The 223401-nt window shown below is 66.5% G+C and carries 223 protein-coding genes, 7 tRNA genes, 3 rRNA genes, 2 pseudogenes and 3 riboswitches (1 of these 238 only partly in view); of the genes and pseudogenes, 124 read left to right on the top strand and 111 right to left on the bottom strand.

Going from position 1 to position 223401, the window contains the following annotated elements:
* Positions 1-84: the end of a flagellar protein FlgN gene (locus tag ACUYM2_RS03585; protein WP_481598829.1), read on the top strand. 432 nt of this gene lie to the left of the window's left edge; the window shows 84 of its 516 coding nt (coding positions 433-516); its start codon lies beyond the left edge, outside the window; it ends in the stop codon at positions 82-84.
* A 5-nt stretch (positions 85-89) separates the two neighbouring features.
* On the opposite strand, the gene ACUYM2_RS03580 is transcribed toward ACUYM2_RS03585, so the two are convergent.
* The 29 genes from ACUYM2_RS03580 to ACUYM2_RS03440 form a co-directional block, all read right to left on the bottom strand.
* Positions 90-344 (bottom strand): carbon storage regulator, encoded by a 255-nt coding sequence (locus ACUYM2_RS03580; RefSeq protein WP_481598828.1) that lies wholly within the window; start codon positions 342-344, stop codon positions 90-92.
* Between the two features lie 9 nt (positions 345-353).
* Positions 354-1541, bottom strand: a complete 1188-nt coding sequence (locus ACUYM2_RS03575; RefSeq protein ID WP_481598827.1) for a hypothetical protein — start codon at positions 1539-1541, stop codon at positions 354-356.
* Positions 1519-3567, bottom strand: a complete 2049-nt coding sequence (locus ACUYM2_RS03570) for a flagellar biosynthesis protein FlhA (protein WP_481598826.1) — start codon at positions 3565-3567, stop codon at positions 1519-1521. Before ACUYM2_RS03570 ends, ACUYM2_RS03575 begins: the two co-directional genes overlap by 23 nt.
* A 49-nt stretch (positions 3568-3616) precedes the next feature.
* Positions 3617-4699, bottom strand: coding sequence for an EscU/YscU/HrcU family type III secretion system export apparatus switch protein (locus ACUYM2_RS03565; protein ID WP_481598825.1), 1083 nt, complete (start codon positions 4697-4699; stop codon positions 3617-3619).
* A complete protein-coding gene (locus ACUYM2_RS03560) occupies positions 4699-5457 on the bottom strand; it encodes a flagellar biosynthetic protein FliR (RefSeq protein WP_481598824.1) in 759 nt (252 codons plus the stop codon). The genes ACUYM2_RS03565 and ACUYM2_RS03560 overlap by 1 nt, the downstream gene beginning before the upstream one ends.
* Before the next feature lies 1 nt (position 5458).
* Positions 5459-5734 (bottom strand): flagellar biosynthesis protein FliQ, encoded by a 276-nt coding sequence (gene fliQ / locus ACUYM2_RS03555; protein ID WP_175321994.1) that lies wholly within the window; start codon positions 5732-5734, stop codon positions 5459-5461.
* Positions 5731-6573 (bottom strand): flagellar type III secretion system pore protein FliP, encoded by an 843-nt coding sequence (gene fliP / locus ACUYM2_RS03550; RefSeq protein WP_481598823.1) that lies wholly within the window; start codon positions 6571-6573, stop codon positions 5731-5733. Before fliP ends, fliQ begins: the two co-directional genes overlap by 4 nt.
* 38 nt (positions 6574-6611) lie before the next feature.
* Positions 6612-7232 carry a flagellar biosynthetic protein FliO gene (gene fliO, locus ACUYM2_RS03545; RefSeq protein WP_481598822.1) on the bottom strand — a complete coding sequence of 207 codons (621 nt, stop codon included), beginning with the start codon at positions 7230-7232 and terminating at the stop codon, positions 6612-6614.
* Positions 7233-7961: a flagellar motor switch protein FliN gene (gene fliN, locus ACUYM2_RS03540; RefSeq protein ID WP_481598821.1), complete on the bottom strand. Its 729-nt coding sequence runs from the start codon at positions 7959-7961 to the stop codon at positions 7233-7235.
* Positions 7958-8854, bottom strand: a complete 897-nt coding sequence (locus tag ACUYM2_RS03535; RefSeq protein ID WP_481598820.1) for a flagellar motor switch protein FliM — start codon at positions 8852-8854, stop codon at positions 7958-7960. The genes fliN and ACUYM2_RS03535 overlap by 4 nt, the downstream gene beginning before the upstream one ends.
* Before the next feature lie 85 nt (positions 8855-8939).
* Positions 8940-9767 carry an OmpA/MotB family protein gene (locus tag ACUYM2_RS03530; RefSeq protein ID WP_481598819.1) on the bottom strand — a complete coding sequence of 276 codons (828 nt, stop codon included), beginning with the start codon at positions 9765-9767 and terminating at the stop codon, positions 8940-8942.
* Positions 9764-10585, bottom strand: a complete 822-nt coding sequence (locus tag ACUYM2_RS03525) for a motility protein A (RefSeq protein WP_481598818.1) — start codon at positions 10583-10585, stop codon at positions 9764-9766. Before ACUYM2_RS03525 ends, ACUYM2_RS03530 begins: the two co-directional genes overlap by 4 nt.
* A gap of 2 nt (positions 10586-10587) precedes the next feature.
* A complete protein-coding gene (locus ACUYM2_RS03520; protein WP_481598817.1) occupies positions 10588-10875 on the bottom strand; it encodes a flagellar FlbD family protein in 288 nt (95 codons plus the stop codon).
* A gap of 389 nt (positions 10876-11264) precedes the next feature.
* Complete coding sequence (locus tag ACUYM2_RS03515) at positions 11265-12440, bottom strand: flagellar hook protein FlgE (RefSeq protein ID WP_481598816.1); 1176 nt, start codon at positions 12438-12440, stop codon at positions 11265-11267.
* A gap of 29 nt (positions 12441-12469) precedes the next feature.
* Positions 12470-12904 (bottom strand): flagellar hook assembly protein FlgD, encoded by a 435-nt coding sequence (locus ACUYM2_RS03510; RefSeq protein ID WP_481598815.1) that lies wholly within the window; start codon positions 12902-12904, stop codon positions 12470-12472.
* A gap of 18 nt (positions 12905-12922) precedes the next feature.
* A complete protein-coding gene (locus ACUYM2_RS03505; protein ID WP_481598814.1) occupies positions 12923-13906 on the bottom strand; it encodes a flagellar hook-length control protein FliK in 984 nt (327 codons plus the stop codon).
* 896 nt (positions 13907-14802) lie between these two features.
* Entirely contained in the window at positions 14803-15504 is a 702-nt protein-coding gene (locus tag ACUYM2_RS03500; RefSeq protein ID WP_481598813.1) for a C40 family peptidase, read from the bottom strand.
* Positions 15501-15935, bottom strand: coding sequence for a flagellar FliJ family protein (locus ACUYM2_RS03495; RefSeq protein ID WP_481598812.1), 435 nt, complete (start codon positions 15933-15935; stop codon positions 15501-15503). The genes ACUYM2_RS03500 and ACUYM2_RS03495 overlap by 4 nt, the downstream gene beginning before the upstream one ends.
* Entirely contained in the window at positions 15932-17260 is a 1329-nt protein-coding gene (locus ACUYM2_RS03490) for a FliI/YscN family ATPase (RefSeq protein ID WP_481598811.1), read from the bottom strand. Before ACUYM2_RS03490 ends, ACUYM2_RS03495 begins: the two co-directional genes overlap by 4 nt.
* Positions 17257-17931 (bottom strand): FliH/SctL family protein, encoded by a 675-nt coding sequence (locus ACUYM2_RS03485; protein WP_481598810.1) that lies wholly within the window; start codon positions 17929-17931, stop codon positions 17257-17259. Before ACUYM2_RS03485 ends, ACUYM2_RS03490 begins: the two co-directional genes overlap by 4 nt.
* Positions 17921-18937, bottom strand: a complete 1017-nt coding sequence (fliG, locus tag ACUYM2_RS03480) for a flagellar motor switch protein FliG (protein WP_481598809.1) — start codon at positions 18935-18937, stop codon at positions 17921-17923. The genes ACUYM2_RS03485 and fliG overlap by 11 nt, the downstream gene beginning before the upstream one ends.
* Complete coding sequence (gene fliF / locus ACUYM2_RS03475; RefSeq protein WP_481598808.1) at positions 18934-20544, bottom strand: flagellar basal-body MS-ring/collar protein FliF; 1611 nt, start codon at positions 20542-20544, stop codon at positions 18934-18936. Before fliF ends, fliG begins: the two co-directional genes overlap by 4 nt.
* Positions 20544-20849, bottom strand: coding sequence for a flagellar hook-basal body complex protein FliE (fliE, locus tag ACUYM2_RS03470; protein ID WP_481598807.1), 306 nt, complete (start codon positions 20847-20849; stop codon positions 20544-20546). The genes fliF and fliE overlap by 1 nt, the downstream gene beginning before the upstream one ends.
* Positions 20849-21241, bottom strand: a complete 393-nt coding sequence (locus tag ACUYM2_RS03465; RefSeq protein ID WP_481598806.1) for a flagellar basal body rod protein FlgC — start codon at positions 21239-21241, stop codon at positions 20849-20851. Before ACUYM2_RS03465 ends, fliE begins: the two co-directional genes overlap by 1 nt.
* Positions 21241-21582: a flagellar basal body rod protein FlgB gene (locus tag ACUYM2_RS03460; RefSeq protein WP_481598805.1), complete on the bottom strand. Its 342-nt coding sequence runs from the start codon at positions 21580-21582 to the stop codon at positions 21241-21243. Before ACUYM2_RS03460 ends, ACUYM2_RS03465 begins: the two co-directional genes overlap by 1 nt.
* 156 nt (positions 21583-21738) lie before the next feature.
* Positions 21739-22131: a hypothetical protein gene (locus ACUYM2_RS03455; protein ID WP_481598804.1), complete on the bottom strand. Its 393-nt coding sequence runs from the start codon at positions 22129-22131 to the stop codon at positions 21739-21741.
* Positions 22124-22645, bottom strand: a complete 522-nt coding sequence (gene fliS / locus ACUYM2_RS03450; RefSeq protein WP_481598803.1) for a flagellar export chaperone FliS — start codon at positions 22643-22645, stop codon at positions 22124-22126. Before fliS ends, ACUYM2_RS03455 begins: the two co-directional genes overlap by 8 nt.
* A complete protein-coding gene (gene fliD / locus ACUYM2_RS03445) occupies positions 22642-23970 on the bottom strand; it encodes a flagellar filament capping protein FliD (protein ID WP_481598802.1) in 1329 nt (442 codons plus the stop codon). The genes fliS and fliD overlap by 4 nt, the downstream gene beginning before the upstream one ends.
* Before the next feature lie 150 nt (positions 23971-24120).
* Positions 24121-25323 carry a flagellin N-terminal helical domain-containing protein gene (locus ACUYM2_RS03440; protein ID WP_481598801.1) on the bottom strand — a complete coding sequence of 401 codons (1203 nt, stop codon included), beginning with the start codon at positions 25321-25323 and terminating at the stop codon, positions 24121-24123.
* A gap of 225 nt (positions 25324-25548) precedes the next feature.
* On the opposite strand from ACUYM2_RS03440, the gene ACUYM2_RS03435 reads away from it, so the two are divergent.
* Genes ACUYM2_RS03435 through fliW form a run of 4 tightly spaced genes read left to right on the top strand, consistent with a single transcriptional unit; the run spans position 25549 to position 28820 of the window.
* Positions 25549-26109: a flagellar protein FlgN gene (locus ACUYM2_RS03435; RefSeq protein WP_481598800.1), complete on the top strand. Its 561-nt coding sequence runs from the start codon at positions 25549-25551 to the stop codon at positions 26107-26109.
* Between the two features lie 10 nt (positions 26110-26119).
* The gene (flgK, locus tag ACUYM2_RS03430) at positions 26120-27535 is read left to right on the top strand and encodes a flagellar hook-associated protein FlgK (protein ID WP_481598799.1); all 1416 of its coding nucleotides are present in this window, start codon (positions 26120-26122) and stop codon (positions 27533-27535) included.
* Positions 27536-27564: 29 nt separating this feature from the next.
* A complete protein-coding gene (flgL, locus tag ACUYM2_RS03425; RefSeq protein ID WP_481598798.1) occupies positions 27565-28434 on the top strand; it encodes a flagellar hook-associated protein FlgL in 870 nt (289 codons plus the stop codon).
* On the top strand, positions 28431-28820 hold the full coding sequence (fliW, locus tag ACUYM2_RS03420; RefSeq protein WP_481598797.1) for a flagellar assembly protein FliW: 390 nt from the start codon (positions 28431-28433) through the stop codon (positions 28818-28820). The genes flgL and fliW overlap by 4 nt, the downstream gene beginning before the upstream one ends.
* A 40-nt stretch (positions 28821-28860) precedes the next feature.
* Here fliW and ACUYM2_RS03415 read toward each other — a convergent pair whose 3' ends face one another.
* On the bottom strand, positions 28861-29421 hold the full coding sequence (locus ACUYM2_RS03415; RefSeq protein ID WP_481598796.1) for an AMIN-like domain-containing (lipo)protein: 561 nt from the start codon (positions 29419-29421) through the stop codon (positions 28861-28863).
* Between the two features lie 278 nt (positions 29422-29699).
* Complete coding sequence (locus ACUYM2_RS03410; protein ID WP_056741192.1) at positions 29700-30002, bottom strand: DUF4193 domain-containing protein; 303 nt, start codon at positions 30000-30002, stop codon at positions 29700-29702.
* 141 nt (positions 30003-30143) lie between these two features.
* Here ACUYM2_RS03410 and ACUYM2_RS03405 point away from each other — a divergent pair, with 141 nt between their 5' ends.
* On the top strand, positions 30144-30491 hold the full coding sequence (locus tag ACUYM2_RS03405) for a hypothetical protein (RefSeq protein WP_481598795.1): 348 nt from the start codon (positions 30144-30146) through the stop codon (positions 30489-30491).
* Positions 30492-30517: 26 nt separating this feature from the next.
* On the opposite strand, the gene ACUYM2_RS03400 is transcribed toward ACUYM2_RS03405, so the two are convergent.
* From ACUYM2_RS03400 to ACUYM2_RS03385, 4 genes are all read right to left on the bottom strand, one after another.
* Positions 30518-31006, bottom strand: a complete 489-nt coding sequence (locus ACUYM2_RS03400; RefSeq protein ID WP_481598794.1) for a GyrI-like domain-containing protein — start codon at positions 31004-31006, stop codon at positions 30518-30520.
* A gap of 68 nt (positions 31007-31074) precedes the next feature.
* Positions 31075-31710, bottom strand: coding sequence for a LutC/YkgG family protein (locus tag ACUYM2_RS03395; protein WP_481598793.1), 636 nt, complete (start codon positions 31708-31710; stop codon positions 31075-31077).
* Complete coding sequence (locus ACUYM2_RS03390; RefSeq protein ID WP_481598792.1) at positions 31707-33281, bottom strand: LutB/LldF family L-lactate oxidation iron-sulfur protein; 1575 nt, start codon at positions 33279-33281, stop codon at positions 31707-31709. Before ACUYM2_RS03390 ends, ACUYM2_RS03395 begins: the two co-directional genes overlap by 4 nt.
* Positions 33278-34081: a (Fe-S)-binding protein gene (locus ACUYM2_RS03385; RefSeq protein WP_481598791.1), complete on the bottom strand. Its 804-nt coding sequence runs from the start codon at positions 34079-34081 to the stop codon at positions 33278-33280. Before ACUYM2_RS03385 ends, ACUYM2_RS03390 begins: the two co-directional genes overlap by 4 nt.
* A 188-nt stretch (positions 34082-34269) precedes the next feature.
* On the opposite strand from ACUYM2_RS03385, the gene ACUYM2_RS03380 reads away from it, so the two are divergent.
* From ACUYM2_RS03380 to ACUYM2_RS03370, 3 genes are all read left to right on the top strand, one after another.
* Positions 34270-36015 (top strand): L-lactate permease, encoded by a 1746-nt coding sequence (locus tag ACUYM2_RS03380; RefSeq protein WP_481598790.1) that lies wholly within the window; start codon positions 34270-34272, stop codon positions 36013-36015.
* 70 nt (positions 36016-36085) lie between these two features.
* Positions 36086-36838 carry a FadR/GntR family transcriptional regulator gene (locus tag ACUYM2_RS03375; RefSeq protein WP_481598789.1) on the top strand — a complete coding sequence of 251 codons (753 nt, stop codon included), beginning with the start codon at positions 36086-36088 and terminating at the stop codon, positions 36836-36838.
* A gap of 16 nt (positions 36839-36854) precedes the next feature.
* Positions 36855-39698: an FAD-binding and (Fe-S)-binding domain-containing protein gene (locus ACUYM2_RS03370; protein WP_481598788.1), complete on the top strand. Its 2844-nt coding sequence runs from the start codon at positions 36855-36857 to the stop codon at positions 39696-39698.
* A 174-nt stretch (positions 39699-39872) separates the two neighbouring features.
* On the opposite strand, the gene rbsD is transcribed toward ACUYM2_RS03370, so the two are convergent.
* Genes rbsD through ACUYM2_RS03340 form a run of 6 tightly spaced genes read right to left on the bottom strand, consistent with a single transcriptional unit; the run spans position 39873 to position 45767 of the window.
* Complete coding sequence (rbsD, locus tag ACUYM2_RS03365) at positions 39873-40256, bottom strand: D-ribose pyranase (protein ID WP_481598787.1); 384 nt, start codon at positions 40254-40256, stop codon at positions 39873-39875.
* Positions 40253-41182, bottom strand: coding sequence for a ribokinase (locus tag ACUYM2_RS03360; RefSeq protein WP_481601392.1), 930 nt, complete (start codon positions 41180-41182; stop codon positions 40253-40255). The genes rbsD and ACUYM2_RS03360 overlap by 4 nt, the downstream gene beginning before the upstream one ends.
* Positions 41182-42126, bottom strand: coding sequence for a substrate-binding domain-containing protein (locus ACUYM2_RS03355; protein ID WP_481598786.1), 945 nt, complete (start codon positions 42124-42126; stop codon positions 41182-41184). The genes ACUYM2_RS03360 and ACUYM2_RS03355 overlap by 1 nt, the downstream gene beginning before the upstream one ends.
* Before the next feature lie 35 nt (positions 42127-42161).
* Positions 42162-43133, bottom strand: a complete 972-nt coding sequence (locus ACUYM2_RS03350) for an ABC transporter permease (RefSeq protein ID WP_481598785.1) — start codon at positions 43131-43133, stop codon at positions 42162-42164.
* 35 nt (positions 43134-43168) lie between these two features.
* A complete protein-coding gene (locus ACUYM2_RS03345; protein ID WP_481598784.1) occupies positions 43169-44737 on the bottom strand; it encodes a sugar ABC transporter ATP-binding protein in 1569 nt (522 codons plus the stop codon).
* 19 nt (positions 44738-44756) lie between these two features.
* Entirely contained in the window at positions 44757-45767 is a 1011-nt protein-coding gene (locus ACUYM2_RS03340) for a LacI family DNA-binding transcriptional regulator (protein ID WP_481598783.1), read from the bottom strand.
* A 507-nt stretch (positions 45768-46274) separates the two neighbouring features.
* On the opposite strand from ACUYM2_RS03340, the gene ACUYM2_RS03335 reads away from it, so the two are divergent.
* The 3 genes from ACUYM2_RS03335 (at position 46275) to ACUYM2_RS03325 (ending at position 51742) form a co-directional block, all read left to right on the top strand.
* Positions 46275-47693, top strand: a complete 1419-nt coding sequence (locus ACUYM2_RS03335; RefSeq protein ID WP_481598782.1) for a diguanylate cyclase domain-containing protein — start codon at positions 46275-46277, stop codon at positions 47691-47693.
* Positions 47694-47895: 202 nt separating this feature from the next.
* Positions 47896-47970: riboswitch (cyclic di-GMP riboswitch) on the top strand.
* A gap of 141 nt (positions 47971-48111) precedes the next feature.
* Positions 48112-50934 carry a putative bifunctional diguanylate cyclase/phosphodiesterase gene (locus tag ACUYM2_RS03330; protein ID WP_481598781.1) on the top strand — a complete coding sequence of 941 codons (2823 nt, stop codon included), beginning with the start codon at positions 48112-48114 and terminating at the stop codon, positions 50932-50934.
* A 73-nt stretch (positions 50935-51007) separates the two neighbouring features.
* A complete protein-coding gene (locus ACUYM2_RS03325; protein ID WP_481598780.1) occupies positions 51008-51742 on the top strand; it encodes a hypothetical protein in 735 nt (244 codons plus the stop codon).
* A gap of 83 nt (positions 51743-51825) precedes the next feature.
* On the opposite strand, the gene ACUYM2_RS03320 is transcribed toward ACUYM2_RS03325, so the two are convergent.
* From ACUYM2_RS03320 to ACUYM2_RS03305, 4 genes are all read right to left on the bottom strand, one after another.
* A complete protein-coding gene (locus tag ACUYM2_RS03320; protein ID WP_481598779.1) occupies positions 51826-54657 on the bottom strand; it encodes a bifunctional diguanylate cyclase/phosphodiesterase in 2832 nt (943 codons plus the stop codon).
* Entirely contained in the window at positions 54654-55268 is a 615-nt protein-coding gene (locus ACUYM2_RS03315; protein WP_481598778.1) for a biliverdin-producing heme oxygenase, read from the bottom strand. The genes ACUYM2_RS03320 and ACUYM2_RS03315 overlap by 4 nt, the downstream gene beginning before the upstream one ends.
* A gap of 415 nt (positions 55269-55683) precedes the next feature.
* A riboswitch (cyclic di-GMP riboswitch) is annotated at positions 55684-55758 on the bottom strand.
* A 180-nt stretch (positions 55759-55938) separates the two neighbouring features.
* Positions 55939-56012, bottom strand: a tRNA-Thr gene (locus tag ACUYM2_RS03310).
* A gap of 158 nt (positions 56013-56170) precedes the next feature.
* Positions 56171-57061 (bottom strand): DsbA family protein, encoded by an 891-nt coding sequence (locus ACUYM2_RS03305; protein WP_481598777.1) that lies wholly within the window; start codon positions 57059-57061, stop codon positions 56171-56173.
* 308 nt (positions 57062-57369) lie between these two features.
* Here ACUYM2_RS03305 and ACUYM2_RS03300 point away from each other — a divergent pair, with 308 nt between their 5' ends.
* The 3 genes from ACUYM2_RS03300 to ACUYM2_RS03290 all read left to right on the top strand — a co-directional run bounded on the left by ACUYM2_RS03300 (position 57370) and on the right by ACUYM2_RS03290 (position 60063).
* The gene (locus tag ACUYM2_RS03300; RefSeq protein ID WP_481601391.1) at positions 57370-58779 is read left to right on the top strand and encodes an alpha,alpha-trehalose-phosphate synthase (UDP-forming); all 1410 of its coding nucleotides are present in this window, start codon (positions 57370-57372) and stop codon (positions 58777-58779) included.
* Positions 58769-59578: a trehalose-phosphatase gene (gene otsB / locus ACUYM2_RS03295; RefSeq protein WP_481598776.1), complete on the top strand. Its 810-nt coding sequence runs from the start codon at positions 58769-58771 to the stop codon at positions 59576-59578. Before ACUYM2_RS03300 ends, otsB begins: the two co-directional genes overlap by 11 nt.
* Before the next feature lie 80 nt (positions 59579-59658).
* Entirely contained in the window at positions 59659-60063 is a 405-nt protein-coding gene (locus tag ACUYM2_RS03290) for a hypothetical protein (protein WP_481598775.1), read from the top strand.
* A gap of 38 nt (positions 60064-60101) precedes the next feature.
* Here ACUYM2_RS03290 and ACUYM2_RS03285 read toward each other — a convergent pair whose 3' ends face one another.
* Positions 60102-60512 (bottom strand): VOC family protein, encoded by a 411-nt coding sequence (locus ACUYM2_RS03285; protein WP_481598774.1) that lies wholly within the window; start codon positions 60510-60512, stop codon positions 60102-60104.
* A 246-nt stretch (positions 60513-60758) separates the two neighbouring features.
* Here ACUYM2_RS03285 and ACUYM2_RS03280 point away from each other — a divergent pair, with 246 nt between their 5' ends.
* Together ACUYM2_RS03280 and ACUYM2_RS03275 are read left to right on the top strand one after the other, a co-directional pair.
* Complete coding sequence (locus tag ACUYM2_RS03280; RefSeq protein WP_346960039.1) at positions 60759-61841, top strand: ABC transporter ATP-binding protein; 1083 nt, start codon at positions 60759-60761, stop codon at positions 61839-61841.
* A 134-nt stretch (positions 61842-61975) separates the two neighbouring features.
* Positions 61976-63388, top strand: coding sequence for a DUF4032 domain-containing protein (locus tag ACUYM2_RS03275; protein WP_481601390.1), 1413 nt, complete (start codon positions 61976-61978; stop codon positions 63386-63388).
* A 41-nt stretch (positions 63389-63429) separates the two neighbouring features.
* Here ACUYM2_RS03275 and ACUYM2_RS03270 read toward each other — a convergent pair whose 3' ends face one another.
* The 5 genes from ACUYM2_RS03270 to ACUYM2_RS03250 form a co-directional block, all read right to left on the bottom strand.
* A complete protein-coding gene (locus ACUYM2_RS03270) occupies positions 63430-64800 on the bottom strand; it encodes an FAD-binding oxidoreductase (protein ID WP_481598773.1) in 1371 nt (456 codons plus the stop codon).
* A 49-nt stretch (positions 64801-64849) separates the two neighbouring features.
* On the bottom strand, positions 64850-66736 hold the full coding sequence (locus ACUYM2_RS03265; protein ID WP_481598772.1) for a glycoside hydrolase family 13 protein: 1887 nt from the start codon (positions 66734-66736) through the stop codon (positions 64850-64852).
* Between the two features lie 2 nt (positions 66737-66738).
* The gene (locus tag ACUYM2_RS03260; protein WP_481598771.1) at positions 66739-67707 is read right to left on the bottom strand and encodes a sugar ABC transporter permease; all 969 of its coding nucleotides are present in this window, start codon (positions 67705-67707) and stop codon (positions 66739-66741) included.
* Positions 67704-69356 (bottom strand): ABC transporter permease subunit, encoded by a 1653-nt coding sequence (locus ACUYM2_RS03255; RefSeq protein ID WP_481598770.1) that lies wholly within the window; start codon positions 69354-69356, stop codon positions 67704-67706. The genes ACUYM2_RS03260 and ACUYM2_RS03255 overlap by 4 nt, the downstream gene beginning before the upstream one ends.
* A gap of 123 nt (positions 69357-69479) precedes the next feature.
* On the bottom strand, positions 69480-70784 hold the full coding sequence (locus ACUYM2_RS03250; RefSeq protein WP_481598769.1) for a sugar ABC transporter substrate-binding protein: 1305 nt from the start codon (positions 70782-70784) through the stop codon (positions 69480-69482).
* A gap of 321 nt (positions 70785-71105) precedes the next feature.
* Here ACUYM2_RS03250 and ACUYM2_RS03245 point away from each other — a divergent pair, with 321 nt between their 5' ends.
* A complete protein-coding gene (locus ACUYM2_RS03245) occupies positions 71106-72851 on the top strand; it encodes a glycoside hydrolase family 13 protein (RefSeq protein ID WP_481598768.1) in 1746 nt (581 codons plus the stop codon).
* Between the two features lie 2 nt (positions 72852-72853).
* The gene (locus ACUYM2_RS03240) at positions 72854-73885 is read left to right on the top strand and encodes a LacI family DNA-binding transcriptional regulator (RefSeq protein WP_481598767.1); all 1032 of its coding nucleotides are present in this window, start codon (positions 72854-72856) and stop codon (positions 73883-73885) included.
* A gap of 197 nt (positions 73886-74082) precedes the next feature.
* On the opposite strand, the gene ACUYM2_RS03235 is transcribed toward ACUYM2_RS03240, so the two are convergent.
* From ACUYM2_RS03235 to ACUYM2_RS03205, 7 genes are all read right to left on the bottom strand, one after another.
* Positions 74083-74571: an SRPBCC domain-containing protein gene (locus ACUYM2_RS03235; protein ID WP_481598766.1), complete on the bottom strand. Its 489-nt coding sequence runs from the start codon at positions 74569-74571 to the stop codon at positions 74083-74085.
* Between the two features lie 558 nt (positions 74572-75129).
* A 5S ribosomal RNA gene (gene rrf, locus ACUYM2_RS03230) occupies positions 75130-75246 on the bottom strand.
* 249 nt (positions 75247-75495) lie between these two features.
* Positions 75496-78629: ribosomal RNA gene (locus ACUYM2_RS03225) — 23S ribosomal RNA — on the bottom strand.
* 519 nt (positions 78630-79148) lie between these two features.
* A 16S ribosomal RNA gene (locus ACUYM2_RS03220) occupies positions 79149-80673 on the bottom strand.
* The 16S, 23S and 5S rRNA genes sit together here, the layout of an rRNA operon.
* Before the next feature lie 545 nt (positions 80674-81218).
* Positions 81219-84899 carry a 1,4-alpha-glucan branching enzyme gene (locus ACUYM2_RS03215; RefSeq protein WP_481598765.1) on the bottom strand — a complete coding sequence of 1227 codons (3681 nt, stop codon included), beginning with the start codon at positions 84897-84899 and terminating at the stop codon, positions 81219-81221.
* Position 84900: 1 nt separating this feature from the next.
* Positions 84901-86697, bottom strand: coding sequence for a maltose alpha-D-glucosyltransferase (gene treS / locus ACUYM2_RS03210; protein ID WP_481598764.1), 1797 nt, complete (start codon positions 86695-86697; stop codon positions 84901-84903).
* A complete protein-coding gene (locus ACUYM2_RS03205) occupies positions 86694-88775 on the bottom strand; it encodes an alpha-1,4-glucan--maltose-1-phosphate maltosyltransferase (protein WP_481598763.1) in 2082 nt (693 codons plus the stop codon). Before ACUYM2_RS03205 ends, treS begins: the two co-directional genes overlap by 4 nt.
* Positions 88776-88915: 140 nt before the next feature.
* Between ACUYM2_RS03205 and glgP the strand changes: the two genes are divergently transcribed.
* Entirely contained in the window at positions 88916-91534 is a 2619-nt protein-coding gene (gene glgP / locus ACUYM2_RS03200; protein ID WP_481598762.1) for an alpha-glucan family phosphorylase, read from the top strand.
* A gap of 24 nt (positions 91535-91558) precedes the next feature.
* On the opposite strand, the gene ACUYM2_RS03195 is transcribed toward glgP, so the two are convergent.
* The 3 genes from ACUYM2_RS03195 to glgX are packed head-to-tail and all read right to left on the bottom strand — an operon-like array spanning position 91559 to position 94527.
* Entirely contained in the window at positions 91559-91915 is a 357-nt protein-coding gene (locus ACUYM2_RS03195) for a barstar family protein (protein WP_481598761.1), read from the bottom strand.
* Positions 91916-91921: 6 nt separating this feature from the next.
* Positions 91922-92383: a guanyl-specific ribonuclease gene (locus ACUYM2_RS03190; RefSeq protein WP_481598760.1), complete on the bottom strand. Its 462-nt coding sequence runs from the start codon at positions 92381-92383 to the stop codon at positions 91922-91924.
* Between the two features lie 29 nt (positions 92384-92412).
* Positions 92413-94527, bottom strand: a complete 2115-nt coding sequence (gene glgX, locus ACUYM2_RS03185) for a glycogen debranching protein GlgX (RefSeq protein ID WP_481598759.1) — start codon at positions 94525-94527, stop codon at positions 92413-92415.
* Positions 94528-94637: 110 nt separating this feature from the next.
* Between glgX and ACUYM2_RS03180 the strand changes: the two genes are divergently transcribed.
* Positions 94638-95453 (top strand): carbon-nitrogen hydrolase family protein, encoded by an 816-nt coding sequence (locus ACUYM2_RS03180; protein ID WP_481598758.1) that lies wholly within the window; start codon positions 94638-94640, stop codon positions 95451-95453.
* Between the two features lie 131 nt (positions 95454-95584).
* On the opposite strand, the gene rlmB is transcribed toward ACUYM2_RS03180, so the two are convergent.
* The 6 genes from rlmB to ACUYM2_RS03150 all read right to left on the bottom strand — a co-directional run bounded on the left by rlmB (position 95585) and on the right by ACUYM2_RS03150 (position 100532).
* Entirely contained in the window at positions 95585-96571 is a 987-nt protein-coding gene (rlmB, locus tag ACUYM2_RS03175; RefSeq protein WP_481598757.1) for a 23S rRNA (guanosine(2251)-2'-O)-methyltransferase RlmB, read from the bottom strand.
* Between the two features lie 124 nt (positions 96572-96695).
* Complete coding sequence (cysS, locus tag ACUYM2_RS03170; RefSeq protein ID WP_481598756.1) at positions 96696-98165, bottom strand: cysteine--tRNA ligase; 1470 nt, start codon at positions 98163-98165, stop codon at positions 96696-96698.
* Between the two features lie 40 nt (positions 98166-98205).
* Complete coding sequence (locus tag ACUYM2_RS03165) at positions 98206-98559, bottom strand: YajG family lipoprotein (RefSeq protein ID WP_481598755.1); 354 nt, start codon at positions 98557-98559, stop codon at positions 98206-98208.
* A 64-nt stretch (positions 98560-98623) separates the two neighbouring features.
* Positions 98624-99109, bottom strand: coding sequence for a 2-C-methyl-D-erythritol 2,4-cyclodiphosphate synthase (ispF, locus tag ACUYM2_RS03160; protein ID WP_481601389.1), 486 nt, complete (start codon positions 99107-99109; stop codon positions 98624-98626).
* 29 nt (positions 99110-99138) lie between these two features.
* Positions 99139-99957: a 2-C-methyl-D-erythritol 4-phosphate cytidylyltransferase gene (gene ispD / locus ACUYM2_RS03155; protein WP_481598754.1), complete on the bottom strand. Its 819-nt coding sequence runs from the start codon at positions 99955-99957 to the stop codon at positions 99139-99141.
* Positions 99958-100049: 92 nt separating this feature from the next.
* Entirely contained in the window at positions 100050-100532 is a 483-nt protein-coding gene (locus ACUYM2_RS03150) for a CarD family transcriptional regulator (RefSeq protein ID WP_026266570.1), read from the bottom strand.
* 373 nt (positions 100533-100905) lie between these two features.
* Between ACUYM2_RS03150 and ACUYM2_RS03145 the strand changes: the two genes are divergently transcribed.
* On the top strand, positions 100906-101481 hold the full coding sequence (locus tag ACUYM2_RS03145) for a hypothetical protein (protein ID WP_481601388.1): 576 nt from the start codon (positions 100906-100908) through the stop codon (positions 101479-101481).
* A gap of 134 nt (positions 101482-101615) precedes the next feature.
* Here the strand turns inward: ACUYM2_RS03145 and ACUYM2_RS03140 are convergent, their stop codons facing one another.
* Both ACUYM2_RS03140 and ACUYM2_RS03135 read right to left on the bottom strand, forming a co-directional pair.
* Positions 101616-102296: a winged helix-turn-helix domain-containing protein gene (locus ACUYM2_RS03140; RefSeq protein WP_481598753.1), complete on the bottom strand. Its 681-nt coding sequence runs from the start codon at positions 102294-102296 to the stop codon at positions 101616-101618.
* Positions 102293-103507, bottom strand: a complete 1215-nt coding sequence (locus ACUYM2_RS03135; RefSeq protein WP_481601387.1) for a sensor histidine kinase — start codon at positions 103505-103507, stop codon at positions 102293-102295. The genes ACUYM2_RS03140 and ACUYM2_RS03135 overlap by 4 nt, the downstream gene beginning before the upstream one ends.
* A 207-nt stretch (positions 103508-103714) precedes the next feature.
* Here ACUYM2_RS03135 and phoU point away from each other — a divergent pair, with 207 nt between their 5' ends.
* Positions 103715-104377, top strand: coding sequence for a phosphate signaling complex protein PhoU (gene phoU, locus ACUYM2_RS03130; RefSeq protein ID WP_481598752.1), 663 nt, complete (start codon positions 103715-103717; stop codon positions 104375-104377).
* 91 nt (positions 104378-104468) lie between these two features.
* Here phoU and ACUYM2_RS03125 read toward each other — a convergent pair whose 3' ends face one another.
* The gene (locus ACUYM2_RS03125; RefSeq protein ID WP_481598751.1) at positions 104469-105215 is read right to left on the bottom strand and encodes a phosphoglyceromutase; all 747 of its coding nucleotides are present in this window, start codon (positions 105213-105215) and stop codon (positions 104469-104471) included.
* Positions 105216-105282: 67 nt separating this feature from the next.
* Between ACUYM2_RS03125 and ACUYM2_RS03120 the strand changes: the two genes are divergently transcribed.
* Positions 105283-106188 carry a class I SAM-dependent methyltransferase gene (locus ACUYM2_RS03120; RefSeq protein WP_481598750.1) on the top strand — a complete coding sequence of 302 codons (906 nt, stop codon included), beginning with the start codon at positions 105283-105285 and terminating at the stop codon, positions 106186-106188.
* Here the strand turns inward: ACUYM2_RS03120 and ACUYM2_RS03115 are convergent.
* A complete protein-coding gene (locus tag ACUYM2_RS03115; protein WP_481598749.1) occupies positions 106173-106526 on the bottom strand; it encodes a DUF2516 family protein in 354 nt (117 codons plus the stop codon). The two genes, ACUYM2_RS03120 and ACUYM2_RS03115, sit on opposite strands and share 16 nt — an antisense overlap.
* A gap of 9 nt (positions 106527-106535) precedes the next feature.
* The gene (locus tag ACUYM2_RS03110) at positions 106536-107726 is read right to left on the bottom strand and encodes a trans-sulfuration enzyme family protein (RefSeq protein WP_481598748.1); all 1191 of its coding nucleotides are present in this window, start codon (positions 107724-107726) and stop codon (positions 106536-106538) included.
* 89 nt (positions 107727-107815) lie between these two features.
* Between ACUYM2_RS03110 and tmk the strand changes: the two genes are divergently transcribed.
* The 5 genes from tmk to ACUYM2_RS03085 all read left to right on the top strand — a co-directional run bounded on the left by tmk (position 107816) and on the right by ACUYM2_RS03085 (position 112980).
* Complete coding sequence (gene tmk, locus ACUYM2_RS03105; RefSeq protein ID WP_481598747.1) at positions 107816-108484, top strand: dTMP kinase; 669 nt, start codon at positions 107816-107818, stop codon at positions 108482-108484.
* Positions 108481-109623, top strand: a complete 1143-nt coding sequence (locus ACUYM2_RS03100) for a DNA polymerase III subunit delta' (protein ID WP_481598746.1) — start codon at positions 108481-108483, stop codon at positions 109621-109623. Before tmk ends, ACUYM2_RS03100 begins: the two co-directional genes overlap by 4 nt.
* A gap of 59 nt (positions 109624-109682) precedes the next feature.
* Positions 109683-111266: an alpha/beta hydrolase gene (locus tag ACUYM2_RS03095; RefSeq protein ID WP_481598745.1), complete on the top strand. Its 1584-nt coding sequence runs from the start codon at positions 109683-109685 to the stop codon at positions 111264-111266.
* 102 nt (positions 111267-111368) lie between these two features.
* Positions 111369-111441: transfer RNA gene (locus ACUYM2_RS03090), tRNA-Thr, on the top strand.
* Positions 111442-111684: 243 nt separating this feature from the next.
* On the top strand, positions 111685-112980 hold the full coding sequence (locus ACUYM2_RS03085) for an MFS transporter (protein WP_481598744.1): 1296 nt from the start codon (positions 111685-111687) through the stop codon (positions 112978-112980).
* Positions 112981-113029: 49 nt separating this feature from the next.
* On the opposite strand, the gene ACUYM2_RS03080 is transcribed toward ACUYM2_RS03085, so the two are convergent.
* Positions 113030-113503 carry a DUF2231 domain-containing protein gene (locus ACUYM2_RS03080; protein WP_481598743.1) on the bottom strand — a complete coding sequence of 158 codons (474 nt, stop codon included), beginning with the start codon at positions 113501-113503 and terminating at the stop codon, positions 113030-113032.
* A 71-nt stretch (positions 113504-113574) separates the two neighbouring features.
* On the opposite strand from ACUYM2_RS03080, the gene ACUYM2_RS03075 reads away from it, so the two are divergent.
* The 3 genes from ACUYM2_RS03075 (at position 113575) to ACUYM2_RS03065 (ending at position 116064) form a co-directional block, all read left to right on the top strand.
* The gene (locus tag ACUYM2_RS03075) at positions 113575-114522 is read left to right on the top strand and encodes a hypothetical protein (protein ID WP_481598742.1); all 948 of its coding nucleotides are present in this window, start codon (positions 113575-113577) and stop codon (positions 114520-114522) included.
* Between the two features lie 36 nt (positions 114523-114558).
* On the top strand, positions 114559-114786 hold the full coding sequence (locus ACUYM2_RS03070; RefSeq protein ID WP_481598741.1) for a hypothetical protein: 228 nt from the start codon (positions 114559-114561) through the stop codon (positions 114784-114786).
* 192 nt (positions 114787-114978) lie between these two features.
* Positions 114979-116064 carry a TRAP transporter substrate-binding protein gene (locus ACUYM2_RS03065; RefSeq protein ID WP_481598740.1) on the top strand — a complete coding sequence of 362 codons (1086 nt, stop codon included), beginning with the start codon at positions 114979-114981 and terminating at the stop codon, positions 116062-116064.
* 105 nt (positions 116065-116169) lie between these two features.
* Here the strand turns inward: ACUYM2_RS03065 and ACUYM2_RS03060 are convergent, their stop codons facing one another.
* The 7 genes from ACUYM2_RS03060 to ACUYM2_RS03030 form a co-directional block, all read right to left on the bottom strand.
* Positions 116170-117015: an aldo/keto reductase gene (locus tag ACUYM2_RS03060; RefSeq protein WP_481598739.1), complete on the bottom strand. Its 846-nt coding sequence runs from the start codon at positions 117013-117015 to the stop codon at positions 116170-116172.
* Between the two features lie 95 nt (positions 117016-117110).
* Positions 117111-117566, bottom strand: a complete 456-nt coding sequence (locus tag ACUYM2_RS03055; protein ID WP_481598738.1) for a hypothetical protein — start codon at positions 117564-117566, stop codon at positions 117111-117113.
* 7 nt (positions 117567-117573) lie between these two features.
* Complete coding sequence (locus tag ACUYM2_RS03050; protein WP_481598737.1) at positions 117574-118242, bottom strand: bacterial proteasome activator family protein; 669 nt, start codon at positions 118240-118242, stop codon at positions 117574-117576.
* A 154-nt stretch (positions 118243-118396) separates the two neighbouring features.
* Positions 118397-118588, bottom strand: coding sequence for a YbdD/YjiX family protein (locus tag ACUYM2_RS03045; RefSeq protein WP_481598736.1), 192 nt, complete (start codon positions 118586-118588; stop codon positions 118397-118399).
* Between the two features lie 11 nt (positions 118589-118599).
* On the bottom strand, positions 118600-120891 hold the full coding sequence (locus tag ACUYM2_RS03040; RefSeq protein ID WP_481601386.1) for a carbon starvation CstA family protein: 2292 nt from the start codon (positions 120889-120891) through the stop codon (positions 118600-118602).
* Between the two features lie 173 nt (positions 120892-121064).
* A complete protein-coding gene (locus tag ACUYM2_RS03035) occupies positions 121065-121598 on the bottom strand; it encodes a PadR family transcriptional regulator (RefSeq protein ID WP_481598735.1) in 534 nt (177 codons plus the stop codon).
* 141 nt (positions 121599-121739) lie between these two features.
* Positions 121740-122723, bottom strand: coding sequence for an NAD(P)H-quinone oxidoreductase (locus tag ACUYM2_RS03030; RefSeq protein WP_481598734.1), 984 nt, complete (start codon positions 122721-122723; stop codon positions 121740-121742).
* Between the two features lie 160 nt (positions 122724-122883).
* Between ACUYM2_RS03030 and ACUYM2_RS03025 the strand changes: the two genes are divergently transcribed.
* From ACUYM2_RS03025 to ACUYM2_RS02995, 7 genes are all read left to right on the top strand, one after another.
* Positions 122884-122971, top strand: a tRNA-Ser gene (locus ACUYM2_RS03025).
* A 605-nt stretch (positions 122972-123576) separates the two neighbouring features.
* Positions 123577-124275 (top strand): TetR/AcrR family transcriptional regulator C-terminal domain-containing protein, encoded by a 699-nt coding sequence (locus tag ACUYM2_RS03020; RefSeq protein WP_481598733.1) that lies wholly within the window; start codon positions 123577-123579, stop codon positions 124273-124275.
* Between the two features lie 22 nt (positions 124276-124297).
* The gene (locus ACUYM2_RS03015) at positions 124298-124528 is read left to right on the top strand and encodes a zinc-ribbon domain-containing protein (RefSeq protein ID WP_481598732.1); all 231 of its coding nucleotides are present in this window, start codon (positions 124298-124300) and stop codon (positions 124526-124528) included.
* A 107-nt stretch (positions 124529-124635) separates the two neighbouring features.
* Positions 124636-125088: a universal stress protein gene (locus ACUYM2_RS03010; RefSeq protein ID WP_481598731.1), complete on the top strand. Its 453-nt coding sequence runs from the start codon at positions 124636-124638 to the stop codon at positions 125086-125088.
* 51 nt (positions 125089-125139) lie between these two features.
* Complete coding sequence (locus ACUYM2_RS03005) at positions 125140-125577, top strand: helix-turn-helix transcriptional regulator (protein ID WP_481598730.1); 438 nt, start codon at positions 125140-125142, stop codon at positions 125575-125577.
* A 10-nt stretch (positions 125578-125587) separates the two neighbouring features.
* Positions 125588-125989, top strand: a complete 402-nt coding sequence (locus ACUYM2_RS03000; protein WP_481598729.1) for a VOC family protein — start codon at positions 125588-125590, stop codon at positions 125987-125989.
* Positions 125990-126392: 403 nt separating this feature from the next.
* Positions 126393-130928 (top strand): ExeM/NucH family extracellular endonuclease, encoded by a 4536-nt coding sequence (locus tag ACUYM2_RS02995; protein ID WP_481598728.1) that lies wholly within the window; start codon positions 126393-126395, stop codon positions 130926-130928.
* Between the two features lie 203 nt (positions 130929-131131).
* Here the strand turns inward: ACUYM2_RS02995 and ACUYM2_RS02990 are convergent, their stop codons facing one another.
* On the bottom strand, positions 131132-133096 hold the full coding sequence (locus tag ACUYM2_RS02990) for an FAD/NAD(P)-binding protein (protein WP_481598727.1): 1965 nt from the start codon (positions 133094-133096) through the stop codon (positions 131132-131134).
* A 74-nt stretch (positions 133097-133170) separates the two neighbouring features.
* Between ACUYM2_RS02990 and ACUYM2_RS02985 the strand changes: the two genes are divergently transcribed.
* The 3 genes from ACUYM2_RS02985 to ACUYM2_RS02975 all read left to right on the top strand — a co-directional run bounded on the left by ACUYM2_RS02985 (position 133171) and on the right by ACUYM2_RS02975 (position 136772).
* Positions 133171-135387 carry a prolyl oligopeptidase family serine peptidase gene (locus tag ACUYM2_RS02985; RefSeq protein ID WP_481598726.1) on the top strand — a complete coding sequence of 739 codons (2217 nt, stop codon included), beginning with the start codon at positions 133171-133173 and terminating at the stop codon, positions 135385-135387.
* An 83-nt stretch (positions 135388-135470) separates the two neighbouring features.
* Positions 135471-135558 (top strand) — tRNA-Ser (locus tag ACUYM2_RS02980).
* Between the two features lie 89 nt (positions 135559-135647).
* Positions 135648-136772 (top strand): tyrosine-type recombinase/integrase, encoded by a 1125-nt coding sequence (locus ACUYM2_RS02975; protein WP_481598725.1) that lies wholly within the window; start codon positions 135648-135650, stop codon positions 136770-136772.
* Positions 136773-136820: 48 nt separating this feature from the next.
* Here ACUYM2_RS02975 and ACUYM2_RS02970 read toward each other — a convergent pair whose 3' ends face one another.
* Positions 136821-137195: an ImmA/IrrE family metallo-endopeptidase gene (locus ACUYM2_RS02970; protein WP_481598724.1), complete on the bottom strand. Its 375-nt coding sequence runs from the start codon at positions 137193-137195 to the stop codon at positions 136821-136823.
* A 16-nt stretch (positions 137196-137211) separates the two neighbouring features.
* Complete coding sequence (locus ACUYM2_RS02965) at positions 137212-137775, bottom strand: antitoxin Xre-like helix-turn-helix domain-containing protein (RefSeq protein ID WP_481598723.1); 564 nt, start codon at positions 137773-137775, stop codon at positions 137212-137214.
* Positions 137776-137898: 123 nt separating this feature from the next.
* Here ACUYM2_RS02965 and ACUYM2_RS02960 point away from each other — a divergent pair, with 123 nt between their 5' ends.
* From ACUYM2_RS02960 to ACUYM2_RS02905, 12 genes are all read left to right on the top strand, one after another.
* On the top strand, positions 137899-138141 hold the full coding sequence (locus tag ACUYM2_RS02960) for a helix-turn-helix domain-containing protein (protein ID WP_481598722.1): 243 nt from the start codon (positions 137899-137901) through the stop codon (positions 138139-138141).
* Positions 138142-138206: 65 nt separating this feature from the next.
* A complete protein-coding gene (locus ACUYM2_RS02955) occupies positions 138207-138962 on the top strand; it encodes a phage antirepressor (protein WP_481598721.1) in 756 nt (251 codons plus the stop codon).
* Positions 138963-139282: 320 nt separating this feature from the next.
* A complete protein-coding gene (locus tag ACUYM2_RS02950) occupies positions 139283-139522 on the top strand; it encodes a hypothetical protein (RefSeq protein ID WP_481598720.1) in 240 nt (79 codons plus the stop codon).
* Entirely contained in the window at positions 139519-139725 is a 207-nt protein-coding gene (locus ACUYM2_RS02945; RefSeq protein ID WP_481598719.1) for a hypothetical protein, read from the top strand. The genes ACUYM2_RS02950 and ACUYM2_RS02945 overlap by 4 nt, the downstream gene beginning before the upstream one ends.
* Positions 139722-139934, top strand: a complete 213-nt coding sequence (locus ACUYM2_RS02940; RefSeq protein WP_481598718.1) for a hypothetical protein — start codon at positions 139722-139724, stop codon at positions 139932-139934. The genes ACUYM2_RS02945 and ACUYM2_RS02940 overlap by 4 nt, the downstream gene beginning before the upstream one ends.
* A gap of 94 nt (positions 139935-140028) precedes the next feature.
* Positions 140029-140301, top strand: coding sequence for a hypothetical protein (locus ACUYM2_RS02935; protein WP_481598717.1), 273 nt, complete (start codon positions 140029-140031; stop codon positions 140299-140301).
* Positions 140298-140444 carry a hypothetical protein gene (locus ACUYM2_RS02930; RefSeq protein ID WP_481598716.1) on the top strand — a complete coding sequence of 49 codons (147 nt, stop codon included), beginning with the start codon at positions 140298-140300 and terminating at the stop codon, positions 140442-140444. The genes ACUYM2_RS02935 and ACUYM2_RS02930 overlap by 4 nt, the downstream gene beginning before the upstream one ends.
* Positions 140441-140629: a hypothetical protein gene (locus ACUYM2_RS02925; protein ID WP_481598715.1), complete on the top strand. Its 189-nt coding sequence runs from the start codon at positions 140441-140443 to the stop codon at positions 140627-140629. The genes ACUYM2_RS02930 and ACUYM2_RS02925 overlap by 4 nt, the downstream gene beginning before the upstream one ends.
* Positions 140622-140813: a hypothetical protein gene (locus tag ACUYM2_RS02920; RefSeq protein WP_481598714.1), complete on the top strand. Its 192-nt coding sequence runs from the start codon at positions 140622-140624 to the stop codon at positions 140811-140813. The genes ACUYM2_RS02925 and ACUYM2_RS02920 overlap by 8 nt, the downstream gene beginning before the upstream one ends.
* On the top strand, positions 140810-141016 hold the full coding sequence (locus ACUYM2_RS02915) for a hypothetical protein (RefSeq protein WP_481598713.1): 207 nt from the start codon (positions 140810-140812) through the stop codon (positions 141014-141016). The genes ACUYM2_RS02920 and ACUYM2_RS02915 overlap by 4 nt, the downstream gene beginning before the upstream one ends.
* Positions 141013-141171, top strand: coding sequence for a hypothetical protein (locus tag ACUYM2_RS02910; protein ID WP_481598712.1), 159 nt, complete (start codon positions 141013-141015; stop codon positions 141169-141171). Before ACUYM2_RS02915 ends, ACUYM2_RS02910 begins: the two co-directional genes overlap by 4 nt.
* The gene (locus ACUYM2_RS02905) at positions 141168-141698 is read left to right on the top strand and encodes a hypothetical protein (protein ID WP_481598711.1); all 531 of its coding nucleotides are present in this window, start codon (positions 141168-141170) and stop codon (positions 141696-141698) included. Before ACUYM2_RS02910 ends, ACUYM2_RS02905 begins: the two co-directional genes overlap by 4 nt.
* A 96-nt stretch (positions 141699-141794) precedes the next feature.
* On the opposite strand, the gene ACUYM2_RS02900 is transcribed toward ACUYM2_RS02905, so the two are convergent.
* Complete coding sequence (locus tag ACUYM2_RS02900) at positions 141795-142415, bottom strand: helicase associated domain-containing protein (RefSeq protein WP_481601385.1); 621 nt, start codon at positions 142413-142415, stop codon at positions 141795-141797.
* A 140-nt stretch (positions 142416-142555) separates the two neighbouring features.
* Here ACUYM2_RS02900 and ACUYM2_RS02895 point away from each other — a divergent pair, with 140 nt between their 5' ends.
* Positions 142556-142855, top strand: a complete 300-nt coding sequence (locus ACUYM2_RS02895; RefSeq protein ID WP_481598710.1) for a DUF6221 family protein — start codon at positions 142556-142558, stop codon at positions 142853-142855.
* Positions 142856-143110: 255 nt separating this feature from the next.
* On the opposite strand, the pseudogene ACUYM2_RS02890 reads toward ACUYM2_RS02895, so the two are convergent.
* Positions 143111-143194: pseudogene (locus tag ACUYM2_RS02890) on the bottom strand (DNA cytosine methyltransferase); the annotation flags it as partial.
* Positions 143195-143719: 525 nt separating this feature from the next.
* Here ACUYM2_RS02890 and ACUYM2_RS02885 point away from each other — a divergent pair.
* The 8 genes from ACUYM2_RS02885 to ACUYM2_RS02850 all read left to right on the top strand — a co-directional run bounded on the left by ACUYM2_RS02885 (position 143720) and on the right by ACUYM2_RS02850 (position 150883).
* A complete protein-coding gene (locus ACUYM2_RS02885; protein WP_481598709.1) occupies positions 143720-144523 on the top strand; it encodes a PD-(D/E)XK nuclease-like domain-containing protein in 804 nt (267 codons plus the stop codon).
* Positions 144516-145337: a hypothetical protein gene (locus tag ACUYM2_RS02880; RefSeq protein ID WP_481598708.1), complete on the top strand. Its 822-nt coding sequence runs from the start codon at positions 144516-144518 to the stop codon at positions 145335-145337. Before ACUYM2_RS02885 ends, ACUYM2_RS02880 begins: the two co-directional genes overlap by 8 nt.
* Complete coding sequence (locus ACUYM2_RS02875; RefSeq protein WP_481598707.1) at positions 145334-146548, top strand: AAA family ATPase; 1215 nt, start codon at positions 145334-145336, stop codon at positions 146546-146548. The genes ACUYM2_RS02880 and ACUYM2_RS02875 overlap by 4 nt, the downstream gene beginning before the upstream one ends.
* Positions 146545-147009, top strand: a complete 465-nt coding sequence (gene ssb, locus ACUYM2_RS02870) for a single-stranded DNA-binding protein (RefSeq protein ID WP_481598706.1) — start codon at positions 146545-146547, stop codon at positions 147007-147009. Before ACUYM2_RS02875 ends, ssb begins: the two co-directional genes overlap by 4 nt.
* A 144-nt stretch (positions 147010-147153) precedes the next feature.
* A complete protein-coding gene (locus ACUYM2_RS02865) occupies positions 147154-147453 on the top strand; it encodes a glutaredoxin family protein (protein WP_481598705.1) in 300 nt (99 codons plus the stop codon).
* A 229-nt stretch (positions 147454-147682) separates the two neighbouring features.
* Complete coding sequence (gene dnaN, locus ACUYM2_RS02860) at positions 147683-148816, top strand: DNA polymerase III subunit beta (protein ID WP_481598704.1); 1134 nt, start codon at positions 147683-147685, stop codon at positions 148814-148816.
* Positions 148813-149094: a hypothetical protein gene (locus ACUYM2_RS02855; RefSeq protein WP_481598703.1), complete on the top strand. Its 282-nt coding sequence runs from the start codon at positions 148813-148815 to the stop codon at positions 149092-149094. Before dnaN ends, ACUYM2_RS02855 begins: the two co-directional genes overlap by 4 nt.
* A 124-nt stretch (positions 149095-149218) precedes the next feature.
* Entirely contained in the window at positions 149219-150883 is a 1665-nt protein-coding gene (locus ACUYM2_RS02850) for a DNA cytosine methyltransferase (protein WP_481598702.1), read from the top strand.
* 8 nt (positions 150884-150891) lie between these two features.
* Here the strand turns inward: ACUYM2_RS02850 and ACUYM2_RS02845 are convergent, their stop codons facing one another.
* Positions 150892-151095, bottom strand: coding sequence for a hypothetical protein (locus ACUYM2_RS02845; protein WP_481598701.1), 204 nt, complete (start codon positions 151093-151095; stop codon positions 150892-150894).
* A gap of 58 nt (positions 151096-151153) precedes the next feature.
* Here ACUYM2_RS02845 and ACUYM2_RS02840 point away from each other — a divergent pair, with 58 nt between their 5' ends.
* The 12 genes from ACUYM2_RS02840 to ACUYM2_RS02785 all read left to right on the top strand — a co-directional run bounded on the left by ACUYM2_RS02840 (position 151154) and on the right by ACUYM2_RS02785 (position 155310).
* Positions 151154-151642 carry a hypothetical protein gene (locus ACUYM2_RS02840; RefSeq protein WP_481598700.1) on the top strand — a complete coding sequence of 163 codons (489 nt, stop codon included), beginning with the start codon at positions 151154-151156 and terminating at the stop codon, positions 151640-151642.
* A 201-nt stretch (positions 151643-151843) separates the two neighbouring features.
* Positions 151844-152215 carry a hypothetical protein gene (locus ACUYM2_RS02835; protein WP_481598699.1) on the top strand — a complete coding sequence of 124 codons (372 nt, stop codon included), beginning with the start codon at positions 151844-151846 and terminating at the stop codon, positions 152213-152215.
* Between the two features lie 83 nt (positions 152216-152298).
* Complete coding sequence (locus ACUYM2_RS02830; RefSeq protein WP_481598698.1) at positions 152299-152490, top strand: hypothetical protein; 192 nt, start codon at positions 152299-152301, stop codon at positions 152488-152490.
* Positions 152487-152735, top strand: coding sequence for a hypothetical protein (locus ACUYM2_RS02825; protein ID WP_481598697.1), 249 nt, complete (start codon positions 152487-152489; stop codon positions 152733-152735). The genes ACUYM2_RS02830 and ACUYM2_RS02825 overlap by 4 nt, the downstream gene beginning before the upstream one ends.
* 4 nt (positions 152736-152739) lie before the next feature.
* Complete coding sequence (locus ACUYM2_RS02820; RefSeq protein ID WP_481598696.1) at positions 152740-152925, top strand: hypothetical protein; 186 nt, start codon at positions 152740-152742, stop codon at positions 152923-152925.
* Entirely contained in the window at positions 152922-153173 is a 252-nt protein-coding gene (locus tag ACUYM2_RS02815) for a hypothetical protein (RefSeq protein WP_481598695.1), read from the top strand. The genes ACUYM2_RS02820 and ACUYM2_RS02815 overlap by 4 nt, the downstream gene beginning before the upstream one ends.
* Positions 153170-153586, top strand: coding sequence for a RusA family crossover junction endodeoxyribonuclease (locus tag ACUYM2_RS02810; protein WP_481598694.1), 417 nt, complete (start codon positions 153170-153172; stop codon positions 153584-153586). Before ACUYM2_RS02815 ends, ACUYM2_RS02810 begins: the two co-directional genes overlap by 4 nt.
* Positions 153586-153795: a hypothetical protein gene (locus ACUYM2_RS02805; protein ID WP_481598693.1), complete on the top strand. Its 210-nt coding sequence runs from the start codon at positions 153586-153588 to the stop codon at positions 153793-153795. The genes ACUYM2_RS02810 and ACUYM2_RS02805 overlap by 1 nt, the downstream gene beginning before the upstream one ends.
* Entirely contained in the window at positions 153792-154010 is a 219-nt protein-coding gene (locus ACUYM2_RS02800) for a hypothetical protein (RefSeq protein WP_481598692.1), read from the top strand. The genes ACUYM2_RS02805 and ACUYM2_RS02800 overlap by 4 nt, the downstream gene beginning before the upstream one ends.
* Positions 154007-154609 carry a hypothetical protein gene (locus ACUYM2_RS02795; RefSeq protein WP_481598691.1) on the top strand — a complete coding sequence of 201 codons (603 nt, stop codon included), beginning with the start codon at positions 154007-154009 and terminating at the stop codon, positions 154607-154609. The genes ACUYM2_RS02800 and ACUYM2_RS02795 overlap by 4 nt, the downstream gene beginning before the upstream one ends.
* A gap of 195 nt (positions 154610-154804) precedes the next feature.
* Positions 154805-154896 (top strand) — tRNA-Cys (locus ACUYM2_RS02790).
* Positions 154897-155088: 192 nt separating this feature from the next.
* Complete coding sequence (locus tag ACUYM2_RS02785; RefSeq protein WP_481598690.1) at positions 155089-155310, top strand: hypothetical protein; 222 nt, start codon at positions 155089-155091, stop codon at positions 155308-155310.
* Here ACUYM2_RS02785 and ACUYM2_RS02780 read toward each other — a convergent pair.
* Complete coding sequence (locus ACUYM2_RS02780) at positions 155297-155656, bottom strand: hypothetical protein (RefSeq protein ID WP_481598689.1); 360 nt, start codon at positions 155654-155656, stop codon at positions 155297-155299. The two genes, ACUYM2_RS02785 and ACUYM2_RS02780, sit on opposite strands and share 14 nt — an antisense overlap.
* A gap of 15 nt (positions 155657-155671) precedes the next feature.
* Here ACUYM2_RS02780 and ACUYM2_RS02775 point away from each other — a divergent pair, with 15 nt between their 5' ends.
* The 29 genes from ACUYM2_RS02775 to ACUYM2_RS02635 all read left to right on the top strand — a co-directional run bounded on the left by ACUYM2_RS02775 (position 155672) and on the right by ACUYM2_RS02635 (position 180344).
* The gene (locus ACUYM2_RS02775) at positions 155672-155977 is read left to right on the top strand and encodes an HNH endonuclease (protein ID WP_481598688.1); all 306 of its coding nucleotides are present in this window, start codon (positions 155672-155674) and stop codon (positions 155975-155977) included.
* Positions 155978-156430: 453 nt separating this feature from the next.
* A complete protein-coding gene (locus ACUYM2_RS02770; protein WP_481598687.1) occupies positions 156431-156805 on the top strand; it encodes a bifunctional DNA primase/polymerase in 375 nt (124 codons plus the stop codon).
* A gap of 8 nt (positions 156806-156813) precedes the next feature.
* On the top strand, positions 156814-157149 hold the full coding sequence (locus ACUYM2_RS02765; protein WP_481598686.1) for a hypothetical protein: 336 nt from the start codon (positions 156814-156816) through the stop codon (positions 157147-157149).
* Between the two features lie 11 nt (positions 157150-157160).
* Positions 157161-157562 carry a hypothetical protein gene (locus ACUYM2_RS02760; protein ID WP_481598685.1) on the top strand — a complete coding sequence of 134 codons (402 nt, stop codon included), beginning with the start codon at positions 157161-157163 and terminating at the stop codon, positions 157560-157562.
* A gap of 10 nt (positions 157563-157572) precedes the next feature.
* On the top strand, positions 157573-159081 hold the full coding sequence (locus ACUYM2_RS02755) for a hypothetical protein (protein WP_481598684.1): 1509 nt from the start codon (positions 157573-157575) through the stop codon (positions 159079-159081).
* Positions 159082-159093: 12 nt separating this feature from the next.
* The gene (locus ACUYM2_RS02750; protein ID WP_481598683.1) at positions 159094-160680 is read left to right on the top strand and encodes a hypothetical protein; all 1587 of its coding nucleotides are present in this window, start codon (positions 159094-159096) and stop codon (positions 160678-160680) included.
* A gap of 5 nt (positions 160681-160685) precedes the next feature.
* Complete coding sequence (locus ACUYM2_RS02745; RefSeq protein ID WP_481598682.1) at positions 160686-161483, top strand: VG15 protein; 798 nt, start codon at positions 160686-160688, stop codon at positions 161481-161483.
* Between the two features lie 69 nt (positions 161484-161552).
* Positions 161553-162185: an FtsB/FtsL family cell division protein gene (locus tag ACUYM2_RS02740; RefSeq protein ID WP_481598681.1), complete on the top strand. Its 633-nt coding sequence runs from the start codon at positions 161553-161555 to the stop codon at positions 162183-162185.
* A 21-nt stretch (positions 162186-162206) separates the two neighbouring features.
* Positions 162207-162584: a head decoration protein gene (locus tag ACUYM2_RS02735; RefSeq protein ID WP_481598680.1), complete on the top strand. Its 378-nt coding sequence runs from the start codon at positions 162207-162209 to the stop codon at positions 162582-162584.
* Positions 162585-162600: 16 nt separating this feature from the next.
* Positions 162601-163620, top strand: coding sequence for a major capsid protein (locus ACUYM2_RS02730; protein WP_481598679.1), 1020 nt, complete (start codon positions 162601-162603; stop codon positions 163618-163620).
* Positions 163621-163686: 66 nt separating this feature from the next.
* A complete protein-coding gene (locus tag ACUYM2_RS02725; protein ID WP_481598678.1) occupies positions 163687-164010 on the top strand; it encodes a hypothetical protein in 324 nt (107 codons plus the stop codon).
* Between the two features lie 5 nt (positions 164011-164015).
* Complete coding sequence (locus ACUYM2_RS02720) at positions 164016-164420, top strand: hypothetical protein (RefSeq protein WP_481598677.1); 405 nt, start codon at positions 164016-164018, stop codon at positions 164418-164420.
* Positions 164421-164759: 339 nt separating this feature from the next.
* Entirely contained in the window at positions 164760-165059 is a 300-nt protein-coding gene (locus ACUYM2_RS02715) for a hypothetical protein (protein ID WP_481598676.1), read from the top strand.
* Entirely contained in the window at positions 165056-165460 is a 405-nt protein-coding gene (locus tag ACUYM2_RS02710) for a hypothetical protein (RefSeq protein WP_481598675.1), read from the top strand. The genes ACUYM2_RS02715 and ACUYM2_RS02710 overlap by 4 nt, the downstream gene beginning before the upstream one ends.
* A 53-nt stretch (positions 165461-165513) precedes the next feature.
* Positions 165514-166179 (top strand): hypothetical protein, encoded by a 666-nt coding sequence (locus ACUYM2_RS02705; protein WP_481598674.1) that lies wholly within the window; start codon positions 165514-165516, stop codon positions 166177-166179.
* Between the two features lie 89 nt (positions 166180-166268).
* Positions 166269-166421 (top strand): hypothetical protein, encoded by a 153-nt coding sequence (locus ACUYM2_RS02700; RefSeq protein ID WP_481598673.1) that lies wholly within the window; start codon positions 166269-166271, stop codon positions 166419-166421.
* 32 nt (positions 166422-166453) lie between these two features.
* Complete coding sequence (locus tag ACUYM2_RS02695; RefSeq protein WP_481598672.1) at positions 166454-166798, top strand: hypothetical protein; 345 nt, start codon at positions 166454-166456, stop codon at positions 166796-166798.
* A gap of 92 nt (positions 166799-166890) precedes the next feature.
* A complete protein-coding gene (locus ACUYM2_RS02690; RefSeq protein ID WP_481598671.1) occupies positions 166891-167232 on the top strand; it encodes a hypothetical protein in 342 nt (113 codons plus the stop codon).
* 14 nt (positions 167233-167246) lie between these two features.
* The gene (locus ACUYM2_RS02685) at positions 167247-170195 is read left to right on the top strand and encodes a peptidoglycan DD-metalloendopeptidase family protein (protein WP_481598670.1); all 2949 of its coding nucleotides are present in this window, start codon (positions 167247-167249) and stop codon (positions 170193-170195) included.
* On the top strand, positions 170192-171052 hold the full coding sequence (locus ACUYM2_RS02680; protein ID WP_481598669.1) for a phage tail family protein: 861 nt from the start codon (positions 170192-170194) through the stop codon (positions 171050-171052). Before ACUYM2_RS02685 ends, ACUYM2_RS02680 begins: the two co-directional genes overlap by 4 nt.
* Before the next feature lie 10 nt (positions 171053-171062).
* The gene (locus tag ACUYM2_RS02675) at positions 171063-172028 is read left to right on the top strand and encodes a hypothetical protein (RefSeq protein ID WP_481598668.1); all 966 of its coding nucleotides are present in this window, start codon (positions 171063-171065) and stop codon (positions 172026-172028) included.
* Entirely contained in the window at positions 172028-173080 is a 1053-nt protein-coding gene (locus ACUYM2_RS02670; protein WP_481598667.1) for a hypothetical protein, read from the top strand. The genes ACUYM2_RS02675 and ACUYM2_RS02670 overlap by 1 nt, the downstream gene beginning before the upstream one ends.
* Complete coding sequence (locus tag ACUYM2_RS02665) at positions 173077-176736, top strand: carbohydrate binding domain-containing protein (RefSeq protein WP_481598666.1); 3660 nt, start codon at positions 173077-173079, stop codon at positions 176734-176736. The genes ACUYM2_RS02670 and ACUYM2_RS02665 overlap by 4 nt, the downstream gene beginning before the upstream one ends.
* A gap of 62 nt (positions 176737-176798) precedes the next feature.
* Positions 176799-177146 carry a hypothetical protein gene (locus tag ACUYM2_RS02660; protein WP_481598665.1) on the top strand — a complete coding sequence of 116 codons (348 nt, stop codon included), beginning with the start codon at positions 176799-176801 and terminating at the stop codon, positions 177144-177146.
* Positions 177143-177610: a hypothetical protein gene (locus tag ACUYM2_RS02655; protein ID WP_481598664.1), complete on the top strand. Its 468-nt coding sequence runs from the start codon at positions 177143-177145 to the stop codon at positions 177608-177610. Before ACUYM2_RS02660 ends, ACUYM2_RS02655 begins: the two co-directional genes overlap by 4 nt.
* Entirely contained in the window at positions 177597-177878 is a 282-nt protein-coding gene (locus tag ACUYM2_RS02650) for a hypothetical protein (RefSeq protein ID WP_481598663.1), read from the top strand. The genes ACUYM2_RS02655 and ACUYM2_RS02650 overlap by 14 nt, the downstream gene beginning before the upstream one ends.
* 93 nt (positions 177879-177971) lie before the next feature.
* Positions 177972-178724 carry a M23 family metallopeptidase gene (locus ACUYM2_RS02645; protein ID WP_481598662.1) on the top strand — a complete coding sequence of 251 codons (753 nt, stop codon included), beginning with the start codon at positions 177972-177974 and terminating at the stop codon, positions 178722-178724.
* On the top strand, positions 178725-179048 hold the full coding sequence (locus tag ACUYM2_RS02640; RefSeq protein WP_481598661.1) for a hypothetical protein: 324 nt from the start codon (positions 178725-178727) through the stop codon (positions 179046-179048).
* A gap of 942 nt (positions 179049-179990) precedes the next feature.
* Positions 179991-180344 (top strand): hypothetical protein, encoded by a 354-nt coding sequence (locus ACUYM2_RS02635; protein ID WP_481598660.1) that lies wholly within the window; start codon positions 179991-179993, stop codon positions 180342-180344.
* Here ACUYM2_RS02635 and ACUYM2_RS02630 read toward each other — a convergent pair.
* Positions 180341-180637: a DUF6221 family protein gene (locus ACUYM2_RS02630; RefSeq protein WP_481598659.1), complete on the bottom strand. Its 297-nt coding sequence runs from the start codon at positions 180635-180637 to the stop codon at positions 180341-180343. The two genes, ACUYM2_RS02635 and ACUYM2_RS02630, sit on opposite strands and share 4 nt — an antisense overlap.
* A 102-nt stretch (positions 180638-180739) precedes the next feature.
* Positions 180740-181297, bottom strand: coding sequence for a hypothetical protein (locus ACUYM2_RS02625; protein WP_481598658.1), 558 nt, complete (start codon positions 181295-181297; stop codon positions 180740-180742).
* Between the two features lie 258 nt (positions 181298-181555).
* Here ACUYM2_RS02625 and ACUYM2_RS02620 point away from each other — a divergent pair, with 258 nt between their 5' ends.
* Positions 181556-182578, top strand: coding sequence for a hypothetical protein (locus ACUYM2_RS02620; RefSeq protein ID WP_481598657.1), 1023 nt, complete (start codon positions 181556-181558; stop codon positions 182576-182578).
* Positions 182579-182736: 158 nt separating this feature from the next.
* Here the strand turns inward: ACUYM2_RS02620 and ACUYM2_RS02615 are convergent, their stop codons facing one another.
* The 3 genes from ACUYM2_RS02615 to ACUYM2_RS02605 form a co-directional block, all read right to left on the bottom strand.
* Entirely contained in the window at positions 182737-183264 is a 528-nt protein-coding gene (locus tag ACUYM2_RS02615) for a hypothetical protein (protein ID WP_481598656.1), read from the bottom strand.
* Positions 183265-183328: 64 nt separating this feature from the next.
* Complete coding sequence (locus tag ACUYM2_RS02610) at positions 183329-183955, bottom strand: Panacea domain-containing protein (protein ID WP_481598655.1); 627 nt, start codon at positions 183953-183955, stop codon at positions 183329-183331.
* 392 nt (positions 183956-184347) lie between these two features.
* Entirely contained in the window at positions 184348-184560 is a 213-nt protein-coding gene (locus ACUYM2_RS02605) for a hypothetical protein (RefSeq protein ID WP_481598654.1), read from the bottom strand.
* Between the two features lie 400 nt (positions 184561-184960).
* Here ACUYM2_RS02605 and ACUYM2_RS02600 point away from each other — a divergent pair, with 400 nt between their 5' ends.
* Complete coding sequence (locus ACUYM2_RS02600; protein ID WP_481598653.1) at positions 184961-186580, top strand: phytoene desaturase family protein; 1620 nt, start codon at positions 184961-184963, stop codon at positions 186578-186580.
* Positions 186581-186758: 178 nt separating this feature from the next.
* Here ACUYM2_RS02600 and ACUYM2_RS02595 read toward each other — a convergent pair whose 3' ends face one another.
* Positions 186759-188948 carry a RecQ family ATP-dependent DNA helicase gene (locus ACUYM2_RS02595; protein ID WP_481598652.1) on the bottom strand — a complete coding sequence of 730 codons (2190 nt, stop codon included), beginning with the start codon at positions 188946-188948 and terminating at the stop codon, positions 186759-186761.
* A 125-nt stretch (positions 188949-189073) separates the two neighbouring features.
* On the opposite strand from ACUYM2_RS02595, the gene ACUYM2_RS02590 reads away from it, so the two are divergent.
* From ACUYM2_RS02590 to ACUYM2_RS02575, 4 genes are all read left to right on the top strand, one after another.
* Positions 189074-190492 carry a phosphomannomutase/phosphoglucomutase gene (locus ACUYM2_RS02590; protein WP_481598651.1) on the top strand — a complete coding sequence of 473 codons (1419 nt, stop codon included), beginning with the start codon at positions 189074-189076 and terminating at the stop codon, positions 190490-190492.
* 5 nt (positions 190493-190497) lie between these two features.
* On the top strand, positions 190498-191007 hold the full coding sequence (locus ACUYM2_RS02585) for a hypothetical protein (protein WP_481598650.1): 510 nt from the start codon (positions 190498-190500) through the stop codon (positions 191005-191007).
* Positions 191008-191021: 14 nt separating this feature from the next.
* Positions 191022-191471 carry an RrF2 family transcriptional regulator gene (locus tag ACUYM2_RS02580; RefSeq protein ID WP_481598649.1) on the top strand — a complete coding sequence of 150 codons (450 nt, stop codon included), beginning with the start codon at positions 191022-191024 and terminating at the stop codon, positions 191469-191471.
* Between the two features lie 209 nt (positions 191472-191680).
* A complete protein-coding gene (locus ACUYM2_RS02575; protein WP_481598648.1) occupies positions 191681-192841 on the top strand; it encodes a globin domain-containing protein in 1161 nt (386 codons plus the stop codon).
* 163 nt (positions 192842-193004) lie between these two features.
* On the opposite strand, the gene ACUYM2_RS02570 is transcribed toward ACUYM2_RS02575, so the two are convergent.
* Positions 193005-194384, bottom strand: a complete 1380-nt coding sequence (locus ACUYM2_RS02570) for an FAD-binding oxidoreductase (protein WP_481598647.1) — start codon at positions 194382-194384, stop codon at positions 193005-193007.
* A gap of 252 nt (positions 194385-194636) precedes the next feature.
* On the bottom strand, positions 194637-196469 hold the full coding sequence (locus ACUYM2_RS02565) for a phosphoenolpyruvate carboxykinase (GTP) (protein WP_481598646.1): 1833 nt from the start codon (positions 196467-196469) through the stop codon (positions 194637-194639).
* Between the two features lie 278 nt (positions 196470-196747).
* Between ACUYM2_RS02565 and ACUYM2_RS02560 the strand changes: the two genes are divergently transcribed.
* Positions 196748-196821: transfer RNA gene (locus ACUYM2_RS02560), tRNA-Arg, on the top strand.
* Between the two features lie 141 nt (positions 196822-196962).
* On the opposite strand, the gene ACUYM2_RS02555 is transcribed toward ACUYM2_RS02560, so the two are convergent.
* On the bottom strand, positions 196963-197706 hold the full coding sequence (locus ACUYM2_RS02555) for a FadR/GntR family transcriptional regulator (RefSeq protein ID WP_481598645.1): 744 nt from the start codon (positions 197704-197706) through the stop codon (positions 196963-196965).
* A 98-nt stretch (positions 197707-197804) separates the two neighbouring features.
* On the opposite strand from ACUYM2_RS02555, the gene ACUYM2_RS02550 reads away from it, so the two are divergent.
* The 4 genes from ACUYM2_RS02550 (at position 197805) to ACUYM2_RS02535 (ending at position 202820) form a co-directional block, all read left to right on the top strand.
* A complete protein-coding gene (locus tag ACUYM2_RS02550; RefSeq protein WP_481598644.1) occupies positions 197805-199262 on the top strand; it encodes a dihydrolipoyl dehydrogenase family protein in 1458 nt (485 codons plus the stop codon).
* A 194-nt stretch (positions 199263-199456) separates the two neighbouring features.
* Positions 199457-200140 (top strand): ABC transporter ATP-binding protein, encoded by a 684-nt coding sequence (locus ACUYM2_RS02545; protein ID WP_481598643.1) that lies wholly within the window; start codon positions 199457-199459, stop codon positions 200138-200140.
* Positions 200137-202182, top strand: a complete 2046-nt coding sequence (locus ACUYM2_RS02540; protein ID WP_481598642.1) for a YhgE/Pip family protein — start codon at positions 200137-200139, stop codon at positions 202180-202182. Before ACUYM2_RS02545 ends, ACUYM2_RS02540 begins: the two co-directional genes overlap by 4 nt.
* Positions 202179-202820, top strand: a complete 642-nt coding sequence (locus tag ACUYM2_RS02535) for a TetR/AcrR family transcriptional regulator (RefSeq protein ID WP_481598641.1) — start codon at positions 202179-202181, stop codon at positions 202818-202820. Before ACUYM2_RS02540 ends, ACUYM2_RS02535 begins: the two co-directional genes overlap by 4 nt.
* A gap of 431 nt (positions 202821-203251) precedes the next feature.
* Here ACUYM2_RS02535 and ACUYM2_RS02530 read toward each other — a convergent pair whose 3' ends face one another.
* The 5 genes from ACUYM2_RS02530 to ACUYM2_RS02510 form a co-directional block, all read right to left on the bottom strand.
* Complete coding sequence (locus ACUYM2_RS02530) at positions 203252-204406, bottom strand: EamA family transporter (RefSeq protein ID WP_481598640.1); 1155 nt, start codon at positions 204404-204406, stop codon at positions 203252-203254.
* Positions 204407-204433: 27 nt separating this feature from the next.
* Positions 204434-204991 (bottom strand): hypothetical protein, encoded by a 558-nt coding sequence (locus ACUYM2_RS02525; RefSeq protein WP_481598639.1) that lies wholly within the window; start codon positions 204989-204991, stop codon positions 204434-204436.
* Between the two features lie 111 nt (positions 204992-205102).
* On the bottom strand, positions 205103-205630 hold the full coding sequence (locus ACUYM2_RS02520) for a SixA phosphatase family protein (RefSeq protein ID WP_481598638.1): 528 nt from the start codon (positions 205628-205630) through the stop codon (positions 205103-205105).
* A gap of 57 nt (positions 205631-205687) precedes the next feature.
* Positions 205688-205891: a dodecin family protein gene (locus ACUYM2_RS02515; protein WP_146335814.1), complete on the bottom strand. Its 204-nt coding sequence runs from the start codon at positions 205889-205891 to the stop codon at positions 205688-205690.
* A gap of 284 nt (positions 205892-206175) precedes the next feature.
* Positions 206176-207045 (bottom strand): winged helix-turn-helix domain-containing protein, encoded by an 870-nt coding sequence (locus ACUYM2_RS02510; protein ID WP_481598637.1) that lies wholly within the window; start codon positions 207043-207045, stop codon positions 206176-206178.
* An 889-nt stretch (positions 207046-207934) separates the two neighbouring features.
* On the opposite strand from ACUYM2_RS02510, the gene ACUYM2_RS02505 reads away from it, so the two are divergent.
* The 3 genes from ACUYM2_RS02505 to ACUYM2_RS02495 all read left to right on the top strand — a co-directional run bounded on the left by ACUYM2_RS02505 (position 207935) and on the right by ACUYM2_RS02495 (position 211429).
* Positions 207935-208675, top strand: a complete 741-nt coding sequence (locus ACUYM2_RS02505) for a response regulator transcription factor (RefSeq protein WP_481598636.1) — start codon at positions 207935-207937, stop codon at positions 208673-208675.
* 21 nt (positions 208676-208696) lie between these two features.
* Positions 208697-210241 (top strand): HAMP domain-containing sensor histidine kinase, encoded by a 1545-nt coding sequence (locus tag ACUYM2_RS02500; RefSeq protein ID WP_481598635.1) that lies wholly within the window; start codon positions 208697-208699, stop codon positions 210239-210241.
* Positions 210242-210498: 257 nt separating this feature from the next.
* Positions 210499-210681: riboswitch (cyclic di-AMP (ydaO/yuaA leader) on the top strand.
* A complete protein-coding gene (locus ACUYM2_RS02495; RefSeq protein WP_481598634.1) occupies positions 210680-211429 on the top strand; it encodes an aggregation-promoting factor C-terminal-like domain-containing protein in 750 nt (249 codons plus the stop codon). Its footprint overlaps the riboswitch before it by 2 nt.
* A gap of 109 nt (positions 211430-211538) precedes the next feature.
* Here the strand turns inward: ACUYM2_RS02495 and ACUYM2_RS02490 are convergent, their stop codons facing one another.
* The 3 genes from ACUYM2_RS02490 to ACUYM2_RS02480 all read right to left on the bottom strand — a co-directional run bounded on the left by ACUYM2_RS02490 (position 211539) and on the right by ACUYM2_RS02480 (position 213506).
* Positions 211539-211916: a glyoxalase superfamily protein gene (locus ACUYM2_RS02490; protein WP_481598633.1), complete on the bottom strand. Its 378-nt coding sequence runs from the start codon at positions 211914-211916 to the stop codon at positions 211539-211541.
* A gap of 99 nt (positions 211917-212015) precedes the next feature.
* A complete protein-coding gene (gene upp, locus ACUYM2_RS02485; RefSeq protein ID WP_346960434.1) occupies positions 212016-212651 on the bottom strand; it encodes a uracil phosphoribosyltransferase in 636 nt (211 codons plus the stop codon).
* 12 nt (positions 212652-212663) lie between these two features.
* A complete protein-coding gene (locus ACUYM2_RS02480) occupies positions 212664-213506 on the bottom strand; it encodes a phosphatase PAP2 family protein (protein WP_481598632.1) in 843 nt (280 codons plus the stop codon).
* 71 nt (positions 213507-213577) lie between these two features.
* Between ACUYM2_RS02480 and ACUYM2_RS02475 the strand changes: the two genes are divergently transcribed.
* Positions 213578-214081, top strand: a complete 504-nt coding sequence (locus ACUYM2_RS02475) for a nucleoside deaminase (protein WP_481598631.1) — start codon at positions 213578-213580, stop codon at positions 214079-214081.
* Between the two features lie 52 nt (positions 214082-214133).
* Here ACUYM2_RS02475 and ACUYM2_RS02470 read toward each other — a convergent pair whose 3' ends face one another.
* From ACUYM2_RS02470 to ACUYM2_RS02455, 4 genes are all read right to left on the bottom strand, one after another.
* The gene (locus ACUYM2_RS02470) at positions 214134-215375 is read right to left on the bottom strand and encodes a DNA glycosylase AlkZ-like family protein (RefSeq protein ID WP_481598630.1); all 1242 of its coding nucleotides are present in this window, start codon (positions 215373-215375) and stop codon (positions 214134-214136) included.
* 70 nt (positions 215376-215445) lie between these two features.
* Positions 215446-216564: a glycosyltransferase gene (locus ACUYM2_RS02465; RefSeq protein WP_481598629.1), complete on the bottom strand. Its 1119-nt coding sequence runs from the start codon at positions 216562-216564 to the stop codon at positions 215446-215448.
* Positions 216565-216571: 7 nt separating this feature from the next.
* Positions 216572-216970: a 6-pyruvoyl trahydropterin synthase family protein gene (locus tag ACUYM2_RS02460; protein WP_481598628.1), complete on the bottom strand. Its 399-nt coding sequence runs from the start codon at positions 216968-216970 to the stop codon at positions 216572-216574.
* A gap of 3 nt (positions 216971-216973) precedes the next feature.
* Positions 216974-218023 (bottom strand): zinc-dependent alcohol dehydrogenase, encoded by a 1050-nt coding sequence (locus ACUYM2_RS02455; RefSeq protein WP_481598627.1) that lies wholly within the window; start codon positions 218021-218023, stop codon positions 216974-216976.
* Between the two features lie 136 nt (positions 218024-218159).
* Here ACUYM2_RS02455 and ACUYM2_RS02450 point away from each other — a divergent pair.
* The 5 genes and pseudogenes from ACUYM2_RS02450 to ACUYM2_RS02430 all read left to right on the top strand — a co-directional run.
* A tRNA-Ser gene (locus ACUYM2_RS02450) sits at positions 218160-218249 on the top strand.
* Positions 218250-218634: 385 nt separating this feature from the next.
* A complete protein-coding gene (locus tag ACUYM2_RS02445) occupies positions 218635-218838 on the top strand; it encodes an AsnC family protein (RefSeq protein ID WP_481598626.1) in 204 nt (67 codons plus the stop codon).
* Positions 218839-220278: 1440 nt separating this feature from the next.
* Entirely contained in the window at positions 220279-220515 is a 237-nt protein-coding gene (locus tag ACUYM2_RS02440) for a hypothetical protein (protein WP_481598625.1), read from the top strand.
* A gap of 57 nt (positions 220516-220572) precedes the next feature.
* Positions 220573-220929, top strand: a complete 357-nt coding sequence (locus ACUYM2_RS02435) for a helicase associated domain-containing protein (RefSeq protein ID WP_481598624.1) — start codon at positions 220573-220575, stop codon at positions 220927-220929.
* Between the two features lie 281 nt (positions 220930-221210).
* Positions 221211-221537: pseudogene (locus ACUYM2_RS02430) on the top strand (type I restriction enzyme endonuclease domain-containing protein); the annotation flags it as partial.
* 147 nt (positions 221538-221684) lie between these two features.
* Here the strand turns inward: ACUYM2_RS02430 and ACUYM2_RS02425 are convergent.
* The 3 genes from ACUYM2_RS02425 to ACUYM2_RS02415 are packed head-to-tail and all read right to left on the bottom strand — an operon-like array spanning position 221685 to position 223005.
* Positions 221685-221891: a hypothetical protein gene (locus tag ACUYM2_RS02425; RefSeq protein ID WP_481598623.1), complete on the bottom strand. Its 207-nt coding sequence runs from the start codon at positions 221889-221891 to the stop codon at positions 221685-221687.
* A gap of 30 nt (positions 221892-221921) precedes the next feature.
* Entirely contained in the window at positions 221922-222464 is a 543-nt protein-coding gene (locus tag ACUYM2_RS02420; protein WP_481598622.1) for a DUF6036 family nucleotidyltransferase, read from the bottom strand.
* On the bottom strand, positions 222454-223005 hold the full coding sequence (locus tag ACUYM2_RS02415) for a helix-turn-helix domain-containing protein (RefSeq protein WP_481598621.1): 552 nt from the start codon (positions 223003-223005) through the stop codon (positions 222454-222456). The genes ACUYM2_RS02420 and ACUYM2_RS02415 overlap by 11 nt, the downstream gene beginning before the upstream one ends.
* Positions 223006-223401: the final 396 nt, after the last annotated feature.

The raw sequence follows: 223401 nt of genomic DNA, 5'->3' as shown, positions 1-223401 counted from the left end.
ATTGAGCGTGCCCTCGCCATCACGCGCCGCGCCGCCCAGCCGCTGATGGCCCAGTATCTCGGCGACGACGCGAACTCGCACTAGGCGGCTTAGTCGCCGGCGGGCGCCGGCGGCCGCAGCCCGCGCAGCGCATCCTCGGTGCCAGGGCCGGCTTCGGCGCCTGCTTCGGCTGCCGCAAGATTCGCCGCGGCGATGGCCTCGATGACTTCCCGCCGCTGGATCGGTACGCCGCGGGGGGCCTCGATGCCGATCCGGACGCCGTCTCCGCGGCCTTCCAGAACAGTGATGACGATGCCGTCGCCGATCATGATCTGTTCGCCCGGCTTGCGTGTGAGTACCAGCATTCTCTCAATCTACCCTTCGCGGCCGGGCGCTGCGGCCCACGGGGCGGGCCGGGTTGCCGCCCGGCCGTCGATCCAGCCCACCGGCAGGCCCAGGGCGTCCACGCTTTCGGGGGTCGCGGTGTCCGCCGCCCCCACGACGGCGACAGCGGCCACCTCGAGCCGGGCCCTGAGCTGGCCCACCCAGCGGGCGGTGTCCTCGTGTTTACGTCCGGCGTCCACCACCACCCAGAGCTGGTCCGGGGACAGGGCCGCGATCGCCTGCAGCCGGGCCAGGGTGTTGCGGCCCTTGCCCAGGCCGAACGCGGCCAGCACCGTCTGTTCGGTCTCCACCGCGTGCGCGCGAGCCGCCGTCGCGCTCTGGCGTCCGTCCAAGTGCAGGTGGCCGTAGGCGCTCAGCTCCCCCGCGGTGCGCACGTCCGCGCCCCCGGCGGCGATCGACATGGCCAGCGCCGTGTCCAGCGGGTCGTCGCCGAGACCGACCAGCACCACCAGGTCACCGGTCCCGCGCAGCGGGACGGGGATCCGCTCGCGCGCCGGTGCAGTGGCTCGGACGGACGACGGCGCCGCCGCCTGGCTCCCGTCCGGCGCGGGGACCTCCCCCGCGCTGCCGGCCGGACGCACCGGAGCGTCCGGTTTAGCCTGTCCTGCGCCGGCCGCCGGCGTCCGGAGCCCGGAGCCAAGCTGGTCCAGCAGTTCAGCGAAGCCCGGCGACTCGGTCGAGATGCCGGGGGCGCCGGGGTCGCCGGTCCGGTGCAGCGTCCGTTCGGCGGCGTCGGCCTCCGCCAGCAGGGCGGCGATCGCGTCGCCCTGCAGCGCGTGGCCCGGGGCGGCGGCGACGCGGTTGCTGCCCGGCGCTTGCTGCGGCCGCGGCGCGCTCTGCGGCGTATTTCGGAGCGGGTTCTGTGCCGCGGTGCGTGCCGGGGCCGCAGGCGCGGCGGCGCGCGAAGCAGCACGTGGTTCCAGGATCTCGCCCTCCGCCAGGATGTCGGCCTCCGGCACCACCTCGCCGGTGACGACGTCGTGCTTGGGCTGGACCTCGACGAGGGCCTCATAACGGTTCCCGGCGAAGAGCCCGGCGATCCCGGGGCTGATGACGCGTTCGGCGGAAACGATCCGGGCCGACGGGCCGTACTGGGCTTCGGCCTTGCTGCGGATTTCCTCCAGCGAGGCTCCCTTAAGCCGATAGCGGTTCGGCATGGCGCACGACTCCTACGGTTTCGATCCGGACGTTGGCGGAGGTGACTTCGCGGTAGGACAGCACCGGCACGGACCCGGGCTGCCCTCCGATGAGCCGGTGGATGGCCGGGCGCAGCGCCGGGGCGCAGACCAGGACGGCCTGCCGGTTGGCGGCGGCCGCGGAGTCCACTGCGTTGCCCACCGAGCGGAGCACGGCGTCGAGCCGGTCCTGCCCCATCACGATCTGGCTTCCGCCCTCGGCCGGGCGCATGTCCTCCAGCATGGATTGCTCCAGGAGCGGGTCAATCATGATCACGTTGAGCACGGGGCCGTCCATGAACTTGGCGGTCAGGGCCGGGCCGAGGGACTGGCGTGCCGCCTCCACGAGCGATTCCGGGTCCGTGGAGACTTTCGCCCGGAGGGTGAGCGCCTCGTAGATGCGGGCCAGGTCATTGATGGGGACTTGTTCGTCGAGCAGGCCCTGGAGCACGCGCTGCAGCTCGGCGAGCGAGAGCAGCGCGGGGGTGAGCTCGTCCACGGCGGATGGGCTCTGTTTGCGGACCCCTTCGGTCAGCACCCGGACGTCCTCGCGGGACAGCAGCCGGGCGGCATTGCCCGTGACGATCGAGGACAGGTGCGTGACGAGCACCGACACGCGGTCGATCACGGTGGCGCCGGTCATCTCCGCGTTGTGCCGCATTTCGGCCGGAATCCACTTCCCGGCAAGCCCGAAGACCGGTTCGATCATGGCCATGCCCGGCAGCGTGTCCAGCGAGTCGCCGAGGGCCAGCATCTGGCCGCCCGGGGCGGTGCCGCGGCCGGCCTCCACCCCGGCGATCCGGATCGCGTAGGTTGCCGGCGGCAGGTCCACGCTGTCCCGGGTGCGGACCGGCGGGATGACCAGGCCCAGTTCCATGGCGATCTTGTGCCGCAGCGACCGGACCCGGGCCAGCAGGTCGTCGGAGGCGCCGGAGACCATGTCCACGAGGTCCGGGGCCAGCAGGATCTCAACCGGGTGGACGCGCATGTCCTCGAGCAGCTTCTCGTTCGGGTCAAGCTCCGGGGAGTTCAGGGCGGCGGCCTCGACGTCGCGGGCCTGTTCAGCCTGCTGCTGGCTGGCCGCGGTGCGGCGCGAGGCCAGGATCAGCCCGGCCCCGACCAGGACGAACGGGATGGGCGGCATGCCGGGGATCAGCGCCATCGCGAGTGCGGCGAGGCCGGCGATCATCAGGGCGTTGGGCGACTGCAGCAGCTGGGTGGACGCCGTCCGGCCCATGTCCGCCTCCGCATTGGAACGGGTCACGATCATGCCGGTGGAGACGGCCATCAGCAGCGCCGGGATCTGGGTGACGAGCCCGTCACCCATGGTCAGCAGGCCGTAGGTGTTGAGGGCGTCACCGATTTCCATGCCCCGCTGCAGCATCCCGATGGCGATGCCGCCGATGAAGTTGATGATGATAATGATGATGCCGGCGATCGCGTCGCCCTTGACGAACTTCGACGCTCCGTCCATGGCGCCGTAGAAGTCGGCCTCGGCCGAGACCTCGGCCCGCCGCTCCCGAGCCTGGGTGTCAGTGATCAAGCCGCCGTTCAGGTCGGCGTCGATCGCCATCTGCTTGCCGGGCATGGCGTCCAGGGTGAAGCGCGCCCCCACTTCGGCAACGCGCTCCGCGCCCTTGGTGACCACAACGAACTGGATGACCACCAGGATCAGGAACACGACGGCGCCGATGATCATGGAACCGCCCACGGTGACCTTGCCGAAGGCCTCAATGACCTGGCCGGCGTAGCCCTGGCCCAGCACCAGCCGGGTGGAGGCCACGTTGAGGCCCAGCCGGAACAGCGTGGCGACGAGCAGCAGCGAGGGAAAGACGGAGAAGTCCAGCGGCTTCTTGACGAACATGCTGGTGAGCAGGACCAGCAGCGCCAGCAGGATGTTGCAGACGATCAGGAAATCCAGCAGCGGCGCGGGCACGGGAACCACCAGCAGCAGCACGATGCCCACGATGCCGATCGGCACCGCCAGCCGGGCGAGCCTGTTGTTCATGATGCGGTCCTTTCACAGACGCTGGTTCGAGAAGTGTTCCCGACAATGTTCATATGCCGGCCCCGGCCATCCTGTGCAGCCCGGCGCCGGCGCCGCGGGCCTTGAGCGACATCACGAAGGCCAGCACCCCGGCCACCGCGTGGTAGAAATCCACCGGGATCTCCTGCCCCAGCTCGCAGGCGCCGTGCAGCGCCCGTGCCAGCGGGATGTCCTGGACCATCGGCACGTTCTTGTCCTCGGCTTCCTGCCGGATCCGTGCCGCGACGTGGCCGGCGCCTTTGGCCACCACCCGGGGGGCGGACTTTCCGGGTTCGTACTTCAGCGCGACGGCGACGTGGGTGGGGTTGACGAGGACGACGTCGGCGTCCCCGATCGCCGCGATCATGCGGTTCCGGCTCATGGCCAGCTGCCGGGCCCGGCGCTGGGAGCGGATCAGCGGGTCGCCCTCGCTGCTCTTGTTCTCGTCCTGGACTTCCTTCTTGGACATCCGGGTTTTCTTCCGGTTCCGGCGCATCACGACGAAGAAGTCCACGGCAGCCAGGGCGATGCCAGCGAAGACGGCGAACTGGACCAGGGACGAGATGCCGCCGCCGGCGGCGGCAACGACGCCGGACACCGGGAGGCCGCCGGCGGTGAGCAGCACCGGGATGAGCCCCTGCACGACTGAATAGAGCACCAGGCCGACGACGCTCGCCTTCAGCAGCGCCTTAACCCCGCCCCAGAGCGCCTGGGTGCCGAAGATGCGTTTCAGTCCGCTGAGCAGTTTGAAGTTCTCGAAGTCCACACGGAATTTCTTTACATGGATTCCGCCTTGCAGTGCCGAGCCGACGAGGACGACGACGAGCACCACGATCAGCATGGGCCCGAGGATTCCGGCCAGTGACCCGAGTCCGTCCTCGAGGGCTTTCACGGCCTTCGCCGGGTCCGGGTCAGCCATGACGCCGCGGACGCTGAAGACCTGGTCGGTGGCGGCGTTGGCCCCGCGGTCCACCGTGGCGGGGATCATCACGGCGGCGGCGCCGACCGCCAGCCAGGCCGTGAGGTCCTGCGAGCGGGAGAGCTGGCCCTTGGAGCGGACCTCCCGCATGCGTTTGTCGGTGGCCTGCTCGGTTTTCTCCTGTGAGTCCGACATCAGCCCACCCCCAGCACGGTCTTGGCGGCCTGCCCGGCCAGGGTGGAGACGATCCTGGGCAGTGCGAGGAAGAGGAATCCTGCGAGCGCGAGGGTCAGCATGATCTTGAGCGGGAAGCCCAGCGAGAAGGCGTTCAGTGCCGGGGCCACCCGGGTCAGCAGGCCGAGCCCGACGTCCGCTAGGAACAGCACCACCAGCAGCGGGCCAGCGATCTGGACGGCGGCGAGGAACATGCCGGTGACGGCGGAGGTCATGGCCTGGACGGGCTGGGCCATGTCAAGGCCGCCGGCCAGCGGCAGCGCGGTGAAGCTTCCGGTCAGGCCCCCGATGACGAGCTGGTAGCCGTCCGAGGAAAACAGCAGGGCGAGTGCCGCCATCTGCAGCAGCCGGGTGAACTGGGCACCGTTGACCATCATCTGCGGGTCGAAGGCCTGGGCCATCTGGAAACCGCTGAAGAGGTCGATCAGGCTGCCGGCGGACTGGACCGCGGCGAAGACCAGCATGACCAGGAAACCCAGGACCAGGCCGGTGACCAGTTCCAGGGCCACGCCGGTGAAGAACCCGGCCGTGTCCCGGGCGGTGTAGCCGGCGGACAGCCGTTGCGTGACGGCCAGGCCCAGGCCCACGCCCAGCATCGCCTTGATCCGCCCGGGGAAGGCCTGGTGCGCGAACGGCGGCGCCACGACCAGGAATGCCGTCATCCGGACGGTGGCCAGCAGGAGCACCTCCAGCCACGTCTGGTCGATCGGGATGCCCACCTCACAGGCCTCCGAGCAGGGAGGGGATCTTGGCGAAGAGGTCGTTGGTGAACGCCACCATCTCCGAGATCATCCAGTGTCCGCAGATCAGCAGGGCCACCGCCACGGCGGCCAGTTTGGGCACGAAGGAAAGGGTGGCTTCCTGGAGCTGGGTGATGGATTGCAGCAGGGAAATCGCCAGGCCCACCACCAGGGCCGTCACCAGCACCGGGGCCGAGAGCTTGGCGGCCACGATCATGGCCTGGAGGCAGATGTCCAGGACGGCGTTGGCGTTCATCCGGTGCCCGCGTAACTCTGGATCAGCGAGGTGATGATCAGGCCCCAGCCGTCCACCAGGATGAACAGCAGGATCTTGAACGGCAGCGAGATCATGACCGGCGGGAGCATCATCATGCCCATCGACATCAGGGCCGCGGAGACAACGAGGTCGATCACGAGGAACGGGATGAAGATAACGAAGCCGATGATGAAGGCCGCGCGGAGCTCGGAAATCATAAAGGCCGGGATGAGCGTCTGCAGCGGCACCGCTTCCGGCGTGGCCGGGTTGTCCATGCCGGCGGCGCGGGTCATCAGCGCGATGTCTTCCTCGCGGGTGTGCGCCAGCATAAAGTGCTGCAGCGGTCCCGAGCCGGCGCTGAGCGCGCCGTTGAAGTCGAGGGTGCCGTTGAGGTAGGGCTGCACCCCGATGGTGTTCATCTCGTTGATGACCGGCCACATGACGAAGATCGAGAGGAACAGGGCCAGGCCGGCCAGCACCTGGTTGGGCGGGATGGACGGCAGCGAGAGCGCGTTGCGGGTCATCGCCAGCACCACGAAGATCTTCGTAAACGAGGTCATCATCAGCAGCAGCGCGGGCGCCACGGACAGCAGCGTGATCCCGATCAGGGTCAGGACCGCGGTGGAGGGTTTCCCGTCCATGCCGTTGATCTCAATGTTGACGCTACCGTTGTCCGGGCTGGCCGGCGGGGTCGGCGGAACCGGCGGGACGGGGGCGGTGGCGTGGCCGGCGGAAGCATTGAGCCAGAGCAGCAGGACGGCGCACAGCACGGCGGCAAGGCCGAGCGCCAGGATTCTGATGGGCCGGCTGATGCCCGTGCTGGTGCGGCTGGCACTCATTGACGGGACGCGGGCAGGGCGGGCGGTGGCAGGGCGGATCAATTGCGGCGTCCGCTCCTGAGAGCGGCAGCGGCCTGCTTCCAGGTCGACCCAGCCAGAATTGAGCCGTGCAGCGGCGGGTGTGCCGCTGACGCGGACAGGGTCCCGCGCCCCGGGGAGGTCCGGGTGTGGGATTCGCGGTGGATGGAGCTGCGGCGGGACAGCGGCCGCTCCGGTGCGCCCGGCTCGGCGACGGCAGCGGTGGCCGCCCGGCCGGAGGCCACATCGCCGTCGGCGGCCATGGCGCCGCCGGACGCTACGGCGCCGTCGAGGTGCGCGGCGGGAACACCGGCTCCGGCGAGGATCTGTGCGAAGGCGCCGGCGGCGCCGCCGCGGCGGGGCGCCGGAACCGGGTCTTCTGCGGGTTCTTCGGGGATGTCGCCGGTGTGCAGGACGTTGACGGCGTGGTCCGTGACGCCGAGCAGGAAGCGCTGCCCGCCGGCGTCGACCACCACCACGGAGGCCCGCTGGCCGACGCTTTGGCGGCTGACGACGCTCAAGGCGGCGTCAGCCCGGCGTCGTCCCGTGCCTTTGCCGAGGCGGCGCTGCAGCAACCAGATCAGGCCCAGCACCGCGCCCAGGGCTACGGCTACCCGCAGCCCGAGGATCAGCGAGTCCATTCAGCTAAGCCCCTCGGCCACGTCGAGGATCCGGGTGATCCGTACTGCGTAGTCCTGGTCCAGGACCACAACCTCGCCGTGGGCGATCAGCCGGCCGTTGAGCAGGACGTCGGCCGGGGCCCCCGCCGAGCGGTCCAGTTCAATGATTTTGCCTGGCTCGAGCGAAAGCACGTCGCGCACGGACATGCGGGTACGGCCGATCTCCACAGTCAGAGCCATTTCGATGTTGTTGATGCGCCCCAGCCGGCCGGCCACCGTGTCGCCGCCGCCAAAGGCGTCGCCGGAGCGGTCCTGGCCTGTGCCGTGTTCGCGCAGCCGGACGGCGAACCAGGCCGCGGGGCTGGTGCCGTCGGAGAGTTCGAAGACTGCGGTGTCCGGGTCGGAGAGCAGCCCGGAGGCGTCGGATTCGCGCAGGTCGGACAGCACACCGGGGCCGAAGACGGAGCTGGCGCTTTCCATCGCCGGGCGCAGCACATCGGTGACGGAGACGACGCCGAGCTGGCCGCCGGCCATGCCGCCGGCCGCTTCATCCAGGAAGGTACGGTCGCTGAGCATCAGGGCCAGGTCCGCGGTCACGGAACCGACGAAAGTCGCCGTGACGGCCTGGCGGGCGTAAGGGGCCGCGGCGCGGGACGGAACCAGCGCGGCGACCTTCAGGGCCACCGGGCTGGGCAGCTCCTCAACGAGCCGTTCCGCCGACGATTCGTGCTTGGTCAGGGTGGCGCTCATTGGTTGTTCTCCTCGATTGTGACAATTACGGCAGCGGCCCGGGACCCGTTGCGGGCCGGGGCGGCGGTGGCCAGCCTCGTGCCGTCCAGGGTGAGGTCGAACGGCCGGTTTTCCAGATGCGGCAGGGTCAGGACGTCCCCGACCGCGAGGCCCAGCACCTGGCTGGGGGTGACGTACGACGTCGAGAGCCGCACCGAAAGCTCCACCGGGACCCGCTCCAGCTGCGAGCTGATCCGGGCGGCGGCGTCGTCGCGGTTGTCCGTCGGGTTGACCTTCTTCAGCCGGCCCAGCAGGATCCCGGCCGGTACGGCCAAGGTGGCTGGGGCGCTGATATTGCCGACGTTGATCGTGAAGGCGGCGACAATCATCAGTTCGCTGGGCGCTGCGGCCTGGGCGAACTGGGAGTTGTACTGGACGGTGTCCACCCGGACGGTTTCGCTCAGGAGGGGCCCGAGTGAGTAGCCGAGGTCCTCGAGGGCCTCGTCCATCAGTCCCTTGACCAGGGCCTGTTCTATCTGGGTGAATTTCCGGTCCGGCATGGCGGAGTCGTTCGAGGCGCCGAGCATCCGGTTGATCCAGCCCAGGGCGGAGGGGGCCGGGAACTGCACCACCAGCTTGGAATCGTGCGATTCGATGGTGCACAGGACCATAGCGGTCACGGCCGGCAGCGAGGCGGCGTACTCGTCGTAGCTCTGCATCCCGACGTCTTCGAGCCTGACCACCGATTTCACACGTACCTTGGCCGTCAACTGGGTTCCCCACTGGCGGGCGAAGGTTTCGAAGGCGAGTTCCAGGACGCGGCTGTGCTCACGCGCCAGCGTCGCGGGACGCCGGAAGTCATAGACGCTGACGGTCCGCTCCCGTACCACTTCCCGCTCATCCAGAACACTCACGGTTGCCACTATCGGCAGCGGGTCCGCCGGCGTAAGCAGTCGGGGGCAGGCAGTTCCTTCCGACCGCCCGACGGCAGCGGCCCGCCTACTTCTGGCTCAGCTTCAGCGCCTTCGGGATGAGGGCCCGGACGACGTCGGGCTTGTCCGAGATCACCACGATGTCCACCCTGCGGTTACGCTCCATGAGCGCCGGCGTCGAATCATCGTTGACCTGCCGGGCAGAACCGAAGGCCACGGCGCCGATCAGTTTCTGCGGTATTCCGCCGCGGTCCACCATGTGGCGCAGCACGTTGACGGCCCGCGCCGAGGACAGTTCCCAAGTGGAGGGGTACGCCGTGATGCCCTTCGCTGCGTGGCCTTCCACCATGATTTCCAGGGCCGCGGTGCGGAGGATCGGGGAGATGATCTCCAGCACGCGGGACGCCCGGGCCGTCAGTTCGGGCCGGTCGGGGGCGAAGAAGGCCTGCGAGCCGACCAGCTTGACCGTCAGCCCGCGCTGGTCGATCTGGAACTCGACGTTCTGGCTCAACCCGGCGGCTGCCAGGCCGGCCTTCATCTTCTGCTCCAGGGCCTTCAGCCGGTCGACTTCCTTCTTGGCCGCGGCGAGGGCCGAGTCCTGGGCCTTCTTGTCTTCCGACTGGACGGCGGCAAAGGCCTCAAGGTCCTTGTTGACAAATTCGGGCGGGACCACCGTACCCGAGGCGGTGTCCACGGTCTCGGAGGCAACCGCCCCGAACCCCGTGGCGAGCGAGTTGCGCAGCTTCTCGAACTTGTTCGCATCGACCGTGGACATGGCGTAGAGGACGATGAAGAGGCACATGAGCACTGTGACCATGTCCATGTAGGAGGCCATCCAGCGCTCGTCGACGTGGTGGGCTTCGGGTTTCTTGCGCGGCCGCCGGCGTCCGCTCACGCGGCCGTGTCCATCGACTCCGCAGGGCCGTCCCCGCCGGGCGCCTTGCGGCCCTTGGCGGCGCTCTTGAGCTGGTGCTCGGGGACCATGGACCGGAGCCGTTCGGCGAGCAGCAGCGGCTGGGCGCCGGATTGCACGGCGAGCATTCCCTCCATGATGAGCGTCCTGCGTTCGATATCCAGCTCCGAGAGCCGGGCCAGACGCGCGCTGAACGGCAGCCAGATGAAGTTGGCGGAGAGCAGGCCCCACAGGGTCGCGACGAACGCGGCAGCGATCATGTGCCCCAGCTCATCCGGCTTGGAGAGGTTTTCCAGGACGTGGGTGAGGGACACGACAGTTCCGACGATGCCTACGGTGGGGGCGTAGCCGCCGAGGCTGGCGAAGAACTTCGACGAGGCGTGGTCGCTGCGCGACTTCGTGTCGATCTCGTCCTCCATCTGCATCCGGAGGTCCTCGGCGTCGGTGCCGTCGGCGATGTTCTGCAGGGCACGGGCCAGGAAGGGATCCTTGACGCTTGCCGCCTCCTCCTCGAGTGAGAGCAGGCCCTCGGCGCGCGCCTTTTCCGCGAAGCGGACCATCTGGTCGATGCTTTCCTGCGGCTTTGACGTCTTTCCCATGAACATTGCCGGCACGGATTTGAAGGCCTGGATGACGTCCTTGAGGGTGTTGCCGGCCAGCCCGATCGCCAGGGTGGCTCCGAAGACCAGGATCAGGGGCCCGGGCAGCAGCAGGGCGGTGATGCTGCCGCCTTCAATGAGCACCATGGCGATGACGGAGCCAAAGGCGAGGAGGAGTCCGACGGCTGTTGCGGGATCCATGGTTACTTCCTTGGTGGTTCAGGTGCAGTGGTGCCGGCGTCGTCGTCCGGTCCCGCCGGCGGGACCAGGCTCAGCGGGAAGCCGGTGACCACGGGAAAGTCCCGAGCCTTGCTCAGGACGTAGGCGCGGTAGTCGGCAATCAGTTCCACCACCTCGGCGAGGCTTTCGAGCACAACGTAGGCGGCGCCGTCGAGCGTTATCAGGTGGGTGTCCGGGCTCTCGTGGATCCGTTCAATCAGGTCCGGATTGACCGCGAAGCGCGTTCCGTTCAGGCGAGTAACAACGATCATGGGCCGATTCTGCTCTGGGGACTGCCTGGCGGTGCGGCCAAGCGGCGGGAAAGGGGTGTTCTCCCCTTACTGTCGGCCGCACCCGCAGTTTCGTTAGGCGTGGCCCGGACACGCGAAAAGGGTCCGGAGACGACGGCGGCACGAATTTCGCTACGGCAACGGACACCGGCGGCGGAACCGGACCTGCGCCCCCCGGATCCGAGCAGCGTCCGTCCGACCGCGCCGCGCTTTTCCAAAACCGGTGCGAAAAAGCAGCCATGCCGCGGCATGGCGGGCACCGTGTTTGCCGGCGAACGGGCGCATCCGAGGGGACAGCCCGGGCCTCGGTGCGGGATGAGGCCCGTAGCTGTCCCCTGCGCCTCGCCGACGCCCGTGGACTTGGGGTGCGGTTAGCGCTTGAGGTTGCCTAGCTCCTGCAGGACCTCGTCGGATGTGGTGATGATGCGGGCATTGGCCTGGAAGCCGCGCTGGGCGACGATCAGGTTCGTGAACTCCTGGGACAAGTCCACGTTGGACATTTCCAGGGAGCCGCCGGCAAGGGTGCCGATGCCGGGGTCGCCTGCCGCGCCCAGCTGGACGTTGCCGGAGTTGGCGGTGGCGACGTAGGAGGAGCCGCCTGCCTTCTCCAGACCCGCGGCGTTGGTGAACTTGGCCAGCGCGATTTTGGCGAGCACCTGCTTGGTGCCGTTGCTGAAGGATCCGATCAGGGACCCATCGTTGCCGAGCGTGAAGGACTCCAGCTTGCCCACGGGGGCGCCGTTCTGGCCGGCAACAGTCAGCGAGCTCATGCCCGAGTAGGCCGAGACCTGGCCCACGTCAAGGGTCTTGCCGCCGACGGTCAGAGTACTCGGAGTAGCGGGGGTGGTCAGTTTCCCGTCGGTGAAGTTCATGGTGCCTTCAAAGGGGGCTCCCCCGGTGCTGGACACACCCCAGGAAGTAGCAGTCTGCTTCACGAACGTAAGGGTCAGTTGGCTGTCCTTGCCGGTGGCGTCGTAAACCTTGACCATGCGGTCAAGCCTGTCTCCGACCGCGGCTTCGCCGGGCAGGTTCCCGTCCAGGGTCACCGTGGTGGTGGGGGTCGCGATCATGGTGTTCGGGTTGAGGGTGATGTCGCCGATCGCGCCGGCCTGGTCCACTTTGCCGGCGTTGGCCGTCCAGCCCTGCAGGATGCCGCCGTCGGGGCTAACCAACTGGCTGGCGGCGTCGAAAGTCATGGATCCGGCGCGGGTGAACAGCTGCTGGCCGCCCTTGCTGGTGACGAAGAAGCCCTCGCCGGAGATCATCATGTCCGTGGCGCGGCCGGTGCTCTGCGAGGAGCCCTGGGCAAAGTTGGTGCTCACGCCGGCGACACGGACGCCGAGGCCGATCTGCGCCGGGTTGCTGCCGCCGGACTCCCCCTGCGGCGCGGAGGCGCCCTGGGTCATCTGTGACAGGGTGTCCTGGAACTGCGTGGAGGACGCCTTGAAGCCCGCCGTGTTGACGTTGGCGATGTTGTTGCCGGTGACATCCAGCATGGTCTGGTGGGCACGAAGGCCGGAGATTCCGGAGTACAGCGAGCGGAGCATGGGAACTGCCTTTCTACGGGAGGAACTGGTTAGGACGCGGCCGGCGCGGTGAGGCCGCTGATGGAGTCGAGGGGGATGGACAGGTCGCCGACCTTGACGGTTGGCACCGTGCCGGCAAAGGACACTGAGCTGGCGAGCCCGGTACCGGTGGTGCCGTCGGCGAGGGTGTAGTCGACGGAGTGGCCGATCAGCTGGGCTGCGGCCGAGCGCATCTGGAGGGAGAAACCCTCCTTGCTGTTGGAAGTCAGTTCGGTCATTTTTTCCATCATGGAGAGCTGGATGGTCTGGGCCATCATCTGGTTGGTGTCCATGGGGGCGCTGGGGTTCTGGTTCTTGAGCTGGGCCACGAGGAGGGTCATGAACACGTTGGCGTCCATGGACTGCACGGGCGCCCGGACGGCAGCAGCCTCCGGGGTCGTCCCCGCGGCCGTGATCGGCTGGGGGGCGATGGGCTGGATGGTCATGGGTCGGGTTCCTTCGTGTCAGACAAGTATGTCGAGGGTGGTTTGAGCGCCGTTCAGGATCCTGGCGGTGCGCAGCGAGGCTTCGTCCGCGAGGGCGTCCCAGCGGTGTCCCGGCCGGGATTCGCCGGGTCCGTTCCGGCCCCCTGTTCCCGGGCCGCCGCCGCCGGTTTGGGAGGCTTCGCGTCCTCCGGTTCCCTGACCTGCGGCCTGCCCCGCGTCCCGGCCCCCGCCGGCCGGCCCGCTGTGGTCCGAAACGTCGAGGCTGGCGCCGAAGCCGGCGTCGGCGAGTTCCTTGCGCAGTTCGGGGAGGATCCCGCGCAGGGCCTCCCGGCCGGTGTCCCCGGGCGCGAACAGTTCGATCCGCACGCCGGCTCCGTCGATGTGGGCGCGCACGGTCAGCGGTCCCAGGTCCTCCGGGCTGACCTTCAAGGTCATGATGTGCTGGCCGTGCGGCGCCCCGGCGAGGGTGAATAGCGGCTTGGCCAGTTGCGGCTGGAGGGCGGGCTGCTGGGCCGGCGTCGGAACCGGAGCCTGCGCCGCTGGCGCTGGTGTGCCGGATACCGGACCGGGCGCGGACGGGGTCACCGCTGCCGCGCCGGCGGCGCCGGCCGCAGCCGCGCTGTCGGTGGGGACGGCGGCAGCGGGCGCGCGGTCCGCGGGGGCGGCGGCAGTGGTGCCGCGCACAGTTCCCGTTCCGACGACGACGCCGGCCGCCACCACGCCGGCGGGCGTGGCGGTCGCCGTGCTGGCCGTGTTGAAAGTTCCGGGCATGACGAGCCGGGGCATCGAGGGAGTCGTACCCGGGCCGGCCTTTTCACCTGCCGTTGTTTTGGCCGGGTCGGCGGCGGCGCCTGCGGTCTGAACCGCGGTCGGCACCGGGCTGGCTTCCGCCCGCACGGCAGGCCGCAGCGGCACGGCTGCCGCCGACATCACCGGCGTGGAGGCAGCCTGCTCGGCAGGGACGGCGCTGGAGGCAACTGCGCTGCCCGGCAGTGTAACCATTTGATTCGCAGTTGCAGCGACCGGCTCCGGGCGGGGGACGTCATGTGACTGCGCGAGTGGGAGGCCCGAATTCTTGGCGACCCCTGCCACTGTTACTGCCTGGCCGGTACCCGCCTCCGCTTTGACGACGTCCGCTACGGCAGCAGCGGGAGGATGATTCACGCCCGGCACTCCCAAGGCGCCGGGATTGAGCCAGCCCAAGGCAGAGACGGCGCTGGCGGTGGAGTCGGAAGCCGACGCCGGCAGGTCTTCCGCCGGCGCGTCGGTCGGTGCGGTCGCGGGGCCCGGACCCTGGGTCGCGACCGTCGTCATTGCCGCGGCACCGTTTTCGGTGGCCGATGCGGCGTTTAAGGGAGCGACCGGGCCGGAAGACACCAAACCTGAGGGAGCGACCGGACCGGAAGACACCGAAACTGAGGGAACGACCAGACCGGAAGACACCGAACCTGAGGGAGCAACCGGACCGGAAGACACCGAAACTGAGGGAACGACCAGACCGGAAGACACCGAACCTGAGGGAACGACCAGACCGGAAGACACCGAACCTGAGGGAACGACCGGACCGGAAGACACCACACCTGAGGGAACGACCAGACCGGAAGACACCACACCTGAGGGAGCGACCGGACCGGAAGACACCACACCTGAGGGAACGACCGGACCGGAAGACACCAAACCTGAGGGAACGACCGGACCGGAAGACACCAAACCTGAGGGAACGATGGGCGCGGCGGCGGAGGCCGCCTCCTGGCTCACGGCGTCGCTCAGCACGGACCCAAACGCACCGGCGTCGGACGATCCGCCCTCGGTGCTGGTACGGCTCCCCTGCTGGGCACCGCGGGCCTGCACCGGCACCGCGGCAAGCGCCGACGCCAGGTCCATCGAAGCCGCGCCCTTCACGAGCCACCTCCGGCCGGGACGATCCGGCGGATCGAGGTCAGGTTGGACTGCTGTTCCCAGGCGTCGCGGATCTGGATGGTCTTGCCCGGCACCGGCGCGTCAATGGCTTTGCCGTTGCCGAGGTAGATGGAAATGTGGTTCCCGCCGAAACTGATCAGCAGGTCGCCCGGTTTGGCCTCGGCGAGGGACGCCACCGGGGTGCCTTGCTTCATCTGGTCGCTCACGACGCGGGGAAGCTCGACGCCGAGGTCCTTGAAGACCCGCTGGGTGAAGCCGGAGCAGTCCATCCCGGTGGCCGGGTTGGTGCCGCCCCAGACGTAAGGCACGCCAATGTATTTCTTAGCCATCGCCACCACGTCCGTACCGGTCGCGGTTCCGGCCCCAACCCGAACCGGGGTGGTGACGGCGGCCGGCGCGGTGAGCCCGGTCAACGCCCCGAGTCCCGCGGAGCCGCCCAGTCCCAGGCCACCGGACAGCCCGGTGGTGTCCGCGCCGGCGGTTGCGGCGCTGCCGCCGAGGGCCGCGGTGAGCGCGTCGGTGAAGGAGCCGGCGTCGCCGGTTCCGGTCCCGGTGGCAAGGGATGTCGCAGCGGCGGACTTCAGCGCCGCTGCGGTGCTTTCGGTCTGCGCTGGGCGGGTCAGTTCAGCGATCATCGACTGGATGCCCTGCATGCGGCCCAGCGCCTCGGTCAGGCTCATGAGCGCACCTGCTGTTCGTCCCGGTGCCAGATCGTCGAGGAAATCTCGTCCAGCGCGGACTGTTCGGCACTCAGCTCCGCGGCGTTCACTTCGGCTTGGTGGCGGGCCTGCAGCTTTTCCAGGCCGACGGAGCGGGTGCGCGCGGCGATGAATTCCTCGCGTGCGGTGGCCTCGTCGGTCTCGGCGACGCGGGCGAGGTTCTGCAGGTCCGCGAGCATGCTGTGGGACGCCGAACGGGACGCGGCGACAGCACGCAGAGATGCCGAGCTGACAATGTCCTCGTCCGAGGCGCCCAACTGCCGGCGGGCGGACGCTTCCCGGGCGCGGACGGAGCTGGACCGGGAACGGGCGCTGGCCAGCCCGGAGGCGGCCTGGTCCTGCTGGATCTGGCGGAGGCGCAGCAGCCCCGCGAGCGAGAATTGCCGGTTCATGCCGCGGCTCCCAGGATTGAAGTGAGGTGGTCCAGCTGACGCCAGGACTCGGGGTGGGGGGTGGACTCGTCCATCGGCTGCTGCAGGAACCCGCTAACGGATTCCTCATGCGCCAGGGCGGCATCCACCAACGGGTTGGTCCCGGCCTGGTAGGCGCCGACGTCGATCAGGTCCTGGGCGCCCTTGCGGGCCGCGAGGACACGGCGCAGCGCGGAGGCCGCGTCGAGGTGGTGCCGGGCGTTGACCTTGGAGGCTACGCGCGAGACGGAGCCCAGCACGTCCACGGACGGGAAATGCCCCGTCACGGCGAGTTTGCGGTCCAGCACCACGTGGCCGTCGAGGATGGACCGGGCGGCGTCCGCGATCGGTTCGTTGTGGTCGTCGCCGTCCACCAGCACGGTGTAGATGCCGGTCACCGAGCCGGTTTCGGCGGTGCCGGCGCGTTCCAGCAGCCGCGCCAGGATGGAGAAGGTCGAGGGCGGGTAGCCGCGGGTGGCGGGCGGTTCGCCGGCGGAGAGACCGATCTCGCGTTGGGCCATGGCCACCCGGGTCAGGGAATCCATCATGAGCACTACGTCCTGGCCCTGGTCGCGGAAGGATTCGGCGATCCGGGTGGCGGTGAACGCGGCGCGCATGCGCATCAGCGCCGGTTCGTCGGAGGTGGCGACCACGACGACGGAGCGGGCCAGCCCGGCCGGGCCGAGGTCGTCTTCCAGGAATTCGCGGACTTCACGGCCGCGTTCCCCCACGAGGGCGATCACCGACACTTCGGCGTCGGTGCCCCGGGCGATCATGGACAGCAGCGAGGATTTGCCGACGCCGGAGCCGGCGAACAGGCCCATGCGCTGGCCCTTGCCCAGGGTGGTCATGGTGTCCAGCACCCGGACGCCGGTTTGCAGCGCGGTGTTGATCCGGGCACGTTTCATGGCGTTCGGCGCTTCGTTATCGATCGACACGCGGGGGCCGCTGAGCAGCGGGCCCTTGCCGTCGATCGGGCGGCCGAGGCCGTCGATGACGCGGCCGAAGAGGCCCGCACCCGTGGGGACCAGCACGGTGCCGCCCTTGGCCCGGACGGGGTCGCCGGCGGCGACGCCGGCGAGTCGTCCCAGCGGCATGCAGCGGACGGCGCCGTCGAGTGCGGCCACTACCTCGGCGTCGAGCCCGGGGTTCTCCCCCACAGTGACCAGGTCGCCGAGCGCGCAGTCCAGTCCGGACACTTCAAGGCCCAGGCCCATGACGGAGGTGACGGTGCCGACGCGCTGCGGCGCGGCCGCGGCGAGTGCTGCGGCGAAGTCCTCACCCTTGGGGCGCCACTGGGCGATCATGCCCGGCCGCCGGAAAGGTTGTCAGCGGCGGCCCACTGCTGGTCCCCCAGAAGGGCGGCCTTGGCCCGGGCCAGGGCGCTGCCGAGGCTGGCGTCCAGCCAGCCTTGCTGGTACTCCACCTTCGCGTCGCCGCGCAGCAGCGACGCGTCGGCGAGCAGGGGCAGGCCGGCCGGGGTGTCCTGGCCTTCCTTGGCGAGGACCTCGATGTCGGCGGGGTGCAGCCGGATGGCCAGTACGGTGGCGGCGTCGTTTCCGGACAGGGCGCGGCTGAGGGCGGCGCGCGCGGTCCGGGTGCCTTCGGCCAGCTCATAGCCAAGGATGGCTTCGGCTAGCTCCAGCGCGGTACGGGCCAGGACTTCCTCGGCGTCGTGCAGGGCCTGGACGTTGCGGTGCGCGAAGTCGGCGCGGGCCACCGCGAGCGCGCGGACGGCGCGGTCCAGGTCTTGTTGCCCGGCGGCGAGCGCGGCGGCCTGCTCGGCAGCCATCCGGTCGCGCCAGCGGCGCTGTTCCTTGGCGGCGGCGCGGACTCCTGCGGCGTAGCCGGCGGCGTGGCCCTCGGTGTAGCCGGCCTGCTCCTTGGCCGGTCCGCTGGAGCGCAGCGAGGGGAAGACGATGCGGGCAGGGGCGCTCTCGGCGGCGGCCCCGCCGGTGCGCGCCCCGTCAGTAAACATAGTCTTCTTCGTCCCCGCGCTGGATGGTGATCTGGCCTTCGGCATCGAGTTCGCGGATGGAGCGGACGACGGCGGCCCGCGCCTCCTCGATCTGCGAGGCGCGCAGCGGTCCCAGCGCCGCGATTTCCGATTCGAGGATTTCCAGGTTGCGTCCGGAAACGTTGGTGGTGATGGTTTCCAGGACCGGTTCCGAGGCGCCCTTCATGGCCACGGCAAGCACGGAGGCGTCCAGGCCGCGGAGCACCAGCTGCACGTCGCGGCGTTCCAGCTTGACGATGTCCTCGAAGGTGACCATCTGGGCGCGGATTTCCACGGCGAGGTCCGGGTCCAGCAGATCCAGGCCGTCCAGGACGGACCGTTCGGTGCCTGCGTCGGTGCGGTTGATGATTTCCAGCAGCGGCGCGATGCCGCCCACCACCTTGGAGGCCTGCTGCGAAACGGCCGCGCCACCGCGCAGTTTCAGCGTGTCGGCGACGATGCCGATGGCTTCCGGCGCGCCGGAGCCCATCGTGGCGATGCTGAGCGCGACGTCGGCCCGGAGCGTGCCGGGCAGTCCGGACATCACGGCGGAGGCCTTGCGCGGGCTCAGGTGGGCCAGGACCAGCGCGATGGTCTGCGGAAGTTCGCCGTCGATCAGTGCGAGGATCTGCACCGGTTCAATGTCTTCGAGGAATTCGAACGACCTGCCGGCCATGTTGACGGTCAGCCGGTTGATCAGGCCGGCGGCCTTCTCGGACCCGAAGGAGGCCTCAAGCAAGCCCTCGGCGAGCTCGCGGCCGCCGCGTGCCTGCCGCGGGCCGCTGAGGGCGGCCTCGTGGAAGTCCTTCATGATCTGTTCGGCGACTTCCGGGTCGACCTTGCGGAGCCGGACGATCTCGGCGGCGATTTCTTCGGCCTCCGTGTCCGTGAACTGTGCCATCACCTTGGCCGCGTTGGGCGGGCTCATCTGCATCAGGACGACGGCGGCGCGCTGGGTCCCGGTGAAGGTCGAGTCGGCGAGTTTCATACGGGCTGCCTGTCATCCATCAGGCCGCGGAGGTAGTCGGCTGCCTTTTCCGGGTTGGCGGCGACCATGTTGTCGATCTCCTGCATGCGGCGTTCGGCTTCGAGGACCTCCATCGGCGGTGTCGGCAGCGGCTGCAGCGGCAGGGCCGTCAGCGGGATGGCCGACGTCGCGGGCGCGGGGTCGAAGGCGGTGACCGCGGGGATCGGGGGCAGCATGTCCAGCCGTTCGCCCAGGTCCACGGGTTCACGCTTCTGCCGGCGGCGCAGGATGACGATGATGATCAGGGCGAGGATCAGGAGTCCGAGCAGGATGCTGCCGGCGGTGACCAGGGTGCTGAAGAAGGCCTGCTGCTTCTGCGCCTCGAGCTCGGCCTTGGCCGCTTCGAGGGAGGCGTTGGCCTGGTCCGCGGCAGCCGTGCTGAACGGGATGACTTCAACCGTGACGATGTCGCCCCGGGCCTTGTCGACGCCGGCGGCGGAGGTCACCAGCGATGTCAGCGAGCCGATGTTCAGGCCGCCCGCGGCGGACTGGCTGACGGCCACCGAAATGGTCTGGCGCTTGACGGCGCCCGGCGGGATCACCCGGTCCTCGGTGACTTTGTTGACGGCGTTGTTCTTGGTCGCGGTGGTGGAGTCGAAGCTGCCGTTGCCGCTGGTGTCACCGGGAACCGCGATGTTGTCCGGCCCGAGGACGCCGGCGGCGCCTCCGCCGGTGCCGCTGTACTTTTCCGTCTTGGAGGATTCGCTCAGCGGCAGCGCGCCGGGGGTGTTGGAGAACGTCTCGCTCTTTTGCTGGGCGGACTCGCCGGTGATGTCCGCGGCGACCGCCACGGTGGAGTTGCCGGGACCGACCACGCGGTCGAGGACGGCGCGGACGGCGTCGCCGGTGCGCTGCTGGTAGTCGGAGGCCTGCTTGGAGGAGGACCCTGCGGCCCCGCCGCCTACCGTGGAGAGTACGTTGCCCTGGGAGTCGACCACGGAGACGTTGGCGGGCTTGAGGTTCTCGATCGCGGCGGAGGTGAGGTGCACGATGGCCTGGACCTTGTCGCCGGAGAGCGTGACGCCCGGGGCGGTCTCCACGAAAACGGAGGCGGTGGTGTCCGGGGTCTTGGAGACGAAGACGGTCTTTTCCGGAATCGCGAGCCGGACGGCGGCGGTCTTCACGCCGTCCATGGCGGAGATGGTGCTGGCCAGTTCGCCTTCGAGAGCGCGCTTGTAGGTGACGGACTGCTGGAACTCGGAGGAGGTGACGCCCATCTTGTCCAACAGGGAGTAGCCCGTGGCTGCTGCGGTCGGGAGGCCGGCGGCGGCGGCCTTCAGGCGCTCGTCGTAGACCTTGTCCTGCGGCACGAGGATGGTGGAGCCGCCGTCGCTGAGTTCGTAGGGAACGTTGTCCTTGCGCAGCTGCTCCACGATGCCGTTGGCGTCGGTGTCTTTGAGGCCGGAGAACAGCGGCGCCAGGGTGGGGCGGGTGAGCCAGGCGGAGAGGGCCACAATGCCGACCACCAGGAGGGCGGCGCCGATGACGGCGAGGGTGCGTTGGCCGGTGGTGAAGCCTTTGAGACCGGCGCCGAAGCGCTGGAAGAAGACGGTAATCTGCGGAGGCATCAGGCCTGCATCCTCATGATCTCGTTGAACGCGTCAACGCCCTTGTTCCGGACCGTGGCCACGAGCTCGAGCGTGATCTGGGCGCGGCTCGCAGCGATGGTGGCGTTGTGGATGTCGTCCAGGTTGCCGGTCACGGCGGAGACGGCGAGCTGCTTCGACGTCGACTGCAGCTGCTGGAGGTTGTCAACGGCGCCGGTGAGGGAAGAAGCGAATCCGGAGCCGTCCGTTGCGGGCACCGAGGCTGCGCCGGCGAGGTAGTCCGTGGGAAGGGCACCCTGGACCGGGGCGATAGGGGGAACAGGCATCAGGATCTTCCAATCTCAAGGGCGGCCTGGTAGGTCTCGCGGGCGCGGTCCACGACCTGGGCGTTGGCCTGGTAGCCGCGCTGGGCGATGATCAGAGCGCCCATCTGCTCGGCCATGTCGATGTCCGGGTATTTGACGTTGCCGTTGGCGTCGGCGAGGGGGTGGTCCGGCTGGTAGACGATGCGCCCGGTGGCGTCGCCCAGCTGGGTCGCTTTGACGTACACGCCGGTCCCCTCGGCGCCTTCGGCTGCTTCGACGTACTTGGCGCGGAACGCGGGGCCGGACGTTGCGGAGGCGTTGTTCATATTGGCCAGGTTGTCTGAGACGGCGTCGAGCCACTTGCGGTGCACGGTCAGGGCGGATCCGGCGATGCCGATTGCGTCGAAAGTCATCAGTTGGTCCTCATCGCGGAGCGCACGGCGTTGAATTCCCCACCGATGGCACGGGCGGCGAACTGGAAGCGCAGCACCGTGTCGATGTTGGAGAGGGTCTCCGTATCCAGGTTGACGTTGTTGCCGTTGAGCTGGGTCGGCTCGAGCGAGGACGCTGTTGTGGCCTCGGCATGGCCGTCCCCGGACTGCACCGACGCGGCAAGGGCAGCTTCAAAGCTGACGCGCTTGGCGTGGTAATTGGGGGTGTTGACGTTCGCGATGTTGTTCGCGATGGCGCGTTGGCGCAGGGCCAGCCCGTCCATGGCGCTGGCCAGGGCTGCGGAAGTCACGGATTCGAGCACAGAGTCCTGCCTGGGAAATTGTGGGGTGGCCGATCCGTGGCCGGTAATTGAGCGATCCGTGCTCTTATCTGTGGTTATCGGCACACTTCAGCGCCGCGTTAGCAAAAACGTGAAAGGTTTGTTCGGGTTCTTTCCCGCGCCCCGACGGCGGCCGCGTCAGCCCTTGACGTCGAGGTAAATGGCACCGGCCGGATCGCCGACGCCGGGCACCGAGCTCACCGCTTGAAGCTGGCGGACGACGTCGTTTTTGGCGGCTTCCAGCCGCCGGGCCACCCGCTCCTGCGCCGCCGAGAGGGCCATGGCCCGGCGTCGCGCCTCCGGCGGCAGCGGAGCATTCAGGGAGGGCGGGGACCAGCGTTCCACCGGCAGCGCGGCCACCGGCTGATCCCGTGCGGAGAGGGGTCCCAACGGGTCTTTCAGTGTTTTTTCTGCCGCGACAACAGCCATCTCCAGCACGTCCAGCACCAGGGACCACGCGGCGAGGGCGGGGTCGCCGGCAGCGTTCCCCGGGGCTACGAGGTCATCCTCCCAGTAGGCCGGCTCAGCCAAAACCGAGGCTCCCGTTCCCGCTACCCGGCCGTGTATTCCAGGCTCCCGCCGCCGCGAAGGCAGACGACGCCGGCGCTGCCGCGGCCACGGGGGTCGTGCTGGGTCCCGGCTGCGCTGCCGGGACGGCGGCTGCGGCCTCGTGCCAGGCCTGGCGCAGAGGTTCCAGCAGTTCGATCGCCTCGCGGGTCAGCGTCGCGTCCCGCTGGATGTTGGCGTTGACGAGGGCTGTCGCTGCGTAGTTGTAGAGGCCCAGCAGCCCGTCGGCGCCGTCCCAGGCATCGGTATTCAAGGAGGAGGACAGCTCGGCGATGATGGCCTGGGCATGGATCAGGTTTTCCGCGGCGGCCGGCCAGTTGGCGGCCTGCTGCGCTGTCTCGGCGCGGCCGAGGTCCAAGAGGAGGCGGTCGTAGAGCATGGTGAGCAGCCGTGCAGGCGGAGCCGAGAGGACCGAATCCGCGAGGTACTGGTTCCGCTGTGAGGCGTTGCCGTAGCCGCCGCCGAATGAGAAGGTCATGATGAAGCGCTTCCTGAGGAGAGGCCTGCGAGCTGGGAGGACAGCCAGGCCGACTGCGCCTTCATGCCGCTGAGGGCCACCTCAAGTGCCGTGTAGGTCTGCTGCAGGGTAGCCCGGCGCGTCACAAGGTGGTCGTCCCAGCTGGCTATCTGGTCCGTGTAGTCTTTGGCCGCCGACTGCTGGCCCTTGATCTTGGTGGTTAGGAGGCCCGTGGTGGGGTCCGAAGCTTGCTTGGCGGCGTCCGCCACCCGGCCGGCAATCGTGGCGACGGCGGCCATAGTCCCCACGGGGTCTTTAGCCATCGCATCGCCGAACTTGGTCGAGTCGAAGTCTATGGATCCCGTTTTGTTGAGCACAATGCCGAGCTCGGATGGGGATTTACCGTCGACAGGCTGCGACGCTGCGCTCAGGATCGCCGCGTTGACCGTTCGGATAGTGCTGTCCCCGGTAAATACACCTCCGGAGGTGACGGGGGCCCCCGACGCGTCAGTGCTGCTAACCACGGTGCTTTTCGTTGAGATCTGGGCCAGGACTCCGTTGACGGAGCTGACCAGGTCCGAGGCCGCCTTGCTGATTTGGGCATTGTCCCGGGAGACCGTTACCCGCGCTGGCGTGGCCGAGACCTCACTCACCGTGGCCGAGACGCCTGGGAGGATGTCCGAAAAGGTGTTGGTGGACGAACTGATCGAAACCTCGACAGTACTGCCGGCCCACAGCTTGATTTGTGCGTCCTGGGCTGTTTGTACAGTTGTCAGCCCCACTGTTCCGTCTGGATCGGAGATGCTGAACGATGCCGCATCACCGGACTTCGCGGCGGCAAACTGGAGGCGGTATTCGCCGCCCCCTACTGACACCTTGGACGCGACAATTCCGGCGCCGGACAGGTTCACGGCGGTAACGACGTCGTCAAGGGAACTGGTCAGCGGCGTCACCGTGACAGCGTTGCCTCCTTTGTCCGTGACGGTCATGGTGGTGTATGGCCAGGTGGCGAGGTTCTTGGTGACCGAGACCTGGGATTGGGCCAGCTGGGTGACGGTAAAGTCGACGGCGCCAGGCTTCGCTCCTGCCCCGACGGCGGCTTTGACGTTGGAGGCTGTGCTCGTGGCCGTATAGAGTTCCAGGTTTTTGGGATCGGCGAGTTTCGCGGCTTTGGTTGCCAAGTCTGCGACCGCTGAATTAAGTCCTTGGAGCGCGGAGATACGCGTCTGAACCGCCGCGGCCTTGCTTCTGATGAGGTTCTGTGGCGCGGCCTCAATTGTCATCAGCGAATTGATCAGGGACGTGGTGTCCAGTCCGCTGGATAGCCCATCGATGGAGAGTCCCACGACTACAACTCCTTTGGATCATTAGTCGATTGATTTCATTGCTGCCGGTGGTACTCCACAGCGTCCGGAGAGAATGTCTCTCCGGACGCTGTGTGCTTGTCACCTAACCAGCACAGAGGGGCCGTTTGCTCAACCCCTCATAGGCCGGGACTAGCGAAGGAGCTGCAGTACGCCCTGGTTGGACTGGTTAGCCTGCGCGAGCATGGCGGTGCCGGCCTGGGACAGGATGTTGTTGCGGGTGAACTTGACCATTTCCTCAGCCATGTCCGTGTCGCGGATACGGGAGTTCGAAGCGGTCAGGTTTTCCTTGGCCACGTTGATGGTCTGCACAGCGGACTCAAGGCGGTTCTGCGTCGCACCAAGATCGGCGCGGGCCGTTGAAATCGACTTGATCTTCGCGTCAATCATGATGATTGACGCCTGCGCGTGATCCGTGCTATCGAACTGCAGGCCACCGCTCAGGGGTGTACCGGAACCTGCAGCAACGACGCCCGCTGCGGGGTCGTTGGTGGTAGCAACGGCACTCACAGTGCCGCCGTTCAATGCCGAGACCACAATTCCGGTGCCGGCACCGTTGGCGTCCTTCTGCACGGAAACACTGAAGTTCGCGGCGAAGTTGGCGTCACTGCGGAGCGCGTCAGCGTATTCTTCAACGCTTTCGAACTTGGATCCTGCGGCGCCTGCGATGTCGTCCCTCAGCGCGGCGGTCGTGACAGTAGTGGTCACCCCGGCGGCCGTGACGCTTTCAAATTTCGCAGCACCGGTGGTCAGCGCTGTGACATCGGCGATCGTGAAGGTCGACCCTGTACCGGTGAGATCCCCGCCGGCGAGGTCCGCGGCGATGGTCTTCACGTTGGCGCTGCCAAGATTCACTTCGATGACGCTGTTGGCGTCAGCGTTGGCACCGACCTGAAGCGACATCGTCGGCCTGGTGCCGTCCAGCAGCTGCGCACCGTTGAAGTTCGTGGAACCGGCAATGCGGTCCAGTTCCTTCACCAGGCTGTCGGCCTCGGTCTTGATGGCGCCGCGGGATTCAGCGCTGTTCGTGTCGTTGGCGGCCTGAACGCCCAAGTCACGCAGACGCTGCAGGATGGAGTGCGCCTGGCTCAGGCCGCCTTCAGCGGTCTGGACTGCTCCGATTCCGTCCTGGGCGTTGCGAGCGGCGACCGTCAGGCCGCCGATCTGGGACTTCAGGCCTTCAGAGATGGCCAGGCCGGCTGCGTCGTCGCCGGCGCGGTTGATGCGCAGGCCGCTGGAAAGCTTCTCCAACGACTTGGACAGGTCCGTCTGGGTGTTGCTCAGGCTGCGGTAGGCGTTGTTCGCAGCCAGGTTGGTGTTGATCTGCATTCCCATGATGTTTCCTCCATGATTTGGGACAGTGTGCGACGGCCCATCCGTGGGCCTTCATGAGTAGTTATCGCCGTTTCCTCAGCACGGGTAAGGCGAAAGCCAAAATTCTTTTCCGGAATGCATTTCTCCGGGAATTCCGCCGGCGATCCGCCCTATTATTCCTAACGCGCCGCACTCCCCTGCCGATAGTTCCTACGAACCCGGCTGGCGGCTGCATCGCCTGCACGATTGACCAGCACGGCCGGCAGCACCGCACCTGTCGCCCGCACCACCCAGACACACGAGGGAGTCCTCCGGACCATGGCCATCCACGAACTTTCAGCCCTGCTGTGGCGGGAGCGTGAACTTCTGGACGTTCTCACTTTCAAGCTGGAAGAAGAGCAGCTGCTCCTTACCTCGGGCAAGTCCCGCTGGCTGGCACACGGCACCAAAGAGGTGGAGCAGGTCCTTGAGCACCTCTCCAAGGCGAGCTTGGCGCGCACTATCGAGGCCGCCGTCGTCGCTGAGATGTGGGGCCTTCCTACCGACGCGACGCTAGGCGAACTCGCGGAGGCCGCCCCGGAGGGCGCCTGGTCCGAGGTGCTCACCGCGCACCTGAACACCCTGACCCGTCAGACCGCCCTCATCAAGGAACTCCGGGATTCCAATGAGCAGTACCTGCGGACGGCGGTCCGCTCCACCCAAGAGTCCTTGGCGGACCTGCGGCCCACCGCGGCGGCCGGCACGTATGACGCCCAAGGCAAAACCGGGGACGCCGCCGGCTCCCGCCTCTTCGACAAGCAATTCTAAGGAAGCGACCATGAGCACCTTTGGCGCCCTGAACACCGCCTACCGGGGACTGACAGCCGCCCAGCAGGGCATGAACGTCGCCGGACAGAACATCGCCAATGCCGCCACCGAGGGCTACACCCGGCAGCGTGTGCAGCAGTCTTCGATCGCGGCTCCGGCCCAGGGGCTCATGGGCTCCGGCCGTCCCGAGGCGGGCCAGGGCGTCTCCGTGGACGGCATCGCCCGCCTCGGCAGCAGCTTCCTGGACGCCGGCGTCCGCTCGACGGGAGCCCAAGCCGGTTACGCCAGCGCCCGATCCTCGGCGCTCCAGGGCATCGAGGGAATCCTGCAGGAACCGGGTGACAAGGGAATTTCGGCCGCACTTCACAACTTCTGGTCGGCCTGGCAGGGGGCGGCCAACCAGCCCGGTGAATCCGGTCCGGCGGGTCAGCTGTTGCAGGCCGGCAATGAACTCACCGCGAAGATCTCCTCCGGCTATCAGTCGCTGAGTGCGCAATGGAGCAGCGTCCGCGGCCAGGCCCAGGACAACGTCGACGCCGTCAACGCCGCCGCATCCCAAGTGGCCGCCCTCAATGCGACTATCCGTTCCACCACCGCCGCCGGCGGTTCGGCCAACGAGTTCGTCGATGCCCGGGCCAAGCTCACCGAGACGATCTCACAGCTCACCGGCGGGATTGTCCGCGAGCAGGCCGACGGCACGGTGGATATCCACGTCGGCGGCAACGCGCTGGTCATGGGCACCTCGGTCAGGGTATTGGCCTTGTCCGGCACACGGGCCGGGGATTCCCTCGGTTCCCTGGTCCAGCTCGAATGGGCGGACCGAAAAGGGCAGGCTGTGCCGGTCAGCGACGGCGCGATCGCCGGCGCGCTGTCCGCCTTGGCGCCGGAGAACGAGGGTAGCGGCGGCGCGATCGCCGAGGCCGCGGCGTCGTACAACGCCTTCGCAGGAAATTTGAGGGACGCCGTCAACGCCCTCCACAACGGCGCCAGGACTTCCAGCGGGGACACGGCCGGCAACTTCTTTAGCCCGGCCTCCGGCACGCATGCAGCACTGGACCTCACCGTGCTGCCCCGTAATGTCGGTGAGATTGGCATCGGGGCCGGAGCGGGAAACCTGGACAACAGCGTGGCGGACAAAATCTCCCAGCTCGGCACGGGCCCAGGGTCTCCGGATAGCTTCTGGGCCGGGGTCGTCACCGGCATCGGAGTCCAGTCGCGGGGTGCCCAGCAGCATGACGCGCTCGCTACCGCTTCGCAGGCGTCTGCCCTAGGCAACCGTGCGTCGTCCGCGTCCGTCAGCCTGGACGAGGAAAACGTCAGCCTGCTCACAAACCAGCACGCTTACCAGGCCGCCGCGCGGGTCATGACCGCCGTGGATGAGGCGCTGGATGTTTTGATCAACCGCACCGGACTGGTAGGAAGGTAGACATGCTGAACCGGGTAACAAACCTGACCATGAGCACCTCAGCCCAGCGCACGCTGCAGGCCCAGCAGGCCAAGCTCGCCGAGCTTCAGGACAAGGCGTCCACGCTGGACAAAATCAAGCGGCCTTCAGACGACCCCGCGGCCACCGCCCAGGCTCTGCAAACCCGCTCACGGATCGCCGCGACCGCCCAGTACGGCCGGAACATCGACGACGGGGACCGCTGGCTGACCGCGGCAGATTCCGCCCTGGAGCAGGCCACCAACGTGGTCCACAAGATGCAGGACCTCACCGTCCAAGCCGGCAACGGCACACTGAACCAGTCAGGCCGGGACGCCATCGCGCTGGAGTTGGAGGGCCTGAACAAGGACCTTCTCTCGATTGCCAACAGGAAGCATCTGGGCCGCAACATTTTTGCCGGCAGCTCGGACGAAGCCAACGCGTTCACGCCCGGATCGCCAGGCACGCCGACCAAGTTCAATGGCGTTGCCGACAGCTCAGTGGAGCGCCGTATCAGCGAAAACCAGACCGTCCGGGTAGATGCCGACGGCGCGGCGATCTTCGGTGACGGCGCAACGTCGATCTTCGACACGGTCAGCGGCATCGTCAACGGACTGCGCAATAACCAGGACGTCACCGCATTCGCAGGCCAGCTCGAAGCCGGCGTCAAGAACGTCATCGACGGACGCTCGGACATTGGAGCGCGGCAGGCACAGTTGGAACGTGCCGGCAGCGTCAACACCGAATTGGAGGCCACCTTGGATGCACAGAAGACTGGCATCGAGAAGGCAGATCTTGGCAGCGTGATCATGGACCTGAAGCTTCAGGAGACCAACTACCAGGTGGCGCTGGCCGCCACTGCGCGGGTCCTGCAGCCCACGCTGATGGACTTCCTGCGATGAACTCCGTCCTCAACAGCACTCCGGTGAACTTCACGGCCCCGATGCCCGGGCTGGAGCACGTGCACGACTTCGCCCTGCGCAATATCGACAGCGCCCCGGGCCTGTTCGCCCTCGAGTCCGGTTCCGTCCCGGTCCGGTTGTTCCTGGCGGACGCCGCGGTCTTCGTTCCGGGCTACGCACCGCCGCTGCCGGGGTCCGCGCTGGACGCCCTGGAACTCGGCGATGGGGAGGCACCGCGGGTGCTCGTGGTGGTCAACCACTCCCCCGCGTCCACCACGGTGAACCTGATGGCACCGATTGTGCTCAACCCGGCCACCCGCCGGTGCACCCAGCTGGTGTTGGACGGCAAGGAGTACCCGCTGCGGGTGGAGCTGGGCGCGGCCTAGCCGCAGCCGCCGTCGGGCGCCGCTGGCGCGCTGAAGCGGTTCACCAGTAGTGCGCGACGTCGATGACCAGGCGTGATCCCGAATCCGGTCCGGCCAGCGTGAAAACCCGGAACGGCAGCCGCGCCCGGACGCCCAGACCCAGGCTGGTGTAGCCCTCAAAGCTTCCCGCCCACGCCAGCTGCCGGAATGTCTGGTACCCGCCCACGTTGCTGACCTCGGTCTTGTTGGCCGGGGTGTAGGTTGCTTTGCCGCCCTCATCGTAGGCCGGCGCGTTGGCGGTGACCTGAAGGAAAGCTTGGCCCCGCAGCGCAATCGGCAGGCCGGACCCGTCCTGCACCACTTGGGGAACATAGCGCACCGAGTAGCCGGCCGCCGGCCCGTTGAGGTCAATGACGAGCCGGTCGAAGCAGTAATGCTGGCCGGTCCGGACGTTGACCACCTTGGCCTGGCTCATCGCGGGGTCGGCTTTTGCCAGCGAGCCCCAGACGAGGCCGCAGTAGGGTTCCGCCGCGGCCGGCCCGGACGTCAGGAGTCCCAGCCCTGCCGCCATCAGCACTGCCACCAGCCAGACGGTGAGTTTCTTCCGAACGATTGTGAACATACGGGCCGCCCCTCATTCATCCGGACCTGCACCTCGTCCAGATACCTCAAGGGTAGAATCGCGCGCCTGGGTTGACGAGGGGTCGTTAGCCCCAACCGGCTGGCAGTAGGTGTCGTTTTGAGGGCTGAAAACGGCCCCTACTGCGGGTCAGATGGGTGCGGCACGGGGCAGGTACGGCAAAGCGCCGGGCCCTGGGGGCGTCCGGCGCTTTGCTTGGAATGATGTGAAATTCTTGAAACGAGCCCGGTGATGCGGGCTGGCCGTCCTGGGCGGGGGTTTTAGCCTTCGCAGTCGCGGCAGTACTTCAGGCCGTTCTTTTCCTTGGCGACCTGGGACCGGTGGCGGACCAGGAAGCAGGAGGAGCAGGTGAATTCATCGGACTGCTCGGGAACAACAATGACGGTCAGTTCTTCGCCGGAGAGGTCGGCGCCGGGAAGGTCGATGCCCTCGGCGGTGTCGTTCTCGTCGACGTCGATCACAGCAGTCTGGGCACCGCCGCCGCGGGATGCCTGAAGGGCCTCCAGCGATTCGGCGGGAGACTCTTCTTCTGTCTTGCGTGGGGCGTCGTAATCGGTAGCCATAGCGGGGTTCACTTTCGTTGCTGCACAGCGCCATTTCAGGCACCTCAGTGAAGCAGTTTAGGGCATCATGCTGGTAGTTGGAGCATAGTGTGTTTAAAGCGACATTCCGCGTCATGAACCAGATGAACCATGGAGGCAATGATGGCTACGAAACTCAACAAAAAGTCGCTCGCCCAGGCGCGTCGGCTAATCAAGGACGGGAAGGTCCAGCGCGACACCCGGGACGACTGGAGCGAGCACGCGCCGTCGGCCGAGCAGGAGAACAAGTTCATCGAAAAGAATGGATTCGCCGAGTTTTCCCACTGGCATCTGGGCCTCGACCCGGACGCCTCGGAGGGCACCAAAGGCAGCGTGACGTTCCCCGTCGGCGACTTCAAGAAAGTCCACCGCTGCGCGATTATTTCGCTCGAGAGCCGGGCTGCGCAGCATGGCCACGACGACATTGCCGAGGCGGCGAAGAAGCTCCTGGAAGAGATCGACGCCGATTAGCACCGGCTGCCGCCCGGTCCAAAGACTCAGGCCACCGGCCAGACGATGAGGGTTTTCCAGGCCGCCGGATCCGGTTCGGTGGCGGGATCGCTGAGGTAGTACTCCCACATGGCGTCGCCCGGGGTCAGGCCGTCCGCCTGCATTTTGGCCATTACGGCGTTGTAGGTCTGCGGCAACGTCTCATAGGGGCCCACATGCATGGCCTGGAGCGCCTTTCCGGCCGGGAGCACTCCCGCCCTCACGCTCTGCTCTGCGCCGCCCGGGTACGGCGCGGCAAGCGGGAAGCCTGCCTCGACGTCGACGACGTCGGTGGGCATGCCGCGGTACAGCGCGAACGGGGGCCCCGCCAGCTGGACGTTTTGCTGCTGCACGGCCTCCATGACGGTCCGGTAGGCGCGGTCGAAGAAGTCGCGCAGGGCATTCATGGGCACGGTCTCGCGCAACACCGCGGTGGGCTGTTCCTGGAGGTCGGTGGATTTGATGTCCGGCGTGGTTTCGGGATTGGTTTCACTCATAGGGCAAGCCTCCGCCGCCGTATTTGGGTGGTCAAGGGCCTAACGCCCCGCGGACCGCGACCGCGCGGCTACCGCGAGATGATCACGTCGAGGGTGCGCGGGCCATGGACCCCTTCGACGCGTTCAAGTTCGATGTCGGACGTGGCGCTCGGTCCGCTGATCATGGTGAGCGGCCGGGTGCCGTCGATGCGCCGCAGCGCCTCGGGGAGGATGCCGGCGATGTCGGATGCGTTCACGACGCAGATGTGGTGGTCCGGCACGAGGCTGATGGCGCGGCGGCCCTGGTTGGGACTGCCGTCCAGGATGATCGTCCCCGTTTCGGCGACGGCGACGGCGCTGCCGGTCACGACGGCGTCGACGCCGTCCAGCTCGGCAACGCTCAGCGGCGCAGCGACGGAATCCACCCGGCGGCGGTCACCGTCCGGGGCGGAGGGCAGGCCGGCGGTCCAGCCGGCGGCGAGCCCCGCCGGCACGACGTAGCTCCGGGCGTCCGCGAGCAGCTCGGCGATCCGTTCGGGCACCTCGGCCGCGTCCAGCACGCAGACCCGGGCCTTGTAGTCGACCAGGCGGTCCACCAGCAGATGGATCAGCGCATCCTGGTCCAGCTCGGACGATCGGCGGTACTCCCGGGGAATCTGCGGTGCTGCGGGTGCGTCCCGCAGCGCGGAACGGATCCGGCCGAGGATATCTTCGCGTGCGCTCATGCTCCGTCTTCCTTGTCCTGGGCTTTGTCCTGGGCTTTGTGCTGGGCATCCGCCTGGGCGTTGCCCTGGGCCGGGGCGGGGGTGCCGCCGGATTCCGGTCCGTGGTGTTCCTTGGCCCACCAGTCGCGGAAGGATTGCTGCGGGGGCGCCGGGATGTCGCGGCTTTGGGTCCATCCGGCGGCGATGCCGGGCAGCTTCTTGATTTTTTTGTCCCGTCCGGCGGCCAGACGGCCCAGCGGAAGGCCTTTTTCGAGCAGTCCCAGCCGCTTCCCGGAGGACAGCGCCCAGGACGCGGCCTTCATCCCGACGTCCATCTGGCTGGGCAGTTTCTTCTTACCGCGTTTGCTGTCCACGTCGACGCTGCGCAGGTGCACCAGGATGTCGGGGATGTTGATTTTCACCGGGCAGGCGTCGTAGCAGGCCCCGCACAGCGAGGAGGCGTACGGCAGGGAGCTGTTTTCCTCCGATTCGATGCCGGTCAGCAGCGGCGAAAGGATGGCGCCGATCGGGCCGGGATAGGTCGAGCCGTAGGCGTGGCCGCCGGTCCGCTCGTACACCGGGCAGACGTTCATGCAGGCGCTGCAGCGGATGCAGTGCAGCGCGGAGCGGCCCAGCTCGTCCGCGAGCGCGGCGCTGCGTCCGTTGTCGAGCAGCACCAGGTGCACGTTTTGCGGTCCGTCGCCCTCGGTGACGCCGGTCCACAGCGAGGTGTAGGGGTTCATCCGTTCCCCGGTGGAGGAGCGCGGGAGCAGCTGCATGAACACCTCGAGGTCCTGCCAGGTCGGCAGCAGCTTTTCCACGCCCATCACGGTGATCAGGGTCTCCGGCAGCGTCAGGCACATCCGGCCGTTGCCCTCGGATTCGACGACGGCGAGGGTGCCGGAATCGGCGAGCGCGAAGTTGGCCCCGGACACGGCCACCTTGGCCGTGAGGAACTTGCGGCGCAGGTGCGCGCGGGCCGCCATGGCCAGCACCGCGGGGTTGTCGGTCAGCGCCGGGTCCGCGCCGGGCATCTCGCGCAGGAAGATGTCACGGATTTCGGTGCGGTTCTTGTGGATGGCGGGGACCAGGATGTGGCTGGGCTTGTCGTGGTCCAGCTGCACGATCAGCTCGGCCAGGTCCGTTTCGAACGCCGTGATCCCCTGCTCTTCGAGGTACTCGTTGAGCCCGATTTCCTGGGTGGCCATGGACTTGACCTTGACCACTTCGGTTTCGCCGGTGTCCCGGATCAGTCCCGCGACGATTGCGTTGGCCTCGACGGCGTCGCGCGCCCAGTGGATGACCCCGCCGCGGGCGGTGAAGTTCTGCTCGAATTCTTCGAGGAGTTCGGGCAGCCGGGCCATCACGGATTCCTTGATGGCGGACCCGGCGTCGCGCAGCTGCTCCCAATCGGGCAGTTCGGAGACCACCTGGAGGCGCTTGTCGCGGATGGTGTGCGTGGCGTGGCCGAGGTTGGCGCGCAGTTGGGCGTTGCCCAGCTCGCGGTGGGCCGCCGTCGGGAACGATTCGGCGGCGTGCAGGTTGCCCGTGCCAAAGACGGGTAGGGAGGGCATGCCCAGGAAGGTGCTCATCGTGTTGCCTTTCCGGTGGCGACGCGTACTTCGCCGGTGACGGACGCCGGCGCTGCCGCGGTGCTGGCGAGGATTTCGGCAAGGTGCAGGGTGGTCACGTCGCTGCCTTGCCGGGACAGGCCGCCGCCGATGTGCATCAGGCAGGAGGCGTCCCCGCCTGTGCACAGCGCGGCGCCGGTGGAGCGGACGTTCGCCGTCTTGTCTTCGAGCATGGCCGAGGACACGTCGGCGTTCTTCATCGAAAAGGTGCCGCCGAAGCCGCAGCACTGGTCCGCTTCCGGCAGTTCGGCCAGCTCGATTCCCTGGACGCTGCGCAGCAGCCGGGCCTGGCGGTCGCCGAGGCGGAGCAGGCGCATCCCGTGGCAGCTGGGGTGGTAGGTGACCCGGTGCGGGAAATAGGAGCCCAGCTGGGCGCCGGCGTCGGTCACGCCCAGCACGTCCACCAGCAGCTCGGACAGCTCGTAGGTCCTGGCGCCGACGGCGGCGGTCCGGGCCTCCAGCGCGGCGTCGCCGCAGGAGCGGGCCACCATCGGGTGCTGGTGCTTGACCGAGGCGACGCAGGACCCGGACGGTGCGACGGCGACGTCGTAGTCCCCGGTGTCGAAGGCGCGCACGTGGTTTGCAACGACCGGGACGGCTTCCTTGAGGTAGCCGCTGTTGACGTGCATCTGCCCGCAGCAGGCTTGGCCGGACGGGAACACGACCTCGTGCCCCAGCCGCTCCAGGATGCTCACGGTGGCCTGCGCGGTGCGCGGATACATGGCATCCACGATGCAGGTGGCGAACAAAGCGATTCTCATGACAGCCTTTCGAGCAACGCCGGAGATATGTGGTCTGACCATAGTAAAGCACGTGACGCCTGCCACTCCCAAGGCAGGCCCGGACGTGAACCCCTCACGCGGCCAGTGAGATCTGCGCTACACTCTCATGGTCCGACCACAGTGGTCTGACCAAAGAACTCGTCGTCTCTCAACGCAGAGGAACTTCCGTGGACCACTTCACCCCCACCACCGACCCGGTGCTGAACAGCGTGGCCTGGTCGGCCATTGTCGGCCTCCTGCCGCTGCTCACCTTCTTCATCCTGCTGGCCGTCGTGAAGACCAAGGCCCACGTGGCCGGCGCCTTCGCCCTGCTGGCCGCCCTTGTGGTCGGCATCGCCGCCTTCCATATGCCGGCCGGCCTGGCGGTCCTTTCGGCAACCCAAGGCGGGGTCTTCGGCGCCTTCCCGGTGCTCTGGATCGTCGTGATGGCCGTCTGGCTTTACCAGGTGACCGTCCTCAGCGGCCGGTTCGAGGACCTGCGCCGCGTCTTTGACGTGATCGGCGGCGGCGACGTGCGCCTGCAGGCCGTCCTGGTGGCTTTCTGCTTCGGCGGCCTGCTCGAGGCCCTCGCGGGCTTCGGCGCCCCGGTGGCCATCACCGCCACCATGCTGCTGGCCCTGGGACTGCCTCCGCTGCGCGCAGCCGCCGCCGTGCTGGTGGCGAACACCGCGCCGGTCGCATTCGGCGCAATGGCCATCCCGATCACCACCGCCGCCGGACTGACCGGCCTGCACGCGACGGACATCGCCTCCATCGTGGGTCGCCAGGCTCCCCTGCTGGCCACCTTCGTACCGTTGATCCTGCTCTTCATCATCGACGGCCGCCGCGGCCTGAAAGACTGCTGGCCCGCCGCGCTGGTGGTCGGCGGCTCCTTCGCCGTCGCCCAGTTCCTGTGCTCCAACTTCTTCTCCTACGAACTGACCGACATCCTGGCCTCGCTGGTCGGCCTCGGCGCCGCCGTCGTGTTCTTCCGGCTGTGGAAGCCCAAGGGCAGCGCGGCCGCCCGCGAGCGCCTGGGCGTTGCCGCTGATGCTGTTGCCGGCGGCACCGCCGCCCGGAGCCGCGGCTCCCAGGATGCGGGCACGGCCGGCGTGCTGACCGCCGAAAAGGCCACGGACGGCGGCCTCACGCCGACGCGCACGTGGCTGGCCCTCTTTCCCTACTTCCTCGTGATCGTCGTTTTCGGCATCGCCAAGCTCTGGAAGCTCGGCATCGACCTGCCCGCGTTCCTCGCCTCCACGGACATCAAGGTCCCCTGGCCGATCCTGCACGACGCCCTGGTCAACGCCGAGGGCAAGCCCGTCTCCTCCACCGTGTACTCCTTCCAGTGGCTGTCCAGCCCGGGCACCCTGCTGCTGATCACCGGGCTGCTGGTGGCGCTGGTCTACTCCAAGTACGACGACGGCGGCCGCTTCCGCCTCTCGGTCGGCGACGCGGTCCAGGAAATCGGACGGACCATCTTCAAGATGCGCTGGGCAGGACTGACCATCATCACGGTGCTCGCCCTCGCGTACGTCATGAACAACTCCGGCCAGACGGTCTCGATCGGCACCTGGCTGGCCGGCACCGGCAGCTTCTTCGCCTTCCTGTCGCCCGTGCTCGGCTGGCTGGGTACCGCCGTGACCGGCTCGGACACCTCCGCAAACGCGCTGTTCGCCAAGCTGCAGCAGACTGCGGGCCTGAAGGCCGGCATCGATCCGAACCTGCTGGTGGCCGCCAACACCTCCGGCGGCGTGGTGGGCAAGCTGATCAGTCCGCAGAACCTCGCCATCGCGGCGAGCGCGGTCAACCTTGACGGCCAGGAGTCAGTGATCCTGCGTAAGGTGGTCGGGTGGAGCGTGGCTCTCCTGCTGGTCCTGTGCACCCTTGCCTTCCTGCAGTCCACCCCCGTCCTGGGCTGGATGCTGCCTTAGCCGCCAGCCCCACGCCATGATGAGTGCGGGCCGCGCCACGGCCCGCACTCCCGCCCGGAAGGAAAAGCCCGTGACAACCGCCGAAGCCGGAGCAGGCCCCCGCCGTCGTACCTATGACGCGCTCCTGCAGGACATCGAGGCCGACCTGCGCTCCGGAAAGATCAAGCTGGGCGACCGCCTCCCGGGCGAACGGACCCTGGCGGAAAGCTACGGGATCTCCCGGGCCTCGGTTCGCGAAGCCATCCGGATCCTGGACGCCATGGGTGTGCTGCGAAGCTCCGTCGGCTCCGGGCCCACTTCCGGGGCCATCGTCATCTCGGATCCGTCCGCGGGCCTGTCCTCCGCCCTGCGCCTGCATGTGGCCAGCAGCCGGCTGCCCGTCGAAGACATTGTGCAGACCCGCATCCTGCTCGAGACCTGGTCCGCCCAGGCCGGGGCCGCCCGCGGCGGTACCGAGCAAGAGCTGAAGCAGGCCGCCGCGCTGCTGGACGCCATGGACAACCCCGGACTTGACCGGGCTACCTTCCACGAGCTCGATGCGCGGTTCCACGTCGCGCTGAGCTCACTCGCCGGGAACGCCGTCGTCGCCACGATGATGGAGTCGCTCAGCGGGTCCATCGTCGGCTACGTCAAGGGCGCCATGGACGCGATGGAGTCCTGGCCGGATGTCCTGTGCGAGCTGCGGAGCCAGCACCACGGCATCTTTGACGCCGTCCGGGCGCACGACGGCGAGCTTGCGGCCCGCCTGCTGCGCGAACACATCGAATGGTTCTACCTCCGGGCGCAGGAAGCGACCCCGCCGCAATCCCCTCCCACCCCGTAACACCTTGGAGCACCGCATGACCGCCACGGCCGCCGCCGCACCCCTGATCGACCAGCTGGACCTCGATACGGTCAGCACAAGGGACCTGGACCGCCGGGCCATGGCGCACGACGCGTCCCACTACCTGCTGATCCCCCAGGGCGTCGCCACCCCGCGCACCGCCGACGACGTCGGACTGCTGCTGCGCCGCAGCCGCGAGCTCAAGCTGCCCGCCACGTTCCGTTCCGGCGGCACGAGCCTCTCCGGCCAGGCCCTCAGCGACAGCCTGCTGATCAACACCCGCCAGCACTTCCGCGGCATCGAGGTCCTCGACGGCGGCGCCCGCGTCCGCGTCCAGCCCGGGGCCACCGTCCGCAGCGTCAACGCCCGCCTCGCGGCGTTCGGCCGCAAACTCGGCCCCGACCCGGCGAGCGAGATCGCCTGCACCGTGGGCGGCGTGATCGCAAACAATTCCTCCGGCATGGCCTGCGGCACCGAGTTCAACACCTACCGCACCCTGGAGTCAATGGTCCTGGTGTTGCCCTCCGGCACGGTCATCGACACCGCCGACGCCGACGCGGACACACGCCTGCGGGAGCTGGAACCGGAACTCCACGAGGGCCTGCTGCGGCTGCGCCGCCGGGTGGCCGGGAACGCCGGGTCGGTCCGCACCATTAACTCGCTGTTCTCGATGAAGAACACCATGGGCTACGGGGTGAACTCGTTCCTGGACTACGAACGCGCCGTCGACATCCTGATGCACCTCATGATCGGCAGCGAGGGCACCCTCGGCTTCGTGGCGGAAGCGGTCTTCCGCACCGTGGAGGTCAAGCCGGCCGTCGCCACCGGGCTGCTGGTCTTCAACACCCTCGCCGCGGCGACGGCGGCCCTGCCCGAGCTGGTGGCCTCCGGCCTGGCGACCATCGAACTGATGGACGCCGCCGCGTTGAAGGTCGCGCAACTCGCTGCCGACGCGCCCGCGGCCATCCGGTCGCTCCCGGTCCAGGGGCACACCGCGCTGCTGGTGGAACACCAGGGCGCCGACGCCGCGGAGCTGGCCGGCAAGCAGCACAACTCGCAGCCACTTTTCGCGTCCCTGGACCTGGCCTCGCCGTTCGCGCTGACCTCGGACCCGAAAGACCGCGCGGCGCTCTGGCATGTGCGCAAGGGCCTCTACACGACGGTGGCCGGTGCCCGTCCCTCCGGCACCAACGCACTGCTGGAGGACATCGTGGTGCCGGTTCCGGCCCTGGCGGACACCTGCGGCGAACTGACCCGGCTCTTCGCCGAACACCGCTACGAGGAGTCGGTGATCTTCGGGCACGCGAAGGACGGCAACGTCCACTTCATGCTTAACGAGCGCTTCGACGACCCTGCGCAGCTGCTCCGCTACCAGGCCTTCACCGATGACATGGTGGACCTCGTCCTCGGTGCGGGCGGTTCGCTCAAGGCCGAGCACGGGACCGGGCGCATCATGGCTCCCTTCGTCCGGCGCCAGTACGGTGACGAACTCTATGAAGTCATGCAGGAGATCAAGCGGCTGATCGACCCCGCCCATCTCCTCAACCCGGGCGTGCTGCTCGCCGAGGAGCCGCTCTCCTACGTGCAGAACCTCAAGGTGGCGCCGACGGTGGAGGAAGAGGTAGACCGCTGCGTCGAGTGCGGCTACTGCGAACCGGTCTGCCCGAGCAAAGACATCACCCTCACCCCTCGCCAGCGCATCGTGCTGCGGCGCGAGATGGCCGCCGCGGAACAGCGCGGCGACGACACCCTGGCCGCCCGCCTGCGCAAGGACTACGAGTACGACGGCGTGCAGACCTGCGCGGCCGACGGCATGTGCGTCACCGCCTGCCCGGTGCTGATCAACACCGGGGACCTGGTGCGGCGGCTGCGGAAGGAAAACGCGAACGCCGTCGCGGAGGCCGGCTGGAGCGCCGCCGCGGACCGCTGGGGCGCGATCACGGCCGGCGGCGGCCTGGCCCTGACCGTGGCGAAGGCGATGCCCGCGCCGCTGGCCAAGGCCGCGACCGCCGTCGGCCGGGCGGTGCTGGGCGCGGAGACCGTTCCCGCCTACGACGCAGTGCTGCCCGGCGGCGGCTCCAAACGCCGGCCGCGCCGGGACCCGGACAGCGTCGCCGTGTTTTTCCCCGCCTGCATCGGCACCATGTTCGGCCCCGCGGACGCGCCCGGTGGTGCAGCCGGCGGGCCCGGCAAAGGCTCGGCCCGGGCCTTCCTGGAGCTCTGCGAGCGCGGAGGCGTGGGGCTGACCGTACCGGAGGATATCGGCAGCCTGTGCTGCGGCACCCCGTGGAAGTCCAAGGGCTTCACGCAGGGTTACGCGGCCATGTCCTCGAAGGTCCTGGACGGGCTTTACGAGGCCAGCGGCCAGGGCTGGCTGCCGGTGGTGTGCGACGCCGCCTCCTGCACGGAAGGCCTGGAGACCATGAAGCGGCTCGCGGCCGAAGGCGGGGAACGGTACGCCGGGCTGCGGTTCGTGGACTCGGTGGAGTTCGTGCACCAGCACGTGCTCGAAAAGCTGACCGTCACCGCTCCGGTGGGGTCCATGGCCCTGCACCCCACCTGCTCCTCCACCCAGCTGGGGACCAACGGTGCGTTGATGGACATCGCCCGGGCCGTCACCGGGGAGGTGTTTGTGCCGCTGAACTGGGGCTGCTGCGCCTTCGCCGGCGACCGCGGCCTGCTGCACCCGGAACTGACCGACTCCGCCACGGACAAGCAGGCCCGGGAAATCAACGAGCGCGATTTCGACGCCTACGCCTCAACGAACCGCACCTGCGAACTGGGCATGTCCAAGGCCACCGGCCACTCCTACCGGCACCTGCTGGAAATCCTGGAGGAGGCCACCCGGCCGGAGGGGTGAGGCAGGCAAGTGGCCGGTTCGACGGTCCCCTGCGGGCTCGACGGGCTTAGGCGTCGGGCCCGCGGTGGAACGTCGAATGGCGGTTCAGACAGGCTGGGGCCGAACTGAGCACCGGCGCGGCTTTCGGAGATAGTGCCGCACCGAACGGCCGTCCCGGCGTCGTCCGTGTGTTACTTAGAACGGAACCCCGCAGGTGAGCAGGGCGTTGGCGTACGGAGTCGCCTCGCCTGTCCGGATAAAGAGCTTCGCCGACGCGGAGAGCCGCTTTAGCTCCTCGTGGCTGACGTAGCCAACCTCGGGCAGTTGCTCAGTCACCCATGCTTCCGGGGCGGAGCCGCGGGCTTCGTGCGCTACGACGGCGGCCTCAAAGACGAGGTCTCCGAAGAGAGCGGCCAGCACTTGGTCGAACCTGGGGACACCAAACACAACCGCGAGGTCCACAACCGGAACACCCGCCGGCGCGGGCATTCCGCAGTCCGCAACCAGGACCAGGTCACCGTGGCCCAGTCGGCTGACGGCAGCATTTAGTTCTGCGTTGAGTATTCCGCCGCGTTTCATGGTGTCACCTCCGGGAGAACGTCCGTGGCCAGCGCATAGGAGCCCTGTGCGCCGTGGCCTTGAACAGCGAAGGCGCCGACTCGCGCCGCAAAGGCCGACGCGTCCCGGAGCGACTCTCCCGCAGCAAGGCGAGCGCTCAGCGCGCCCACAAAGGCGTCTCCCGCCCCCGTGGTGTCCAGCGCCTGTACCGTTGGGGCCGGCACGTGGAAGGTGCCGTCGCCATCGGAGCAGATGGCCCCCAGCGCGCCGCGGGTCAATACCACCGACGCGATACCTTGTGCGCGCAGCGCCATTACCAGGTCGTCATCGCTGACGGTCACCGCCGCCTCCGGATCCAGCTGCGCGAGGACGTGCGCGCCCTCATGCTCGTTGACCACCAGAGGATTGCCCGCTCGGATAATATCGGCATCCAGCTCCACGACCGGGGCGAGGTTGAGCAGGACCCGTCGCGTCGCCAGGCGCGCCGCCTCGGCTATTCCGTCCACAGGAATTTCGCCCTGCAAGACGACGACGGCGGCTTCGGCAAGCAATCGCGCGCTGGCCCGGACCGCCTCGGCGTTCACGGATCCGTTCGCACCGGGGATGACAACGATGGTGTTCTCCCCGTCATCCGACACGGTGATGACTGCCAGTCCCGTGGGGCCTTCGACGGTGAGGACCGCCTGGAGGTCCACGCCGGCCTCCCGTAGCAGAGTCGTGGCCAGTGCCGCGGTGTCGTCGGAACCCACCGCCCCGACCATGCTGACATCAGCACCCAACCGGGCGGCAGCTACCGCCTGGTTTGCGCCCTTGCCCCCGGGGAGCAGGCTGAGCCCGCGTCCCAGGAGGGTTTCACCTGGAACCGGATGGCGGTGAACCCTGACTACTTGGTCAACATTGATGGAGCCGACCACGGCGATTCTCCCGGTCGACGGGGATGACTGCATCACTTGCCGAATTCACCGACATTCTTAGAGTTCACGGCAACTACGCTGACCGGAACGGTAGCGTCGACCTTTTCACCCTTGAGGACCTTGGCGACCTGTTCGACCGCCGTCTGGCCGAGCTTCGCCGGCTGCTGGGCGATTGTAGCGACCATGGTCCCCGCCTTGATGGCCGCGAGGCCGTCCGTCGTACCGTCGAATCCGACGACCTTGACTCCCTTGCCGGCCTTGGCGCCGAGGGCCTGAATGGCACCGAGCGCCATTTCGTCGTTTTCGGCGAAGACGCCGGTGACACCGGGGTGGGCCTGGAGGAGATTGGTGGTCACGTCAAGGGCGGCTGTGCGGTCAAAGTTGGCCGTCTGACGGGCGACAATCTTGATGTTTGGGAACGCCTTCATACCCTCGGTGAACCCGGCGCCGCGATCGCGGCTGGCAGAGGTGCCGGCAACACCCTGCAGGACGATAATGGAACCCTTGTTCCCGAGCGCTGCAGCGAGCTCAGCAGCCGCCAGCTTGCCGCCAGCAACGTTGTCGCTAGCTACCAGTGAGGCAAGCTTGGCATCGTTGACGGTGCGGTCCACGGCGACAACGGGAATGTTGGCCTTGACCAGGGCCCCCACTGAGGCGGCGGCGGCGTCGGAGTCGACGGGGTTGATGATTACCGCCTTCGCGCCGCCGGTTTGGGCGGTGGCGAGCTGGTTGGCCTGGGTGGCGGAGTCGTTCTGGGCATCCACCACGTCGAGCTGGATGTTTGCGGCCTTTGCTGCGGCTTCGGCCCCGTCCCGGACCTCGACAAAGAAGGGATTGTTCAATGTGGAGAGGGACAGCACCACCTTGTCTTTGCCGGCGGCCGCGGAGTCACCGCCGCGGTTGCAGGCGGTGGCGCCGGTGAGGAGCAGCGTCGAAACGGCAGCGAAGGCCGCGGTGCGGCGAAGGGAGATCTTCATTGTTCTTTCCTTTGTTTGTGACTGGTTAGTTGTTACTAGCTGGAACGGGTCTTGCGGCGGAACACATCGACACCAACTGCCAGGGCAATGACGACGCCGATGACCACCTGTTGCCAGAATGAGGTGACGTTGAGCAGGTTGAGGCCGTTGCGGATGACGACCAGCACCAGGGCGCCAACGATGGTCCCTGAGATCCGGCCCACGCCACCGGCGAGCGAGGCACCGCCGATGACGACGGCGGCGATTGCGTCCAGTTCATAACCGGCTGCCGCCTGGGGCTGGGCGGAATCCAGCCTGCCTGCCAGGAGCAACCCGGCGAGCGCGGCAAAGATGCCGGCGAGGGCAAAGACGGTGACCGTGATGCGTTTGACCGGCAAGCCGGACAGTCGCGCGGCTTCGGCGTTGCCGCCGACGGCGTACATGGATCGGCCGATCACCGTACGGTTCAGCAGGAACGACGCGATGGCGGCCGCGACGACGAGCACGATGATGGGGGTGGGCACCGGGCCGATGCTGTTTCCGAGGAAGGACACTTCAGGAGGCGTCTTGATCGGGCGTCCATCGGAGATCACGAGGGTTAGGCCGCGGGCGACGCTGAGCATTGCCAGGGTGGCAATAAACGAGGGCAGCTTCCCGTAGGCGCTGGCCAGGCCGTTGACCGTTCCTACGACCAGGCCAGTCAGCAAGCCCACCATGAGTGCGAGGCCGCCGGGCAGCCCGGAGGAAACGAACATGTAGCCGGAGACCATAGCGCTGAGGGCTGCGACGGAGCCAACGGACAGGTCAATGCCGCCGGCGACGATGACGAACGTCATGCCGAATGCCAGGATGGCGACGGTGGAAACCTGGATGCCGATGTTAAGGAGATTCGGGCCGGTTAGGAAGTCCGGGGTGATGATGAACAGCGCGAGCGCCAGCACCAGGAGTCCCACGAGGGCGCCGTTGTTGCTCAGGAATCTGCGCAAGTCGAATCCCCTTCTGGGCGCAGCGGAAGTGGCAGTGGACATGGGCGTGTTCCTTGTCTGTAGCTGGGGTGGGTGCGTCATCGGCCCGACTCCGTGTCTCTTGCGGCCAGTGTCATGACATCGTCCTGGGTGGCTGTTGCGGCGTCGAGTTCGCCCGCGATTTCGCCATCGCGCATCACCAGGATGCGGTCGCTCATGCCCAGCACCTCGGGGAGCTCGCTGGATACCATGACGATGGCGCCGCCCGCCGCGGTGATCTGGTTCATAAGTTCGTAGATTTCCACCTTGGCGCCGACGTCGACTCCTCGGGTGGGCTCGTCGAGCAGCAGCATGGTGGACTCAGCCATGATCCAACGGCCGAAGACAGCTTTTTGTTGGTTTCCGCCGGAAAGGGATCTGACGGACTGGTCAATACTGTGCATCCGGATGCGCAGCTTAGCGGCGATGGCTTCTGCCTTTCGCCGCTGGCCGGCGAAGTCTGCCAGGCCCATGCGGGAGCTGGACTTCAGCGTCGCGTACCCGAGGTTGTCGTTGACCGAGGCGTCCAGAACCAAACCTTGGGCCTTGCGGTCTTCCGGGACGTGCCCGATGCCGGCCGCAATGGCTGCCCCGACGTCGCCCTTGGGGAGTTTCCGGCCCCGCACGCTTACCGTTCCGGCGTCGTGGCGGTCAACGCCGGCGATGGCACGTATGACTTCGGTGCGTCCAGCCCCGACGAGCCCGGCGATGCCCAGAATCTCGCCGGGCCTGACCGAGAAGGAGATGTTGTTGAAGCGCCCTTTTGTGGTTAGGCCCCGGACCGTCAGGATGTCCGATGCGGGGCTTCCAGCCGGTTCCGGTAGCGCCATAGCCGCCAAGGTGTTGCTGCGGGGGAACTGATCCTCGATACTGCGGCCGACCATGAGCCGGACAAGTTCGGCCTCGGGAGTGGCAGCAGGAACTTCGGCGATAAACTCACCGTCTCGGAGCACACAGACTGTATCGCCAATTTCGGCGATCTCCTCCAGATGATGGCTGATGAACAGCATGCCAACCCGGGCCGCGCGAAGCTCTTCAACCACCCGGAAAAGGTTTTCGGTTTCATGTTTGGTCAAAGCTGCGGTCGGTTCGTCCAGGATCAGCACTCTGGCGTTGATGCTCAGGGCCTTGGCGATCTCAACGAGCTGCTGCTGGGCGATGCCCAGGTCACCGACGAGCGTGTCCACGTCGACGTCCAGGCGAATGCGGTCCAGGGCGGCCTTGGCCTGGCGGCGGAGCTCGCGCCTATCCACCACGCCGTATCTCTTCGGTGTGCGGCCGAGCATGATATTTTCGGCAACGCTCATGCTCGCCACCAGGTTGAGTTCCTGGTGGATTGTGGCGATACCGTAGGCTTCGGCGGTCCGTGTGTTGGGCAGGGAGACTGCCTTCCCGCCGATCAGGATCTCGCCCTGATCGGGCTGGTACACGCCGGCCAAGATCTTGATCAGGGTGGATTTGCCAGCCCCGTTCTCGCCCAGGAGCACCTGAACCTGGCCAGGATAGACGTGGACCGTAACGTCCTTGATAACGGATACCGGGCCGAAGGACTTGCTGATGTTCTTGAGGCTGACAAGGGGCTCTTCGGAATGCAGGGCAGCATCATCATGATTTTGGCGGTCAGTCATGGGGCGGTTCCTCTGGTGTTCAGCGGGTCGTAGGGCGGCGAGCAGATGATTCACGGACAATGAGCGCGCTCGGAAGGACGACGGACTCTGGCTGGCCGCCGCCGATCACGGCAACCAGCAGATCGACGGCGGTTCGTCCCATGTCCTCCACGCTGTGGGAAATGACGCTCAACGGCGGGGTCAGCAGGGCGAACCAGTCGATGTTGTCAAAGGCCACCATGGCGAGGTCCTCACCGATGTGGCGGCCAAGTCCATGGATCTTGCTGACCGCGCCGACGGCCATAGGGCTGTCCGCGGCCAAGATCGCTGTGGGCGGCTGGTCGAGACTGAGAAGCTGCTCGATTCCGGCTGCACCGCTGGCAGACTGGAAGTCGCCAAAAACGGTCAGCTCGGGGTCCAGATCAAGACCTGCTTCGCCCATTGCGTCCACAAATGCGCGGTACCGTTCCCGCCCGGTCGAGATCGTCTGGGGCCCGGCAATGTAGCCGATCCGTCGGTGTCCTTGTTCGGCGAAGTGCCGGACGGTCTGACTGATACCTTGCCCGCTGTCCGTGGTCACGCTTGGCACGTCGATTCCCTGGACGGTGCGGTCGACAAAGACGGTGGGAATTCCACGGTCCAACAAGGACCTGATGGACCCGCCGCCGTCGCTCTGCGGTGCCACAATCACACCGTCTACCCGTTGGTCTATCAGGGTGTCCAGGAAGCGGTTCTGCTGCTCTTCGCTCTCATTGGCGTTGCCGAGCAGGATCACATATCCCGCGGCCAGGGCTGCCTGCTCAACGGCGTGAGCCAGATCGGCGAAGAATGGGTTGCGGACATCGGAAACGAGCAAGCCCAGGACGTTGGACTTCGACGAGCGGAGGCTGCGGGCTTGGGCGTTAGGACGAAAGCCCAGGCGTTCGGCTGCCGCACTGACCTTCGCCCGGGCGTCGCTGGACGTCGCGGAATGGCCCGACAGGACCCTGGACGCCGTGGCCTTGGAAACGCCGGCGAGGGCGGCGACATCCTTGATCGTCACACTGGTCATCTCCGCTAACACTCCATCGTGATTTAGGGCAGGTAGTTCATGGAATCGATTCCATGGAATCGTTCCCAGGAGTCTAGGGCGAGATGACGGGCGTGTCAAGCGTCACTAAAGCGGTCTCGCGTCCGGCCGGGGGCGTGGCCGGCCATGGCGACGGATGCTGGCGGCGCGATGAGGCGAGAGGTTTCGGCCGCGCGAGGCGGTCGGCCACAGCCTGAGCCGGCGCTGGCCAAGCCGCCTCGTCACCGGGATTCAGTACGTCCGCCGATACCTTCCTACCCTGGACTACGCAATAGCCAGCGCAACATGCGCTCCTGCATGGGGTCCAGTCAACTTATAATCGCGTACGGTCATTGTGACCAAGACATCATCGGCCCGTGACCCGAACGAAGGAGCAGTCGTGATCCGGCAGTGGCTAACCACGTGAGGATGAATATCCCGAAAGGATCGCAGCTCCCAGACGGTGCGAAAGCCTTTCGGCATCGGAGTATCGTCTCGTTCTGCTTGTTCATGTCAGCGGCCGTCACCATGTTTGCGCTTCTGCTCGGCGAACCGCTTGCCCATGCCATCGGCGAAGGCGTCGTACCGGCCATTATTGCGGCCGCGGCCTGGGTGTCTCCGCTCCCGTATCGGGCACGTTCCGTCATGGCAGCCGTGGGCTTGATGCTCATTGCGGCCGAAGCTGTCCACGTCTCCGGAACTGTCGAAGCCCACTTCCTCTTCTTCATCATGGTCCCCGTCGTGGCGTTATACGAAGACTGGGCGCCCGTCGCCGCGGCCGTCGGAACAGTCCTCATCCACCACACCGTCCTGGGCATCCTCGCTCCCCAGGCTCTCTTCGGACACTCAATGACAGCGGATCAGGCCGCGGGCTGGGTCGTCGTGCACGTGGTCTTGTTCCTCGCGAGCTGCATCACCAGCGTGATGCACTGGAGTATTCACGAACGCGCCAGGGTGGAGGAGCGCATTCTTCTAGACCGCCTCGCCGCACTAGCCCAACATGATTCCCTGACGGGCCTGGCGAACCGATCGTTGCTACAGGAACGGTTAGAGGCCGCCGTGGGCGCAGAAATGTCCACGCTCGTGATCGCTGTCGACATCGATGGATTCAAGCCCGTCAATGACTCCCACGGCCACGCAACTGGCGATGCCTTGCTAGTCGAAATAGCCCGGAGGCTCGAGACCTGCATCAGAGACGGGGACACCGCGGCCAGGACGGGCGGCGACGAGTTCACGCTCGTTCTCCCCGGTTCAGCACCGGCAAGGGGACCAAAGATTGCTCAGCGGATCCTCGATGCATTCGCTGTGCCCTTCGTGGTGGGCGGCAGCCGCCTTAACGTAAGCGCCAGCATCGGGATCGCGGTTGGACCGCTGCGCACTGATGCCCGTGTGCTCTTGGAACAAGCGGACGCGGCCATGTACTCGGCCAAACTCAGCGGCCGCGCAACGTTCGCTTCCTACGGGGAGGCGCCTGTTAGTGCAGCGGACCGCACGATGATCGTCGACGCAGGACATGCCCGGTATTGGGCGGCATTCACCCGGGAATTGCGCCACCAGATATCCAACGCCAAAGACTCGGGCACGCTGCCGCCGCAGACCCGCGGCCCGGAATCAGCCAGGCGGACCCTCGAATCCTTGCTGGCCGCCATCGACATGCTTCCTCAGCAGCCGGACCTCGTACCGCTGCCCCTGCCTGACGGCACCGCCCTGGCAGAGTTCGTCTTCCATCACGACCTCGTGCAGGAATGGGCAAAGATGCTGAATGCAAGCCATGTTCTCGACGTGGACTGGTCCGACGGCGCAGCGGAATTCTGGAATCACCTCAAGCAGGCCGTGATATCCGGAGACAACGGCAGCCCTGCCTCCTTGGCGAAAGGTCCCGACCTTCACGGCCCCAAGGACGCCCTCGCCGCCCCGGACCGCGCATAGCTGGACCAGGCGCCGTTCCGTTCCTTGGTGTCGTCGCTGCGAACCTAACGTCAGCAGTCGACGGCACCTTTAGGGGGGGAACCGATCTTCGCCCGAAGCGGTGAGTCTCCCGGCTGATTGAAATGATGATCTGGCTTCCGCGTCGCTAACGCATCTGCCCGTCAGTTTTGTTGTTAGGATGTCGCTCGATTGAGCAGCCGCTCGTCGATAAGGGCAAACTCGGTGCGAGCCGGGGACGCAAAGCCACGGGGCCCCAGGGGTCAGCCGGGCTACCGATTAGCAAAGGTCTCTCCTATGCATCCGATTGTTCCAGCTGCGCCCTGCCACTCCCCAGGCCGAGCTGAAGTTGTGTTCCGTGCCTAAGAATTCCCGTGTGGTTCCCGGTACGTCAACGGTGACGACCCGAGTCCTGCTGCGCGTGGTCGCGGAGCAGGCTGGACCGGAAGGGGTTTCCCGCGTTCTGGAACGTGCAGGCGCCGTGCATCGACGGGAGGAACTGCAAAGCACCGGGGGCAGGATTTCCTATCCGGACAAACTTCGGCTTTTCGAGGCCGCCGCGGCCGAGCTTGACGATCCCAGAATCGGGCTGCGACTGGGGCCGGCCTCCCTGCTTGACTCGGAACTGGAGCCGTGGCGGAAACTCTGGGCAGCGGGTTCCCCCGCCGCGGCCTTCCGCGGGATCTCGCGGATCGCTACGCGCTACGACTCTGCCATTGTTTACAGGTGCGATCAGGCCGAGGAAGGATCCGCCGCAGTGGCGCGGAAGGTACTCGCCCCGTATCAGCCCAATCGCATTGACTGCGACTACGCCCTGGGCTTCTTGGCCCAGGTTCCCGCCTCCTTCGGTCTTCCCCAGGCACGGGTGGACCACGGGGACATTTGCCAGCTCAATGGTGCCCCCGAATGCATGTACAACGTGGCATGGAACATACCGCCGCGACAGCACCTGGCCCGGACGCTAAGGAAACTCAAACCGGCTGATCCGCCAACGAATAGAACTTCAACAGCCGAGCACCGACTCCGCCTCCTGGAGGCTGCCGCATCGGACCTCGTCAGCAACTCGCCGCTGGACGAGGTGCTCGATCGGATCCTTACCCGCGCAGACAGCGCCGTCCACGCCCCCGGTCACCTTCTCGCCGTCCGGGCCCTCGCCGGGGACCGTCATGTGCGGGTCCGCGGCATCGGGAAAGTCCTGGAGGCCGCCCTCGACGAAACCGAAATGGTACTTTCCATTGACGCCGCCGCCCTTGCGGACCTGCCGGTACTGAGCGTACCCGTGGCTTCCGAGTCGCACTTTTATGGCGTCATGGCAGCCGTGGCGCATCCGGGTCAGGAATTCTTCCCCGAAGACACAGATGCCCTGGCCTCATACGCACGACACGCGGCCGTCAGTCTCGACATCGCGGGAATCATCCAGGAGGCCCGGGAACACGGAGAAACAGCGCAGCTGCTCCTGGATGTCTCCCGGTCGCTTTCGAAACACTCCACAGAGAAAGACCTCGCCACTTCAATTGCCGACGCGGTGCCCTCCCTCTCGGACGCCGACCGGTCTGCTATTGCCCTATGGGACACGGAGGCCGGCAAGCTCCGAATTGCCGGCATGAGCGGCTGGCACGGCGCGCAGGCGGAGCAGTTGGCCGCCTATATGACCACCGAGCAGGAAAGTCCCGAGCTAGCACAGCTCCTCGCTACCGGTACAGCGATCCTGGTAGACCGCAATGGTTCGGACTGGGCGCGCGGCATGCTGGCTGACTTTGCTATTTCGGCCCTCGCGGCCATACCGATCATGGCCGGGAACCAAGTATCCGGCATCGTGCTGGCGCACTGGGCGGACGAGCCGGCGCCAGACACACTGGCGGGGACCCTCATCGAGCGGCTTTCAGGCCTCGCCGCCCTGGCGGCGGTCGCCCTGGAGAACATCCGACTTCTTGAGGATGCCCGGCGGCAAGCTCTCCGCGATCCGCTGACGGGACTTCCCAACAGGGCATTCTTGGAAGACCTGCTTGAAACCTCATTGGTCCAAGCATCCCGTACAGGACAAAAGGTCGGGCTTCTGTTCTGCGACATCAATCGGTTTAAACGCATCAACGACTGGCTCGGTCACGGTGCCGGTGACAGCGTTCTCCGCCATGTCGGCGCTCAGATCAAAGCTGCTCTACGAGACGGGGACACGGTCGCACGATACAGCGGGGACGAATTCGTCGTCCTCCTGCCCAACATCGACACTGCCGAGCAAGCAGACGACGTCGCCGATCAGATTCGCTCCCGGCTCGCGGAACCCCTCGACATCGATGGCAAGAAGATCTTCGTCGAAGTTGCCATAGGAACCACAGTCCGGGAAACCCTGCGCTGCGATGACTCTGACAGCCAACAAGTATTGGCGCGGCAACTCGTCGAGGAGGCCGATTTCGAAATGTACCGCGCAAAGGCACGGACCCGCGGCCACGCGCTCCCGACAGTGCATCGCAGGGACTACCTGCAACTTGAGTCGGACCTGCGCGGCGCCGCCGCCCGGGGAGAACTAAGGGTCCAGTTCCAACCCCAGATCGACCTCGCAACCAACAAAATCGTCGCTGCCGAGGCGCTCGTCCGCTGGCAACACCCGGATCTGGGGCTCGTTTCGCCGGGTGAGTTCATTCCCCTGGCCGAGGACAGCAACCTGATCGCTGAAGTGGGCGCTTTTGTTCTCGAAGAAGCCTGCACAGCAGGCGAACGCTGGCACACGGACGGCCACGGCATCGAGGTTGCCGTCAATGTGTCGGCATTCCAGCTCGGTAGCACAGGTTTCCCGGACCTTGTCCGCAAGGTGCTGCAACGAACCCGGTTCCCCGCCGGCGCACTCACCCTTGAAGTGACTGAATCGCAAGCCATGTCCGAATCCGCCGTCAGCGACGACAACCTTCGTGAGTTCCGCTCCATGGGCGTAGGTATCTCGATCGATGACTTCGGGACGGGCTTCTCATCACTGGCCCAGCTGCACAGACTGCCCGTCACCGAAGTCAAAATCGACAGATCCTTTATCACAAGGCTCGGAGAGGACGGATCGGCCGCCTTTGTCGCCGGGATCGTCGGGCTTGGACACGGCCTGGGGCTGCGCGTCATCGCCGAGGGCGTGGAGACCTCCGAGCAGATGAACGCACTGCGGGCCATGGGATGCGACCGCGCACAAGGCTTCCTGTTCAGCAAGCCGGTCGACGCTTCCGTCTTCGAAGGACAACTCCGCGCCCCCACGCGCTCGTGATTACGCGTAGCCGCCCAAGTGCCATTGGGCATCTATCGGGGCCTCCCCGGCTAACCATTGACCAGAGGAACCCATGACCAATTCCAGCAATGTCCTGTGGACGATGCTCATCGATGCTCCCCGTGCACTTCCGCTTATCCACAAAGCCGCCGCCGACGCCGGCTTCAGAGCCACAATCACCAGTGCACAGGAACCGGTTGTCGATGTACCCCGCTCTGTGATCCAGCGGCGCCGCCACGCTCGCCTGATGGGCTCCACGTCGTCCTTGGGAACAAGAACCGTCGTTACCTGGACGTCGGACAGCCCCTATCAAGAGCTTTATGCACATTTGCTCGCCATCGAGGAAAACCTCCCCCAGGGCGCCATGTATTTCCACGGTTTACAAGATGCAGCCTCTCGGGCCGGTCTCGAAGTCGATGCGAAGACTCGGCGCGACATTGTCCGCCACTTGCATCGAAATGAATTGGTTCGTGCCGCAGGTCAGGGACAACTCAACGGAAGTCCGGGTTTCGTCGTCCTCACAGATCGGCGGCTCTTGTTTGTGGCTGATCAAGCTGCTTCAGCCGAACTTGCCATGGACATGCGTGACGGGACAATCGATCGGCTCACGCTTGGCAAACGGATCTCCGGCGAGACCCTCACCATCACGTCAGGTGAAAACACAGCGGAGATATCAAAGCTGGGCCACGGGGAGGGTTACGGCATCGCCGCCAGTTTCAGGAGTGCCGCCAGAGAACGAGCACGAACAAGCCCGCCGCACGACTCCACTAGTCTTCGAGGCACCGACCACGACGTGCCCACTGGCTGAACTCCCGGTAGGGAGCCCGCCCGCCCGGGTGCGTAGCGGGCCGCGAATTCACCGCAGGAAGTCGTCGTCTCGGAGCCGACGCATCACTTCTCGCCCATCTGTGCGCCGGCGCGGAGTTGTTTCCAGGCGGCGGTGAGCGCGGGCCCGCTGCGTGGTCGTCCCAGGTGGTATCCCTGAGCCAAGTCGCAGCCCAGTTCGCGAAGCAGGTCCATTTGCTGGTCCGTCTCTACGCCTTCGGCGACGCAGGTCATTCCTAATCCCCGGGCGAGCCCGATGACAGTCTCAACGAGGGTGGCATCGGCCTTGTTCTCACCGAGCCCGGCGACGAATGATCTGTCGATCTTCAGTTGGCTTACCGGCATGTATCGCAAGTAAGCCAGGGAGGAGTAACCGGTTCCAAAATCGTCGATGGAGAGTGTGACACCGTAATCAGCAAGGGCGTCGAGCGCATTCGTGACGGCTGCTGACTCCGACATCATCGTCGATTCGGTGATTTCAATGATCAAGTCGGAAGGTCTCACCCCATGGTCAGTCACAAGCCGTTTAACCGTATCGATGAGGGCGGGAGCCAAGAGTTGGAGCGGGGAGACGTTGACGGCCATGTGGAAGCCGGGTCCTACCAGCCCCTCGTCCCTCCATTGCTTGAGTTGCCGGATGGCCTCTGTCATCACCCATTCACCGAGTTGGTTGATGAGGCCCGTTTCTTCCGCGAGGGGGATGAATTGGTCCGGGGGAACCAGCCCGTGGGCGGGCCGGTTCCACCGCACCAAGGCTTCCACTCCCATGAGTTCTCCCTCTGCGACTGCGCAGATCGGCTGGTAGTGGAGTTCAAGTTCGTCGCGGTCGATGCCTTGGCGCAGGGCGTGTTCCGAGTGCAGCCGGTTGCTGGCCTGGTCGCGCAACTGGTCTGTGAACCATGAGCTCCGGTTTCGACCCTCGTTCTTGGACAGGTACATGGCGCTGTCGGCTTCGCGGAGCAGATCCGCAGGGCGGTGATGTTCCTGCGCTGCCGTGATCCCCACGGACACTGTTATGCGCAGCTCAAAGCCGTCTATGCGTACCGGTTCCCGAAACGCCTCTACGATGCGCCCCGCAATGCTTTCGGCGGTGCCGGCGTCGGTATTTTCGCAGAGGACCAGGAACTCATCCCCGCCGAAGCGGCAGATGGTGTCGCTGCCCCGGGTTGAACGGGAGATGCGTTCCGCGGCTTCTATGATCAGGGCGTCACCAACCTCGTGTCCGAACGAGTCGTTGACTAGCTTGAAGCGGTCGAGGTCGATGAAGAGGACAGACGCCGGGACACCGTGGGCGCGCCGTTCCAGCGCACGTCCAAGACGCTCGGTGAGCAGGCGCCGGTTGGGCAGCCCGGTCAGTGCGTCGTGCAGACCCTGATGAGCGAGCCTCGCCTGCACCCGGCGCAGCAGGACCGTGTCGATGTCACGGCGCAATTCCCTTGCCTCTGCGACCGCCACCGCATCCCAGGGTTCCGCCTGCCCAGCCACTGATTGGGACCACGTCCGGAATGAATTCCGGGGTGACAACGGCGTATCCCGATTTGCGAGTGACTGCTCGCCGAGCCACTTCACGGACTTCAGGACCTCGTCACGGAACCAGACGAGGTAGTCGCCTCCAGAACCCAGATCCAGGAGGACGAGCCCCTCGGCTCCAGGCACGAATGCGGCCAAGTCGGGCCGATCGGTGCTGAGCGATTCGGTGACTAGCTCCCGGTCCTGGGCAGTGCTGCGCCAGAGGCTGACCATCGCCTCGACATTCTCCTCCGGCGGCGTCTGACCGGCTGATGCCTGCATCCCGTCTATACGGGCCGTTGCCCCGTCGGCCGCCAGAAGATCGAGGACGTTGGCTTCGCCGCTGACGAGTGCCACCGCAACATTATCCGCGGCAACCATCTGTTGGATGAGGCTGCTGCGCAGACGCTGTTTCTTCAATTGGTCCGAAAGCCGACGCTTATCGGTTACGGTGCTGATCTGAAACGTCAGCCGCTGAGCCAGGATCTCGCATACACGCCGCCCGATGTACGGCAGATAGAGAGGTTCCCGATGCGAACAGGTGATCATTCCGATGAGCTTGCCCTCATGAACCAAGGACAGGGACATCGACGCGCCCTGGCCCATGTTCCGCATGAACTGCAGATGGTGCGGCGAGACGCTCCGCAGTTCGGCCAGGGACAGATCCGTGGGGCGTCCCGTCCTGGGATTCAAATCCGGGACCAAGGCAGCACCTTGGTAATCACTGGTGGCAATGACCCGGGAGAGCTTCCGGAGGTACAGCCGGCGCGCCTGGACGGGAATGTCCGACGCAGGGAAGTGCAGACCGAGGTAGGGCGTGATGCCCTCGGTATGCTCCTCGGCTACGACTTCACCGTGGCCGTCCGGGTGGAAGTGGTAGACCATGACGTGGTCATAGCCGGTGAGCAGGCGGATCTCTCGGGCGGCAGCGGCCCGAACATCGCTCACCGACAAGGCCGTGGAAAGCCTCTTCACCGCCGGGTGCAGCAGCGCGAGCAGATCCGCCTCGCCCCGTCCTCGGACCGGCTCGAACTCTGCGACGACCAGTCCGTCCACCTCATGCAAAATTACGTCAAAGGCCCGCCCGGCAATAGTGAGTGATGTGGGATTCGGAGCATCATCAACCCCGGCCGCGATCACCGCTCGCAGCTTCGATACCGCTTCGGACCCGGTGAGGACCTCCAGCGGCCGACCAAGAAGCGACGCAGCATCCTGGCCAAGTACCGCTCCAGTGTTCGCGCTGATCTGAATGATTTCCGTCGAAACCGGATCGATGACCAGCAGGGCGCCATGAGGCTGGATAGCGCCGGGCGCATGGATAGGTTCGCGAGCGCACGCCTCAAGGCGTTCCAGTTCGTCCGCTGTCAGCAATTCCTGGGCGCGCGTCACTGGATTTCGGTCCTGACCCGGCCAGCAAGGTGCCTGCCGAACGCCAGGAACGTTCCCTGCGCTCCGAATAACACATCCTCGGCGCTTCCGGCGGATACATCCACCCTGGGAAGGGCCGCTACGACGGAACGCCACGGGTGCGGGTGCAGCCTTTCATCACTGTCAAAGAAACCAGTGGGAACGTCGCCGAGGGAAGCCCGGAAAGCCGGGGCGAGGACGCGGCCTCCCAAAGAGGAGCCTTCGACGACATAGAGGCACCCGAGAGCCTGGGCAACATTGCTCAGGCCGGGAAGCCACACCGTGGCCTTCTCAGGTACGGCTCCCAGGGACTTCAGATCCGCGGACAGCAGATGAGCCCGCCTGTGTGCCGGCAAAGCGATGCCGATCTCGGACCACTCCGCGGCCCAGGCGCGATTGGCGAGCCTCTCCTCAGCGGCGGAGTGGAAACTATGCAGCCGCTGCAACAGTTCAATGTAGTCTTCCCTGGTGGAAATGGATCCGGGAAGATCCGTCATTTCCTCTACCTGGCGATGCAACCCGGCGGTTTCCCTCCGAAGCCGCTCCCGTAGTTCTTCGGCACGGCCAGGCTCTGGCCGTGTTCTGGAGGTCAAGTTCTTCAAATAGTCCCTAGCTCGTTAGGTTGAACTGTCGTGAGCGCACCGGGCGATGCTTGCGTGGTGGCCGCTTCGATGAACCCTCGCGGGCATCCGGGGGCAGACAGCGCGCCGGCGCCGTGCGTTTTGCAGGAGTGCGCGTTTCGACCGGTGGACGGCTGAACCAGAGACATCGAGGATGCATCTTGGTCGCCGACTGACGGGTACGCGCTTTCCCTGATTCATCCTGCTGCCCATTCAGCCTTATGGGATGGGTACAGGCTACGGAACGGCGTTATGGACGCCGCCGGTCGGGGACGGGATTTGCGGCCTGAGGCCGCTAATCGGAATATCCGGAAGATGCTCTCCGGAGCTTTATCGCTTTGACTTTCGCGGTCGAAATAAGTGCGTGCATCTCAGGAGACCTTTGCTGGTTGGCGGCCCGGCTGACCGCTTGGGCCCCGTGGCTTTGCGTCCCCGGGTTGCCCCGGGTTTGCCTTTTTCTCCTTCGACCTCCGTCGACGGAATACTGACCACAACGTAACACAAGCCGACGGACGCTCCCGACATTGAGGTTCTCGCTCGCCGACGCGCCGCAACCCAGCGTCCTGCCTGCAGGAACACATCTGGGGACGGGATGGACATACTCATCCGCTCGGTGAAAGTGATGTGCCAGTGGGGTTCGTTGGGCCCCCTGTCGGATTCGAACCGACGACCCCCGCTTTACAAGAGCGGTGCTCTGGCCAACTGAGCTAAGGAGGCAATCCGCCGTCGTCGTCTGCCCGCAATGGGCCGGACGCTAACTGCTAGATAAGGGTAGCCCACGGAGGCGTGCCGGTAAAAAATGCCGGCACGTGGCCGGCAAAGAAAGAGCCCGGCCCCGGACGGATCCGGGGCCGGGCTGCTGCTTCGTGCGGTGGCTACTTCTTGGCGTCGACCGCGGCCTGCAGGAACTGCTCGAACGGGGTCTGGGCGCTGGCGCCCTTGCCCCACTGCTTGCCATCGACGAAGACCGTCGGCGTCCCGGTCACACCGATGGCCGCCGCCTCCTGGGTGGTGTACTTCACGTACGGGCGGTAGGTCTTGTCGTCGACGCACTTGTCGATGCTCTTGGCCCCGACGTCGGTCGCCATCTTCTTCAGCTCGGCATCGGAGAGGCCCGCGCCGCCTTCTGCCGGCTGCTTCGCGAAGAGTTCGTCAACGAAAGCGGAGTACTTCTCGGGGGATTCGTTCACGACGCAGGCCGCGGCGTTGGCCGCGCGCGAGGAGTAGTTGGTGCTGGAGCGGCTGTCCAGGAAGCCGAGCGGACGGTACTCGACCGTAATCTTGCCCTCGTTGCGCAGCTTGGTGAGGGTCTCGTTGTACTGGGCCTCGAAGTTCTTGCAGACGGGGCAGATGAAGTCGATGTAGAGGACTACCTTGACCGGCTTGCCGGCGACGGCCTCGGCCCCGGGCGCCTTGATCTCAGCGGGCGGGGTGGCGGCCGGCGATGGCAGGTCTGCGACGTTCACGGTGGCCGGGTCCGTTTTCGCCACCTCGGTGTTGGCCAGCAAGGTGACGCCGCCGTGGATGTTGCCGTTCGCCGGGGTCGGGCCGGAATCGGCCACCGGGGCGTTGTTCTTGATGTTAGAGGTGACCACCAGGGCCACAATCACGACGATGGCGACGACGGCCGCTACGATGCCCCAGCCGATGAGCAGCTTGTTGCGCTTGTCCTTCTTCAGTTGCGCCTCGCGGATCTCACGGGCTTTCTCGCGGGCCGCAGCGGTGCGCTCCGCTTTGGACTGACGGGGTTCGTTTGCGGCGCTCATTAGTTCCTCGTGTCGATCGGCCATGGATGGTCCACTGGGTGGCAACTTCATCATTTTAGGGGAGAAACCTGAGGAGCTTGCGCTTTCAAGTTTCCTTCCGTGTGCCCAACGGACGAATAGCACAGAAGATTCCGCCCGGCTAGGGTGTATGAGAGCCACAAGCGACCCAGGGGGCACCAATGCAAGCAACGGACCACGCCGAGCAGCGCGCGGAGCACAACACTGCGCAGACAGCCGGGAAGCAGGATGCCGTACCAGCGACGGACAAGCACCCGGACGCCGCCGAGCCGGGTGCGAGCTTCGACTTCATGGTGGTGTCCAACCGCCTGCCGGTGGACAGGTGCTCCCCGGATGAGCCCGGCTGCGAAGACGGCTGGCGCCGCTCCCCCGGTGGCCTGGTGACGGCGCTGGCGCCCATGATGACCAAGACCGACGGCGCCTGGGTGGGCTGGCACGGCGCCCCCGACGAACACCTCGAGCCGTTCAGCCACGGCGGCATCGACCTGATCCCGGTCCAGCTCAGCACCCGGGACATTGAGCTGTTCTATGAGGGCTTCTCCAACGCTACGCTCTGGCCGCTGTACCACGACGTGATCGCGCCGCCCGAGTTCCACCGCGCTTGGTGGGACTCGTACCGCAAGGTCAACAGGCGGTTCGCTGACGCCGTCGTCCGCCACGCCGCCCACGGCGCCACGGTCTGGGTGCAGGACTACCAGCTGCAGCTCGTCCCCAAAATGCTCCGCGAGGCGCGCCCGGACCTCAAGATCGGCTTCTTCAACCACATTCCCTTCCCGCCGCCGGAGATCTTCGCGCAGCTGCCGTGGCGCCACGCGATCATCGACGGCCTGCTGGGCGCGGACCTAGTCGGCTTCCAGCGCAGCAGTGACGCCGGGAACTTCATGCGCTCGGCCCGCCGCTTCCTCGGCGCCAGCGTCAAACAACAGCAGGTGCACGTCAAGGGCGCCGACGGCGAAACCACCCACATCGCCCGCGCCCAGGCCTTCCCGATCTCCATCGATGTCAAGCAGATCAGCGAACTGGCGCGCAAGCCGGAGATCATCGAGCGGGCCAAGCAGATCCGCCGGGACCTCGGCAACCCCAAGACCATCCTGCTGGGCGTGGACCGGCTGGACTACACCAAGGGTATCCGGCACCGGCTCAAGGCGTACGAGGAGCTGCTGCAGGACGGCAAGGTCACGGTGGAGGACGCTTCCCTGATCCAGGTGGCCAGCCCCAGCCGCGAGCGCGTCGAACAGTACCGGCTGCTGCGCGAGGAAGTCGAAGGCACCGTCGGGCACATCAACGGCACCTACGACACGATGCAGAACACCGCCGTCCGATACCTGCACCACAGCTACCCGATCGAGGAAATGGTGGCCCTCTACTTGGCCGCCGACGTTATGCTCGTCACCGCCCTTCGCGACGGCATGAACCTGGTCGCCAAGGAATACGTCACGGCCCGCACGAACAACGACGGCGCCCTGGTGCTCAGCGAGTTCGCCGGCGCCGCGGACCAGCTCAAGCAGGCGCTCCTGATGAACCCGCACGACATCGACGGCCTCAAGGACACCATCATGCGGGCAGTCAACATGCAGCCCACCGAGGCCGCCCGCCGGATGCGCGCCATGCGCAAGCAGATCCTCACCCACGACGTCGACCTCTGGTCCGCTGACTTCCTCAGCGCGCTGAAGGAAAAGGTGGTCCGCGATGACTCCTGATCCCCACCCCGACACCCGGCTCTCGCTCTCCCCCGAACTGCTGGCGGCCCTGCACCGCGTCGCCGGCACCGAGCACCTGCTGGTGGCGATGGACTTCGACGGCACCATGGCTCCGCTGGTGGACCACGCGGCGGACGCCCGCTCCCTGCCCCGCTCCGCCGCCGCCTTCGCCGCCCTCGCGGAACTGCCGGCGACGACGACGGCGCTCATCTCCGGCCGGGCCCTGGACAGCCTCCGGGAAGTCGCCTCGCCGCCGGAGAAGACCCTGCTGATCGGTAGCCACGGCGCGGAAATTTGGATGGGCTCCGGCTCCGCCGAACTAGTCCTGGAAGACGCACAGCGCGAACTGCTCGCCGACGTCCGGCGGATCCTGGCCGAGATCGTGGACGTCGCCCCCGGCACCCTGCTCGAGGACAAGCCAGCCGGCGTCGTCCTGCACACCCGGCTGGCCGCCGACGACGTCGCCGAGGACGCCGTGTCGGCGGCCAAGGCCGCCCTGCAGAACCGCCCGGGCGTATTCCTCAAAACGGGGAACCGCGTGCTGGAGACCGCCGTCGTCCACGCCTCCAAGGGCGAGGGTGTCTCCTTCCTCCGCCAGGCCACCGGGGCCACCGCGGTGGTCTTCGCCGGTGATGACACCACCGACGAGGATGCCCTGGGCAGCCTCCTTGCCGGCGACGTGGGCGTCAAGGTGGGGCTGGACTTTACCCAGGCCGAGTTCCGCGTGGAGGCGCCGGTTTACGTCTCCGAACTGCTGGAAGCGCTGCTGCGCGAACGGACGAAGGCTGTTAGCGGCTAGGCGGTATCCATAGCGCCCGCCCTCGCTAGACTTAAATTGCGCCGCAGAAGACGCAGATTTCGTTTGCGAAAGGGACGATCATGAGTGAGAACAGCGGCATGGAAAGCACCTCGAAGGCAGCCGGTTCCGGACCAAACCCCGGGGAAAAAGATCTGCGCGGCCGGTACGTCGAAGGCAACTTCGGTAAATCCGGCGCGCAGTCCGGCCGTCATGCGGACGACGAGGAAGGCCAGTACGTCGAGGGGGACTACGGCGCTGCAGGCACCGAGGGCGGGCTGCCCGAACCGCTGGGCGACAAGGCCCGGGAATCGGGGCGCTACGTCAGAGCCAACTACGGCGGTGCCGGTTCCGCGCCGGGCCGGACGGCGGAGGCGGAAATCGGACGGTATTCCGAGGGCAACTACGGGGCGGACGGCACCGTCGACCCCACGCGCAAGGCCCGCACCGAGAAAGACACGAAGCCTGAACCAACTGACTCCCAATAGTTGTCGTTTTCACCCGTCACAACGACAACTAGGGCGACCTAATTGGGCGGTGCGTCAGGTTCGTATCCAATCAGCCAGTGCAGCCCGTGCCGATCGATGACCTGTCCGTCCGTGGCGCCCCATGGCCTCGGCGCAAGGGGGTCCACCACCCGGCCGCCGTGGGCGAGCTTGTCGAACCACTCGTGCAGGACCACCGGTTCGGCCGTTCCCAGCAGCGAGAGCATGAGGCCTTCGCAGCGCACGGTTTTCTCATCCGCCGCTGCGTCCGCCCCCGCCAGCGCTACCGCGCCCTTGAGCTCCCCGTGCGCGATGGCGCCCGGGGGTCCGTCGCTGCGGCTGAACTGCTCATACGTGAACAAGGTAAGCTCGCCGCCGAAAACCTCCGCATAGAAGCCGAGCGCTTCGCGGGCCGTACCGGGGAAACTGACATAGATCTGCAGGGCTGTCATGCGCACAGCATACGGGCAGGAGTAAGGAAGCTCACCTGTGATATCCGTAACCTTTTCACCCTAAAACCAAAAATCTGACATACTCTGTATGTGATGTGGCGCACAACTACCGTGCGGCGTCATTGGATGCTCCTCGGCTTCGGCCGGGGAGCATGCGCATCCATCTGCGGATGCCACAACTGAATACAAAGAACCATTCACTACGGATCGTCCGGCACGTACCTGCCGGTGAAGGGATTGATAACTGTGGCTACAGTTACTTTTGATAACGCTACGCGTCTGTACCCGGGCACAGAGAAGCCCGCTGTTGACAAGCTCAACATTGAAATCGCCGACGGCGAGTTCCTGGTCCTCGTTGGACCCTCCGGCTGTGGAAAGTCCACCTCCCTGCGCATGCTCGCAGGTCTTGAAGACGTGAACTCCGGCCGGATCCTGATCGGTGACCGCGACGTCACCGACATGCCGCCCAAGGACCGCGACATCGCGATGGTGTTCCAGAATTACGCGCTGTACCCGCACATGACGGTTGCGGACAACATGGGCTTCGCGCTGAAGATCGCCGGCGTCAGCAAGGAAGAACGCGCCGAGCGCGTCCGTGAAGCCGCCAAGCTCCTGGACCTCGAGCCGTACCTGGACCGCAAGCCGAAGGCGCTCTCCGGCGGCCAGCGCCAGCGCGTCGCCATGGGCCGCGCAATCGTGCGTAATCCGCAGGTGTTCCTGATGGACGAGCCGCTGTCCAACCTCGATGCCAAGCTCCGCGTGCAGACCCGTACGCAGATCGCGTCGCTGACCCGCCGCCTCGGCGTCACCACGGTCTACGTCACCCACGACCAGGTCGAGGCCATGACCATGGGCGACCGCGTCGCCGTCCTCAAGGACGGCCTACTGATGCAGGTTGACACCCCGCGCAACCTCTACGACAAGCCGAAGAACGTCTTCGTTGCCGGCTTCATCGGCTCCCCGGCCATGAACCTGCTCGAACTTCCCGTCGTCGACGGCGGCGTCCAGTTCGGTGGCACCGTTTACCCGGTCCCGCGCGATGTCCTCGAGGTCGCTTCCGGCTCCACCGTCACCCTGGGCACCCGTCCCGAGGACCTCGAAACCGCCCCGCAGGGCGAGGGCCTCCAGGTCGAGGTCGACGTCGTCGAAGAACTCGGTGCCGACGCCTACGTCTACGGCCACACCACGCTGGACGGCAAGGACCACGACATCGTGGCCCGCGTCGACGGCCGCCGCCCTCCGATGAAGGGCGAGACCGTCTGGGTCCGCCCGCAGTCGGGCCACGTGCACCTGTTCGACACCAAGACCGGCCTGCGCCTCGGCGACTAATCCCCCTACGCACCCGCGTTGCAACCGACGGCGGTCCTCCTTTCGGGAGGGCCGCCGTCGGCCGTTAACCAGCAGATTTTAGGCGAGGCCCGCCCTCGTACGGGAGAATTGCGATTATGACCGAGGAAAACCGCATGACCGAGGACAACGGCGCCCAGTGGCACGACGAACCCACTGACTACGGGCAGATCGGCAAACTGCCTCGGTACGTGGCCGCCAGCGCCAACGACGACAAGGGCGTCTCCAGTTCGCTGAGCATCACGGCTGCCGCCACCGAACCGGAGCTGCTGGACCTGCCGTGGCACATCGCCCTGGAGGACTGGCCGGCGGAATACCTGGCGGCCCTCCCCCGCGGCATCTCCCGGCACATCGTGCGCTTTGCCCACCTCGGCGGCTCCGTGATCGCCATCAAGGAAACCTCCGAGCACATTGCCCGGCACGAGTACCACATGCTCCGCAAGCTCGCCCGGCTGGACGTTCCCTGCGTGGAGCCGGTGGCCGTCATCACCGGCCGGACCACCCCGGAGGGCCGGCCGCTGAACCCCGTGCTGGTCACCCGGCACCTGAAGTTCTCCATGCCCTATCGCGCACTGTTTTCCCAGATGCTGCGCAAGGACACCCTGACCCGGCTGATCGACGCCCAGGCCCTGCTCCTGGTCCGGCTGCACCTGATCGGCTTCTACTGGGGCGACGTCTCGCTCTCCAATACCTTGTTCCGGCGCGACGCCGGCGCCTTTGCCGCCTACCTCGTGGACGCCGAAACCGGTGAACTGTACCCGGACCTGTCCACCGGCCAGCGCGAGTACGACCTGGAGATCGCCCGGGTCAACATCGCCGGCGAACTGATGGACCTGCTCGACGGCGGACTGATCGAGGAGAAAGTGGACCCGGTCGCGACCAGCGAGCTCATCATGGATAGCTATCGGCGGCTCTGGACTGAGCTGACGGAGAAGGAGTCCTTCGAGATCGGTGAGCGCTGGCGGGTGGCCGCGCGCATCCGGCGGCTCAACGAGCTGGGCTTCGACGTGGAGGAATACGCCATTAAGACCACGCAGAACGGCTCCACGATCCAGTTGCAGCCCAAGGTGGTGGACGCCGGGCACCACCAGCGCCGGCTGCTGCGCCTGACCGGACTGGATGCGCAGGAAAACCAGGCGCGGCGGCTGCTGAACGACATGGATTCCTTCCGGGCGGACAACAACCCGGGCATGGACGAGGAATACAGCGCGCACCTGTGGGTGAGCCAGATTTTCGAGCCGATCGTCCGGTCAATCCCGCGCGACCTGTCCGGCAAGCTCGAGCCCGCGGAAGCCGTGCACGAAATCCTGGAGCACCGCTGGTACATGTCCGAGAAGGAGAACCGGCACATTCCGCTGGCGGAGGCCGTGCAGTCCTACATCGACTCCGAACTCCGGCACCGCCGCGACGAGGCCGCAATCATGCTCAATCCGGACACCGAACTGCTCAAGATCCTCGAGGTCGAGACCGAGGAGTCCCGCTACGGCAAGGACGAGGCGGTCGAGGAGTACCCGGACTCCGACGACTAACCGACCAAGGGCCCGGACGAACGGGTTCCAGCACAGGCAGGCTAAATCGCCTTGCCGGGGTTCAGGATCCCGGCCGGGTCGAAGAGTTCCTTGATCCGGCGCTGCAGCTCGCGCACCGGTTCCTTCTGCTCCAGCCCCAGCCAACGCAGCTTGTACTGGCCCACGCCGTGCTCCCCCGTGATGGTGCCGCCCATCGCGAGGGCCACGGTAACGGAGTTGTCCAGGGCGGCGCCCAGACGTTCCATGGCCGCAGCGTCCACGGCGTCGCCGGTCCGGTCCACCCAGAAGGTGGGGTGCAGGTTGCCGTCGCCGGCGTGTGCCACCACCTTGAGCCTGACCTCGTGCCTGACGGCCATCGCCTCCAGCTCCGCGACGTAGTCCACCAGCCGGGACCGCGGCACGGCGACATCCTCGCCCACCCGGTATTCGTCGTCGACTTCCACGCCCCGGCTGTTGCGGCGGAGCTCCACGAGCTGTTCGGCCTCGGCGTTGGCCTCCATGGTCACCACGGCCCCGCCGGCGGCCAGCAGCGGCCGGATCGCGGCAGCCTCCGCCGCGGCGCCGAAGCCGTCGGTCTGGATCAGCAGCAGGGAGGCGCCCCGGGAGGCCAGGTCCGAGCCATGGGCGTCGTCGAGCTGGGCGAGCGACCCGCCGTCGAGCAGTTCCATGATGGCCGGCTGCACGCGCGCCGTTCCCACCGCGAGGACACCGGCCGCGGCGCTGCGGAAGTCGGGGTAGAACGCGGCGATGGTGTGGACGTCCCGGGGCAGGTACTTCAGCCGCACCGTAATCCCGACGACGATCCCGAGGGTTCCTTCAGAGCCCACGAACAGTCCGGTGAGGTCGTAGCCGGCCACGCCCTTGAAGGTCTGGTGTCCGGTGTGGATGAGTGTGCCGTCCGCGAGGACGACGTCGAGCGCCAGCACCGAGTCGCGGGTAACCCCGTATTTCGCGCAACGCAGGCCGCCGGCGTTGGTGGCGACGTTGCCGCCGATGGTGGAGACCTTGTAGCTGGCCGGGTCCGGGGCGTACATCAGGCCGTGCACCGCCGCGGCGGCGTTGAGTTCGGCGTTGATGACGCCGGGTTCGACGACGGCGGTCTCGTCGTCCGGGTTGAGGTCCAGGATACGGTTCATCCGTTCCAGGCTGAGCACCACGCAGTTCTCGCTGGCGTGGGCGCCGCCGGAGACTCCGGTGCCCGCCCCGCGGGCCACCAGCGGGATCCGGCCGGCGGCGCAGGCCTGCACCACTGCCTGGACGTCCGCCACGGATTCGGCCAGGACCACCGCCTGCGGGAGCTGGTAGTCCAGCACCGGCGCCTGGTCCACGGCGTAGGCGGCCAGGGTAGCCCCATCCACGGCGACCTTCCCGCTGCCCAGGGCAGAAGTCAGCTCCTCAACAATGCTGCGCATGCGCTCTCCAGTTCTCCATCGAATCCGGCCGTCGGTCTTGACCTTCAGTCTAGGGTGCCGGCAGCCTGACTCCGGGCAGCACCCAGACGGCGGCGGCGGGGCCGCCGGCCCGGATCAGCGCGCCCGCCGCAGCGGGGTCCGCCGCCGCCGGGTCCGCCGAGATGCTGCCGGCGGTAAAGGCCGGCGCAAGCGCGAGCGCAGCAAGCTGCCGGGCCGAGAGCAGGCCCTCGGCGAGGACCACGTCCGCGGCGGCCCTGGCCACGACGACCAGCACGGCGTTGTCCGCAGTTTCGCGCACGAACGCCAGCGCGTCCCCCTGCGCATGCAGCCAGCGGATCCCGCCGCCGGTGAGGGCAGGCTCTTCCCGGCGCAGCGCGGTGAGCGCGGCGTAGACGCCCCGGAGGTCAGCCAGGATCCGTCCCGGCTCGGTCCAGGGCATGGGCGTGCGGGAGAACTCCCCATTGTCGCCCTTGAGCCCGAACTCATCCCCGGCGAACACCACCGGCACGCCGGGGAGGGTGAACATCAGCACCGCGCCCAGCTGCTGGCCGCCGTCGATCATGACGCTGGCGGCCCGGGCCGTGTCGTGACTGTTCAGGGCGTTCATGTTCTGCTGCCGGACCTCCCAGCTGAAGGCCGCGGCCAGGTCCTGGTGCGTGGCGAGGAAATCCTCCGCGTCCATCCGGTTGGGCCCGGGCAGCGGGGTGCCGAAAAAGTTGACGTGGCCGGCGTCGCCGGACAGCCAGGCCCAGAGCGGACGGGTGAAGTTGGAGTACGTCATGGCGCCGTGCCAGTGCTCCCCGCTGAAGTCCGGCGCGGCATCGTTGGTCGCCTCGGCCAGCAGCGCCGCATCCGGGTTGATCCCGCGGACCCGGTCCGCGATCAGCCGGGCCACCTCCTGGTTGAGGTCGGTTTCGCCGAGTCGCCCGGTCATGTTGCCGACGTCGATCCGCCAGCCGTCCAGGTTGAACGGCGGCCGGAGCCAGCGGGCCACCGGAGAGTCGTCGGCCAGGACGAACTTCTGCCGCAGGGCCGCCGAGGCCCAGTTCAGCTTGGGCAGCGAGGCCACGCCGTACCAGGCCTCGTAGGAGCTGTGGTCCTTGGTGAAGTAGTAGTAGCCGGCTTCCTCCGACCCGGGCGCTGCCAGGGCGCGCTGGAACCACTCGTGCGCATCGCCGGAATGGTTGGCGGTCAGGTCCCCCATCACCTTCAGGCCGCGCGCGTGCGCCGCTTCCACGAGCTCCACCAGGGCCTCGTCGCCGCCCAGCAGCGGGTCCACCACGGAAAACGTCGCGGCGTCGTAGCGGTGGTTGGACCGGGCGGGGAAGAACGGCGTCAGGTAGATGATGTCCGCCCCGAGCCCCTGGATGTGGTCCAGGTGCTCCGTGATGCCCGGCAGGTCGCCGCCGTAAAACTGATAAGGCGTCTCGGCGGAAGCGCCCTGCACCGGGGTGTCCCAGTCGCAGGGCACGGCCCAGTCAGGGATCGGGCGCTCCGCAGCCTTTGCCGAGCGGGCAAAACGGTCCGGGAACACCTGGTACAGGGTGCCCTGGCGCAGCCAGGGCGGAGCGGCCGGGAACGTCGTCAGCCGGAAGTCCGCGTAGTCGGAGACGTCGCGGCTGAAGAGGCCCTGCGCGTTGAGGCTCCAGTACCGGGGACCGGCTTCGATCAGGAACCGGTAGCGGGCCACCGGGTTGGTGACCGTCATGCCCGCTTCCCACCAGGCCCAGCCGTCAGCGTCGCCGAGGCTCACGCAGCCTTTGTACCGCGGTTCGCCGTCGTGCACGGAGCGCAGCCAGACCCGGCTGGCCGCACCCCACCCGGCCGGGATGCGGACCCGGAGCCGGGCTCCGGCTCCGGGACCCGCCGCCTGCACGGCGTGCAGGCCGGAGCCATCGTGGTGCGGGAGCAGCCCGGCCGCGGCAGCACCTGACATGCCTAACCCTTCACCGATCCCGCCGTGAGGCCGCTGACGATGTAGCGCTGCAGGAACAGGAACAGGGCCATCACCGGAATGGCGGAGATGACCGCGCCGGCGGCAAAGACGCCCCAGTTTTCGGAGCGCTGCTGCGCCACGAAGGAATAGAGCCCGACGGCGAGGGTCTGGCTGTCCGGGTCCGTGAGCACCACACTGGCGATCACGAACTCGCCGGAGATGCCGATGAAGGACAGCAGGCCCACGACGGCCAGGATCGGCGTGACCAGGCGCATGATGATGCCGAAGAAGATCTGCGTGTGGCTGGCGCCGTCGATCTTGGCGGCCTCGTCCAGGGACTGCGGCACGGTGTTGAAGAAGCCGTACATCAGGTAGGTGTTCACGCCCAGGGCGCCGCCGAGGTAGACCATGATCAGGCCCAGCTGGCTGCCCAGGCCCAGCGCGGGGATGACCTCGGAGATGCCGCTGAGCAGCAGGAAGATGGCCACCACGGCCAGCAGCTGCGGAAACATCTGCAGCAGGAGCAGGCTCAGCAGCCCGATCCGGCGGCCCTTGAAGCGCATCCGGGAAAAGGCGTACGCCGCCATCGCCCCCAAGAACACCGTGGCCGCGGAGGTCACGCCGCCCACCACCATGGTGTTCAAAAACCATTGGGCAAAGGGCCGCGAGGGCATGTCGAACAGGGCCGTGAAGTTGCCGAAGTCGATCTTGCTGAACAGCGCGTTGGAGCCCACCAGGGTGCCGGTGGAATTCAGGGCCGCGGAAAGCACGTAGAGCAGCGGGAAGACCGCGAAGATCGTCACGGTGACGCCCACCAGGTGGCGCCAGCCCTTGTCCTTGAACCAGACCCCGAAAGGACGCCGGCGATGCAGCGACTTGAGGTAGTCGACGTCGGTGGTGGCTGCGGTGGTGCCGGTGCCCTGTTCGGCGTCGTCCGCCCGTGCGGCGGTGCGCGATGCTGACCCGTTCATGAGTTCACGTCCTCGAGTGCTTTGGTCTGCTTGAAACTGATGGCCGCGACGGTAGCCACGATGATGAAGATGATGATCGCCAGCGCGCTGGCGAGGCCGTAGTCACGGCCGGTGCCCTGCCCGAACGCCACCTTGTACACCAGGGTGATCAGGATGTCGGTGGCTCCGATGTCCCGGTTCGTGTCGGCGAAGCGGGGCCCGCCGCCGGTGAGCATGAAGATCACGTTGAAGTTGTTGAAGTTGAAGGCGAAGGAAGAGATCAGCAGCGGCGCGATCGACACCAGCAGCAGCGGCAGCTTGATGGAGCGGAACACCCGCCACGGACCGGCGCCGTCCATCCGGGCGGCCTCGTCCAGTTCCGAGGGCAGCGACTGCAGGGCCCCGGTACAGACCAGGAACATGTATGGGAAGCCGAGCCAGAGGTTGACCACCAGGACGCTGATCTTGGCCAGGACCGGGTCGGTGAGCCAGCCGATCGATGCGCCGCCGAGCAGGGTCTGGTTGAGCCAGCCGAACTCGGGGTTGAGGATGCCGGACCAGACCAGGCCGGTGAGGAAGGCCGGGAAGGCGTAGGGCAGGATCATCAGGATCCGGTATACCTTCTTGCCTTTCAGGTCCTCACGGTTGAAGGTGATGGCCAGGAACAGCCCGAGAGCGAAGGTCAGCGCCACCGAGGCCACGGCGAAGGTGAAGGTCCAGAGGATGACGCCGAGCAGCGGGCCGCGCAGGCTGGGATCGGTGAAGGCGCGCGCGAAGTTTTCCATGCCGACGTCGATCTTCCAGCCGGTGGAGAGGGTCTCGCCGTTGTCCGCCGCGAAGGCGCCCTTGCCGTTGTCGCGGTAGACGGAGCCGGTGGCGGTGTCCGTGAAGGTGTCCGCGGCGGCGTCGTACTTCAGCGAAGGCTTGAACTGGTAGGCGTTGCTGCCGTCTGCGGTGCGCAGGGTGCCGTCCGCCGGGTTGGCGGAGACCGGGACGGTGATGTCCAGGATGCTCTGCTGGTTGGCGACGATTTCCTGGAAGTTCAGGGTCCGGTAGCCGTCCAGGGCGTTGGCCTTGCCGGTGGAGTCCTTGCCGGCCGCGGCCACTTCCTCCAACGGCTTCTCGGTGCTGCCGAGGGAGACTTTGCCTTGCGGGTCGGTGAAGAGCAGGTAGAAGGAGTTGTCCTTGGCGAGAACGGCGGCCTTGTAGGCCGGTGAGTCGGGGACGCGCTTCTGCGCGGTGAGCTGGATGGCGGCGATCGCGTCATCCTTGGTGCTGTTGTGGCCGTCGCCGTAGTTGGTGAAGGCGATGTAGCCGCTGAACATGACCACGAAGACCTGGAAGACCAGCAGGAACAGCACGCCGGGGGCCAGGTACTTGGCGGGCAGGCCGCCCTTGCGGAGGTAGATCCAGTTGATCGTGAGCACGACGGCGGCGGAGACTCCCAGCGCCAGCCAGGACTGGCTCAGGAAGAGCATCATCAGGACGTAGACGGCAAGGGCGTCCACGAGGCCCAGCAGCACGATCTTGGCGATGGTCCCCTTTGTGCCCTCCGGGCCGGACCGGCGTCGGCGGACACTGCTGGCCTGCCGGCCGGGGATTGTGGGGGCGGTGTCCGGGGCGGACGACGCTGCGGGGTCTGTGTCCTCGCGGAGTTCGGTTTCTGACATGGCTGTCTACAGTCCTTGGGAGAAGCTGGGGTGATGCAGGAACGGGCCGGGCGGCTTGGCGGCCGCCCGGCCCGGTGCTGCCGGTTCCCGGCGCTTGGCAAGCGTCAGGAACCGGCGCGGGGACTAACCCTTGATTTTGCTCTTGATGCTGGCTGCCATCTTGGCCCAGTCAGCGGCCGGGTCGCCCTGGCCCTTGATCAGGGCGAGCTCGGTGGCTCCCCAGTCAGCCCAGACCGCGCTCATTTCCGGGATGGCCGGCATCGGGACGCCGGTGGCGCCGATCTTGCCGAACGCGGCCACAACCGGGTCGCTCGCGGCCTTGTCGAAGGATGCCTTCAGTGCCGGCGGGCGGCCGCCGGCCTTGTACATGGAGTCCTGGGCCGCCTCGGAGGTGAGGTAGTTGGTGACGAACTCGTTGGTGGCCAGGGCGTTGGCGCTCTTGGCGCTGATGAAGAAGCCGTTGACGCCAATGAACGGCTGGGCCGGCTTGTCACCGGCGGCCGGCAGCTCGTCAACGGCGAACTTGATGCCCTTTTTCTGCACGTCCGGAACGTTCCACGGACCGGTCAGGTAGTAGGGGGACTCGCCGGCGAGGAACTTCTCCTTGGCGATATCACCGGTGATGTTGGAGTTGATGATCTTCTCGCCCTTGTCACCCCAGGCGGCCAGCTTCTTCGCGAACTCGACGCCGGCGGCGTCACCGATCAGGAGCTGCTTCGGGTCGTAGCCGCCGTCGGCAGCCTTGCCGAAGACCTGCGAACCCATGGAGGACTGCAGCGGGTACAGGTGGTACGGGTCGCCCTGCTTCGGGTCCATGCCGACCAGGAACGGGAACTTGGCCTTGCCGTCGGCGACGGCCTTCTTGCCGTTGGCGATGACCTCGTCCATGGTCTTGGCCGCGTCCGGCACGATCGCCGTGTTGCGCAGCAGCGCGATGTTCTCGATTGCGTAGGGGACACCGTAGACGGAGCCGTTAAAGGTCATGGCCTTGATCGAGGACTCCTGGAAGGCGTCCTTCTTGTCGCCCAGCTCAACCGGCGCGATCACGCCGTTCTGGACAAACTTGCCTACCCAGTCGTGCGGGCCGACGATGAGGTCCGGGCCCTTGCCGGTGGGGACCTGGGTGATGAAGTCGTCGCGGACGGCGGCGAAGTCCTTAACGACGAGCTTGACGTCGATTCCGGTGTCCGCCTTGAACTTCGCGGTGATGTCCTTCAGGGCGGGCGAGCGCTCGGCGTCGACCCACATGGTGATCGTGCCGGCGCCGCCGGACTTGAGGTCCGGCTTCGCGGTGGCCGTGGCCGGGGCCGGGCCGGTGGCTGCTGCCCCGCCGCACGCGCTGAGCGCCAGCGCGGCAACGACGGAAATCGCACCGGCCGTGAATACCCGGCGGCTGGTTCCGGTTGTGAGGGTGTTCTGCACCTTCATTGGTGTCCCTTTCATAAAATCCTGCATCCACGCAGAGGGCTTTTCGGAAGATTCCTGGCCCGGTGGCATCATCGGTGATGTGGCTCACAGCTGCAAGCGCTTCCAAGGTACACGGTGCTGGACGCTTTGAAAAGTCATCTTGGTGGCGTGTCGCGGGGGTGATGGCCGGGCAGGAAACCCGAAAGACACCGGCAGGAGGCCAACTGGCGCGGAACCTTCGTGTCCGTCCTGCGGATTCTCTGGCGCCTCTCCGGACGGCTCAAAAAACTTATCGGCTGGAAGCGTTTTCAATTTTCCTGTCGGGGACTTACGATTACCGGCATGTCCGTTGATTCAGTACTCACAGCCCCCGCCGCACTGAGCGGCCCGCTGACCCTGGTGCACGCCGCAGATGACACCCCTGGCTGGTGGCGCTCGGCCGTGATCTACCAGGTGTACCCGCGCTCGTTCCGGGACCTTAACGGCGACGGCGTCGGCGATCTTGCCGGCATCACCGCCGAACTCCCCCAGCTCGCCGAGCTGGAGATCGACGCAGTCTGGCTCTCGCCGTTCTACCGATCCCCACAGCGCGACGCCGGCTACGACGTCAGCGACTACTGCGACGTAGATCCCTTGTTTGGAACCCTGGCAGACTTCGACGCCATGATGGCCGAGGCAACGCGCCTTGGGCTGCGGGTGATCGTGGATCTGGTGCCGAACCACTGCTCGGACCAGCACGCCGCATTCCAGGCGGCGCTGGCCGCTCCCGCGGGCAGTCCGGAGCGGGACATGTTCATCTTCCGCGACGGCCGCGGCTACTTCGGCGAGGAACCGCCGAACAACTGGCAGTCACACTTCGGCGGGCCGGCCTGGACCCGCATCACCGAACCTGACGGCAACCCGGGCCAGTGGTACTTGCACCTCTTCGACACGTCCCAGCCCGACTTCAACTGGGACAACGACGCCGTCCACGCCGAATTCGAGGGTGTCCTGCGGTTCTGGCTGGACCGCGGCGTCTCCGGCTTCCGCGTCGACGTGGCCCACGCCCTCGTCAAGGCACCCGGCCTGCCCGAATGGGGCGGCCGGGCCGACGGCAACAGCTCGCACGGCTTCCCCGGCCACGAAGCCCCGATGTTCGGCCAGCCGGCCCTGCACGACATCTACCGGTCCTGGCGCCGCATCCTGGCCGAGTACGGCCCCGACCGCATCCTTTGCGCGGAAGCCAACGTGGACCCGCTCCCCCGGCTGGCCGACTGGGTCCGCCCGGACGAGATGCACCAGGCCTTCAACTTCCCCTACCTGCACACGGGCCTGGACGTGCACCGGATGCGCGGCGTCATTACCGAGTCGCTGACCGCGCTGGACGCCGTCGGTGCGCCGAGCACGTGGGTGCTGTCCAACCATGACGTCGTCCGGCATGCCACCCGCTTTGGCTACAACGGTCCGGCGCCCCGCGACGGCGACGGCATCGGCCCGGCCGACGCGCAGCCGGACGAGGAGCTCGGCCGCTCCCGGGCCGCAGCGGCGTCCATGTTCATGCTGGGCCTGCCCGGCGGCGCGTACCTCTACCAGGGTGAGGAGCTCGGCCTGCCCGACGGAATCGACATTCCGGACGGCCAGCGCCAGGACCCCACCTTCGGGCGGACCGGGGGCGAGCGTCTGGGGCGGGACGGCTGCCGCGTGCCCCTGCCGTGGCGGTCCGGCGAGCCCCACGCGGGCTTCGGCTCGGGCGCGGATCCCTGGCTGCCGCAGCCGGCGAGCTTCGCCGGCCTGGCCCGCGACGCGCAGGCCGCGTCGCCGTCGTCGCATCTGTCCCTGTACCGGCGGATGCTGGCGCTCCGGCGCGAGCTCAGCCTCGGCCAGGGCTCCCTCACCTGGCTGGAGAACTGGTGCACGGACACCTCGCTGGCGTACCTCAACGGCACCACCGCGGTGCTGCTGAACGTCGGGCCGGAGCCGCTTGAACTGCCCGCCGGACAGGTGCTGCTGCGCAGCTCCGTGTCAGCGGAACCGGATGACGACGCCCATCGGTTAAGCTCAGGTGAAACTGTTTGGCTGGAGATCTACATCGAGGACACGGAGAGCTGAAAATGCCCGGCATCAAGGACGTCGCGGAACGGGCCGGCCTCTCCATCGCCACCGTTTCGCGCGCCTTGAGCGGCAAGGGCAATGTCTCGGCCCAGAGCCGCGAACGGGCCCAGGCGGCCGCCGCGGAACTCGGCTTCGTGCTGTCCTACCACGCCTCCAGCCTGGCGTCCGGACGGAACCACAACGTCGGAGTCGTGGTTCCGTCCGTGCACCGCTGGTTCTTCTCCTCGGTGGTGGAGGGCGTCTCCGCGACCCTGCTCGACGCCGGCTACGACCTCACGCTGTACAACGTCAGCGAAGGGGAGGAACGCCGGCACAGCGTGCTCAATGACTTCCTGCTGCGCAAGCGGGTGGACGCGGTCATTGCGGTCTCGTTGGAGCTCAGCGAGGCGGAGATCCAGCAACTGCTCGCCATCCACCGCCCCATCGTGGGCATTGGCGGGCCCCTGCCGGGGGCCTCGACAATCCGGATCAACGACTCGGGCATCGCGGAGGCGGCCGCCCGGCACCTGATCCAGCTCGGCCACAGCAGGATTGCCCATATGACCGGCGACGCCGCGTATGAGAAGGACTTCCGGCTCCCGGGTACACGCCAAGGCGGGTTCACCAAGGCCATGCGCGACGCCGGCCTCGCCATCCACCCGGAATGGCTGGTCTCCGCGGACTTCACCATCCAGGGCGCCTATGCCAGTTCACGGCAGCTGCTGGGCAGTTCCCCGGAGCGCCCGACCGCTGTCTTCGCGGCCTCGGATGAGATGGCGATCGGGACGATCCTCGCTGCCCGCGACTTCGGGCTCAGGGTGCCAGAGGACCTGTCCGTCATCGGCATCGACGGCCACGAACTCGGCGAGCTGTTCGGCCTCACCACCATCGACCAGGACCCGCGGGGCCAGGGCGCCATGGCCGTGCGGCGCTTGCTCGCCGGGCTCGACGGCGGCGCCGACACTGCGGCGGCCGACACGGAGTACCCGACCCGGTTCGTGATCCGCTCAAGCACGGCAGTTCCTCCGGCCGACGCCGCGTCACAGCGCTAATCCTGCCAGGCCCTTGGGCGGCGGTGTACACCGACGCTGTCCAAGCGTCGCTTCATTCCCGACCGCTACGTTCCGGCCCAGTTGTTCGCTGCCTGCTGGGCCCGGGCGGCGCCCCGCTGCCCGGAAACCGGCAGAAGGATGCGGGCACGGGTGGCTACGCATCCCAAGTACTGGGCAGGAGCGCGATCTGCGGGGACTCAGGCTTCCGGGCCGCCCATGAAGCGGACGAACCGCTGCAGTACGCCGGGCCAGTCCGCCTCGTAGCTCGCTCGCGCCGCTGCCGGGTCCTGGGCCCCCTCCCAGCCGCTGTGTACCAGCCGGAGTTCAGTGCCGCCGTCCACGGCCCGGAAGGCGACCCGCAGTTCGGTGGACCACAGGGCCTGCGTGCCGGGGTGCCAACTTGCGTGGAAGGACAGTGGTGGCTGCCAGTCATCGATGGAACCCCAGACGGCGGTCCTGCCGTCGTCAGCGGTTTCCAGAATGAGGTTTTCCTCGAACTCGACGTAGGAGCCGGGACCGAAGACGCTGTGGCCCTCGAGCGGCCACCAGAGGTGCGTGTGTTCGGTGAACCCTACGAAGGCCCTCGCGACGGCGCCGGGGACGACGACGGTACACACGACCGGCTCCAGGCCGCCGGCCGGCTCGGGATCCGGGGTTGCCGCGGCGTGGCTGAAGAGGTTATCCATGGGCATCAACTCTACTGCGTGCACCCTCTCCCCCGACGCTCCCGCAGACGTGGCACGCCCCTGACCGACGCTCCCGAAGACGTGGCACGCCCCTGACCGACGCTCCCGCAGACGTGGCACGCCCCTGACCGACGCTCCCGCACTTTTGACCGGCTTTAGCGCGACGCTCCGGCAATTGCTGCGTGCCGGCGGCGGCAGCCATCGTCTGCAGGGCCCGTGCAGGAGTCTTGGTCTCCGGCAGCGCTCCTTGATCGGATGCCGTTTCTGCGGGAGCGTCGCGATGATGGGTACCGGTGCTGCGGGGGGGGTTCTCGTTTTAGCAGCCTCTTGTGCGGGAGGGTCCGTCGGATACGCGCCGGTTGTGCGGGAGGGTCCGTCGGATACGCGCCGGTTGTGCGGGAGGGTCCGTCGGATACGCGCCGGTTGTGCGGGAGGGTCCGTCGGATACGCGCCGGTTGTGCGGGAGGGTCCGGTGTTTCATCCCAACGGCAGTGTGGTTTGGGGGTTAAAGGGGGAGAGCCTCCAACCTGGTGGTTGGAGGCTCTCGACCTAATGGTTGTCCGGCGGTGACCTACTCTCCCACACCCTCCCGGGTGCAGTACCATCGGCGCTGTGGGTCTTAGCTTCCGGGTTCGGAATGGGACCGGGCGTTTCCCCCACGCTATGACCGCCGTAACCCTGTGTCCGCGCCCTGGTCCGGCCCGTGTAAGGGGCGTTTCCGGGGTGGGAAATCTGGTGGTTACAACATGTTCGCTGCACTTGGTGGTGCAGTTGTGGTGTTGTTATTCAGTTGTGGGTTTCCGTGCAACGTGCCCGTGGCGGGTTTGTTGGTTGGGAACCACATAGTGGACGCAAGCAGTCTTGTTTCTTTGTACTTCTCCGGTGGTGTGAACGTCTTTTGAATCCGTTCACGCGGGGAAGTGTGTGGTGTAAGTTATCGGCCTATTAGTACCGGTCAGCTTCACGAGTCGTTAGTCCTCGCTTCCACATCCGGCCTATCAACCCAGTGGTCTGGCTGGGGGCCTCTCACACACAAGGTGTATGGAAATCTCATCTCGAAGCGAGCTTCCCGCTTAGATGCTTTCAGCGGTTATCCCATCCGAACGTAGCTAATCAGCGGTGCACTTGGCAGTACAACTGACACACCAGAGGTTCGTCCGTCCCGGTCCTCTCGTACTAAGGACAGCCCTTCTCAAATTTCCTGCGCGCGCAGCGGATAGGGACCGAACTGTCTCACGACGTTCTAAACCCAGCTCGCGTACCGCTTTAATGGGCGAACAGCCCAACCCTTGGGACCTACTCCAGCCCCAGGATGCGACGAGCCGACATCGAGGTGCCAAACCATGCCGTCGATATGGACTCTTGGGCAAGATCAGCCTGTTATCCCCGAGGTACCTTTTATCCGTTGAGCGACGGCCATTCCACAATGTACCGCCGGATCACTAGTCCCGACTTTCGTCCCTGCTCGAGATGTCTCTCTCACAGTCAAGCTCCCTTGTGCACTTACACTCGACACCTGATTGCCAACCAGGCTGAGGGAACCTTTGGGCGCCTCCGTTACTTTTTAGGAGGCAACCGCCCCAGTTAAACTACCCATCAGGCACTGTCCCTGACCCGGATTACGGGCCGAAGTTAGATGTCCAAAGTGACCAGAGTGGTATTTCAACGATGACTCCACCCGAACTGGCGTCCGGGCTTCAACGTCTCCCACCTATCCTACACAAGCCACTCCGAACACCAATACCAAACTATAGTAAAGGTCTCGGGGTCTTTCCGTCCTGCTGCGCGTAACGAGCATCTTTACTCGTACTGCAATTTCGCCGAGTTTATGGTTGAGACAGCGGGGAAGTCGTTACTCCATTCGTGCAGGTCGGAACTTACCCGACAAGGAATTTCGCTACCTTAGGATGGTTATAGTTACCACCGCCGTTTACTGGGGCTTAAATTCTCAGCTTCGCCTTGCGGCTAACCGGTCCTCTTAACCTTCCAGCACCGGGCAGGAGTCAGTCCGTATACATCGTCTTGCGACTTCGCACGGACCTGTGTTTTTAGTAAACAGTCGCTTCCCCCTGGTCTCTGCGGCCCCTGCACGCTCCGGACAGCTAGTGTCCATCACGATGGGGGCCCCCCTTCTCCCGAAGTTACGGGGGCATTTTGCCGAGTTCCTTAACCATAATTCTCTCGATCGCCTTAGTATTCTCTACCTGATCACCTGTGTCGGTTTGGGGTACGGGCGGCTAAAACCTCGCGTCGATGCTTTTCTAGGCAGCATAGGATCACCGAATCCCCCCATACGGGGGTCCCGTCGGGTCTCAGGCATCATGAACGGCGGATTTGCCTACCGTTCGCCCTACATCCTTAGACCGGGACAACCATCGCCCGGCTCGGCTACCTTCCTGCGTCACACCTGTTAATACGCTTGCCTCCCAGGATCAGGTCCCGCGCTCCACCAAAACCCTCACACCACAAGGGTGATCGGGCAGGTCTCGGGCGGTTAGTATCCCCTGTTCAGCATGGGCGGTTTTTCGCCGGTACGGGAATATCAACCCGTTGTCCATCGACTACGCCTGTCGGCCTCGCCTTAGGTCCCGACTTACCCAGGGCAGATTAGCTTGACCCTGGAACCCTTGATCATTCGGCGGACGGGTTTCTCACCCGTCTTTCGCTACTCATGCCTGCATTCTCACTCGTGTAGGCTCCACCGCTGGTTTACACCGCGACTTCACTGCCCACACGACGCTCCCCTACCCATCCAGACGCCTGAACCACAAGGGCTTAGCTAATATCTGAATGCCACAACTTCGGCGGTGTACTTGAGCCCCGCTACATTGTCGGCGCGGAATCACTTGACCAGTGAGCTATTACGCACTCTTTTAAGGATGGCTGCTTCTAAGCCAACCTCCTGGTTGTCTTCGCAACTCCACATCCTTTCCCACTTAGCACACGCTTAGGGGCCTTAGTTGGTGGTCTGGGCTGTTTCCCTCTCGACTATGAAGCTTATCCCCCACAGTCTCACTGCTGCGCTCTCACTTACCGGCATTCGGAGTTTGGCTGACGTCAGTAACCTTGTAGGGCCCATTAGCCATCCAGTAGCTCTACCTCCGGTAAGAAACACGCAACGCTGCACCTAAATGCATTTCGGGGAGAACCAGCTATCACGAAGTTTGATTGGCCTTTCACCCCTACCCACAGCTCATCCCCTCCATTTTCAACTGAAGTGGGTTCGGTCCTCCACGACGTCTTACCGTCGCTTCAACCTGGCCATGGGTAGATCACTTCGCTTCGGGTCTAGATCACGCCACTGCAACGCCCTGTTCAGACTCGCTTTCGCTACGGCTTCCCCACACGGGTTAACCTCGCGACGTAACACTAACTCGCAGGCTCATTCTTCAAAAGGCACGCCGTCACAACTACACAGCAAGCTGCGGTTGCTCCGACGGATTGTAAGCACACGGTTTCAGGTACTGTTTCACTCCCCTCCCGGGGTACTTTTCACCTTTCCCTCACGGTACTGGTCCGCTATCGGTCATTAGGGAGTATTTAGGCTTATCAGGTGGTCCTGACAGATTCGCACGGGATTTCTCGGGCCCCGTGCTACTTGGGATACTTCCCAGGCGGCACACTACATTTCGGTTACGGGGCTCACACCCTCTCTGGCCGGCCTTTCAAGACCGTTCACCTATGCACATGCTCTCACCCCACTGTCCCGGCAGAGACAGAACGGAAAGTCCCACAACCCCGACCATGCAACGCCCGCCGGCTATCACACATGGAACGGTTTAGCCTGATCCGCGTTCGCTCGCCACTACTAACGGAATCACTATTGTTTTCTCTTCCTGCGGGTACTGAGATGTTTCACTTCCCCGCGTTCCCTCCACGCACCCTATGTGTTCAGATGCGGGTCACCAGATCACTCGCGCGTCTGGCGGGGTTTCCCCATTCGGACACCCTGGGATCACAGTCCGGTTATCGACTCCCCCAGGCTTATCGCAGATTCCTACGTCCTTCTTCGGCTCCTAATGCCAAGGCATCCACCGTGTGCTCTTAAAAACTTGACCACAAAAGATCAAGGAGTAATTTTCGAGAAAACCACGGAAACCACACCATCACCACAACAACACCCAAACAGGGCACCACCGCAGCAACAGCACAGATCCAGGTTCATATTTCTTGGAAATTGCTTCTTATAAAAGATGCTCGCGTCCACTATGTAGTTCTCAAACAACAACCCCATACCACACACCCCACACACCCGGACCCCCGAAAGGACCCACCAGTGCATGTTCGCTGCAGCCGGGAAACCAGAAACACAAGTCCCGGGAACTTTTCAATCCCCGGTCCTGTTGCCTCAGGACCCAACAGTGTGCCAAACACTAAACCGCCTCCGCCCCGCCCCCGCCGTTCCAGGACACTCAAGAGCATCCGTACTGGGCAAGAACAAAACCATGCGGCCGCTATTTGCTGATATTCCACCCGTGAGCACCCGCCGCAGAACAAACGCCTGCGCAACGGGCATACTCCTGACAACACCACCACACCCGCATACACGGGGCAGGGTTGCTGTAGGTGCTCCTTAGAAAGGAGGTGATCCAGCCGCACCTTCCGGTACGGCTACCTTGTTACGACTTAGTCCCAATCGCCAGTCCCACCTTCGACAGCTCCCTCCCACAAGGGGTTAGGCCACCGGCTTCGGGTGTTACCAACTTTCGTGACTTGACGGGCGGTGTGTACAAGGCCCGGGAACGTATTCACCGCAGCGTTGCTGATCTGCGATTACTAGCGACTCCGACTTCATGGGGTCGAGTTGCAGACCCCAATCCGAACTGAGACCGGCTTTTTGGGATTAGCTCCACCTCACAGTATCGCAACCCTTTGTACCGGCCATTGTAGCATGCGTGAAGCCCAAGACATAAGGGGCATGATGATTTGACGTCGTCCCCACCTTCCTCCGAGTTGACCCCGGCAGTCTCCCATGAGTCCCCGCCATTACGCGCTGGCAACATGGAACGAGGGTTGCGCTCGTTGCGGGACTTAACCCAACATCTCACGACACGAGCTGACGACAACCATGCACCACCTGTGAACCGGCCCCAAAGGGGAAGGACTGTTTCCAGCCCGGTCCGGTCCATGTCAAGCCTTGGTAAGGTTCTTCGCGTTGCATCGAATTAATCCGCATGCTCCGCCGCTTGTGCGGGCCCCCGTCAATTCCTTTGAGTTTTAGCCTTGCGGCCGTACTCCCCAGGCGGGGCACTTAATGCGTTAGCTACGGCGCGGAAAACGTGGAATGTCCCCCACACCTAGTGCCCAACGTTTACGGCATGGACTACCAGGGTATCTAATCCTGTTCGCTCCCCATGCTTTCGCTCCTCAGCGTCAGTTAATGCCCAGAGACCTGCCTTCGCCATCGGTGTTCCTCCTGATATCTGCGCATTTCACCGCTACACCAGGAATTCCAGTCTCCCCTACATCACTCTAGTCTGCCCGTACCCACCGCAGATCCGGAGTTGAGCCCCGGACTTTCACGGCAGACGCGACAAACCGCCTACGAGCTCTTTACGCCCAATAATTCCGGATAACGCTTGCGCCCTACGTATTACCGCGGCTGCTGGCACGTAGTTAGCCGGCGCTTCTTCTGCAGGTACCGTCACTTTCGCTTCTTCCCTACTGAAAGAGGTTTACAACCCGAAGGCCGTCATCCCTCACGCGGCGTCGCTGCATCAGGCTTGCGCCCATTGTGCAATATTCCCCACTGCTGCCTCCCGTAGGAGTCTGGGCCGTGTCTCAGTCCCAGTGTGGCCGGTCACCCTCTCAGGCCGGCTACCCGTCGTCGCCTTGGTGAGCCATTACCTCACCAACAAGCTGATAGGCCGCGAGTCCATCCAAAACCACAATAAAGCTTTCCACCCCCCACCATGCGATGAGGAGTCATATCCGGTATTAGACCCAGTTTCCCAGGCTTATCCCAGAGTTAAGGGCAGGTTACTCACGTGTTACTCACCCGTTCGCCACTAATCCCCCAGCAAGCTGGGATCATCGTTCGACTTGCATGTGTTAAGCACGCCGCCAGCGTTCATCCTGAGCCAGGATCAAACTCTCCGTTGAAGAAAAACAGACACAACCAGGCACCACGGGAAAACGCGTAACCAGGCTGCACAAAATTTGAAACCAGCTAAAAACACCGAACCCAACCACGGGGTGGCAGATCCGGCACAATCAACCAATTCAATACAAAATTGGTATCAACAAACTTGGCACACTATTGAGTTCTCAAACAACAGACACACCCGGCACCACCCAAACCCAACGGTCCAGGATCGCTCCGGAGCAACTTTTCAAACTTACCCGCGTGCTTCACCCTAGTCAAATCAGCGTGTCCGACTCAGTCTTGCCATAGGCTTCTTGGTCTTCTTAGCGGATCAACTCCGGGGAGCAGCGCGGAAATAAACTGTACCACCACTCGGCCCGGGTGACAAAGCCGCCCCCTGGATGGCCTCCTGCGGCGCCGGGCTGCGTACCTGCGCCCCAGCCCTGCCGGGCCGGAAGCGGGCATGAAAAAGCCCGGAACCACAAGGATTCCGGGCCCTTCCAGAGAGCTGTCTTCCAGACACGCGCCTTCATGACAGCGTCAGCCGGCTGGCTGCACCTACTTAGCTGACGGCCTTGAAGTACGCGACCCCCAGCGGAGGCAGCGTCACGGTGAGCGTTGCGGGCTGGCCGTCAACACCTTCATCGGCTGCCGTCAGGGTTCCTTCGTTCAGGACGCCGGAGCCCCCGTAGGCGGCAGCGTCCGTGTTCAGGAGTTCCTGCCACTGCCCTGCAGCCGGGACGCCCAGGGCGAAGTCACGGTGCGGAGCGCCCGAGAAGTTCAAGGCACACACCAGCGCGTCGCCGGCGGCGTCCCTGCGGATGAACGTCAGCACGTTCCGGTCCGCGTCGCCGCCGTTGATCCACTGGAAGCCGTCGGGGTCGTTGTCCCGTTCGTACAGGGCCGGCGTGGAGCTGTACAGCTCATTCAGGTCCTTGGTCAGGAGCTGCACACCCCGGTGCGCGGGGATCTCGGCGAGCCACCAGTCCAGGCCATGCTGCTCGGACCACTCCGCTTCCTGGCCAAACTCGGTGCCCATGAAGATCAGCTGCTTGCCCGGGTGGGCCCACTGGTACCCCAGGAACGCCCGCAGGTTCGCGAGCTGCTGCCAGCGGTCGCCGGGCATCTTGCGCAGCATCGAGCCCTTGCCGTGCACAACCTCGTCGTGGCTGATTGGCAGCAGGAAGTTCTCCGTGTAGGCGTAAACCATCGAGAACGTGATGGTGCCGTGGTGCCATTTCCGGTTGAACGGGTCCTCGGCCATGTACTTGAGCGAGTCGTGCATCCAGCCCATGTTCCATTTGATCCCGAAGCCCAGGCCGCCCTGACTGGTGGGGGCGGTGACGCCGGGAAACGCCGTGGATTCCTCGGCGATCATGACCGCACCGGGGTGCGTCTTGTAGACCGTTGCGTTGACTTCCTGCAGGAAGGAGATCGCTTCGAGGTTTTCGCGGCCGCCAAAGCGGTTCGGCTGCCACTGGCCTTCCTCGCGGGAGTAGTCCAGGTAGAGCATCGAGGCCACGGCGTCGACGCGGAGACCGTCAATATGGAACTCCTCCAGCCAGTAGAGAGCATTGGCAACCAGGAAGTTGCGGACCTCGCTCCGGCCGAAGTCGAAGATCAGGGTGCCCCAGTCCGGGTGTTCGCCCAGGTTCGGATCGGAGTGCTCGTACAGCGGATCGCCGTCGAACTTCGCCAGCGCCCACGCGTCCTTGGGGAAGTGCGCCGGGACCCAGTCCAGCAGCACGCCGATGCCCGCCTGGTGCAGTTCGTCCACAAGGTGCCGGAACTCGTCCGGGTGCCCAAAGCGCGAGGTGGGCGCGAAGTAGGACGTGACCTGGTAGCCCCAGGACCCGCCGAAGGGGTGTTCGGCGACGGGCATGAACTCCACGTGCGTGAAGCCGAGCCACTTCACGTACTCCACGAGTTCCTTGGCGAGCTCGCGGTAGTCCAGCCCGACCCGCCAGGAACCCAGGTGGACTTCGTAGACGCTCATCGGGGAGTTGTGCGGGTCGCGGGCCGCGCGGGCCTTCATCCACTCCTCGTCCTTGAACGCGTAGGAAGGCTCCACCACGCGGGAAGCCGTCAGCGGCGGAACTTCGGTGCCGAAGGCGAGCGGATCGGCCTTCTCGATCCAGTGGCCGTACTTGGTCTTGATCTCGAACTTGTAGCACGCCCCTGCTACAACAGCGGGGATGAACAGCTCCCACACGCCCGAGGAGCCCAGGGATCGCATGGCGAATTCCCGCCCGTCCCAGCCGTTGAAGTCGCCCTTGACCCGCACGGCCTGGGCGTTCGGGGCCCACACCGCGAAGGACACGCCGTCAACGTCGCCCAGGGCGGACTTGTAGTGCTGGACGTGCGCGCCCAGCACATCCCAGAGGCGCTCGTGGCGCCCTTCGCCGATCAGGTGCAGGTCGATCTCCCCCACCGTCGGCAGGTAACGGTAGGGCTCGTCGGCCTGCTGCGGCGCCTGGCCCTCGTAGGTGACTTCGAGCCGGTAGTCCGGCACGTGCCCTTCGTCCACGGGCTCCAGGACGGCTACCCAGACGCCGCCCGATTCGTGCGACATCGGGAAGCTGCCTGCAGCGGTGACCACGGACACGGCTTCCGCGAGGTGCTTCACGGTCCGGATGGTGACGTGGCCGTAGTCATCGAGGTGGGCACCCAGGACCGAGTGCGGCGCGTGGTGCTCTCCGGCGGCGACCCGCGCAAGGGTCTCCGCATCCACGGGAAGCGGGACGCCGGGTCGATCGGTACGTGCTGAGCCTGTCATTTTGTTACCTTCCGCTGCGGCTTCGGCGGGAACGCCGGAGCCTGTACTGCCGAGGAGACGACGGGACGCATTCACCGGGATGGCGAGCCAATCCGGCCTGTTCCGTAGTTCGTAAACAACTTCGTATAGAGCCTTGTCGAGCCACAGCGCCACAAACAGGGGCGAGTCACGGTCGATGGTGCCGGGCGTGACTTCCGCGTACCCGGCCAGGAAGGCCTCGGCGCAGTCATCCACCCAGTCCGCGGGCACAACGGCGTCGTCGTATTCGCGGACAGCGGCGCCGGCGGCGTAGTCAAAGGACCGCAGCATGCCGACGACGTCGCGGAGCGGCACGTCCGGGAAGTTGCGTTCCGAGATCGGCCGCAGCGGCTCGCCCTCGAAGTCGAGGATGGCCCAGCGCGCCGGCTGTCCGGCGGCGCCGGGGACCTGCAGGATCTGGCCGAGGTGCAGGTCGCCGTGGATGCGCTGCAGCCGGCCTGCGTTGCTGCCTTCCAGCCGCGAGAGGAGTTCTTCCAGCTCGTCGTCGAAGGGCCCGACGGCGGCTCCGGCCTCTGCCCACGACTGCCGGACCCGCTGGGCGACGCCCGGCGCGATGTCACCGCCGGGCACGGACTCCGCTGCGGTGCCGAGCGCCTCGGCGAGGCGGCGGTGCACGGTGGCCGTCGCAACGCCCAACGTCCGGGCCTCGGCGGTGAAGTCGGTACCGGTGCTGGCCGCGTCCACGGCCAGGCGCCAGGCGTCCAAGCCGCCGGCGAGGAATTCGTGCGCGACGGCGAGCTCGCCGCGGGCGGTCGCGGCACCGTCGGGGCCGGACCATTCGCCGGTGACCCAGCCGAGGGTGGCCGGGACCTCGGTGGTGCGGCCGGCGGTCAGGGCGGCGCCGATCTCGACCTCGGGGTTCTGCCCCGCGGACAGCACCCGGAAGAATTTGAGGATCGCCGCGGAGGCGCCGTCGTCGACGATGACGGAACTGTTGGACTGCTCGCCGGAGAGCATCCGGACCTTGCCGGTGGCGAAGGGCAACCGGTAATCCGAGTCCACGAGGTGGCCGGCGGCCGTGCCGTCGGTGGTGGCCGCCCGCTCGCGCATGAGTTCCAGCCAGGCCGCGATGAAGGCGGGGTCTTGGACGCCGTCGTAGATCCAGCCGTGGGCGGAGTCCGTGCCGTCCGCGGCGACCTCCCCGAGCAAGGCTGCCCCGGCGCCCGCCAGCGGCAGGGTGCGGGAGCTCAGCGGCACCTGCACGACGTCGGTGCGGTTGCCGTCCGCCGTCGGGTACGTCACCGCCAGGAGCAGGACTTCAAGCATCGCGCCGTTCTCCTGCAACCCGGCTTCCGGGCCGCCGCCGAGGCGGACCCGGCCGACCGGTTCGAAGCTGAAGTGCGCGCTCTTGACAGGAAACCAGCGCTGGCGCGGCAGCCAGCTGCGGAGCAGGGCGTCCAGTGCGGGGGAGAGGGTGGGTCGGGTCATTTCAGCCTTCGATGGACAGGATAGGCATCGCCTGGGTGTGGGGCGAGGCCGGGTTGGATGCGGCCGATCGGATCCGCAGCCAGAAGAAGTCGTGGCTGCCGAGCGTGAGGGTCAGCGTGCCGTCGTCGGAGATTCCCGGGAAGGGCTGGCCGCCGAAGACATCGCGGAGCCCGCGGCCAGCGTACTGCGGCACCCTCAGCGTGGTGGCCACCGGGTGCTGGGACAGGTTGAACGCGCACAGGATGGTCTCCGGTTCCTCCCCGGCGGCGTTGCCCGCGGGCAGGTCGCGCAGGTAGGACAGGACGACGTCGTGGTCCGCTTCGACGTGCTGGAACGACCCGAGCCCAAAGGCGGGGTGGTTCCTGCGGACGCTGAGAATCTGACGGGTCCAGCGCAACAGCGAGCCGGAGTGGGCCGCCTCTGCTTCCACATTGGCCATGCTGTAGTTGTAGACCAGCGACTGGATCACCGGGAGGTAGAGCTTGCCCGGGTCGGCGTTGGAGAAGCCGGCGTTGCGGTCCGGGTTCCATTGCATCGGGGTGCGGACCGCGTCGCGGTCCTCGAGCCAGATGTTGTCGCCCATGCCGATCTCGTCGCCGTAGTACAGGAACGGGCTTCCCGGCAGGGAGAGCAGCAGCGCGTTGATCAGTTCGATCTCGGAGCGGGAGTTGTCCAGCAGCGGGGCCAGCCGGCGGCGGATGCCGATGTTGGCGCGCATGCGGGGGTCCGGGGCGTACCAGCCAAGCATCGCGGCGCGCTCGTCGGCGGTGACCATTTCCAGGGTCAGCTCGTCATGGTTGCGCAGGAAGGTGCCCCACTGGGCGCCCTCGGGAATGTCCGGGGTGTCCTTCATCGTCTCGATGATGGGCGCGGCTTTCTGGTCCCGCAGCGCGTAGTACAGCCGCGGCATGATCGGGAAGTGGAAGGCCATGTGGCATTCCGGTTCCTCTTCGGTGCCGAAGTACTCCACCACTTCGGCCGGCGGCTGGTTGGCTTCGGCGATGATGACCCGGCCGGGGTAGCTTTCGTCCACCATCCGGCGCAGCTGGCGCAGGAATTCGTGGGTCGCCGGCAGGTTCTCGCAGTTGGTCCCCTCCTCCTCGAAGAGGTAGGGAATGGCATCGGCCCGGAAGCCGTCGATGCCCTGGTCCAGCCAGAACCGCACGACGTCGAAGAGGGCGTCGATCACCTTGGGGTTCTCGAAGTTCAGGTCCGGCTGGTGGCTGAAGAAACGGTGCCAGAAGAACTGGCGTCGGATCGGGTCGAAGGTCCAGTTGGATTCCTCGGTGTCCACGAAGATGATGCGCGCGTCCTGGTACTTTTCGTCCGTGTCGCTCCACACGTAGAAGTCGCCGAAGGGTCCGTCCGGATCCTTGCGCGACTCCTGGAACCAGGGGTGCTGGTCCGAGGTGTGGTTCAGCGGCAGGTCGATGATGACCCGGACGCCGCGCGCGTGGGCCTCCGCGACGAGCCGCTTGAAGTCGCTGATCGTGCCGAATTCATCCAGCACCGAGTTGTAGTCCGAGATGTCGTAACCGCCGTCCCGCAGCGGGGACTGGAAGAAGGGCGGCAGCCAGAGGCAGTCGACGCCGAGCCACTGCAGGTAGTCCAGCTTCTCGATCAGGCCGTGGAAGTCACCGGACCCGTCGCCGTTGCCGTCGGCGAAACCACGCACCAGGACCTCGTAGAAGACCGCCTTCCGGTACCAGTGGGGATCGTGCTGGAGTCCGGGAGCGTTCAGTTCGAAAGTCCCCTTCGGGGTGAAGTGCTGGTTGGGGTTGCTCGGGCTGAAACTCACGGGCGCTGCCTCCGGATGCTCAGGATGTGGGCGGGTTCGACGTGTGCGTCAAGGCGTACGTAGTTGTACTCGCCCCACTCCCAGCTTTCGCCGGTCAGCAGGTCATCGACGATGAAGCGGCCGTTGTGCGTCAGGTCCTCCGGGTCCAGCTCCAGCGCCGCCAGGTCCAGCGTTACCGTGCTTTCCCGGATGCCGTGCGGATCCACGTTGACCACCATGATCAGGGTGTCCTTGCTGCCGTCCGGGAGGGTCTTGTGCTTGGAGTAGACCACGGTGGCGTTGTCCGTGCTCTGGTGCACCGTCAGGTTCTGCAGGTCGCCCAGGGCCGGGTGGGTGTGCCGGATCTCGTTGAGCCGGGTCAGGTGCGGGGCCAGGGTGCGGCCGGATTCCGCTGCGGCGTCCCAGTCGCGGGCCTTGTACTCGAACTTCTCGTTGTCGATGTACTCCTCCGCGCCCGGCCGGGCGACGTGCTCGTACAGCTCGTAGCCGGCATAGACGCCCCAGATGGGGCTGGCGGTGGCGGCCAGCGTGGCACGGATCTTGAACGCCGCCGGGCCGCCGTACTGCAGGTACTCGGTGAGGATGTCCGGGGTGTTGACGAAAAAGTTCGGCCGGAAGTAGGCCGGCGATTCGTGGCTGACCTCCTGGAAGTACTCCTCCAGCTCCTCCTTGGTGTTGCGCCAGGTGAAGTAGGTGTAGGACTGCTGGAACCCGGCCCGGCCCAGCGCGTGCATCATCGCCGGCCGGGTGAACGCTTCGGCGAGGAAGACGACCTCGGGGTTCTTCTTGTTGACCTTGGCGATCAGCCATTCCCAGAACCAGACGGGCTTGGTGTGCGGGTTGTCCACGCGGAAGATCTTGACGCCGTGGCTCACCCAGAGCTGGACGATCCGCAGGATCTCGTTGGACAGCCCGGCCGGGTCGTTGTCGAAGTTGAGCGGGAAGATGTCCTGGTACTTCTTCGGCGGGTTTTCTGCGTAGGCGATACTGCCGTCGACGCGGGTGGTGAACCATTCCGGGTGGCTCTGCACCCAGGGGTGGTCCGGGGCGGCCTGCAGCGCAAGGTCCAGGGCCACTTCCAGCCCCAGCTCGCCGGCGCGCGCCACGAAGGCGTCGAAGTCCTCAAAGGTGCCCAGGTCAGGGTGGATGGCGTCGTGGCCGCCTTCCTTCGCACCGATCGCCCACGGGGAGCCGGGGTCGTGCGGGCCGGCCAGCAGGGTGTTGTTCGGGCCCTTGCGGTGCTGGATGCCGATCGGGTGGATCGGCGGCATGTAAATGATGTCGAAGCCCATCGCGGCCACCGCGTCGAGTCGCTTGGCGGCGGTGCGGAACGTCCCGGAGGTCCACTCGCCGGTCTCGTGGTTGCGGACGGCGCCCTCGGAGCGCGGGAAGAACTCGTACCAGGCACCGCGGCCGGCGAGCTCGCGCTCCACCAACAGCGGATACGGCTCGGAAACGGTCACCAGTTCCCGGATCGGCTGGCGCGCGATGACGTCCGCGACGTCGGCGCTGAAGCCTGCGGCGAGGCGCTCCTCCGGGGTTTTAGAGCCGTCGGACAAGCCGACGACGGCGATCCGCAGGGTCCGCCGGTCGGTGGACGGACGGGTCGCGTCCTCGGAGGCCTCGGTCAGCAGGGCGGCGCCCTCGGCCAGCATCAGGTCGACGTCGATGCCTGCCTCGATCTTGACTTCGGCGTTGTGGTGCCAGGTGCCGTAGCGGTCGTGCCAGGCCTCGATCACAAATGACCACTTGCCGGTGCCGGAGGGCGTGAGGAGGCCTTCCCAGCGGTCGGTGCCTTTGCCGCGGTCCCCGCGCGGGGGGGCCAGCCGGACACGCTGCCGCTCTTTGCCCCGCGGGTCCAGGAGGACCGCGCTGACGCCGAGCATGTCGTGGCCTTCGCGGAAGGCGGTGGCGCCGACTACGATGCTCTCGCCCACTACGGCCTTGGCTGGGAATTTTCCGTCTTCAACCGCGGGCTGTACCGCGGTGATGGGAAACCTGCCGAATTTGAGGCCCTCCGTGATCAGGGCCTTCGGCTTTTGCTTGGACACGGCACTGGTTCGCGAGTTAGTCGTCACAGCCTCGACGTTATCTACAAATCGCACAGAATGCTAAGGCTGCTCACTTTTTTGGCCGAATCCTGGAGGCAATCCGACATTTACCGGAAAGAAACCCGAAGCTGTTCCGGGGCCCTGCGTTGTCCGTTAGTGTTTCGCAGGTGAAGGCTATCCGCAGATTTACCGTCCGAACTGTTCTTCCCGAATCGATCCGGCCCCTGGCGCGGCTCGCCACCAACCTGCGCTGGTCCTGGCACCTGCCGACCCGGGAGCTCTTCGAGCAGCTCAACCCGGCCGTCTGGGCCGAGAGCGCGCACGATCCGGTGACCTTCCTGGGCCTTGTCAGCAGGGAAGAACTGCAGCGCCTCGCCGCGGACCAGGACGTGGTGCGCCGCGTCCACGAGGCCGCCGATGACCTGGACCGGTACCTGGAACAGCCCCGCTGGTACCAGAGCCTCGGCGAGGAGGCACCGCGCTGCATCGCGTACTTCTCGCCCGAGTTCGGCATCACCGAGGTCCTCCCGCAATACTCCGGCGGACTCGGCATCCTGGCCGGCGACCATTTGAAGGCGGCCTCTGACCTCGGCGTTCCGCTGATCGGGGTCGGGTTGCTCTACCAGGCCGGCTACTTCAAGCAGTCCCTCTCCCGCGATGCCTGGCAGCAGGAGACCTATCCCGTCCTGGATCCCGACGGCCTGCCGCTGACCCTGCTCCGCGAGGCCTCGCCGGACGGCAACGGCCGTCCCATCCAGATTTCGCTGCCCCTCCCCCACGGCCGCCGCCTGCTGGCGCACGTGTGGCGGGCCGACGTCGGGCGTGTCCCGCTGCTGCTGCTGGACTCCAACGTGGCGGGCAACGACGACGCGGCGCGCGGCGTCACCGACCGTCTCTACGGCGGCGGCGGTGACCACCGGCTGCAGCAGGAGCTGCTGCTCGGGATGGGCGGCGTCAAGGCCCTGCGGGCCTTCCAGCGGCTGACCGGTGCCCCCGCGCCGGAGGTCTTCCACACCAACGAAGGCCACGCGGGGTTCCTGGGGGTCGAACGCATCCAGGAACTGATGTCCGGGGACACCCCGCTCAGCTGGGACGAAGCGCTGACCGCGGGCCGCGCCTCCACGGTGTTCACCACGCACACCCCGGTTCCGGCCGGCATCGACCGCTTCGAGACCTCGCAGATCGAGCACTTCTTCACCGCGGGCCTGGCCCCGGATGTCCCGACGTCCAAGGTCCTGGACCTGGGCCGGGAGGACTTTACCGACGGCAACCCGTTCGTCTTCAACATGGCGGTGATGGGGCTGCGGCTGGCCCAGCGTGCCAACGGCGTCGCGAAGCTGCATGGCGTTGTCTCCCGCGGCATGTTTTCGGCCCTCTGGCCCGGGTTCGACCATGCCGAGGTGCCCATCACCTCGGTCACCAACGGCGTCCACGTGCCCACCTGGGTGGATCCCCGGGTGTCCCAGCTGGCGCGCGAGCAGTTCGGCTCCGACGCCGAGACGGAGGGCCGCTGGGACCTGGCCTACAACGTCAGCGACGAAGCCCTCTGGGCGCTGCGGCGCGAGATGCGCGTCTCCCTCGTGGAGGACGTCCGACGCCGGCTCCGGGCCGCCTGGAAGAAGCGCGGCGCCGCGGACGCCGAACTGTCCTGGACCGACTCGGTGCTGGACCCGGACATCCTGACCATCGGCTTCGCCCGCCGGGTCCCGACCTACAAGCGCCTCACGCTGATGCTGCGCGATCCGGACCGGCTCAAGGCCCTGCTGCTGCACAAGACCCACCCGATCCAGCTGGTGATCGCGGGCAAGTCGCACCCCGCGGACGACGCCGGCAAGAAAATGATCCAGGACCTGGTCCGTTTCACCGACGACCCCGCGGTCCGGCACCGGATCGCGTTCCTGCCCAACTACGACATCGCCATGGCCCGGACCCTGTTCCCGGGCTGCGACGTGTGGCTCAACAACCCGCTCCGCCCGCTCGAGGCCTGCGGCACGTCGGGGATGAAGGCCGCGCTCAACGGCTCGCTCAACCTCTCGGTGCTGGACGGCTGGTGGGACGAAATGTACGACGGCGAGAACGGCTGGGCGATCCCGACGGCCAACAACGACGCGTCCTCGGAGGAACGCGACGACATCGAGGCCGCGGCCCTGTACGAACTCCTCGAAAACCAGGTGGCACCGAAGTTCTACGGCCTCACGGTCTCCGATGAAGCCGGCGCCGCCGGCCCCTCGCAGTCGCGGCCGCAGAAGGTTCCCACGCACTGGGTCTCGATGATCAAACACACCATGGCGCACCTGGGCCCGGCGGTGTCCGCGGACCGGATGCTGCGGGACTACGTCAACGTCCTCTACCGGCCGGCCGCGGTCGCCGGCCGGCACGCCTCGGCCAACAATTTTGCCGAGGCGAAGGCCCTCGCGGCCTGGTGTTCCCTGATCCGCGCCGCCTGGCCGCAGATCCAGGTGGAACACGTCGACTCTGTGGGGGTGTCCGAGGATCCGCAGATCGGCGACGACCTGCAAGTGAACGCCTACGTGGCGCTCCACTCCTTGTCGCCGGAGGATGTGTCGGTGGAGGTAGCCTTCGGCCGGGCAGAGGACAGCGACGAGCTGACCGACGTCACCGTGGCCGAGCTGAAGTCCGTGGAGGACCTGGGCAAGGGCCGGTACCTTTTCAGCGGGACCCTGGTGATCGACCGGTCCGGCTCCTTCGGCTACACCGTCCGGGTGCTGCCCAAGCACGAGGGGCTGGCGTCAAAGGCCGAACTGGGCCTGATCGTCAACGCCTGAGCTGGAGCGCGGGCCGCGGGCCCGTCAGAGGCAGACCGTGATGACGTTGAGGTCCTTGCCCGCGTAGCGTTCGGCGTCCTGCAGGATTTCGCAGATGATGCCGAAGGCGCGGTCGCCGCGGAAGACGGCCGGGACCTGCCAGATGACGGTGACCGGCAGCTGCCCGTTGTCACTGACGGCGTCGGCGAAGTCGTGCAGTGAATCGTTGAGGGCGTCCATGTTCACGCCGTAGTGCTCGGGGAAGTCCAGGGCCTCGCCGAAGGTCTGCAGCACGGCCTTCTTGGAGTCCGCGGCGGGGATGACGAGGGCCCGTCGGCCGGCGTCGTGGACCTGTGCCTGCAGTTCCTCAAGCGTCCAGGTGTCAGCGGAGAAAATCTTCATGGTTCCCTACTTGCCTTCGACGATAAATTTGAACGACTCGTAGTGGTCCGCGGTGTAGTACTTTTCGCCGGCGGCACCCGCCACGATCCGGCGCGCTCCCCGGTCCGACTCTCCCGGCGTCCGGACGGTGAATTCCCGGTAATACCCGGAGGTTTTGCGCGGGAGAATCCGCTCGAAATTCCCGAACGTGACGTTGTCCCGGGAATACGGGTAGGGCCCGCCGCGGGCAATCAGCGCCAGCGTCTGCCGCGCCTCAGGCGGCAGGCTGGAAGCCTTGATTTCCGGCAATCGGGAAGGATTCGCGACGCCCGACGCCATGGCCGGGGAGGCGGCGGCGCTGCGGGACGGGGCCGCCCGGCCGTCAGCCGGCGGCGCAGTCCCGGTTTGCGGGATGCCCGCCAGCACGAACGCCAGCACCACCAGGCCCAGCAGCACGGCGAGCAGTGCGGGCAGCTGTCGGGTCTTCATTCGTAGTTTCCCCATGCCGGTGTGCGGGCTTAGACGCGGTAGATGTTGATGCTGTCGGCCTGGACCACGTCCCGCTCGCCGGAGGAAATGCGGACGCCCTGGCGGCGGTCATGCAGTTCCGACGTCGTGAGCCGGAGTTCGTAAAGCCGGTGGCCGCCGCCGTCGTCAGCGGGAATGGCGGGGAGCGTGACCTTGACGTCCTGCGCGGAGCCGTTGACCACCACGAGGCCGTCCACGCGGCCGTCCTCGGAGCCCAGCAGCAGCTGGACCACCCGGTGGCCGGGGTCCTGCCAGCGGTCCCCGGACATCCGTTCGCCGTGGGCGTCGAACCAATGGAAGTAGGACTGCTGGTCCCGCGCAGGGTAGTCGTGCGGCTGGCCGGCGAGGAACTCCTTGCGCAGCCGGATCACCCGTTTGGTGCTGCGCAGCATGGCATGCGACTCCGGGGTGCTGGTCCAGTCGATCCAGGTCAGCGGGTTGTCCTGGCAGTAGGCGTTGTTGTTGCCCTGCTGACTGCGCCCGATCTCGTCCCCGGCGGTGATCATCGGCACGCCCTGGGAGATCATCAGCGAGGCCATCAGGTTGCGGCTGGTCTGGGCGCGCCGCGCGAGGACTTCCTCGTCTTCGGTGCGGCCCTCGAAGCCGTGGTTGTAGCTGCGGTTGTCGCCGTGGCCGTCGCGGTTCTGCTCCCCGTTGGCCTCGTTGTGCTTGCGGTCGTAGGAGACCAGGTCGGCCAGGGTGAAGCCGTCGTGTGCGGTGATGAGGTTGACCGAGGCCAGCCGGCTCCGCCCAGAGGCGGCGAACAGTCCCGCCGACCCGGACAGTGCGTCCGCGAGGCGCGCCACCGACCCGCCTTGTCCGCCGGCGTCGATCGCGGCACGGTCGGCCAGCCAGAACGTGCGGACGGCGTCGCGGAAATGGTCGTTCCAGTCCACCCAGCCCGCGGGGAACCTGCCTGTCTGCCAGCCGCCGTAACCGACGTCCCAAGGTTCGGCGATGAGCTTCGTTTCGGACAGCACCGGATCCGCTGCGATGGCAACGAGGAGGGGGTGCCGGGGATCGAACTCGTTGTTGGCGTTGCGGCACAGGGTGACGGCAAGGTCGAAGCGGAACCCGTCGACGTGGAACTCGTTCACCCAGTAGCGCAGCGAATCCAGCACCAGTTGAACCACCCGGGGCTCACCGAAGTTCAGCGAGTTGCCGCAGCCGGTGGTGTCCACGTACTTTCCGTTGCCGTCGTGGCGGTAGTACTGCAGCTCGCCCAGGCCGCGGAAGCTCAGGGTGGGGCCGTCCGGGCCGCCTTCCGCGGTGTGGTTGTAGACGACGTCGAGGATCACCTCGAGCCCGGCGGCATGCAGCAGTTTGACCATGCCCTTGAACTCGTCTTGCACGGCATGGGGACCGGCGTCCTGGGCGGCCTGGGTGGCGTAGCCGGGGTGCGGCGCGAAGAACGCGGCCGTGTTGTAGCCCCAGTAGTTGGGCAGTCCCAGGTTCTGCAGGTGCGGCTCGTCGATGTGGAAGTGGATGGGCAGCAGCTGCACGGCGGTGATGCCCAGCGAGACCAGGTGCTCGACCATGGCCGGGTGCGCCATTCCGGCATAGGTGCCCTGGAGGTGCTCCGGGATGTCCGGATGCAGCATCGTCTGGCCGCGCACGTGGGCCTCGTAGATGATGGTGTTGCGCCAGGGTGTACGCGGCCCGTGGTCCATGCCCCAGTCGAAGTCGCCGGCCATCCGCACGTTGGTGATGAAGCCATCGCGTTCGTCCACGCCGCGGCCGTACGGGTCCAGCAGGAGCGGCTGGCCGCCGTCGGCGTCGAAGTCCGGCGCCGGCACGGAGAGCGGAAGCGTTTCGGCTTCCGGCGAGGCGCGCAGGCCGTAGCGCGAGCCGACCGGCAGTCCCTCGACAATGCCGTGGTGGACGCCGTCTGTGACGTTGGGCAGGGTCTTGAGCTGCCAGCTGCCGCCGGGCGCCTGGAAGGCGATGTCCAAGGTGGTCACGCCCGGGGCGTAGACGGCCACATTTGCGAAGGCACCACGAGGATCGTCCGTTGCCGGGGAACCCGTGCGCGGGACGCTAACACCGAGCGGAAACGGCCGCGAGGCGTCTACGGTGGTAGCTGGATCTACATAGGACTTGACCATCGCTTAAAGCTTAGCCGGGGATAACAAATGGGCCCGGTTCCCGCTCCGCGGCGTCGGCCGACGTCGATGCGCCCTGCATACTTGGAGTACTTGCTGAACTGGAGGTAATTGTGCGGGTTGCACTGGCTCAAATCATCACCGGCCGCGAGCCGGACCGGAATCTGGACCTCGTGCGCGAGTACGCCGGCCAGGCCAAGGCCGGCGGGGCGGAACTGGTGGTCTTCCCCGAAGCGACCATGCGCGCCTTCGGTAACTCGCTGCTGGACATCGCCGAGCCCCTTGACGGCCCCTGGGCCGCGCAGGTCCGAGCCATCGCGGCCGACCTGGGCATCGTGATCGTCGCCGGCATGTTCACCCCCGGCAGGTCCGCCGCGGGCGACCGCAACGACCGCAAGGTCCGCAACACGCTCCTCGTCACCGGCCCCGGAGTGGACACCAGCTACGACAAGATCCACCTCTACGACGCCTTCGGCTTCGCCGAGTCGGACACCGTGGACGCCGGCACCGAACCCGTTACGTTCGACGTCGGCGGCGTCACCTTCGGCCTGGCCACCTGCTACGACGTCCGCTTCCCGGACCTGTTCACGGAAAACGCGGAGCGCGGCGCCGCAGTCAACATCGTTTGTGCGTCCTGGGGTGCCGGGCCGGGCAAGGTCGAGCAGTGGAAGCTGCTGTCCCGGGCCCGCGCCGCAGACTCCACCACGTTCGTGCTGGCCTGCGGCCAGGGCGATCCCGCCAGCGTTGGTCTTGGGACAAAGGGCTCCGCGCCCACCGGCGTCGGGCACTCCGCCTTCGTTTCCCCCTTCGGCGAAGTCCTCCAGGAGCTCGACGGCGCCCCGGGCCTGCTCTTCGCCGACTTGGACCCCGCCGTCGTCGACGACGCCCGCACCAAGCTCCCGGTCCTCGCCAACCGCCACAAGTTCTAGGCGACGCTCCCGCACCTCCCGCGGCTTAAACGCGAACGCTCCCGCACCTCCCGCGGCTTAAACGCAAACGCTCCCGCACTCGAGGTGAGGGAGCGTGCTGCTAAAAGCCGCCACAAGTGCGGGAGTGTCGGCTACTTAGCGGCCCGCTGGCGGGAAATTTCGTACAGGGAGATGCCGACGGCCATGGAGGCGTTGAGCGATTCCATGGCGGAATCGATCGGGATGGAGACGATCTGGTCGCAGTTTTCGCGGACCAGGCGGCTCAGGCCCTTGCCTTCGGACCCGACGACGATGCAGACCGGCTCGGTGGCCAGGGCGAGGTCCGGCAGCGAAACGTCGCCGTCGCCGTCCAGGCCGAGGACGTAGATGCCCATGTTCTTGAAGGCCTTGAGCGTGCTGTTCAGGTTCGCGGCGCGGGCCACGGGCACGCGCACGGCGGCGCCGGCGCTGGTCTTCCAGGCCGAGGCGGTGACCCCGACGGACCGGCGTTCCGGAACAATCACGCCGTGGCCGCTGAAGGCGGAGACCGAGCGGATGATCGCGCCCAGGTTGCGCGGGTCGGTGATCCCGTCGAGCGCAACGAAGAGCGGCGCGTTGGCGACGTGGCCCTTTTTCCAGCTCTCGAGGGTCTCCTCGGCCAGCTCGTAGGCATCCTGGTATTCGTACGGCGGGATCTGCAGCACAAGGCCCTGGTGGATGGCGTCGTCGGTCATCCGGTCCAGTTCGGGCTTGCCGGTTTCCAGCAGCGGGATACCGCGTTCGGCCGCGAGCTTGAGGGACTCCTTGACCCGGTCATCCATTTCGATCCGGATGGCGACGTGCAGGGCCTTGGCGGGGATGCCGGCGCGGAGGGCTTCGACCACGGAGTTGCGCCCGGTGACGACTTCCTCGGTGGCACGGCCCTTGGGGCCCGAGCGGGCACCGGCGCTGCGGGCGCCCGTGCCGCGCTTGGCGGCGGAGCGCTCCGCGAGCTGCTTGTTCTTGTGGGCCTTGTGGTAGGGGCGGTCCTCCGCCTTGGGAGTGGGGCCCTTGCCCTCGAGGGCTTTACGGCCGTGACCGCCGGTCCCGACGGTGGGGCCCTTCTTCATTTTGACCGAGCGGCGACCGTTGTTGGCCATGAGTTTCACCCTTTTAACTACGCGATTCGTTGATAAGTCTGAACTCCAGTCTACTGACTCGCGTTAAATCCTCGACCGCACGGTCCCCGGGCGGCCCGCCTTCGGCGGCGGGGGCAGGGCGGCGTCAGCCGCGCTTCAAGCTCCAGCTGGCGCCGTCCGCGCCGTCCTCGACGACGACGCCGGCCGCCGCGAGGGTGTCGCGGATGGCGTCCGAGGCTGCCCAGTCCTTGCCGGCGCGGGCCTGGGCCCTCGCGGCGAGCTGGGCCTCGACCAGGACCCCGAGGGCAGTGTTGGCCTGCCCGTCGACTGCCGGGGCCGCCGTGTCATTGAGACCAAGGACACGCAGCATGTCCGTGACACTGGCCAGTGCCTGCCGGGCATCGTCGAGCTCGCCGGCGGTGAGCGCCGTGTTGCCGGCCCGGACGGTGTCGTGCAGGACGGCGAGGGCCTGCGGGACGTTGAGGTCATCGTCCATCGCCGCGGCAAAGGCGTCCGGGACGACGCCGTTGCTGAAGAGGCCGTAACTGGCCGGGGCCGCGCCGTCGGCGCCGCCAAGGGTCCGGACGGCGCGGCTGATGAAACCATCAACGCGTTCGACGGCGGCGGCGGCCTCGCCCAGGGAGGTGGGCTGGTAGTCCAGCACCGAGCGGTACTGCGCCTGGCCGAGGTAATAGCGGACCACCCGCGGCGAGGCGAGTTCCAGCATTTCGGCCGGGCTGACCGTGTTGCCGATGGACTTTGACATCTTTTCGCCGGCGTAGGTGACCATGCCGTTGTGCATCCAGAAGTTCGCGAAGCCGTGGCCCGCAGCCTGGGACTGGGCCATCTCGTTTTCGTGGTGCGGGAAGCGCAGGTCCAGTCCGCCGCCGTGGATGTCGAATTCGGTGCCGAGGTACTTGGTGACCATCGCGGAACATTCGAGGTGCCAGCCCGGCCGTCCGGCGCCCCACGGCGAAGCCCAGGCAGCCGTCGCCGGCTCGCCTTCCTTGTGGCCCTTCCAGAGCGCGAAGTCGCGCGGATCCCGCTTCCCCCGCGGGTCGGCGTCGGGAGCTCCCTGCATGTCATCGAGCTTCTGCCGGGTCAGGGAACCGTACTTTGACCAGGAGCGCACATCGAAATATACGTCGCCGGAGTCGTCGAGCGCGGGGTAGGCGTGACCGCGGTCGATCAGCTGCTGGATCAGGGCGTGCATCTCGGGGATGTGGCCGGTGGCTCGCGGCTCGTAGGTGGGGCGGGAGACGCCCAGGGTGTCGTAGGCCTTGAGGAATTCCTGCTCGTAGCGGTAGGCCAGGGCCCACCATTCCTCCTCGCGGACAGCGCCCGGCTCGCCTTCGAAATCAGCGGCAAACGATTCGGCCGACTTGGCGAGGATCTTGTCGTCGATGTCCGTCACGTTGCGCACCACGGTGACGCGGAAGCCGCGGTACTGCAGCCAGCGAGTGAGCTGGTCGAAGGCGATCGCGGAACGGATGTGCCCGACGTGCGGCATGCCCTGCACCGTGGCACCGCAGTAGTAGAGGCTCACTTTGCCCGGAACGAGGGGGACGAAGTCGCGGACTTCGGCGGATGCAGTGTCGTAAAAGCGCAGGGTCACCGCTCCAGATTAGCCGATGCACGCCGAGGCGGTCCGGGGACTACTTGCAGTGCTGGCCGATCTTGTCCATCTGTTGCCTGAGCTGTGCCAGCTGCTCGGAGGTCTGCCTGCCGGTGGGGCTGTCGCCCACTTTTTTCATGACGTCGGCCATCTGCTGGATAGGCTCCGCGATCTCCGGGGCCACCTTGTCCGCGACCTCCTGGTAGTGCTGGCCGATCTGGCCGGCCTTTTCCTTGTCGCTCCCCGTGGGCACAAAGGTGTCCGTGTTGAGGAACTTGCAGCTTTCCTCGACGCTCATCCGGGGTGTGGTGGTGGCCGGCGGCGTCGCGGAGCCGGCGCACCCCGCCAGCAGCGTTCCTGCGGCAAGGACAAGAACGGGAAGCAGCTTTTTCACGGGAGGTCTCCTGACAGTTGCGGAGGGTAGTCCCTTAAGCGTAGGCCCGATTGCCCTGCCGGGCTCAGCCTGCCGGGTAAACCAGCGCAGTGGCCGTGGCGGCGATGCCTTCGCCGCGGCCGGTGAAGCCAAGGCCGTCGCTCGTGGTGGCTGAGACACTCACCGGAGCGCCGGCGGCCGCACTGAGGACCCGCTGGGATTCCTCCCGGCGCGGGCCGAACTTAGGCCGGTTGGCCACAAACTGCACGGCGATATTGCCGATTTCGTAACCGCCGGCGCGGACGATCCGGGCGGCCTCGGCCAGCAGGGTCACGCCGGAGGCTCCGGCGTATTCGGGGCGGTCGGTGCCGAAGTGGGTGCCCAGGTCCCCGATCCCGCAGGCGGAGAACAGCGCATCCGCGGCGGCGTGGGCCACCGGGTCACCGTCGGAGTGGCCGGCGAGGCCCCGCTCGCCTTCCCAGTGCAGGCCGCCAAGCCACAGCGGCTGCGGCGCGTCCTCGGGAGCGTAGGCGTGAACATCGATGCCGATGCCTGTCCTCGGGATCGGCATCCCGGGCTGCGGCTGGTTCGCGGCCATGTTCAGCCCTCCACCCAGCGTGCGCCCAGCGGGCCCTCGAGGAGGCCTTCGGCGAGGATCAGGTCCAGTGGCGTGGTGATCTTCAGCGATTGGCTGGCGCCGCGCACGGCATAGACCGGAACACCGAGCAGTTCCACCAGCACGGCGTCGTCCGTGACGGCGGCCGCGCGTGCGCCGTCGAATCCCGCGGCTTCCTCATGGGCGCGCCGGAGGGTGGCGAGTTCGAAACCCTGCGGGGTCTGGACTGCGCGCAGCACCTCCCGGGCCGCGGTGCCGGTGACCACTTCGGGGGCGATGCCGGCGTCGGCGCCGTGGGTGGCGTCGACTGTCTTGACGGTGTCCACCACGGGCATCACCGGGATCACCGCGACGGCGCCAGCCTGGAGGGCGGCGGCCACGCGGTGGAAGACGGATTCGGGGGCGAGCGCCCGGGCGGCGTCGTGGACCAGGACGGACTGCGTGCCTGGCGAGAGCGCGGAGAGCGCGGCACGCACGGACTCGGCACGGCTGGCACCGCCGTCGACGACGGTGACGTCCGGCAGCTGCACGGCAGACCCCGAGGCGGCGGTGCGGCGGTGTTCGGCGTGCAGCTCGGCGGCGAAGGACTCGCACTGGGCGCGGAGTTCCGTGTCCCCCGGGGGGAGGGCCACACAGATCTGGTGCGCAATCCCGGCCGCGGCGACGCCCCGCAAGGCGTGCGTGAGGATACTGTCGCCGCCCAGCGGCACCTTGGCCTTAGGCATGCCGTAGCCCAGGCGCTGGCCGGATCCGGCGGCGACGAGGATGACCGCGGTGACGGAAGCTGTCGATGCAGTGTTCATGCGGACAAGACTACGTCCCGGCGCCGCGCCGCACCGGTTTTGGGCAAAAAGAAGCCCCGGCGGCCGTTACGCCACCGGGGTTCGATTCTTGGTTAGGAAGCCAGGACCTCGTCGAGAACGCTTGCGGCCTTCTCTTCATCAGTCTTCTCAGCCAGTGCCAGTTCTGAAATCAGAATCTGGCGGGCCTTGGCCAGCATGCGCTTCTCCCCTGCGGAGAGACCCCGGTCGTGATCGCGGCGCCACAGGTCGCGTACGACCTCTGCCACCTTGATGACGTCACCGGAAGCAAGCTTCTCCAGGTTTGCCTTGTAACGACGTGACCAGTTGGTGGGCTCTTCAGTGAACTCGGCCCGCAGCACGTCGAATACGTGCTCCAGGCCTTCCTTGCCCACTACGTCCCGGACCCCAACAAGGTCAACGTTTTCTGCTGGAACTTCAATGGTCAGATCACCCTGAGCCACCTTGAGCTTGAGATACATCTTCTCTTCGCCCTTGACAGTGCGCATCTTGATTTCTTCAATTTTGGCTGCACCGTGGTGAGGGTAAACTACTGTCTCGCCGACCTCAAAAACCATGTGGACATTCCCCTTTCCCGCAGACTAGTTTATCACGATTACGGGCATACAACTGCCATGGATCGCGCCCTGAAACCCCGGAAATCCGCGGAAAATGGCCCGAATCGGCTCCTTAAAACCCTTGACGGATGCGGATAATAGTGCATTGGCCACCCGCTGCCAAGGGACCGGAGGTCCGACGGCGGACACGCCCTGGGCGGACCAGCCGGCGCAGTTGGGCGGCACCGGAGGGGCGGCCCGTCACCGGCAGCGCGTACCGTACGGGCGGCTATGTGTAATCCCCCGAATCCGCGTTTGAGGACTATTGCGGATAGGCTATGCCTGAATAATGTTTCAAGACTCTCAAGGAGTGCGTGACGTGCGTTTCACTGCGATGACCCGGGGCCGGCGCGGCAAGCTGGCAATGGCAACGGCTGCACTTGGCATTGGCCTGCTGTCGGTGACCGGCTGCGGCTATATCAATGCCCAGCAGACCACTGAGCAGTACTCGGCGTCGGACGGGACCCGGACCGACCTCGGACCGCTCCAGCTCCGCAACATGATGATCATCTCCGATGGCGAGGACAAGCCGGGCCGCGTAATCGGTGCCGTGTACAACACCTCCGCCAACGATGTGAAGCTCACCATCAACGGCGCCGGCGGATCCCAGACCCAGGTTCCGGTCAAGAAGAACTCCTACGTCCTGCTGAACGATTCGGCCGACCCGGCCATCCTCAGCACCACCGGCGGCAAGCCCGGCTCCGTCGTGGAGGTCACGATCCGCGAGGACGGCACCAACATGGACGCCAAGTTCAAGATGCCGGTGCTGGACGGCACGATCACGGACTACAAGAAGTACCTGCCCAGCGCCGAGCCCACCAGCTCCGGGACCGCCTCCGGTACCGCCACGCCGTCGGAGGCTCCGTCGGAGACCCCCTCGGAAACTCCGTCGGCCACCCCGACGCCGTAGCACTCACATACGAAAGGAGCGGCACCCGCACGGGTGCCGCTCCTTTTTGCGTTAAGTGGCTCCAGCGTTCCGCAGCCCGGGCAGCGGCGCGGCCTTGCCGGCCGCGCTGCACCGCAGCGGCGCCGCCACCGCGCTTACGGCTCGAACTTGTAGCCCAGCCCGCGGACAGTGATCAGGTACCGCGGCGCCGAGGGATCAGGTTCGATCTTGCTGCGCAGCCGCTTCACGTGCACGTCCAGGGTCTTGGTGTCGCCCACGTAGTCGGAGCCCCAGACCCGGTCGATCAGCTGGCCGCGGGTGAGGACCCTGCCGGAGTTGCGCAGCAGCATCTCGAGCAGTTCGAATTCCTTCAGCGGCAGCGAGACCTGCTCGCCCCTGACGCTAACCACGTGCCGCTCAATGTCCATCCGGACCGGGCCTGCCTGGACGGTGCTGGAGACCAGTTCCTCCGGTTCGCCGTGGCGGCGCAGCACGGCCCGGACCCGGGCCACCAGTTCCCGGGCGGAGTAGGGCTTCGTGACGTAGTCATCGGCGCCGAGCTCCAGGCCCACGACCTTGTCGATTTCGGCGTCCTTGGCGGTCAGCATGATGACCGGCACGGAGGAGCGCTGGCGCAGCTGGCGGCACACCTCGGTCCCGGACTGCCCGGGCAGCTGCAGGTCCAGGAGGACCAGGTCGGCGCCGTTACGGTCGAATTCGGTGATGGCGTCCAGGCCGTTGTCCACGACCTCCACCTCGAATCCTTCCTTGCCCAGCAGGTAGGAGAGCGGGTCGCTGAACGACTCCTCGTCCTCGACAATAAGAATCCGGCTCAAGCGCTCGCTCCTTGCTCATGGACGCCGGCGGCGTCGCGTCGTTCGTGTCGTGCGTTGTGCGGGGACCGGCGGGGCTCCGCAGCGGGCTCGTCCTGGCCCTCCATCTCCGGGAGGCGGATGGTGAAGGTGGAGCCCTGCCCCGGCTGGGACCAGAGCGTCACTTCGCCGCCGTGGTTGGCCATCACATGCTTGACGATGCTCAGGCCCAGGCCGGTGCCGCCGGTGTGGCGCGAGCGGGCGGAGTCCACGCGGTAGAACCGTTCAAAGACCCGTTCCTGGTCCTCGGGGCTGAGGCCCTCGCCCTGGTCCGTCACCGAGACGGCGACCAGGCCGTCCCGGGCCCGCACGCCGACGCCGACCCGGGTGTTATCCGGCGAGTAGCGGATGGCGTTGTCGATCAAGTTGCGCAGCGCTGTGACCAGCAGGTCCTGGTCGCCGTAGACCATCGCGTTGGTCCGGCCGCCCACCACAATCTCGATGTTCTTGCTTTCGGCCGGGAGCTGGGAGCGGTCCACGGCTTCGGCGACCACCGTGTTGATGTCCACGGGGTGTGCCTGCTGGGCCACGTTGGCCCCCTGCAGCCGGGAGAGTTCGATGATGTCCTGCACCAGGGCCGCCAGCCGGGTGGATTCCTTGTGCATGCGCTTGGCGAACCGGCGGACGGCTTCCTCGTCGTCGGGAGAGGCTTCAAGGGCTTCGGCCAGCAGCGAGATCGCGCCGACCGGGGTCTTGAGTTCGTGCGAGACGTTGGCGACGAAGTCGTTGCGGATCTCTTCGGTGCGGGTGATCTCGGTCCGGTCGTCTGCCAGCAGCAGGATATATTCCTCGCCGAGCATGGCGGCCCGGACCTGCACCACGATGGTCCCCTGGCCCAGCGGGCCGCGGGGCAGCTCCAGCTGCTTTTCAAGGATTACCCCGTCGCGCCGGACTTTGGCGGTCATTTCCAGCAGCTGCTGGTGCACCACCGTATGCCCCCGGACCAGGCCGTAGGCATACGCGGCCGGGCTGGCCCGCACGACGCCGTCGATCGCGTCCACGACGACGAACGCGCGCCCGACGACGGCGAGCACCTCGGCGGCGCCGTCCGGAAGCGAGGGGTCGCCAGTTTCGACGTCGCTGATTTTTCGTTGCTGCTCGCTAATCCGGAAGGCGAGCACGCCGAATATGCCGAGCGACAGGCCGACCAGGCCCGCGATCACACCGATGAGCATTGGATCCACGGCTTCAGCTTATGCGCTGCGGCCCGCCGGAAATCGAAAACTTGTGCGATTGCACCGCTGGTTCAGCTAACGTTCACCTATTGAGGCGTAACAGTTCACCGGAGGCTGGAAGGGTGGCAGGTTGAACGCCGCTAACGGTGGAACGAAACGGCCGGACACTGTGATGCCCGGCAACGTTTCCGAGGAAAGGACGCACCCGTGCGCAAGGTTTTTCAGGAAGAGCTCGCCCAGGTCGGTGAGCAGCTCGTCGAAATTTCGAAGCTCGTCAGCGAGGCATTCGAGAAGGCCACAACTGCCTTCGAGGGCGCCGACATCGACCTCGCCGAGGACGTCATCGCCGCCGACGCCCGGATCGATTTCCTGCAGAACAGCCTCGACGAGCGTGCCATCGACATCCTCGCCCTGCAGGGCCCGGTGGCCAGCGACCTGCGGATGATCGTGGGCTCGCTCCGGATGAGCGCCTCGCTGGAGCGGATGGGCGACCTTGCCCGGCACATCGCCCAGCTCGCCCGTCTCCGCTACCCGGCCAACGTGATCCCGCAGCAGCTGCAGGAGACCTTCAAGAGCTTCGCCAAGCACGACCTGGAGATCGCGGAGAAGCTCACCGTGCTGCTGGAGACCCGCGACCTTGAAGTGGCCCGCGACATCCTCAAGGCCAACAGCGCCGTCAACGACCTGCACCTGAGCGTCTTCAAGGCGATTGCACGCAGCGACTGGGCCGAATCCGCAGCCACCACCGTGGATGTGGCCCTGGCCAGCCGCTACTTCGAACGTTTCGCGGACCACGGCGTTTCGGTGGCGCAGAAGGTCACTTACCTGGTCACCGGCGCGTGGCACCCGAACAGCATCGAGCACAGCTGACGGCCCTGCCGTCCCAGCATTAGCGGGTACGACGGCGGCCGGTCACCTTGGGGGGTGACCGGCCGCCGTCGTCGTTTCCGGGGTTGGGACGTTACTTCTTGCCCTGGTTCGCCACTGCCTTGATGGACTCGGCGGCCGCCTCGGGGTCAAGGTACGTGCCGCCCGGGTTCAGCGGTTTGAAGTTCTCGTCCAGGTCGTAGACGAGCGGGATGCCGGTGGGGATGTTGAGGCCGGCGATGTCCTCGTCGCTGATGCCGTCAAGGTGCTTGACCAGCGCGCGCAGCGAGTTGCCGTGGGCGGTGACCAGGACGGTCTTGCCGGCCTTGAGGTCTTCCTTGATGTCCGACTCCCAGTAGGGCAGCAGCCGCACCAGGACATCCTTGAGGCACTCGATGCGCGGCATGGCGTCGCCGAGGTCCTTGTAGCGCGGATCCCCCACCTGGGAGAACTCGGAGTCGTCCGCGAGGGGCGGCGGCGGGGTGTCGTAGGAGCGGCGCCAGGTCATGAACTGTTCCTCGCCGTACTCGGCCAGGGTCTGGGCCTTGTCCTTGCCCTGCAACGCGCCGTAGTGGCGTTCGTTGAGGCGCCAGTCGCGCTTGACGTCGATCCAGCCGCGGTCGGCCTTCTCCAGCGCCAGGTTCGCGGTGTTGATGGCCCGCTTCAGGCGCGAGGTGTAGAGGATGTCCGGGAGGACATTGTTCTCCACCAGCAGCTCGCCGCCGCGTACCGCCTCGGCACGGCCCTGGTCGTTCAGGTCAACGTCCACCCAGCCGGTGAACAGGTTCTTGGCGTTCCATTCGCTGTGGCCGTGGCGCAGCAGAATCAGCTTGTAAGTCATGCTTTTCATCCTAGCCGAGCGGTCCGGGGCAGCGCCGAGCGTTACAGCGCCGGGATAGGGTTGGCGTGTGGTGCAGAAGGCTGAGCGGGTGGCGTCCCCCCGGACCCGGGGCGGGACGCAGGGCAGGGCGCAGGGCGCGGCGGGCGGCGGATCCCGGACCGGCAGGCCGGTGGGCAACGTAACCCGCGGCACCACCAACCCCAACCGGATGCGCCGCGTCGACCGCTGGCTCGCCGGGCCGCAGGCCTGGCGCCTGCGCAATGCCACTGATCCGCTCGTCGTCGACCTCGGTTACGGCGCATCCCCGGCCACCGCCGTCGAACTCTATGAGCGCCTCTCCGCCGTCCGGGCCGACGTGCGCGTGGTCGGGATTGAGATCGAGCCCGAGCGGGTCCGGCTGGCCAAGGCGCTGGAGCGTCCCGGGCTCAGCTTCCAGCGCGGCGGCTTCGAACTCCCGGTGCCGGGCCGGCCGGTGCTGGTGCGGGCTTTCAACGTGCTGCGGCAGTACGAGGAGGCGGACGTGCAGGCTATCTGGCGGCTCGTGCAGGAGCGGCTGGCGCCCGGCGGGTTGTTCATCGACGGCACCTGCGACGAGATCGGACGCCGGGCCACCTGGGTGGCGCTCGACGACGTCCGGCCGCTGAGCCTGGGCCTGTCCATGCGCTTCGGCGGGTTCGAACTGCCCTCGGAGATCGCCGAGCGGCTGCCCAAGGCGCTCATCCACCGGAACGTGCCCGGCGAACGAATCCATACCTATCTGCAGGCGCTGGACAAGGCCTGGCTGGAGGCCGCGCCGCTGGCCTCGTTCGGCAACCGGCAGCGCTGGACCGCCATGTGCCGGGCACTGCGCGACGGCGGCTGGCCGGTGCAGGACGGCCCGTCGCGCTGGCGCCTGGGCGAACTCACCGTGGGCTGGGACGCGGTGGCGCCGACCGGTCTGGAGCCTGTGGGTGGGGACTACCAGGGGCCGTAGGGACCCATGTTGCGGCTGCCGCCGCGGCCGGCGTCCTTGACCGCGGGGCGGACGTCGGCGAGGTAGACGGATGCCGCCGTCACCGCCGCGAGGCCGAACAGGCCCAGCGGGCCGAAGAACCCGCCGCCGCCGCCCACAATGGACAGCAGCCCGATGGCCAAGGCGCCGCCGGTCAGGGCGAGCCAAAAGGTCTTGGTCCGCTTGGACACCGCCTCGAAGGCGTTGGCCTTGTGCCGCAGGCAATCGAAGAACGCCCACACCTCAAGCCCCAGGGCCACGACCGCAAGGAGAAAGTAGATCCCTCGGTCGGCAATTTCAATCAGCGTTCTTCCGTCCATGCCCCCAGCCTAGCCGTCCAGCGTTGCCAAAGCCTGCTGCAAATCGGCCCACAGGTCCTCGACGTTTTCAATTCCGACGCTCAGCCGAACCAGGTTGTCCGGCACGCTCTCCGGCTCCGCCGTGTGCCGGCGCCGGCGTTCGATCAGGGATTCCACGCCGCCCAGCGACGTGGCCGGCAGCCACAGCTGCAGTGCCCGGATCATCCGGTCGGCCGCGTCCGCGCCGCTGAGGCCGGACCCGTCCACCGGCGCCATTTCAATGCACAGCACGGAGCCGAAGCCCTTCATCTGGGCCTTGGCACGCTCGTGTCCGGGATCCGTGGGCAGTCCCGGGTAGCGGACGCTGCCGACCTGCGGGTGGCCGCCCAGCCGTTCCGCGAGCACCGCCGCAGAGGCCTGCGAGCGCTCAATCCGGAGCGCCAGGGTGCGCAACCCCCGCAGCGCCAGCCACGCCTCGAACGGCCCGGCGATGCCGCCGTGGATGGTGCGGTGGTGAAGCAGCCTGGCGTGGACGTCGGCGTCGGACGTCACGAGAGCGCCGAGCACGACGTCGGAGTGGCCGGCGAGGTACTTGGTGACCGAGTGCAGGACGACGTCGGAGCCCAGGCTGAGGGGCTGCTGCACGAGCGGGGTGGAGAAGGTGTTGTCGGTGACGACCAGCGCGCCGGCGGCGTGCGCCGCGGCGGTGAGCGCCCGGATGTCCGCGACGCCGAGCATCGGGTTGGTGGGGCTCTCCAGCCAGAGCATACTGGCAGGCTTGCCGCCGGCGGGCGCCAGCTGCGCCAGCACGGCGTCGGTTTCTGCAATGTCCACGGTGCGCAGTTCCAGCGCACCGTTCTGCGCCAGTTCGGTTGCCATCACGAGCGAGCCGGCGTAGCTGTGCGACGGCATCACCAGCACCCCCTGCGCCGGAACCAGGGACAGCGCCGAACTGACCGCGGCCAGGCCCGAGGCATACAAGAGGCCGGGCAGCGTGGCGCCTTCCAGTTGCGCCAGGGCCTGCTCGAACGGGTCCCAGGTGGGGTTGGAGTAGCGGCCGTAGCCGCGGTCGCCGGGGCCCAGCGGGCCGGTGCCGAAATACGTCGAGGAGAGCACGATCGGCGGGTTGACCGGTGCGTCGCGTTCGCGCGGCGGACGGCCTGCGGCCACCACCACCGTCTCGGCGGAAAGCGAGGCTGCCTGTTCTTCGGAGAGACTCATGGTCACAGGGTACTTGGGGGCCGCGCCAAGCCCGTAAGCCGTTACGCGCGGGCCACGATGGTGTCGGTGATTGTCGGTAGGCTAGAGCCGTGACTACCCAGACCCCCGGACCGTTCCCCGGCCTGTTCATTGCCTTCGAGGGCGGTGACGGCGCCGGCAAATCCACCCAGGCGGCGGAACTTGCAACGGCGCTGGAGACCCGCGGGCTGACGGTGCTCCGGACCCGGGAACCGGGCGGCACCCCGATCGGCGAGAAACTGCGCTCACTGGTGCTGGAGCACGGCCACGGCCACATCGACGCCCGCACCGAGGCCCTGATCTTCGCGGCCTCCCGCGCCGCGCACGCCGACCAAGTCATCCGTCCAGCGCTGGAGCGGGGCGAGGTGGTCCTCACCGACCGGTACATCGATTCCTCGGTCGCCTACCAGGGCGCTGGCCGGGAGCTCGGCACCGAGGCGGTGCGCCAGCTCAATGACTGGGCCACCTCCGGCCTGCAGCCGGACCTCACGGTGCTCCTCGACGTCGACCCTGCCGACGGCCGCCGGCGCCGGACCGCCGGTGACGCCTCGGAGGACCGGCTCGAATCCGAGGCCGACGAATTCCATGCCCGGATCCGTGCCGCCTTCCTGGCCCTGGCCGCGGCCCGGCCGGAAAAGTACCTTGTGCTCGCGGCGCACCTGCCGGTGCAGGAGCTGGCGGCCCGGATCCTGGAACGGGTCGGGGCGTTGCTCTCGCTCCGCCAGGGCAGCTCGGCATGAGTGTCTGGGATGACCTCCAGGGCCAACCGGCCGTCGTCGCCCAACTCCGCCAGGCCGCGGAGGGCGAAGGGCTCACGCACGCCTGGCTGTTCACCGGGCCGCCGGGGTCGGGGCGCTCCAACGCCGCGAAGGCGTTTGCCGCGGCGTTGAACTGCGACCAGGAGGACGTGGCCCGGCGGGGCTGCGGCGAATGCGCGGCGTGCCAGACCATCGTCGGCGAGACGCACTCCGATGTGACCTTCGTGCGGACCGAGAAGGTCACCATCACGATCGACGAGGCCCGCGAACTTGTCTCGACCGCCGGCAACCGTCCCTCCTCCGCGCGCTGGCGCATCATCGTCGTCGAAGACGCGGACCGGATGGCGGAGCGGACCACCAATGTGCTGCTCAAGGCCATCGAGGAGCCCACCCCGCGCACCATCTGGATGCTCTGCGCCCCGTCCCCCGCCGACGTGCTCGTGACCATCCGCTCCCGCTGCCGCCCGGTGGCGCTGCGGCTTCCGCCCGCAGCCGACGTCGCGGCGCTGCTGGTCAAGCGCGACGGCGTCGAACCGGACGTTGCCGAGCGCGCGGCCCGCGCTGCGCAAAGCCATGTGGGGATCGCGCGCCGGCTGGCCCGGGACCCTGAGGCGCGGCAGCGCCGGCTGGAGACGGTCCGCTTCCCGCTGCACCTGCGGGGCATCACCGCGGCGGTGATGATGGCGGACAAGCTCGTCAAGATCGCCACCGAGGAAGCCAACAGCTCCAACGATGAGCGCGACGCCGCCGAGAAGGCCGCGCTGCTCGCAACGCTCGGGGCACCCGAAAGCGGCCCGCTGCCGCCGGCCATGCGCGGGCAGGTCAAACAGCTGGAAGACGACCAGAAGCGCCGCGCCAAGCGCTCCGTCACCGACTCCCTTGACCGCACCCTGACCGACCTGCTGTCCTTTTACCGGGACGTGCTGATCATCCAGATGGGGAACGCCGTTGAGCTGGTCAACGTTGAGCTGAGGAACGAACTTCAGGAGTTCGCCGGACACTCAACGGCAGAGTCGACACTTGCCCGGATGGATGCCATCAATAAGGCCCGCAAGCGGATCACCACCACCAACGTGGCCCCGCTGCTGGCCATCGAATCCATGACCAGCAGCCTGATCTGACCCGGCAGCAACGCTCGACCCCCTCGATCCGCACAGTTCCACATCCCAAGGAGAACAGCATGACGTCAGCACCACCATCCCCGGCAGGCCACCGGAGCCGGGTGCCCGGGGTGCGGTCGGCCGGTGCCTTGTCGCTGGGCCTGGTACTGGCCCTCGTGCTGTCATCCTGCACGCTCTTCGGTTCCGGCGACGGCGGCTCCAAGAGCGCTCCGGGCAAGGCCGACCCCTCCATCGCCGCCGCCGCCCCGGCCGAGCTGCGCAGCTTCTACTCCCAGCAGCTGAACTGGACCCGCTGCGAGGGGGACTTCCAATGCGCCAAGATCAAGGTCCCGCTGGATTACAACAAGCCCGACGGCGACTCGATCGAACTTGCCGCGATCAAGCTGGCCACGAAGGCCGGCAACAAGAAGGGCAGCCTGCTGGTGAACCCCGGAGGCCCGGGCGGCTCCGGGTACGACTTCGTCAGGGACGCCGGCTCCACGAACATTTCCGAGAAGGTGCGCTCCAACTACGACGTCGTGGGCTTCGATCCGCGCGGGGTGAAGCGCTCCGCGCCGGTCACCTGCCTCACCGACCGGGAACGTGACGCCAACCGGGCCAAGATCTACCGGCTGGACACCGACGCCGGGCTGGCCGAGGCGCTCGCAGACAACAAGGCCATCGCCGCGAAGTGTGCCGAGAAGACCGGCCCCGTCCTGGGCCATGTGGACACCGTAAGCGCCGCCAAGGACCTCGACGTCCTCCGCGGTGTGCTGAACGACACCAAGCTGAACTACCTGGGCTACTCCTACGGAACCTTCCTGGGCTCCACTTACGCCTCACTCTTCCCGGACAACGTCGGCCGGATGGTCCTGGACGGCGCCATGGACCCGTCGCTGAGCTATGAGGAGCTGACCAGCGGCCAGGCGAAGGCCTTCGAGAAGGCCATCCGCGCCTATGTGACGAACTGCCTCCAGGACAGCGGCTGCCCGTTGAGCGGCGGCCCGGACAACGCGATCCGGCAGATCCAGGACCTCATCGCGGCGGTGGAAGCGAATCCGAAATCCGCCAAGGATGGCCGGGTGGTCAACGCGTCCATGTTCGTCAGCGGTTTTATCCTGCCGTTCTACAACGACGACAACTGGCCCGTCCTGACCCAGGCCTTGGACAGTGCGATGAAGGGTGACCTGTCGCCGATGCTGCGCCTCTCCGACTTCGGCGCGGACCGCGAGCCCGACGGCACGTATTCGGCAAATTCGGCGTTCGCGTTCAACGCCATCAATTGCCTTGACTACCCGATGTCCACCGACACCGCCGCGATGCGCGCCGAAGAGAAGCGGCTCCGCCAGCTCTCCCCCACCCTCGGCTACTACTTCGCCTACGGCGGCACCAGCTGCAAGGACTGGCCGTACAAGAGCGTCCGCACCCCCGCGCCGGCCGAGTACAAGGGTTCGACCGACATCCTGGTGGTCGGCACCACCGGCGACCCCGCGACGCCGGTCGAGTGGGCCAGCGCCCTGCGCAAGCAGCTCGGTACCGCCTCGCTGCTGACCTGGAAGGGCGAAGGCCACACCGCCTACGGCCGCTCCAACAGCTGCATCGAAAAGGCCGTGGACGGCTACCTCGTGGACGGCAAGACACCGGCAGACAACACGGTCTGCTGATCCGCTGACAGCCCGCGCCCGCCCATTTTGACCCGGGTGCGGGGACTCCATTACAGTTGTCTCTTGCATGATCCGCCCGGTTCGCCGGGGTTTCACGCGGTTGCTTCCTTAGCTCAGTCGGTAGAGCGTCTCACTCGTAATGAGAAGGTCATCAGTTCGATTCTGATAGGAAGCTCGAGAAAGCGACAACAATGAACCCCCGGAAAGCACCGTTTCCGGGGGTTCTTTGCTGCCCGCCCACCTGGGCCGGACCGTCTGCGGGGTGCGGTCCGGGGGGACTTCGGCTCGGACACGCCGCGCGCTGGCGGTGCAGGGGCCGAACCCGGCTCCAAAGCCGCCCGGGACGGCTGCCGAGAGGCACCCGGCCCCTGCCAGGCCCGGCCTTGTCAATGCCGGCCGCGTCCGCGACTCTAGGGACATGGACCGGCCTGAGCGCAAGGTGCCCGACTCTCCGGCGCCGGCCGGGCTGCCGGCTCGGGCACGCGGGCCGTGGGGAACGGTGGTCAGTTTCGGGCTGGTGAGCCTGGCGACCGACGTCGTGTCCGACGGCGCCCGCCCCCTCGCCGGACCGCTACTGGCCCAGCTCGGCGCTTCCGCGCTGCTGGTGGGGCTCGTCACCGGCGGGGCCGAGGCCGCGGCGCAGGGCCTGCGCCTGGTCTTTGGGCCGTGGGCGGACCGCACGCGCAAGTACTGGACCTTCACGCTGGCGGGGTACGCGCTCACAGCCTTCTGCGTGCCGCTGCTGGCCTTCGCCCCGGCCGCGGGCGCGGCCGGACTGGTTCTGGCTTCGGCCCTGATAATCGGCGACCGTGTGGGCAAGGCAGTGCGGAGTCCGGCCAAGACCGTGCTGCTCGCCTCCGCCGCCAAGCAGGTGGGCCGCGGGCGGGGCTTCGCCGTGCACAAGTCCCTGGACCTCGCCGGGGCGCTCCTGGGACCGCTCATCGTGGCGGCCGTGCTGGCGGCCACTGGCGTGATCTCGGCAGCGTTCGCAGTCCTCGCCGTTCCGGCAGCGATGGCGCTGACCCTGCTGTTCGGGCTGCGCCGCCGGGCTGCCGACCCGGGGCCCCGCCCAAGTCCTGAACCGGATGACCCCGCTGCCACGGAGGGCAACCACGGCGGGGACCCCGCGCGGGAGACGGTTCCCGGCACCGCCGGCAGGGCGCCGTCGTTGCTTTCCGGGGTTTTTCTGCTCTTTGCGGTGTGCGCCTTTTTCTGGAGCGCGAGACTGGTGGCCTTCGGCGTGATCTCCTACCACCTGACCACTGCGGTGGCGGTTCCCGCTCCGGTGGTCCCGCTGCTCTACGCCGCGGCCATGGGCGCAGCCGCGCTTGGCGCCCTGGGCAGCGGCTTCCTCTACGACAAGCTGGGCCCGGCCGTGCTGCTGGCACTGCCCGTGCTCATTGCAGCCATTCCGGTGCTGGCGTTCTCCCCCGGCGTCGCCCTTGTGCTGGCCGGCGTGGCCATCTGGGGCACCGCCACCGGCATCCAGGACTCTACCGTCAAAGCGCTGGTAGCCGACCTCGTGCCGGAGTCGCGGCAGGGATCGGCCTACGGGGTCTTCGCGGCTTTCGAGGGAGCCGGCGCGCTGGCCGGCGGTGCGCTTTACGGCGCCCTCTACGGGGCCTCCCCTGCGCTGATCGCGGCGGTTGCCGCCCTGCAGGCTGTTGCCCTGGTGCTGCTGCTGATGACGGTGCGGCGGGCTCGCCGGGTCTGACGCCCGTGCCGCCCCAGGGGGCGCGCCCTAATTTGGGCAGTCCGCCCTGTCAGCGCGCCCAGACCGACGCGGCGCCGGAGTGCCCGGTGATGACGCTCTGGTAGACGAAGAAGGCGCCGGCCAAGGCCCCGGCCACCAGCAGGACGGTCCGCAGGACCCGGTTTTCGCGCAGGCTGCCGAGGAAGGCGAGGCGGCGGCCGATCGGTTCAAAGCTCACCACGATCATCGCCGCGACAATCACGAAAAAAATGACCGAAACAACCTTCAGCACATCACCCTGCTCGGCATGTTCCCGGACCAACTCCGTCGACGGACGGGCCTTTTGCAACTGCTCCCCCGCCTGCGCGGTGACGAGAGCGACCGGAACCAGCCCCAGCGAGAGGACCCCCAACGGCCAGGCCAGGTACCTGCGCCAGCGGGGCGCCGCCGCGTAGGCGATGGCCGCGAGGCCGGCTATGGGGCCAAGCACCACGACGGCGTGGACCAGGAGGATGTGGGCCGGGAGCCCGCCTATTTCAATCACGTGGAATCTCCTACGGTGGACGTGGGCTGCGCGCCCCCGGGGTGGGGGGCCGGAGCTTCTATGATTCTTGCATGGCAAAACGTGAGCTCGCGGACATTGCGGCGCAGCTCTATGCGATGCCGTTCGACGCCTTTGTCGCGGGCCGCAATGCCGCGGCCAAGGACCTGCTCTCCGCGGCGCCGGAGCTGCGTTCCCGCGCCGCCGAGGTGCGCTCCCTGCCCAAGCCTTCGGTGGGTGCCTGGGCTGTCAACATGCTCGCTTGGCAGCGGCCCGAAACACTTCGTGACCTGGTCGAGCTGGGACTCGCCATGCGCCGGGCCCAGGCGAACCTCGACGCGGCAGCGCTCCGCAGCCTGTCGCGGGAACGTCGGACCATGCTGGCCGGCGCCGTCGACGCGGCCCGCACCGTGGCGGAGCAGCAGGGGCGGAAGATCAGCGGCACCGTCGCAACCGAAGTGGAACAGACCCTGCGCGCGGCCACGGCTGACGAGGGCGCCGCTGCCGCCGTCCGGAGCGGGCGGCTGCTGCGGGCGCTCTCCGCCGACGGCGTCGACGTCGTAGACCTCGACGGCGCCGTTGCCGTTCCGGAGGCCGCATGGGCCGTGCCTGCGGCTGCTCCACCCCCGGCCCGGCGGCCCGGCACCCCGCCGGCTGCTGAGCAGCCGCGGCTCCGGGCGGTCCGGCAGGAGCGGGCGGCACCCACCCCGTCGGCGAGGGAACGTGCCCAGGCCGCCCTGCAGCAGGCCGCCGACGACGCCCGCTCCAGCGCCACGGAAGCCGAACGCACGGGCGCGGAGCTACAGGACGCGAACGAGGACGCGACCGCGCTGGCCGAGGAGGCGGGCAGGCTGAAGGAACAACTGGAGCAGGCCGAGGCCGGGCTGCGGCAGGCCCGCAGGCGCGCGGAGTCGGCTGCTGCTGCCGCGCACCAGGCCGCCCGTGCTGCCGATAAGGCCCGCCGCCGGGAGGACCTTGCCCGGGAACGCGTGCTGCGGCTGGGCAACACGCCGGGAGGATGACCGCTTACTGTCAGAGGCCGGTTGCAGACTTAATTCATGGAAAAGCATCAGGATTTTGCAGCAGCCCAGCCAACAGCAGCCCAGCATGCAGAAGACCTGCACTGGGAAGTCACTTACCTGGACACCGACTGCGGGCGCGTCCGCACCGAAACCTTCGACGACGCCACGTCGGCCGAGCGTTTTGCCAGCCGCCGCCTCCTCGACGAGGACGGCTGGGCGATCGTCGACGCCGTACACCCCCGCCAGGCCCGGGCCGCCGCCTAGGACCGGACGGCGCCTGCTGGCCGAGGGCAGGAGCGGCCGCCAGGCCCTGCCCGTCCGACGTTTCCTGCCGGCATGGCCGCCGGTCTGTTGGGCGAGGGCCGAAGGGAGTAGCTTTCAAGGTGGAGGCTTCGTCTCCACCGGTGGCTGCTGCGGTGGAGGAACTCGCCTCTGGATCCGGGCGTGGAGGCCAGCATGAATTCACAGTTTCGCGGCGGAGCGATAATGGCGGCGGTGACCATTGTTCTGGCGACCGCCGGTTGCGGGACGCCTGCCGGTCCTCCCCCGGCGGACCAACGATACGCCGACGATGCAACGGTCCTGACCTTGGCCACCGCCGGCGGACCGGACGGCCGTTCCGCAGCCCAGATCCAGGAATTCACCCGGCAGGTGCAGGAAATCTCCCGGGGCAGCATGCGGATCGAGCTCGTACTGAAGGCGGCCGCCGACGAGGCGGGGGCGTGGGATCAGGCAGTAGCCCAGTCCACCGAGGGCGGCGACTTCGACATGGCACTGATCCCCACCCGGACCTGGGAGTCGGAGGGCGTCGTGTCCTTCGCGGCCCTCTCCGCCCCGTTCCTCAGGCCCTCGGATGAGGTGGTCACCAAGATCGTCGCGCCCGAGATCGCGGGCGGCATGATGGCGGGCCTGAAGGCGGTCGGACTCACCGGGCTGGCCCTGCTGCCGGACGGGCCCAGGATGCTCTTCTCCTTTGACGGGCCAGTGACGGCGCCGGCCCAGCTCGCCGGCAAAGTGGTCCGCGCGCCGCGCTCCAGTACGGGCTATGCAACCTTGAAGGCGCTGGGGGCCAGCCCCCAGCCCCTTGCCGGTGATCTCTTCACCGACGCCCTAGACAAGGGCACCGTCAAGGCCGCCGAGTCGTCCTTCACCCGAGCCGGGACCTTTCCACAGCCCAGCACCACCACCGGTAACCTGCCCCTGTACGTGAAGGTCAACTCGCTGGTGATCAACACCAACACCAACTCGCACCTGGCGGCGGACGACCGGCGGATCCTGTTGGAGGCGGCCGCCAAGACTCGGGACGCGGTGACGGGATCCATGCTCCACACCGGCGACGAAGCAGCCGCGTACTGCCACCAAGGCGGCACGATCGTGGAAGCAACCGCGGCGCAGATCGCGGCCTTTGAAGCCGCGGCAGCCCCAATCTACGCACAACTGGAAAAGGACGCCGGCACGCGGGCCCTCATTGCGAAGATCCGTGCCCTCAAAGCCATCTCAGGCGAAGCCGCCCCCATCGCCCCCTGCAACGCTGCCGGCTGACGGTGCGAAGGAGCCGCGCCGGTCACGCCCGCAACGCCCCACAAAAAAGAGCGGTCCAAGGCCAACGAGACCCTGAACCGCTCTTTCGTTACCGGCTGGATCCGACTAGGCGAAGTCGGAGACCGCCGGGTCTGCGCCGATGCGGCCAGCGCCCTCAGCGGAGCGGTCCAGGCCGTTGATGGCCTCGACATCGGTCTGGTCGAGGGTCACGTCCAGTGCCTCGTAGTTCTCGCGGATGCGGGATTCGGTCACCGACTTGGGGATCACGACGTTGCCGATCGCGAGGTGCCAGGCGATGACCACCTGCGCCGGAGTGGCGTTGTGCTTGGCTGCGATCTGGGCGATAACCGGGCTTTCCAGCAGCTCGCCGCCCTGGCCCAGGGGTGACCATGCCTCGGTGAGGATGCCCTTGGAGGCGTTGAATTCACGCAGCTCCGCCTGGTTGAAGAACGGATGCAGCTCGATCTGGTGGATCGCCGGGACGACGCCGGTTTCGTCGATCAGGCGCTGCAGCCCTTCCTTGGTGAAGTTGGAGACGCCGATGGTCTTGACGCGACCCTGCTTCTGCAGTTCGATGAGCGCCTTCCAAGTGTCCACGTACTTGTCCTGCTTCGGCTGCATCCAGTGGATGAGGTAGAGGTCCAGGGTCTCGAGGCCGAGGCGTTCCATGGATTCCTCAAACGCCTTCAGTGTGGACTCGTAGCCCTGGTCCGCGTTCCACAGCTTTGTGGTGATGAAGATTTCCTCCGGCTTGAGCCCGGAGCGGGCGATGGCGCGGCCCACGCCGGCTTCGTTCCCATAGATCTTGGCCGTGTCGATGTGCCGGTAGCCGGCCTCGAAGGCCTGGACGACGACCTTTTCGGCCACGTCGTCCTCGACCTGCCAGACCCCGTAGCCGAGCTGCGGAATGGTGTTGCCGTTGTTGAATGTCAGTTCAGGAGAAGAAGTCATCTTTTTATCCTGCCGAGTCGCTTCGCACGATGCCAGTGTTTTGCCCCCGCTAAGCTAGGCGCGTAACCCGGAATATCCGGCCCGGGTGCCCGTCATCAGCTTTGGGAGGCCGCCTCGGCCAGGCGGCGTTCGGCGTCGTCAATGTGTTCCACGACCGTCTCCGCGCGGCGGCGCACGGACGCGGCGCCCACCGGCACCGGCCCGACGGCGAGGCGGAGCATGGCCGCCGCTTCCGCCGTCATGGCCAGCGAGTTGCCCGCCGTCGACAGCGAGCGGTGCACGCCGGCCAACGCCCCGGGGATGTCGAGGCCGTCACTGGGCGAGCGGCGCTGCGCTTCCATGCAAATCCGCCGGACCCGGACGGCAAGGTCGGAAAGTTCGTTAGCGATCTCGACCAGTTCCGCATAGAGTGCCTCGTCCTCGACGCCTTCAAGCACTTGGTGGTAACGGTCCAGTCCCCGGACGAACCGGTCATGGGCGCGCCGCCACAGGCCCTTCCCGAGTTCGGCGTCGTCCTTGCGTCCCTGCCGCGCGGCGCTGAAGAATCCCAACGGTGTCCTAGAGGTACTGGCCGGGACCGTGGTCCGGATCGACTGGGCGGGCCGGCTGCGTGGGATCTGCGCCGGGCTGCGGTTCGGCGGCCCGCTGGGGTTCACCGTTTTCCCCGATGACGACGCCGGGCGCGATCATGGTGCCCGGCGGCAGCTGGCGGAGCTGCAGCTGCGCGGCAGCGTGTTCCCGGGCGGCATGCTGGGCCGCGATCGCCGTCTGGATCCCGTGGAAGAGACCTTCGAGCCAGCCGACCAGCTGGGCCTGCGCGATGCGCAGTTCAGCGTCGGAGGGGGTGCCGTCCTCGGTAAACGGGAGGTGGATCCGTTCGAGCTCCTGCACCAGTTCGGGGGCCAGTCCGTCTTCAAGTTCCTTGATTGAGCGTTCGTGGATTTCGGCCAGCCGGATCCGGGCCGCATCGTCCAGGGGGGCGGACTTCACTTCGTCCAGCAGCTGCTTGAGCATGGTGCCGATCCGCATGACCTTCGCCGGTTCGTCCACCAGGTCCTGCAGGTGGCTTGCGCGGCCGCGCGGGGCCTGCCCGGGCGAATCGGACAGGCGCGGGGCGGGTCCGCGGGCCGGCGCGTCGGCAGCGGAGGCGTCCTGCGCTGGAGCGGGCGTGGCGATGCCCTCCATCGGGTTGTCGTCGCCGGGCAGAGTGTCGATCGGATCGCTCATGGGTTCATACTCTCACGCGCGGAGACGGTGGGCCGCGGTGCATGACGATCGGTTCCGGGCTCGGGTGTCGGGCCCGGTTCCGGCGCCGGTAACAGCAGAAGGCGCCGCCGGGAACGGGTGTTCCCAACGGCGCCTCCGGCAGGGAGAGGGCCCCCTAGCAGCAGCGGCCCTGCGGATTGCTGTCCTGGCGGTCCGTGTGGTCGCGCCAGAAGTCACGCTCGCACATCGGTTGGCCGTCGTGGCCCGAGGCCTGGTGGTGCTCCAGGTACTTCTTGTAGGCGTCGGCTCCGAGGACACCGCTGAAGTACTCGGCAAAGCCCCGGAATCCCGCTACGAGTGCATTCATGGCAGCAACCGTCAGTGCCGTGCGGAGTGTTCGAGCCGCTGGTCTGCCGGCAGCTTCTTCCACTCCGCATCCAGTTCGCGTTCCGCGGCGGTCGGGAACAGCCCGGCCGGCGCGAATACGCGGGACGGCTGCGCCGGATCCTCGTATTCGACGTTGGGGATGCCGGCCGAGGCGTTGCGGAAGGCCTTAGCAGTGGCGATCAGGGCCGTGACGATCACGATGATGCTCAGCACCACGAAGATGATCGAGAGCCAGCCCTGGATCATCGTGTTGCGGACCACGGCTTCCATGGCAGCCTGCGTCTTGGCCGTGCCGAAGGAGGTCTTCCCGTCGGCAAGTGCCTTGGCGAACGCTGCGTTGTTGGCGAAATACCCGACGGCCGGGACCGGCGAGAAGATCTTGTAGAAGCTCGCGGTGATGGTGACGACGGCCGCGAAGGCCAGCGGCAGCGCCACAATCCAGAGGTATTTGAAGGTGCCGCGCTTGGCCACAATGGCCAGGACCACGGACAGGGCGATGGCTGCAAGCAGCTGGTTGGCGATGCCGAACAGCGGGAACAGGGTGTTGATGCCGCCCAGCGGGTCGGTGACGCCCATCAGCAGCACGGCGCCCCACGCGGCGACCATCACCGCGGTGGCGAGCCATGCCCCCGGCCGCCAGGAGTGGTCCTTGAACTTCGGGACGAAGTTGCCGACCGAGTCCTGCAGCATGAAGCGCGCGACGCGGGTGCCGGCGTCGACCGCCGTCAGGATGAAGAGCGCTTCGAACATGATGGCGAAGTGGTACCAGAACGCCATCATGGCGGTGCCGCCAATGAACTGCTGCATGATGTGGGCCAGGCCGACGGCGAGCGTGGGGGCGCCGCCGGAGCGGGAGATGATGCTCTGCTCGCCGACGTCCTTCGCGGTCTGGGCCAGGACATCGGGCGTCATGTTGACCCCGGCCAGGCCGAGGCTGTTGACCCACTGCGCTGCCGATTCGACCGTGCCGCCGGTCAGGGCGAGCGGCGCGTTCATGGCGAAGTAGATGCCGCGGTCGATCGAGATCGCTGCCACGAGCGCCATGATGGCGACGAACGATTCCATCAGCATGCCGCCGTAGCCGATGAGGCGGGTCTGGCGTTCCTTCTCGATGAGCTTCGGCGTCGTGCCGGAGGAGATCAGGGCGTGGAAGCCGGAGAGGGCGCCGCAGGCGATGGTCACGAAGAGGAAGGGGAACACGGCACCGGCGAAGACCGGTCCGTTGTCGCGGGAGGCGAATTCGCTGAACGCGGGCACGGTGATTTCGGGCCGGACAATGATGATGGCCAGGGCCAGCATCACGATCACGCCGATCTTCATGAAGGTGGAGAGGTAGTCGCGCGGTGCGAGCAGCAGCCACACGGGCAGGATGGCGGCGATGAAGCCGTAGATGATCAGGCCCCAGGCGATGGTGACCTTGTCCAGGTGGAAGACCGCCGCACCCCACTCGGTGCCGGCCACGGCGCCGCCGCCGATGATGGCGGCCATCAGCAGCACGAAGCCGATGAGGGAGACTTCCATGACCTTGCCGGGACGGAGGTAGCGCAGGTACACGCCCATGAACAGGGCGATCGGAATGGTCATGCCGACGGAGAAGACACCCCAGGGGCTTTCGCCGAGGGCGTTGACGACGACGAGCGCCAGGATGGCGACGATGATCACCATGATGAGCAGGGTGGCGACGAGGGCGGCGGTGCCGCCGATCACGCCGAGTTCCTCACGGGCCATCTGGCCGAGCGAGCGGCCGCCGCGGCGCATCGAGAAGAAGAGGACCAGGTAGTCCTGGACGGCGCCGGCAAGGACGACGCCAATGATAATCCAGATGGTGCCGGGCAGGTAGCCCATCTGGGCCGCAATGACCGGGCCGACGAGGGGTCCGGCGCCGGCGATGGCGGCGAAGTGGTGCCCGAACAGCACGTTGCGGTCGGTGCGGACGTAGTCCTTGCCGTCCGCCTTGTATTCGGCGGGGGTGGCGCGGCGGTCGTTCGGCTTGGTGATGTACCGCTCGATGACCTTGGAATAGAAGCGGTAGCCGATCAGGTAGGTGCACACAGAGGCGAACACGAACCAGATTGCATTGACCGTCTCGCCGCGGACGATCGCGAGCATGAACCAGGCGACGCCGCCCAGCAGTGCGATGGCCGCCCAGAGGGCGATTTTCGCGGGCGTCCACTTGCGCTCTTCAGCTTCGCGGACGGACTCGTCGACGGCCGTGGCCGGAAGGCCCGGTACCGGTGTGATGCCGTCGTCGATTTGTGCGGTATTTGGCCCGCCGTCTGGCATTGTGCCCATGTCTCCTCCTTGAGAAACCCCGTGTGGCTGATCAACAATCGGATCTGCCCCATGGCACCTTACCAACGCCGCTTCCCGAAGGATACGGCCGCGGGCCCGCCGCGCCGCACCGCTCGCCCAGCGGTGCGGAGTCCGCGGTGAACGGCGTCACACCGGTACTGCCGTCAGGCCGGGCCGGCCAGCTGCATGAGGCGCGCCTCGCAGAGATCCAGCCACCGGACCTCGGCCTCGGTCTGGAAAATCAGCGAGTCCAGGACCAGGAGCTTCGCGGTGTCCTCAGGGCGCGGGTGCACAACGGCTTCACGCCGCGATTTGGTGTACTCCTGCAGCGCCCGGATGGAAACGGCGCGTTGCGCCTGGATGAGGCCGCCAACGTCGACGGCGGGCAGGGTGAGGGCGAGCGCGAGCTTGATGGCGAGTTCGTTGCGCGGCGGGTTGGCGCGGCCGACGGGCGCGCGGAACCAGTCCCGGACCTGATCCAGGCCAGTCGGGGTGATGCTGTAAATGACGTGCCCTTCGCCGTCGGCGCCGTCTTTTTGGACCAGGCCGTCGCGTTCGAGGCGGTCGAGGGTGGTGTACACCTGCCCGATGTTCAGCGGCCAGGACGCCCCGGTTTGGTCCTCGAATTCGGTCCTGAGCTGGTACCCGTAGCGCGGCCGGTCCTGCAGCAGCGCGAGGAGGCTGTAGCGGATAGACATGGTGTCCCCGAGGGTAGCAGGACGACGGCATACACGCGCCCCAAGACGCGTGTATACCGCGTATGGAATTACATTATCGTCGTTTGCCCCCGGCAGCGACATTGCATATGCCAATCCGGGTATGTTTTGCGTCACGTTCGGCTAGGTGACGAGCAGGACCTTGCCAACGTGCTCGCCGGAATCGAAGTAGCGATGCGCCGCCTGGACCTGGTCCAGCGGGAACGTCTTGGCCACCAGCGGCCGAATCCGGCCGTCGGCCACCAGCGGCCAGACGGCGTCGCGAACCGCGTTCATAATGACCGTCTTTTCCTCCACCGGCCGGGGCCGGAGCGACGTGGCGATGATGGCCGCCCGCTTCCGGAGCAGCATATTGAGGTCCAACTCAGCCTTGGTGCCGCCCTGCAGGCCGATCACGACGAGCCGGCCGTAGTCGGCCAGGGCGTCCACGTTTTGCCCGAGGTACTTGGCCCCGACAACGTCGAGTATGACATCCGCCCCCTTGCCTCCGTTCTGGGCACGCAGGCTCTCCGGAAAGCTTTCCTCCGCGTAGTTGATCGCGATGTCCGCTCCGAGGAACGCCTTTGCGGTGCCCACCTTCTCGGCAGTGCCGGCAGTGGTGGCCACGTGCGCGCCGAGGGCCTTGGCCAGCTGGATTGCCATGGTGCCGATGCCGCCGGTGGCCCCATGGATTAGTACGGTCTCCCCCGCCTGCAGCTGGGCCGTCATCACCAGATTGGAGTAGACGGTGGCCGCGACCTCCGGCAACGAGGCGGCCGTCACGAGGTCCACGCCGTCGGGAATCCTCAGCACTTGGCCGGCGGGTACCGCGACCTTTTCGGCGTAACCGCCGCCGGCCAGCAGCGCGACAACCTTGTCCCCGACGGAGAAGGGCTTGGTGACGCCGGGACCGAATCCGGCGATCCGCCCGGAAACTTCGAGGCCGGGAATGTCGGAAGCGCCCGGGGGCGGGGGGTAGAACCCCTTGCGCTGCTGGACATCTGCCCGGTTGAGGCCGGCGGCGACGACGTCGATCAGCACCTCGCCCGGGCCCGGAACGGGCGCGGGGACATCACGAAGCTCCAGGACCTCCGGACCACCGGGCGCGGAGATGTAGACAGCCTTCATGGAGTACTCCCAATTCCTAACTAATGGCTTGCAGGCAAGGCGCCCGCAGCACACGGCGCGGGCAACGCCTGCTTCCAGAGTATGTGCCCAAACCGGCGCCGCAAGCGAGCGCCGCCGCTTTTTTGTGGCTACTGACCGGCTATGAAACACTACTCGTTAGGGAAGGTTGTCCGAGCGGCCGATGGAGCTGGTCTTGAAAACCAGTGTGCGGTAACCCCGTACCAAGAGTTCGAATCTCTTACCTTCCGCGGGTGCGCAGGGATTGCGCGAAGTTGAGGCCGGTGGCGGCGATCGAAAGATTGCCGCCACCGGCCTCACCTGTCCCGTCCCTCACCTGTCCCGTCGGCGGCTGAGCGCGGCCTTCCGCCTCACACCAGCCCGGGGAAGCTAGAGAGAATGTAGTCCGCGGCTGCGGGGCCTTTCATGCGGAGTGGCGTGTGCCCGGGACGGATCCTTTTCTCCTTCATGGCTGCCCAGAAGGCATCTTCGGGCCGGGGCACGCTCCGGGACAGGAAACACCAGCTTGTGTAGACCCCGTAAAGGCAATCCCGTCCGAGGACGGAACCGGATGCGGCGTCCGAAGTGGTGGCTTCCAGGAGGAACTGGTCGTATTGCGAATCTGCCATGATGGCTCGTTTCCGCTGGGTGCGTGTTAGTGCCGCCGAGGGCTACAGCAGCAGATACTTGAACGCCACGCACGGGCCGCCAAGCGGTTTGGGATGCCGCGGGAGGCATCCGCAATTTCTCTACACTGTAGACAATAGGCGTAGACTTCATTGTAGGCAAGCTGCTGACTCACCTTCCGGGGACGGCCCGTTTTGGGACCGGCACCGCACAACTGGATCGGAATCCCATGTCCCCCGCAGAGAAGCTGGCGCCCTCCCCGGCCCCCGGCCCGAAGACTCGCCTCAGCCGGGAGCTGGTGCTGTGCACGGCGCTGGCGCTGGTTGACGCCGAAGGCCTGGAGGCGCTCACCATGCGCCGGCTCGGCCAGGAACTGGGCCGGGACCCGATGAGCCTGTACCGCTACGCCGAAAACCGTGCCGCCCTGCTTGACGGTGTCTCCGAGCTCGTCCTGAACGAGTTGGCCATCTTCCCCGATGACCCGGACTGGCAGGCGCAGCTCCGGCGGATCGCCCACGATCTGCGCGACCTCGCGCTCCGGCACCCCAATGTCGTTCCCTTGCTGGTGACCCGGCCGCTGTCCACACCACTGGGCCTGCGACCGCTGGGGACCCTGCGCCCCCTGGAACAGATTCTCTCGCTGCTGATCGACGCCGGCTTCGCCCCGGCCGACGCGCTCCACGTCTACCGCGCCTACTACGGCTACTTGTACGGCCACATCCTCAATGAACTACAGGAATTCATCGTGGACCCGGAGGAGAACGAAGCACTTTTGCGCTTGGGCCTGCACCGCCTGCCGCCAAAGGACTTCCCCCGCCTCCGGACCCTTGCACCGGTCCTCGTCGACTACGACGGCAAAGCCGAGTTGGACGAAGGCATCACCATCCTGCTCACGGGCCTCGCCGCCCGTCTCTCGCCGAAGGCCTGACCACCCACGAAAGGTGTCACCCATGTTCCTCCTCTTCGGCCTCAAAACCGTGCTCAACGAATTGCCCGGCCGGCCGGCCACCTGCCAGCGCTGCGGCCAGTTCGTGCACCACCGCCTGCAGCAACGCGCTACCAAGTTCACCCTGTTCTTCATCCCCGTCTTCACCACATCCAAGAGCTACCGAATCACCTGCTCGAACTGCGGCCAGACGTCGGCGATCAAACCGCGCCAGGCAAAATCCCTGGCCTGGTGACTTAGGCCTGGCGACGTGGGAGGGGGCACCCTCCCGGATCGCCGCCGGCAGTGCCAAGATGAGGTATCCCTGCAGTTCCCGGGACCCATCAATGAAGCGGAGGACTCATGACCGGCAACCGGGTATTCAGGATCGTGGTGGGGGTCGATGGTTCGCCGCAGTCCCAGGCGGCCTTGGACTGGGCGGTGGAAGAAGCCAGGTTGCGCGGTGGCCAGGTGCTGGCCCTGGCGGCATGGAGCTTCCCCTACGTCAGCGACGCCCTGGGCCAGGCCTGGGACTACGCGATCTTCGAGTCGGACGCCCGGACCATACTCGAGGCGGAGCTCGCACGCGTCGGCAATCAGGGCGCGGAGATCAGCGGACGCCTGGTGCAGGGCAGTGCCGCCGCGGCGCTTGTGGACGCCTCCCGGGAAGCCGAGCTGGTTGCCGTAGGCTCACGCGGCCACGGCGGATTCGCCGGCATGATGCTTGGGTCCGTGTCCAGCCAAACCGTCCACCACGCCCACTGCCCGGTGCTCGTCTTCCGCGAGCGCACCGCGGAGCAGGGCCAGCCTTCATAGGCTGAACGGACCAGCTGACTTTCCACTCACTGACGGCGCTAAACTGGCGGCATGACACCGCAGGAGCTGGCAAACCTGGCCCACCTGCGCCGGGCGCGTGACCTGATCGACCGCGACTACGCCCGGCCCCTGGACGTGCCCACCATGGCAGCCGGCGCCCTGATGTCCCCGGCGCACTTTTCCCGCCAGTTCAAGGCGGCCTATGGCGAGACGCCCTACAACTACCTCATGACCCGGCGGATCGAGCGGGCCATGGCGCTGCTGCGCGCCGGTGCCAGCGTGACCGACGCCTGCATGGAAGTCGGTTGTACCTCGCTGGGCTCGTTCAGTTCCCGGTTCACCGAGATCGTCGGCGTACCGCCCAGCGCGTACCGGGCCAGGGAGCACCACGCGGTGAAGGCGATGCCGTCGTGCGTGGCACGGCAGCACACGCGGCCGTCGCGGAAGCCGAGCAGGATTGAAGAAGCATCAATTCCGCCGCTCCCCTAGCGTGGGAGTCATGAACATTTCATTGCAGTACGCACAAATCACTGTCAACGACCTCGACGAGTCGCTCGCGTTTTACCGCGATGCGCTCGGCCTGGAGGTGCGCAACGACGTCGGCTCGGACGGCCACCGCTGGGTCACCCTGGGCAGCGCCGCACAGCCTGATCTGGAGATCGTGCTCTCTCCCCCGCACGCCGGCCGTTCCCAGGACGACGGCGACGCGCTCCAGCAGTTGCTCACCAAGGGGGTCCTGCCCGTGATCGTCTTCCGCACGGACGACCTCGATGCCACGTTCGAGGCAGTCCGCGCGGCCGGGGCGGAGGTGCTCCAGGAACCTGTCGTGCAGCCGTGGGGGCCGCGGGACTGCGCCTTTCGCGATCCGTCCGGAAACATGGTCCGCTTCAACCAAGCGTGAGCGCCGCCCGCGGAAGCCCTTCCGCCTCCCCGCACGCTGAGTCAACACCACCCGCTTAAAATCCTTTGGAAAAACTGCGATAAGTAATACCGGCCACCCGCTTCCCCTGCGGATACTGGCCGGTATTCTTTTGATTGCCCGGGCCAGTGGGGGCCGGGCACTCAAAAATATGCTCTACCAACACCGTCGCTGGGGCACCTTGTTGGGGTTCCGTGCCGGCTGCGAGGCGTTCCGCTGGGGGCCGCCTCGCCGAATGCACATGCAATCCACCTTGTGTTCATTCACCCCTGTTTTGCTGTGCCGGAATCTGCTTGACCAGGAGCAGACCGGCCGGTCCGCGGGCCATCACCCGGACACACTCAACCCAGCCCTTACCCGGGCACCCTCATGAGAGTTAGAGCGGATGAAAAACACACCTTGGAAAACAGCGCTGGGCACAGCCCTGTCCGCGGGGCTCATCGCAGCGCCGCTGACGGCCTTGCCCGCCGCCGCACTGGAAATCTCACCGGCGGCCGCCGGAACTTCGCCAGTGATCATCAATGAGGCCTACCTCAGCGGCGGCAGCGCCGGAGCAGCCTACAAGAACAAATTCGTCGAGCTGTACAACACCTCCAACAGCCCGGTCGCAGTGGACGGCTGGTCCCTCCAGTACCGCTCCGCCACGGGCACCACCGCCCCCAGCACCACGGTGCCCCTGTCCGGCACCGTCCCCGCCAAGGGTTACTTCCTGCTCAAGGGCGGCAGCAACGGCACCGCCGGACTGGAGCTCCCCGCCGCCGACGTCACCGCCACCGGCTTCAACTCGGCCGGCGCGGGTGGAACGATCGTCCTGGCCACGCAGGCCACCACCCTGAACCCGCTGGGCACCGGCTCCGTCGTCGAACCCGCGAACGTCGCCGACCTGCTCGGCTACGGGACCTCCACCACCTTCGAAACCCAGGCGGCAACGGCGCCGTCGGGCAACACGGACGTCAAGAGCTTGAACCGCAGCAACGGCGTTGACAGCAACAACAACGCCGCGGACTTCGCCCTCAACGCAGCGATCACCCCCAAGGCCGTCAACGGTGAAGCCGCCCCGGTTGACCCCGGACCGGTTACTCCCCCGGCAGCCAAGAGCATTGCCGAGATCCAAGGCACCGGCACGGCCAGTCCGCTGGCCGGATCCTCCGTTACCACCCGCGGCAAGGTCACCGCGTCCTTTCCTACTGGCGGGTTCGCAGGCTTCTACCTGCAGACTCCCGGGACCGGCGGCGATCTGACCCCGTCCAACCACACAGCATCGGACGCCATCTTCGTTTACGCGCCATCCGCCGTCGCCGCGGTGCAGATCGGCGACTACGTCGAGGTCACAGGCAGCGTTGCCGAGTACTACGGCATGACCCAGCTCAACGCCACCGCGGTCACCAAGCTGACCGAGGCCGCCCCCGAGGTCAAGGCCACCGGCTTCGCCCTCCCGGCCGACGAGGCGTTCCGTGAGTCCCTGGAAGCCATGCTGCTGACGCCGCAGGGTCCGGTCACGGTAGCGGACAACTATTCGCTCAACCAGTACGGAGAAATCGGCCTGGCCGGCGGCACCACCCCGCTGGAGCAGCCCACCGCCGTCGCCCCCTATGGCTCCGCCGAGTACACCGCCTCCGTCGCGGCCAACGCCGCCCGCGGCATCAAGCTCGACGACGGCGCCAGCACCAACTTCCTCAAGGACGCCGCCAACAAGGCGTTGACCCTGCCGTACCTGACCACCGCGGATCACGTCCGGGTGGGCGCGCCGGTGACATTCAAGACCAACGTGGTGCTCAGCTACGCCAACAGCTCCTGGAAGTTCCAGCCGCTGACCCAGCTGACCGCCGACAACGCGGACACGGTCCAGCCGGCCGGCTTCGGCGCCACTCGCGCGGAGGCCCCAACGTCGGTGGGCGGCAACCTGAAGCTCGCCTCGTTCAACGTGCTCAACTACTTCCCCACCACCGGCGACCAGGTCACCGCCTGCAAGTTCTACACTGACCGGGCGGGCAACCCCATCACCGTCAGCGGCGGCTGCAACGTCCGCGGCGCCGCGAACGCCGAGAGCTTCAAGCGCCAGCAGGACAAGATCGTTGCCGCCATCTCCACGTCCGGCGCCGACGTCGTCACCCTGATGGAGGTCGAGAACTCGGCCCAGTTCGGCAAGAACCGGGACGACGCCCTGGCCAAGCTGGTTGACGCGCTGAACATCGCCACGCCGGGCATCTGGGACTACGTCCGCACCCCCGCCAACGCACCCCCGCTGGCCGACGAGGACATGATCCGCACCGCCTTTATTTTCAAGAAGGCCGCGGCCGAACCGGTGGGCGAATCCATCATCCACAACGACACGGTAGCCTTCGCCAGCGCCCGCAAGCCGCTGGCCCAGGTGTTCAAACCCGTCGGCGCCTCCGACGACAAGAAGTTCATCGCGATCGCCAACCACTTCAAGTCCAAAGGTTCGGCGGCCACACCGGATGACACTGACAAGGGCCAGGGCAATTCGAACCTCGCCCGCACCGCCCAGGCGCAGTCCCTGCTGGCCTTCGCCGACGAGCTGCAGAAGTCCAAGGGCACCAACAAGGTCTTCCTGATCGGCGACTTCAACTCCTACGCCAAGGAGGACCCGATCAACGTCCTCACGGCGGCCGGCTACGTCAACCAGGATGACAAGGCCAAGAACGCCGACGGCAGCGCCAAGCACTCCTACCTCTACGGTGGCCTCGTGGGCTCACTGGACCACATCCTCGCCTCACCGGCGGCCAATGCCGTCGTCACCGGCGCGGACATCTGGAACATCAACTCGGTGGAATCCGTAGCCCTGGAATACAGCCGCTACAACAACAACGTCACCGACTACTACGCGCCGGACCAGTTCCGCGCCAGCGACCACGACCCGGTCGTCGTCGGGCTCAACCTGGAAGCTGGCACAGCAACCCCGGCCAGCGTTGACCTGAACTTCCTGGGCATCAACGACTTCCACGGCCGCATCGATTCCAACACCGTGCAGTTCGCCGGAACGATCGAGAAGCTCCGGGCCGCCGCGGCCCCAGGCGCCACTGCGTTCCTCTCCGCCGGAGACAACATCGGCGCCTCGCTGTTCGCCTCGGCCGTGGCCAAGGACCAGCCGACCATCGATGTGCTGAACGCCCTGGACCTCCGCACCTCGGCCGTGGGCAACCACGAGTTCGACGGCGGCTGGGCCGACCTGCGCGACCGCGTCATCGCCGGCGGCAGCAATGCAAAGTTCCCGTACCTGGGCGCCAACGTCTACAAGAAGGGCACCACCGAGCCGGCGCTGCCCGAATACACCTTGCTGGACATGAACGGGATCAAAGTCGCCGTGATCGGCACCGTCACCCAGGAAGTACCGTCGCTGGTCACCCCTGCCGGCATAACGGACCTCGAGTTCGGCGATCCCGTCGATGCCATCAACCGGGTCGCCGCGAAACTCAAGGCTGGCAAGCTCGCCGACGTGATCATCGTGGAGAACCACGACGGCGCCGGTTCCGGTGCTCCCGAAGGCGCCACCCTGGAGCAGGAAGTCGCCGCCGGCGGCCCCTTCGCCAAGATGGTCCACGAAGTCACCCCGGACGTTGCCGCGATCTTCAACGGCCACACGCACAAGCAGTACGCGTGGGACGCGCCGGTGCTGGATGCAGCCGGGCAGCCCACGGGCAAGACCCGTCCGATCGTGCAGACCGGCAACTACGGCGAGTTCATCGGGCAGATCCAGCTCACCATCGACACCAAGACCATGTCCGTCACCGGCTACAAGGCGGCCAACGTCAAGCGCACCACGGACCCGGCGGCCGACCTGGTCGCCGCCTACCCGCGGGTGGCCGCGGTCAAGGCCATTGTGGACAAGGCGGTCGCCGACGCAGCCGTGATCGGCAACCAGCCGGTCGGCAAGGTCACTGCGGACATCACGACGGCATTCGCCGGCTCCCCCGCCGTGCGTGACGACCGCGCCAGCGAATCCACCCTGGGCAACCTCGTGGCCGACTCCCTGGTCGACGCCCTCAAGGCGCCGGAACTTGGCGCCGCCGAGATCGGCGTCGTCAACCCCGGCGGCCTGCGCAACGAGCTGTACTACGCCCCGGACGGCACCATCACCTACGCCGAGGCCAACGCGGTGCTGCCGTTCGTGAACAACCTCTGGACCACAACGCTCACGGGCGCGCAGTTCAAGACCTTGCTGGAGCAGCAGTGGCAGACCAACCCGGACGGCACGGTCCCCAGCCGCGCCTACCAGCAACTGGGCCTGTCCAAGAACGTCAACTACACCTACGACGCCGCCCGCACCGCGGGTGACCGGGTCACCGCGATCCGGGTCAACGGTGCGCTGATCGACCCGGCGAAGTCCTACCGGATCGGCACGTTCAGCTTCCTGGCCACCGGTGGCGACAACTTCCGGATCTTCACGTCAGGCACCGGCACCAAGGACTCCGGGCTGGTGGACCGTGACGCATGGATCAAGTACCTGCAGACGCACAACCCCGTCTCGCCGGACTTCGCCCGACGCTCGGCGGCCGTGGCGAACACCACCGCGGCCGAGGTCAAGAGCGGGGACTCCATCACCCTGGCGGTCTCCAAGCTGGACCTCACCTCGCTGGGGAGCCCGGCCAACACCTCGCTGCGGGCCGAGTTCACCGACGCCGCGGGCACCGTGACCGGCCTCGGCACCGTGCCGGTTACGGCCGGCGCGGCCACTGTGGATAAGAAGGTGCCTGCCGGCGCCGCCGCAGGGACGGGCACCCTGGTGCTCACCGCCGTCGAGTCCGGCACCGTGGTGAAGGCGGACGTGGTGGTCAAGGCCACCGTGCCCGTCCCGCCGCAGTGCACCGCGCCCGTGCCGCCCACCAAGTGGTACGACATCGCCGGCTGGATCAAGTACACGATCGCCTGGGTCAAGTACCAGAAGTGCCTGCGGGGCTAATCCCGTAGCCTGCCAAAGTGAGCATGCCCCTCCCATGGCCGGAGCGGTGGACAGATTGTGCAAGAGTCCACTGCCCGGTCCCGGGAGGGAGCATGCTCACTTTTTGTTGGCGGACTTCACGGGGGGCGTCTGGCTGCAAGGGGGCTGGCTGCAGGGCCGGCGGCCCCAGTCGGTGGCAGCCAAGTCCGCGGCAGCCCAGCGCGCTACCGGCCGAGGATGTCCCGGGCGATGTCGTCGGCGTCGCGCAGCGTCCGCTGGCCGCTGCGGTAGACCGGGCCCCGCCGCTGCCGCGCCTCGGCTGCGATGGCGGTGCCCCACTGCGCGGCGGAGAGCTGCAGGCCCAACACATAGATCCCGTCCGTGACGGACCCGTTCGCGCCGACGGGCCGGTAAGGATGCGGGACAACGTCCAGCCCGGAACTCTGCACGGGCGAGCCTTCCGCGCTCATCATGAGGCGCGGGCGGACCAGGCCGTCCGCGAGCAACTGCTCCAGCAGCGGGGAGGCGTTGACGGCCACCCGGTTGGCCGGGGCCAGCGCTTCGATCAGCACCGTGGCCTGCACCTTGCCCCCGCCGTCCCCGTCCCGGCCAGCCACCCAGGGCGAGGCGGCCGTGAACACTTTCGCTTTCCGGTCGACGTCGAACTTGGGGTCGGGACCCACAAAACTGACCACGCCGGCCCGGGCCAGGGCCGCGAGCTGCTCGGCACGCAGGGCCGGAGGACCGCTGGCAAGCCCCTCCACGATCGATTCGAACCAGCCGCGCAGGCCGGCCACCCATGACTCGTCTGTGATGCCGCCGTCGGCCACCGCCGTCTTCAGCACCGCCCGGCCGTGATGCAGGGCGCCGATCGCCATCTTGACCGGGTCCTCCTCGCCGAGCGCGGAGCGCCGCGCGTCGTCGAGCAGATAATCGACGACGGCGGCATCCAGGTCCGCCCGGGACGCGAACGAGCGGCCGGCCAGCGGCGCGGCGAGGCCCAGCAGGTCCAGCCGGTAGGTCTGGCGGACATGGGCGTCGATCAGTGCGCCGGCGGCCTCCTCCCATTTCACCGTGGAGTGGGCGTGCGGCTGCAGCGCTTCCTCCAGTGCGTGCAGGAATTTGGCCGGATCAGCGCCGACCGCGTCGGGCTGCGAGCGCGCCAGGGTGGAGTAGTACGCCCATACGACGTCGCGGTGCAGCAGCGGCCAGAGGTCGTGGTCGAAGGCAGGCAGGATTCCGGCGGCGGCGAACTTCGAGAGCGCGTCCTCGGTGCAGTACCTGAGCGACACCGCCGCCGGGTAGTAGCCGTCCAGGGTCGCCTTCGCCCGGTACGGGGTTCCGCGGCGCGAGGCGGCAATGATGAGGGGTTCCCGGCCGGAGGGCAGGTACGTCAGGCCGGCCCCGTCCGGTGCGGGCAGGAATTTGCCACCGCGGCCTTCGGTCAGCTGGCCCATGACGTCGAAGAAGTTTAGGCCCATGCCGCGCACCAGCACCGGCTGCACCGCGGGGATCCCGGACCAATCGACGTCGGCAGGGGCGGCCGGCGGCAGGTACTTCAATCCCAGCTCGTCCGCCGCCGCCTGCAGTTCACGCTGCTCGGGGTTGAGCCGGGACTCCAGGTGGCCGAGCGCCAGCACCACCGACCCGGCGCTGAGCACGGTTCCGTCATCAAGCTCGACGTCGAACCCGGCGTGGCCGGGGCCGGCGGCCGACCGGACCGACGTCGCGCTGGCCTGATGGAAATCGACGGTGACGCCGGCGGGCAGCTTCTCCAGCAGTTCCTCGAGCGTGGACCTCAGGTAGCGCCCGTACAGTGCGCGGCTGGGGAAGTCCGCAGACCCGAGTCCGGCCAACTCGGCGCGTTCCTCGGCGGACAGCCCTGGTTGCGGGTCCCTGCGCTGCAGGTCCCGCCACTGGTCGAAGGTGCCCCCGGCCAGCGGCGCCGCCAGCTCCGGATCCTCCGGGACCACGGTGGGATAGAAGGACTGCGTGTTCATCAGGTAGAGGCGGGACTGTCCGGGCTGCCAGACGTGGCCCGGGCCCGCCGGATAGGGGTCGATCACATCGATGTGCAGGGCCGCGTCCGGCGTCGCGGGGACCCAGTTGGCGAGCAGCCGCTCCAGCACACTGGTGCCGCGGGGTCCGGCGCCAATCAATGCCGTCCGGATGCTCTGCGATTTACCCACGGCATCCAGCGTATCCGCATCCGGGCCGCCGCCTTGACTTGCCTGCCCTGCACCCGTGTTGCTTGGATGGGCCCATGACCATCTCTTCAGCTGAGTACCCCACCGCGCCCGGCGAGCCCTCCGGCGCGCTGTCCGGGACCGCCCCCGAGCCCGTCGACGAGAACATCTGGTTGGAGGAAATCTACGGCGAGGAGCAGCTGGCCTGGGTCCGGGAACAAAATGCCCGCACCGAGGAACTGCTGGAGGACGCCGAATACGGCGAGCTCGAAAACCGGATCCTGGAGGTCCTGGACTCCACTGACCGGATCGCCATGGTGGGCAAACACGGCCAGTGGTACTACAACTTCTGGAAGGACCGCGACAACCCGAAAGGCCTGTGGCGGCGCACGGACTGGGAGAGCTACCGGGAAGGTACGCCGGAGTGGGAAATCCTGCTCGATGTCGACGCCCTGGCCGCGGCCGAGGGAGAGGAATGGGTCTTCCACGGCGCCAGCTTCCTCCGCCCCGCCGCCGGGCAACCGCACCGGCTGGCCCTGCTGGCGCTCTCCCCCGACGGCGGCGACGCGAACCGCTACCGCGAGTTCGACGTCGAGACCCGCAGCTTTGTTGACCCCGCGGAGGGCGGCTTCGACCTGCCGACGGCGAAGGGCAACGTATCGTGGCTTGACGCCGACACCCTGCTGGTCGCGAGCACCGCCGACGGGCTGCCGCGGACCAGCTCCTCGTATGCCCGGACCGGCGTGGTCCTGCGGCGTGGCGAGTCCCTGGCCGCGGCCGAGCGGCTCTTCGAAATCCCGGAAGACCACATGATGGCGCTCCTGGCGCACGACTCCACCCCAGGCTTCGAGCGGACCTTCGCCGTGGACTGGATCAGCTTCTTCGAAAAGCGCACTTCGGTGCTCCGCGACGGCGTCTGGGTCGATCTGGAGGTGCCCGAGGACGTGAACCTGAGCTCGCACCGGGAATGGTTGCTCTTCCGGCCCCAGGGCGACTGGACCGTCAATGGCACGAGCTACCCGGCCGGGTCGCTGCTGGCGGCGGACTTCGAGGGCTTCCTGGCCGGCAGCCGGGAACTGTCCGTGCTGTTCACCCCGGACGCGCACACTTCCCTGCAGTCCTGGAGCTGGACCCGGGACTTCCTGCTGCTGAACCTGCTCAGGGACGTGTCCTCCGAGATCCGGGTGCTGGATCCGCAGCGGCCCGGCGCGGACGTCGCCTGGGCCTCCAGCGTGCTGGACGCCTGCCCGCCGCTGCATGACGTCAACGCCTACGCCGTCGACGACGAGGACGACGGCGACGCCGGGAACGACTTCTGGCTGGTCGCGACGGGTTTTGCGACGCCGAGCACGCTGACCCGCGGCACGCTGACCCGCGCCGGCGTGGACGGCGTCGTCAGCACGCACGAGGTGGTTCGGACCGCGCCGTCGTTCTTCGACGAAGAGGCCTACGAAGTCCAGCAACACTTTGCGGTATCCAAGGACGGCACCCGGGTGCCCTACTTCCAGATCGCCGCGAAGGACCTGGTGCTGGACGGGCAGAACCCCACCCAGCTCTCCGGCTACGGCGGATTCGAGATTTCCCGCACCCCGGCCTACAGCGGCGCCGTCGGCCGGGCCTGGCTGGAGCGGCGCACCGAGGAATCCGCGGGCGCCGACGGGGACGCGCCGCACAGCCGCGGCGGGGTCTACGTCGTGGCGAACATCCGCGGCGGCGGGGAGTACGGCCCGGCGTGGCACCGCGCCGCGCTGCAGGACAAGCGGCACCGCGCGTACGAGGACTTCGCCGCCGTCGCGCAGGACCTGATTTCGCGCGGCGTGACATCCCGCCAGCGGCTCGGCTGCGTGGGCGGCTCCAACGGCGGCCTGCTGGTGGGGAACATGCTCACCCAGTATCCGGACCTGTTCGGCGCGGTGTCCTGCGGGGTCCCGCTGCTGGACATGCGCCGGTACAGCAAGCTGTCCGCCGGGTACTCCTGGATTGCCGAGTACGGCGACCCCGACGTGCCCGAGCAGTGGGAGTTCATCCGGACCTTCTCGCCCTACCACCTGCTCCGGGACGGGGTGGAGTACCCGGAAACCTTCATCTGGACCGCCACGTCGGATGACCGGGTGGGTCCCGTGCAGGCCCGGAAGATGGCCGCCCGGATGCAGGCCATGGGCATCCCCAATGTGTGGTTCCACGAAGCGCTCGAGGGCGGCCACGCGGGAGCCTCGGACAACCGCCAGGCTGCGGCGCTGCAGAGCCGCAGCCAGCATTTCCTCTGGCGCGCCCTGGCGGGACGGGCCGTCTAGGTTCCCGCCGCGGCGCCGTGCGTCGACCGTTTTGCACTGCATGGCCGCTTCTGCGTATCCTTGGTTGGCTAGTAATAGCAATTGGAGACGTGCCAGAGCGGCCGAATGGGCTTCACTGCTAATGAAGTGTGGGGCACAACTCCACCGGGGGTTCAAATCCCCCCGTCTCCGCCCCGGGAAGCCCGGTAACTCAACGAAGTTACCGGGCTTCCCCCCAAATACCTCGAAAATCCCCCCACGGACTGTTAAAGTCGACTTCTATGGCGACCATCGAGGCACGGAAAAACAGCGCAGGGCGCATCACCAGTTACCGTGTCGAGTGGTACGACAAAGGCTCCAGACACAGGCAAACACTGGCCACTGAGACGGCCGCCGTGCAGTGGAAGGGCCTGCTCGAAGCGGTCAAACACGATACCCAGGCAGCGCAAACGGCTCTACTCCGTCAGGTCTCCCGGTCCCCCTCATTCGAGGATGTCGCTAACGGCCACATTGAGCGGCTGATCAACGTCCGCGAGTACACCGTCAAGCGGTACCGCGGTTACATCAAGAACCACTTCGCCGGCATCGGACACCTGCCCGTGGATCAGATCACCGAAGACGACCTGATCCGCTGGATCAAGGCCATGACGAAGAAGGGGTGCTCCCCGAAGACCGTCGCCAACGTGCACGGGTTCGTCCACGCCGCCATGAACTCCGCCGTCCGACGCCGCCTCCGCCCGGATAACCCCTGCAACGGCCGTCTGCTCCCGAAGGACGACGCCACCGAAGACAAGGCCATGTTCCTCGCGATGGAGCAGGTAAACGCGATCATCGAGCACGCCGACGAATGGCACCACCCCATGTGGCGGCTTCTGATCGGCTCAGGGCTCCGCCTGGGCGAGGCAACAGCACTCACCCGGGCAGACTTCCAGCTGGACGCCGCTACACCCTCTGTGCGGATCATGAAGGCCTATCAGGAGATGGAAGACGGATGGGCGATCGGCGCACCGAAGACCAAGAAGGCTCGGCGCACCGTAGCCTTGGCGCCGTCCACTGTGAACGCGATCCGGGCCCGTGTCGAAGCTGCCCCCCGCAACCAGCCCGTCTTTACTATCTCGCCCGGCACAAACGTCTACCCGCAGCACCGCCAATGGCTCGACGCCTGGTACGACGCCGTGAAGGCTGCTGACCTCGCTCTCGAACGCCGGCCGAGGATCCACGACATCCGCCACTCGCACGCATCGATGATGATCGCCGGCGGAATGAACCTCTACGAGCTGGCTAACCGGCTGGGCCACGAGTCGATCATCACGACGACCAAGACCTACGGACACCTTGTGCCGGACGCGCACTTCCGCGCAGCCGCAATGGTCGAAACCGCACTCACCGGGATACTCGAAGCCTAGACACAAAATAGCCCCCGCGGTCATTGCGACGGCGGGGGCTTTTCTGCGTTACGCAACCCGTGCCTCGGCCGCAGTCCTGAGTTCAGACAGTTGCCCCACGGTCAGCGTCTTCATGTACGTATCGAGGACGCTCGGAAGCACTCCAAGGGCAGCCGCCACCTCATGCGCCCGCCGCTCAGACCCAGCGGCAGCCACTACATCGTGGAAACGAAGGAGCCGATAAGCAGCCCACCGGTTAGCAAGCAACTCCTGCTTCGGGGTAACTCCAACGTGCCCGTAATGGGCGTGGCCGAGCTCGTGCATCAGCGTGCAGTCCTCCTGGATCACGCCCAGCCCGGGACGCAGCGTCACCAGCCGCCTCCTGTGATCGTAAGCGCCCCACCACCCCGGCGGCGTTGCTGCAAACCGGACGCGTACACCCATCTCCTGGGCCAGGATCCTAGGTTTCGTTCGGCAACTCGTCATGCTCAATATTCGGTTCCCCCTTGTAGGCCGCAAGATCATAAGCCTCTTGGTCTGACATTTTGGAGTAGTCCGGATCATCCTCGTCGCCCCACTTGGGCGCGACGAAGCGCTGGTAGCGCTCCATTCGGGCGGCGTTCCAGTTGGACGGGCGATCTCCCCTCCGCATTGCGCGCGATTTCAACTCATTGAGGAGGTCCGAGTCGGTGAAGGCTTGGAGCAAATGCGCCCGGCGTTGTTCCGTGCTCATACCCGGAGCCGGCTCTTCTTCGTCTTGCGGATGCTGGCTCAGCCATCGCGCATAATCTTCATCGTTGTGCGGTGACGCCGCGGATTCCTCCATGAACACCTTGAGCGCCTGAGCCTCGTGAAGTTGCTGACCGATCAGGCGGTACACGCGCTCTACTTTGGACGGCGGCACCCCGTGCGTCTCCCAGTTCACTACGGTTCGCGGCGATATTCCGAGAAAGGTTGCCATTTCAGCCTGCGTCAGATCCATGTGGTCGCGCGCAAGACGGAGTTCGTCCGAGCTAATTTTCATAGCCCTACCGTAGCGCAACTTTTAGCAACTTCGCAAGGCAGATTTGCCTGCCCTGACGCGAAATACGAAACTTTTTAGTTGCCATAGTTGCTTAAGTTGCGCATAGTTGCGTAGCCTTGACGTATGCAAACTACACCGATGAAACTCAGGGTCAACGGCGCGGCCGTCCGGGTCATCCGCGAAGCGCTCGGGATTCGTCAGACCGACCTAGCTGCCCGTGCGGACATCTCCAAAAGCACCCTGTCGCACGTGGAGAAGGGTGCACGGCAGGTTTCGCCGGCCACGCTTCGGAAGTTGGCGGTCGGTTTGGGGATACCGAGCGAAGCGATCAGCTACCCGGACTTCACGACTTCAATCGCGGCATGAAAAAGCCCTCAGCTACGCCAATAGCTGAGGGCCGACAAGAACCTAATCTCCAGAGAAGGACTCTTATGAACACCCTACAGAAGTTCAGCTTCCACAACCAGCAGGTCCGCACCATCCTCGTCGACGGGGAACCCGGCTTCATTGCCAACGACCTCTGCGCCATTCTCGAAATTCGGAATAGCAGCGATGCGCTCGCATCCCTGGACGCCGATGAAATGGGGGTCGCTACTACCGACACCCTTGGCGGCGCCCAGCAGATGGCCTACGTGACCGAGGCCGGGATGTACTCGTTGGTGCTGCGATCCCGCAAGCCAGAAGCCAAGTCCTTCAAGCGCTGGATCACGCATGAAGTGCTCCCTGCCCTCCGACGCACCGGGTCCTACGGTGCGGCAGTGATCCCCCAAACACTCCCCGAAGCCTTGCGAGCCTATGCCGCTGAAGTCGAGATCCGCGAGGCACTGGAGGCGAAGGTTGCCTCAGACGCCCCGAAGGTACTCTTCGCCGATTCTGTCGCAACCTCCGAAACAGCCATCCTGGTCGGCGACTTGGCGAAGATACTCCGTGGAAACGGAGTAATGGTCGGCGCCAACCGCCTCTTCGCCCAGCTCCGCGAGGACGGTTACCTCATCCGACGGCAAGGGACCGACTGGAATATGCCGACCCAACGAGCTATGGAACTCGGCCTATTCAAGGTGAAAGAAACGGCGGTGACCCACTCGGACGGGCACGTGACAGTGTCCAAGACCCCCAAGGTCACCGGCAAGGGGCAGGCATACCTCATCAATCGCTACTCGCCGTCAAGAACGGAGATCACTGCATGAGCCGGCAACCCCAGACTTACGCCACAACCCAGGACATGGCAGCCAGATACCGCATTGGGGACGACACCGTACGCCGAAAAGCCCAGACTGGCGAGTGGCCGTGCGACCGCATCGGACGCCTCTACCGATTCTCGCCCGACCAGCAAGACGAAATCGCTCAGATCGTCGCAGGAAGTCAGCGTGGCGGCTACGACAAGGACCGCATAGCCGCCGCCCTCCGAAAGCTATCCGCCTAGCACCACCCTTCGCCCGGTTCAGGGCACACCCCACCGCACTAACTCTTACCCGGTGTTTCACTGCCGGAGAAAGGGCGATTTGTCATGCCCAATTTGCTTCCCATTGTGATGCGCAAGAACAACGAGAAGGGCCTGAACCTGACCTTCTCGCAGATGAAGAAGTCCGCCCGCCGCTTCGAGAAGCGTTGCGAGGGCTGGCTGCAGGAGGACGCCGAGGCCTACGTCTTGCAGCACCAGGATCCGACCGGCGAAGAGGCCGTCAAGAACGTCCTGCACGAGCTCAACGAAGCCGCGGCGGCCCGGCGAGTGGCGGTCGCAGCATGAGCGCCGCAGCCGCTCTGCGCAAGGTTGGAAGCTCTGACTACGGCCACGTCATCGCCGAGTGCGAGGCGCCGGAATGCCGGGACATCAACGGCCGGCCCTGGCAGCGCATGTACTCCCGCCGCACCGTCGAGGGATACACGCTCGCAGAACGGGACATGAACGACCACAACCGGAGCCGCCACCAGGCGGGGGCCGCCGCATGAGCGACCTGACCAGCACGCACCGCGCTACTCGCCGGAACCTGGCGACGCAGCCTATCCCCCGCGGCAACATGGGCCCGCCCGTGAAAGGCCCGCGACTCAAGCAACAACAGATAAGTCCGGACGAACTCGCCTTCATCATCGACCGGGCCCGCGAACAACGCGACGAAGAAGACATCCGCAGCTACTCCACAAAGAAGAGGACGGCATGAGCGAAACCCCAATTTATGACCAGATGATGCGCGAGGCAGAGTACACCGCCGACAACGCACACACCCTGCGGACACGGTTCGCGGTGATGTCCGCATGATCGCCGCGGCCCTCGTAGACGTCGACTGGAACGAGGACGCGCTCGCCACGATCATCGGCCTGGCGCACCGCGGGACTTTCACCGCTGACGACCTTCGCCGGGAAATGCGGCCGGCCCCGCACCCGAACCACGTCGGCGCCGCATTCACTGCAGCGAAGACGCTCGGCTTCATCGAAGCCGACGGCTACACGACCAGCACGACCACCACACGCAGGCACGGCGTCCTCCGCACATGGCGCGCCGCAGCGGACAAAGGAGTCGCAGCATGAAGGACATCGGCACGCTGCTTTGCATCCTCCTCGCGATCGGCTTCGGCGTGTACGCGTTGTACGCCCGCGGCCTTGACCGCTTGGACGAGTACCACCTGATGCACGGGCCCAAATCGGGCTGTGCGGAATGCGAGGGGAAATGAGCCACATGCCAGGTTTCGAGTCAGCCCAGCGGGCCTTCGAGAACATGGAGCCGCCCACTGACGTCGAGCAGTGCGAGGACGGCGACTGTGACGAGTGCGCCGAGTGCCTCGCCGCCCGCGCCCAGGACGAGGCCGACGACTATGCCGAGCGCCAGAGGGAAGAGCGGCGGTGGGAGCGTGATTGATCCAGTGGCCCTTGCCGCCGCGCTGGCTTCTGCTGAGGCCACGGTCACCGCCCTCGAAGAAGTCGCCCGCAAGCACAAGGGCAAACCGACCGAGCTAGACGCCCGGATCCTATTGCGTGCAGCCCGGCGCATCAGCCGCAATCTCCGCCAACTACTGGCCGCAACCGAAAGTAGGACCGCATGACCACCACACCAGAAACCACACGCAGGCCAGTCCCGGAGCTGGAGGCGGCGAAACTGTACCGGCAGGTCCGCATCGCCAGGGTCGCCAGTGAACGTGCTGATGCTGATGCGGCCCGTGCCGTGTCTGAGGCGCAGGAAGCCCGTACCCGTCTCGCCGCAGTCGAGGCGGAGTACGCGGCCGTGAAGCGCGAGTGTGTCCTTTGAGCGCCCGGCAGCAGGCCCGAAACGCGTTGTTCTCCGCCGCACTCTCCGCACCCCAGCCCCGGGACTTCCCGACGCACGCCGCGTACGGTGCCGCGTTCGACGCGTACCAAGCCGGGACGATGCAGCCCCTCCGCGATGAGCTGGCAGCCGTATGAGCGTCCACACCGTCACCGTGACAGCGATGCCCAACACCGACGTGGAGGGCCTGCCGGATGAGGAGTACATCGACACGGTCGAGTTCACCGTGGATTGCCCGTCGGACGGCAGCTGCCACGTCTGGTGGGAATGCAAGGAGTGCAGCGACTACGACCCGACCGAAGATGAAGAAGACGATGGCGAGTACACCCGTCACGGCGTCTTCCACCAGAACATTGACGGCGATTGGATGACCGAATCCAACGACTGCGCTGTCACGGCATCGGACTCGGCAAGCGACTCCATGCAGGAGGAAGCCGAGAACGCCGGCCTGGGCGTCCACCAGATCGAACTGGACTACGAAGGCGGCGGATACTGGTCAGCACGCAGGGTCATCCCTCAGGAAGAACGGGACCGCGTCAACGCCAAGGCGCTCGAACTCTTCACCGCACACGGTGGGAAGGACTGGGACCACTCCGGCGCCCACATCCGGGATTACTGGCGGGGCCGGGCATACAACGACCTGAAGAAGGAGGCCCAGGCGTGAGGGCGGCGCGTTGGACGTTCCACCGCCGCCTCGCCTGCATCTTCGGTGAGCAACTCGTCCCCGGCCGGCACTACCAGTTCAGGGGGCGTGAGCGGTTTACCCGTCGCGACCGTACCTAGCAGCGTGCTTCACGCGCCACGCGTTCCAGCCCGGGACTCTGGCGTCCAGCAGCTCGACTTCCTCGTCGCTCAGGCGGCCAGCGCCGAAGTCCTGCCGTTGAGCGTGCAGCCAAACACCGAGCACACGCTCCGCTTCGTCCCGGGCGTCACGGAACCGCGGCCAGCGACCCCCGGCCTCGCGGAACGTTCGGAGCTCCTCCAGCCTGGTCATCCATCGCTCCGCTTCGATCTTAGGTCGCTGGTTCTGGTCCCACCCCGGCAGGACCGCGAGGAGCTTGCGCCGGTCGTCCGGCAGTTTGCCGGCACGGTCAGCACGGCGCAGCTCCGAAAGCCAGCGGGCCAGCCGTCGGTTCTCCGGATCCGGGTCACCCGACGTCGGATACCGGCCATGCGCCCTCTGGAACGCTGCCACCGCCTCGAGAGTCGCCAGCCAACCCTTACTTGGGGGCCGCGACCTACCAGCGGGTCGGTTGGCCAGGTGCTCGGTCTCTATGTCCGGGAAGATGGACCGCTGGATTCGGATATGCCGACCCACGGTCTGGGGAACCGCATGGCAAAGCTCGGCAATGCGCGAAACTGTCAGCCCACTGCGGTACATCAGATCCCACTCAGGATGAAGCGACCCGCCCCGGCTGACTCCCCCCGACTCCATAACAACAGACTAGGGGCGACAGGACTATGACCCATAGCAAGACGCAACCCTGCCATCCGTCGCAACATCGTGACAGAATCCGTCACGTGGACATTGTCGAGTTTCTCGAAGCCCGGATCGCTGAAGAAGAAGCACAGCTCCGCCACGCCGAATTCGACGCCACAGGGACGACTCCCGGCCTCGCGGACAGCATGCTCGCCGAATGCGCCGAGAAGCGAACCATCCTGGCGCGCTGGAAGCTTGCAGAAGAGGCCGAAAGCAGCAGCGACACCACGGACGCCCAAGGGGAACTGGTCATGGCCCGCCGATCCATGCTCAACATCCTCGCCGCCGGTTACACCGACCACCCGGACTTCGACCCCGACTGGGCCACAGCCCTGGACTGATGTAGGCCGCCGGTTCACTTTCGGTTTCCCGGCCCTCGATGACGATCATGGCTGACCGCTGCACCTGCCCGCGGTCCGTGTACGACCCGCGCACGCCGAGGCCAACAAACCCAGACTGCCCGGTCCACACAAAACCGGAAACGACTGAGAACTGATAATCAACCGAAGGGAGATCTATGACATTCTCCAAGGTAAGTGAGTCGGCGCGGGCTCCGAGAAACCCGCGCCGGCCACCCTACTTAGTGAGTTCGCGGATCACAGTCGCAACGATGCACGCGGCGGGCGGACCCCACTGCCGGAGAAGTCCTGGCAGGGCGGCCCGGCAACGATCACATCGGCACGGACGGTGTTTGGCGGGCTTAGTCATGGGCAGGTCATCCGTTCTGCGGAAGACGTCCAGTTCTGTACCGTCGCAAGTTGTTTCTATGTAGAAAGCGCCTACGATGTAAACAGAAACATGCACGCTTTTCGCGGGTTGTTTCGTATGGACGGCCGCTAGCTCATTCATTCTTCGCGGGATAGAGAGCTACGGCCGTTCCGTTTATCCGCTCGTCTTAGTGGACGTTCCCATTCTAGCGATCCCTATGGACAGATCCGGGCTCCGGGTTAGTGTTACTGGGCGTCACAACGCCTGCGTGGCTTCCGGAGTATTGCATCCGGATTCGCGATTTTTGATCAAAAGTTACAGCGCGTTTCAGTGGGTTACAGTGACCGGACGTCTTTCGCGGTGCATCGTCCGAAATTTGATGCAATACGCCTGCGACCCGGTTTATCGCTATGGGCTGAATGCTTGGTCAAAATCCAGACAACCGTTCCACCCAGAGGCCCCCATGAGGGGCCTTTTTTGTGCCCAAAAGGAGGCCCATGCGCTACGAACCCGGCATCTACGATGCCATTCCAAACAAGACCTACCACGCCGACCCCGCACTCGGGTCGACGTCATTGAAGACGCTCGCAACCCGCACCCCGGCTCATTGGAAGTGGGAGTCAGAGCACCCGGTCCACAAGGACATCTACGACCTCGGCACCGTCGCCCACAGCCTAATCCTCGAAGGCGATGGAACCGGAGTCGTGGTGATCGACGTCGAAGCCAAGCGCGGCAAGGTCTGGACCGAACCAGCCGATGCCGCCGTGAATGACGGAAAGATCCCGCTCAAGACCGCCGAATGGGAACAGGTCAAAGCCATGCGGGACAGCGTCATGGCCCACCCGCTCGCCCGCGCCGCGTTCACCGACCACCGCGCCGAACAGTCCGTCTTCTGGGAAGAGGAAGGGCTATCCCTGAAATGCCGCCCCGACGCGTGGAAGCCCGGCCTCCTCGTAGACCTGAAGACCACGGTCAACGCGGACCCCCGCGAGTTCGGCCGCACCGCCTACAAACTCGGCTACGCACAATCCGCCGACCACTACACCGAAGGCGTCCGGGTCATGACCGGCGAAACACTCCCATTCCTGTTCGTCAACGTCGAGAAGACGCCGCCATACCTCGTATCCGTCGTCCAACTCGACGACGAAGCACTAGCCGCCGGCCGCGCAATGAATGACCGAGCCAAAACCATCTACACCGAATGCCTCGCCACCCACAGGTGGCCGGGCTATGAATCCGACGACCCAATCAAGCTCCCATGGTGGGGCATCCGAGACATAGAGGAACTGACCAATGAGTAACGAACTAGCCACCCGGAACGCCACCGAGCTGGACGTGTCCGCCCCGGCGATAATGGGCGCCCCAGCGTCCGGCAGCATCGACCTCGCAGCCTGGGCGCAAGAGATGCAGGCCGCAGCGGTCCTCGGTGCCACGCTCTGCAAAACGGACTTCGTCCCCAAGGACTTCCGCGGCAAACCCGAAGCGGCCACGGCCGCGATTCTGGCCGGGAAATCCCTCGGCATGGACCCGCTGTCCGCACTGCAGAACATCTTCGTCATCCACGGCCGGCCCGGACTGTACGCCCGCACCATGCACGCGCTCGTCATCGCCGCCGGACACGAAGTCGTCCGGACGGACGCCACCCCAACCGCCGTGACCGTACTCGCCCGTCGCAAGGGCGAACACGAATGGCAGACCTTCACCTGGACCATTGAGCGCGCCACCATCGCCGGCTATGTGAAAACGAACGCCAAGTACAAAGACAACCCGATCGAGATGCTCACCGCTAAGGCGCTCTCCGAGGCCTGCCGGGTCATCGCCCCCGACGTCCTCACCGGCGTCGCCGTCTACGCCGTCGAAGAACTCGAAGACATGGGCGAACGGCCCAAGCCTCCAAAGGCTGCCGGCATCCAGGCTCTCGCCGCAATGGCCACCCCAGCGCCCGACGAGCCCACCGAGCCGCAGTACGCGGCAACCATCCCGGACGACGTCGTAGCAGCAACCAAGAAGGCCCTCGCCGAAGGGACCATCGACCAGTACCTCGCATGGCTGTTCGAGAACAACGCCCCCGACCACATCACCGAATACGTCACCGACAGGAAGCCCAGCGCATGACCAAGATCATCCGACTCTCATCCACGAATTACAAAAGGCTCACCGCCGCCGAAATCGTCCCCGACCCGGACGGCAACCTCGTCATCGTGGCCGGCAAGAACGGGCAGGGCAAGACGTCCATCCTCGACAGCATCACCGCCGCCCTCGGCGGCGTGAACGCGAAAACCACCCCGAAGCCCATCCGGGACGGGCAGGAACGCGCCGAGATCGTCCTCGAAACCGAAGACCTGATCGTCACCCGCAAGTTCACGGCATCCGGATCCACGCTCACGGTCAAGTCCCCCGACGGCGCCGTGTACCCCAAGGGCCAGGCGAAGCTCGACGACCTGCTCGGCAAGTTATCCCTCGACCCGCTCGCGTTCACGCAGCTGTCCGACAAGGACCAGCTCGCCACCCTGCTGAAGCTCGTGGACCTTCCGTTCGACTTGGACAAGCTCGCAGCCGAACGCAAGGACGTCTTCGAGCAGCGCACCGACGCGAACCGCAAGCTCAAGGAACTGGCCGCGATCGCCGCCGAGTACGGGCCCCGGCCCGACGACCTCCCCGACGAAGAGGTCAGCGTCAAGGACCTTGTTGCGGCATACCGTGACGGGCAGGCCCTCAACGAGAAGATGGCAGCGGCCGAACGCGCCGTCATTGCTTGGCGGGCGAAGGTATACCGGCTCACGGCCGAACTCGCCGAAGCCCAGGCATCCCTCGATGAGGCAGCGGACTACTCGGCCAACGCCCCTGCCCGGGTCGACCTCGAGGCGATCGAAGCGCAGGTCGACGGCGCCGAAGCGATCAACACGGCTGTCCGCCACCACAAGGCAGGTGAGAAAGTCCGCGCCGACCTGCTCACCGCCCAGCAGGAAGCATCCGCACTCACGGACGCCATCACCGAAATCGACATGCAGAAGGCTGCCGGCCTCGAAGCAGCGACCTTCCCGATCGAAGGCCTCGGCTTCGACGAAACCGGCGTCACCTACAACGGCGTCCCGTTCAAGCAGGCATCCGGCGCAGAACAGCTCCGCGTGTCCCTTGCCATGGCCATCGCACTCAACCCCAAGCTGCGCGTCATCCGCATCGCCGACGGTTCCCTGCTCGACTCCGACAACCTCGCACTCGTCGAAGCCGCCGCCAAGGAGCACGACTATCAGGTCTGGATCGAAATGGTCGGCGACGGTGACGGCCGCGGCATCATCATCGAAGACGGGGCAGTGCGCGCATGAGCGGAGAGACCTACATAACCGTTATCGGCAAGGTCCACGAGGATCCCGGCCTCAAGTTCACCGACGGCGGAGGTGCCGTCGCCAAGCTCGTGGTCGTCACGAACCCACGCAAGTTCAACCGGCAGACCAACGAGTGGCAGAACAAGCCAGGCAAGTTCTGGGACTGCCGGGCATGGAACCAAGGCAAAATGCTCCTCGCCGAGAACCTCGCCAACCACCTCAAGAAGGGCGACAACGTCATCCTCTACGGCGAGATCGAAACGCAGGCATGGGAAGACACAGACGGCAAGAAGCGCCGCACGGACCAGCTGCGCATCGAATCCATCGGCAAGGACTTCCGCTGGCACCAGGCGCACTCCAACGACGTGCCAGCCACTGCCGAGCCGGGATGGGGAGCCACCCAGACCGACGCAGCCGGGTGGGGCACCCAGCCCGCCGCGAATCAATCCGGCTGGGGATAAGCCCAGACGGAGCCACCAAACGAAGCCGCCACAGCGCGGCCTTTTTTATGCCCGCGGCAGGATCCTGCCGATCCTGCCGCGGGCGCACCACCACGAACCCCTAAACCCGCGAACCGGCAACAACCCGCCGATCGAAAGGACGCCATGACCACCGACCTTACTGCACGAATCCAGGCACACGACGGTGTCGCCGTCGTCATCTACACCAAGCACGACTGCGGCCAGTGCGACCTGACCAAGGCGAAGCTCAATCGAGAAGGCATCGTCTACACCGCCGTCAACGTCCAGGAAGACGCCGTCGCCTTCCACTACGTCACCGAAGTCCTCGGCCGCCGGCAAATGCCAACCGTCGTCGCATCCACAATCGACGGCGACGTGATCTGGTCCGGGCTGCAACCCGACATGATCCGCAAGCACATCACCCACCGGGCCGACGCCGCATGACGTCAGACCCTTGCTGCGCACTCTGCAAAGGCCCTCACGGTATCTGCCTCAGCCGACACTCCTGCCAGCACCACCACGAAGCGCAGGCCCAGGACGACGCAAACCACCGGGCCCGGCAGCTCTACCGCGACCCAACCGGCAGAGAAGCAGTCGCCAACGTCATGCGCGAACAGCGCCCCCAATCCAAGGCCGCCCCCAAGCGGCCTTTTTCGTACCCCAAGGAGAACCGATGAGCAACGCTCAAGTAATCACCGCACCGGCCAAAGACTGGATCGCGGCGTTGATCCGCCTCGCGCCGGCAATGAGCGGAAAGAAACCTGCGCCAGTCCTCTATGGCGTCCACATTGATCCCGCTTCCGGCGTCTTGTCCGCGTACGACTACGAGACGTCGGCCGTCACCACGGTGGCCGAGGCCGAGGGCGAAGGTGCCCCCTTCCTCGTCGTCTACCGGTGGTTGCTCGACGCCATCCGCACCACGACGGGCAAGACGAAAACCGCGGCCGTCACCATCACACTGGACGGCAAGAAGGTCACCGTCTCCGCATGCGGATACCAGCTCCATGCTGAGGCGATGCCAGTTGCCGACTACCCGGAGATCCCCACCGCCGCGCCGTCCACATTCACTTCGATCCCCGCTGGAGAGTTCCGGGCTGCACTGCGTCGCGTATCCGTCGCCGCTTCGAAGGATGAGACCCTTCCAATCCTCGAAGCCGTCCGGGTCGAAATCAACGATGGCGCCATGGAACTGCTCGCAACCGATCGATACCGGCTGGCTTATGACCACGTCGACGGCCAGGGTGAAGGCGGCGCAGCGTTCCTGTTCAAGCTCCGGGCGATCAAAGCTCTGGACCGCTTCCTCACAGGAGCCGATGTCGTCATCGGGCTGAGCGACAACCGCATCAGCATCAAGACCGAACACGCCACGTTCACGTCGATGAACGTTGACGGCGACTACCCCAAGATCAAGGCCCTGTTCCCCGCTGACGTAACGGCTTCATTCGAAGTTGACCGTGACGCGCTCCTCGAGGCGGCCAAGGTAGCCGAGCGGATGGGAGAGCGATTCTCGCCGTGCATCGTCCGCATGTTTGAAGGCGGCGCCGAAGTGACTTTCGACTACGGACTCTTCGGCCCGTCCCGCGCCCCGGTATCCGCTGGCGAATTGGTGGCCGGCCTGAAGGACGAAATCAAGTGCGCCTTCAACCCCCGCTACCTCGTAGAGACGCTGCAGCAGCTGACCGGCGACAAGGTGCGGATCTCCTACACGAGCGCGCCGAAACCATTCCTTTTCTCCCCTGCCGGGCTTGAGGCCAACGACCCGATGTCGCCCAGGCACCTGATCATGCCCGTACGGATGCCGTCATGACTAAGCCAGGGCCAGCAACACATACTTTCCGGGCCGTCTGGCCCATTGTCGAAGGCGGCGGAACGGCCGAGACAGACGCCGAACTTGTCGCCCAAGCCATCGGTGACCTGCCCACCGTCGCCCACCGCCACCACGCACGCATCGTCGGCCCGCCCCGCGCATGCATTGCTGACGGGCGGCGCGTCCCCGGATCCGGCGGCGCACACCAAGTCGTAGTTATCGAAGCCCCCGCCGTTGCGGCCAACGGCCGGGCCTACCGTCACGGCGCCGGCGGCTGATCGTGGACGAGATCTTGGAAGGCCAGACGGACATTTTCGAGCTGCTGGGCCCTCACGACCTCGAAACGCAGCCCACACCAATCAACGAGAAGACCAAGCAGCGCTTGGAAGATAAGGACACGCCATGAGCACAGCACTGCTTGAGCGCCAAGAAATCCTGACCGAGCTGCAGCAGCACATGCAGCAGGCCAACAACGAGCTGACGGCGACGGACATGTTCTGCGGCGCCGGCGGATCCTCCACTGGAGCGCTGGAGGTTCCTGGCGTGACGATCAAGACGGCCATGAATCACTGGGCCCGTGCCATCGAAACACACAACGCCAACCACCCAGAGACGGATCACGTCTGCGCCGACATCCAGATCACGGACCCGCGCTACATCGCCACCTCGGATATCCTCTGGGCCAGCCCCGAGTGCACGAACCACTCGGTGGCCAAGGGTAAGAAGCGGATCACCAACCAGGCGGACCTTTTCGGGGACTCCATCGCCGACGAGGCCGCGGACAGGTCCCGCGCCACCATGTGGGACGTGCCCCGGTTCGCGGAGTGGCACAAGTACAAGCTCATCATCACCGAGAACGTCGTTGACGCGGCGAAGTGGGTCATGTTCGACGCCTGGCTGATGGCCATGGACGCACTCGGCTATGAACACCACACCGTCTACATGAACTCCATGCACGCCCAGCTCGGCGGCCTCCCCGCGCCGCAGTCCCGGGACCGGATGTACGTCATGTTCTGGCTGAAGGGCAACCGCCGGCCGAACTTCGACCTCCTCATGCCTTTGGCTCACTGCCAGACGTGCGACGAGACGATCCGCTGCATCCAGTCATGGAAGAACCCGAAATACCGGTGGGGCCGCTACAAAGCCCAGTACGTCTACCGCTGCCCGAACACGCGGTGCCGCAACGCCATCGTCGAACCCGGATGGCTGCCCGCAGCGTCCGCGATCGACTGGAAGCTCCGCGGGCAGCGCATCGGCGACCGCACCAAGCCGCTGGTCCCCAAGACCATGGCCAGGATCGCCGCAGGGCTGGCGAAGTACGGCAAGCAGCCGATGCACCTCGCCGCAGCGGGGAACACCTACGACTCGGCATCAGGCAAGGGCGGCAGCTACTACCGGATCTGGCCCACCAGCGAGACCCTGAAAACGCTCACCGGGACAACCCAACACGGGCTGATCCTTGACTCCGTCCGCGGCTCCCAGATCATGAGCGGCACCAACGAGCCGATGGCCACGCAGACCACCAGCTACACCCGCTCCCTGCTCGTTCCCGTAGAGGGCCGAGACGGTAAGCAGGCGGCGCCCCTCGTGGATGTGCTGCGGACCCAGACCACCCGCAACGAAACCGGGCTGCTCACTGCACCCGGAAGCCACATGCTCATGGAGTACTACGGCAACGGCCAGATGCACCCAGTATCCAAGGCAATCCCGACGATCAGCACCACCGACCGCTTCGCCATGGTCACCACCATGCGCGGCACTTCACCCGAGCACCTGGCGGCATCGAACGCACCCACCACTGATCCGTTCGGAACGTTCAGCGCCGGCGGACAGCACCACGGCATCACCGAATGGACCGTCCCCGACATCGAGGACTGCGAGTTCCGGATGCTCGAACCCTACGAGATCAGCGCGGGCATGGCCTTCCCGAAGTCCTACATCATGACCGGCAACAAACGCGAGCAGGTCAAGCAGGCGGGCAACGCCGTAACCCCGCCAGCAGCCCGGGACCTCTTCATCGTCGCCGCACTCTCGCTCGCTGGAGCTGGGTCGATTGTGCCGGCGTGATCGGCTACTTAGGGAAGGTCGGGGTTGACATGAATGCTCATGCCAACGACCTCGACCTCGCGCTCCAGCTCCGGGAAGATCATGTCCGAATCCTCAGCGCCGTTGGCTTTGGCGTGCTCGACGAACTTCGTCAAATCCCCAAGCGTGAGGTTGAAGCCTCTGCTGTCGTCGTCGGAAAAGCTCAGCGTATAGACCTTCGAAAAATTTCCCATTCGCCCATTATGGCAGCCGATACAGACACTTCGGTGCCCCGCCAAGAAAGGACCAGAAATGGCTAGGCAGTACGGGCAGATCAAGGTCGGCATCTGGGTTGATGATGACTTCCTTGACCTGTCCCCCATGGCCCAATGGCTTTTCATCCACCTGTCCACGCACGCCGACCTGAGTCACTGCGGCGTCGTCGACTGGCGACTCAAACGCATCGTCCCAAAGGCGAAGGGCCTCACCCTGGACGTACTCGAATCCGCCGCGCAGGAGCTCATCGAGAATGTCTACATCGTGGCGGACGAGGACACAGAAGAGGTCCTCGTCCGCTCGTTCATGCGCAGCGACGGGCTCTTGAAGCAACGGAACATGGGCGCGGCCGTCGCGAAGGCCTACGCCTCCGTGTCGTCCCGCACGATCCGCGGCGTCGTCGTCCACGAACTCCATCGGCTGAAGACCGAAAACCCGGAGTGGACCAGCTGGGGAGCCCTCAAGGATGCCTTGGCGAGCCGGTCCATAAACCCCCGCGAAATGGGTTCCGGCAAAGCGGCATAAACCCATCCCGAAATGGTTCCGGAAAGGGTTCGGTAAAGGGTCCCGCCAGCACCTCGAAAGGGTTTACCGAAGGGGTCTTGAAAGGCATCGGTAACACCTGCACCTAACACCTGCACCTTCACAACTCCACCTAAAAGTGCCAACCAAGTCTGTTTCTTAACTCACCAGGGCGCGAATTTTTGGTTTGAAAGGAAATCCACATTGACCATCACGGACCAGCAAGTCAGGGCCGTCGCTTACCTGCTCCACGAGATCCGCCCGGACTGGCCAGTCGCTTCGCTGGTCTCACTCATCGAGAAGCACCGCGACGTCGCCAGCCTGGGCGCCCTGATCATCGCGGCCACAACGAAGGCCATGGAGTCGACCTGTCAGACCCCGGGCCCGATCTACCATCCCGGCCCGCACTGGCCCGCAGCGGCCCGGGCGCACCTGCCCAAGCCACCGCCCTGCGAGGACCACATCGGGCAGGAGGGCCACAGCTGCCGCTCCTGCCACGCCGACGTCAAAGCCGGCATCCGGCCAGCCAACCTGATCGGCAAACACCACGAACCAGAAAGCGAGGACGACCAATGACGGTCACAAAAGCCATACGCAAAGCCCGCAAGGCGCACCGCTGCGAAGGCTGTGGAGGGCGTATCAACCCCGGGGAGAGCTACTTGACCCACACGGCACTCGCGGGTGACGAAGTCGGTTACCACGAGTACGGCGATGGCACCCAGCCCGGACGAACCAAGGAATGCGCGGGATGTGCCACCCGCTACGACCGCGGCCACCTCCTTGCCAGCGCCGAAACCATCGAAGCCGTCCCAACCGGGGCGGCTTCAGTCATTCCCAAGGAGAACCAATGAGCAGCTACACCTCACCCCGCATCACTTCAACCGCTTCCATGGACGTGCCAGGAAGCCTGACCGCCGGCGCCCTCCGCGACTTCGCCGGATCCGTCCCGCCTGAAGCCCGCGTCAGCATCAAGGAACACCACGGCGACCAGCGGGACCCCGGATATGTCACCCTCACCGCCAGCTGGGATGGCGGCCCAAGCAAGCCAGCAACACACCGAAGCTCCAGCCTCACTTCCCAGCGCGACGGGCAGTGACGCCATGAAATTCCGCATCGGCGACCCTGCCCGGGTCATCGCCACCCCGTGCCGCTGGTTCGACCAGGTCGGCGCCATCCACGACGAAGCAGCCGGCCAATTCCACGTCCGCGGGCTCGACAGTGCACCCGTCTGGTTCTATCCCCACGAGCTCGTCCTCGCCGAACACCAACCACAGGAGACCCCATGATCCGCAAAGAAGGCAAAGCGCGCTGGGTATACACCTGCCAGCCCTGCAACGTCCGCAGAACCAGCCCTGACCAGTTCCGGGCCGTCGAGCACCAGCAGCGGCACGAGAAAGGCCTCGGACACTTCGGCAACGCGCTCAGCACCGCCCTGCACGAGACATTCACCCCGGTGCTCTCCGCACTGGGATGGTCGCTCCAGCAATGGCAGGAGACCGCACTCACCCGGGCCATGTGGGACGGCCGCCGATGATCCACGTCTTCATTCCCGGCACACCCGTCCCGCAAGGATCCGTCGACGTCTTCCGCGGCCGCATCGTCGGCGTCAAAGCCCCGCTGCGGGAATGGCGCGACCGCATCAGAGCCGCGACACTCGCCAAGCACCACGGCGAACCGATGGACGGCCCAATCACCGTCTCACTCGTCTTCCAGCTCCACCGGCCGCAGCGACCACGCTGGGCCCTCCCCGCCGTCAAGCCGGACCTCGACAAACTCACCAGGGCGGTCTTCGACTCCCTCAGCACCACCAAGAACCGCAAGACAAAGATCACCATCCCCGGCGTCATCATCGACGATGCCCGCATCGTCAGCTTCACCGCCGCCAAGACCTACCACGGCACGCCCGGGGTCATGGTCACCATCAGCCAAGCCAAGGAGACACCGTAATGGCCAGCATCAAGATCACGCTCGAAGTGAACGGGCGCCGGACCATCGTGGAGAGCGAGTGGGAGGAATTCCCAACGATGCAGGTCGGCTACGTGTCCGCACGGGACGTGACAACCGAGATCCGCGAAACCGTCCAGAGGCTCATAAACGCCGCCACCATCGGCGACATGGCACCTCTGCTCGTCAGCATCACCAAGGAGACCGAATGACAGCCTTCGACATCGGAGGAGCCCAGGTCAACCTCCAGATCCCCGAAGACGCCATCGTTACCGGCGTCATCATCATCGCCACGTACCAGCACATGGACGACGGCCAAGCAGCAGCCGGCATCATCTGGGGCATCTCACCCATCCCCCACTACCAAGCCGTCGGCATGATGCGCCTCGCCACCAAAGCCATCGAACAACTCGGAGACTACTCGTGAGCCTCAACGACCACGTCCACCAGCTGACCCGCGAACACCTGACCCTCGTAGACGGCGCGCTCGTGTCCAAACCACCGATGCTCGCCGAACTGCGCGCCGCATGCAGGTCCAACCTCGGCGCCATCGGCGGAGGATCCGGCGGCGCCGGCATGATCGTCAACTCCACGGCCGTCAAGATCGAAAACGACATCAAAGCCGAAGCCCTCAACGAACACTTCGAAATGACAGGCCGAGAATACCAAGGCACCCTCGTTGACCTCATCACCTCATGGGCATCCATCCAGTCCACCGAGTGGCAGGACTACCTCGAGGGGAAGACGCTCGACTGGATCAACAAGATCCGCGACATGCTCGAAGCCAAGCGCCCACCCTGGCGCCCCTCCATCCCATGCCCGGCATGCTCGCAGCGCTTCCACGGGCCCGAACGGGAACCCTGCATCGGCGTTCACTACTGGGACGACGAGAACGAAACCATCGCGCCACCCGCAACCTGGACAGCCAAATGCGACGGGTGCGGCGCCGAATGGAACGGCGACAACCTCAAATGGCTCCGAGCGGCGAGCGACACGCCCAGGTCGAATGTTGCCGAAGTTGCATGAGTGAAATATGCTGAGTCCCGTCGAGGTCACAAGTCTCGAAATTTTCAGCCGCTCCTAGCCGAGCGGCTTTTTTGTTGCCCAAAACAAGACGGGCGCGTGCGAGAAGAGACGCTTCGGCGTCGACTGCATACCGGTGCAAGTCCGGAGGCCGCACCCTTGAAGCCCGCCAACCCCCATACGGCGGGGCTTCAACATGGACTCGTAGCTCAGATGGACAGAGTGTCCCCCGGTTAGCAGGCCTGCATCAGCCGGATGGGAAGTCGCTGGTTCGAATCCAGCCGAGTCCCCGGCGGCCCATGCCGCTCCCATGAGTAAGACCGCCGGCCTATTCACCCGGCAGGACTGAAGGAGACACCGCAAGGTGTTGGCTTATGCACCCAGGTTCGAGTCCCGGGCAGTCCACTGATCGAACGCAAGCCGACCAACAATCGAGAACGCGGCCTAGCAAGTAGATCACCAACCAACAGCAGGAGGCAGGCATGAGGCTCTACCGGTCAATCTGCGCCTGGCTCGAAGCCTCAGCCAGAATGATGGACGAGCCTGACGACTTCCACCCTGAAGGCGCAGGCCCATCCCAGGCCGAGCACGCCCATTCCTACACCTCACGCCCCGAACTCCACATCGGATACAGCGAGCGCACCATCGACGACGATGACGGCGGCGCCTACCGATCACGGCCCATCGGCTTCACCCGGCGCTGACAGCATCCTTAGCGGCCGATCGGACCTTGGCAGCGAACGCTTGGGCCTTAGGCTGATCGCCTGGCTTGACCTCGAACGTCCAAGCAAAGTCCGGGCCCTCGATCAGCAAATAAGACTCACCACCCGACTTCTTCTTCATAGCCAGCGAGATCAAACCAAAAGCCGCGAACCGTGTAAGCGTCACCCGCTTGGACAACGCCTCCCCAGACTCCACCAATGCCGTCACCCCAGCCAACGGATACTCGCCCTTCTGCTTCGAATCAAGACAACGCACCCTGTCCTTGTACAGCGTGAGCATCCCATACGTTGCGACGGGCGCCTTAGCAGCCCACTCCTTTAGTCCCATGGCAGGTGAGTCTACTTGGCAACCTCGCGCACCGGCACAAGCCAATGGAAGAAAGTCCGGAAACGCGCACTCCACCTCGCCCAAGCACAAGGCATCGACCGCTGCCCATACTGCCGGGTCACCCTCGACTACGTGACCAGCCGGACGCCGACGAGCGCCGAGCCCGACCACATCCACGCCCATGCCAACGGAGGCCAGGACGCCCTGGACAACCTCCTAGTGTGCTGTCGCAAATGCAATCAGTCCAAAGGCAATCGATCAGCACCCAAAGCCAGGACCATCCTCGCAGCGAAACCCCTCAAAACCAGTCGGAAATGGTGACGGCGGATAACGCTTTTCCTTATCCCAGACCCCATATCGAAGGGGTGGGGGTATGACCCTCCCCCTCCCCCGCCGCCTCGCTCCCCGGGCATAGCGAAAAATATCCCCCCGAGCAGTCCATGCTCGGGCACGGACCCGATTTGCGCGGCCACCGAGTGCCGCCGTGACCGCCGCGCCGGCCGCTTGTAGGGCTTTTTGGCCTCGGCCGAATTTGCTCTCGCGGGCGGCGTGGCCCCAAACTCGCATATGCGTATTTCCCTTTGTTTGCAGGGAAAAAGTGTGACATTCCGGTAGAATTGGAGCATGTCAGATCGGTGTTGCGAGGAGTGCGGGGGGCCGTTGCGGCTTTATCGTTCGCAGGCGCGGACGTGTTCGGCGCGGTGCCGGCAGCGTCGGTCCCGACGCCTCGCTCTTCCGGCGGCGTTGACTCAGCGTGCGCGTTGGGTGCGCCGCATGTCCTCGAAGCGCCCGGTGACTGTTGACGGCAAGCCCGCCAGCTCGACGGAGCCGGCCACATGGTCAACCTTCCGGGCGGCCAGGGCATCGTCAGCTGGCGTCGGTCTGGGCTTTGTGCTCGGCGACGGGATTGGCTGTATCGATCTTGACCACTGCTTCGACGGCGGTGTGCTGGCTGATTGGGCTGCCGAGTACATCCATTCGGTGACTGAGCCGGTGATCTTCGCCGAGGTGTCCCAGTCCGGAGAAGGTGTTCACCTTTTCATCGCGGCTCCGGAAGCGCCGGGCCGGAAGATCCGCGACGGTCGGAACATCGAACGCTACACAGTCGGCCGCTACATCGCGGTGACGGGAAACGCCATCAAGCTCTAGGAGACCGCATGCCGATCAAGCACCATCTCATCGCGGCCGTCGGCAGGGCTTTTGAGGGCCAGACTGTGGCGTGGATCGGACCTTCGCAGGCACTCGTGCGAGAGGACTTCCTGAGCGTCGCTGACGTGATTGCCGATGGGGCGAAGGTGCGGCGGACCAACGGCGCGGAGTCGATCGAGTTCACGAATGGCGGGCGCGTCTGGTTCATCTCGGCCAGGTCATCCCGGGGACGCGGCTTCAGCTGCGATCGGCTGTATGTCCCCGACCGCATCAGCGGCGATGACCTGATGAATCTCACGCCGTCCATCATTACTTCCAAGGACGGCGCAGTCGTCTACTACTAGGAGGTGCAGCCGTGGATGACCCGGCCGGTCTTGGTGAGCGCGGTTCGGCGATCTGGCAGGCTATGGCCACGACGGATGCCCCGCGCAACGCACTCGTGCTGGAGGCTGCGCGCTTGGCTGATCGCTTGGACGAGCTGGACAACATCATTCAGGGCAAGGGCGTCCTGAACCTGATGCAGTTCCGGTTGCACCTCGATGAGATTGACGAGGACGGCGACCGGAACATCAACGTCGAGGTCAAGTTCGCGGCGCCGTTGGCTGAGGCTCGCCAGCAGGCGACGGCCTTGGCGAACATTCTGGCCAAGCTGTCCCCCGCCGATTCGAAGGCTGCCGCGGCGCCGGCCCCTGTTCCTACGGTCCTTCCGTCCAATGTGTCCCCGTTGCAGAGGTTGACTCAAAAACTGAACGGCTAGGTGGTGCGGCGTGCTGGTCGGTTCGCAGGTCGCACGCTTCAACACGGCGCCGTCTCCGCGTGGCTACAGCATGAGGCATGCGGAGCTGGCCATCGAGTTCGCTGAGGGCTACGACTACCATGCGGATCCTTGGCAGGCTGAGGTGGTTCGGGCGTGGCTCCGGACCGACGACGCAGGCTGGGTTGCTTCGACGTGGGGGCTGAGCGTCCCCCGTCAGAACGGCAAGAACGGCGCACTGGAGATCGTTGAGCTCTACCTGATGGTGGCGCTGAACATGAAGATCCTGCATACCTCGCACCTGCTGAGTTCGGCTCGCAAGGCGTTCAAGCGCCTCATGCACTTCTTCGGCACGAAGGTCAACGACCCGCACGCGAAGTTCCCTGAGCTGAACGCCTTGGTCAAGGAGATCCGCAAGACCAACGGGCAGGAAGCCATCGAGCTCCACGCCGGCGGACTGATCGAGCTCGGTGCCCGCACTGGCGGCGCCGGCCGCGGTAGCTCATTCGATGTCCTCGTTGTCGATGAGGGACAGGAGTACGAAGAGGACGAGCAGGAGGCCCTGGAGCCGACGACCTCGGCCGCCCCGTCCGGTGATCCGATCACGATCTACATGGGAACTCCCCCGAAGGACTTGTCGGAGCGCGGTGAGCCTTTCGTGCGGGTCCGGAACGCTGCCGTCACCGGGGCTGACAAGCGGTCGGCGTGGGTGGAGCACTCCCCGGCCGGCGACGTTGACAAGATGACCGAGCAGGAGTTGCGGGTATTCACGGCCGACCGGACGCACTGGGCCGAAGCGAACCCTGCTCTTGGCGGCCGCATCAAGCTCCGGACCGTCGAGACCGAGCATCACAAGTTTTCGCCGCGGTCGTTCGCCCGCGAGCGCCTGAACATGTGGCCCACGCCTTCGGTCGCGGGGAAGCTGGCGTTCACGAAGTGGGATGAGCGGGCGATTGACGATCCGGATCCTGAGTGGCCGGTGGCGGCGTACGGCGTGGATATGAACCCGGAGCGCACGAAGGTTTCCATCGGGGTCTCCACGTTCACTGAGGGCGACGATATCCACCTCGAGTTGGCCGCTGACGCGCCTTTCGATGAGCGCGGGACGACGGCCTTGGTTGAGTGGCTGTGGGAGCGGTGCAAGCGACGCGTCCCGGTGGTCATTGATGCTTACTCACCGGCCCGTGACCTTCTGGAAGCTCACCTGAAGCGGAAGAAGATGAAGGTTTTCATCCTCGGTGCCCATGAGTACACGCAGGCGTGCGCGGGGCTTCATGAGGCGGTTGAGAAGCATCCGGCCGTCACTCACTTCGGGCAGGAACACCTCGACAACTCCGCGAAGAACACCACGCAGGATCCGATCAAGAACCGACCTGGCTCGTTCAAGTGGAACCGGGCGAGCCTTGACGTTGACCTGGCCCCGACGGTGGCCGTGACCTGCGCCCACTATGGCGCGATGAAGTTCGCCCGCCGTATTCCGAAGGCTTCTGAGAAGAAGGTTCGCGGCGCAATCGTTTTTTAGGAGGTGGCCCGCTTGGCAGGTCAGGAGCTGGTACGCCCCTTGAGTGTCTCGGAGGCCGCGGCCTTCAATCGGATGCTCACGGTGATCCGCCGTAAGTCTGACCGGAACCGCCTGCGGACGTCTTATCACGACTCGAAAAAGCGGCTGGATAAGATCGGGTTCTCGATCCCGCCGCACATGCAGGACTTCCAGGTCGCTATCGGCTGGGCGAGCAAAGCGGTCAAGGTGCCGGCGCGTCGCATCCGGCCGGACGGTTTCACGCTGGGGCGGCCGTCGTCGATGCTGGATGACCTCGATGAGGTCTTCGGCGAGAACCATCTCGCTGCTGTTGAGCGCATGGCCATCGAGGCGTCCCTGCAGCATTCTGTGTCGTTCGTTTTCGTCACGCCTGGTGATACGGGCAGGGGCGAGTCGGACGTCATTGTGGCGGCACGAACGGCGCTTGAAGCTACGGCCGAGATTGACGCCCGCACTAACCGGGTGACGATGGCGCTCGAATTGATTGGGCGCTGGGAAGCGCTCCTTTACCTTCCGGGCGAGACGTTCCGCGTCCAGTACCGGGACAGGGCTTGGGTGGTCACTGAGCGTTACGCGGGCATCCCCGGCCGTGTCACGTGCACCCCGTACGTCTGGGGCCGGGCTTTGGATCGACCGTTCGGGTATTCGAGGATCAGCCGCCCGCTGATGGGCTACACGGACATGGCTGTACGGACGATGCTCCGGCAGGAAGTGAACGCGGAGTTCTATTCCGGGCCGCAGCGTGCGTTGCTGGGTGCCGAGGAAGAGCACTTCACGGACGCGAACGGTAAGCGAATCTCGCCGTTGGATGCCCTGATCGGTGGCGTTTGGGCGCTTCCGGCGACCCGCGATGAAGAGACAGGCGACTTGGTCAAGCCGACGCTGCAGCAGCTGGCCCAGGCGACCATGCAGCCGCATGGTGACATGCTCCGGACGATCGGGCTCATGGTTTCCAGTGAGACGTCGATCCCGGTCGGGTATCTCGGCATCATCCATGACAATCCTTCGTCTGCTGATGCGATCCGGGCGAATGAGTCCGACCTTGTCTCTGTGGTCGAGGCGGAGCTTCCGAGCATTGGCATGTCGCGTGTCGATCTGGCGCGCAACGTGCTCTCTGTGCGGCACGGCGAGTGGACACCGGCGATGGAGCAGGAGCTCCGCGGTTTGCGGGCGCACTTCATGGACCCCGGCACCGCGTCGAAGGCTGCTCAGGCTGATGCTGGCCTGAAGTTCACTCAGACCTTCCCCGACGGCGACCCCGAGGTGGCTATGGAGGTCTACGGGCTGGACAAGGGCCAGATCGAGCGGATGAACACGTACCGCAAGAATCAGGCAGGAGCGAGCCGTCTGGACACCTTGCTGGCGGCTGCGAAGTCGTCCAACGCGCCCGTGTTCAGTGACGGCGCAGCGAGTCCTGTGGATGAGCAGCTGAAGCAGGCGCAGCTGCTCGCCGCGAAGGCCGGCGCACTGGGTACGCTCCGGCGCGCAGGCGTGGACGCGAACTCTGCTGCTGAGCAGGTCGGCCTTGCTGGGGTGACGTTTATCCCGGGCAACCCAATCACTATCCGTGAGGACGCTTAGCCGTGGTGGACCGCGATTCAATCGAGCGGTACCGTTCGGTGGCCTCGGAGCTTTCGGCCCGGGTTGCGGACGAGTTGGCCGCCTATTTCGCAGCGCTCGATTTGTCCCGGCCGGAGGCTGTCCGTAACGCTCTCCTGGATTTCCTGCCCGTGCTGGTTGCAGAGTATGGGCAGGTTGCCGAGGTGCTCGCCATGGACTGGTACGAGGAGCTCCGGGCTGGGTCCGGCGCTGCGGGAGCTTTTCGGGTTACCGCCCCGGCGACTGCTTCGGTTACCGCGGATCGGGTGGAGAAGAAGGTCCGGTACTTGGCGGGGCAGCTGTGGTCCCCTGAACCGGCGGCCATGCTCGGCGGTCTGCTTACGGCAACGGACAAGTACGTGAAGCAGCACGGCCGCGACACCATCGCCTGGAACGCCAACCGTGAGGGCGCCCTGTGGGCCCGGGTGCCGAAGGGTTCCAAGACCTGCTCATTCTGCCTCGTCCTGGCATCCCGAGATGCCGCCTACGCAACCGAGAAGTCTGCGGGCAGCAAGAAGTACGGCGAGGACAACGAGTTCCATGGCCATTGCGATTGCGAAGTCGTCAGGCTGGGCCGCGGCGACGAATATCCGAGCGGCTACCTCCCAGACGACTTCTATGACATGTACTCGGTTGCCCAAGATCGCTCCCGATCCGACCCGGAAGTTCAAGCATTCATGGACTCCCTTGACCCCAAAGACAAAAACCGTCAGGTAAAGGGCGTCGTATTCGCCCTCCGCCGCGAGTTCCCGGACCACGTCACTGACGGCGTCCACACCCACTAGGTTCCCTTCCGTGCGATGCGGGCAGGGTTATTGCGCCGTGCGATGCGGCATTCACGAAGGAGCTTTCCCATGACTAAGCAGTTCCCCCACGGCATTGACATCACCGCCCCTGGCGGACTGACTGCGCTGATGGACTTCCACCGGCTGACCTTCGGGGACGCCGTCATGGAGGACCAGACGGAAGCTGAGAAGGCGGCAGCACAGGCACTGGCTGACAAGGTGGCGGCGGACGCCGCTGCCGAGGCGGCCAAGGGCGATGAGAAGCTGCGGGAGCCCGGCCTCAAAGCCTTGCAGGAGGAGCGCGACGCTCGTGCTGCAGCGGAGAAGCGGGCAGCCGACGCTGAAGCCAAGATTCAGGCCGCTGAGGACGCGAAACTGTCCGACATTCAGCGCGCCCAGAAGGAGCGGGATGACCAGGCGGCCGAGAACGCGAAGCTCAAGGCCACCAACGCCCGGCTCGCTGCCCTCGCTGAGCACCCCGTGCCCAAGGACTACCAGGATCTGGTTACTGGCACCGACGAGGCAAGCTACCTGGCCTCCGCCAAGAAGATCTCCGAGCTGTACGCCCGTGCCGAAGGGAAAGCTCCGAAGCCTGATCCGGTCCCCGGATCCGGTAACCGCTCCGGCGACAACAACTCGAGCGGCGGGTCCCTTGCGGCCGGCCGTGAGCTCTACGAACAGAAGCACAAGAAGAACTCTTAGAAAGGGCACACCATGCCTCGCTTGACTACCGAATCCTTCGGCAGCGGGAACATGTCTTGGCTCGGCTCCGAACACGCCGTCAACGAGGCGCGGACCGAAACGCTGGACATCTCCACCTTCACTGCCGGCACCCACTACCCGGACGGCTACATCCCCTCCGGCACCCCTGTCGCGAAGGTCGGCGACGTTCTCGTCCCCTACGACGCGACGGAAGCGACCGTAACCGACGCCGGTATTCTGGCCGGTTTCGTGCTCACCGACCAGCGGGTCGTCGGCACGGACGACTTCCCCGTGCCGCTGTTCGACCACGGCCGGGTCAAGACCGCGAACCTGCCGGTCACCTTCGCCAAGCCTGCCGCCGCGGCAAAGCTTTCCGCCACCACCATCGTCTTCGTCTAAGAAAGGGGGATGAATCATGGCACTTTGGACTGATCTCATCACTCCGGCCGAGCTGACCGGCTACGTCCGCACGGCCCTTGAGGATCTGGAAGTAAACCAGGCCTCCCTCGCCCCATGGCTGCCCAACACCTTCGTGAACGACATCACCGTCCGTTTCGTGAAGGGACAGGCTGGCCTCGTCGCTGAAGCATCCTTCCGTGCTTTCGATGCCGAGCCGGAGATCGCCGGCGGCGTCACCGGTCAGCGCGTCACACTGGAGATGCTGCCCCTCGGGCAGAAGCGCATCATCTCCGAGTACGACCAGCTGCGGGCGCGCAACGCATCCGATGAGGTGCTGCGCAACAGCATCCTCAAGGAGGCGCGCAATGTCGCCCGGGCCATCGCCGACCGCATCGAGCGTCTCCGCGGCACCGTGCTCGAAACCGGCCGGGCGACCGTCAACCAGGGCAACGTGCTCTTCGATGACGACTTCGGCCGCACCGCGGGCCACACCCTGACCGCCGCTTCCCTGTGGTCCACGTCCTCGGTGGACCGGCTGACCTACCTGCAGACGCTGGTAGCCACCTACAAGGAAACTAACGATGGGCAGGCGCCGGGCGCGATCGTCACGTCGGGCCGCGTAATGACGGCCCTTGCCGCGGGCGACCAGTTCAAGACCACCCTGGTCGGTGGGGCAACCCGCCCCGCCATCGCCAGCGAAGTCCGCGACTACCTCGTGGCCGCGGACCTGCCGCCGATTACCGTCTACGACCGCCGCACTTCCGGCGGGCGTGTCCTGTCCGATGACCGGCTGCTCCTGCTGCCGGCGCCGGTCGATCCGATGGCCGGAGATTCGGACCTCGGCGGCACCTTCTGGGGTCAGACCCTGACGTCGCAGGAGGCCGACTACCAGCTGGCCGACGTCGAGCAGCCCGGCGTTGTCGTGGGCGCCCACAAGGCTACCTCGATCCCGCACATCGCGACGGTCGAGTCTGATGCCATCGCTCTGCCGGTCCTGGCCAACGCGAACCTGTCGCTGGCGGCCAAGGTCCTCTAAGCGTCATTCGGTGGGGCGCGGCGGTTGCTGCGCCCCACCGCAACCCCCTGAGCGGAAGGAATCACAGTGCCGAAATTTTCTACACACGTTGCCCTGATGGACCCCTCGTACCAGCCGGCCAACTTCGGGCCGGGCGATGAGGTTCCGGAATGGGCCATTGACCAGGTCGGGTCGCACGTGCTCGAACGCGGCGACGAGGGCGACCCGGGCGAGGTCGACGGTTCCGATGAGTCGGGGTCGCAGGAGCAGGAGCGCGACGGCGATTCGAGCGTAGACCCGGGCGCCGCCGATGCTGGCGACGAGGGCGCAGACTCAAACCATCACGCTGAAGTCCAACCGGACTTCACGGGCGCGGCTCCGGCTCGCCGCGGCCGCGCACGTAAGCAGTAGCTGACATGGCCAGCGACTACGCGACACTGGTCGACCTGCAGCTGCACTGGCCGGCACTCCCTACCGAGGATTCCGAAGAGGCGGCGCAGAAGCTTCATGAGGCTTCCATCGAAGTCCGAGGCAACTACCCGGACCTCGATGCCAGGATCGCCATCCCGGTCGCGGACGGCGGGATGGACCCGGACATCCCGAAGCTGGTTGTCTGCCGCATGGTCAAACGCGCCATAGATGTCAGTGAGGATGACCCTACTGCCGGGCTCGAAACCTTCCAGCTCGGCACCGGCCCATTCTCGATGGGCGGCAAAGTGCACAACGCCGACGGAAGCATCTACCTGTCGGCCGCCGACAAGCGGCTGCTGGGCAAATCCCGTCCGCGGCGCCAAGCCTGGACGATTCACCCGGGAGGCTGATGTGGGCATCGTTTCGAGGTTTCCCAGGTCGTGGCGCTCTGACGTCGTCGTGATCCGGGGCGGCGGCCGCGACGCGAAAGGAAATCCGTTGCCGGCGTCGGAGATCCCGGTGACGGACTGCATTGTCGGACCGCGGGCCACAGCTGATCCGTTGGACCGATCGGACGTCGCGAGCTCCACGGCGACCCTGTACCGGGACCATCACGATGACGGCTTCAGGTTCCTGCCTGCTGACCGGATCCGTGTCCCTGCCGGCGAACGCATGGCGGGGACGTGGTCGGTTGATGGGCGCCCTGGCGAGTGGCCGCTCGGTTGGGAAGTCGCATTGGTGGCAGCCTGATGGCACTCAGGAAGGTCCCCGGTTCGCGCTCTTACTTGGCGGACGACTCCGGCCTCCGCGAGCTCGGCACAGCCGCGGCGACTGGCGAAGCGACTCTATCGGCGGCGCAACGTCTCGCGGGGAACGCTGATGCTGTTGGGCGCGGCGATTACGAAGCTGCTCCGGCTACGGTGCTGGCTGGTTGGGCGAATGAGCGCCGGGCCGGCGCCGTGGTCCGTGAAACCCGCAAGGACTGGCGCGACACCCGGGACGCGATCCTGCTCCGCGTGGCTGACTCTATGGAGGTGAGGGGGAAATGATCGACGCTCTCGTCTTCCCAGACACCCGCGATTGCCTGTTCGACCTGATCGGCGGAGCAACTCACCTGGGCGAACCTGTCCGGGCGGTCTATCAACTCCCGGCCGACGAGTACGGCTCGCTGGTTGGCCCGTTCCCGGTGGCGCTGATCTACGTGACTGGCGGCACCCGCGGTTTCGTGGACCGTGTTGACCGGGCAACGATCGAGGTCTACGCGCCCGGCCAGGCCGCGGTGAACACGCTCGAATCGATCTGCGCGTCCATCACCGGGACCGACATCGAAACCGGGTCCGGCTACATCGACAGTATCGAGCAAGACGTCACCCCCGCCGACATCCCGTACCAGTCCGACACGCTCAACAAAGCTACCGCGACTTTCCTGGTCACGTCCCGGCCCCTCTAAACCCCGTTCGGGGAATCACCTAACTCTGAGCCCTTGAAAGGGGTCTATTCGCTATGCCAACTTTTGAAACTCAGCGGCAGGATTCGGACAACCGGAATCTGATCCGCAAAATTCAGCGTGCGATCGCACTGATCGCCCCTACGTCCGTCGAGCTGCCCGATTCCCTGTTCGACGTCGGCGGTTCCCTGGTCGACCTCAAAGCCCTCGGTTACCTGCCGGTCGGCATCGTCACGCCGGACGGTTACGAGTTCGGCCGCGACGTCTCGTCCGAGGATGTGAACGCGCTCGGCTATTCGGGCCCCGTACGTTCGGACATCACCGAGGTGGCCCGCAGCGTGACCATGACGCCGCTGGAAACCGGCCGCAAGCACATGTTGGAGCTGACCTACGGGACGGACCTTACGGCGGTCACGCAGGCGGCTACGTCGGGCGAGATCGTGTTCGATGAACCGGATCTTCCGGTCGGTCAGGAGTACCGGCTGCTCATCATCGGCTCGGATGGCCCGGCGGATAAGAACTGGATCCTTGGCCGTGGCTACGGCTCGGTGAAGCTCGACTCCACGGATTCCCAGAAGTGGGGCACCGGGGATGCTGTTTCGCAGCCGCTGACGTTCAAGGTCTTCACCGATGAGGCGATCGGTACCCCGGTCCGTCACTACATGGGCGGCACTGGTGCGGTGGCTGAGTCCGCCGCTCTCGGCTTCACGGCTACCCCCTAGCCTCCCCCACTAGCACGGTGCGCGGCGTCCTCCGGGTGTGGCGCCGCGCACCGTTTCCACCAACACCCGGCACGACTTAGGGAGGCACCATGCCCCGCTTCACTTCCAAGGACGGCAACACCACCGTCGAGACTGCAGTCCCCCGGGAGGCCGCCGAGCTGCGCGCCCAGGGCTTCACCGAGGCCAAGGCCAAGACCGCCGCGGTCAAGCAGGCCGACGCCGGCAAGACCGAACCCAAGTAACCCACCAACCCCTCACACCCGGAGGCAACACCATGGCCGTAAACGATAAGCCGACCGTCCACCTTTCCCTTTCCTCGCTCCGGAAGGAAATCGCCAAGCCGGACCCGTTCCGCGTGGCGCTCTCCGGATCGAAGACCATCACCTTCCCGGACCTGTTCGAGCTTGAGTCCACGGAGGCCGAAGAGGTCTTCGGTGCACTGAATCAGTCCGCGACGAACTGGGCTGCGCTTGAGAAGTGGCTGACCCCGGCCGACGCGACCGCGCTCAAGGCTGAGAAGCTTTCCATCCGTGAGCTCGGCGCCGTCGTCCAGGCGGCCATCCACTACTACGAGCAGACTGTCGGCGACGCGGGAAACGGCACCGCCTCCGCGAGCTGATTCGCCGCTACCGTCCGCAGATCCGCGCCGACCTTCTTCGGGAGTTCGGTACGGACCTTGCGGAATGGTACGCGGCCGGGCGGTGGGTTGCGTTGCTCGAACTGATCGACAACCTTCCCACCGCCTGCAGGCTCAACGAGGCAATCGCTAACGACCCGGAAGCCGCCAAGGAAATAGCGGCCATGCCGAAGCCAGCGGATCCTTGGGCGCCGCTTGTATCCGAGTTTGATCTACACGCGACGATGACCCAGGCCCTCATCTCCGAGGTAAAAGCGTTGCGGCAGGCCCTAATGGTGGTCAATGGCAACAAGCCAGCCTCCGAGATGCCATTCCCGTCGCCACGCACCGAGGTAGACCGCGCCAGAAAAGCGGCCGAACGAAGCTGGGCCGAAGCTTTCGCCGGTCAGTTCGGATTCACCCCAGACGACATCTAAATACTGGAGGCCCCATGCCAACGATCGGCATCGCTGACGTACTCGTCAAGCCATCATTCAAGGGCCTCCAGCAGTCTGTCGGGCGGGAACTGGACGGCGTTGCGAACACTGAGGGCGCACGGGCTGGCAAGAACATGGGGTCGAAGCTTGGCGGGGCGTTCAAGGTCGGCGCACTGGCCGTAGCCGGCGGCGCCATCGGCGCGCTTGGCCTGGCGCTGACCAAAGGCTTCGGCCGGTTGCAGGCTATCGAGAACGCTAAGGCGTCACTGTCTGGGCTGGGGCACTCCGCGGAGTCCGTCAAGGGCATCATGGACAACGCTCTGGAGTCCGTGAAGGGCACAGCGTTCGGGCTTGGAGAGGCTGCCACGGTCGCCGCAAACGCGGTCGCTGCCGGGGTAAAGCCGGGCAAAGACCTCGAACGAACCCTGAAACTGACCGGCGACGCTGCGACCATCGCCGGCGTCGGCATGGAAGAAATGGGCGCGATATTCGGCAAGGTCGCCTCGTCGAACAAGATCCAGGGCGACGTCATCGCCCAGCTCAACGACAACGGCATCCCCATCGTGCAGCTCATGGCGAAGGAGCTCGGCAAAACCTCCGAGGAAACCGTTAAGCTCGCTTCCGCCGGCAAGATCAACTTCGCCACCTTCCAAAACGCCATGGAGAAGGGCCTCGGCGGCGCCGCACTCAAGTCCGGTCAGACACTGCAGGGCGCATTCGATAACACGATGGCCGCTATTGGCCGCATCGGCGCGAACCTGCTCTCAGGCGTATACCCGAAGATCCGCGACTTCTTCACTGGCGCGATCAACTGGCTCAAACCTTTTGAGGCGAGCGCGAAAACCATCGGTGAGAACGTCGGTAATTTCCTGAACACGGCGATCACGAAGGGTGGCGAGTTCGCAGCTTTCTTCAAGTCTGATGTGCTGCCGCGGTTGCAGGACTTCGGCAAGCTCGTATCGGATAGCTTCGGCCCGTCTATTGAGCGTGTCGGGGTGTTTATTCGAGACACGCTTGTGCCGGCCATGCAGAAGTTCGCTGGTTACGTCGCGACCGACGTTTTGCCTAATTTGCAAAATCTCGGGAGTTTCATCCTGACTGATGTAATCCCGGCCTTGGGGAAGTTCTCAGCGTGGCTGCTAGACAACAAGGACACAATCGCGAACGTAGCTACTGGCATAACTGTGCTGATGCTGCCTGCGCTCGTCCGGCTGGGTATCACCGCGCTCGTTTCGGCCGGTCAGCAGGCGGCCGCTTGGCTACTGACTTCCGGCGGGGCGATCAGAGCCGGAATCGTGTACCTCGCTCAGTCGTATCTGATCATCGGGCGGTGGATTGCAATGGGGGCCGCGGCAATAGCTTCCGGGGCTGAGACGGCTGCGATCTGGGCGCTCTACAAGATCGAGGCAATCAAGGGTGCAATAACGTACGGCGTTCAGTCCGCGTATGTCGCGGCGGCTTGGGTTGCTATGTCTACGGCGGCGGTGTTGTCCGGGGCGAAGACCGCTGCCGTGTGGGTCGGTTCTGTGGTGGCTTCTGCGGCTTCCGGGGCGTTCCAGTTCATGCTGAACGCTGGCAGGGTTGTCGGCGGCTGGGTCCTTATGGGTTTCCAGTCACTCCTCCAGGCAGGCCGGATGGCCGCGGCGTGGCTCATAGCGATGGGCCCAGTCGGCTGGGTAATCGCAGCGGTCGTCGGACTCGCCGCGATCGTCATTGCAAACTGGGACAAGATCGCGTCCTTCACCCGGGACCTGTGGGAGAAGCACGTCAAACCGGTCTTCGACGCGCTCGGGAACTTCATCACGAAGGATGTCCCCGCCGCATTCGAGAAGGGCGTTGGCTTCATCGGGACCGCATGGGGGAAGCTGCAGGATCTCGCTAAGGCGCCCGTGAAGTTCGTTGTCGATACCGTGATTAACGACGGGCTGATCAACGGCCTGAATAACATAGGCGGACTCCTCGGGCTGCCGCAAATCCCGCGAATCCCTCCACTCGGTTTCATGACTGGCGGGTACACGGGCAACGGCGGCAAGGACGAGCCAGCGGGTGTCGTGCACGGCGGCGAGTTCGTGTTCACGAAGGAGCAGACGAAGCGGGCAGGCGTGGCGAACCTTTACGCCATGGCCAAGTCGCTTGCCGGCTTCCGCGACGGCGGGTTCGTGAACCCGCTCAAGTCACTGTCCATCACGCAGGGCTACAACCGTGTGCACAAGGGCGTCGACTTCGCCGCTGGTGTCGGCACCCCGGTGTTCGCTACCGAGTCCGGCCGCGTCTCGTGGTCGGGGCCTGGCGTCCAGGCGCCAGGCGTGTGGGGCGGCAACGAGATCCACATCGACGGCAAGTCGGGCGTGCAGGAGTGGTTCGCTCACCTTTCCTCGATGGCCGTACGCGTTGGCGACATGGTCCGGCAGGGTCAGCAGATCGGATTGTCCGGCAACACGGGAATCACGTCCGGCCCGCACCTGCACTTCGGCACATTCGCTGGGGGCTGGCCGAACGACATCAACCCGCTCGGGCTACTGTCGGGCGCCGGCGTCCCCTCGGGCGGCGGCTTCAATCCGCTGGCCGGGATCCTCGATGGTCTGCTGTCGAAGTTCCGGGGCGCGTTCCCCATGGGTGGCTTCATCGCGGACATGGCCATCGGCGTCGGCAAGAAGCTGTTCGGGTCGATCACCGATCTCATCACGGGCGGCGGGCAGGGCACGGCGGCGGGGCCGGCACTGTATGACCTCGGCGGGATTCTCCCGCCGGGCGTCTCACAGGTCGTGAACCGCACCGGCCAACCGGAGGCGATCCTCAACCCTCAGCAGTGGGCCGACATCAGCAGGCTCGCCACTCAGGGCGGCGCCGGCGGCGGCGACACCTATCACGTCCAACTACCCCAGGAGGCAACCGTGAGTGACCTCATGGACGCGGTGACGTTCAAGCAGCGCGTGAATAAGCGGGCGGGAGCACGCCGATGATGTTTCGATTTGGAGGCGTCGAGTTCGGCGGCAACGCCGGGGCTCTGCTTGTTACCGGATTCAATCCGGGGCCGGCAGAGAACCGGGCCGACGATAAGCCGGCACCCGGCCGGGACGGCGTCATTGCCGGTCAGGACTTCCTCGGCGGCGCGACATGGGCCTTCGACCTCTCCACGAACAGGGCTGACCTGGGCGGGGCGAGGGCGACGGCCGCGGCGCTGGAGGCGGCCTGGAAGGACCCGGCCGTCCGGCTCAACGCGACGGCGAAGGTCCCGCTCTCCTACGAGATGGACGGCAGCTGGCGGCGCGTCTACGGCCGGCCCGGACAGATCCAGGGCATGGGCGCAGACGTCCTCGCCAGCCTCGGCGTGGGCCGGCTGACGGCCGACTTCCGCGTCCTCGACCCGCTGCACTACGAGGAGGAAGAAACGGCGGTCGTCCTGACCATCGTCCCCGCCACCACCGGCGGCCTGCAGGCGCCTCTCGCGGCCCCGCTATCCACGGTCCGGTCCTCCGCGCCGAGGGCCGGCCAGGTAGTCAACGCCGGCGACGCGGCAACCCCGCTGAAGGTCCGGTTTCATGGGCCGATCACGGACCCGTGGGTGCGCTCAACGGCCGGCCTCGAAATCGGGATCACCGGGGCCCTTGCCTACGACCAGTCCATCACGGTCGACCCGCTGGCCGGGACAGTGACCCGGGAGAACGGGGCGCCGGCAGCGGGCCTCCTGACCCGCAAGACGCGCCTCACCGGGACACTGCTGCAGCCCGGCCCCACCGAACTGACCTTCGGAGGCACCGACCCCACCGGCACCGCCACGGCAACCCTGCTGTGGCGCGACGCCTACACATCGATCTAGGAGGCCCACCGTGGCACTTGACAGCACCCCTTGGTTTGTCGGCGGCGGCGCGCAGCACAGCCCCGAGGTCGCACGAACCCTCGCCTTCGCCAGCACCCGGGGAGCCGAGGGCATCGTCGGGCTCGGCGACCTAAAGGTCCAGGCGCAGGCCGTGGCCAACGGGACCGTCCGGGTCTCCACCGGCGCGGCGATCATCCTGAACCGCTACGCCGGCGGAGGGCAGCAGTCCTACGGGCTGCGGAACGCCACCCAGACGGACGTCGCGATCACGCCGACGGGCTCCGGTGCCGGCCGGACGGACCTCATCATCGCCAGGGTCCTCGACCCCCAGTATGAAGGCGCCGCACCGGCGGGCCCGCTGGCCTTCCAGTACAGCCGGATCGTCGTCGTCCAGGGCGTCCCCGCCGGGACCAAGACGGCGCGCGAACTGAATCTCGGCTACCCGGCGATCGCCCTGGCGAAGGTAACGCTGCCGGTATCGACGGCGACGATCACGGCCGGGATGATCACAGACCTCCGCAAGGTCGCGCAGCCGCGCCGGGACCGGGCGATGGTGACCGTTTTCCCTTCGGCGACGCAGACCATCCCGACGGCCGGATACTCGTCCTGGCCGATCCAGGCGGCGCAGCGGCCCCTCGTTTCGGTCCCCGAGTGGGCGACCAGGGTCGACATCGTCGCTCACCTTTCCGGCGTGAAGTACGTCAAGGGCGGAGCGACGGATACTAGCGCCGGCATCCGAACCGGCTTCGGTTCCAGCCTGCCGGCGCAAAACGGCATCCTCATCCAGGACGCCGAGGACACCGGCGGCCGCTACCACTACACCCTGATCGGCACCCACCTCGTGGACTCCTCGATGCGCGGAACTGACCAGTACATCAACCTCCAGGCAACCCGCTCCGCAGGCACCGGCCTGTGGACGGCCGACTACCAGACCTCCGTCGTGATCGATTGGGAGTTTTCCGAAGGGGCGCAGTAATGGGCGGCTGGCGTTTTCACGTACTGTCCATCCCCGCGGGCGTCTGGGTAGACCGGGACCTGCAGCTCATCGACGCGGAAGTAACGGAGGCGGAGAACGGCCCCGGCTCCATCAGGGGCCGGCTGCCGGTAGGGAACACCACCGGCGCCCAGCTCCGCGAGTGGGGGTCCCTGATGGTCGCCGAGCTTGAAGGGCAGGAACCGATCACCGCGATCGTGGACCGGCTCAACCCGGACGGGAACTGGCTCACCGTCGAGGCCGGCGGCTTCACGATGTACCCGAACGGGCTGCCCTGGGACGGGCCCGACTTCACCGGCACCGGCGTGGACCCGCTCGACATGGTCCGGAAGATTTGGGCGCAGATCCAGACACACCCGGACGGGGACCTCGGCGTCACCGTGGACCCCCTGACCAGCCCGGTGCGGATCGGGACGGCCGCGACGAAGGACAACACCGACGGGCCTTTCCGGCTCGCCTGGTGGGACACCGACGACCTCGGGAAGGTCCTCGCCGACCTCGCCGCCGACACCCCGTTCCGATACCGGGAGCGGGCCTCCTGGGACGGAGACAACATCGTCCTCCGGCTGCAGCTCGGCTACCCGAGGATCGGGGCCCGCCGGGAGGACCTGCGCTTCGAGGTCGGCGTCAACGTCACCGCGCCCCCGCCGATGGCCGACGGCGAGTATGCCTCCGAGGTCCTCGTCATGGGCGCCGGCGAAGGCCGGAAAAAGATCACGTCCGGGGCGCTGCGGACCGCGGCGACCGGCAGGCTGCGCCGCGTCCAGACCGTCACCGATTCATCCCTGACTTCCAAGACGGCCGCGCAGGCAGCCGCCAGGCCCTACCTCGACCGGCTCAGCGGCGCGGACTCGATCGAATCGATCGACGTCGTGGATCACGAATCCGCGCCCTTCGGATCGTTCGGGCCCGGCGACGAAATCAGGATCCAGGGCAACGCCGGCTGGGCGCAGCTCGACGACTGGGTCCGCATCACCGAACAGACCATCAACTGCACGACCGGAACTATGAGCCTGAAAGTTGAACCCGCATGAGCGATATCCGACGCAGCGCCGCATGGCTGGCAGACACCCTGACCGAACAGGGCCGCCAGATCAAGCTTCTGCAGTCCCGCAAGCCGGGCCTCGCCCAGTCGTCCATCGAGGACGGCGCGATCGACGAGTTCACCGCGGACGGCACCTTCGCGTCCTCGGTCGGCAAGCAGCCCGACGGATCGCACGTCGCGTTCCCGGCCACCGGGCCGAAGCCGGCCACTCCGGTCAAGGCGACGCTGAAGTCCACCCCGGGCCTCGTCGAGGTCCGCTGGTCCGGCAAGTTCGAAAACGACGACGTCTCCACCCTTGACTTCAAGCACGTCGCGGTCCACGCCTCCAACACCCCGGACGTCGACATCAGCCCGGCAGCGCAGCTCGCGACGATCCGCGGGGAGCTGGGCGACGTAGCTTCGATCGTCGCGGAGGAGGGCATGCTCTACGTTGTGCTGGTGGCTTGGACGGCCGCCGGCAAGGCGAGCGAACCCTCCCAGGTGGCGGCGGTCGCCGTTGCGGCGCCGGCAGACGCGAACTTCATTCAGGAAGCACTGACGGACCTCGACACGAAGTATGACGGCGTCGTGACCGAAGCCGGGCAGCTCGGCGGCCGGCTAGATACCGCCGAGACGGACCTCATCGATCACGAGACCCGGCTCCAGGACGCGGACCAGCAGCTCGCGGACGCCTTCGGGCAACTCGGAACTGTTGACAGCCGTATCGGCACAGCTAAGTCCGGGGCCATCAGCACGGCCGCGACTGACGCGCAGGCGAAGGCGGACGCGGCGAAGGCGGCGGCTATTGCTGCGGCCGCAACGGACGCCCAGAGCAAGGCCGACGCGGCCCGCGACGCGGCGAACGCGTTAATCGCCCAGGTCATCGCCCGCGGCCAGTCCCTCGTGCGGAACGGTGACTTCGAAGCCGGGTCCGACGGGTGGGGAACTAGCGCATTCAACGCGGTGGAGACCGGGCCGGCCCGGTCTGGAACGAAAGCGATGCGGATCGGGCCGAACCCCGGCGGCAACATTTGGCCGGTCTCTGAGTGGGCGGCGGGAGCCACAGGCCGCACCTACTACATGGAAGCCTGGTTCAAGCGGACCGGCACCGAGGCTGTATCTTCCGGCGTCGGTTTCGTGGTGCAGGCCAAGACGGCGGCAGGCGGAACCGCCACGTTCACGACCGGCCGCGTCGATACAGCCACAATCAGCACTACCGGGTGGACGAAGGTATCGAACACATTCACCGTCACCACTGCGGACGCCGTAAGCGTCAGGTTTGCGCCGTGGATTTTCGCCAGCAACAACGTCTACAACGTGGACGACATGCTCGTCGTGGACGTCACCGAGGCGCAGGCCGCGCTCGACGCAGCAGCCGCGGCAGACGCTAAGGCGGCAGCGGCGCAGACGGCCGCCGGCAACGCGCAGAGCACAGCGACGGACGCCCTCACGATGGCCGGGACCAAGAGCACGGTCTACTACAGCACCGCCGTGGCCACCGGCACCGGCAGCAAAGCCGGCGACCTCTGGCGGCAGCGCAACGGCAGCAATGAAATCATCGCCGAGTGGCAGTGGTCCGGGTCCGGCTGGGTAAAGCAGACCGTCTCGGGCAGCAACGTCTCGAACATGGACATCGGCTTCCTGACGGCAGGCGGGGCGACGATCGCGCAGGCAGTGATCAACAAGCTCGTCGCCGCCACAGCCGCCTTCCAGACCGTCGACGTCGCTAACCTCTTCGCCAGCAATTCGACGATGAGCCAAGCGGTGATCGACAAGCTGTGGGCCGACGTGATCCACGCCTACAAGATCACCACCAGCATGCTGCTCGTCGGCGCCGGCCCGAACATGATCCCGAACGGCGCGCTGGAACTTGGCGACGCCTCCGGGTGGCGAACCGACTTGACCTACGACACGGCGGACAAACCAACCGGCTACCCTGCGTCGCTGCGGAGCCGCGCAGCCGCCGGGACTCTAACCAATGTCATGTCCGAGGGTTGGGACGTTCAGCCGGACACCGAGTACCTGGTCGAATTTTGGGTCAAGGCGGATAAGCCAAACTCCAATTTTTACATCGAACTGCGGGACCAGGCCGGCGGGCACGGCACAACCAATAACAGCATTCCAGGTACGCCAGTGTCTGCCGGCGCCGACACCGTCTACCCGATGAATAACATCACGCTGCCGACTATCTGGACCAAGTACAGCGTGGTCAGCAAGACGAACCCCGGCGTAAATAAGCTGCACTTCGGATCGTTCTACTTCAACCACCCGAACGGCACCGAACGGACCGCGACGGTTCGGGTGGCCGGCTTCACCATGAAGCCGCGCATTGGCGGCGAAATGGTCGTCGAGGGCGCCATCACCGCAGAGAAGCTCGTTGCGCTGCTGGTCCTCGCCTCGGAAATCATCGCGGGCAACCCGAACGGGACGCACGCGAAGATGACGCCTAACGGCTTCCGGGTCATGGCGGCCGGCCTCGACGGAGGAGCCCCGGTCGAAGTGATCCGACTGGGCACGGACACCGACGACTACCTCGGCGTCGTCAACGCCGCCCAGGAGCTGGTCGCCTCGATCAGTTCCACCGGCGGCATGACGGCCCAGGAACTCGACGTCGCAGGCGACGTGGTCATTGCCGGCACGTCTGCGCTCGAACGGTTCGACCAGGCCGGCGGCAACATCATCGCCAGGGCCAGCCGAGGCACCGACGGCCTCTACTATGCAGGCACAACACCGCACCCCTACCTGAGCCTTCAGGTCGATGGGATCCGCGGCGGCCGCGCCTACATGGTTCAGACCAGCCCCATCGGCGTCACCTCGGACAGCGCGAACTCGGACGCGGTCGTGAACCTCCACTACCAGTCCGGCGCGGACCGGGCAGCGACGACGTCGGACCCGATCATCATGGCGGCCAGCTCCGTGCCTTCGGGCTGGTCCACGGCGAAGCGGAACCCGGCGACCATCAACCGTCTGGTAACGCCTTCGGCTGACGGGACGATGGCGTTGCTGCTGTCCTACGGCGTGGAGTCCACCGGACGGGCGAAGATCACCACCGGCGGCGGCCGGTCGGTGTTCCTCACCGTGACCGATATGGGGCCCTCGGTCCCCGAGACCGGGGAGGACCGCAACGGCACCTCGAACGCGGCCTCCGGCGGCAGCACCGGCGGCGAGACCACCGCACCAGTGTCGAAGAAGAACTACGACAAGACGTGGCCGGCCAACGCGATCCAGTCCTACCTAGGCAGCGGCGGCCAGTACAACTACAGCCCCCACATGTACAGCGGCAACGGGCCGATCAGCTCGAACGGCGACCTCATGTCCATTGCCGTTTTCCCGGACGTGAAGTCCGAGATCGGCGGCGGCACCGTCACCGGCGTGTGGGTCTATGTGTACTACGACTTCTGGTGGTACGGCGCCGGCGGCAACGCCTACATCGGCCTCCACGGCCAGCTGGGCGTCCCCGCCACGAAGCCGGCGAAAACCTACTCGCACGCGGTCGTCAACGGCTGGCCCAGGGCGGCAGGCAAGTGGATCAAAATGTCGTCCTCCACTTACGCGGGTTGGGCGTCCGGGACACACCGGGGCTTCACCCTCGGCGGATCCGGCGGCGGGCTCGAACGCTACGGCTACGCGCACGACGCACGGCTGCGGATCACCTGGACGAAGTAAGAACACCAGCTGCGGCGCCTCCGGCAACGGGGGCGCCGCAGCCATGAGAGGAGAACCCCAACATGGCAGACACCGAACTGCTGAAGTACGCCCGCATTCAAAACGACTACCCGCTGCAGGCGAGGACCGCAGCCGCGATGTTTGTCCAGGCGCTTTACTGGTTGGAGGCCCCGCCGCCGGACCTGAGCGTTGAGGGCCGGGCGATGGTGGAGTGGGTCATTGATAACCCGCTCCAGCCAGTCGAGCTGATGGGCGCCTTCGTCGCGACGATGCCCGAGGTTGTGGCCACGGCGAAGCTCCTCGAACCCGGAGGAGTGGATACCTCCGAGGTCCTCGACGAGCACATCAAATACCAGGTCGGTGCGAAGTGGAACACGGTCGCCCTCCAGCGCTTCGCCGCGGCAGCATGAGCCGGCCGAGAGTCAACGGCGCCCGTGGTGTGACGCTGCTCGGGTTCAGCCTCGTTTCGCTGGTGTTCGGGGTGGCGTTCAACAGCCCTGTCGCTGTGATCCCTCCGCCGCCGGCCGGGCTCGCCGGCCTCGACGGGTTCATACCGCTGCAATGGTGGGGCCTGGCCTGGTATGCCTCGGCGGTCCTGCTGCTGCTCGGCGCCTTCCGGCAGGACCAGTCGAAGTCCATGGCCCTATTCGCCGGGCTGCTCGCCGTGTGGGCGATCTCCTACAGCAGCGCGGCAGCCACCACCGGCAACCCGCGCCTGTTGACCGTCTTCATCCTGCAAGCGGTCATCTACGGCGGCCTGCTCGTAGCCTGCCTGGGTGTGGCCCGGCTGATCAACGCACCACCCGTGAACATTGAGGCTCTTCGGAAGAAGGTGCTGACCCACGAAGGAGAGCCTGGGGATGTCGCCGGATAACGCCGAACTGCTCAAGACCGTACTGACCGTCATCGGCGGCGTTGGGGCGGCGCTCCTGACCGGGCGCCTCACCCGGCGCAGCCAGAAAGAGTCCGCGCAGATCACCCTCCTCACCAACCTGGTCGACCAGCTGCAGGAAGAACGGAACGAGGCGAAAGCTACGGCCCGCCAGGTGCCCCTGTGGCGGCGGTACGCGCAGAGGCTCCGCGGCCAGATCTACAAGCTCGGCGGGGAACCCGCTGATGCCGACGCCGAACTAGAACTCTAAGGAGCCCAGCATGACTGGTTTCACCCCCCAACTTCCCGCCCCGTCACCCAGTCGTGGGGCGCCGAATTCGACGACTGGGACGGCGACGGCATCGTGGACTACCCCGGCGGCTTCTACCACTCCATCGGCTGGGACGGGCACAACGGAATTGACTACGGCTGCTTCGTCGGTGACCCCGTCGAGGCCGTAGCCGACGGCGTCGTAGCCTTCGCCGGCGATGCCGGCAACTGGCACTCCATCCTCTCCGGCGGGGGCAACGCCATCCTCGTCGAACACCCCGCCTACGGCGTCCAGACCGAATACCTGCACCTGAGCCGTTGGCTCGTCGAAGCCGGGCAGACCGTCAAACGCGGCCAGGTCATCGGCCATTCCGGTCAGACCGGGGCCGCTACCGCACCGCACCTCCACCTGGGAATGCTCAAGCTCCGCGGATACAACCTCGGCGACCGGTGGCGCGGCCGCATCGACCCCACACCCTGGCTCTACGGCAACCTCAACCCCGACTACGCAGGCTCCGCAGCAATCGCCCCGCAGGGCACCACCATCACACCGAAGGATTGGTTCGACATGGCAACAGAAGCACAGCTCCGCAAAATCATCCAGGAAGAAAACCCCTGGGCCTACAAGAACAAAGACCTGGAAAAGGACGACACATACGCGATCCTCCGCGCCGTCCGAGACTACGTGGTGAAGAACAACGTCGAGCTCGTAGCGCTCAAGGGCGTCGTCACCCAGTTGGCAGCCAAGCAGGGCGTGGCCATCGACTACGCCAAGATCGACAACCTCATCAAGGACAACCTCGCCGGCGGCATCGACGTCGACATCAACGTGAACGGAGGCAAGTAGATGCTCACCTCCATCCTCCGCACCGTCGTCCCTGCCCTGTGGGGCAGCCTCGTCGCGTGGCTCGTCGGCATTGCGCCCGTCCTGGCGCCTGTGCAGGCGCACCTGCTCGGCCTGTCCGACGTCATTCTGCCCGTCCTGACGGCCGTCATCATCGCGGCCTGGTACGCGTTCTGGCGCTGGCTGGAGCCCCGCCTGCCCGACTGGCTGGTCCGTGCCGTTCTCGGCTCCGCTATGACACCCTTCTACGTGCGCAAGCACGCCGACCCTGCGCCGGTGGAACAGGTCTCCCCTGTCCACGACACCCGCGAACGCTCACCCGAGTAAGGACGCGCCCCCAGCTGACCGGGCTTCCCGGCTGGCTGGGGGCGCTTCGTCGTACCGATGGGGCGCGGAACCGGCCCGCCCCCAACAAATGATTGCCGCAGGCCACTTTCCAAACGACACGCTAGCCCCCATAAGCGGGCGTGACAACTGGTACGGTTGATTGGTTTCGCGGCATCCCCCAGCGTCGCGGAACCCTTCACCGACGCCCCCGCGCAGCCGTCACCTCCAGGCCTGCGCGGGGGTGTACCAGCCCCACACAGGGGTTGACGGCGGAGCGCGCAGGGCCTAGTTTTACTCGTGTTCGTCGGCTCCCCAATTCCCGACGAACGAACCGAGGACGCCCTCGCACACGAAGGTCGCGCCGACCCGTGCGGGGGCGCTCCCCATTAACGCAGGCAAGACTTGGTGGTTGACCGATGGTGAACCCCGACGTACGTTTATACCGTTCTCCGGAATCCACAACTGCCCGGAGAACACCACGTAAAGCGCCCCCGCACAAGCTGGTGTCCCGACCAGTGCGGGGGCGCTTTCTGTGCGCCGGGCTCACGCTAGACGGACCATAAGGGAGACCGGCTCCCCCTGCGCCCGCGTCCAGTGTTGGAATCGTTCTATTTGCTCGGCAGCGTGGGTGGACGGACTCTGGCGGCCGCACCCGATCCGGCCCCGCAGCCTAAACTTGAAGGCTAAAGTATGTGCTAAGCTTCCTTGGTTTCTCTTTCGGTCCAGCAGCGGGCTGAAGGAGCGACGCCGCAACCACACCCCAACGTGATCCAGAAACCAGTACCGTGAGTAAGCGCGCCCCTTGACTGGCGTGTTAGAGGAATCTAGGTTGGACCCGGCCTCCGTTCCCTCCATTTTTACGGAGGCTGCACGATGGGGATGCCCCCGCACAAGAGTCGGCCGGCTCGTGCGGGGGCATTTTCTGCGTGCCATGATGAAATCATGCCCTCCTTCGCACTCAACGGAACCACGTACGGCTTCCTGTCTCCGGATCCGGGCGAGATGGGGACCACCACCTCTTGGGAATACGGGAAACAGCCAAAGGTGGTAGCCACCCTCGCCTTGGCAGGCGGAGGAACCTTGGACGTCTACGCCCGCGCCGAACGCTGGAAACCCACCCACATCCTCGTCAGATGGGAAGACGACGACTACCGCCAACATCACGCCTGGATACCCGTGGGCAGCGTCCGTCACGTGACCGACTCCGAATGGGACATCTGGGAATACCATCGGTGCCCCGAGAACCTGCGCGGCGTGCGTTGGGGCAACAGACTGCCGGGCTTCCTGCCGGCCTAGGGGCCCTCGACACATTCGCTCGAGTGGTCAGCGTATCTCTTGTGGCCTGTGGCGAGGATGGACAACATGGAAAAGCGAGCATGCGCCAAGGGACAATTGGCGTCGGCCGGGTCAGTGACGCCTGCCGCCGTGGCTGACACTTTCCAATAGTCGACTATCGCCCGCTTCTGGGCGCACTCGGCGATCATGCGCTCGGCAAGCCTCGTCGCGAACGGTGATTCACGGTGGTCTGCATGGAGAAGGGCCGATTCCTCCTCTGCCATCCTGGCTTCGATAAATTCCACTATGTCCACACCGAGAAGTGTGCCACGCCAGGAAGCAGCCAGCAGCACCACCTCCGCCGTAATGTGCCTTCAACCCGGCGGAGAAGTGCGTTTTCGAGGCAGCCGCCCCCTTCAGCCGGAGCGCATATTTCGCCGCTCGCGTGCATGGCGGAGCCGGATCTCTGTCTTCTCCAAGAGCCACTGGTCGGCATTGTAGTAGGACTCACCGTCGTATTCTTCGACGACGCAGAGCTCTCCCGGAGACACACCTGGGCGGGCGTACACGTCATCGGGAGCAATCTTCAGCTTTTGGGAGACGGACATTCCGGTGGCATTGATGATCCAGTCGTGTTTTCGCACGCGGTGTAGCAGCGAAGACACGCCGGCGGTCTCTTCCCAACCGCGGTGCAACTCTCCTTCGTGCAGGAACCAGGTTCCGATGTCGATGGCCGAGTAGGGGTACACGCGCTCGAGGTTTACGAATCCGAGAGAACCACGTTGGATCGTCACCACCCGTCGCTCCAGCACCCCCTCGCTGCGCAGGTAGTCAGTCGCCTCTTGGAAACGCCCAATGAATTGGCGTTTCAACCGCAGGAAATGGTCATCGGCCCGGCGCATCGCTGCCGCGGAATCAGCCTCGCTGCGCTGCCTCGCAGCCATGTGCTGCTCAATGTCGTCTGCGAACCCCATGTGCACAAACTAGCAGCGCCACGACGAAATCGAACATACTCAGCGTTTGACCGGCCCCTGTATTCCCGACTCGGTTTGCCGGGGATCCGGACGGGCGTTCCACGATCTCGGTCACCCCCGGTCCTTAGTCGGCGGCCGAACGCCGGCATCGGCGACCGTGACCCGGCCGTGCGGGGCTATACCCCGGCCGAGGGCGCTCCTGCTAGGGTCTTCAGAACCAGCTCGTTTGGGGCCGGCGCCAATACCCTGGGGGAAAAGATGAAGCGCGCAGTCCACGTCGCTCTGTCGACAGCAATCGTACTCATTCTGGCGGGATGTGCCTCCGTTGCCCAACCGCTCACCGGCGAAGCTACGAGCCCGCAGAAAACGGATGTGACGCTCGCGCAAAACGTTACCGGCGAAAGCCTGTGCGACATCACGCGCAACGCGCTGGCACCGGTTGCCCTCCCTGGCGTCGCAGTTGCCGACCAGATGGAACAACACGGTCGCGCTCTGTGGTGCGTCTCCTCGGGCGACGGACAACTCGCGAAAGTCACCGTGAACTACGACCAGTTCAACGTTACCGAAAGGGCGTCGACCTTCGCCCTGTTCGTCGACGGCTCCGCGAACGCGAAGAAGCAGTGCCCAAAGGGCGCCTCCCTTCCCGAGGTATCGGTCGCAATGCCCGATGAAACAGCGATGATATGCGACCGAAATGACCGCAGTGTGTTCGAGTACGCTGCAGCGTCGCCAAAAGGGGGGCTGAGTGTCCGCGTCGAGCGAGCAGCGAAATCCGGACCCATCACGAGTGACGAAGCCCAGTCGTGGATAACCGCGGCAACAAAAGCTCTGGTAACCGCGTGCACCTCGTGCGGTGGAGCATCAGGGAGCAGCACCGGAAAGACCGCCTCCGACAACTCGGCCGCAGGTGTCTGCGAGGGCTACCTGACCGCGATCAAAAACGGTTCCGATCCCATCGTTGCGCATGCGGAGTGGGTAAGTCCCAAGGAGCATTCCAAACCGCTTGGTATCGAACTACCGGAGCCAGACTGCGCACTGCGGATCGAGACGGTTGGTGGCACAGTGACGTACAACCTTGGCTGGACAGATACCGATTTCTTCGAGATCCACACCGCGCTGACAAAGCACGGCCTGAAATCCACGCCTTGGGACGGCGAGAACGGCCAGCGGAAATACATGATGACGGATCAGAACGGAGCCGGCCTGTTTTGGCTCGACAGCGGCGACGGCATCACCCGAGGTACACCTGTGGACGACGTGCTCTTCGTCTACGCCGAGTAGAAAACAGCACGGGCAGTTCGGCGGAGACTCCGAGGGGGACCTCTGGGATACCACCGATGCCCCGAAAACCTGCGCGCCGTGCGGTGGGGCGACCGGCTCCCGGGGTTCCTGCCGGCGGACTAAGCTCACACGATCAGCTGTGTACTACCTTGGGCAACTCAGCTAGCTGGGGATAATGCTTCCGCTTCGTCTTCCTCAACCGGCTGCTGATTCTCGTTCCAGTACTCCTGAACGGCCGCCGTCTTGATGTACATCAAGGTGGTGGTGTCCTCAGGCGCCTCATTTGGAGAACGCTGGAAGCCAAACCGCTGATAATAGCCCACCAACCACTCTTCTTTGGCATGTAGGCATAGGAACTTGCTGGCCGTCAGAGTGCAAAGCTCGAGGTACTTCTCAAAGGCCAGGTCCATCAGCAGGCCGCCAATGTTGTTGCCCTTGACGGTAAGGTCCGTCGCGAACCGACCGAGCAACTGCGAGTGCAGCCCGCCGTGCTTGATCCCACCGCGGTCCTTCTTTGACACGTCATCGACGGCGAGCGTGAGCGGGGAAAGGCTGAAAAATCCGCGGACGGCGTTCTCACCGCAGACGAGCGCATGGACACGCGACAAGTCACGTTTCTGATTGCTCAGGGCCGTGCTCTTGAGCCAGTCGTTCATCGCCTTACGTCCACAGTCGAAGTTGTCCACCGAGTGTGATTCGTCAAGAAGGCATAGACGTAGCCCCCCAATACCGTCAAAGTTCATTTGAGCGCTAGGCGAGTGTCAGGAATTTGCGGCGGAGCTCACGCGCTGACTCCGCATGTGAAGCAGGAACGCGAGACTCGCAGTTTTCCATCTCTCGGTAAGAGTCCAAGGAGATGCGGCTCACCCGGCGGTCCGGCAGGAACGACAGGATGGGCACGTCGACGGTCCTGGGAATCTTGTAGACCGCCGAAGTCTTACGCTGGAAGTGCTCCAGGACGGATTCCGCATTGAGGTCGCTGCGCTTGGCGCCGGCGGGACGAGTGCTCCAGGCGTCGATCCACGGCTTTTCGCGGTGGGTCATCTCGATGAGATCCCACTTGCTGAATTTTCCATACGAGAGCCAAACCGCGTCGACGACAGCCTCGGCATAAGGATCCGCGACAGCCAACGACCGCTGCGCGAAGTCCTCGAGGTAGTCCGCTGACACCATGTCCATGCTGAAATGTGCTGAAAGCAACGGAGAAACGATGGGCCCTTTGGGCATGGCAAAGAACTGCTCTTCGAAGAGCTTTTGTCCTGTCAGGTGCCCGTACCAACCAAAGGAGTAGAACACGAGCTTCTGCAGCTTCAACGTGTTCAATGAGTCTTTAGACGCATGACGAAGCACAGAACTCGCCACATCGAATACAGTCATTTACAACCCCTCCCCCCAAATCGTGGACCATCCGCCATTGAGATATCCACAAGTAACAAACAAGTTATCCACAACTTATGAACAACTGTCCTCTACAGTACACGCGTCAATCCTTGGGGGGCCAATGCTTCGGCGCGTCGCGGTGCCGGATTCCGTAGGCTTGGGGTAGGGCGCGAGTTGCGGCTGACTTCGAGCAGGTACCACGGTTGGTGTTCACGCTTGAAGAGGTGTCCGAGATGCTCGCCGAGCCTGCGCAGACGATCAAGCGCCACTGCTAGACCCAGGCGCTCCGCGGCGCGTACAAGGAGGCCGGGAAAACAAGCCTGAGGCAGATCCCGCCCAAAGCCATCGACCAGTACCAAGCGACTAGGCCAGACGCTTAACCGCGTCGCTTAGCGGAACGGATCAGGCTCCGGCGCCTCCCACCAGTCTGGTTGCGGCGGCTTCCGGATCTTCTCGATGAGCCCGGCGACATCTTCAACAGTGAACATCACCCGGACACCGACCCGCGTGAACGTCCCGTACAGGCGAGCCAGCCTGCGGACGGTGGCTTCCTTCAGGCCGAGCTCCTCGGCAACCTCGGCCGGCGACTTGAAATACGGCATGGCTCAATTGTCCCGACCTTTTGTTGAAGCGTCCCCCCCCATTGGGGGGATGTGGGGTCAAATCATCCCCGCTCATGCCGTTTCTGCGGTTTCGATTATCTGCCCCAAATCTGCCTACTTCCCTTTATTGGCGCGGTAGATCGGGTACAAAAGCGGCACAAATGGATGGGGTTCAAATCCCCCCGTCTCCGCGTTTGGCCCCGGTCCTGGACCGGGGCCTTTTGCGTTCTCTCCACCACCCGGCGCTCCCTCACCTCCGGCGGTTTCCGACGGGACGCTCCCTCACCTCCGGCGGTCTCCAACCCGACGCTCCCTCACCTCTGGCGGTTTCCGACGGGACGCTCCCTCACCTCCGGCAGGAATCGGACGGGCGGGCGTGTCCGGGTGGCAGGATGGGCCCATGTCGACCAACCACGCGTTTGACGCGATCATCGTAGGCGGCGGCCACAACGGCCTGGCCGCGGCAGCGTACCTGTCCAAGGCTGGCCGGAAGGTCGTGCTGCTGGAAAAACTTGACCACCCGGGCGGCGCAGCGGTGTCCGCGCAGGCGTTCGACGGCGTTGAGGCCCGGCTCTCGCGCTATTCCTACCTGGTCAGCCTGCTGCCACAGCAGATCATCGACGACCTCGGCCTGCGCATCACGTTGGCGCGGCGGCGGTACTCCTCCTACACCCCGGACCCGGCCATCCCCGGCCGTGCGCTGCTGATTGACAACGAGGACGCCGCGTCCACGGCTGCCTCGTTCGCGGCTGTAGGGGCGTCCGAGGAGGATTTCCGCGGCTTCAATGAGTTCTATGCCAGCTGCGGGAAGCTCACCCGGGCCCTCTGGCCCACCCTGACCCTCCCGCTGCCCACCCGGTCCGCGGCGCGGGAGCTCGCCCTCCGGGCAGGGGCCGCGGAGGCGTGGGAGGCCATGATCGAGCGGCCGGTCGGGCACGCCATCGCCGACGCCGTCCGGAATGACCTGGTCCGCGGCGTGGTCCTGACCGACGCCCTGATTGGCACCTTTGCCCGCGCCGACGACGTCGACCTCCAGCAGAACATCTGCTTCCTGTACCACCTGATCGGCGGCGGCACCGGCGACTGGGACGTGCCCGTGGGCGGCATGGGCGCAGTGTCCGGGGAGCTGGAACGTGCCGCCCGGGACGCGGGAGCGACGATCGTGGCGTCGGCGGAGGTCACGTCAGTCCGTCCGGGCGGCGTCGTCAGCTACCGGCACGACGGCGCCCTGCACACCGTTTCTGCGCCGTGGGTCCTGTCCAACGTGGCCCCGGTGGTACTGGACCGTTTGCGCAACGCGGAGCCGGGCGGCTCCCGGCACGCCACAAACAACCCGAACCACCTCCGCGAAGGGGCCCAGGTCAAGGTCAACCTGCTGCTCAGGCGGCTGCCCCGGCTGCTGGACGACGGCGTGAGACCGGAAGCGGCCTTCGGCGGCACCTTCCACATCAACGAGACGTGGTCCCAGCTGGAGGGGGCCTACCTCAGTGCTGCGGCCGGGAAGGTCCCGGAGCCCCTGCCATGCGAGATCTACTGCCATTCGTTGACCGACCCCAGCATCCTGTCCGCGGACCTGCAGGCGTCCGGCGCGCAGACCCTCACGGTGTTCGGCCTGCACGTCCCGGACCGGCTGGTCACCGCGCAGAACAATGAAGACCGCCGGGCCGAACTGCAGGAGGCCGTGCTGCGTTCGCTGAACAGCGTCCTTGCCGAACCGGTCGAGGAGCTGCTCCTGACCGGTCCGGACGGCCGGCCGTGCATCGAAACCAAGACCACACTGGACATTGAACGTGCCGTCGGCATGCCGCGCGGCAACATCTTCCACGGCGGCCTCGACTGGCCTTTCGTGGACGATGGTGCGCCCCTGGACACTCCGGCGGAGCGCTGGGGAGTGGCCACGGACGATCCGCAGCTCCTGCTCTGCGGCTCCGGCGCCCGCCGCGGCGGCGCCGTCAGCGCCATCGGGGGCCATAACGCCGCCATGGCCGTGCTCGAATCGGAGCAACCGCCCCGCGGCTAAGCGCGGCCCGGGCACGCCGGCGCCAGACTAGGCCGACGCCCGTTTTCGGCCGGTGCGGGCTCGGGTCCGGAAGCTGGCCCGGGTCCGGAAGCTGGCGTCCGGAGGCAGGGGCGACCGGGCCCGGGTCCGGAGGCGGGGCGACCGGGCTCGGCCCGCCTGACCGGGGCTCAGACGGCGATCAGCCGGCTTGGCCCAGCACGAGCGGCAGCACTGCCCCGGCGCCAGCGAGCCGGAGGGCACGCCCGGCCACGGTTACGGTCCAGCGGCTGTCCACCAGGTCGTCCACCAGCATGACACTCTGTCCGTGGATCCCAGCCAGGGCGGCGGCGAGCTCCGGGCCCACCACGAGGCGGTCCCAGACACCGGCGAGCCGGTAGGCGCTATTTCCGCCGCGGCCGCCGGTTGGCCCGCCGTGCGCCAGCTGCAGCTGGCCCAGGTACGGAATCCGGCCGATCTCGGAGATGCCGCGGGCCAGTGACTCCACCAGCTCGGGCTTGCCGCGGGACGGCACGCTGACGATCGCGGCCGGGCGCCCGGCGCCGCTCCAGCCCGGGTTGCGTGCGTCCCCGGTGCCCCACTCGCGCAGGACCTGCACGCAGGCCTGCAGCATGCCTGGGTCCACGGCCCGGTCAGGGGCCCCGGCGGCGAAGGTTTCGCGCAGCGCCCCGCCCCAGCCCAGGTCCGTCAGCCGGGCCAGCACGCGGCCATTGGCGAGGCTTTCCTCTGGTTTGATCTTGCCTTTGACGTTCACACCCAGCCGGTCCATGCCACTGGGCCACTGCAGCCGCGGTTCCAGCACCATTCCGGCCCGGTTCAGGGTTGCGCCCGCCGCTTCCGTGGCGTCTGCCGCAATGTCGGTAGGGAACCACCGGCCGGCGCAGTTGTCACAGCGTCCGCACGCCGCCGCCGTCTCGTCGTCCAGGACCGAGGTGATGTATTCCATCCGGCAGCCTGCAGTGTCTTGGTAGATCACCATGGATTCCTGCTCGTCAACACGTGCCTCGGCGATCCGGCTGTACCGCTCGGCGTCGTAGGTCCACGGCTGCCCGGTGGAGCGCCACCCGCCGCCCACGCGCTCAACCGCACCGTCCACGGCCAGGACCTTCAGCAGCAGTTCCAGCGGCGTCCGGCGCAGGTCGACCCGGGCCTCGAGCGCCACAGTGGACACCGCCGTGCCGGCCTCGGCCAGGGCGGTCAGGACGGCCGAGGCCTTTTCCTCCGAGGGCATCGACGCGGTGGCGAAATACTGCCAGATGTCACGGTCCTCGGAGCCGGGCAGCAGTAGCACGTCGGCGTTCGCGGCGCCGCGGCCGGCGCGGCCGACCTGCTGGTAGTAAGCCACCGGGGAGGACGGCGCGCCAAGGTGCACCACGAAGCCGAGGTCCGGTTTGTCGAAGCCCATCCCGAGCGCGGAGGTAGCCACCAGGGCCTTCACCTGGTTGTCCTTGAGCATCTGCTCGGCGCGCTCCCGGTCCGCGGGGTCGGTCCGGCCGGTGTAGGCGAGCACTTCATGGCCGGCCTCCGCCAGGAGGCGGGCGGTGTCCTCCGCGGCGGACACGGTGAGCGTGTAGATGATGCCGCTGCCGGGCAGGTCCGTCAGGTGGGTGAGCAGCCAGCCCAGCCGTTCCCGGGAGTCGGGCAGCCGCAGTACGCCCAGGCGCAGGGATTCACGTCCCAGGGCGCCGCGGATGGTCAGGACGCCTTCGCCAAGCTGTTCCTCGATATCGTGGACCACCCTCGAGTTGGCGGTGGCGGTGGTGGCCAGGACCGGCACACTGTCCGGCAGCTGCGTGATCAGGTCCGCGATTCGGCGGTAGTCGGGGCGGAAGTCGTGGCCCCAGTCCGAGATGCAGTGCGCCTCGTCGATCACCAGCAGCCCGGTGCGGCGGACCAGCTCAGGCAGCTGATTTTCGCGGAACGACGGGTTGGTGAGCCGCTCCGGCGACACCAGGAGCACATCCACCTCGTCGGCTGCGAGCTGCTCGCGGACAGTGTCCCAGTCAAGCTGGTTGGCAGAGTTGATGGCCACCGCGCGGACTCCCGCCCGCGCAGCGGCGGCGACCTGGTCGCGCATCAGCGCGAGGAGCGGGGAGACGATCAGCGTGGGGCCGGCGCCGCGGCGACGCAGCAGCAGGGACGCGACGAAGTACACGGCCGACTTACCCCAGCCCGTGCGCTGCACGACCAGGGCCCGGCGGCCGCCGTCGACCAGGGCTTCGATGGCCTCGAACTGGCCGTCGTGGAACTCCGCGGCGGGGTGCCCCACGAGTTCACGCAGCACGGCCTGGGCCTGTTCACGGGTCCCGCTACCCCCGGCGGGGACGGGATGGGGAGCGGACAGGACTGCAGCGTTCTGGTTATTGACCATTGATTCAGTATCCCAGCCCCCTCCGACAGCCACGAAGCGGGGCGAAGCCGTATGTGGATAAGCTGCGTGCACATAAGCTGCCGGCCGCGGACGGCCGACAGAGGCTTCCACGTAAGATAGGAGCCGTGACTAGCGACCAGACGAAAACTTTTGACCTCTCGGCTTCCTTCAAGGCCTACGACGTGCGCGGAATTGTGGGCGAATCCATCACCGCGGAGATCGTTGAGGCCGTGGGAGCCGCTTTCGTGGACGTCCTGGAACTGGCGGGACAGACCGTGCTGGTCGGCGGCGACATGCGTCCTTCCTCCCCCGAGTTCAGCCGGGCCTTCGCCAACGGCGCAGCAACCCGCGGCGCCAATGTCCAGCTCCTGGACCTGATCTCCACCGACGAGCTGTACTACGCCTGCGGTGCCCTGAACGCGGCCGGCGCCACGTTCACCGCTAGCCACAACCCGGCCCAATACAACGGCATCAAGATGGCCAAGGCGGGCGCCGTGCCGATCTCCTCCGAAACCGGGCTCAAGGAGATCCAGGCCCTCGCCGAGGAATACCTCAACGCCGGCACAATCCCCGCAAACGGTCCCCGCGGCCTGATCAGCGTGCGCGACGTGCTACAGGACTACGCCGAGTACCTGCGCAGCCTCGTGGACCTGCGCGGATCCCGGCCGCTCAAGGTCGTCGTGGACGCCGGCAACGGAATGGCCGGAATGACCACCCCGGCGGTGCTGGGAGACACGCTGTTGCCCAAGCTGCCGCTTGACATCATCCCCCTCTACTTCGAGCTCGACGGGTCCTTCCCGAACCACCCGGCCAACCCGCTGGAGCCGGAAAACCTTCGCGACCTGCAGGCCGCCGTCGTCGAGCATGGCGCCGATCTCGGCCTGGCGTTCGACGGCGACGCGGACCGCTGCTTCGTGATCGACGAAAAGGGCGATCCTGTCTCGCCGTCCGCCGTCACCGGCATGGTGGCCCGCCGCGAAATCGCCCGCGCCAAGGCCAACGGCGAGGAAACGCCTACGATCATCCACAACCTTTTGACGTCCAGGGCGGTGCCCGAACTGGTGGTCAAAGACGGCGGCCGCGCCTTCCGCACCCGGGTGGGACACTCCTTCATCAAGGCCGTCATGGCAGCCGAAGGTGCCATCTTCGGTGGCGAGCACTCCGCCCACTTCTACTTCCGCGATTTCTGGAACGCCGACACCGGCATGCTGGCCGCCATGCACGTCCTGGCTGCCCTCGGCGAGCAGGACGGCCCGCTGTCGGACCTCGGCCGCGAATACGAGCCCTACCAGTCCTCCGGCGAGATCAACTCGGAAATCGAGGACAAGGCGGCCGCCGTGGAGCGGGTCCGGCTGGACTTCCATGACGAAGACGTCGAGGTGGACTACCTCGACGGCAGCACCTTCATCGCGGCGGACGGCAGCTACTGGTTCAACCTGCGCCCGTCCAACACCGAGCCCTTCCTCCGCCTGAACGTCGAGGCCACGGACCAGGACACCATGGAACGGGTCCGCGACCGGGTCCTGGCCCTGGTCCGGGGCTGACCGCCATGACCGACTCACCCGAAGCCCAGGGCGCCGTCCTGCAGCCGACGGACCCCGCCGAGGACTCCTGGCGCGGCTCGGTGCCGGACGCCAGCGCCACCGACCTGGAGAACCTGCTCGGCACCGGCGTGGGGGCAGCCCAGGAACAGCTGGAGCGCAACGGCGGTTTCCTGCCCTTCGCCCTGGTCGTGGAGAACGACGGCGAAGTCCGCCTCGTTGCGGTCACCCCCGCGGACGCGGCCGGGGACAGCGACGCCGATTTCGACGCCGACGGCATGATCAATGACCTTACCGAGCTGCTCCGGCAGCACCGGGACGAGTTCCGCGCCGCCGCGATTGTCTGCGACATCACCTTGCTGGAAGAGGAGTCGGACGCGATCCACGTCGCCGCCGAGCACCGGGACGGCTCCGTTTTCGCGGCCGTGCTGCCTTACGGCGCAAACCCGGAGACGACTGAACTGGAGTTTGGCGAGCTCTCCGCCGACACCAACGAACCCGCCGTCTGGGTGGACTAGACCAGGCCCGTGCCATGAAGATCAACGCCTTCGCGGACGTAAGCCTACGCGCCATGATGGTGCTCGCGGCAGCGGCCGACGGTGAACTACTCACCACCCAGAGCATCGCGGACGCCGTCGGCACTCCCTACAACCACGTCAGCAAGGCGATGGCGAAGCTGCGCGAACTCGGCCTGATCGACGTCGAACGCGGCCGGAACGGCGGGTCCCGGCTCAGCGAAGCGGGCCGCTTGGCCACCGTCGGGCAGCTGCTGCGCACACTGGACACCCGGGCCGACCCGGCCGACTGCGTCGCCGCAGCGGGCAGCTGCCCGCTGATCAACGAGTGCCGGCTCCGCGGCGCCCTGGGCCGCGCCCGCGAGGCCTTCTATCGTGAGCTTGACGACATTGTCGTCGCTTCGCTGCCCACCTCGCGGCAGATGAATCCCGTCTTCCAGGCGATCGGCCTGCGTCCCGGCCTGTAGCCGGCCCGCCCCACGGCCCCGGCCCACTGAAGCACAGGCCCGCCGAAGCACAGGCCGTGACCGCGGACGGCCGCCACGCCCGGGAGGCGCGTCGATTTGAATCCGTTTTCTACGCCGTGTAGAACTGAGGCATAAATACTCGTATTTCAAATGCATGTATTCAGCACGGTCCGGTGGAAGACCCCGGCCCACTACCTCAGGAGTCAGCAATGCTCTCGGACAAGTCCTTCCCAGTCATCGAGGCCACCCTGCCGCTGGTCGGTTCCCGGATCGGCGAAATTACCCCCAAGTTCTACGCCCGGCTCTTCGGTGCGCACCCCGAACTGCTGGACGGACTGTTCAGCCGCTCCAACCAGCGTTCCGGCGACCAGCAGCAGGCCCTGGCCGGAAGCATCGCCGCTTTCGCCAGCCACCTGGTGAGCAACCCAGGCACCCTGCCAGAGACCGTGCTGTCCCGCATCGCGCACCGCCACGCCTCGCTCGGCATCACCGAACCTCAGTATCAGGTGGTCTACGAGCACCTCTTCGCCGCCATCGCCGAGGATCTGGCCGATGTCATCACGCCGGAAATCGCCGAAGCCTGGACCGAGGTCTACTGGCTGATGGCCGATGCGCTGATCAAGCTCGAGAAGGGCCTCTACGCCGGCCAGGCCAACGGCAAAATGTGGACCCCATGGCGGGTCGCCGCCAAGACCCCCGCCGGTACCGGCTCCATGACGTTCACCCTCGAACCGGCTGATGACACCCCCATCACACCGGCGCTTCCGGGCCAGTACGTCAGCGTGAAGGTCACCCTCCCGGACGGCCTGCGCCAGGTCCGGCAGTATTCGCTCTCCGGCGACGCGGGTACCAGCCGCAGCTTCACCACCAAGCTCGACGACGGCGGTGAGGTCTCCCCCGTGCTGCACAACCACGTCGAGGCCGGCGACGTCCTCGAGATCTCCAACCCGTACGGCGAAATCACGCTCAAGGAGAACGACGGCCCCGTGGTCCTGGCCTCCGCCGGCATCGGCTGCACGCCGTCCGCCTCGATCCTGCGCTCCCTCGCCGCGACCGGCTCGGACCGCCAGGTCCTGGTCCTGCACGCTGAAAGCACCCTGGACAGCTGGGCGCTGCGCTCCCAGATGACGGACGACGTCGAGCGCCTCGACGGTGCCGAGCTGCAGCTCTGGCTTGAGCGGCCCGAGGCCGGGGCGAAGGAAGGTTTCATGTCGCTGCGCGACGTCGACCTGCCGGCCAACGCCTCGCTGTACCTGTGCGGTCCGCTGCCGTTCATGAAGAACATCCGCAACGAGGCCATCAACGCAGGCATTCCCGCCACGAAGATCCACTACGAGGTTTTCGGGCCGGACATCTGGCTCGCCAACTGAAGCACGCATCGTTTGCTCCGCAACGGCCCTTTTGACGGGTCAAAACGGCTGTTGCGGAGCAATCGATGAGATCAAGACGGCCGGCGCCACCTTTCGCAACCAAGGTGCGGGCCGCCGTCGTAGTTGATCGAACCTGGCGCCCCGGTCCGTGCGCCGCCTCACCTCACGACGGCACGCCGCTGATCGCGTGGCCGAACCGCAGGAGATTGCCGGGGTCATAGCTGGACTTTGCGGCCCTCATCCGGTTGTAGACGGCGGGCGACCAGGCCCTGGCCCGGTCAGCCTCGTCGCCGGGCTCGCCGTGGAAGTTGACCAGGGTAAATCCCGTGGAGTGCGGAGCCATCGCGGCCAGGACGGTGCGGATGGATGCCGAGACGGCCCCGGCGACCGGGGGCATCCTGAACCCGAGCAGGAAGAGCAGGAACGCCGCGTCCCGCCCCGACACTGCGTTCGGGAAGGCTCCGGTGCGGGCCAAGGCTCCACCCAGGGGCCGGATTTCGACCAGCAGCAGCGGACAGTCCGAGCCTTCGCCGGTGTGTTTCAGCAGCTCGGACAGGGTCTCGTCGCCGAGGTCTTTCAGCAGCGCGCCGCTGGCCGTAAAGGGGAGCGGATCCGCCGGATCCATGTGGATCTGGTCAACGTCGAGGTAGCTCATGGGCCCCGCCGTGTCCATCAACGGGGTCGAGACGGCGCGCATCGGGGCAAGCAGCGCGTCGCCGGCGTCCCGGTTCCCCAGCAGGGCGAAGCGCAGATGCACCACAAATTGGCCACGCAGCGGCGCGGGGACGAACTCCATGTCCGGAAGCCGCAGCAGCGAGATCGAGGGCGAGGCGTCATCCGGCAGCGTGGGCAGCCACTCCCGGAACGCAGCCAGGATAAGGGCCGCATCCGCGCCCGGATAAATGATGCCGCCGCCGTAGAACTCGCCCAGCGGAAAGAGGCTGAACTCGAGTTCGGTCACGATCCCGAAGTTGCCCTTGCCGCCGAGCATCAACGCGAACAGCTCGGCTTCGGCCTCGGCGTCGATCCGGCGCAGCGCACCGTCCGCGGTGACCACCTCCATGCTGCGGACATGGTCCGCCGCAAAGCCGTGCGCGCGGCCCAGCACCGGAAGCCCGCCGCCGACCGTGTACCCCACGACGCCGACGTCGGTACTGGAGCCGTGCAGACCGACCAGCCCGAGCGGAACACTCGCTTCCAGCACGCTGCGCCACTTCACCCCTGCCCCCACCCTCGCGGTGCGTTCCACCGGATCGATGTGCAGCCTCTGCAGCCGCCTGGTGTTGATCAGCAGGCCGCCCTCGACCACCGAGTCGGCGCCGTGCCCGGTGGACTGGACCGCCACCGGGAGCCGGCGTTCTGCCGCCCATTTGACGCCGGCCGCGACATCCTGGGCGGTGCTGGCGCCCAGGACGACGTCGGGCCGGTGGACGGTGGCGGCGTTGAACGCGAACGTCTCGGCCGCGAATTCGGGGCTGTCCGGTAAAGCGACCGGGCCGCTGACCGCTGCGGACAGGGCCTGGATATCGTCGGTGACCAGCATGATGTGCTCCTGGGGGTCTCGCCTGCCGGGGCAGGCGGAGGGCACGTCACCGTGCGCCCGGAATGTTCCCCGCATCCCCGACAGCCAGCGGCCGGCCCGGCTGATGAATGCGATGAGCCTAGAGTCCCCTCCCGGCTGCGGGCTAGGGACCTAAGTCCCGGCAGCCGCCGCCCAGGCCAGGTCGACTGAAATACGACGGCGGCCCCGCACCTTACGCAAGGTGCGGGGCCGCCGTCGGTGGATCAGCGTCTGCTAGTGCGCCGCCATCCGTTCCTTGAGGGAGTCAAGCTCCGCGCGCAGCGCCTCCGGGAGCGAATCGCCGAACTTTGCGTACCACTCCTCGATGGAGGCCAGCTCGGCGTCCCATTCCTCGCGGTCAACACGCACGGCGTCTTCCACGTGGGCGTGGGTCAGGTCCAGGCCGGTCAGGTCCAGCGACTGGCCCGTCGGAACGAATCCGATGGGCGTTTCGACCGCGTCGGCCTTACCCTCGATGCGCTCGATGGCCCACTTGAGGACACGGGCGTTGTCGCCGAAACCGGGCCAGGCGAAGTCGCCGTCGGCCGTGCGGCGGAACCAGTTGACCAGGAAGATGTGCGGCAGCCGCTCCGGGTTGGCCTTGCCGGAGACGCTGATCCAGTGCTTCAGGTAGTCCCCGGCGTCGTAGCCGATGAACGGCAGCATGGCCATCGGGTCGCGGCGGAGTACGCCGACCTGTCCGGCGGCGGCGGCCGTGGTCTCCGAGGAGAGCGTGGAGCCCATGAAAATGCCGTTGGTCCAGTTGCGGGCCTGTGTCACCAGCGGAACCGTGGTCTTGCGCCGGCCGCCGAAGAGGATCGCGGAGATTTCCACGCCCTCGGGGTTGTAGTACTCCTCGGCCAGCATGTCGACCTGCGAGATCGGGGTGCAGAAGCGGGAGTTGGGGTGTGCGGCGGGCTGGTCGGACGCCGGCGTCCAGTCGTTGCCCTGCCAGTCGGTCAGGTGCGCCGGAACCTCGTCGGTCATGCCCTCCCACCACACGCCGCCGTCGTCCGTGAGGGCGACGTTCGTGAAGATGCTGTGGCCCTTGGCGATGGCGCGCATGGCGTTGGGGTTGGTGCCCCAGCCGGTGCCGGGGGCGACGCCGAACAAGCCCGCCTCCGGGTTCGTGGCGCGCAGTTCGCCTTCCTTGCCGATCCGCATCCAGGTGATGTCGTCACCCAGGGTTTCGACGTCCCAGCCGTCGATGGTCGGATCGAGCAGGGCGAGGTTGGTCTTGCCGCAGGCGGACGGGAACGCCGCGGAGATGTAGTAGTTCTTCTTCTCCGGCGAGGTCAGCTTGAGAATGAGCATGTGCTCCGCAAGCCAGCCCTCGTCGCGGGCCATGACCGAGGCGATGCGCAGGGCGTAGCACTTCTTGCCCAGCAGGGCGTTCCCGCCGTAGCCGGAGCCGAAGGACCAGATGGAGCGCTCTTCCGGGAAGTGCACGATCCACTTGTCCGGGTTGCAGGGCCACGCGACATCGGCCTGGCCGGGCGCCAGCGGTGCGCCCAGGGAGTGCAGCGCCGGGACGAAGAACGCGTTGGTGGTGGTGATCTTGTTCAGGACCTCAGTGCCGATCGTGGCCATGATGCGCATGGAGGCGACAACGTACGCACTGTCCGTGATCTCCACGCCGAACTTGGGGTCCTCGGCGTCGAGGTGGCCCATGACGAACGGGATGACGTACATGGTGCGGCCGCGCATGGAGCCGCTGAAAAGACCGCGCAGCTTCTCCTTCATCTCTGCCGGAGCCATCCAGTTGTTGGTGAAGCCGGCGTCGCGCTCGTTTTCCGAGCAGATAAACGTCTGTTCTTCGACCCGGGCGACGTCGGCGGGGTCGGAGAACGCTGCGAAGGAGTTCGGGAACAGCTTCTCGTTCAGCCGGGTCAGGGTGCCGGCAGCCACGAGCTCGTCCGTGAGCCGGGTGTTCTCCTCTTCCGAACCATCAACCCAGTGGATCCGGTCCGGCTGGGTCAGTCCAGCAACCTCTTCAACCCATGCCAGCAGCCCGGCATGTGTGGTGGGTGCTTTCTCAAGCAGCGGCAGTCGCGCCAGATCGCCCATTACGGTTCCCTTCCTCGGGTTCAGTGGTGTGTCCTAAATGCTAGGTCTCGCGGAGGCATCAGATTCAGGGCGGAATACGGGTTGACGCCGCGCCCTCGATCCAAAAACCGCGGAAATTCAAGGTTTGATATCGACAGGAGGCGTCGTTTTTGTGACTAAGGTCACGTAGACCGGTCTAGTCGGGCAGATTACAGCACCTTCGATTTGGAACTACGGGCCCCTCTCGCGTAAAGTAATTCGAGGTTCGGGGAGCGAGAAGTTCCCGAAGAACCGAGAATGCGCCCATAGCTCAGCTGGATAGAGCGTCTGTCTACGGAACAGAAGGTCAGGGGTTCGAATCCCTTTGGGCGCACTGAGAAAAGATCCGCACTGGTCCGCCGGTGCGGATCTTTTGTTTTCCGGCTCGGTCCGGAAATCCGCGGCGGCTCCGGACAAATGCGTGCCGCATCCCCGCCGCGTCGGTCCTAAACCGTAGCGGAAACCCGGGCGGGCCCTACTCCCCCACGGCAGCCGCGATCCGGCGGCGCATGGCGTCAAAATGGCTGCCCAGGCGCTCCGCGGCGAGAACAGCGTCACCCGCGGCCACGGCTTCGTAGACGCCCCGGTGCAACGCAGCCCCGGCGGCAGGGTCGCCGTCGTCACCGCCGAGTTCCAGCTGGATCCGGCGGTAGACGGTCCGGAACGCAGCCACCAGGCCCAGCAGCAGCTCATTGCCCAGCGGCTCGAGCAGGGCGCGGTGGAACTCGGCGTCGGCCTCGACAAAGTGCTCCCCGGCGCCGGCGAGGGTTTCCATCCTCAGCACGGAGGCCTCGACAACCGCCAGCCGGTCCGCCGTCATGAGAGCCATGGACGCGCCGATCAGCCCGGACTCAAGCAGCCGCCGCGCGTCGATCAGCTCCAGTGCCTCCCGCCCGCGGTGCCGCAGTGACATCCGCGCCCGGAAGGTCAGCCCGTCGGCGACGGCGTCGAAGTTACTCGCCGCCACGAACATGCCAAAGCCATGCCGGATCTCGATCACGCCCACGGCCTGCAGCACCTTCAACGCCTCCCGCAGTGTATTCCGGCCGATGCCCAGCACGCCGGCCAGTTCGATTTCCGTGGGCAAGGGATCGCCCGGCTCCAGCTCGCGCTCGAGGATCAGCTCGATGATGTCGTCCTGCAGGGCGCGCAGCCGGGCCTGCGCGCCGAACCGGCTGCGCGGCCCGGCGCCGCCTGCATCCAACCTGCCTGCACACACGAGTGGCTCCTCCCCGAGATGATCCTCAGGGTAGCGGACGTCCCACCTCCTGCACAGGATGCCGTCCAAGCGGCTCCCGGCAGGGTTAGGCTGTTGCCATGACGGCACATCTTGAGCGTGAATTCGATGTCATCGTGATCGGGGCCGGCGCGGTGGGTGAGAACGTGGCCGAGCGCGTGGTGCGGGGCGGATTGACGGCCGTCCTGATCGAGGCGGAGCTGGTGGGTGGCGAGTGTTCCTACTGGGCCTGCATGCCCTCAAAAGCATTGCTCCGGCCCGGTACCGCGCTCCACGCCGCCCAGACCGTACCCGGCGCCGAGGAGGCAGTCACCCGGGTGCTCGACGCCGCAGCCGTGCTGAAGCGACGCGACTACTTCACCTCCAACTGGCAGGACGACAGCCAGGTCAAATGGGTCGAAGACACCGGGATCGACCTCATCCGCGGCCATGGCTGGATCACCGGCCCGCGCCGGGCGGAGGTGGCCGGGCTGGACGGCAACAACTACGCCCTGTCGGCACGCCACGCCATCGTCCTGGCCACCGGGTCACGCCCTAGCATCCCGCCGGTTGAAGGCCTCGACGGCGTCGACTACTGGACCACCCGGGAGGCCACGTCCGCCCGGGAGATCCCGCCGCGGCTCGGCGTGCTCGGCGGCGGCGTGGCCGGCACCGAACTCGCCCAGGCCTTCGCCCGGCTCGGGTCGACCGTGACGGTGGTGGCCCGCGGCGGGCTGCTGGGCGCCTTTCCGGCCCCCGCATCCGAGCTGGTCCAGGCCGGACTGCGCGCCGACGGCGTCGAACTTCACCTCCACACCGGCACCCGAAGCGTCCACGAGAACGACGACGGTTCCCTGACGCTGGCACTGGACGGCGGCGGCAGCATCACGGTGGACAAGCTCCTGGTCGCCACCGGCAGGCACCCCGCACTGGAAGGACTTGGCCTGGAGAATGCCGGCCTGTCCGCCGACGACGGAAAGCCCCTGCGGCTCACCACGGACGCCAGCGGGCTTGTCCTGGGGGCCGACGACAACGGGGCCTCACCCTGGCTCTACGCCGTCGGGGACGCCGCGGGCAAAGTCCTGCTGACCCACCAGGGCAAGTACGAGGCACGCGCCACCGGCGACGCGATTGCCGCCCGCGCCAAGGGAACGCTCACCGGGGAGCCGGGCCCGTGGAGCCCTTATGCCCATACGGCCGACGAGCACGCCGTTCCCAATGTGATCTTCACCGATCCGGAGCTTGCGAGTGTGGGCCGCAGCCTGGAACAGGCCCAAAAGGACGGCTACCGGGCCAGCTCCGTCCAGCTTCCCATCGAGGTGGCCGGATCCTCGCTGCATTCCGAGCACTACAAGGGCTGGGCCCAGCTGGTGGTCGACGAGGACCGCAGGGTGCTGCTGGGGGCAACCTTCGCCGGCCCGGACGTGGCCGAGCTGCTGCATGCGGCAACGATCGCCGTCGTGGGCGAAGTCCCGCTGGACCGCCTCTGGCACGCTGTCCCGTCCTACCCCACGATCAGCGAGGTGTGGCTGCGGCTGCTGGAAGACTACGGCTTCTAAGCGCGAACGGACACTTGGGGCCCTGGAATCCCTGGATTCCGCGGCCCCAAGTGTCCGTTCGCGCGCAATTGGGGGCGCTAAGTGTCCGTTCGCCCACAATTGGGGGTCGCAAGTGTCCGTTCGCTCACATCTATTTGAACTGACCGGTCAGTTTAGTTAGCCTTGAGGCAGATCATTTCTGCGAAAGGCTAACCTTGCTCTGCGTTGAACAGCTCCACGTGAAGGGCCGGCGGGACTCCCTGCTCCCGCCCACCTCGCTGCAGGCGGCCCGGGGTGAACTCCTGCTCGTCACCGGCAAGCGCCAGGACCAGCGCACCGCCCTGGCCCTAGCCCTGAGCGGCCGGATGAAACCCTCGGCCGGCAGCCTCGAATGGGACAGCGGCACCCGGATCAAGCAGCTGCGGCAAGCGAGCGCCGTGGTGGACGCCCCCGGCGTGAACGAGCCGGAACAGCACCTGAGTGTCCGCGACCTGGTCACCGAGGACCTCGCCCTGATCCCCCGCCGTTACCGCGGCGCGCTGCTCAGCACGCCCTGGCTGAAGGTCAACCGCTTTGAGGACATCGCCGGACGTTGGGCCGAGGAGCTGCCCGCGGACCGCCGCCTGGAACTGCTGACCGCGCTGGCCCTGGCCAATCCACACACCGACCTGCTGGTGGTGGACTCCCCGGACCGCCACAGCGGCGATCCGGCCGACTGGCTGCCGCGGCTTCAGGGACTGGCGTACGACGCCGGCCGGCCGCTCGCCGTCGTCGCCACCGTCGGCAGCGTCCCGCCCGGCTGGACCGGTCCGGTCGCGGAAATCGGCAACGCCGCTGCCGCCGAACCCGCCGAACCCGCCGATGCCCCCCTCCACTCCGAAAGCGAGGATGCCCGATGACCGTGCTGCGGCTGGCCCGTTCCGAACTGAAGCGTATGACCGGCGGCCTGCTGCCGAAGCTGACCATCGTGGCGCTGACACTGGTGCCGCTGCTCTACGGGGCGGTGTACCTTTACGCGAACTGGGATCCCTACGGCAAGCTGGACCAGATCGACGCAGCGCTCGTGGTGGAGGACATCGGCGCCACGTCTGCCGACGGGACCCGGCTGGAGGCCGGCCGCAAAGTCGCCGACAGCCTCGTCGACGGCCACGTTTTCAACTGGCAGACCGTCTCCAGCACGGAGGCGGCGGACCAGGGCGTGAGCAGCGGCCAGTACGCGTTCGCACTGAAGATCCCCCGGGACTTCTCCGCCAACTTGGCCTCCCCGGGAAGCTTCGACGCCGCCAACCAGGCCATGCTGAACGTCACCACCAACGACGCCAACAACTACCTGCTCGGCACGATCGTGGACAAGCTCACCACCGCCGTCCACACCACCGTGGCGAAGGAGGTGGGCGAGGAGACTGCCAACGAGCTCCTCACCGGCTTCGGCACCATCCATTCCCAGATGCTCAAGGCCTCCGACGGCGCCCGGGACCTCGCCGGCGGCGTGTCATCGCTGCACGACGGCGCGGCCAGCCTGCACCAGGGCACGTCATCGCTCAGCAACGGCGCTGGAGAACTCGTGGCCGGGCAGCGCAAACTCCTCGACGGCGCAAACACCCTGAACGCCGGCGCCGGGCAGCTCGCTTCCGGCCTGGGCCAGCTCAAGGACAAAACCGCCGCGCTGCCGGCGGATTCGCAGCGGCTGGCCGACGGCGCCGCCCAGGCGGCCGCCGGGAACGCCGCACTGAACACCAAGCTCCAGGGCATGGCGGCCCAGCTCGCGTCGGCGGAACAGGCCGCCGCGCAGGCACAGCGCAGCCGGGTCGTGGCTTCCAATGGCCGCCTGGTCGCGGCCGGCGTAATTAACCAGGCCCAGGCGGACGCCATCCTCGCCGACTATGACACCACCGCCGCGCCGGCGCCGTCCGGGGCGGGAGCCGCCCTCAAAGGCGCGGCAGCCCAGGTGCAGCAACTGGCGGACGGTTCCGCCGCCGTCAGCGCTGGCGCCGCGCAGCTGGCCGGGGCTGCCCCGGCCCTGAGCGACGCCGTCGGGAAGGCCTCCGCCGGGGCGGACCAGCTTGCCGGCGGCACCGCGGACCTCGCCGCCGGGCAGCAGAACGCCCTGGCCGGCGCGGAGAAAATCGCCCAGGGCGCCCGGCAGCTCGACGACGGCGCAGCGCGGCTCGAGGGCGGTTCGGCGAAGGCGTCCGACGGCGCCGGCACCCTCGCTGGTGAACTGGCGAAGGGGGCCGGCAAGGTGCCTAATCCGGACGGCGCGCAGAAGGACAGCCTCGCCAAGGTCATGGCGGACCCTGTTGCCGTCAGCAACGTCTCGCAGGCCAAGGCGGGCTCCTACGGGGCCGGGCTGGCGCCGTTCTTCCTCACCCTGGCCCTGTGGATCGGCGTCTTTATGCTGGTCCAGGCGATGCGGCCGGTCACCCAGCGCGCCCTGGCCTCCAACGCGCCGTCGTGGAAGATCGCCGTCGGCGGCTGGCTGCCGTTCCTGGCGGTGTCCGCCGTCCAGGCCAGCCTGCTGACCCTGGTGGTGGATGTGGGGCTGGGCCTAGACCCCGCCCATCCTGTGCTCATGTGGGTTCTGATGCTCGCGGCGGCCATGGCCTTCAGCGCGATTATCCAGGGCGTGGTGGCGCTGCTCGGCTCGCCCGGAAAGCTGGTGGTGCTGATCCTGCTGGTCCTGCAGCTGGTCTCCTCCGGCGGCACGTTCCCCTGGCAGACCACGCCGCAGCCGCTGCACGTGGTGCACCAGCTGCTGCCGATGGGCTACGTGGTCAACGGCATGCGCCACCTGATCTACGGGGCCGAGCTGGCCAGCATCCTGCCCACCATGCTGGGCCTGGTTGGCTACACTTTGCTGGGACTGGCGATGTCCGCCGTCGCCGTCCGGAAGCACAAGTTCTGGACCCTGAAGACCCTGAAGCCGGAGATCGCCCTATGAGCACCCAGCCCCGCGAGACCGCGGCGCCCGAAGCCGAGGGCGGCAAAAAACTGCGGCCGGGTCGCACCAACGCCACCAAGCAGAAGTTGTTCGAGGCGTCGATGGAGCTGATCGGCGAGCGCGGGGCAGCGGGCGTGACGGTCGACGAGATCGCCGCAGCCGCCGGTGTCTCCAAAGGCACGGTGTACTACAACTTCGGCAGCAAATCGGATCTGATCGCGCAGCTGCTGCGCCACGGGGTGGACATCCTGATGGCGCGGCTGCTCAGCGTCAAGGACGGCTCGGCGGACCCGCTGGAAGCCATGGACGCGATGATCGGCCAGGCCATGGACTTCATGGCCGAGTACCCGTCCTTCGCCCGGCTGTGGGTCAGCGAGAACTGGCGGACCCCCAGCGAGTGGCAGGACACTTTCGCGGAACTCCGCGGCCGCCTGCTGGGGGTGATCGGCGCCGCGATCGAGGCCGTTGCCGCCAAGTACCCGGTAGACCCCGCACTGTCCCGCGGCAGCCTGGAGACGGCAATCTTCGGTGCCTGCTTTGTGGTGGGGCTGGACCGCCAGACGTACAACCCCGAGCGCACCAGGGCGCAAAGTGTCGCCGCAATCATGGCGATCATGCGTGGCTACGTTGTGAAGTAGCCACACTCGGGGATGATTGGTCACATGCGTCACATGGGTAACAGCGGCAAGACTGCCATCGGAGCCTCCCTTGCCGCCCTGGCCTTGCTGGTCCTCGCCGGCGCCACCCTGCACGAAACGGTGGGGCTGTGGTTCCTGGCCGCAGCCGCCGTCGCCTACATCGCCTGCGTGGCCGAGGTGCTGGTCCGGCGGCGGTACAAGACCCTGTTGGCGAGCGGGATCGGCAGCATCCTCTTCATCGCCTTCGGCATCGCGTTCCTACGGCAGTGGGGCCTGGCCTTCAACCCGGACCCTGACGCGCTGTCCACCAACGTGGACACCGAGCATCCGGACCTGTACTTCTACCTCGCGGCTGCCGCGGGAGCTGCGACGCTGCTCCTGCTGCTTGCCGGCACCGTCGTGCCCGGCCGCCGCCCCGCAACGCGTCCCGATTACGCATCCCGGCGCCCAGCGTCCGCCGCCAGGGGCCCGGCCCCCCGCAGGCCCGCCCCGCGCGGGGCAGCACCGTCCGCCCCGCGCGGGGCAGCACCGTCCGCAGCACGCGGGGCACCACCGCCGCGAACCCCGGCTGCACGGACATCCACGTCCGCAGCAAAGCGCCCGGCGTCGTCCAAGCCGGCCGCCACGTCGCAGCTCAAACCGGCGGTCAAGGCACCGGCACGGCCGGCTGCCAAGTCCCCCACCCGCCGCTGACCGTCGGCAGTTGCGCCGCCGCGCGGGCCACGCCCCCGCAGCACCGCGGTCGCCACCCCGGCCAGCAGCAGCAGTCCGCCGGCCACTTCCGCAGCCGAGGGCACCTCGGACAGGACCAGCCAGGCCGTCGTCATGCCCACCACCGGGACCAGGAGCGTGAAGGGAACGACGGCGGAGGACGGATACAGCCCCAGCAGTCGGTTCCAGATGCCGTAGCCGACGAGTGAGCCGAACACCGCCGTGTAGAGCGCGCTGAGCATCGTCACCGGCTGCAGCCCCAGCAACGCCTCGGAGACAGCGGCAGGACCGTCCACCAGCAGCGAGAGTCCGGCCAGCGGCAGCGGCACGACGGCGCCGGACCACACCACGAGTCCCAACCCGGACGCGGCCTTGGCGTTCCGCGCGACGATATTGCCCCCGGCCCAGGACAGCGCGGCGGCCAGCACAATGACCAGCGGCAGCAAGGGGGCCACGAGGCTGCGGCCCACAGCCACGACCGCGAGCCCGGCAATCCCCAGCGCGACTCCGGCGAGCTGGCGGCGGGTGGGCCGCTCGGCAAGGATCCCGGCCGCCAGCAGCACCGTCAGCAGGACCTGGGCCTGCAGCACCAGTGAGGCGAGGCCCGCGGGCATGCCGAGCGCCATGGCCAGGTAGAGCAGGCCGAACTGGCCTGCGCTCATCAGGAGCCCGACGCCGATGATCGCCTTCCAGCTGACGTCGGGTTTGCGGATGAAGAGGATGCAGGGAAACACCACCAGGGTGAAGCGCATGGCCACAAACAGGAGAGGGGGCATCTGCGCCCCCTCGGGGTGCAGGCCCAGGTCAATGGCGACAAAGTTGACGCCCCACAGGATGGCGACGAGCAGGGCCAGCCCGGAATGGCGAGGGGTCACCGTGCCGGCCGCTGCCGCGTCGGGGCCTCAAAGATTGCGCGGCCGTTCGCTGTGCGGGCCGTCAGTGTCGCGGCGCTCCGGCGGTGTGTCTTCGCGGATCCCGGCGGTGTCTCCGGTTCCTGCCGTGTCTGCCGGACGGCTGCGGTCGCCGCGGTCCCGGCGGAGTTCCTCATGCGGCTGGACGTCGTGGGCCTCAGCGTTCCGGATCTGGGCATCGTGGCCGGCGGTGTCGGTACCGCCGCGTTCGGTCGTCGTCACCACGTCCGGATCGACGTCGTCGGCCCGGCGGAGCTGTTCCTCGGCACCGGCGCGGACCGTCTCCGCCTCCTGCTGCGTGCCGCGGGCCTGCATGCGCAGCCGTTCGGCCTCGACTTCGGCCGCCTTCGCGTCGGCTTCCGCCCGCGCCGCCTTGGCCTCGTGCTCCCGCGCTGCCAGCTGGTCGGCCTGGGCCTTTTCACGCATTTCCGCGGCCCGGTTCCGGTCCGCGACTGTCTTGCGTTTTCGGCCAAGGTAGATTGCCGCCGCGATGATCGCGAGCACCACCACGATGCCGACGATGATCCCTACGAGTTGTCCTGAATCCACGTTGATCCACCTTTTCCTCGGTCATTAAGAAACACCGGCAGTAAAAGCAATTACAGCATCAGTAAACAACACAATCATCGGGCTGACCATCGATCTGCCGCACCCGGCCGGCTACTTCACCCGGGGAACCTTGAAGTGGGTCAACCGAGCATCCTGGCCGTCGAGTTCGGCCCAGGATTTCTCCGTCTCAAACACCGTCAGGCCGCTGGTGGGATAGCGGGTGGCCGCGTCCATATACGCGTCATGGTTGGAGTCCCGGGAGGCCAGGTGCATGGCCAGATCCTGCACGCCGGGCATGTGCGAGATCACCATCAGGGTTGTGACCGTGTCCGGGACATGGTTGATGACCGCCAGCATGCGCAGCGCAGAGGCGCCGTAGAGACCGTCCTCGAGTTTCGGCGTCGGAGCCTTGGCCCCCAGCTCACTGCACACCCAGGTGCACGTCTGCCGGGTCCGCAGGGCGCTGGAACAGAGGATGAAGTCGGGGACCACGCCGTGCTTGAGGAGCCATCTCCCGGCCAGCGGCGCCTCCCGGTGCCCGCGCTCTTCCAGCGGCCGCTCGTGGTCGGCCACGCCGCCGGGCCAATCCGCCTTGGCGTGCCGCATGAGCACCAGCCGTTTCATGTGATGCGCGCTCATGGCTCAATCCTAGTGCGGACGGTCCCCTCCACGAGCGCGCTCCGGAGCGGACTCCGCCTAGTCGTCCAGGACGAACGTCACTTCCAGCACCACATGCCAGGCCACGACGGCGCCGTCGCTGATTTCAACCTTCTGCTCCTTGACCCAGGCGCCGGTGACGTTCCGCAGCGTCTTGTTCGCCCGGTCGACGCCTTCCTTGATCGCGGCATCAAACGAGGTCTTGGAGTTGGAGCTCAGGGTAGTTATACGTGCAACAGACATGATTCCTCCCAATAGTCCGATCGACGGGTCCGAGACTACGCCGACGGCAGGAAACACAACAGAGTCCAAAGCCGCCACCTCAGCTGCGGAGGCACATGCTCCGTCACCCGGATCACTCAAGGCGGCCGATACATGTTGCGCGGGCGCTGAAGCGCAGCGGCGCATCCCGAAAGCGCCGTTGTTGCGCGAGGAACGAGCGCAGGCGCCGAGGGATCGTGCCGCGAAAGCGAAAGCGAAAGCGCCCGCCCCACAAGCGGGACGGACGCCTTCCGAAAAGCTTAAAACTAGATGGAGTATTCCGGAGCGGCCCAGACTACGACTTCGGGGTGCTCGTAGAACCGGTAGCCCTGGCCGCGGACCGTGCGCACCGTGTTGGCGAGCCGGCCCAGCTTGGAGCGCAGCCGGCGGATGTGCACGTCGATGGTGCGCTCGTTGGGAACCTCTTCGGCGTTCCGCCACAGGCCCTCAAGGAGCTCATCGCGGCCCACGGTGCGAGTGCCGTTCTCCACGAGGTAGTTGAGGAGCTCGAACTCCTTGAAGGTGAGGTTCAGCGATTCGCCGTCGAGCGCCACCTCGCGTCGGGCGAGGTCAATCAGCACGCCGGACGGGCGCGGGTCCTGCGGCTGCTGCAGGCGTGCGTTCTCAGCGCGCTGGCGGGCACCGGCGGTGGGGTCGCCAAAAGTGGACCGGACGACGTCGAGCGCGGAACCCGGCGCGGAGGCCGGGGCAACGGCGACGGCTGCGTAGCTTTCGGCGCCGGACACCAGGGACTGGGCGTAGGCGCGGATCTCCTGGGCCAGCTTGGCAATGGAGGTTCCGGCGGCGGCCGCGGTTTCCTCATCGATGCCCATGTACAGCACAAAGCCGCGGGCGACATTGTCGTTGGGAACGGGGCGGACCGCGCTGCCGTTGCCGGGCGCAATCACCGGGGTCGGCGCGGTGGACGGGGCCGACTCTGCGGCGGGGACGGCGCGAAGCTGGCCGTAGGAGTTGGGGTTGTAGCCCTGCCCCGCGTAACCGGGGGCGGGGAAGCTGTTGCCGGATCCGGCGGGGCCGAAGCTCGGCCGGCCGCCGAAGCCCTGGCGGAGACCGGTCTGGCCGGCCTTGTTGGCGTTACGGACAGAGATGTGGACGTATCCGGATGCAACTGACATGGAATGCTTACCTCAATGTGAATGGCCGTCATCGCGGCTCGAATGCTGATTCCCCGCAATGAGAACTGGGGAGGGACGCCCGACGCTGGGCTGGGGGCGAATGCCTAGAAACGTTCTGGGGTGTAGAAGTTAGGCGTGCATTCGACAACAGGGCATCTCAGTACCAGCTGGTGCGCTGATCCAGGAAGCTGCGGCTGCAGGTGCTGTTGAGTTCTTGTTCACAATTGAAGTGTGCAACGTAACAATGAGAACTAGCAAGTAACAATGGACCCTAAAGTCCGCATAGTGAGACGAAAGGCGCGATTGTAGCGCAAATCACAATTCTGGCGGTCGGGAGAATCGCGGCCCGCCTGGAGGTGAGAGCGGGCCAATGGCGACCATCTCCGAATATTATTCGCTTTCACCCGGCTATTTTCGGAAATCGTTCACCGTAAGCCGGGCAGACGGAATCTCCCCGGTGGGGCGCTGGAGTCGCGGTCGGTCCACGGAGTGGTCACGCTGCCGGCCCCCGGGGCCCGGCAGCCGCGTCCGCGTCGGCCGTCAGTTGGTCTGGCGGGTTGCCGTCGCCGCCACGACCTGGATCGACGACGCCGTGTAACCCGTGCCGGTCTTGGCGGCGACCATCCGCACGGTCCTGCCCGCGACGATGCCCGCCACGCTCAGCTGTGTCCACCCCAGAAGGGTGAGGGATCCTGTGCCGGGCTGTGACCTTGCCCCGGGCCCGGCGGGACCCCGGGGCAAGCGCTCCGGCGTGGGTTGCGGGGCGGGATCCGCGGCGAATCGGACCCTGCGCTCCCCCGGGCGGCATCCAGCTCGGTAGTCTGGGATTCACAGGTGCCGCACAGGGTCCCCAAAGCGGCGCCTCAACGGCAGATTGGAGAGTCGTTCCATGGCCACTTCGCATTCCATGACCAACAACCTGCCCCAGCTCACGCACCCGGACGGGTCCCCCATCCGCGCCCTGGTGGTGGATGACGAGCCCAGCCTGTCCGAGCTCATGAGCATGGGGCTGCGGATGGCCGGCTGGTCCGTGGCCGTGGCGGCGGACGGCCCCACCGCGGTGAAGCTCGCCAAGGATTTCCGCCCCGATGTGCTGGTGCTGGATGTGATGCTCCCCGGGTTCGACGGCGTCGAACTCCTCAGCCGCATCCGCGCGTTCGCGCCGGAAGTTCCGGCGCTGTTCCTCACCGCGAAGGACGCCGTACAGGACCGGATAACCGGCCTGGCCGCGGGCGGCGACGACTACGTCACGAAGCCGTTCAGCATGGAAGAGGTCCTGCTTCGCCTGCACCGTCTAGTGCAGCGTTCCGGGGTGGCCGCCATGGACACCGCCGAACTCGTGGTGGGTGACCTGGTGCTCAATGTGGACACCCGGGACGTCACCAGGGCCGGCGAGGAGCTGCATCTGACCGCCACGCAGTTCGAGCTGCTGCGCTATCTGATGGAAAACCCCAAGCGGGTCATCAGCAAGGCCCAAATCCTGGACAGGGTCTGGGACTATGACTTCGGCGGACAGGCGAACATCGTGGAGCTCTACATTTCCTACCTTCGCAAGAAGATTGACGCCAAGCACGCACCCATGATCCACACCGTGCGCGGCGCCGGCTACGTGCTGAAACCGGCGGACTGATCCGTGCCCACACTGTCCGGCGTGACGCCCGTACCCGGGCACGACTGGCGCAACCCGTCCACGTGGCACCTGCGCACGCGGCTGGTCCTCGTCGCCATGGCGCTGCTCGTGGCGATCTGCGGCGCGGTGGGAGTGTTCAGCTACGCCTCGATGGATGTTTTCCTCACCCAACAGCTCGATAAGCAGCTCGCGGGCGCAGCGCACCGTTCCAGCGAGTTCGGCCGGCCGGAATCCGACAATCCCGGCGGCCGACCGGATCCCCTCGAGGCCCGCGGGCAGGGCATCGGCACGCTCAACGCACGGGTGCTGAACGGCACGGTGGCCAGCGCTGGTTTCCTGGCCGGGGACGCCAGCCGCGAGAGCCTGTCTTCCGCGGACAATGCCGTCCTCCTGGCGCTGACCCCGAATGGCTTGCCGGTGGACCGCACCCTGTCGGCCGGGGATTACCGGCTGACCGCGGTGCGGGCACCCTATGGTGACGTCATTGTCACCGGGCTGCCGCTGGCCGAAAAGCAGAACACCCTGGCCTCGCTCGTGTGGACCCTCGCGGTGGTGTCCGCGGGTGGACTCGTGCTGATCGGCCTTGCCGGCACGGCCTTGATCCGCCGGACCATGAAGCCGCTGGAACAGCTCTCCGAGGTGGCCACCAAGGTCTCCCGCCTGCCGTTGGACGCCGGCGAGGTGGCGCTGGGAGTCCGGGTCCCGGCGTCGGCCGCGCATCCGGGTACCGAGGTGGGCAGCGTGGGCTATGCGCTGAACCAGATGCTGGAGAACGTTTCCAGTGCCCTAGAAGCGCGGCAGGAAAGCGAGATGAAGGTGCGGCAGTTCGTCGCCGACGCCTCGCACGAGCTCCGTACACCGCTCACTGCCATCCGCGGCTACACGGAGCTGATGCGGATGACCGAGCACTTCACGCCCGACGGCGAGAAATCCCTGGCCCGCGTCCAGAGCCAGTCCGAGCGGATGACTACCCTGGTGGAGGACCTGCTGCTGCTGGCACGCCTGGACGAGGGGCAGCCGCTCAAGGTCACCGACGTCGACCTCACGCAGCTGGCCATCGAGAGCGTGAGCGATGAGAAAGTCATGGCACCTGACCGCCTCTGGCAGCTGGAGCTCCCGGACGAGCCCGTGGTGGTGCGCGGCGATGCGACCCAGCTGCACCAGGTCATCGCCAACCTCTTGTCCAATGCCCGCAAGCACACGGAGCCAGGGACAACGGTGGTCACGGGCGTCATGCGTTCGGCTGACGGGAGCGCCGTACTCACCGTGACGGACAACGGCGGCGGCATCGCCCCCGAATTCCTCGGGCGGGTCTTCGCCCGCTTCACGCGGGCGGACGCCGCACGCACCAACCCGGCGGCCGGATGGGCGGGCGGCCCCGCGGTGTCCCGCACCGGGGCTTCGACGACGGCGGTCGCGGCGACGACCTCCGAGGGCACCAGCGGCCTGGGCTTGTCCATTGTGCAGTCCATCGTGAAGGCCCACGGAGGAACCGTCGACGTGACGTCCCGGCCGGGCCGGACGGAATTCGCCGTCCGGCTGCCCGCGGTGCCGCCGGCGGCATAGCCGGCACGACAAGCCTGCTTAGTTGAGCCATGACGTTCAGCAGCACTCCGCTTTTGGATGTCGTTTCAACGGTTCCGGGCGCATTCGACGCTTCACACCACTGATGGGCACGGAACCGTCGAAACGGGCCGACCCGAAACGGCCCCGAGGGCAAGCCGCCGCTCCGCCGCAGGGTCGCGTCGTTACCTAAATGTGACATCTGACCGGAAGTCCGGTACCGTTTTAGCGTGCAGTCACCGATCTGACCGCATATCCGGGCTGACGCCAAACTCTGCCGCTTCCCGGATTCCCATGGACCAGGCAGAGACGGGGAACCCAGAGTTCCCGGGCATTCTGCATCCATGCACCCTTGGGGTTAAGCCGCCACGTCGAGATTCCGTGCGGCCGGATTTCGCATCCGAACCCGACAGCTAACTCCGTAGGCGTTGAGAGGCGAACATGACTGAATTCAAGGTACCCACGCGCCCAGAAGGCACTAAACGCACGTCCGACGCCGAGGGCGCGCGCCACCGCGCCCAGCCGGCGAAGCGTGCTTCGGCCCTGTCCCGCGGGGTCAGGACCAACGGCAAGCGCGCCGCCGTCGTGGTGTCTGCTTTCGCCGTCCTGCTGGGGGCGGGGGCCGCGGGCCAGGCGTCCGGCACGGCCGCCCACAAGGCCGAAGCGGCCAAGGAAACCGCCGCGTCCCTGCAGACCCTCGACTTCGAACGCGTCGGCAGCAACGCTCCTGCATCCCCCGCCGCCGTGAAAGTGGAGGCCCAGGCCGCCAAAGTCACGCCCGCCAAGTCGAAAGCCCCCGCGAAAGCGCCTGCCAAGGCTCCGGCCGCGAAGGCCACCCCCGCGAAAGCCGCTGCGCCTGCTCCGGCGAAGCCGGTGGCCGTCGACGATCCGGCCGGCGCGCAGGCCTATGCCGCCGCACAGCTGCCGGCCCACGGCTGGGCAGCCAGCGAAATGCAGTGCCTGCTGAAGCTGTGGACCAAGGAATCCGATTGGAAGACCACGGCCACGAACCCCAGCAGCGGCGCCTACGGCGTGGTGCAGTCCCTGCCGGCCGAGAAGATGGCCAGCGCTGGCGCGGACTACCGGACCAACTACCGGACCCAGATTAACTGGGGCCTGAAGTACGTGGAGGACCGCTACGGTTCACCGTGCGGCGCGCTGAACTTCCACTACGCGAACAACTGGTACTAAGCCGCACGCACCGCGGGCCTTGGCACCCGCGACAAGAAGGCCCCGGATCCACAGGATCCGGGGCCTTCTTGTGCGAGCCTCGGCACGGCCTGCCAGCAATGGCGTGCAGCTAGCCGCCGGAACGGCCGGGGATGTACTGCACCGCCCATTTGTTGCCGTCGGGGTCGGCGAAGTAGACGAAATGCCCCCAGTCCTGGACGTCGATGTCACTGACGTGTACACCGTTGTCCTTGAGTTGCCGGTGCGCCGCCTGGATGTCGTCGACGACCAGCTGCAGGCCGGGGGCGGTGCCGGGCGGGGCGTCGTTGAGGCCCTCGCCAATCGCGATCGAGCACCCGGAACCCGGCGGCGTCAGCTGGACAAACCGGATGTTGTCCGCGGGGCGTTCGTCATAGTCGGCGTTGAAGCCAACCTTGTTCACATAGAAGTCCTTGGCCCGGTCCACATCCGACACGGGGACAAACACGAGTTCAAGTTTCCAGTCCATGCGCACAGGCTAGTCCCGGACGCATGGCGCCGGAACCCCTGACCGGAACCTGTGAACAGGGCCGGAGGAGCGGGGGCCGGAGGCGCTAAACGGTGCGGCTTAGACGGCGATGCCGTACAGGCGGTCTCCGGCGTCGCCCAGACCGGGCACAATGTAGGACTTCTCGTTGAGCTTCTCGTCGATGGAGGCCAGGACAATGGTCACGTTGGCGTCCGAGAGCTCTTCTTCCAGCTTGGCCAGGCCCTCGGGGGCGGCCAGCAGGCAGATGCAGGTGACGTCCGAGGCGCCGCGCTTGAAGAGGAACTTAATCGCCTCGCGCAGCGTGCCGCCGGTGGCCAGCATGGGGTCCAGGACGAAGATCTGGCGGTCCGTCAGGTCCTCGGGCAGGCGCTCGGCGTAGGTGATGATGTCGAGCGTCTCTTCGTCGCGGGCCATGCCCAGGAAGCCGACCTCGGCGGTGGGGACCAGTTTGGTCATCCCTTCCAGCATGCCGAGCCCGGCGCGCAGGATCGGGACCACCAGCGGGGTGGGCTTGGTGAACGCGGTGCCGATAGTGGTGCTGACCGGCGTCTCGATGGTCACCGGTTCGGTGCGGACGTCCCGGGTTGCCTCGTAGGCCAGGAGCGTGACGAGCTCCTCGGTGAGCTGGCGGAAGACCGGGGATGGGGTGTTCTTATCCCGCAGAACGGTGAGCTTATGGGCGACCAGCGGGTGGTCCACAACGAGAGTGCGCATGGGTCAAAACTATCATCCGGACGCCGAGGACCGTCCCGCGGAGCCGGGGGTATCGGCGTCGGCGGCGGTACCCCCGGCGGCGTCGTCCGGGGCGCGGTCGCGCAGGTGCGCCTCGTTGTCGAACGTCGGGGCGGGGCCGGTGTGCTCCCGGTGCCGCAGCACATGGAACAGCCTGTGGGCCAGGATCACGATCCCCACCCAGCCCAGGCCGAGCGCCCAGCCGAAGATCACATCGGTCATCCAGTGATGGCCCAGGAAGACGCGGCTCATGCCCATCGCGAAGACGAAGATCACACCGGCGGTGATGAAACCGACGCGGGCAATGGTGCGCTTTACCTGCAGGCAGGCGAGGTAAACCACCAGACCGATCACCACCGTCGAGTTCAGCGTGTGGCCGCTGGGGAACGACGGCGACGTCTCGTAGGGCGGCACCGCGTCCGCGAAGTCGGGACGGGCCCGGCCGATCAGTTTTTTGCCCACCGTCGTGGCGGTAATCGACACGGCGGCGGCGCCCCCGATCAGGATCAGCGGCCGCCAGGTCCGGGAGACCCAGATCAGCCACGCCGTCAGGATGCTGGCCAGGATCGGCATGCCGATGCCGCCGCCGATGTTGGTGAAGCCGGTCACGAACGCGTCCAGGCCCGGACTGCGCAGCTGTTGCATGAACCCCAGCGTGGGCTTGTCCAGGTTGGCCAGGCCGGCGTCGTCCACGACGTTGTCGTAGACTTCCGCACTCGTCAGCGCCAGGGCGACGACCACGACGCCGCCGATCAGCATCGTGATCCAGAGCGCGGCGTACGGGACCACCCACCTGCCCCAGCGCCGCATCAGCCAGCTCTCAGTCTTGGTGCTCAATGCCCTCTCCCGACTTCCCGGTGCACCGGCCAGGTGCACAGCTTGCTTAGGGTCGAAACTATCATTGAGCCATGACTACCCCCGAGCCCCGCCATGCCGAATGGATGGGTCTGGCCCTTGCCGAGGCGCGCCGGGCGCTGGCCACCGCGGACGTGCCGATCGGCGCAGTCGTGATCGGTCCGGACGGTTCGGTGCTGGGCGCCGGGCGCAATGAGCGGGAGGCCCTGGGGGACCCGACGGCGCACGCCGAGATGGTGGCGATCCGGGAGGCCGCGGCCCGGCTGCGTTCGCGCCGCGCCCTGGCCGGCCTGGAGGACGACGGCTGGCGGTTGGAGGACTGCACCCTGGTGGTGACGCTGGAGCCGTGCGCGATGTGCGCCGGCGCCGTGGTGCTGGCAAGGATTCCGCGGGTGGTCTTTGGCGCCTGGGACGAGAAGGCCGGGGCCGCCGGCTCCGTCTTCGACATTCTCCGCGAGCGCCGGCTCAACCATTGGGTGGAGGTCTACGCCGGGGTCCGGGAGCAGGAATGCGGTGCGTTGCTGCGGGATTTCTTCGCCGGGCACCGCGGCGCCTGATCCTGTCATTCGGGCGGCGCTCAGGTAAGCGGCAGGTAGCGCGCTGGCCCGGCTACCGCTCGGCGGTGGCCGTGGTGGACGCCTGCAGCGCCTCGATCCGCTTCTGCCGCGACGCCGGTGAGTCCAGGCTGAAGGCGCGGAAGTCGCCCAGGTCCGACCTGATCCAGGCCTCCACCTCGGCGATCCGCCGAGTCACTGCCGGAGTCGGGGTGCCAAACAGCCAGGCGGCGATCTTCTCCCGGCCCGGGTCGTACTGCCACAGCCCGATGATCCGGCCGCGGTCCAGGATGGGATGATCCGGCAGGTCGGCCTGCAGCGCGAGCGAGCCGAGCGCCTTTTTGTCCTGGTCCTCGGCTGCCAGCAGCTCCGCCGCGTTCCGGCGCAGCAGCACCAGCGAATCAGTTCCCGCGAGCAGCTGGATTTGTTCCTCGGCCGGTTCCTCGAAGGCGGCGAGGAGGTCGACGTCGTCGGGCAGCATCCAGAGCGGGTCTCCGGCGGCGGCGGTGGGAACCTCAACCGCGCCGACGGCGGCCAGCGCGGCCTTGCTCTGCGCGACGGTAAAGCCGGTGAACCACTGGGACTGCTTGAAGGTGGCGCCTCCGGTCCAGCCCAGGTAGCGCCGGATGAGCTCCACGCGGACCTCGTCGTCGCTGAGCGTGCTGGGCGGCAGGCCCCAAGGCTCGTAAGCGTAGCGCTGTTGGTCGAGCCGGCCGGTGGCAGGAACGCGGCGGATCCGGCCGTCCGCCTGCAGGAGGCCCAGTGCGGTGGGCAGCGGGGTGGCGGCGCCTTTCTTCCTGCCCTCCTCGCCGAGGTTGCGCACCGAATCGCCGAGTTCATTCTTGAGCTGCCGCGGGTCCAGTGGAACTCCGGCTTCGCTGAGGGTGTGCAGCACCTGCTCCTCGAGCAGCGCGATCTCGCCGCGGTCCACTCCCAGCCGGCCGACCACCTTGAAGCCGGCCTCGGCCGGGTCGCGTCCCAGCCGGAGCGCCCAGGCAAAGTCGTCGCTGCCCAGCACGTAGGTGCAGCCGCGCGCCGTCGGGAGTTCCAGGAGCCGGTGTTCCAGCACGTCCAGGTCCACCTGCGCGCGCCGGATGCCGGCGCGGGCGAAGAGCGTCAGGTACGGGTTGGCGCCGCCCACGGACCGCGCCCAGCCGGCCCGGGCGAACACCTGCTCCGCAGTGCACCCGGCCAGCGAACCGTCCAGGCCTTGTCGGTGCCACGACCACGCCCGGAGCCGCTCGGGGGTGAGGCTCTCGGCGGGCGGCAGCTGCACGGTCACGGGCTCGGTGGTCATGGGGTCATTCTCCACCCGCCCCGCCCAAGTAGCTCGCATTAGTTGCCGTCAACGGGCCTGAAAACGGCAACTACTGCGAGTTGGTTGGGTGGGCCGGCGGCTGATTTGCGATGACCGCCAGGACCGTCCGCGCGGTGGCGTCCCAGCCGGGCAGGTGTTCCCGGGCGGCCCGGGCGGCGGCCTGCCACCGGGCTCGGAGCTCCGGGTCGGTGAGCCAGCGGCGGAGCAGCGCTGCCAGCGGCGCGGGGTCGTCCCCGAGTTCGACGGCGGCGCCCGGCAGCGCACTTGCTTCGGCGCCGGGGGTGCCGGCGGGGTCTGCGTCGGGGGTGCCGGCCGCGAGGGCTTCGACGGCGCCCGTGCCTTGCCGGACGATCACCGGCACGCCGCGGGCCAGGGATTCGGTGACCACCAGCCCATAGGTCTCGGCCCGGGAAATCAGCAGGCTGAGGTTGGCGGCGGCCCACTCGGCGTCCAGTTCGGCTCCGCGCAGCTCGCCGGGAATCCGGACCCGTTCCGTCAGGCCGAGACGCGCCGATTCCTGCCGGAGCAGGGCGGCGTACGCGGAATCCGCGGTGTCCGAACCGGCGAAGCAGGCCGTCCAGGCAAGGTCGGTGAGGCCGGCCAGGGCGCGCAGCAGCAGCAACTGGTCCTTGTTCGGCAGCAGCGCGGCCACCGCAAGCAGGTGTGGCGGCTCGGAACCGGCGGCGGCCGGGGCGGCCTCGGCGCCGGGGAGCGCCACGCCAATCTTGGCCGGCCCGTGCAGCCCAGGGAGTCCAAGCAGCCCGTGCCGTTCCCGCAGGGCCGCCGCGGCCGAATTGCTGGTGCAGATGACGCCGGCCGCGGCCCGCAGGGCACGGCGTTCCAGGTCCGGGTCCGCGGCCAGCGGCATGTGCAGCAGGATCCAGGCCGGCGCCCCGGCAGCGGCCGCCGCTTCCAGCTCACCCGGCGCCCCGCAGGCCACCAGGCCGTCCACCAGGGTGACCTGGCCGGCGTCGGACTCCATCAGCAAGTGGCCGAACCCCTGCCGGTCTGCCGTGCTGCCGACCGGCCAGTCGCCGTCGACCCCGCAGGACACCGCCGCGACGCCGAGCTCCGCGAGGGCGCGCAGCAGCGCGGCGTTGTAGGCGTTGCCGCCGGAGTTGTGGCGCACGTTGCCGGGCACCAGGAGCCGGAGGCCGGTCGCTTCCACGGGGCTGCTAGCCGGCGTCGAACTTGAGCGAGTAGCTGGCCCAGGCGTCGGGGGTTTCGCGCAGGGTGACGTCGATGCCGGCGAGCGCCTTGCCGTCCTCCCCGCCGCGGATCCGGCCGGCCACCGCGTCGGCGATGTACTGGGCCAGTGCTTCGGTGGTGCTGAGTTTGCCGGTGAAGTCCGGGTGCTCGTCCAGGTTCTTGTAGTTCAGGCCCGCCAGGACGTCGTCCAGCACCTCGCCGGCTTCACCGATGTCCAGCACGATCGCATCCTGGTTCAGGGCCCGACGGCGGAACGTCACCTCGGTGACGAAAGTGGCTCCGTGCAGGCCCTGTGCGGGGCCGAACGCCGGGCGCGGCAGGCTGTGGGCGATCATGAAATTGCGGCGGACGGTCAGGGTGAACACGGATTACCTCGTGGTTTCTGTTGCGGGGGCGTCGGTGGTTGAGTCTTCGGCGGCGGGGTATTCGATCACGTGGCAGAGCGCGTCCAGGTTGCCGTCGGAGAGGTGCTGGACGACGTCGGGCAGCTCGCTGAAGCTGGACGCGCCGGTGAGGAAGGCGTCGAAAACCGGGTCGGCCAGCAGCGAGACGGCGAGGTTCAGCCGGTCGGCGTTGGTTCGGCGGTGGCGGCGGGCGCGGGCCACCACGCCCACCTGGCTGGCGCGGATGGAGAGCCGGCGGGCGTGGAAGTCCTCCCCCAGCGGCAGGGTGACCAGGCGGTCCGCGTACCAGGACATCTCGATGATCTCGCCCTCGTCCCCCACCAGCTGCAGCGCGCGTTGCAGCCCGGCCTGCGAGGCGGAGCAGTGGATCACGATGTCGCAGTCCGGCAGCGCGTCGTCGGGGTGGCAGAAGTCGGCGCCGAGGGTGTCGGCGAAGGCGCGCTTTGCCGGGTCGACGTCGATCAGCTGCAGCCGGCCCAGCGGGAAGGTGCCAAGGAGCTTGGCGACCATGCCGCCGACCAGGCCGGCGCCGATCACGGCAACGCGGTCGCCGAGCCGGGGACCGGCCTCCCACAGTGCGTTGACCGCGGTTTCCACAGTGCCGGTGAGCACGGCGCGGCGGGCGGGGACGCCGGCCGGGACCTCCGTGAGCGATCCGACCGGGACGATGTAGCGGTCCTGGTGCGGGTGCAGGCAGAAGACCGTCTTGCCCTGCCAGGCGGCCGGGCCCTCCTCGACGACGCCGACGGAGAGGTAGCCGAACTTCACCGGTGACGGGAAGCTGCCCTCCTGATGCGGCGCTGCCATTTCCTCGGCAATGCACTCCGGCACTCGGGCGTTGTGCACCACCATCTCGGTACCCTTGCTGATGCCGGAGTAGAGCGAACGCACCAAGGCCTCGCCGGGGCCGGGTGCGGGCAGTTCCTCGCGGCGGAGTTCACCCTGCTCCGGGCCGACGGTCCAATATGCGGTTGCAGTGGTTGGGGCTGGGGTTGTTTCGTTCGGGTTGCTCATCTTGCTTATGAATCTAGTGCCGCGGCCGGACGTGGGAAAGTTCCGGCGCCGCGGGCGGGGCGCGCGGCGCGTTTTCGGAGGCCGTCGGGGCGCCGTTTTGGGGTTGGGCGCATTGCTCCGGTACCCTAGTCAGGTTGGTGACGTGTCCGAGCGGCCGAAGGTGCAACACTCGAAATGTTGTTTGGTGTAAAAGCCAACGTGGGTTCAAATCCCACCGTCACCGCCACGTAGCAAGGCCCCTGGTTCCCTTTGTTTACAAGGGAAGCAGGGGCCTTTGCTTTGCCCCCTGCCCGTCCATTGGCAAAGAATTGGCAAAACTTGCTTCCGCCCGCCCGATCATCGTGGCCCTGGTTCTAAGCTCGGTCATTCGCAAGGCGGGCCACGGGCCCTTGGAACGGCGCTGGTCCGGAACACCGGCCGGCCTCGCCATACTCCAGCGACTGGCCGGTACGGCCGCGGCATGAGCGCGATCCGGGTCAGCCGTACCTTGACCCGGCTGGCCTTGGGCAGCCAGAAGACTCGGGACATATCCCTCCCCGCGGGCCCTCCGGGTAGCCTGTGGTGCCGGAAGTCCGCACTCCACCCGTCACCGCCCCGAGGCGGCGGCGCCTTTGACCGAGTGGAAAGCCCACCTCGCTCCGATGGAAGCTGTGGCCGGCGCAGAGGCCGAAGCGCGTGAATACAACCAGGCCGGACACCGGCTGGTTAAAACAGTTGCGGCCGCGAAGTCAGGGGACGCGTCCTGGGCGGACATTGGCCGCGCCGTAGGAATCAGCCGGCAATCAGCCCACGAACGCTGGAGCGACAAGCCTTAAGCCCTAGTTCCCCAGGTGGTAAGCCTCATGGTGCACAAACGGACGCCCATCACGTCCGTACCGGTCCATAAGCAGGAGCCGGCGTGTATGCGTGGATCGACGCACATCATCCGCAGGTAGACCTACGTATCCGAGGAGCTTGGTGGCGAGAGCATCAGAGATATCCAGCAATGGGGAGATCATGGACACAAGCATTTGGGACCAGGGGCCCGAGAGCCCATGCGTCAACCAGGGGCTGGAGTGCGTAGCGCCCGAGTTAAGCCCCCATGCGTAATGGACTCGGGGTGTGTACTTACGGCTCAAGTCAGTGCTCTTCACATTTACGTTGGCCACATAGTTGCCGCAGCGGACGTGGATCGCGTCTCCTTTCCCGTTTAGCTTCACTTCCAGGCCGAGACTGACGAAGTGTTCTACAGCCCCGTCTCTGCCCTTCAAGCCTCTCTGCAGATCGCCTCTATCTCCGAAAGATTCGTCAACAATTCGCAGAAGTGGGATGCCACCTTGGACCGTTGCTAGGAAATCGGCGGCCGAGCGGGCTAGCCTCGCTTCCGCAGAGATTTCAGGGTCTACCAAGCAACATATTCGCAAGGAGGCGTCGTGTATGGCGCGGACGCAATTCATGGCCGGCAAGGCCAGCATCTGATCATCATCCAGTAGCGCCATGATTCCACGGCAATATTCATCGGCCGCGGCAAGCAATGAGGCCACCGTTCCAGCCGACTCGGCAAATGCCGCCACCACCGTGTCTTTATGTTTGTGCTGCCTGGCCCATTCGTGGTCACGCAAAGCTGCCGAACTGGCAGGAGGGTTGCCAAAGCTGACGAGCGCTTGGGTCGCGACTGCCACAAGGGTCGTTCTTTGCTGAGCGAGGATGCGCTGCACCAAGAGAGGCAAATCCGGTGATTAGACTGACATTGAGTCAACATACCTCTGAACATCGTCTATGGGCGTAATCAGCGAACACACTTGTGGCGATGCCACTGACAAGAGTCCTCTGCAACAACGTCTGTGAAACAATCGGGACTAGGTGTCCTTCGGATCTAATGTCGCGTCCCCGGGTCTTGGTCCGGACGAAGGGGTGGCGTCGGTCGTTCCAGCCGTCACACCGGTCCTGAATCAAACTGCCATTTTCACTTGGCCGGAGCCGTAGGGGTTCCACCAGGTTCACCCCCCACTTATACGGAGTTATACGGGGTTATAGAGTTTTTCCTATAACCCCCTATAACTCCGTATAACTTCGCATAAGTGGCAATAGTTGGACATGGAATGCCTCTAGGCGGCGGTGGTTTGGTTGACGATGTCTGGTTTGGATGTCCTTGTCGGACCGGGGTGGATGCTGAACAACTTGCGCAGTGTCAGGGTCACGACCCGTCCGCATCAAAACATTGCCCCAAACGATGGGCCATTCCGAGCCGGCGCCGTGGCAGGATGGCACTCATTATGGACAGGCAGTTGCGGCGCGCTCCTGACGCGGAATGGGTGTTGATGTACCGGCTCGGGCTGAGCCGGAAACGCATCGCTGAGCTGGTGCGCGCCGAGCCCGCCACCGTCGGTTACCACCTGGTCATCGCGCGCCGCCGGGACCCGAAGCTTGAGGCAGCACATCTGACCGCCGCCGGCACCAAATCCAGCCCCTCCCCTACGTCCCTTGCCCGCATGGATGAGATCGTCGCCTAGATTTCGACCGAGCACCGGTTCCCCCGTGACCGCTCTGAGAACAAAGAGGAACGATCAATGGCCCGCTGGTTCTCTGACCGCCGGCGCGAGGTAGCCCAAGGCACCCTTCACGCGGCTTACCGCGACGGTCTGGCGCAGGTGCCAGGGTGGCAGGAAAACCGCAGGGAATCCGAGGACGAAGCCCGCTGGCACCGCCGCCTCGACCAGCTCGCGGTCTACCGCGCGGAAGGCCACGACTGGCCCCGCCACCACGACTATGACTCAGACCGTGAGCACACGCTCGGGGTGTGGATCCACACCCAACGGTACAAACGCCGCCGCGGTGAACTGGATCCCGCGAAGTTCAAGCTCCTGGACGACACCATTCCCGGGTGGCAGGCCGGAAGGACCAGGGGCCGCCCTCCCCGGCGGTGACCGGAAGGATGCGCCTCCCAGTCGGTCAGCGGGCTAGGGACGTCACGCCGGCTAGTAGAGTTACATCGGTTCTCCGGTCCCCCCAGCGTGGAGAACCGGGAGCCTCCGCGCTTGAGTCGTTGGATTCGCGCGGAGGCTTTCCTCCTAGGTCGCAGTAAAGACCTCTTCCCGGTTTTGCCCATTGGGGGCAGGCGGAGCCCTCCGCGCAGCTCAGGCTGGGCGCTGTCCCCACTGGCGTTCAACGCGTCCTCGCCGCGCGACTGTCGTAGCCACCCTCCATACGGGAAGTGGCGGCAGAGGGGCAGCGCGGTGCCCAGTTCTCTCCCCCGCTAAGCTCCGACGAGCTGGCGTTTTACGACGCGGTGGCGCAGAACGAGTCCGCGGTGGTGGTCCAGGGAGAAGGGAAGCTGGCCGAGATCGCTCGGCAGCTCGTTGGCGTCATGCAGCGCGATGTGCGCACCGACTGGACGGTTCGGGACGACGTCCGGGCGAAGCTTCGTGCATCCATCAAACGGCTTCTGGTAATCAACGGGTATCCGCCGGACAAGCAGCCCGAGGCAATCAAGCTCGTCATGGAACAAATGGAATCGATGGCGCCCCGGTTTGCAGAGGCCCGGCTTCAGCTCGAAGCCGCGTGCTATGTAATGAACAACGACTGGCCACGCTCGCACTTACCAACATCAACATCAGATGAAAACATCACTGGGTGGTCCTGACTCAAACCGTCACACCGGTCCTGAAGCAAGCTGCCATATTCACGCAGCCACAAAACGGGCCGTCGCTTCGTCTTCTCCGAAGCTGACAGAGTTGTCGCCGTACTTCTCGCGCGCGAGATCGCAGATCAGCCATTCCTTGCCTTCGGGACGGCCGGTGTGATCGTCGATGAACTCGACGAATTGCGGGCCGGGAGTAGCGGCGGCGTGACGGTCGATGATGGTCTGCAGGTCTCTCATGGACCTCATGTGTGCGGAGTCCGCGTTTACCGTTCCCGACTACGAGGGAAGGGTGCTCCGAACCCAGTTCAAGGCCCTGGCGCGGCGGATGTCGTCGTTGACGATTGTTTCAAGCCTGGTAGCGATGATCTCGCCGTCCACGAGCCGGTGCTCAAGGAGAGCCCCAACGAAAAGGTGGTCTTTGGTTCGGCCGGCGATGAGCTTAGCGGCGCACAAGTCGTGAGGATCGAGGCACAGGCCGGTCCGTCCCATAGTGTTCGCGTTGCATACGCCGACGAGCCGATCCGCCCAGCCGGCCGGGAGAACGGCGGTTTTAGTGCCGACTCCCTGGACATAGAACCCGTGGGTTTCGTGGAAGGGTGACAGCTCGCCTATGGCACCATCTAGCTCATTTGCAAGGGATTCGGCATCGTCGTCATTCAGGGGAGCGATGTCGACCTCGTCAGAGAACGTCGCTTCGGCGGGCAGCTCATCCTCGGTGAACGACCCAAGGATGGACTGGCTTCCGATGATGAAGACCGCCGGTGCGCGGACGATCTCGGTGGCTGCCCGGATGGCATGCTCAAGTTCGCTACGCCGCACTGGCGGTCTTCTGTGCCTTGTGGATGGCGACCATGCGCTCTTCCTGTGTCAGCACGCCAGCGAACGGGGACATCTGGCGCAAGTCGATGCCTCGTTCGTCCGGGCGCAGCATCACTTCCACCAGAGTGTTGACGTCGCTGCCGACCAGCGTTTCCCACTCATGCACCCAGCCCGCGGCATAGGCGTCGCGGGTCCTGGCAAGCATCTTCTGGAGGTTGGTCCGCGCCTTGTCCAGTACCGGCTGAGGATCCTCGATGACCTTCTCGGCCACGGCCCGGTGCATTTCGTAGGAGACCCGTTCTTCCCGGCGTTCAAGTGGAGGACGGCTGGCCTTGGCCTTCTCCAGCAGGCGCTGGACGACGGAGAGGCTGACGCCGGTGGCGTCCGCGATCTTGCGGATGGACAGGCCCTCGGCCGCCAGGGCGAAGAGAGCCTCAGCACGGCGGTCTGAGGCCAGCATCGTCTTACGCCGGAGCTCTTCGGTCTCCTGGGCGGACGCTTTAGCCTTCCGGATGAGCTCATCCGTCAACGTGGTTGACATGTGTGTATCCTACCCCCATACAGGGATTCGCGGTAGGCGCAGATCAGGCGCTATTGACGAGGAGATGACGTGAACACTGGACCGACAGCCGCTGACCCGCTCCGTCAGAAGCGCTCCGGCGCCTGGGTCCGGTGGCGCGACGGGAGGGGTCATAGCCGGGCCAGGGCAGGTCGGACAGCTTCATCATGCATTCCACATCGATACCGTGCCCCCTTGAGGCTTACTCGCCGTTGCTCGACTTAAATGCCCTTGTGGCAGCTAAGCGCAGCGAAGATGACGCCCCCTATCGCGCCGGCCCTCCGACCAGCGGGGTTAGACCAATACTGGCTACACTCTGTCTGTTAGTAACGGCCGCTCGTGAGGGCTCCGTCCCCTATCCGGCATTCCTTGCCTCAT

The organism is Arthrobacter sp. SD1074B (genome assembly GCF_056780195.1).
Note: the sequence above shows the minus strand (reverse complement) of the source record. Positions and strands in the feature narration are given on the sequence as shown.

What these genes read in the sequence shown, in the direction of transcription:
- ACUYM2_RS03580 (WP_481598828.1), bottom strand. Translation starts at nt 344, where the DNA reads ATGCTGGTACTCACACGCAAGCCGGGCGAACAGATCATGATCGGCGAC.
- ACUYM2_RS03575 (WP_481598827.1), bottom strand. Translation starts at nt 1,541, where the DNA reads ATGCCGAACCGCTATCGGCTTAAGGGAGCCTCGCTGGAGGAAATCCGC.
- ACUYM2_RS03570 (WP_481598826.1), bottom strand. Translation starts at nt 3,567, where the DNA reads ATGAACAACAGGCTCGCCCGGCTGGCGGTGCCGATCGGCATCGTGGGC.
- ACUYM2_RS03565 (WP_481598825.1), bottom strand. Translation starts at nt 4,699, where the DNA reads ATGTCGGACTCACAGGAGAAAACCGAGCAGGCCACCGACAAACGCATG.
- fliQ (WP_175321994.1), bottom strand. Translation starts at nt 5,734, where the DNA reads ATGAACGCCAACGCCGTCCTGGACATCTGCCTCCAGGCCATGATCGTG.
- fliP (WP_481598823.1), bottom strand. Translation starts at nt 6,573, where the DNA reads ATGAGTGCCAGCCGCACCAGCACGGGCATCAGCCGGCCCATCAGAATC.
- fliO (WP_481598822.1), bottom strand. Translation starts at nt 7,232, where the DNA reads ATGGACTCGCTGATCCTCGGGCTGCGGGTAGCCGTAGCCCTGGGCGCG.
- fliN (WP_481598821.1), bottom strand. Translation starts at nt 7,961, where the DNA reads ATGAGCGCCACCCTGACCAAGCACGAATCGTCGGCGGAACGGCTCGTT.
- ACUYM2_RS03525 (WP_481598818.1), bottom strand. Translation starts at nt 10,585, where the DNA reads ATGGATCCCGCAACAGCCGTCGGACTCCTCCTCGCCTTTGGCTCCGTC.
- ACUYM2_RS03520 (WP_481598817.1), bottom strand. Translation starts at nt 10,875, where the DNA reads ATGATCGTTGTTACTCGCCTGAACGGAACGCGCTTCGCGGTCAATCCG.
- ACUYM2_RS03515 (WP_481598816.1), bottom strand. Translation starts at nt 12,440, where the DNA reads ATGCTCCGCTCGCTGTACTCCGGAATCTCCGGCCTTCGTGCCCACCAG.
- ACUYM2_RS03510 (WP_481598815.1), bottom strand. Translation starts at nt 12,904, where the DNA reads ATGACCATCCAGCCCATCGCCCCCCAGCCGATCACGGCCGCGGGGACG.
- ACUYM2_RS03505 (WP_481598814.1), bottom strand. Translation starts at nt 13,906, where the DNA reads ATGGTTACACTGCCGGGCAGCGCAGTTGCCTCCAGCGCCGTCCCTGCC.
- ACUYM2_RS03500 (WP_481598813.1), bottom strand. Translation starts at nt 15,504, where the DNA reads ATGAGCCTGACCGAGGCGCTGGGCCGCATGCAGGGCATCCAGTCGATG.
- ACUYM2_RS03495 (WP_481598812.1), bottom strand. Translation starts at nt 15,935, where the DNA reads ATGAACCGGCAATTCTCGCTCGCGGGGCTGCTGCGCCTCCGCCAGATC.
- ACUYM2_RS03490 (WP_481598811.1), bottom strand. Translation starts at nt 17,260, where the DNA reads ATGATCGCCCAGTGGCGCCCCAAGGGTGAGGACTTCGCCGCAGCACTC.
- ACUYM2_RS03485 (WP_481598810.1), bottom strand. Translation starts at nt 17,931, where the DNA reads ATGTTTACTGACGGGGCGCGCACCGGCGGGGCCGCCGCCGAGAGCGCC.
- fliG (WP_481598809.1), bottom strand. Translation starts at nt 18,937, where the DNA reads ATGAAACTCGCCGACTCGACCTTCACCGGGACCCAGCGCGCCGCCGTC.
- fliF (WP_481598808.1), bottom strand. Translation starts at nt 20,544, where the DNA reads ATGCCTCCGCAGATTACCGTCTTCTTCCAGCGCTTCGGCGCCGGTCTC.
- fliE (WP_481598807.1), bottom strand. Translation starts at nt 20,849, where the DNA reads ATGCCTGTTCCCCCTATCGCCCCGGTCCAGGGTGCCCTTCCCACGGAC.
- ACUYM2_RS03465 (WP_481598806.1), bottom strand. Translation starts at nt 21,241, where the DNA reads ATGACTTTCGACGCAATCGGCATCGCCGGATCCGCCCTGACCGTGCAC.
- fliS (WP_481598803.1), bottom strand. Translation starts at nt 22,645, where the DNA reads ATGACCTTCTCATTCGGCGGCGGCTACGGCAACGCCTCACAGCGGAAC.
- ACUYM2_RS03440 (WP_481598801.1), bottom strand. Translation starts at nt 25,323, where the DNA reads ATGGGAATGCAGATCAACACCAACCTGGCTGCGAACAACGCCTACCGC.
- flgK (WP_481598799.1), top strand. Translation starts at nt 26,120, where the DNA reads ATGAGCACCTTTGGCGCCCTGAACACCGCCTACCGGGGACTGACAGCC.
- flgL (WP_481598798.1), top strand. Translation starts at nt 27,565, where the DNA reads ATGAGCACCTCAGCCCAGCGCACGCTGCAGGCCCAGCAGGCCAAGCTC.
- fliW (WP_481598797.1), top strand. Translation starts at nt 28,431, where the DNA reads ATGAACTCCGTCCTCAACAGCACTCCGGTGAACTTCACGGCCCCGATG.
- ACUYM2_RS03415 (WP_481598796.1), bottom strand. Translation starts at nt 29,421, where the DNA reads ATGTTCACAATCGTTCGGAAGAAACTCACCGTCTGGCTGGTGGCAGTG.
- ACUYM2_RS03410 (WP_056741192.1), bottom strand. Translation starts at nt 30,002, where the DNA reads ATGGCTACCGATTACGACGCCCCACGCAAGACAGAAGAAGAGTCTCCC.
- ACUYM2_RS03405 (WP_481598795.1), top strand. Translation starts at nt 30,144, where the DNA reads ATGGCTACGAAACTCAACAAAAAGTCGCTCGCCCAGGCGCGTCGGCTA.
- ACUYM2_RS03400 (WP_481598794.1), bottom strand. Translation starts at nt 31,006, where the DNA reads ATGAGTGAAACCAATCCCGAAACCACGCCGGACATCAAATCCACCGAC.
- ACUYM2_RS03395 (WP_481598793.1), bottom strand. Translation starts at nt 31,710, where the DNA reads ATGAGCGCACGCGAAGATATCCTCGGCCGGATCCGTTCCGCGCTGCGG.
- ACUYM2_RS03390 (WP_481598792.1), bottom strand. Translation starts at nt 33,281, where the DNA reads ATGAGCACCTTCCTGGGCATGCCCTCCCTACCCGTCTTTGGCACGGGC.
- ACUYM2_RS03385 (WP_481598791.1), bottom strand. Translation starts at nt 34,081, where the DNA reads ATGAGAATCGCTTTGTTCGCCACCTGCATCGTGGATGCCATGTATCCG.
- ACUYM2_RS03370 (WP_481598788.1), top strand. Translation starts at nt 36,855, where the DNA reads ATGACCGCCACGGCCGCCGCCGCACCCCTGATCGACCAGCTGGACCTC.
- rbsD (WP_481598787.1), bottom strand. Translation starts at nt 40,256, where the DNA reads ATGAAACGCGGCGGAATACTCAACGCAGAACTAAATGCTGCCGTCAGC.
- ACUYM2_RS03360 (WP_481601392.1), bottom strand. Translation starts at nt 41,182, where the DNA reads ATGCAGTCATCCCCGTCGACCGGGAGAATCGCCGTGGTCGGCTCCATC.
- ACUYM2_RS03355 (WP_481598786.1), bottom strand. Translation starts at nt 42,126, where the DNA reads ATGAAGATCTCCCTTCGCCGCACCGCGGCCTTCGCTGCCGTTTCGACG.
- ACUYM2_RS03350 (WP_481598785.1), bottom strand. Translation starts at nt 43,133, where the DNA reads ATGTCCACTGCCACTTCCGCTGCGCCCAGAAGGGGATTCGACTTGCGC.
- ACUYM2_RS03345 (WP_481598784.1), bottom strand. Translation starts at nt 44,737, where the DNA reads ATGACTGACCGCCAAAATCATGATGATGCTGCCCTGCATTCCGAAGAG.
- ACUYM2_RS03340 (WP_481598783.1), bottom strand. Translation starts at nt 45,767, where the DNA reads ATGACCAGTGTGACGATCAAGGATGTCGCCGCCCTCGCCGGCGTTTCC.
- ACUYM2_RS03335 (WP_481598782.1), top strand. Translation starts at nt 46,275, where the DNA reads ATGTCAGCGGCCGTCACCATGTTTGCGCTTCTGCTCGGCGAACCGCTT.
- ACUYM2_RS03325 (WP_481598780.1), top strand. Translation starts at nt 51,008, where the DNA reads ATGACCAATTCCAGCAATGTCCTGTGGACGATGCTCATCGATGCTCCC.
- ACUYM2_RS03305 (WP_481598777.1), bottom strand. Translation starts at nt 57,061, where the DNA reads ATGAGCGCCGCAAACGAACCCCGTCAGTCCAAAGCGGAGCGCACCGCT.
- ACUYM2_RS03300 (WP_481601391.1), top strand. Translation starts at nt 57,370, where the DNA reads ATGGTGGTGTCCAACCGCCTGCCGGTGGACAGGTGCTCCCCGGATGAG.
- otsB (WP_481598776.1), top strand. Translation starts at nt 58,769, where the DNA reads ATGACTCCTGATCCCCACCCCGACACCCGGCTCTCGCTCTCCCCCGAA.
- ACUYM2_RS03290 (WP_481598775.1), top strand. Translation starts at nt 59,659, where the DNA reads ATGAGTGAGAACAGCGGCATGGAAAGCACCTCGAAGGCAGCCGGTTCC.
- ACUYM2_RS03285 (WP_481598774.1), bottom strand. Translation starts at nt 60,512, where the DNA reads ATGACAGCCCTGCAGATCTATGTCAGTTTCCCCGGTACGGCCCGCGAA.
- ACUYM2_RS03275 (WP_481601390.1), top strand. Translation starts at nt 61,976, where the DNA reads ATGACCGAGGACAACGGCGCCCAGTGGCACGACGAACCCACTGACTAC.
- ACUYM2_RS03270 (WP_481598773.1), bottom strand. Translation starts at nt 64,800, where the DNA reads ATGCGCAGCATTGTTGAGGAGCTGACTTCTGCCCTGGGCAGCGGGAAG.
- ACUYM2_RS03265 (WP_481598772.1), bottom strand. Translation starts at nt 66,736, where the DNA reads ATGTCAGGTGCTGCCGCGGCCGGGCTGCTCCCGCACCACGATGGCTCC.
- ACUYM2_RS03260 (WP_481598771.1), bottom strand. Translation starts at nt 67,707, where the DNA reads ATGAACGGGTCAGCATCGCGCACCGCCGCACGGGCGGACGACGCCGAA.
- ACUYM2_RS03255 (WP_481598770.1), bottom strand. Translation starts at nt 69,356, where the DNA reads ATGTCAGAAACCGAACTCCGCGAGGACACAGACCCCGCAGCGTCGTCC.
- ACUYM2_RS03250 (WP_481598769.1), bottom strand. Translation starts at nt 70,784, where the DNA reads ATGAAGGTGCAGAACACCCTCACAACCGGAACCAGCCGCCGGGTATTC.
- ACUYM2_RS03245 (WP_481598768.1), top strand. Translation starts at nt 71,106, where the DNA reads ATGTCCGTTGATTCAGTACTCACAGCCCCCGCCGCACTGAGCGGCCCG.
- ACUYM2_RS03240 (WP_481598767.1), top strand. Translation starts at nt 72,854, where the DNA reads ATGCCCGGCATCAAGGACGTCGCGGAACGGGCCGGCCTCTCCATCGCC.
- ACUYM2_RS03235 (WP_481598766.1), bottom strand. Translation starts at nt 74,571, where the DNA reads ATGGATAACCTCTTCAGCCACGCCGCGGCAACCCCGGATCCCGAGCCG.
- ACUYM2_RS03215 (WP_481598765.1), bottom strand. Translation starts at nt 84,899, where the DNA reads ATGACCCGACCCACCCTCTCCCCCGCACTGGACGCCCTGCTCCGCAGC.
- ACUYM2_RS03195 (WP_481598761.1), bottom strand. Translation starts at nt 91,915, where the DNA reads ATGAAGATTTTCTCCGCTGACACCTGGACGCTTGAGGAACTGCAGGCA.
- ACUYM2_RS03190 (WP_481598760.1), bottom strand. Translation starts at nt 92,383, where the DNA reads ATGAAGACCCGACAGCTGCCCGCACTGCTCGCCGTGCTGCTGGGCCTG.
- glgX (WP_481598759.1), bottom strand. Translation starts at nt 94,527, where the DNA reads ATGGTCAAGTCCTATGTAGATCCAGCTACCACCGTAGACGCCTCGCGG.
- rlmB (WP_481598757.1), bottom strand. Translation starts at nt 96,571, where the DNA reads ATGGCCAACAACGGTCGCCGCTCGGTCAAAATGAAGAAGGGCCCCACC.
- ispF (WP_481601389.1), bottom strand. Translation starts at nt 99,109, where the DNA reads ATGCCGATCCCGAGGACAGGCATCGGCATCGATGTTCACGCCTACGCT.
- ispD (WP_481598754.1), bottom strand. Translation starts at nt 99,957, where the DNA reads ATGAACACTGCATCGACAGCTTCCGTCACCGCGGTCATCCTCGTCGCC.
- ACUYM2_RS03150 (WP_026266570.1), bottom strand. Translation starts at nt 100,532, where the DNA reads ATGGTTTTTGAGGTCGGCGAGACAGTAGTTTACCCTCACCACGGTGCA.
- ACUYM2_RS03145 (WP_481601388.1), top strand. Translation starts at nt 100,906, where the DNA reads ATGACCCGGGGCCGGCGCGGCAAGCTGGCAATGGCAACGGCTGCACTT.
- ACUYM2_RS03135 (WP_481601387.1), bottom strand. Translation starts at nt 103,507, where the DNA reads ATGCTCATCGGTGTGATCGCGGGCCTGGTCGGCCTGTCGCTCGGCATA.
- ACUYM2_RS03125 (WP_481598751.1), bottom strand. Translation starts at nt 105,215, where the DNA reads ATGACTTACAAGCTGATTCTGCTGCGCCACGGCCACAGCGAATGGAAC.
- ACUYM2_RS03115 (WP_481598749.1), bottom strand. Translation starts at nt 106,526, where the DNA reads ATGGACGGAAGAACGCTGATTGAAATTGCCGACCGAGGGATCTACTTT.
- ACUYM2_RS03110 (WP_481598748.1), bottom strand. Translation starts at nt 107,726, where the DNA reads ATGAGTCTCTCCGAAGAACAGGCAGCCTCGCTTTCCGCCGAGACGGTG.
- ACUYM2_RS03100 (WP_481598746.1), top strand. Translation starts at nt 108,481, where the DNA reads ATGAGTGTCTGGGATGACCTCCAGGGCCAACCGGCCGTCGTCGCCCAA.
- ACUYM2_RS03095 (WP_481598745.1), top strand. Translation starts at nt 109,683, where the DNA reads ATGACGTCAGCACCACCATCCCCGGCAGGCCACCGGAGCCGGGTGCCC.
- ACUYM2_RS03085 (WP_481598744.1), top strand. Translation starts at nt 111,685, where the DNA reads ATGGACCGGCCTGAGCGCAAGGTGCCCGACTCTCCGGCGCCGGCCGGG.
- ACUYM2_RS03075 (WP_481598742.1), top strand. Translation starts at nt 113,575, where the DNA reads ATGGCAAAACGTGAGCTCGCGGACATTGCGGCGCAGCTCTATGCGATG.
- ACUYM2_RS03070 (WP_481598741.1), top strand. Translation starts at nt 114,559, where the DNA reads ATGGAAAAGCATCAGGATTTTGCAGCAGCCCAGCCAACAGCAGCCCAG.
- ACUYM2_RS03065 (WP_481598740.1), top strand. Translation starts at nt 114,979, where the DNA reads ATGAATTCACAGTTTCGCGGCGGAGCGATAATGGCGGCGGTGACCATT.
- ACUYM2_RS03060 (WP_481598739.1), bottom strand. Translation starts at nt 117,015, where the DNA reads ATGACTTCTTCTCCTGAACTGACATTCAACAACGGCAACACCATTCCG.
- ACUYM2_RS03050 (WP_481598737.1), bottom strand. Translation starts at nt 118,242, where the DNA reads ATGAGCGATCCGATCGACACTCTGCCCGGCGACGACAACCCGATGGAG.
- ACUYM2_RS03045 (WP_481598736.1), bottom strand. Translation starts at nt 118,588, where the DNA reads ATGAATGCACTCGTAGCGGGATTCCGGGGCTTTGCCGAGTACTTCAGC.
- ACUYM2_RS03040 (WP_481601386.1), bottom strand. Translation starts at nt 120,891, where the DNA reads ATGCCAGACGGCGGGCCAAATACCGCACAAATCGACGACGGCATCACA.
- ACUYM2_RS03035 (WP_481598735.1), bottom strand. Translation starts at nt 121,598, where the DNA reads ATGTCTATCCGCTACAGCCTCCTCGCGCTGCTGCAGGACCGGCCGCGC.
- ACUYM2_RS03030 (WP_481598734.1), bottom strand. Translation starts at nt 122,723, where the DNA reads ATGAAGGCTGTCTACATCTCCGCGCCCGGTGGTCCGGAGGTCCTGGAG.
- ACUYM2_RS03020 (WP_481598733.1), top strand. Translation starts at nt 123,577, where the DNA reads ATGTCCCCCGCAGAGAAGCTGGCGCCCTCCCCGGCCCCCGGCCCGAAG.
- ACUYM2_RS03015 (WP_481598732.1), top strand. Translation starts at nt 124,298, where the DNA reads ATGTTCCTCCTCTTCGGCCTCAAAACCGTGCTCAACGAATTGCCCGGC.
- ACUYM2_RS03010 (WP_481598731.1), top strand. Translation starts at nt 124,636, where the DNA reads ATGACCGGCAACCGGGTATTCAGGATCGTGGTGGGGGTCGATGGTTCG.
- ACUYM2_RS03005 (WP_481598730.1), top strand. Translation starts at nt 125,140, where the DNA reads ATGACACCGCAGGAGCTGGCAAACCTGGCCCACCTGCGCCGGGCGCGT.
- ACUYM2_RS03000 (WP_481598729.1), top strand. Translation starts at nt 125,588, where the DNA reads ATGAACATTTCATTGCAGTACGCACAAATCACTGTCAACGACCTCGAC.
- ACUYM2_RS02995 (WP_481598728.1), top strand. Translation starts at nt 126,393, where the DNA reads ATGAAAAACACACCTTGGAAAACAGCGCTGGGCACAGCCCTGTCCGCG.
- ACUYM2_RS02985 (WP_481598726.1), top strand. Translation starts at nt 133,171, where the DNA reads ATGACCATCTCTTCAGCTGAGTACCCCACCGCGCCCGGCGAGCCCTCC.
- ACUYM2_RS02975 (WP_481598725.1), top strand. Translation starts at nt 135,648, where the DNA reads ATGGCGACCATCGAGGCACGGAAAAACAGCGCAGGGCGCATCACCAGT.
- ACUYM2_RS02970 (WP_481598724.1), bottom strand. Translation starts at nt 137,195, where the DNA reads ATGGGTGTACGCGTCCGGTTTGCAGCAACGCCGCCGGGGTGGTGGGGC.
- ACUYM2_RS02965 (WP_481598723.1), bottom strand. Translation starts at nt 137,775, where the DNA reads ATGAAAATTAGCTCGGACGAACTCCGTCTTGCGCGCGACCACATGGAT.
- ACUYM2_RS02960 (WP_481598722.1), top strand. Translation starts at nt 137,899, where the DNA reads ATGCAAACTACACCGATGAAACTCAGGGTCAACGGCGCGGCCGTCCGG.
- ACUYM2_RS02955 (WP_481598721.1), top strand. Translation starts at nt 138,207, where the DNA reads ATGAACACCCTACAGAAGTTCAGCTTCCACAACCAGCAGGTCCGCACC.
- ACUYM2_RS02950 (WP_481598720.1), top strand. Translation starts at nt 139,283, where the DNA reads ATGCCCAATTTGCTTCCCATTGTGATGCGCAAGAACAACGAGAAGGGC.
- ACUYM2_RS02945 (WP_481598719.1), top strand. Translation starts at nt 139,519, where the DNA reads ATGAGCGCCGCAGCCGCTCTGCGCAAGGTTGGAAGCTCTGACTACGGC.
- ACUYM2_RS02940 (WP_481598718.1), top strand. Translation starts at nt 139,722, where the DNA reads ATGAGCGACCTGACCAGCACGCACCGCGCTACTCGCCGGAACCTGGCG.
- ACUYM2_RS02935 (WP_481598717.1), top strand. Translation starts at nt 140,029, where the DNA reads ATGATCGCCGCGGCCCTCGTAGACGTCGACTGGAACGAGGACGCGCTC.
- ACUYM2_RS02930 (WP_481598716.1), top strand. Translation starts at nt 140,298, where the DNA reads ATGAAGGACATCGGCACGCTGCTTTGCATCCTCCTCGCGATCGGCTTC.
- ACUYM2_RS02925 (WP_481598715.1), top strand. Translation starts at nt 140,441, where the DNA reads ATGAGCCACATGCCAGGTTTCGAGTCAGCCCAGCGGGCCTTCGAGAAC.
- ACUYM2_RS02915 (WP_481598713.1), top strand. Translation starts at nt 140,810, where the DNA reads ATGACCACCACACCAGAAACCACACGCAGGCCAGTCCCGGAGCTGGAG.
- ACUYM2_RS02905 (WP_481598711.1), top strand. Translation starts at nt 141,168, where the DNA reads ATGAGCGTCCACACCGTCACCGTGACAGCGATGCCCAACACCGACGTG.
- ACUYM2_RS02900 (WP_481601385.1), bottom strand. Translation starts at nt 142,415, where the DNA reads ATGTACCGCAGTGGGCTGACAGTTTCGCGCATTGCCGAGCTTTGCCAT.
- ACUYM2_RS02885 (WP_481598709.1), top strand. Translation starts at nt 143,720, where the DNA reads ATGCGCTACGAACCCGGCATCTACGATGCCATTCCAAACAAGACCTAC.
- ACUYM2_RS02880 (WP_481598708.1), top strand. Translation starts at nt 144,516, where the DNA reads ATGAGTAACGAACTAGCCACCCGGAACGCCACCGAGCTGGACGTGTCC.
- ACUYM2_RS02875 (WP_481598707.1), top strand. Translation starts at nt 145,334, where the DNA reads ATGACCAAGATCATCCGACTCTCATCCACGAATTACAAAAGGCTCACC.
- ssb (WP_481598706.1), top strand. Translation starts at nt 146,545, where the DNA reads ATGAGCGGAGAGACCTACATAACCGTTATCGGCAAGGTCCACGAGGAT.
- ACUYM2_RS02865 (WP_481598705.1), top strand. Translation starts at nt 147,154, where the DNA reads ATGACCACCGACCTTACTGCACGAATCCAGGCACACGACGGTGTCGCC.
- dnaN (WP_481598704.1), top strand. Translation starts at nt 147,683, where the DNA reads ATGAGCAACGCTCAAGTAATCACCGCACCGGCCAAAGACTGGATCGCG.
- ACUYM2_RS02855 (WP_481598703.1), top strand. Translation starts at nt 148,813, where the DNA reads ATGACTAAGCCAGGGCCAGCAACACATACTTTCCGGGCCGTCTGGCCC.
- ACUYM2_RS02850 (WP_481598702.1), top strand. Translation starts at nt 149,219, where the DNA reads ATGAGCACAGCACTGCTTGAGCGCCAAGAAATCCTGACCGAGCTGCAG.
- ACUYM2_RS02845 (WP_481598701.1), bottom strand. Translation starts at nt 151,095, where the DNA reads ATGGGAAATTTTTCGAAGGTCTATACGCTGAGCTTTTCCGACGACGAC.
- ACUYM2_RS02840 (WP_481598700.1), top strand. Translation starts at nt 151,154, where the DNA reads ATGGCTAGGCAGTACGGGCAGATCAAGGTCGGCATCTGGGTTGATGAT.
- ACUYM2_RS02825 (WP_481598697.1), top strand. Translation starts at nt 152,487, where the DNA reads ATGAGCAGCTACACCTCACCCCGCATCACTTCAACCGCTTCCATGGAC.
- ACUYM2_RS02820 (WP_481598696.1), top strand. Translation starts at nt 152,740, where the DNA reads ATGAAATTCCGCATCGGCGACCCTGCCCGGGTCATCGCCACCCCGTGC.
- ACUYM2_RS02815 (WP_481598695.1), top strand. Translation starts at nt 152,922, where the DNA reads ATGATCCGCAAAGAAGGCAAAGCGCGCTGGGTATACACCTGCCAGCCC.
- ACUYM2_RS02810 (WP_481598694.1), top strand. Translation starts at nt 153,170, where the DNA reads ATGATCCACGTCTTCATTCCCGGCACACCCGTCCCGCAAGGATCCGTC.
- ACUYM2_RS02805 (WP_481598693.1), top strand. Translation starts at nt 153,586, where the DNA reads ATGGCCAGCATCAAGATCACGCTCGAAGTGAACGGGCGCCGGACCATC.
- ACUYM2_RS02800 (WP_481598692.1), top strand. Translation starts at nt 153,792, where the DNA reads ATGACAGCCTTCGACATCGGAGGAGCCCAGGTCAACCTCCAGATCCCC.
- ACUYM2_RS02785 (WP_481598690.1), top strand. Translation starts at nt 155,089, where the DNA reads ATGAGGCTCTACCGGTCAATCTGCGCCTGGCTCGAAGCCTCAGCCAGA.
- ACUYM2_RS02780 (WP_481598689.1), bottom strand. Translation starts at nt 155,656, where the DNA reads ATGGGACTAAAGGAGTGGGCTGCTAAGGCGCCCGTCGCAACGTATGGG.
- ACUYM2_RS02770 (WP_481598687.1), top strand. Translation starts at nt 156,431, where the DNA reads ATGTCCTCGAAGCGCCCGGTGACTGTTGACGGCAAGCCCGCCAGCTCG.
- ACUYM2_RS02765 (WP_481598686.1), top strand. Translation starts at nt 156,814, where the DNA reads ATGCCGATCAAGCACCATCTCATCGCGGCCGTCGGCAGGGCTTTTGAG.
- ACUYM2_RS02740 (WP_481598681.1), top strand. Translation starts at nt 161,553, where the DNA reads ATGACTAAGCAGTTCCCCCACGGCATTGACATCACCGCCCCTGGCGGA.
- ACUYM2_RS02730 (WP_481598679.1), top strand. Translation starts at nt 162,601, where the DNA reads ATGGCACTTTGGACTGATCTCATCACTCCGGCCGAGCTGACCGGCTAC.
- ACUYM2_RS02720 (WP_481598677.1), top strand. Translation starts at nt 164,016, where the DNA reads ATGGCCAGCGACTACGCGACACTGGTCGACCTGCAGCTGCACTGGCCG.
- ACUYM2_RS02715 (WP_481598676.1), top strand. Translation starts at nt 164,760, where the DNA reads ATGGCACTCAGGAAGGTCCCCGGTTCGCGCTCTTACTTGGCGGACGAC.
- ACUYM2_RS02710 (WP_481598675.1), top strand. Translation starts at nt 165,056, where the DNA reads ATGATCGACGCTCTCGTCTTCCCAGACACCCGCGATTGCCTGTTCGAC.
- ACUYM2_RS02705 (WP_481598674.1), top strand. Translation starts at nt 165,514, where the DNA reads ATGCCAACTTTTGAAACTCAGCGGCAGGATTCGGACAACCGGAATCTG.
- ACUYM2_RS02700 (WP_481598673.1), top strand. Translation starts at nt 166,269, where the DNA reads ATGCCCCGCTTCACTTCCAAGGACGGCAACACCACCGTCGAGACTGCA.
- ACUYM2_RS02695 (WP_481598672.1), top strand. Translation starts at nt 166,454, where the DNA reads ATGGCCGTAAACGATAAGCCGACCGTCCACCTTTCCCTTTCCTCGCTC.
- ACUYM2_RS02685 (WP_481598670.1), top strand. Translation starts at nt 167,247, where the DNA reads ATGCCAACGATCGGCATCGCTGACGTACTCGTCAAGCCATCATTCAAG.
- ACUYM2_RS02680 (WP_481598669.1), top strand. Translation starts at nt 170,192, where the DNA reads ATGATGTTTCGATTTGGAGGCGTCGAGTTCGGCGGCAACGCCGGGGCT.
- ACUYM2_RS02670 (WP_481598667.1), top strand. Translation starts at nt 172,028, where the DNA reads ATGGGCGGCTGGCGTTTTCACGTACTGTCCATCCCCGCGGGCGTCTGG.
- ACUYM2_RS02665 (WP_481598666.1), top strand. Translation starts at nt 173,077, where the DNA reads ATGAGCGATATCCGACGCAGCGCCGCATGGCTGGCAGACACCCTGACC.
- ACUYM2_RS02660 (WP_481598665.1), top strand. Translation starts at nt 176,799, where the DNA reads ATGGCAGACACCGAACTGCTGAAGTACGCCCGCATTCAAAACGACTAC.
- ACUYM2_RS02655 (WP_481598664.1), top strand. Translation starts at nt 177,143, where the DNA reads ATGAGCCGGCCGAGAGTCAACGGCGCCCGTGGTGTGACGCTGCTCGGG.
- ACUYM2_RS02650 (WP_481598663.1), top strand. Translation starts at nt 177,597, where the DNA reads ATGTCGCCGGATAACGCCGAACTGCTCAAGACCGTACTGACCGTCATC.
- ACUYM2_RS02640 (WP_481598661.1), top strand. Translation starts at nt 178,725, where the DNA reads ATGCTCACCTCCATCCTCCGCACCGTCGTCCCTGCCCTGTGGGGCAGC.
- ACUYM2_RS02635 (WP_481598660.1), top strand. Translation starts at nt 179,991, where the DNA reads ATGCCCTCCTTCGCACTCAACGGAACCACGTACGGCTTCCTGTCTCCG.
- ACUYM2_RS02625 (WP_481598658.1), bottom strand. Translation starts at nt 181,297, where the DNA reads ATGGGGTTCGCAGACGACATTGAGCAGCACATGGCTGCGAGGCAGCGC.
- ACUYM2_RS02620 (WP_481598657.1), top strand. Translation starts at nt 181,556, where the DNA reads ATGAAGCGCGCAGTCCACGTCGCTCTGTCGACAGCAATCGTACTCATT.
- ACUYM2_RS02610 (WP_481598655.1), bottom strand. Translation starts at nt 183,955, where the DNA reads ATGACTGTATTCGATGTGGCGAGTTCTGTGCTTCGTCATGCGTCTAAA.
- ACUYM2_RS02605 (WP_481598654.1), bottom strand. Translation starts at nt 184,560, where the DNA reads ATGCCGTATTTCAAGTCGCCGGCCGAGGTTGCCGAGGAGCTCGGCCTG.
- ACUYM2_RS02600 (WP_481598653.1), top strand. Translation starts at nt 184,961, where the DNA reads ATGTCGACCAACCACGCGTTTGACGCGATCATCGTAGGCGGCGGCCAC.
- ACUYM2_RS02595 (WP_481598652.1), bottom strand. Translation starts at nt 188,948, where the DNA reads ATGGTCAATAACCAGAACGCTGCAGTCCTGTCCGCTCCCCATCCCGTC.
- ACUYM2_RS02585 (WP_481598650.1), top strand. Translation starts at nt 190,498, where the DNA reads ATGACCGACTCACCCGAAGCCCAGGGCGCCGTCCTGCAGCCGACGGAC.
- ACUYM2_RS02580 (WP_481598649.1), top strand. Translation starts at nt 191,022, where the DNA reads ATGAAGATCAACGCCTTCGCGGACGTAAGCCTACGCGCCATGATGGTG.
- ACUYM2_RS02575 (WP_481598648.1), top strand. Translation starts at nt 191,681, where the DNA reads ATGCTCTCGGACAAGTCCTTCCCAGTCATCGAGGCCACCCTGCCGCTG.
- ACUYM2_RS02570 (WP_481598647.1), bottom strand. Translation starts at nt 194,384, where the DNA reads ATGCTGGTCACCGACGATATCCAGGCCCTGTCCGCAGCGGTCAGCGGC.
- ACUYM2_RS02565 (WP_481598646.1), bottom strand. Translation starts at nt 196,469, where the DNA reads ATGGGCGATCTGGCGCGACTGCCGCTGCTTGAGAAAGCACCCACCACA.
- ACUYM2_RS02550 (WP_481598644.1), top strand. Translation starts at nt 197,805, where the DNA reads ATGACGGCACATCTTGAGCGTGAATTCGATGTCATCGTGATCGGGGCC.
- ACUYM2_RS02540 (WP_481598642.1), top strand. Translation starts at nt 200,137, where the DNA reads ATGACCGTGCTGCGGCTGGCCCGTTCCGAACTGAAGCGTATGACCGGC.
- ACUYM2_RS02535 (WP_481598641.1), top strand. Translation starts at nt 202,179, where the DNA reads ATGAGCACCCAGCCCCGCGAGACCGCGGCGCCCGAAGCCGAGGGCGGC.
- ACUYM2_RS02520 (WP_481598638.1), bottom strand. Translation starts at nt 205,630, where the DNA reads ATGAGCGCGCATCACATGAAACGGCTGGTGCTCATGCGGCACGCCAAG.
- ACUYM2_RS02515 (WP_146335814.1), bottom strand. Translation starts at nt 205,891, where the DNA reads ATGTCTGTTGCACGTATAACTACCCTGAGCTCCAACTCCAAGACCTCG.
- ACUYM2_RS02510 (WP_481598637.1), bottom strand. Translation starts at nt 207,045, where the DNA reads ATGTCAGTTGCATCCGGATACGTCCACATCTCTGTCCGTAACGCCAAC.
- ACUYM2_RS02505 (WP_481598636.1), top strand. Translation starts at nt 207,935, where the DNA reads ATGGCCACTTCGCATTCCATGACCAACAACCTGCCCCAGCTCACGCAC.
- ACUYM2_RS02495 (WP_481598634.1), top strand. Translation starts at nt 210,680, where the DNA reads ATGACTGAATTCAAGGTACCCACGCGCCCAGAAGGCACTAAACGCACG.
- ACUYM2_RS02490 (WP_481598633.1), bottom strand. Translation starts at nt 211,916, where the DNA reads ATGGACTGGAAACTTGAACTCGTGTTTGTCCCCGTGTCGGATGTGGAC.
- upp (WP_346960434.1), bottom strand. Translation starts at nt 212,651, where the DNA reads ATGCGCACTCTCGTTGTGGACCACCCGCTGGTCGCCCATAAGCTCACC.
- ACUYM2_RS02475 (WP_481598631.1), top strand. Translation starts at nt 213,578, where the DNA reads ATGACTACCCCCGAGCCCCGCCATGCCGAATGGATGGGTCTGGCCCTT.
- ACUYM2_RS02470 (WP_481598630.1), bottom strand. Translation starts at nt 215,375, where the DNA reads ATGACCACCGAGCCCGTGACCGTGCAGCTGCCGCCCGCCGAGAGCCTC.
- ACUYM2_RS02455 (WP_481598627.1), bottom strand. Translation starts at nt 218,023, where the DNA reads ATGAGCAACCCGAACGAAACAACCCCAGCCCCAACCACTGCAACCGCA.
- ACUYM2_RS02440 (WP_481598625.1), top strand. Translation starts at nt 220,279, where the DNA reads ATGGACAGGCAGTTGCGGCGCGCTCCTGACGCGGAATGGGTGTTGATG.
- ACUYM2_RS02435 (WP_481598624.1), top strand. Translation starts at nt 220,573, where the DNA reads ATGGCCCGCTGGTTCTCTGACCGCCGGCGCGAGGTAGCCCAAGGCACC.
- ACUYM2_RS02425 (WP_481598623.1), bottom strand. Translation starts at nt 221,891, where the DNA reads ATGAGGTCCATGAGAGACCTGCAGACCATCATCGACCGTCACGCCGCC.
- ACUYM2_RS02415 (WP_481598621.1), bottom strand. Translation starts at nt 223,005, where the DNA reads ATGTCAACCACGTTGACGGATGAGCTCATCCGGAAGGCTAAAGCGTCC.